Origin of the sequence: Noviherbaspirillum sp. UKPF54, from assembly GCF_007874125.1 — a bacterium.
Taxonomy (GTDB): domain Bacteria; phylum Pseudomonadota; class Gammaproteobacteria; order Burkholderiales; family Burkholderiaceae_D; genus Noviherbaspirillum.
This window is the reverse complement of the sequence record NZ_CP040128.1, coordinates 3,020,978-3,251,663: the sequence shown is the minus strand read 5'-3', so window position 1 is coordinate 3,251,663 and position 230,686 is coordinate 3,020,978. Positions and strand designations below refer to the sequence as shown.

Sequence of the window (230,686 nt, the reverse complement as noted above, 5' to 3'; positions counted from 1 at the left end):
TGGTGTTTTTCCAGCTTGGCCTCGAAGCGCTCGATCAGCGTGAACGCATCGGCCGTGCCGCCGGCAAAACCCGCCAGAACCTTGCCCTGATAAAGCTTGCGCACCTTGCGTGCGCTTCCCTTCATCACGATATTGCCCAGCGTTACCTGCCCGTCGCCACCGAGCGCGACAACGTTGCCGCGGCGTACGGACAGAATGGTCGTGCCGTGAAACTGTTCCATGCTTGCCTCTGAAGTGAATGTATCACCAGCAAATGAGGGCAGAAAAGCAAATTACAAGTAGTGTAGGCGAGGGCGGGGAAATCGCCAGAAAGGAGCGGGCGGCTTAATTCTTGCGCGGCAGGATGCGCGCGATGTCGTTCAGGCCGATCACGTTGAATAGCGCCGCCACCAGGTGGTTTACTTGATGGAATTCGAGCGTCTTGCCGTTGCCGCAGAAAGGCGCAAGTCCCGTCAGCAGCCGTCCGGCGGCATTGAAGTCGACACGCTTGAGCGCGGAGCAGTCGATGATGGCAGGATTGTGTTCGTCGGAATGGGCGACGATGGCGAGGATCAAATTGTCGATGCGGCCTTCGACTACGGCCGGCATCATGAAGTTGTCACCGGCAGTGTCGCTGGCAGCCGCTTCGGTCGCTGCCGTGGTGACCTTGGTCTTGGGGGCGACGAAGGCCGGGGGCGAAACCTCGAATGTAATGCAGTAATCGATGCTGGTTTCCTCGAAATCTTTTTCGCGGTTGAGCAACTGCAGAATTTCGAGCAGCAGCAGCCAGGAATCTTCCATATCGTCGCGCCGTCCGACCGCGATCGACGCGCGGATCTTCTCCGCCAATTCCGCCGCGCCGACCAGGATCAGGTCATGGCCGGACTTCTGCAGTTTCTTCAGCAGGTTCAGCAGCAGGCCGCACCCGAGGGCATCCACCTCGCTTACCCGAGCAAACTCCAGGCGCAACGCACGATGCGTTTCAGCCAGTTTCTGTATGCGTTCGACCGTCTTGACGCTACTGCCATCGAGCTTGCCGGAGAACGGCACCGTGGGGGACGTGCCGGGTTGCGCAGCTGGTGCCTGGGGCGTATCCTGCTGCGTACTTCCAACCCAGGCAGGCGGAGAGGTTTCGAACTTGCTAGCATAGGCCAACGACAGGTTGTCGAACTGCTGCTGGTTTCCGGTCACCTGATACAGGTCGAACAGCATCAGCCAGATAGCGGCAGTCGCATCGTCGAGCAAGTCTTCGGCGATAGCGTTCTTGAGCAACTCCTCGACCACATCGATCTGGCCGTTGGCATACATGATGGCCGCTTCTTCGACGACTGCGGCTACTTCCGACGTGGCCACACCAATGGTTCCGATGGTGCTCGATCCGTTGAGCAGGAAATCGGTGGCCGCTCCCATTTCTGGTGCGTTCGGCTGCGCTTGGGCTGCCGGATCTGAAACGGGATTCTTTTTCGGTTCCGCGCGGGCGGCTGCGTTTGGTGGCGCAGGCTTGGCACGGGCCGTAGGCGGGGCTAGGGGAGCAGATGCCTTCGATGTGGCTGGCGAGCCGATGGGCTGAATCGTGGTCGCCTTGAATTCGGACGACATTTCGGATTCGATCGCATCGATTTTCAGCACGGTGGCGAGGGCTGCCTGGGCGTCGCGCCTCGGCGCGGGCAAGCGGCCGCTGTTTGTGCTGTCGGTCTTGCGTTCGGATCGCTGTACGGGCGACGGCGTGCTGCGATTCGAGCGCGAACTGGCCTTGTCGGCAGGGTTATCCTGCCGGCCATCCTTCTTGCCGAAAAGCGAAAAAATCCCCACGTCGTCCCTGTCTAGAGTGTTTTTGTTTTTCGCTTGCTGCCAGCGAAATTAAAAAATGCAGGTTTTATTAATTTACTCCGGGCTACCATTACAACGGCTAAGACCGGGTTTGTCAAACATCTGGACACGGATTGACAACGTTGTCAGGAACCTTGCCTGAACGATAATGGCATTCCTGCTCCGTCTACGGCGCATCATTTTCCTCGCTTTGCTGGTGTTTATCGGCAGGATGATGGGATGGCGGTGAAATGAGGGAGTCGTAAAAGCAAACAAGCGTACGATGCACGATAGGCAAGGTACGCTTGGTAAAGTCCGGGCCGGAGCTAGTCCGGTTGGGCTCAATCGCCGTACAGCTTTTGCTTGAGTTCGCGGCGTTGTTGCGCTTCCAGCGACAAGGTGGCGGTCGGACGGGCCAGCAGGCGGGGGATGCCGATCGGTTCGCCAGTCTCTTCGCACCAGCCGTATTCGCCGGCATCGATGCTGGCAATCGCCTGCTGCACCTTCTTAAGCAGCTTGCGCTCACGGTCGCGCGTGCGCAACTCCAGTGCGTGCTCTTCCTCGATCGTCGCACGGTCGGCCGGATCCGGCACCAGCACGGTTTCACGCAGATGTTCGGTGGTCTCGTCGGCGTTTTTCAGCAGGTCTAGTTCGAGCTGCTGCAGACGCGCTTTGAAGAAGGCCAGCTGCGCCTCATTCATGTAGTCGTCGTCGCTCATCTTGAGAATCTGCTCTTCGGTCAGCAGGGCGCCGCCGGCAGGGGCGGCGGGAGTAGGTTTAGTTGTTTTGGTAGCCACTTCGCTTACTTTCGAAACTACGGTTGTTTCCATTGTATCTGTTAATCCGGCACCTGCATTGTTACCGCTCATGGAGCTGCCGGATGCCTCCTTGGAACTCGTTTTTTCAGCTGGGGCACGTGTGCCACGCTTCAAAACTGGTGCTGTTTTGCTAGCGACGGGTGCTGTTTCTTTCGCACCGGCCGCGCGCGCTGCAGCGGGTACTGCCTTCTTTGCGGCTGCCGCCTTGACAGGTGTCGCTTGCGCGGGGGGAGTCACTGCCGCCTTGGCATCTGCCTGAGCATTGCTTTTTACCGTGGTTTTGGCTGGTTTGGCAACAGTTTTCGGTGTCGTGGCGCCGGATTTTCTGGTCGGGGCGAGCGCGCTCTTGGCTGTTTTCGTAGACTTGCTCGCTGCTGTTTTCAATAATGATTTGCCGGCCGCTGTGCCGGGCGATTTCGCTTTGGGCGTGCCTGCGGCTTTTTTGGCGGCCGCGTTCCTGGGAGCGGATCTTGTAACGGTTGCGTTCATCGTTATCCTTTTCTTATCATGAACCGCCCGACCTGCCATCTGCCCGACATCGGCGCCCCCCGACTTGCTTACCGCTTTCTCCGGGCAGGCTCAGGCTGCACCGGGCGTTGCGTGCGACTTGTTTTTACACGCATATTGCCAAACGACCACCTCCGCTGCTTGAACCAACATCAAACATTAGTTTATACCAAACATTGTTCCAGGCCGCGAATAAAAGTGTCTTTCGGTAGATTCTTGCCGATAAAGACCATTTTGCTGCCGCGCGCTTCGCCCTCTCCCCATTTCGCGCCGATATCGCTGCCCATCATCTGGTGCACGCCCTGGAATACCACCTTACGGTCCGCGCCTTCCATCCACAGCACGCCCTTGTAGCGCAGCATGCGCGGCCCGAATACCTGCACCAAGCCGCCCAGGAATTCATCCAGTCGAGCGGTATTGAACGGCCGATCGCTTTTGAACACGAAGGCGGCGATGTCATCCGAATGGTGCGCGTGATGATGGTCGTGGTCGCAATGCTCGCCGCAATCATGATGTTCATGTACATGTTCTTCGGCGGCGAGGAAATCGGGATCGATTTCCAGCTTGTCGTTCAGGTTGAAGCCGCGCAGATCGAGCACGTCGGAAATCGGCACCTGCCCGAAGTCGACCTTGTTGACCGGCGCGCGTGGATTGATGCGTTTCAGGCGCGCGATGAGCGCATCGACTTCGTCCATGCCCACCAGGTCGGTCTTCGACAGCAGCAGCTTGTCGGCGAATCCGGCCTGGCGCTGCGCTTCTTCGTGTTCGTCGAGCTGGAGCATCCCGTGCTTGGCGTCGACCACGGTGACGACCGCGTCCAGCAGGAAGTGGGCGGCGACCTCGTCGTCCATGAAGAAGGTCTGCGCCACCGGCCCCGGGTTGGCCAACCCGGTGGTCTCGATCACCATGTGGTCGAATTGCAGCTCGCCCGCATTGCGCTTTTGCGCCAGCGTGGATAACGCGACGATCAAATCGCCGCGCACGGTACAGCAGATGCAGCCGTTGTTCATCTCGACGATCTGTTCGTTGCTGTCTTGGACCAGGATTTCATTGTCGATGTTTTCCTGGCCAAACTCGTTTTCGATCACGGCAATCTTGTAGCCGTGCGGCTCGCGCAGGATGCGGTTGAGGAGGGTGGTTTTGCCGGCGCCGAGAAAGCCGGTCAGTATGGTTGCGGGAACAAGTGCCATGGTGTCATTGCGCGCAGTCTGCGCACCATCCTTTTATGGTGAATTCGATATCGTGGCTCTGGAAGCCTTTTCCGAGGGTTTCCTGCAAGGCGTTCTGCAGCAGTCCCGCCTCCGCGATGCTGTCCAGGCAAAACACCTTGGCGCAGCGGGTGCACTTGAAGTGGCCATGCTGATGATGCGGCGCGTGGTCGGCGTGGTGTTCGGCGCCGGCGCTGTAGCGGAAAACGCGGTCGTCGCCGGCGATCTTGTGCGCCAGCCCGGCATCGGTCAGGCAGTCGAGCGCACGGTACAGCGTCACCCGGTCCATGTCGGCGAACGCATCCTGCACATCCTGGTGCGAAAAGGCGCGTTGAGCGCCCAGGAGCGCCGCCAGCACCTTGACGCGCGCGGCGGTAATGCGCACCGATGCATTGCGCAATTGGGATTCCGCCAGCGCCGCCATGCGCGGCTCATCGAATTTGCGGCGGGTCCCATCTGTGGCCGGTTTGGCTTTGAGGCTCATGGAAGCAAGGCTGTGAAAAACAGGAGCGGGGATTATGACTGACTTGCCATCGTGCTGCAAAAATTGCCGTCCATGCAATCGTCAAGGCTTATGCAGCATCAAGCCTTTCAGATATTCGCCCTCCGGGAAGCTGGTCGTCATCGGATGGTCGACGCCGGCCGACAGCCGCCGGAGGATATGGGCGTCGACCTTCGCGTCGTTGGCGGCGCCGGCGACGATTTTCTGGAACAGGTCGGCGCTGATGGCGCCCGAGCAGGAGTAGGTAAACAGCAGTCCGCCCGGGCGCAACAGCTGGAATCCCAGCAGATTGATGTCCTTGTAGGCGCGCGCAGCGCGTTCCACCTGGCCGGGGGAGGAGGCGAACTTGGGCGGGTCGAGCACGATCAGATCGAACGATTTTCCCTGCTCGCGCAACGTACGCAGGGTCTTGAACACGTCTGCATCCCACCATTCGGCGCGGGAAGCGTCGAAACCGTTGAGCGCCACGTTGCGCTGCCCGATCGCCAGCGCTTCGCCGGATGAGTCGATCGACACCACGCTGCTGGCGCCGCCCTTCAAGGCCGCCAGCGAAAAGCCGCCCGTGTAGCAGAAGCAGTTGAGCACGTCGCGCCCGGCGGCATGCTCCATCACTAGCCGGCGGTTGTCGCGCTGGTCGATATAAAAGCCGGTCTTGTGCCCGGTCCTGATGTCGACCGCATAGCGCACGCCGTTTTCCGTCACCAGCGTCTCATCCGGCGGTTCGGCACCGGCCAGCGTTCCGGTCACCAGCGGCAATCCTTCGCGCTCGCGCACCGACGCATCCGACCTTTCATAGACGTTGGGGCACCCGGTCTCGGCAATCAGTGCCTGCACGATCGGCGCCTTCCATGCTTCCACGCCGGCGGACTGGAACTGGCATACCACATGGCCTTGCACGCCGCCGTACCAGTCGGCCACCAGGCCGGGGAAACCGTCCGCCTCGCCGAAAATCAGGCGGATCGCGTCGGTATCCTTGATGGTGGCGAGCCGGTACGCGAGTGCTTTTTTCACGCGGCGCTTGATCAACGCATGGTCGACCGGCTCGTTCTCGCTGAAGCTCCAGACCCGCGCGCGGATCTGCGACTGCGGACTGTAGGCGGCGCGCGCGAGGAATTGGCCGGACGACGACTGCACCACGGCGGTGGTGCCCGGTTTATTCTTTTCTTCCGGTTTGCCGTCGATGCGGTCGATGGCGGTCGGGAAGATCCAGGGATGGCGGCGTAGCAGGCTTTTTTCCTTGCCGGGCTTGAGTGTGATGGTGAGCATGGTCTTGATGATGAATGCGCCGCGGACGGCGCTTACTTGTCGGTGTTGATTTTTTTCGCGCGCGGATGGGCCGCGTCGTAGACCTGCGCCAGCCGCTGGAAATTCAGCGAAGTGTACACCTGGGTCGCCGCAATCGACGCGTGGCCCAGCATTTCCTGCACCGCGCGCAGGTCGCCCGACGATTGCAGCACATGCGACGCGAACGAATGCCGCAGCACGTGCGGATGCACGTTGGCCGGAATGCCGAGTGCCTTGGCATGGGCCTTGAGCCGCAACTGCAGCACGCGCGGCGACATGCGGGTGCCGCGCTCGCTCAGGAACAGCGGATGCGGATCGAGCCGCACCAGCGTGGCGCGCACCGCCAGCCAGGCGCGCAGCGCTTCCAGCGCGGGCGCGCCGACCGGCACCGTGCGTCGCTTGCCGCCCTTGCCGGTCACGCTGACTTCGCCGGCGTCAAAGTCGATCCAGCCGGCCGAGGCGTAACTGCCTTCCCTGGCAAAGCGCACGTCCAGGGCCGCAAGTTCCGACACCCGCAGACCGCTCGAGTACAGCAGTTCGAACATCGCGCGGTTGCACAGCTGGCTAGCTCCATGTTCGTCTTTCCCGGGGCTGGGCTGGGCGACGACGCGCACGGCATCGTCGGCGGAAAGTGCCTTGGGGAGCGGCTTGTTGCGTCTGGGTGCCCTGACGCCTTCGACCGGATTGGATGCCAGTGTTTCCTGCTCCACCAGCCATATAAAAAAGCCGCGCCAGGCCGACAGCTTGCGCGCGATCGTGCGCGCGTTCTGGCCGTGCGCATGCAATTGCGCGGCAAATTTTCGGATATGGAAATGCGACAGCGCGGCCAACGCCGGGCGGCCCGGCAAGTCAGCCGCGAGCCCGGCCAGTTCGGCCAGGTCACGCCGGTAACTGCTGATGGTATGCGGTGACAGCTTGCGGTGCTTTTCCAGGCTGTCGAGATAGCTGGCGATACGGGGCGAATCGGTATCGGCGCTCACATCGATATATCCGGGCTTAGGCGAGCAGGCAGCTTAACGCGGCGCTGGCCGTCTCGCCGATTCTGGACAGGAAATCGGTCGCCATGTCGGCCGTGAAGCGATGCGGATCGGGCGAGCCCAGCACCAGCAGGCCGAACGCTTCCGGCTGTGCGCCCGTGCGCAGCGGCAGCATCGCGATCGACTGGATCGATTCCGCTTCGTCGAGCCAGGACGCGGCTTCGAATTCCTGGTTGGCGCCGCAGTACGGGGCGGTCAATCCGTTGCAGAACAGGCGGGCGTCTTCCGACACCTCTTCCGAAAACCAGGTATGGGAAAATACGTCGGCCACACCCCAGATGCGCAAGGTGGCCTGCGGCACGTCGAAAATCGTGTGCAAGCCGTTGATCAGCGTATGCGGCAGGTCGACGTCATTGCGTGCCAATAGCAGCGAGCGGGTCCAGAGCTGGAATTTCTCCATGATTGCGTCGTTTTCCTGCCCGATGCGCATGAGTGCCGCCAACCGCATCTCCATCATCTTGACCTTCTCGCGCAACACTTCCATCTGCCTTTCCTGCAGGGAAACGGTGCGCCCCGCCAAGGGACTGGCCAATTTCACCATGGCCAGCAGTTCGCTGTGCTCTTCGAAAAAATGCGGATTGTCAGACAGGTAGCCGGCGACGGCGGCGGAGTCGAGTTGGGTGGTCATGTATGCTGGTTCCGAAGGATACGCGGGATCGGCCGACAGGGACAGCGCCTGTCCTGGCTCAAATGCCGATCAAATAGTCAGGCGTGATTTTAACCGACAACTGTCGGGAGTAAATGGCGGGATGCGTGGGGAAACGCAGGCAGTGGACGGGATAAGCGCGGCGGACAAATGAACCGGCCGCCGCGGTTGTTTCCTGCGGCGGCCAGTGACGGCAAGGCCGAGATCAGAACAGGTGACGGACGCCGATGTTGAACAGGCGATCGCTATCGCCGTTGGTTGCGGCATTCAGGCGCACATTGCTGTCGTTCCTTGTATAGCCGATCGAGGTGTACAGGTTGGTGCGCTTGGACAGCGCGTGGCTGTAACCGATGGCATATTGGTTGGATTTGCCGCCAGTGATATCCCTGATGTCATTGCGATTCCAGGATGCCATGACCGTACCCGCGCCGCCGACCGGAGCGGAAACGCCGACCAGCCAGTTGCGGTTTTTCAGGGACGTGGGGCCGTCGATCTTGGTGTCGCCATAGGCCAGGTGCGCTTTCGCCACGCCGAAATCGTAATAGCCGCCGAGCAGGGCGGTACGCAGATCAGGTGTGGCGCCGGTAGCGGCAAAGGCCGTCGCTTGCGAACCGGCCAATGCTACCGTGTTCGATCGCTGGTAGGCGAATTGGACATTGATCGGGCCGTTCGCGTAGCCCAGTCCGACGCCAGCGGTACGACCATCGGCAAAGGCACCGGGGGCTTCGCCGAAACTATAACTGACCGTGCCGGTCACGCCACTCATATCAGGCAGGGAATAGCTGAGCGTGTTGTCGACGCGCAGGAACGGATCGGTGTTGTACAAGCCGTAGCCGAACGCTTTTTGTGCGTTACCGGCCAATCCAATGCGGAACGGGTCGACCTGATCCATTGCGACATACAGCGGGCTGAGTTGACGGCCCAGCTTGACGGAACCGAAGCCGCCCTTCAAACCAACCCAAGCTTGGCGGCCGAACAGGCGCGTCGTTGTGGCATTGCTTTGGGCCAGCGTGCCATTGTCGGTATTAAAGCCGTTTTCCAGATTGAAAAGCGCGGACAGTCCACCGCCCAAGTCTTCAGTTCCCTTGAAGCCGATACGGCTTCCCGACTGATTGCCACTGTCCAGTTTCCAGTTGCGGCCTGCGCCATTGTTATCGTAAACAACGCCCGCGTCGACAACGCCATATACAGTAATGTTGGTTTGGGCAAACGCCGTGCCGGCAAGCGAGCTCAGGACCGCGAGTGCGATTAATGATTTTTTCATCGTTTTATCCCTCATTGAAAAAGGTTTGGTGAAAAATCCGTGCATGTCGGACAAGCTCACATTACAAGTTCAGTACAGCAAGCGAGCTGAAATCGTCAACATCACGGGCAGGAGTTGACCGAAAGCCCTCGTACGAGGCAGGTATGTGGCTTTTTTGTCACGTTGATTTGTGGATACAAAATTAGCGCATCGATTATGCGTCCGGCCTGCGCTGCTTCTATGTTGCGCAATTACTTCATATCCGCCCGCTTCTTCGCCGATCCCTGCAGGCTCTTGATGTGGCGCAGCCAATATCGTCGCGTTGTACGAAATACTGGATTAGATCCAACGAAATGATGACGATGAAATCATGGCCAATCGTGAAGAGTTGCTGATTATTCGCGCGGCGCGTGCAGGCCAAGCTTCCGCGCAGCTGAAGCTGGGTGAGCGCTATTTGTTTGGCGGGGCCGGTCTGCCCAAGAGCTTGCCGACGGCCCTGTACTGGCTTGACCGTGCCGCACAGCAAAATGAAAAAGATGCATGGCTGCTTATAGGCAGCCATGTTCCCTTCGAAACCGTTCAGCAGGTCAGCGAACCGTCCAAGCTGTGCGTCTGGTACGAGCGCGCATTCGATGCCGGCGTGGCGCAAGCCGGATTGGTGTTGGCCAAGCTGTTGCTGGGGCAAGCCAGCGGCGTCGTCAGCGACGCAATGCGACAGAAGGCGCTGCGGGCATTACAGGAAGCGGCGCAGGCGGGCATCGCCGAGGCGCAGTGGTTGCTGGCGCAACACATTGGCCAGCATGGCACCAGCGCGGCAGTGCAGGCGGCGTCTCCCGCCGATAATGAAGCAATGTTGGAATGGGCGCAGCGCGCGGCAAGGAGCGGCGTCGTGCAGGCGCAGTACGCGCTAGCCGATCATGCTTGGGCCACGGCAGATTACGCGGCATTTCTGCAATGGGCCTTGCCGCTGGCGCGCCGTCTGGCGGATCAGCATGCCGAGAGCAGCCGGCAATGGGAGGTGCGCGACCTCGATCTGCTGTCGCGCTGTGCCCACGCACTGTATCGAGGAGGAACCTGCGATCCCGCCGAGGCGGTGCGCTTCTGGGAAATCGTTGCGCAGCAGGGCGATCGCGAGGCGCAGTGCGCGCTGGGGCTGTGGTACGCCCGGATGGATGAAAGCGGCCGTCGCCTGTCCTCCATCTCTGGCCTGGCCAATTACAAAAAGGCGATCCGCTGGTTGTCGCTGGCTGCCGAGCAGGGGGCGGTCAACGCATGGTATGCCCTGTCGCGTATCTACCTGAAACCGGAATGCTCGCAGCGTAACTTGGCCGAGGCGCAGCGCTACCTGGAAAAGGCCGCGCAGGCCGGGCATGGCATCGCGCAACTGGAGCTTGGCAGCGGCGCCTGGCGTGCGCGCAGGCATCATGAAGGCAACGACGTGCGTGCCGCTTACTGGCTGCAAAAAGCTGTTTCGCAAGGAATCGAGGAGGCGCGCCGCCTGCTTGACCAAGTTGCCGTACGTGCAACGCCAGCTGCCTGGGCCAAGGCAGCGATGCAGCAATTGACGCATGATGGAGCCGACCTGTACCCGTTGCTTGCCGCGCGCATCGAACTGGCAGCCTTGTTCGGGCTGGCGCGCAGCGAGGCATTGCTGATCGATCTCCCGGCGGCGGACTGCGGGCATTGCCTGGTCGTCGATATCCGGGCGCACCATCCGCATAGCAAGCGCAGGCTGATTCTGGTGCAGACGGCGGAAGAGCGCAAACTGCTCGATCGTGTGGCGCGCTTGTTCGAGCAGCTCGATTGCGGGCCGGACGGGCCCGAAGGCAATTACCGTCAGCGGCTGTACCGGCTCAAGACATTGCTTGGCGACTGAGCGTCACAGCTCTATTTCGCCTTCGAATACGCTGACTGCAGGACCCGTCAGCATGACCGAATTGCCCGGGCCGGCCCAGGCGATCGACAACTCTCCGCCGCGCGTTGCCACCTTCACTGGCGAGTCCAGCAGGCCGCGCCGGATGCCGGCGACAACGGCAGCGCAGGCGCCGGTGCCGCAGGCAAGTGTTTCGCCCGCACCGCGCTCGAATACCCTCAACCGGATGCTGTGACGATCGACGATCTGCATGAAGCCGGCGTTGACCCGCCTGGGGAAGCGCAGATGATGCTCGATTGCCGGGCCGTCCAATTCCACGGCGGCAGCCTGCGCATCGTCGACGACCTGCACGGCATGCGGATTGCCCATCGAAACCACGGAGAACCAGTCAGTCTTGCCATTGACGTCGAGTGGCCAGAGCAGGTCGTCGCCTTCGCGCCTTCCCTGCAAGCCGGTCGCGTTGAACGGTACGCGCTCTGGTTCCAGCACCGGCGCGCCCATGTCCACCGTAATGCTGCCGTCGGCTTCCAGTCGCGGCTCGATTACGCCCGACATGGTTTCCACCCTGATCGTGCGCTTGTCGGTGAGGCCCTTGTCGGTGACGAATTTGACGAACGCGCGCGAGCCGTTGCCGCATTGCTCGACCTCGCCACCGTCGGCGTTGTAGATGCGGTAGCGGAAATCGACGTCCGCTGATTGCGGCTTTTCGACCACCAGCATCTGGTCGGCGCCCACGCCGAAACGGCGGTCAGCCAGCTGCTGCCATTGCGCCGGTGTGAAGTCGATCTGCTGGTTGATCCCGTCGATCACGACGAAGTCGTTGCCGGCGCCATGCATCTTGGTGAATTTGAGTTTCATGCGTCGATTATAGAAATCAATAAAATCCCGGCTCGCCCGGCGGCCGGGTCTTGAAGCGCTTATGCGCCCAGAAATACTCAGCCGGCGCTTCCCGCACGCGCTCTTCGATGAATGCATTCATGCGGCGCGTCGCCTCGATCATGTCCGGGCCTGGATAATTTTCCCACGCCGGATAAAACTGCACTTTCCAGCCGCGGTATTCCGGCAGGAAGGTCGCTATCACCGGGATCACCTTGGCGCCGGTAGCCGCCGCCAAGCGAGCGGTCGCCGTCAGGGTGGCTGCCGGAATGCCGAAGAAGGGGACGAATTCCGCATCCTTTGACCCGAAGTCCATGTCCGGCAGCATGAAGAAGGGCAGGCCTTCGCGCATCGCGCGGATGATCGGCTTGATGCCGTCGGGGCGGGAAAACAGGCGCACCGGGTGAAAGCGCGAGCGGCCCTTGCGCAGCGCCTCGTCGAACACCTTGTTTTTCTGCTCCGCATAGATCGTGCAGCCGGAAGTTTCCAGCGTGATTGCAACGGCTGCGACATCCAGGCTGACGAAATGTGGACAGAGCAGGATGGTCGGGCCCGTGCGCATCGCGTCCAGCGGCAGTTCGGGTTCAATCACGATCAGGCGTTTCAGGCGCTCCGCCGGCGCCCACCACAATACCGCGCGCTCCAATATGCTGCGCGCATAGGCCTGGAAGTGGCGTTTTGCGATCATGCGGCGCTGATCTTCCGGCAGGTGCGGCAGGCACAGGCGCAGATTGGTCAGGGTGATGCGGCGGCGCGAGCGCACCGCGATGAACAGCAGCGAGCCGATCGCTTCCCCGAGACGGCCCAACAGCGGCAGGGGCAGCCAGTGCAGCAGCCACATCAAGCCCAGCAGCAGTCTCATGCGGTTTCCTTCGGCGCGGACGGCTCGGCCACGCCCGGCGGCGTCTTGTAGCGGTTGTAGCTCCAGAAGTACTGGGCCGGACAGCGCGCGATCAGGCGTTCCATCGCGGCGTTGATCGCGCGCGCCTGCTGCTGCGGCGTGTCGCCCAGCGGCTCATCGAACGGAACGAAGCGGATCAGGTAGCCGCGCCCAAACGGCAGGCGTTCCGCATAGACCAGGATGATCGGCGCGCCGCTCATTTGCTGCATCTTGGCCGGTAGCGTCATGGTATAGGCCGGCTTGCCAAAGAAGTCGGCCCAGACGCCTTCGCCGTTTTGCGGCACCTGGTCCGGCAGCACGCCGATCGGCCCGCCGCTCCTGAGGGTCTTCAACAAAGTGCGCACGCCGGCCAGAGTGGCCGGCGCCAGCCGCAAGTCGCCGCGGGCGCGGGCGCCTTCGATCAGCGGCTTTAAGGCCTGCTTGCGCGGCGGACGGTACATCACGGTCAGCGGCGTCTTGGTCGCGACGTACTGCGCGGTGATTTCAAAGCAGCCCAGATGCGGCGTCAAGAAAACGATGCCGCGCTTCGCGTCGAGTGCCGCTTGCACGATTTCCCAATTCTCGATTTTTGCACTGCCAAGCACGCGCTGCGGCGACGCGCACCAAATGAAGGGCAGTTCAAGGATGTTTTTGCCGGCTTCGGCGATCGCCTGGTGCAGCGCACCCGGAAATCCGGCGCGCAAAATGTTGTCTTTCAGTCTATGCCGATAGGAGGGCGATGCGAGGTAGACCAGCCAGCCAAGCAGGGAACCGATTGCATGCAACATCGGCAATGGCAATACCGAAAGCAGGCGAAAGAGAGTGACGAGCATCAAAAACGCAACGAGAAAATTTGAGGTTTTTTTCCAGACGCGTAAAATAGCATATTGGTGCGCCGGCAGTCCTTGTTCTCGCACCGAATTCTTCCGCCGAGTTAATCAGACAACTTGCGAGGCGGCTTACAAATTTCGCTAAAGCGTCGCAGGCTCATTGAGTTGGCCGCGACAAGGTCGACAACAATCTTTAAAGGAGCCTGCGATGGCAAATGAATACCTCTTCACCTCGGAATCCGTTTCTGAAGGTCATCCCGACAAAGTCGCCGATCAGATTTCCGACGCGATCCTCGACGCCATCCTGACACAAGACCCGAAGGCGCGCGTCGCCGCCGAAACGCTGTGCAATACCGGCCTGGTCGTGCTCGCCGGCGAAATCACCACGCACGCCAATGTCGATTACATCGGCGTTGCGCGCGATACCATCAAGCGCATCGGTTACGACAATGCCGACTACGGCATCGACTACAAGAGCTGCGCGGTGCTGGTGGCCTATGACAAGCAGTCGCCGGATATCGCGCAGGGCGTCGACGAGGGCAAGGGGCTGGATCTGGATCAGGGCGCGGGCGACCAGGGTCTGATGTTCGGCTATGCCTGCGACGAGACGCCGGAACTGATGCCGGCCGCGATCTACTACGCGCACCGCATCGTCGAGCGCCAGTCGCAGCTGCGCAAGGACGGCCGCCTGCCGTGGCTGCGCCCGGATGCCAAGTCCCAGGTGACGCTGCGCTATGTTGACGGCGTGCCGGTGGCGATCGATACCATCGTACTGTCCACCCAGCACAGCCCGGACATGACGCACAAGGCGATCGAGGAAGCGGCCATCGAGGAGATCATCAAGCCGGTGCTGCCGCAGGAGTGGATGAAGAATCCGCGCTACCTGATCAATCCGACCGGCCGTTTCGTGATCGGTGGCCCGCAAGGCGATTGCGGCCTGACCGGACGCAAGATCATTGTCGACACCTACGGCGGCGCGGCACCGCACGGCGGCGGCGCATTCTCCGGCAAGGATCCGTCCAAGGTCGACCGTTCCGCAGCCTACGCCGGCCGTTATGTCGCGAAGAATATCGTGGCGGCGGGCCTGGCCAAGCGCTGCCAGATCCAAGTTTCTTATGCAATCGGCATCGCCAAGCCGACTTCGGTGATGGTGACGACCTTCGGCACTGGCAAGGTGAGCGACGAGCATCTGGCCATGCTGGTGCAGGAATTGTTCGACTTGCGCCCGAAAGGCATCGTGCAGATGCTGGATCTGTTGCGTCCGATCTATGGCAAGACTGCCGCGTACGGCCATTTCGGTCGCGAAGAGCCGGAATTCAGCTGGGAACGCACCGACAAGGCCCAGGCGCTGCGCGCGGCGGCTGGACTGTAATAGCGCTTGCGTTGCATAAAAAACGACGGGGCGCCTCCCGAACGAGGCGCCCCGTAGCATTTGTTGCGTGCGATTAGTAATATAGAGTTTTTCTGCGGCAAGTGCTGCGTAAGAGGTTGATTTCATCGTGCGACTACTTCGTTGCACTACTGCAATAATCGGAATGGCATGGTGTCTGTCCGCCTTTGGCGGCAATGCCGTGGCGCCGCAGTCGGGCGACTGGTGCAAGCGCCTGAGCGACCGTCTGCCGGATGTCTCCTTGGCAGATTGTCAGCAAAGTGCGCTAAAACCGACTGGCGCGCTGTCTCAGAAGGGGTTCCCCATCCTGAAGCGCGTTATTCCGGCGGCCCAAAGCAGTGGCCCTCGCAAGGAAGCGGTGCGCGTGCTGCTGTTGGGTGGCATTCACGGTGACGAACTCACGGCGGCAGCCATTGTGTTCCAGTGGATGCAGTGGATGCAGAATGCACCGGCACGTAACTTCGAATGGGAGGTTGCGCCGGTGGTGAACCCGGATGGTCTGCTCGCGCCCAAGCCGCAGCGTGTCAACGCCAACGGCGTCGACCTGAACCGCAATTTCCCGACCCCCGGCTGGAAGAACGACGCGCCGCGCTACTGGACAAGGGTGACACGCAGCGACCCGCGCCGCTTTCCCGGCGCGGCGCCGTTGTCCGAACCCGAAACCCGCTGGCTGAACGAGGAAATGGAGCGTTTCCGACCGCATGTCATCATCTCGGTGCATGCGCCGTTCGGCGTGCTCGATTTCGATGGTCCGGCGCCGGCGCCGCGCCGTTTCGGGCGCCTGCATCTCAGCCCGGTCGGCGTTTACCCCGGATCTCTGGGCAACTATAGCGGCGTGCACAAGAACGTCCCCGTGATTACGATCGAATTGCCCAACGCGCTGGCGATGCCGCCACAAGCCGAGGTGAAGCGCATCTGGTTCGACATGCTCGGCTGGATCGCGCGCAATGTGCCGCAACGAACGCAGGTGGCCCAGGAAGCCGATGCATCGCCGCGGCAGGGCGGGGTGGCGAAAGCAGTTCGTTGACGCACGTTGGGATTTTCAACGTTTTAACTGCGGTATAATTCCCGTTCCAAGGAGCGTTGCAGCACGGCTTACTTATACATTTATGTAGCCGTGTCAGGCTTGGATTCTTTTTCGCAACGGCGCTCACGTTACTTTTTTCTATCTTTTTCTGGAAAGGAGGGCGTGATGAGCGCCGTTATCTCGACATCCACCACATCCCAAGACTTCTTCGTCGCTGATCTTTCCCTGGCCGATTGGGGCCGCAAGGAGATCCGGATCGCCGAAACCGAAATGCCCGGCCTGATGGCGATTCGCGAGGAATACGCCGCGTCGCAGCCGCTGAAAGGCGCGCGCATCACCGGTTCGCTGCACATGACGATCCAGACCGCGGTGCTGATCCAGACGCTCGAAGCGCTGGGCGCGCAAGTGCGCTGGGCCTCCTGCAACATCTATTCGACGCAGGACCATGCCGCCGCCGCCATCGCCGCGAACGGCACGCCGGTGTTCGCGTTCAAGGGCGAATCGCTCGACGAATACTGGGACTTCACGCATCGCATCTTCGAGTGGCCGGACGGCGGCTATTCCAACATGATTCTCGACGACGGCGGCGACGCCACGCTGCTGCTGCATCTGGGCGCCCGCGCCGAGAAGGACAGCAGCGTGCTGGCCAATCCGGATTCGGACGAAGCGGTCTGCCTGTTCAACGCGATCAAGAAACAGCTCGCAATCGATCCGGCCTGGTACTCGACCCGCCTGGCGCAGATCAAGGGCGTCACAGAAGAAACCACGACCGGCGTGCATCGCCTGTACCAGATGCACAAGGAAGGCAAGCTCGCCTTCCCGGCGATTAACGTCAACGACTCGGTCACCAAGTCGAAATTCGACAACCTGTACGGCTGCCGCGAATCGCTGGTGGACGGCATCAAGCGCGCCACCGACGTCATGGTCGCCGGCAAGGTCGCCGTGGTATGCGGCTACGGTGACGTGGGCAAGGGCTCGGCGCAGGCGCTGCGCGCATTGTCCGCACAAGTATGGGTCACCGAGATCGACCCGATCTGCGCGCTGCAGGCAGCGATGGAGGGCTATCGCGTCGTGACCATGGAATATGCAGCGGAGCACGGCGACATCTTCGTCACCTGCACCGGCAACTACCATGTGATCACGCACGAGCACATGAAGCGCATGAAGGACCAGGCGATTGTCTGCAACATCGGCCACTTCGACAACGAGATCGAAGTCGCGGCGCTGCGCCAGTACACCTGGGAAAACATCAAGCCGCAGGTCGACCACGTGATTTTCCCGAACGGTAAGCGCATCATCCTGCTGGCCGAAGGCCGCCTGGTCAACCTCGGCTGCGCCACCGGCCATCCGTCCTACGTGATGAGTTCGTCGTTCGCCAACCAGACCATCGCGCAAATCGAGCTGTTTACCAATACCGCTGCCTATCCGGTCGGCGTATACACCCTGCCTAAGCACTTGGACGAAAAGGTCGCGCGCTTGCAGTTGAAGAAGCTCAACGCGCAGCTGACCGAGCTGACCGACGAGCAGGCGGCGTACATCGGTGTCCAGAAGACCGGGCCGTACAAGGCGGATCACTATCGTTACTAAGATGGCCGGCCGCCCCTTCGCCTGAAGGGGCAAGGCACGAAGTAAGGCGGGCGGGCCGCGCAGCGGCCAGCCCGGATTGTCCGAAGATCGGAGGCGAAAATGCGTTTGCTCGTAACCTGGCTGATCAATGCCGCCGCGTTGTTTGCTTTGCCTTACCTGATGCAGTCGATCCGGGTCGAGAGCTTTGGCGCCGCCCTTGTCGCCGCGCTGATCCTGGGCCTGGTCAACGTGCTGATCCGCCCCCTCCTGGTGCTGCTGACGCTGCCCGTCACAGTGTTGACGCTGGGGTTGTTCATCTTCGTGATCAATGCCCTGCTGTTCTGGCTGGTGGCCAATTTCGTCAGCGGTTTCCATGTGACCGGATTCTGGTCGGCCTTCGGCGGAGCGATCCTGTACAGCCTGATTTCGTGGGCGCTGTCTTCCCTAATATTGAAATGACATGACACAACAGAACTTCAGCATTGAGTTTTTCCCGCCCAAGACACCGGAAGGCGTGGAAAAGCTGCGTGCCGCGCGCGCCAGGCTGGCGGAGCTGAAACCGAAATATTTTTCAGTGACGTTCGGCGCAGGCGGTTCGACCCAAAAAGGTACGCTCGAAACCGTACTCGAGATCAAACGCGAAGGCCATGAAGCCGCTCCGCACCTGTCTTGCATCGGCAGCTCGCGCGACAGCCTGCGCGCGGTCCTGAATGAATACAAGGCCAACGGCATCCGACGCCTCGTCGCCTTGCGCGGCGACCTGCCGAGCGGTTATGGTGCTTCCGGCGAGCTGCGCTATGCCAACGAGCTGGTCGAGTTCATCCGCGCTGAAACCGGCGACTGGTTCCACATCGAAGTGGCGGCTTATCCGGAAATGCATCCGCAGGCGCGCTCACCGCAGGACGACGTGCAAAGCTTCGCGCGCAAGGTGCAGGCTGGCGCGAACGCGGCGATCACGCAGTATTTCTACAATGCCGATGCCTACTTCCGTTTTGTCGAGGAAGCGCGCAAGGCCGGCGTGACGGTGCCGATCGTGGCCGGCATCATGCCGATCACGAATTACTCGCAGCTGATGCGGTTTTCCGACATGTGCGGCGCCGAAATTCCGCGCTGGATTCGCCTGAAGCTGGCGAGCTTCGGCGACGATACCGCGTCGATCAAGGCGTTCGGGCTGGATGTGGTCACGGCACTGTGCGAACGGCTGCTCGCCGGCGGCACTCCGGGGCTGCATTTTTATACCCTCAACCAGGCTGCCGCGACGACGGAAATCTGCCGTCGCCTGAATGGTTCCTCGCGTTGACACCCTGCGGCTGACGCATCCGCTGCCGCGACTCGCTCTCAAGCGTGTCGCGGCTCGCCCTCCACCGGCGATTGTTCGGTGATCATCACATCCAGCGCAATGTCGAACGTATCGACATCGAATTCGGCGCGGCAGCATTCATAAGCTATCCCGACGGCGAGCGGGCGCGGCATGACCGCCAGCGTGCGGTCGTAGAAGCCGCCGCCATAGCCAAGACGGAAATTGCCGGGATTGAATCCGACGCAAGGTATCAGCAGTGCGTCCGGCTTGACTTCATCGGCCGTCTCCTGCGGCACCATCGCGCCGAACCCATCCCTGACCAGAGCATCGCCCGGCTGCCAGCCGAGAAAGCGTAATGGCGCGTCGCGCGCCGTCACCACCGGCAGCGCCAGTCGCACGCCCTGGCGCGCCAAGTCCTGGTACAACCCGCGCAGGTCTGGCTCGTTGCGGATCGGCCAGTAGACGCCGAGGCTGCCCACCGGATTGGCATTCCACCAAGCGAGCATGCGCGCGCCGATGGCGGCATCCCATTGCTGCCGAACTTCTGCGGCGATTGCTTGTCTGTTCGCGAGCAACACGCGTCGCAGGGCGGCTTTATCCAAGGTGTTGTTAGGCATGAGGTCGGCGCAAATTTCGTGGCATCACATGCTATCCTACAAAATATGGTTTCAGTGTTCGAGAAGGCGGTAATTTGATGTTCCCGATGAGATGGATTGGCGGTGTCGCGCTTGCGACCGCGTCGGCGGTTCTGCTGGTGCCGACGGCGCATGCGCGTCTTGCCAGTTTTGTCAGCGACGATGACGTATTTCTCGCGCTGCGCGAAGCGGCGCGCAATAACGATGCGGCACGCACCGCCGATTATGCGGCCCGTCTGGGCAATTACGCCATTCCGTCCTATGTCGATTATTTCCGGCTCAAGCCGCGCATCAACAGCGCGCCGGAACAGGAAATCCGCGACTTCCTGGCGCGCTACGACGGCCAGGCCATCGCCGACCGCCTGCGCAACGACTGGCTGCTCGAACTGGGGCGCGCGCGCAACTGGGCGCTGTTCGACGAGCAGTATCCGCAATTCGTGCTCAACGACGACACGCAGGTCAAGTGCTATGCGCTGATGTCGAAGGCCCTCAAGGGGCAGAACGTGGCGGACGACGCCCGCTCGGTGCTGGTGGCGCCGCAAAACTACGGCGAGGCCTGTCCGGCGCTGATTGCGACGCTGGCGCAGTCCAATCAATTCTCCGCCGACGATGTCTGGGCGCAGATCCGGCTGGTGGCCGAATCGGGCTATGCCGGGACGATCAGGCGGCTTGCGCCCCTGACCGACGCCGGCGAAAGCGCATTGCTGCAGGCGCTCGACAAGCCGGAAAAGGTGGTTGCGCGCGGCCCCGGGGGCAACCGCGCCGCGCATGAAGTCTTCATCGTCGCGCTCGGTCGCGCCGCCAAGGCCAATCCGGACCGCGCCGTCGACGCGCTGGTGTCGGCCGCGGACCGGCTCAAGCCGGAAGAGGCTGAGCTCGCCTGGGCGCAGATCGCCTTGCAGTCGTCCGTCAAGCTGGCTCCCGATGCAACAGTCTACTGGCGCCGCACCGGCGAAGCGCCGCTGTCGAACGAAGGCTATCAGTGGAAGGTGCGCGCGGCGCTGCGCGCCGGCGACTGGAAACTGGTGCGCACGACGATCGAGGCAATGCCGCGCTCCCTCGCCAAGGACTCGACCTGGATTTACTGGCTGGGGCGCGCCTATGTGGCGGAAGGCAAGAAGGACGAGGCGCAAAAACTGTTCCGCTCGATTGCCGATCAGACCAACTTCTACGGCCAGCTCGCGCTGGAGGAACTGGACCAGAAGGTCACGATTCCGCCGCGCGCGCAACCAGTGACGGCGGAAGAACTGGCGCCGATGGCCGAGAACCAGGGCTTTCGCCGCGCGCTGAAATTCTTCGAGCTGGAGATGCGCTTCGAAGGCTACCGCGAGTGGAACTGGGAGCTGCGCAAGATGAATGAGCGGCAACACCTTGCCGCAGCCGAATTCGCGCGCCAGAAGAATGTGCTCGACCGGATGGTCAATACCTCGGACCGCACCAAGTCGGAAGTCGATTTCACCCAGCGTTTCCCGTCGCCGTTCCAGGACGTGATGCTGGCGACCACGCAAAAGCTCGGCCTCGACATGGCCTGGGTGTACGGGCTGATCCGGCAGGAGTCGCGTTTCGTCCAGCATGCGCGCTCGCACGTCGGCGCTTCCGGCTTGATGCAGGTGATGCCGGCCACCGCGCAATTCGTGGCGCGCAAGATCGGGCTGGCCGGTTTCGCGAATTCGCAAATGAATGACATCAATACTAATATCCTGCTCGGCACGAATTACCTGAACATGGTGCTCAGCGATCTGGATGGCTCACAGGCAATGGCAACCGCCGCCTACAACGCCGGGCCGGGACGTCCGCGCGCCTGGCGCTCGACGCTTACCCGCGCCGTGGAAGGCGCGATCTTCGCGGAATCGATTCCGTTCAATGAAACGCGCGACTACGTGAAGAAGGTGCTGTCGAACGCGACCTACTACGCGGCGCTGTTCGAGAGCAAGCCGCAATCGCTCAAGGCGCGCCTGGGCACCGTCGCGCCCAAGGGATTCGTCGCCAGCGACCTGCCATAAGCGGCGCGCGTCACACCTTGCATGCCGCCGCCGGGCGGCTGCTCTTCCACTACGTCCAGCCATGCTGACCATTACGGGAATTCCCTACTGTAACGGTCAGCCATTCCCGTTTCGCCCTCGCATCCCGCATCAATTGATCCTATGATGAATGCAAGGCATTCACGAGGAGCGTAATCATGGCATTCCATTCCGTTCTGGTCGTCGGCGGTTCCGGTTTCATCGGCAGCCATATCATCGCCAAGCTCGCGCTGACCGACTGGCGCGCGATCGTTCCGACGCGCCATTACGACCGCGCCAAGGATCTGCTGCTGGTGCCGTCGATGGACGATGTGGTCGAGGCCGACGTGCATGACGAGGCGGCGCTCGACCGACTGATCCCGGGCAACGATGCCGTGATTAACCTGGTGGGCATCCTGCACGACTCGCGGGCCCAGTCCGGCGAGCGCTACGGCCCGGAATTCGCCAGGGCGCACGTGGACCTGCCGCGCAAGATCGTGGCGGCATGTGCGCGCCACGGCGTGCCGCGCTATCTGCACATGAGCGCGCTGGGTGCGGACCGGAACGCGCCCTCGATGTACCTGCGCTCCAAGGCGGACGGCGAGGAGGCGGCATTGTCCAATCCGGCGGTCGGCGTCACGATATTCCGCCCCTCGGTGGTGTTCGGCGAACGCGATCATTTCCTCAATCTGTTCGCCTCGCTGGCGAAGCGCTTCCCCGTGCTGCCGGTGGCGGCGGCCGACGCCAGGTTCCAGCCGGTGTTCGTCGAGGATGTGGCGCAGGCATTCGTCCACGCGCTCAACGACAAGACCACCGCCGGCCGGGTGTTCGAGCTGGCGGGGCCGAAAGTGTATACGCTGCGTGAACTGGTCCGGCTTGCCGGCGAATTCTCCGGCCATCCTCGCCCGGTGGTCGCGCTGCCCGATTCACTGGCGCGCCTGGAAGCGACGCTGCTCGAACATGCGTCGGCCCAGCCCCTGATGGGCCGCGACAATCTCGATTCCATGAAGGTCGATAACGTGGCCGCGACCTCGATGCGGGACACGCTCGGCATCGAGCCGACCGCGCTGGAAGAAGTCGCGCCTTCTTATCTGCGCGGCGACCGTCCGCACACGCATGTCGATGCGGTGCACGTCGAGGCACCTCGTTAGCGGAGACGCCGTCGCCGCGCGTTTGGCAAAAATAAGCAAAACGCATTATTCTCACCAGGCGCCGCGTCCGCCGCGCGGCGGCGTGCGAAAATTGCACGTGAAAAACAGATCACTGGACAGGATTTATGCAAACGACCGAACTCGACCCGACGCTCTCCCAAACCCTTTCCGCCGCTGAAAAGGCGGGCCTGAAGCTCGTCATCGGCAACAAGAATTATTCGTCGTGGTCGATGCGTCCGTGGGTGGCGATGACCGCCTTCGGCATTCCGTTCGAGGAAGTGCGCATCGGGCTCGACCGGCCCGACACGTCGGCGCGCATCGGACAGTACTCCTCCGCCGGACGGGTGCCGGTGCTGGTGTCCGGCACCACGACGGTGTGGGATTCGCTGGCGATCTGCGAATATCTGGCCGAGCAGTTTCCCGACAAGGGCATGTGGCCACAGGATGTCGAGGCGCGCGCGATGGCGCGCTCGATTTGCGCGGAAATGCATTCCGGCTTTACCGGCCTGCGCAGCGCGATGTGGATGAATATCCGCGCCAGCTTTCCCGGCAAGGGACGCACGCCGGCGGCCCAGAACGATATCAGCCGCATCTGCGAAATCTGGGAAGACTGCCTGGCGCGTTCCGGGCCGCACCAGTTCCTGTTCGGCGACTTCTCGATCGCCGATGCCTTTTTCTCGCCGGTCGTCATGCGCTTCCGCACCTATGGCGTCTGGATGGCGCCCGCGCTGCAAGCCTACATGGACCGCGTGGTTGCGCACCCGGCGGTGGCGCGGTGGATGCGGGAAGCGCTCGCGGAGCAGGAACGCCTGGAAAAATACGACGTCTATCCGGATTGATGGCGACTTCTGAACGCCTGCCGGAGCGGACATGAAAACCTACATCGTCGGCGGCGCGGTGCGCGATGAACTGCTCGGCCTGCCGGTCCAGGATCACGACCACGTGGTCGTCGGCGCCACGCCCGACGACATGATCGCGCGGGGCTTCACGCCGGTCGGCAAGGACTTCCCGGTGTTCCTGCATCCGGTCACGCACGAGGAATACGCGCTGGCGCGCACCGAGCGCAAGACCGCGCCCGGCTACAAGGGATTCGTGTTTCATGCGGAGCCCGACATCACCCTCGAGCAGGACCTGGTGCGGCGCGACCTGACCATCAATGCGATGGCGCGGGGCGAGGACGGCGCCATCGTCGACCCGTTCGGCGGGCAGCGCGACCTGCAGGCACAGGTGTTCCGCCATGTATCGGAAGCGTTCGCCGAAGATCCGGTGCGCATCCTGCGCGTGGCGCGTTTTGCCGCGCGCTTCACGCAATTTACCGTGGCGCCTGAAACCAATGCGCTCATGCGCCGCATGGTGGACGCCGGGGAAGTCGATGCGCTGGTGCCGGAGCGGGTGTGGCAGGAACTGGCGCGCGGCCTGATGGAAAGGCAGCCGTCGCGCATGTTCCAGGTGCTGCGCGACTGCGGCGCGCTGGAACGCATCCTGCCCGAGCTGAATGTCCTGTGGGGCGTGCCGCAGCCGGCGCCGCACCATCCTGAAATCGATACCGGTGCACATGTGATGATGGTGGTTGATTATGCGGCGCGGCGCGGCTACGGCTTGCCGATCCGCTGCGCTGCATTGCTGCACGACCTGGGCAAGGGCGCAACCGACCCGCAGCATTGGCCGAAACACCTCGGCCACGAGGCGCTGAGCGTCAAGCTGGTGGAGCAGGTCTGTCGCCGTCTGAAGATTCCGAACGAGTGCCGCGACCTGGCCGTGATGACGGCGCGAGAGCACGGCAACGTGGCGCGCGCGCTGGAGCTGCGGCCGAATACCATCGTGACCCTGCTCGAGCGCTGCGACGCCTTCCGCAAGCCGCAGCGCTTCATCGACCTGCTGCATGCCTGCGAATGCGACCAGCGCGGGCGCACCGGCTTCGAAGATCAGCCTTTTCCGCAGGAGGATTGCCTGCGCGACGCCCTGCGCGCGGCGCAGGCCGTGAACGCCGGCGATGTGGCGCGACGCCATGTCGACCAGCCGCAGCGCATCCCGGAAGCGGTGCATGCCGCGCGCGTGGATGCAGTGCGTAACGTAAAACGGGGAACAGCCGGAGGAGCCGCCTCCGGCATGGATTAGCGCACGAAGCGTCCGTCGCGGCCGATCATGGTGAGTTCCACGAACTCGCTGCCGCTGTGATCTTCCGGCCCGTAAGTCACCATCAGGCCACCGAAGTCGGTGCGCTGCATCGATTCCATCGCATGGATGAAGCTCTCGCGCGTGAGATTGCGGCCGGCGCGGCGCAAGCCTTCGACCAACACCTTGGCATTGACGAAGCCTTCCATCGCGGCATAGGACACCGTGGCGTTGTTCGCTTTCGCCGCAGCCTTGAACTCCTGTCCCAGCATCGTCGACAACAGGTCGGGCGCCGGCGTGATTTGCGACACGACGACGCCGACGCCGGCCGCGCCCAGCTCCTTGACGAAGGCCTGCGAGGAGTTGTTCGACAGCGTCATGATCTGCATTTTCCCGCCTTGCCTGCGAATCGCCTTGATCACTTCGATGGTGTTCTTGGCCGAGCTGACGATGATCAAGGCGCTCGGGTTGGCCTTGATGACTTGCACGGCGGTCGCTTCGTAGTCCGGCTTGACCCGGTCGAATTTGGTAGTGATCACCGGCGTCAGCTGGCGCGCGGCCATCGCCTTGTTGAAACCTTCCAGGCCGTCGCGGCCGAATGAATCGTCCACGTGCAGCAAGCCGATGGCCGACAGGCCGACGGTGGCGAAGTGCTCGACGCCCTTGGCGACTTCGTCCTGGTATTTGGCGCGGATGTGGAACACCCAGTGATTCACCGGCGTATGGAAGATCGCCGCGCCGGTGCTGGGCGCGATCAGCGGCACCCGGCTGGCGGCCAGGATCGGCAGGATCGCTTCGGTATGCGGCGTGCCGCGGTTCTGGAACAGCGCAAACACGTGTTCCTTCTTGATCAGGGTTTCCGCGTTGGCGGCGGCGGTGGCCGGGTCGAACTTGTCGTCCATTACCCGCACTTCGATCTTGCGTCCATGCACGCCGCCCTGCTTGTTGACCGAGGCAAAATACGCCTGCGCGCCTTCGATCATTTCTTTCACGGGGCCGGCAATGATGCCGGTGACGCCGATCGTTTCTCCCAGAATAATGCTGTTGTCGGTAACGCCTTCTTCGGCTGCCGCCGTCAAGCTCGTCGCTGCCAGCAATGCCGACATCGCGGCGCGCCAGTGTTTCTTCATATTTTCCTCCTGGAAATATATTAGCCGACCGGATTGTTGAGCGGAGGCAAACACTGCGCAACTGTGGGTTTTACGTAACAGGGTTGTTAGAAAAATAAGTGCTTAAACTTGATTTCAGTCAAATAGGCGATATTTAAGATGTAGGTGCTGTAACCATTTCGGCTTATCGCTTAGAATGTCATTGTGCGCTGCACAATCATGCGCGGTTTTATAGGACTTCATCATCATGAGATCGACCTATTCCCCGAATGCAGATTTCCCTCCTTTGGTAGCAATGAGCCTCGATCAACCTTCTGAAAAACCCATTATCCGCGTCAAGGAATTGTCGGAACGCGACCGGCGCCGCCTGCTGATGCATTTTCTCGCGCTCGACGATAGCGACCGGTTGTTGCGCTTTGGCACTGTTTTGCCGGACGAACTGGTGACGCGCTACGTGCAAAAGCTGGATTTCGCGCGCGACAAGGTATTCGGCGTGTATGATAGCAACCTCGACTTGCTGGGTGTCGGCCACCTGGCGTTTGCGGCAAAAGAAGCGATGCCATCGTTAAGCGATGCGACCCTGAAGGCGCGCATTGCCGAATTCGGCGTATCGGTGGCGGCGACTGCGCGCGGCTTGGGGATCGGCACCAAGCTGTTCGAGCGCGCGGCAATCCATTGCCGCAATGAAGATGTCGATATCCTGTACATGCATTGCCTGTCGTCCAACCAGACCATGATCCATATCGCGAAAAAGGCGGGCATGGAAATCCAGCGCGGCTATGGCGAAGCCGACGCTTATCTGAAACTGACACCGGCCAATCCCGGCAGTATCTTGCAGGAAGCGGTGGAGGAGCAATTCGCCACGTTCGATTACACCTTCAAGGCCAACACCAAGGCGGCGGTAAAGTTGTTGCGCAAGCTGCCTGGAATCAAGGGCAAGTAAATCAATCCCGGCGAACCGGCTGGTGGCAGGGCATTTCCTGCCCCTCGCCGGCGCAGCTATCTAACGCATCCGGCCCGATTCCGGGCCATCTTCCTTCTTCCCCTCCTTTTGTTTCCGCCCGCAATGAGGCGAAAAACGCACACGCCCCATGTTCCATCCGGCGTAATATGAAGAAGGGCGGTCAAGCTGGCCGCGGCTGTCACTGTTGCAGCCGCAACTGCCATTCTCGTTATCCGCAAACGGTGACAGCAATGCAGGATCCCTTTTGGTTGATGGCGCAGCAGTATGCGCTTGCCATTCTTTGGGTCGATGTGCACGGCGTCATTACGCATGTCAATGAGGCGGCAGGCTGCCTGCTGGGCGCGCCGATGCGCCAGATAATGGGAAAGGCCGTCGGCGACTATATTGTGGAATTGCAGCCGCGGGCATGGAGCGCGCTGGCCGCTTCCCTTGTCAACGGAAAAACGGCGCACTTGAATGCGACGATCCGCATGGCCAACGAGGGCAGCGCTGCGGCAGAAGCCCATATCCAGTGCCTGGCCGGCGACAGTACGCATGCCTTCGCGCTCTTCCTGCAGGGCGTGACGACGCAGGTGCGGACCGAAGACCTGTTCCGGCTGCAGCACAATCTGCTGGAATCGCTGTCCCGCGGCGAGCCGATCGAGCGGCTGCTCGATCAACTCTGTATCGAGGTGGAGCGCATGGCGCCCGAACTCCTGTGCTCTGTCATCCTGGTGGACGGGCAGGACAGGGTGCACGTAGTCGCGGCGCCGAGCATTCCGAAAAGTTATTCCGAGGCGATCGACGGCCAGCCGATCGGGCCTAAGGCCGGCTCCTGCGGTACCGCGCTGTACTTCAACCAGCCGGTGGAAGTGTCCGATATCGCGCATGACCCGCTGTGGGAAAACTACCGCGATATGGTCTTGCCGATCGGGCTCGTCGCGTGCTGGTCGCACCCCATCGTGGCGCGCGACGGGCGCGCGGTCGGCTCGTTTGCGATGTATTATCGCCAGCCGCGCGAGCCTTCCGACTTTCACAAGCAAATGGTGGAAGTGTGCTCCCGCCTGGTAGCGATCGCGCTTGAGCGCGGCGAGGCGGACAAGCGCCTGCACGACTTGGCCTTCTATGACCCGCTGACCGGCTTGCCCAACCGCCGGCTGCTGCTGGACCGCGGCGCGGTGGCGCTGGCCAATGCGGCGCATGCCACTGCCTCGGTCGCGGTGCTGCTGATCGATTTCGACCGCTTCAAGACCGTCAACGACGCGTTAGGCCATGACGCCGGCGACGCGTTCCTCAAGACGATGGCAGTCCGGATCGAGGAGGTGGTGCGACAGGGGGATACGCTGGCAAGGATAGGCGGCGACGAATTCGCCGCCGTGCTGCCGTCGTGCGACGTGCATCAGGCCTCGCAACTGGCGCAGCGCCTGATCGGCATCGCCGCCAGCCCGGTGGCCTTGAATGCCCGGCACTTTACCGGCTCGGCCAGCATCGGCATCAGCATGTATCCGGACGACGCGTCCGACTTCGACACCCTCCTGCGCTATGCGGACATGGCGATGCACCAGGCCAAGGCCGCCGGGCGCGGCAACTATCGCTTCTTCAGCCGTGAGATGAATGCGGAGATTCAGGAACTGGCCGCGCTGGAACATGCGTTGCGCGATGCGCTGGCGCAGCGGCGCCTGAACCTCCATTACCAGCCCAAGCTGGCCCTGGCGGACGGGGAGATGTACGGCGTCGAGGCGCTGGCGCGCTGGTACGATCCGCAGTTGGGGGACATTTCGCCGTCCCGCTTCATCCCGGTTGCGGAAGAAACCGGCCTGATTCACGAACTTGGCCTGTGGGTGCTGGATGAAGCCTGCCGGCAGCTGGCCGAATGGCGGGCCGCCGGCGTTCCGGTCCCTGCAATCGAAGTCAATGTCTCGGCCCGGCAATTGACACGCAAGGAGTTGCCGGCTCTGGTCGAGGACGCCTTGCGCCGGCACGCGCTGCCGCCGTCAACGCTCATCCTCGAAATCACGGAAAGCAGCGTGCTCGACGATAACGAGCGGGTGCGCGACACGCTCTCCAAGCTGAGTGCCATCGGGGTCAAGCTCGCCATCGACGACTTCGGGACCGGGTACTCCAGCCTGGGCTATCTGAAGCGCTTCCCGGTGCAGGAACTGAAGCTGGACCAAAGCTTCGTGTGCCATCTCGACGAGCGGCAGGACGATCGCGAACTGGCGTCGGCCGTCATCCATATCGGCCGGGCGTTGCATCTGACCGTAGTAGCCGAAGGCATCGAACATCCGCACCAGCTCGACTTCCTGCGCGCGCAGCAATGCGACGTGGGCCAGGGTTTTTATTTCAGCCGTCCGCTTTCTCCGCACGACCTGTGCCGCTGGATTGCGCTCAGACCAGCGGCAACGCGGTCGTGTCCTTGATGCGCTGCAGCGCGAAGCTCGACTTCACATCCAGCACGGCCGGGTGCTTGAGCAGCGTCTCCATCATGAAATGCGAGAAGTGCTCCATGTCTTCCACGTGCACGCGCAGCAGGTAATCCATTTCACCGGTCATCGCGTAGCAGGCCACCACTTCCGGCCAGTGTTCGACCGACGCGGCGAAATCGGAGCGCGGCGAACGGGCTCCGCCGGGCGGCGTGTCGCTGTGCTTTTCCAGCCGCACGTTGACGTAGGCGAGCAGCCCGAGCCCGATCTTGTCCGGGTCGAGCAGTGCCACGTACTGGCGGATCACGCCCGATTCTTCCAGGTTCCGGATGCGGCGCAGGCAGGGCGAGGGCGACAGGTTGACGCGCTCGGCCACTTCCTGGTTGCTCAGCCGTCCATTCGATTGCAGGATCGAAAGAATCTTCCGGTCGGTTTTGTCGAGTTCCGGTCTTGGCATAATCATCCACGCGAAAGTGTATGTGAAATACATTATTGCTCAAATCGGCGAACAGCGGGCAGCATTCGCAATTTAATGCCTTGGCGCCTTGTCTATACTGTACTGAGCTTTTTATATAAAAAACAGGAGACAAGCATGGATTTCCAGCCATGGGACAACCCGATGGGCACCGACGGCTTCGAGTTCATCGAGTACGCTGCGCCCGATCCGAAGGCGCTCGGCGCGCTGTTCGAGCAGATGGGCTTCACCGCGATTGCGCGCCATCGCCACAAGGACGTGACGCTGTACCGCCAGGGCGGCATCAACTTCATCATCAATGCGGAACAGGATTCGTTCGCGCAGCGCTTCGCGCGCCAGCACGGGCCCTCGATCTGCGCCATCGCGTTTCGCGTGCAGGATGCCGCCTATGCGTACCGGCGCGCGCTCGAACTGGGCGCCTGGGGCTTCGACAACAAGACCGGGCCGATGGAGCTGAACATCCCGGCCATCAAGGGCATCGGCGATTCGCTGATCTACTTCGTCGACCGCTGGCGCGGCAAGGAAGGCGGCAATGGCGTTGCGCCGGGCGCCATCGGCGACATCAGCATCTATGACGTGGACTTCGTCGCGATTCCTGGCGCACAGTCCGATCCGCAGGGCGACGGCCTCACCTACATCGACCACCTCACGCACAACGTGCATCGCGGCCGCATGAAGGAATGGGCGGAGTTTTACGAGCGCCTGTTCAATTTCCGCGAGATCCGCTATTTCGACATCGAAGGCAAGCTCACCGGCCTGAAGTCGAAGGCGATGACTTCTCCCTGCGGCAAGATCCGCATCCCGATCAACGAATCGTCCGACGACAAGTCGCAGATCGCCGAATACCTCGACCTGTACCACGGCGAGGGCATCCAGCACGTGGCGCTGGGCACGGACGACGTCTATGCCACCGTCGCACAGATGAAGGCGAAGGGCGTGGCGTTCCAGGACACGATCGACACCTATTACGACCTGGTCGACAAGCGCCTGCCGGGGCATGGGGAGCGCCTCGACGACTTGCGGCGACTGCGCATCCTCATCGACGGCAACAGCAATGCGAGCAGGCGCGAGCTGCTGCTGCAGATCTTCACGCAAACCGTGATCGGCCCGATCTTCTTCGAGATCATCCAGCGCAAGGGCGACCAGGGCTTTGGCGAAGGCAATTTCCGCGCGCTGTTCGAGTCGATCGAGCTGGACCAGATCCGACGCGGGGTGCTGAAAGACGAGGGTGTTTCCGCATAGGAGAGCACGACATGAACACCACGGTCGAGCATGCCGACTTTTTCAAGACACTGGAAGAAAAATCCGACGGCGGAAAACTGCGCGGCGATTACAGCCCGGCCGACGAACGCTACGTCGTGCGGCAGGACTGGGGCGCTTACACGCCAGAGCAGCACGCGCTGTGGCGCCGCCTGTACCAGCGCCAGGCGAAACTGGTTCCGGGGCGCGCCTGCGATGAGTTCATCGATGCGCTGGCCAGGCTCGATGCGGCCGACGCCATCCCGCAGTTCGAACGCGCGTCGGACGCGCTCTACAAGGCGACCCGCTGGCAGCTGGTCGCAGTGCCGGGGCTGATCCCAGACCTGACCTTTTTCGAGCACCTCGCCGCGCGCCGCTTTCCCGTCACGGTCTGGCTGCGCGCGCCGCACGAGTTCGATTACATCGTCGAGCCGGACGTGTTCCACGACTTCTTCGGGCATGTGCCGCTCCTGTTCAACCCGATTTTCGCGGATCACTTGCAGGAGTACGGCAGGGGCGGGCTGAAGGCACTCAAGCTGGATGCATTGACTTACCTGGCGCGGCTGTACTGGTACACCGTGGAGTTCGGTCTGATCCAGGGCGAACAGGGCTTGCGCGCTTACGGCGCCGGCATCCTGTCGTCCGGCGGCGAGATCGGGTACTGCCTGACCAGCCCGAAACCGCGGCGCATCCTGCTCGACGCCGAGCGCGTCATGCGCACCAGGTACAAGATCGACTCGTATCAGGAAACCTATTTCGTGATCCGCGACTTCGAGCACCTGTTCGCGGCCACCGAGCCGGATTTCGCGCCGGTGTACGCGCGCTTGAAGACGATGGAATCCTTGCCGGCCGACAGTCTGCTGCCGGGCGAAGCGAACCTGCGGCCCAATGCGTGTCCGGAGGAGATGGTCAGCTAGAGACGCGGCTGCGTATCATGGCGCGGATTTCGTCGCGCGTGAGCTTGCCATCCTTGTTGGCGTCGAGGCGGTCGAAATTCTCGACCACGCGGCCCATGCCCGCGTTCTGCGCTTCGGCCTTGGTCAGGGCGCCGTCGCCGTCCTTGTCGGCGGAGCTGAATTGCGCATCGAATTTCGCCAGATATTTTGCGCGCACCGGCCGGCTTTCATTGCCTGGAACGACTTGGGTATAGGCAAGGCCGCTGCCGAACAAGGCACCGATGAGCGCGCAAATGGCTACGACTTTCATCATGATGTGCTCCCAATAAATTTCTTTCCTTAATTGACTGTAAGAGCAGGACAGGATGTTTCCATAAAGCATTTACCAGTTGTTACAGCTGTTACCGCAAGGCGAATGCTGCAATATGCATTGAGCATGGGATAGGGCTGTGCTAATGTCAAAATATCCAAAGAAGAAACGCGCGGCCCACAAGGCCTGAGCGTTCAATGCGCAATCATCGCGCCCAAAGACACGATTTTTGGCTTGGAGACAATATGAATACGCTCCCCGGTTCCAAGCGGCACTCGCTGCCGGAAAATCTTTTCCCTTACGACAAATTCGCGCAATCCGGCGACGGGCCGAGCGCTAGCTGCCATAGGCATGCAACAGGAACTGCAGGAATGCCTCTGCCGGCGTGCTCAGCGGTGTTGCCGGATGCCAGAGGACGCCGACCTCCATATGCGGCACTGCGTCCAGGATGGGGCGCGCTTCGATGCGCTTGCCCTCCAGCGACCAGGGCCGGAACACCAAGTCCGATAACACCGTAATGCCGAAGCCATGCGCGACCAGTCCACGGACCGCTTCGATCGACGAGGTTTTGAACACCACGCGCGGCGTCTGTTTGCGGGCCGACCAGTACGCCATGGTGGACGATTCCGCTTCGTCGGCCGTCACCAGGATATAGGGATGCTCGGCGATGTCGGCCAGCGAAGGGGCGGGAATCTGCGCCAGCGGATGCGTCGGCGCCACCCAAAGCTGCCGGCGCGAACGTACCAGCACCGCATGGGAAAAACGTTGCAGTTTCTGCACATTGGACACGACCGCGACGCCGACATCGACTTCCTGCGCCAGCACGGCGCTTTCGATGCCTGGCCGGTCGGTGTCGCGCAGGTCGATTTCCACATCGGGATAGCTGGCCCGGAAGCGCGCCAGCAGTTCGGGAAGGAAGTATCCGAGCACCGTATAGGAGGCGGCGACCCGGACGCTGCCGCGCAGATTGCCTTTTCGGAAGCGCGGTTTATGGATTGCATCATGGACCGAGTCCAGGATATGGCAGGCATGATGGAAAAAATCCTGCCCTTCGGCGGTCAGCGCCACGCCCTGCGCCAGGCGGTCGAACAGCTTGATCCCGAGCTCGTCCTCCAGCGCCAGCACGGCGTTGGTAATAGTCGATTGCGACACATGTTCGTCCCGCGCCGCCATCGAAAACTGGCCCGCCTTGGCGGCCGCCACGAAATAACGCAGCTGTCTCAGGGAAACATTATCAGACATGTGTTTTATTAATACCTGCAATGATTATTCATAATTTTACGATACCTTCCCCGCTGACTATACTGCGGGCGTCGGCACATTAAAACTACGGAGACACCGCGCATGAACATGCCTTTCGACCCCAACCGCCCGATGCTGGACGCGATTACCCTGGACGACAAGTACACGCTGGAGCGCGGCCGCGCCTTCATCACCGGCACCCAGGCATTGATCCGCCTGGCGATCATGCAACGTCAGCGCGACGTGAAGGCCGGCCTGAACACCGCCGGCTACATCACCGGCTATCGCGGTTCCCCCTTGGGCAGCGTCGACATGACCGCGATGAAGGCGAAGAAGCATCTCGAAGCGCATCACGTCAAATTCCATCCCGGCATGAACGAAGACCTGGCCGCGACTACCGTCTGGGGCACGCAGCAGGTGAATCTCTTCCCGGGCGCGAAATACGACGGCGTGTTTTCGATGTGGTACGGCAAGGGGCCGGGCGTGGACCGCTGCGGCGACGTCTTCAAGCATGCCAACATGGCCGGCACGGACAAGCATGGTGGTGTACTCGTGCTGGCCGGCGACGATCATGCGGCAAAATCGTCCACCACCGCGCACCAGAGCGAACACATCCTGAAAGCCTGCGGCATTCCGGTGCTGTATCCCTCCTCGGTGCAGGAATACCTCGACTACGGCCTGCACGGCTGGGCGATTTCCCGTTACACCGGATTGTGGGTGGCGATGAAGTGCGTCACCGACATCGTCGAGTCGGGGGCGTCGGTGGATCTCGATCCCGACCGCGTGCAGATTGTGCTGCCGACCGATTTCGAGCTGCCGCCGGGCGGCCTGAACATCCGCTATCCGGACGCCGTGCTGGAGCAGGAAGCGCGGATGAACAATTACAAGTGGTACGCCGCGCTGGCCTATGTGCGCGCCAACAAGCTCAACCAGATCGTCTGGGACAGCCCGCGCGCCAAGATCGGCATCATCACCGCCGGCAAATCCTACCTCGACACACGCCAGGCGCTGGCCGACCTCGGCATCGACGAGGAAGTCGCCAAGGATATCGGCATCCGCCTGTACAAGGTCGGCATGACATGGCCGCTGGAAGCCGAAGGCGTGCGCCAGTTCGCGCAGGGCCTGGAAGAAATCCTCGTGGTCGAGGAAAAGCGCCAGATCCTCGAATATCAGCTCAAGGAAGAGCTGTACAACTGGCGCGACGACGTGCGTCCGCGCGTGGTCGGCAAGTTCGACGACACCGGCGAATGGAGCAATCCGCACCACGAGGGGCATGGTTCCTGGCTGCTGCCCGCGAGCTACGAGCTGAACCCGGCGCAGATCGCGCGCGCCATCGCCACCCGCATCTCGAAATACTTCGCCGGGCATCCGATCGAGCAGCGCGTGCGCGAGCGCATCGCCTACCTGGAAGCGAAGGAAAACGTGCTCAAGGCTGCCAGCCCCAAGCCCGATCCGAACAAGGATCGCACGCCGTTCTTCTGCTCCGGCTGCCCGCACAACACCTCGACCAAGGTACCGGAAGGCAGCCGCGCGCTGGCCGGCATCGGCTGCCACTACATGGTGTTGTGGATGGACCGGCAAACCTCGACGTTTACGCACATGGGCGCGGAAGGCGTGACCTGGGTGGGGCATGCGCCGTTCACCACCGAGAAGCACGTGTTCGCCAACCTCGGTGACGGCACCTACTTCCACTCGGGCCTGCTGGCGATCCGCGCGGCCGTCGCCGGCAAGGTCAACATGACCTACAAGATCCTGTACAACGACGCGGTGGCGATGACCGGCGGCCAGCATGTGGACGGGCCGCTCGATCCGGCCATGATCTCGCGCCAGATCGCGGCCGAAGGCGTGACCCCGATCGTGGTCGTCACCGACGATCCGGAGAAATACCCGGCCAATACCAACTGGGCACCGGGCGTCACCATCCGGCATCGTGACGAACTCGACGCGGTGCAGAAGGAAATGCGCGAGGTGCCGGGCGTGTCGGCCATCATCTACGACCAGACCTGCGCCTCCGAAAAGCGCCGCCGCCGCAAGAAAGGCGAATATCCCGACCCGGCCAAGCGCGCGGTGATCAATGAAGCCGTGTGCGAAGGCTGCGGCGACTGCAGCGTGCAGTCGAACTGCCTGTCGGTCGAGCCGCTGGAAACGGAGTTCGGCCGCAAGCGCCAGATCAACCAGTCGAGCTGCAACAAGGATTTCTCCTGCGTGAAGGGCTTCTGTCCGAGCTTCGTGACGGTCGAGGGCGGTCAGCTGAAGAAGCCGAAGAAGGCCGCCGTCAGCGACGACGCCGGCGCCAAGAAGCTGCCCATCCTGCAGGGCAGTAACCTGCCGCAGCCGGCGCTGCCGTCCACCGCGCAGCCGTTCGGCATCCTGGTCACGGGCGTGGGCGGTACCGGCGTGGTGACGGTCGGCCAGATCCTGGCGATGGCCGCGCACGTCGAAGGCAAGGGCTGCTCGGTGCTCGACATGACCGGCCTGGCGCAGAAGGGCGGGGCGGTGATGTCGCATGTGCGGCTGGCCGACCGCCCGGAGGATATCTATTCGACCCGCGTCGGGACCGGCGCGGCCGATCTGGTGATCGGCTGCGACGCGATCGTCACCGGCAGCCGCGACGCGCTGTCGCGCATGGGCGAGGGCCGCACGCATGCGGCGGTCAATACCACCGGCTCGCCCACCGCCGCGTTCGTGAAGAACCCGAACTGGCAATTCCCGGGCGCGGCCGCCGAAAACGACATCCGCAATGCCTGCGGCAGCGATCGCGTCGATTTCGTCGATGCCGGCCGCGTCGCCACCGCATTGATGGGCGACGCAATCGCCAGCAACATGTTCATGCTCGGCTACGTCTGGCAAAAAGGCTGGGTGCCGCTGTCGGAAGCAGCGCTGATCAGGGCGATCGAACTGAACGGCGTATCGGTCGATTTCAACAAGCAGGCTTTCGTCTGGGGCCGCAACGCGGCGCATGACTGGACGGCAGTGGAACGCCTGGCGAAGCTGAACGACCCGGCGGCACAGGGGATCGCCCAGGTGGTCGAATTCAAGCGCGCGCCGTCGCTTGAGCAGGTGATCGACACCCGCGTTGAATTCCTCGCGCAGTACCAGGACGCCGCCTATGCACAGCAGTACCGCGACTTCGTTGAAAAAGTGCGCACCGCCGAGCGCGATGTGGCCGGCGGCAAGCCGCTGCGCCTGACCGAAGCGGTGGCGCGCAACCTGTTCAAGCTGATGGCCTACAAGGACGAGTACGAGGTGGCGCGCCTGTATGCCGACTCCGCGTTCCAGGCCAAGATCGCCGGCATGTTCGAAGGCGACTACAAGCTCAAGTTCCACCTCGCGCCCCCGCTGTTCGCCAAGCGCGACGCCGAAGGGCACCTGGTCAAGCAGGAATTCGGCCCGTGGATGATGAAGGCGTTCGGCGTGCTGGCGAAGTTCAAGTTCTTGCGCGGCACGGCGTTCGACCTCTTCGGCCATACCGCCGAGCGCAAGACCGAGCGTGCGCTGATCGGGCAGTACCGGGAAACGGTCGGCGCGCTATTGCCGAAGCTCGGTGCCGACAATCTGGGCAAGGCGGTCGCGCTTGCTTCCATTCCGGAAGACATACGCGGCTTCGGTCATGTGAAGGAAAGGAATCTGAAGGCGGCGAAGGAGAAGGAGGCGTCGCTGCTGAAGGAATTCGATGCGCCGAAATCGGCTGCGCCGGGCTCGCAGCATGCGGCGTAGGAAACCGACGGCGCAAAAATTCGCGGGCGGGAACCGCTCCCGCCTTCGCGCCGCCGCTCCGGTCCCGGAGCGGCGGCCGTGCGCCACTGCAGGCAGTCTGCCGCTTGCACCGTCTTTCCTGCTCAACCCAGCTGGTAGCGCAGCGCCGACACCTCGATGTGGGTGAGGATGACGGCGCTTTTCAGCTGGTAGTTGGTGCCATCGGACGGGCGGAGATTGCGCTGCGCATGGTCACTTGTGCGTGCGAGGTCTTCAACGCTGGCGCGGATGCGGCTGGCGTCGCGCGACTGCAGCGCCTGCTGCGCCTGCGTCGCCCGTTCGCCGAGTTCATCCACGTAATGCTTCAATTCCGTAGGCACGCCATTGTCCGACTGGGCGGCGCGCACCGCATGATCGATGGTACGGTCAATGAAGCTCAGGCGTTGTTGAAGTTCCTCTTTATGCACTTTCATTCGCGACTCCTCATGATTCAGGGATGAACTGATGGGTGCTCCGCAATTGATGCAACAGCCAGTCAAGGGTCGGATGCAACGAATGAAGTCGAGCGCAATGCCAGACCAGAGCACTTTATTTGATGTAAGCCGGACAACGAAGTTCCGAGAGAAAATGCTTTCGTCTTAGTCTGATTTTTCATATGACTCCAATCTGCTGGATATGTGCCGCATTCGGCTAAAGCCGCAAGGATTTAGCGGCTTTCCCTGATGTCCAATGCGATGCGCGTGTTGCGCCGCGCAATCCGATTCATTGCCCGCCTCGTGCATGATGTCCTTTTCTTCTTCGCCGACGCCTATCGCATTGCATGGAAAAATCTTCCGCACCACAGCATCACAGTGCAATATTCGTCGGCTGCGCCGGCTGGAACATCCCGGCAGCGGCGCAGGGAGCGTTCCCCGGCGCCGGCAGCCACCTGGAACGCTACGCCGCCGTCTTTCCCGCAGTGGAAATCAACTCCTCGTTCTACCGGCCGCACCGACCCTCGACCTATGCACGCTGGCGCGACAGCGTGCCCGATGCGTTTCGCTTTGCAGCAAAAGTGCCGAAGGCAATCACGCATGCCTTGCGTCTCCAGCAGGTCGACGAGCCGTTGAAAAAATTCATCGATGAAGTGGCGCATCTTGATCATAAGCTCGGCTGCCTGCTGGTGCAGCTTCCCCCAAGCCTGCACTATGACCGGGCCATCGCGCAGCGGTTCTTCGGCCTGCTGCGCAGTTTGACGAATGTCGACCTGATGTGCGAAGCACGCCATGCAACATGGTTCACCAGGGAAGTGGCCGAGATGCTGGCGGGATTCAGGGTAGGGCCGGTGCTTGCCGATCCGCAGATCGCGCCCTTGCCTGACGCAGCGCACAAGAACCACACGCAATATGTCCGGCTGCATGGTTCGCCGGTGATGTATTACTCGGCCTACCCGGAGGATTACCTGGACCGGCTGGCTGTCACGCTCGCCGCGCAGGCGCAGTCCGGCCATCGGGTATGGTGCGTGTTCGACAATACCGCGGAGGGGGCTGCGGTGCCGAATGCATTGGCGGTGCTGGCGCGCCTGCGCCGCGCTTGAATCAGGCGGCGCTCGCGTCGGCCGTTCACGAACTGGTGCCGCCGCTCTTGACCACCGTGACCGTGCAGTCGGCCTGCGCCACCACCTGCGACGACACGCTGCCGAGATAGCGCCGCAGCACCGAGCTGCCGCGCGAGCCGATCACGATGTGGTCGACGTCGTTGACCTTGGCATAATCGATGATGGCCGCCGCCGGGTCGGGCGCTTCCAGCACGTGAAAGGTGATCTTTTCCGGATCGAGCGCCAGCGGGCGCGCCCAGTGCTTCAGGCCGACCAGGTGCTTGACGTGGAGATTGCGGCCTTTCTTGTCGACCACCTCGTCCATGCCGATGCGATTGGTCTTTTGCACCGTCACGCACGCCAGCCGCGCTTCCGGCGCTGTTTGCAGGATGCGCCGCGTGATCACGCGTAGTGCCTCGGCCAGCGCCTCCGAGCCGTGCGTCAGGTCGATGGCGACCACCACGATCGGCGCGCGCGACAGCTGCTCGGACGCCGACTGCTGCGGCATGGCTTCCATGCCGATCGATCGGAACCAGCGCCGCGTGACCTTGACGAAGCCGTCGCGCACCCGCTTTTCCGCGCGTTTCGTCAGCGTCACCTGCTCCGGGTTCTGCAGGTCGAACGCCACTTGCGCGGCCGTGCTGTAGCGCCGGGACGGGTTGACTTCGAGGCAGTGCAGGATGACTTCCTGCAGCCACGCCGGTATCTTCGCGTTGATGGCGCGCGGCGGCACCGGGTCGCGCCACAGGCGCCGGCGCAGGCCGCGCACCGACATCGGGTTGCCGAGCGGGCGCTCGCCGGTGGCCAGGTGGTACAGCAGCACGCCCAGCGCGAACAGGTCGCTGCGCGGATCGTTGCGGATGTTGAGGACCTGCTCCGGCGAGATGTAGGGGCCGGTGCCCATCGGCAGGCGGAATTCCTCGGCCAGCAGGTCGGGCAGCTTGTCGTGCCGCGCCAGGCCGTAGTCGATCAGGATCGCCTCGCCGCTGGCGCGGAACATGATGTTGCTCGGCTTGATGTCGAGATGGATCACGTTCTGCCGGTGCAAGTCGTGCAGCGCATTGGCGACCTTGATGCCGATCGCGGCGACTTCTTCCACCGGCAGCGGCGCGTCGTCGAAGCGCGCGCGCAGCGATTTGCCGGCGATCAGTTCCATCACGATGTAGGGCTGGGCCGTGAAGTCGCCGGCGCCGATGTAGCGCGGCACGTGGATGCCCGACAGCTTGGGCATGATCATCTGCTCGACTTCGAAGCCGACGATGGCCGCCGGATCGTGGTTGTCGCCGAGGATGGGCAGCTTCATCAGAAGGGGGGGCGTGTCGCCCCCGGCATCCTTGCGCCGCACGCGCCAGAGCACCGCCATGCCGCCCTTGTGCAGCTTTTCCTCCAGTACGTAGCCGTCGATCACCATGCCCGCTTCAAGGCGCGTCGCCACCATCGCTACACTCCCTGGACCAGGCGGCTGCTGAGGCTTTGCGGCAGGCCGGCGGCGCGTATCTTGGCCGCCGCCGTTTCATGGTCGTAGGGCACGCGGAAATAGATCAGTTCGTGCGTGCTGTCGTCGTACAGCGCGTAGCAAGCCGCCGGGTTGCCATCGCGCGGCTGGCCGGCGGAGCCGGGGATGACCAGCCAGCGGCGCAGCGTCGCCAGCGGGATGCTGCTGTCGCCGGTTGGAACGAACGACGAGATCTTGCCCGTCATCGACAGGTTGTACAGCGCCGGCTCGTGCACGTGGCCGCAGAAGGTGACGCGGCAGCGCGTGGCGTGCATGCTCTTGACCGCCTCGTTGGTGCCGGTGATGTACTCCCACTGGCGCGGCTCGGCCGCGCTCGCATGCACGAACAGGCAGCCGTTGGATTCGGCGGTGAGCGGCAGGCCGGCGAGGAAAGCCAGCTGGCTCTCGTCGAGCTGCGCGCGCGTCCATTCGATCACGGCGCGCGCCTGCGGATTCATGTGCTTGCCCGGTTCCTGCAGCACCGCCACGTCGTGGTTGCCGGCCACAGCGATCGCGCCTTGCTGCACGTACTCGCGCACGGTGTCCACCACCCAGGCTGGGTCGGCGCCGTAGCCGACCAGGTCGCCCAGGAAAGCGTAGCGTTGCGCGCCGCGCTCGGCGGCATGGGCCAGACACGCCGCGAGCGCTTCGCGGTTGGCGTGGATGTCGGTGAGAATGGCGATGAGCATGGTTGCCTGCGTGCGGATGGACGGTCAAGGGCGCGGGAGGCGCGATCTTCAATCCTACTCCCGAAACCTTTGTGTTTGCTTACAGGGCTTATGACAGGGCGGGACGGTGCATGCCGATGAAGCCGGCGACCCGCCTTGCTACCCAATGCTCTTGCTCGCGGTGCGGGACGTGCCGCGTGCCGGGCATGATTTCCGCCTGCGCCGGGCCGCCCGCCAGTCGCGCGATCGTCTCGGGATGCAGCGGCGAGCCGTATTCGTCGTCGCTGCCGTGAATCGCCAGGGTCGGGCAGCGCACCTGCGGCAGGACTTCCTTGAGCGACCAGCCGGAAAACGCCGGCGACAGCCAGGTGTCGATCCAGGCGTCCAGCACCCAGCGGGTTTTTTCGCCGTGATAGCGCCGCAGGCGCTCGAACGGCTCGGCCTGCCGGAACTGCTCTTTCGCTTCCAGGATGCCGGCGCGCGTCTTGTCTTCCACGAACGCCTGCGCGGATTCGGTGATCAAGACCTCGCATGCCGAAGCATGCAGGGCGGCACAGTATGTGGCCATGCCACCACCCACGCTATGACCGAAGGCGATGAAACGGTCGAATCCCAGCTGTTCGCGCAGCGCGGGGAAAAAACGTTCGGCCTCCTCCCGCACAAAATCGACGCCCGGCCTGTCGGTGCGCGCCGCGGACTGCCCGAACCCGAGGCGGTCGTAGGCGATCACCATGCGCCCGGTGCATTCGGCCAGCACGGCGGGGAAAGTGCGCCAAAGCGCGATGCAGCCAAGCGAATCGTGGAACAGAACGATGGGGCAGTCGCCGCCGGCGCCCGGCGGCGTCCAGCAGCGTGCCAGCAATTGTCCCTGCCCGGTATCGATCCAGCTGTCTTTGGGGGATGAGCGTTGTGTGTCCATGACTCCCTAGCTTAGCAGATGATGCCAGGGAGACGCCGGCCGTTCAGCTGCAGCTGCAACCGCCGCCGCCACCGCCGCAGCCGCCGCTCGGGTTCGACGCCATGACGTCGTAGCCGGCGTTCGCCAGCACCGCCCGCAGGCTCTGCTTCGATGCGCGGTCCGGATTGAACTGCACGCTCAATTCGTTGCGCAGCAGCGAAGGCGTAACGGTACCGACGCCGTCGACGGCGCTCAGCACGCGCACGGCGTCGGCCAGGGATTGTTCGGTGGTCGCGGTTTTAAATTGAAACACTTCGGATTGCATCATTCGTCCTTTGTCTGACAGGGGGCTTGAAAACGCGGCGCCGAATCCGGAGCGGAATCGGCGCATTAAGATTCATTTTAAATGAATCTTAAATCCCTGGGAATGGCTGCGATTCGGAATGAGGCCTTATTCCTGTCTGAACTGACGGTAGCCGCGTGCGCGCAGCTCGCATGCCGGGCAGGTGCCGCAGCCGTGGCCCCAGTCGTGCAGCGCGCCGCGCTCGCCTAGGTAGCAGGTATGGGTGTCGGTGCGGATCAGGTCGACCAGGGCCGGGCCGCCCAGCTCCTCGGCCAGGCGCCAGGTTGCGGCCTTGTCGATCCACATCAGCGGCGTGTCGATTTTCAGGCGGGTGGACATGCCGAGGTTGAGCGCCACCTGCAGCGCTTTCATGGTGTCGTCGCGGCAGTCGGGATAGCCGGAGAAATCGGTCTCGCACATGCCGCCGACCAGGACATCCAGGCCGCGCCGGTAGGCGACGGTGGCGGCGACGGTCATGAACAGCAGGTTGCGCCCCGGCACGAAAGTATTGGGCAAGCCGTTTTCCTGCATCGTGATGGCCACGTCGCTGGTGAGCGCGGTATCCGAGATACGGGACAGCAGCGACAGGTCGATCATGTGGTCCTCGCCCAGCCGGGCGTTCCAGCCGGCCGACAGCGCGCGCATTTTCTGCAGCAGGAGCGGGCGCACCGACAGCTCGATCGCGTGCCGCTGGCCGTAATCGAAGCCGATGGTTTCGACATGGGCGTAGCGCGACAAGGCCCAGGCCAGGCAGGTAGTGGAATCTTGCCCGCCGCTGAACAGGACGAGCGCACGGCTGGAATGCATCATGGTGGCGATTCGGAATGAGGTGGGGAAAGGAATGCCGGCATTGTAGCGCGGACGCCGCGCCGGCTGCGGTCGCTTCAGGACGCGCCCTTGCTGATCTTGTCCAGCGCCTGCTCGATGTAGTCGCCATCCGCCTCGGTATAGCGCAGGCGCACCGGATACCACTCGTGCTGCGGCGACAGCCAGATATCGACATGCTGCCCCCCGGAGCCGGGAGCGGGCTCCTTCTGCACGTGCAGCGCGTTCAGTTCGCCCAAGGGCGTGCCGATCTTTTCGCGCTCCACCACCTTGAAGGTCCAGGGTTCGGCGTCGCGCTGGCCGGCCACGAAGAAGGTCCATTCCGTGCCCGGCTTGAACTTGGCCGGCGCCGCGCGCGCCACGGAAATGAGTTGCCATATCGCGCTGTTGCGGTCCTGTTCGCCGCCGTGCAACGGGTAGGTCAGCTCGGAGGCGGTGAAGCTGATGGTGCCGGCTTCGCGGTCGAAGGTGGTGGTGGTGCGGTCGCGGCGAATGCGTTTTTCGGTGAAGCTGGCGGGCGCCAGGCCATACTCGTCGACCGCGCCTTCGCTGCGCGATTCGAGGATTTTCCCGAGCAGCATGGCGCGCGCCTCGCTCGCCACCGAGAATTTCTTGCCGTTGACAACCCAGTGCACCTGCGCGCTGCCGCCGAGCTGGATGCCGCTCTGCAGCGCAGTGATCGCGTAACTGAGTTCGGCCGACGGCGGCAGGTTGAACTTGTGCTTCGGCGCCGGAGGGGCCGCCGGCTGGGCGGACGCCAGCGACAGGGTGCATGCCAGCAGCGCCGGCAGGGCAATACGAAGGGGTTTCATGCGTTTTCCTTGGAATATTCAATGCGCGGCAACAGGCTCGGCCTTTGCCAGGGACAGGTCGTAGTAGTCGCCGTTGCGGTAGGTCTCGCGCACCTTGACGGGATACCACTCCTGCTGAGGTGCGAACCAGATGTCGATGGTCCGGTCATATGAGCCCGGTTTCGGCAGGCGCTGGACATGCCAGGTGCCGAGCTTGCCGTTCGGGGTATCGATGTCTTCGGCGCCGACCACCGTGAAGTGCCAGGTTTCGGCATCGCGCGGGCCGGCGACAAACAGGTCGAAGGTGGCACCGGGACGGAACTGCGCGACATCGGCGCGCCCGATCCCGGCCAGCTGCCAGATCACGCTGGCGCGATCCTGTTCGCCGCCGTTATACGGATACACCGCCTCCGATGCGGAAAAGCTGATCTTGCGGTTCTCATGCTGGAAATGCGTGTTCGTCATCGCCTTGCGCCACGGCTTCTCGCTATACAGTACCGGCGCCAGGCCAAGATCGTTGATCCTGCCTTCGCTCTTTAGGTTCAGCACGGTGATCCGGAACAGGATCGTCACCCCCGCTTCGATGGTTGCCGTGTAGCTGTCATGCGTCGCTTCCCAGCGATACAGGCCGGAGCCGTGCCAGGTCTGGCCTTCCCGCAAAACCTTCACGTCGTAGGTCAGTTCGGCCGATGGCGGCGGGTCGAACTTGTAGCTGGCCGGCGCGGCTTCCTGCGGCGCGTCCGCCGCTGCGCCTTGGGCGGCGCCTGCGCTGGCTGCCTCGGCCGCATCGCTTGCGCCGGCCGGCATGGCAGCCGCTTCCGGTGCGGCTTCGACCGCCTCGGGCTCGGGCGGCGTCAGCGCCGTCGGGGATGGCGCTGCTTGCGCCACCGGCGGGGGCGGCGGCGGCGCGCGCCGTGGCTTGGCCTGCTTCGGCTTGGGCGGAGCAATGGCCGGTCGCGGCGCCGGCGGTGCGGGCAGCAATTCGGTCGTCATCACCATTTCCTTCTGCTGCGGCCAGGATGGCATGCCGAGACGGCCCGCCGCCCATTCGAACGCGACGGCATGCAGCACAACCGACGCGGCCAGCAGCGCGATTCCGCGCTTGCTGGCGGCGCGCTGCCGGGCCGGAAAGAAGGTTTTCATCATTCTGGTAGTTTACCAACCTATTGCATCCCGAAGGATTTCAGAGTGTTAACGCAGAGTGTGGATTCACGCTGACAAGGCAGGTCCCGCACTTGTTACCCATTGTTTCAAGCGCACAAGATTTTCTGCTGATATAACGCATGAAGAATCCGCGGTAAACCGGAACCTTTATCATTTTGTTCACTCAGCTAATCTGCTACCCTGCAATTTATTTACCACGCGGAGTTGAATCATGATCAAACCGAACATGCCTAATATCCCGGGCATCGGGGCCATGACGGACACGCTCGAATTCGTCAAGAATCTGTGGGGCGGCATGGGACTGCCGGGAATGAACATGGCCGGCATGAGCGTGCCAGGCATGAATGTGCCCGGCATGGTGATGCCGACCCTGTCGGTCGAGGAAATCAACAAGAAGATCACCGACCTGAAGGCGGTCGAATCCTGGCTGACCCTGAACATGAATATGTTGCGCGGGACGATACAGGCGCTGGAAGTGCAGGCGGCCACGATTTCCACTTTGCAATCAATGGGCGAATCCTTCAGCGCGACCATGGGCGCCGGCATGATGGACAAGGCGCCTGCCGGCGGGCCCTCTCCTTCGGCGAACGGCACGAACGGATCGAGCGGCGCTGCTGGCGGTAACGGTGCCGGCGGCTCCCATGCGAAGTCAGGCGGTGCGCCCGAACCGACCAGCAAGGATGAATCGGATGCCGCCACGCTGACGGCGCCGCTGGTCAATGCCGCGGCATGGTGGAACATGCTGCAGGATCAGTTCAAGCAGGCGGTCAACAGCGCGATGGCCACCGAAGAACCGGCAACGGCCGCGCCCGAGGAAAAGAAGCAAAGGCCGAAGGCGAAAACCGCCTCTGCCACGACCTCCGGCACCACCCGCAAGCGCAAGACAGCCAAGTAAACGGGCTTGCCCGCGCCGCAGGCTGGCCTCCCGCCAGCCGCGGGCAGTCAAATGATTTTGCAACTCTTGTCTATCGTTACCTGTCGTTACGATATATGTCGCGACAGGCGCATTGCGCTTTCCTGGCAACTGTTTCAGCCCGCCGCGCGAATCCTCCGTTTTCCCAAGCGTTGAACATCGGCGTCGATTTTCGATCTGACGGTAATCCCGGAGGATCGATCATCGATGGAGGCGCCATGGATACCAGCCCAAATGATGCTACGAGGATCGCATCTTGGCCCGGATGAGCGGCGGGTTGCGGGCTGCAATCTTCGACATGGATGGCGTCATTACCCGGACGGCCGATTTGCATGCGGCGGCGTGGAAGACGGCATTCGACGACATGCTGCGGCGCCACGCGCAGGACGGCGTGCCCTATCGGCCATTCGACGAAAGCAGGGAGTATCGCGCCTACGTCGACGGCAAGCCGCGCAGCGAAGGCGTGCGCTCCTTCCTGCGCGCACGCGAGCTGGTGCTGTCGACGCAAGAGGAGGAGGACGTCGCGGCACGCAAGGATGCGCTGTTCGAGCAGCTGGTGCGTGAGCGGGGCGTGCAAACCTTCGCTTCCACGCTTGCCTTGATCGCGGCGCTGCGCCGGTGCGACGTGAAGATTGCCGTGGTCACGTCCAGTCGCCACGGCCGCGGCATCCTGTGCTCGGCCGGCATCATGGCGCTCTTCGATACCTGTCTGGATGGCGTCGACCTCGCCCGGCTGGGGCTCAAGGGCAAGCCCGATCCCGATATGTTCCTGCACGCGGCGCAAGCGCTCGGCGTTACGCCAGGGCATGCGATGGTGGTCGAAGACGCCGCAGCCGGCGTGGAGGCTGGCCGCCGCGGCGAGTTCGGCCTAGTGGTGGGAATCGATCGTGGCGATAACGCCACCGCCCTGCGCCGGGCGGGCGCGCATGTCGTGGTGCAGGACCTGGCCGAGCTTGGCGTCGAGGAACTGGACGCAGCATTCCTGGCGCGCCGGGAACAGATCTCCTGGCGCATCGAGCAGGAAGGATTCGATCGCGCGCGAGAGCGGCAGATGGAGAGCATCTTCGCCGTGGGAAACGGCTATCTCGGGGTACGTGGCGCGCTCGACTGCCCGTTGCACGATTCGCAGGGAGACATGTTCATCGCCGGCGTGTACGACAGCAAGCGTGCCGACCTGCCATATTCGGAAATCGAATTCCTGGCGCCGGAGCGCGGCACGGACCCGCATGCCGAGCTGGTGCCGCTTCCGTTTCCGTTCCGGCTGACCGTTTCCGTCGCGGGGACTTCCCTCGACTTCGCCGGTCCGTACGGGCGGCAGCTGCGCCGCGTGCTCGACCTGCGCCGCGCGGAACTGCACAGCGAAGCGCTCTACGAGACGCCGGGAGGGCGCCGCACCATGGTGCGCACGCGCCGCTGCGCCTCGCTCGCCGACCCGCACCTGCTGCTCCAGGAGGCGGCCATCACGCCGGAAAACCATTGGGGTGAAATCGAGCTCGGCGCATCCCTCCATGAGCCGCAGTCGGCAGAGCGCCATCCCCACCTCGAACTGGTCGAACTTGCCGAGATGGACGGGCTGGAAGTGGCGTGCTACACGACACGCGCCTCGGGAATCCGGATCGTCATGGCGTCCCGCATCATGCACGAACAGAACATCCTGCGCCGCCTGATATCGGTGTTCACCAGCCGCGACGTGCCGGACCCGCGGGCGGCTGCGCTGGCGCACGTGCAGGCGCAAGAGGGAATCGGTTTCGAGCAATTGCTGGCTGCGCACGCGGAACGGTGGGCCAGCTTCTGGAGCGGGGCGGACATCCGCGTGCCCGGCCACCCTGCCGTCGAGCAGGCGCTGCGCTTCGGCGGTTACCACCTGAAGCTGCCGGCGGGGGATGATGCACGCGTTTCCATCGGCGCGCGCACGCTCACCGGCCGCGCCTACGAGGGGCATGTGTTCTGGGACACGGAAATCTTCATGCTGCCGTTTTTCCTGCATGTCGAGCCCGTGCGGGCGCGCAACCTGCTCCTCTATCGCCACCACACGCTCGACGGCGCGCGCCGTCGCGCGCGCCAACTCGGCTACCGGGGGGCATGCTTTGCCTGGGAGTCGACCGTGACCGGCGACGACGTCACGCCGACCAAGATCGTCCTCAAAAGCACGGGCAAGGAGATTCCGGTCTTTACCGGGAGCCAGCAGGTGCATGTCACCGCCGACATTGCCTATGCCGTGTGGCGCTACTGGGAAGCGACGCGCGACCAGGACTTTCTCTTCGGCCCCGGCGCGGACATCCTGTTCGAGACCGCGCGCTTCTGGGCAAGCCGCGTGACGCGCGGGGACAAGCATGTCCACATCCGCGCCGTCGTCGGGCCCGATGAATACCACCATGACGTGAACGATAACGCGTATACCAACTGGATGGCCCGTTTCAACCTGGAGCGCGCCGTGTGGCTGGCCCAACAGTGCGCAAGCCACGCGGACGAGGCGCAGGAGTGGGCCGCGCTGGCACAGTCGCTGTACATTCCTGCGCCTGACGAACATGGCGTCATCGAACAGTTCGAGGGGTTTTTCGCGCTCGACGACTATCCGCTGTCCAGGGAGGAGCGCTTCAAGGCCCCGGTCAGCAGGCTGTTCGACTGGCAGCAGGTCAATCGCCTCAAGCTTCTGAAGCAGGCCGACGTGCTCATGCTGCCGCTACTGTTTCCCGACGCATTCTCCGACGACGTGGTGGCGGCCAACTACCGTTATTACGAACCGCTCACCGACCATGGCAGCAGCCTGTCGCCCTCGGTCCATGCCGCCATCGCCGCGCGCATCGGCCTGCGCGAGGATGCCGAGCGCTACTGGCGGCAGAGTCTGTGGCTTGACCTGTCCGATGCGATGAACAACAGCATGCTCGGCGTGCATCCGGCGGCCATGGGAGGCGCCTGGCAGGCGCTGGTGTTCGGCTTCCTCGGCATCGGCTTCGATGAAACGCAGCCACGGGCCGACGCGCGCGCCGCGCAGCGGCTGCCCGCCGGCTGGAACAGCGTAGCGCTGACGCTGGCGTATCGCGGCCGAACGCATACGGTGCGCGTGGCGCGGGAGCCGGAGATGGAGCCGGAAATGGAGCTGGAAATGGAGCTGGAAAGGGAGGTCAGGCAATGACCCGTTTCGCTTCGCTTTTGCTGACGCTCGACGGTTCGCCGGAAGCGGCGAAAGGCGCCGGCTGCGCGCTCTGGCTGGCCGAAACACTGGGCGCCACGCTGCATGTGCTGCACGCGGCGGCGCAGCCGTTGCCCGGGCGCGAAGCGCTGGCGCGGCTGCATGCGCCCGGCGCGCAGCGGGCGCAGGTCGTCCTGCATCAGCTGGCGCAGAATGCCGAGTCGGCCGTGCTGGATGAAATCGCGGCCCATGACATCGATCTGGTCGTGATGAGCGCGCGCGGCAAATCGGCCTCGGCCGGGCTCGATCTGTCCCGGCGCGTGGGAACGGTCGCGCAGGCGGTGATCGAGCGCAGTCCGGTACCGGTGCTGCTGTTGCCAGTGCGCTACCGGGAAGCGTTGCCCTGGACATCGGCGCTGGCGGCGATGAGCGGTTCGAACGCTGCCGACGAGGCCTTGAAAACCGTCACGCAATTGGCCGGCGCGCTCCAGATCAAGGTCACGGCGGTACACGTGGAAGACGGTCCCGAAGCGGCGGACTCCATGCCGCTCGGGGCCTATGCCGACGCGGCATATCATGAATATCCGGGCAGGATGGAGGAAATGGTGGAGCGCGGCCTGGCCGCGTGCACGTGCGAGGAGAGTCGCCGCGTCGACCAGGTCCTGCTGCGGCGGGGCGATCCGGCCGCGGTGTTGCTGGAGCAGGTCGCGCGCCACGCGAGCAACGTGCTTGCGCTCGGCTGGTGCGGTGCGATCGGCGCCGGGCGCGCGCCGGTGCTCAAGCGGCTGCTGGAAGAAGCCGAGTGTGCCCTGCTTCTCGTGCGCAAGCCCCACCGATCCACCGCGCGGCTCAAGGTCGGAACGGAGATTGATGACTGAGGGCCCCGGCCTGAAAAACGACTGTGCGGGAAATCCGCAGCCTTGCCGAATGTGGAGTTTCCATGCGGCTGCGCAAATCGAAAGCAGGAACTATAACAGTGCGTTGTCAGCCCAATTCCATGTGTATCGATGGGCTTGTCCGGCCCGTCGAACAACGATAAACAGGCTACGCAGGCAACGAATGGGCTCCAAATGGCGCAATAAAATGGCGCAACATGAAGACGTGGTCGCCGCGCTGAATACCAGCCCCGATCCCTTGCTCCTGCTGTCGGACGGCTTGACCATTATCGGCGTCAATGAAGCGTTTCTGAAAATCACGGAACGCCGCCGTAGCGAGATCGTTGGATTGCCAATTGAAAAGGCATTCCCAAGTGAAATTTTGCATGGCGGCACTCCGGGCCCGCAGCTGGGCTATCAGGTCGCGGGGCCCGATTCCCGGTTGCGCATGATCGCGTTGCAGGATCTGCTTGATCATGCACCCGGATTCATGGCGGTCACGCGCGGCCCCGATCATGTGCTCGAGGCGGTCAACCAGGCCTGCTACCAGGTCGTCTGCCACCGCCAGGTGCTGGGCATGCCCCTGCGCGACATCATTCCCGAGCACGGCGAGCGCGAATTGATCCGCCTGCTCGACGGCGTCTACGAAAAGGGCGAACCGTATGTCGGCCGCGCCTACCAAGTGGCGCTGCAGCGGGAACCCGGCACGCAGCCGGTGGGCGCTTATGTCGACTTCGTCTGCCAGCCGATCTATTCGGCCGAGCGCACGGTGACCGGCGTGCTGCTCCTGGGTTACGAAGTGACCGCGCAGGTCCAGGCGCAGGCGAGCCTGCGCGCCAGCGAGCAGCGCCTGCACCTGGCACTGGAGGCGGCCGGCGACGGCGTGTGGGACTGGGACATTGGGTCCGACAACTTCATGTTTTCGCGGCGCGGTCGCGCGATGCTGGGCTATGACGAGCATGAGATCGGCAACCGGCTCGAGGATTGGCTCGCTATCACGCATCCGGAAGACCAGCAGCGCGTCAGGGCCGAGACCATGGCTTGCGTGCGCGGAAAGACCCGCTTCCTGGCCTGCGAATATCGCGTGCGCGGCAAGACCGGGGGCTGGAAGTGGATCCTGGCGCGCGGCGCGGTCGTCAGCCGCGACAATGACGGGCGCGCGCTGCGCATGGTCGGCACCACGGTGGATGTGTCGTTCGAGCAGGAGACATTGCGTCGTGCCAATTTCGACGCCTTGACCGGCTTGCCCAACCGTAGCCTGTTCCGCGACCGGCTCGAATACGAAGTGGCGAATTCCCGCCGCAGCGGCAAGATGCTGGCGCTCATGTTCGTCGACCTCGACCGCTTCAAGGAAGTCAATGATTTGCTCGGCCATGATGCCGGCGACGCCTTGCTGCGCGAAACCGCCGCGCGCATCCGCTCTTGCGTGCGCTCCGCCGACACCGTCGCCAGGCTCGGCGGCGACGAATTCACCGTGATCCTGACCGACCTCGACGACCGCGCCCATGTCGAAATAATCGCCCAGAAAATCCTGCAAACACTGGCGCGGCCCTTCATGTTGAGCCAGGAAATCATTCACGTCTCCGGCAGCATCGGTATCACGCTGCACCCGGCCGACGGCGCCGAGCCAGAGCGGCTGCTGCGCAATGCCGACCAGGCGATGTATGTCGCCAAGAACGCCGGGCGTAACCAGTTCAGTTTCTTCACGCGTGCCATGCAGGAGCAGGCCTCGCGCCGTCTCAAGCTGATCGGCGAATTGCGCAATGCCTTGCCGGCACGGCAGTTGCGGGTGTATTTCCAGCCGATCGTCGATTTGCGCGACGGGCGCATCGTCAAGGGCGAGGCGCTGGTGCGCTGGATGCACCCGGAAAGAGGGCTGGTATGTCCCAATGAATTCATCGGCCTGGCCGAGGAAACCGGCTTGATCAACGAAATCGGCAACTGGGTTTTCATGCAGGCCGCCGCCTGGTGCCGGCGCTGGAGCGAGCGTTTCGGCGCGGCGTTCCAGGTCAGCGTCAACAAGTCGCCGGCGCAGTTCTTGCCGCACAAGAAGGCGATGGACTGGGGCGCCTATCTGCGCCAGCTCGGCATGGCCTGGAACAGCGTGGCGGTCGAAATTACCGAGGGTTTGCTGCTTAACGCGTCGTCCAGCACGGCCGACAAGATCTTCGATCTGCGCGACGCCGGGGTGCAGGTTGCCATTGACGACTTCGGCACCGGCTACTCCTCGATGGCCTACCTCAAGAAATACGACGTCGACTACCTCAAGGTCGACCAGTCGTTCATCCGCGATACGGCCAAGGACAGCATCAGCCGCACCATCGCTGAAACGATCATAGTCATGGCGCACAAGCTCGGGCTGAAAGTTATCGCGGAAGGCGTCGAAACAGCCGAGCAGCGCGACTGGCTTCTGCACGCAGGCTGCGATTATGCGCAAGGCTTCCTGTATGCGCAGCCGCTGCCGCCGGATGAGTTCGAAAAGCTGCTGGGCGGCCGCACCGTCAGTGTTTGAGCGCCGGCCCTCGTTATTCGGACGGGGCGAACTGCACGTTGGCGCGGCCCTTGTTCTTGGCCTGGTACATCGCCAGATCCGCACTTCTCATCAATGTCTTGCCGTCGGTCCCGTGTTCCGGGTACAGCGCCGCGCCGATGCTGGCGGAGATGTGGAAGGTATGGCCTGCGACGTCGTAGGGTTCGTTCAGATGCTGCAGGATTTTCGTGGCCACCAGCATGACCGCCTGCGGGCTGTCGACATCGAGCAGCAGCACCACGAACTCGTCGCCGCCCAGGCGCGACGCGGTGTCGGACTCGCGCATGTTCTCGCGCAGGCGCTTGGCCACTTCCTTGAGCAGCAGGTCGCCGTAGGCATGGCCGAAATTGTCGTTGACCGGCTTGAACTTGTCGAGGTCGATGAACAGCAGCGCCGCATGGCTGTGGCTGCGCTTGGCATGGGAAAGCGCGAGCGTGAGGCGCTCGTCGAGGAGCTTTCTGTTGGGTAAGCCGGTGAGCGCGTCATACAGCGCCAGCTGCATGGCCTGGTGCGCCGCATGCAGGGCGCGTGCGCGGTCGTCGAGGAACAGCCAGATCAGCAGCGCCACCATCAGGCTGATGCTGATGCCGGCATGTAGGATCAGGCGCGGCCGCCCGGTCGTGAGGCGCTGCAGGTAGGCAGGCGTGGCGCTCGTCACCACGGTCCAGGTGTGATTGCCCAGGTCGATCCGGTCGATTTTCTGCAAGCCGGTGCCGTCGCGGCGCGTGCCGGAATCGAACATCAGCGTCGCCGGCGATAACTGATCCCCGTCGTAGATGGCAATGTCGAGGTCTTCTGCTTGACCGCTGTTAATGCCGCGCATGAAGTCTTTCATGCGGAAAGGAGCGTAAACCCAGCCTAGCAGATTGTCCTGACGGCGGGCACCCGGCTGCTTCTGCAGCGCCGCCTCGTCGTACAACGGCAGGTACATCAGGAATCCCACCTGCACTTCGGCGCCGGCCTCCTGCACCAGCGTGACCTTGCCGGTGACGGTGGCCTCTCCGGAAGCGAGTGCCTGCTGCATGGCCTCCCGACGGATTGGGTTCGAATACATGTCATAGCCGAACGCCCGCAGGTTTTTCCCGGTGAACGGTTCGAGGTAGATGATGGACGTATAGACGTCGCGCTTGCCTGCGGGCCAGACCGTGTAATTGGGAAAGCCCTCGCTGCGCACCGCCGCCACTTGCCGCTCCAGCCGGGAAGGCGGGATGAGCTGGGCAAAGCCGATGCCCTGGATACCCGGATAGTTTTGCGGCAGGGCGAGCGCCTCGATGAACGCGTGGAACTGGCCGCGGCTGACGGCCTTGTTGGCATGAAAAAGACCTTGGGTTGCATGGAGGACCTGTTCGTAAATCGCCATGCGCTGCTGGATCGCGCTGTTGAACTCGTGCACGCGGAAGTTAAAACCGGTCTGCAGGGTCTGCGATTCCGTCTCGCGTGCCGTATTCCACAGCTTGTAGGTGATGAAAAGAGCAAGAATCAGCGCAATGATCGTCAGCAGATCCCGCGCCAGAAAAATAGTCAGAATTTCCCGCTTGCGTTTTTCGTCCTGTCTCATGCTCGAAGTCGGCGGGAAAAGATGCCCGCGGTTCACGGGTTGTTCGGAAAGCGTCGATCAGCATAAAGGCGGGATGCAAGGCTTACCTTGCGGTTTTGCATTGAAAGAAGCTTTACCCTGATTCAGACAGAGAAATCAGGAAAGGGTTTGCGGCAATACTGATAATTGCTTTCAAGCAATAGTATCGGCCGGGAAGCGCCCGGCCTGGTACCCGGAGGCGATTAGGTGCGGGGAGCCGGTCGGCTCCCCGCGTCAGGCATTAATGCAGTTTGACCGGCGGTGTCACCTTGGTGCGTATCCAGTGCGACAAGGTCTCGGCTGCCATGCGCATGAAGCCATGCAGTGACATTACGTGCTTGTGATACATCAGCCGGTACAGCAGTCGCGCCGTAAGGCCGCCCACTAGTACCTCGCGGCCCGTCATGCTGCCCGCCAGCACGCCGACCGCCTTGGATGGCCCGAGCGATACCAGCGAGCCATAATCGCGGTAGTGGAAATTCGGCAAGCCGGATTGCCCCGGGCGCGACAGCACTTCGGCCAGGAACATTGCCTGTTGGTGCGCCACCTGCGCACGCGGTGGCACCGCTGCGCCCCTGACCGGGCAGACGTGGCTGGCGCAGTCGCCGATGGCGAATATGTCGGCATCCATCTCGGTTTGCAGGCCGGGCGTCACCACGATCTGCTTCAAGCGGTTCAGCGGCAAGCCCAGCGTCGTCGCAATCGCCGGGCCCTCGACCCCGGCGGCCCACATCGTGATATCGGATGCATGGCGCCGCCCCGTGCTGTCGATAACCGCGTCCGCCTCCACGCGCGCGACGGTGGTGTCGGTGCATACATCCACGCCAAGTCCCCGCAGGTGGCGCGCGGCGCGCTTCGAGAGGGCCGGATGCAGCGGCGGCAGCATGCGCTCCCCGCGCTCGATGATGCTGATGCGTACGTCGCGCGCCGGATCCAGCGAATGCACGTTGTACCTGGCCAGCGTCTGCACCGTATGGTTCAGTTCGGCCGCCAGTTCCACACCGGTGGCGCCGCCGCCGACGATGACGATGTTGACCACCGCCTGCGCCTGGTTGCCGTACGCGCCGTGGCTGCTGGCCGCCATGCAGCTGCCGAGGAAGCGCTTGCGGAAGATTTCCGCTTGCTGCACGCTGTCGAGCGTGAGCGAATGCTCGGCCGCGCCGGGAATATTGAAGAAGTTGGTCACCGCGCCGAAGGCGAGCACCAGCTTGTCATAATGGAGGGTGCGGCGCGGCAGCACTTCGACGCCGTCCTCGCCGCAATATGGCCCGATGTCGATGCAATGCGCCTGGCGGTCGATGGCGGTCACCTCGCCGCAGACGAACTGGAAATGATGCTCGGCGGCCTGCGCCGAATATTGGACCTGATGCACTTGCGGATCGAGCTTGCCGGATGCCACGGCATGCAGCAGCGGCTTCCAGAAGTGGGTCGGCCAGCGGTCCACCAGCACGATTCTGGCGCGTCCCTGCTTGCCGAGGCCATTGCCCAAACGCGTAGCCAGCTCGAGTCCGCCGGCGCCTCCTCCAACGATGACGATAGTTTGCATGTCGCGTCTCCGACAAATTGAAAATTCGGTATCCGGCCCTTTGCGCGGGCCACCGCATGATGCTGACGGGGCGGCGTGCTGTTGCCTCGCAGGACGTCAGGGCGCAGGCCGGCCGCACGGCTATCCCATGCATCGGCGATGATGAATCGGCTATCGTATGTTCCGGCGCGCGTCCGGCAATTACCGGTCTGCGCTCAGATGGCCTGCCGTCAAATGTTCGCGTGCAGCGGCATCGGTTGCCGGGAGCCCGGCATGACCGGCAGGCGCCCCTGTTTGCTCGACTTCAGGGCGGCAAACGTGATGAAGTCGGCTGCCCTGGATGGGGATGTTCTGCGGCCCGCCGGATTGCGCGTCTCCTGCAGATTCGGGCACCACAAGTCGGCGCCGGAGATGCGCGCGGTATCTTTTTCATGGGGCGTGGACGCGACGGTCCAGATGCCCGCCCGCTGTGCCGCGCGCAGCGCCGGTGCCGCGCCGTCGATGACGGCGCATTGCGCGGCCTCGACGCCCACGGTGCGCAATACCAGGTGGTAGGGGCCGTTGTCGCCGGAAGGATTGAAATTCGCGCCGCTCACCACGACCGAAAACATCTTGGTCACGGCGTCGCCGAACGCTCGGTCGAGCAGGGCGGTGGCGGTCTGTACCGGCATGTCGGTGACAATCGCCAGCTTGCAGCCGCTGTCGATTGCGTCCTCCATCAGCTGTGCGCAGCCGGAGTGCACGGCAGGAACGCTTGCCAGGATCAAGTCGTGGAACATGCGCTGCTTTTCCTGCAGAAGCCGCGCGGCGTCGCGTGGCGATGCTGGAGGGGAAATCTTTTCGACGACGGCCGCCAGCGCATTGTTCGGCCCCCATGTCCGTGCCGCTTCCCGGAATTGTTGCATCGACCAGCGCAGTTCCAGCCCGCAGCTTTCGAACGCCGCGTTGCAGGATTTCAGGTGCGCGTCTTCCGTATCCAGAATGACGCCGTCCAGTGCGAGTGCGAGTACTTCGATTCCCATGATGTGGCCCGTGGTGTTGTTTGATCCGAGAAAGAAGGAACGAGAAAAATCCCCGCCGTTCACTGTTAATATAAGCGCAAGTAATTCAAAAGAAAAATTAATTTTTATGACTATTTCATAAGGAACGGCTTATGCATCATGCCAGCTTCAAGCAATTGCAGGCGCTCTTGCTGGTGGCGCGCCACGACAGCGTATCGCGTGCGGCCGAAGCCTTGCATGTGACGCAGCCGGCGGTTTCGCTGCAGTTGCGCATGCTGGAAGAGGCCGCCGGCACGCCGCTCACGCGCAAGGTCGGGCGCAAGATACAGCTGACCGCCGCCGGCGAAGTGATGGTCGAATTCGCCGAGCGCATCCTGCGCCTGTGGGACGAGGCGGCGGATGAAGTGGCGGCGTTAAAAGGCGTCATCAGCGGCACCCTGCGCATCGGCGCCATCACCACCGCCGAATATCTGCTGCCGCCGATGCTGGTGCAATTCACCACCGAGCGGCCCGATGTGCGCATCAAGCTGCAGGTCGGCAACCGCAATGAAATCGTCAACATGCTGAGCAAGCATGAAATCGATCTGGCGATCATGGGCACGCCGCCGCGCGAACTGCGCACCAACGCGGCGCGTTTCGCGCGCCACCCGATGGCCTTCATCGCCAGCCCGGCGCATCCGCTGATGAAGAAGAAAAGGGTGGCGCTGGCGGACATCATGGAAGCCAACCTGCTGGTGCGCGAGCGCGGCTCGGGCACGCGCACCACGATCGAACGCCTGTTCAAGGAAGCCGGTTATCCGCTGCGCATCGGCTCGGAGCTGTCCAGCAACGAAGCGATCAAGCGCATGGTGGTCGCCGGCCTCGGCGTGGCCTTCCTGTCGGTGCATGCCTGCACGCTGGAGTTCGAAGCCGGCCTGGTGCGCATGCTGCCGATGCCGGAAAACCCGGTCGAGGCGGACTGGTACGTAATGCATCTTGTCGATCAGCCCATTCCGAAAGTGGCGGCAGCATTCCAGGAATTCGTCATCGACAACGGGCAGGAAGTGGTGCGCAGGCAGCTCGGCGCGTTTCACCACGATGCGGCCAAGCTGCGGCCGGCGAAGAAGGCGCGCTGAACCCGCGCCCGGCGCCGTGATGCAATCGAAGAACTATTCCCGCCGGGATGCGCTCCAATCCTGCTGGAGAAGGGCCGGCCTTTCATGGACCGGCCAGTCATGCAGGCAAACCGCGTTTGCTCCTTGAAGTTCATGCAAGCATTACAGCAGTGACAATACGCCCCAGAATCACCTCGGTCGGGCTGGTCATGCCGCCGCGCCCCGTCGAGTTCGAATACCCGGCGCATATAGACCGTGCCAGCATCGATGCGCTGCCCGGCAAACCTGGCGTCTACCTGTTTCGCAACCGGCATGGCGCGCCGATCTATATAGGGAAAAGCGTCAACATCCGCACCCGCGTGCTGTCCCATCTGCGCACGGCGGAAGAAGCCGCCATGCTGCAGCAGGTCCGCTCCGTGGATTACGTGCGCATGGCCGGGGAAATCGGTGCGCTGCTGCTCGAATCGAAACTGATCAAGCAATGGCAGCCTGCGTTTAACGTCTTGCTGCGTGACGTCGGCCAGATGTTCTCGATCAGGATGGATGCGGGCGGGCTTCCGCAGGTGGCCGGCTCCGCCGATCCAGAGTTTTCCGGTGCCTGCCTGCACGGGCTGTTCGTGTCGCGCAGCGCTGCGGAGCAGGGCTTGCGCGCGCTGGTTCGACAGCATGGTTTGTGTCCCGTGTTGACGGGCCTGGAAGTCGCCACGCGCAAACGCGCGTGTTTCGCGCATCAAATCGGGCAGTGCCGCGGCGCCTGTATCGGCCTGGAGTCGCGGCAGGCGCACCAGGCACGGCTGCTGCGCGCGCTGGAGCAGTTGCAGGCGTCGGTGTGGCCCTATCCGGGGCCGATCGGCATCGTCGAGCAGGAAGACGGCCTGCGGCAGGTGCATGTGATCGACCACTGGTCATACATCGATAGCCTGCAAGGGCGGCGCACCGGCTTTCGCCGAAGCACCCGCATGGAAATCGACATCGACGTCTACAAGATTCTCGCCAGGCCGCTGGCGGAAGGCGAGTTGCAGATCGTGCCGCTGGCGCCGCGGCAGGCGAAGCGCGCGCGGGCGGCATGATCGCTTTATTGCTGCGGTTCGGCCTTGCGCAAGGCTAGCAGCAGCAAGGACGCCGCCGCAAAGGCAGCGCCGGCCTGGAACGTGAACGCCGCCCCGAGGCGGTCCCACAGCAGCCCGGCCAGCACGCTGGCGATCAGCATCGCCACGCCGCTGGCGAGGTTGAACAGGCCAAAGGCGGTGCCGCGCAGTTCCGCCGGCGCGGTATCGGCCACCATCGCCGCCAGCAGTCCCTGCGTAGCCGCCATGTGCAAGCCCCAGAACACTACGCCGGCCATGATCCAGCCCAGTTGCCGGTCGTAGGCCAGCAGCAGGTCGGCCACGATCAGGGGCGCGATGCCCAGCATGAGCAGGGTCCGGTGCCGCATCTTGTCGGCCAGTATGCCGAACGGATAGGCGCCCAGCGCATACACGATATTCATCAGGACCATCACCAGCGGCACCAGCGCGAGCGGCAGTCCCCCCTGCTGCGCGCGCAGCACCAGGAATGCTTCCGAAAAGCGCGCCAGCGTCAGCACTGCGCCGGCGGAAACCACCCACCAGTAGGCGGGCGGCAGCGACCTGAGCGCGCTGCGCGAGATCGGGGATGCCGCCTTTTCCAGCGGCTTTTTCCTGTCCGGCTCGCGCACGCCCAACGCCAGCAGCGCAACCGCCAGCAGTCCGGGAACCACGGCGATCCAGAACACCGCGCGGAAGTCATTCGACCATAGCAGCATCAAGCCCATTGCCAGCAGCGGCCCGACGAAGGCGCCGACCGTGTCGAGCGACTGGCGCAGCCCGAAGGCGGCGCCGCGCACCGCCGGCTCGGTGATGTCGGCGATCAGCGCATCGCGGGGCGCGCCGCGCATGCCCTTGCCGATGCGGTCGATGAAGCGCGCCGACAGCACCCATCCGGTGCCGCTGGCCAGTGCGAACAGCGGCTTGGACAGCGCACCCATGCCGTAGCCGATGACGGCGAGCCATTTGCGCTTGCCGACGTAGTCGCTCACGACGCCGGAAAACACCTTGACGATCAGTGCCGTCGCTTCGGCGATGCCTTCGATGATGCCGACCGTGGTGGCACTTGCGCCTAAAACAACGGTCATAAACACCGGCAGAAGGCTATGGATTATTTCCGAAGAAACGTCCATCAGCATGCTGACGAACCCCAGTATCCACACGGTGCGTGGAATGCCGACTGGTTTGGCGTTGCTTATTTCAGGCATAAATCATCCAAGTGTGTTTTGATTTTCCTAATGCAAGTCAATGACAAAAATTATGATTTGTGGTCCATGAAAACCGGGTTTGGCGTTTTTCTTGGTAGAATCAATCACTTAACTCAACATTGAAGGTGCGAGATGCTGTACCCAGAACTATTCAAGTCGCTCGAACAAGTCCGCTGGAACATGGAAAAGGATATCCCATGGGACAAGTTCGATGCATCCAAATTGTCCGATGAACAGGCGCAAACCATCCGGATGAACGCCATCACCGAATGGTCGGCTTTGCCCGCGACCGAGATGTTCTTGCGCGACAATCGTGGCGACAGCGATTTTTCTGCGTTCATGTCCGTCTGGTTCTTTGAAGAGCAGAAGCATTCGCTGGTGTTGATGGAATACCTGCGCCGTTTCCGCCCGGACTTGGTGCCGACCGAAGAGGAATTGCACAATGTGCGCTTCGAATTCGATCCGGCGCCGCCGCTGGAGACGCTGATGCTGCATTTCTGCGGCGAGATCCGCCTGAACCACTGGTACCGCTGTGCCTCGGAATGGCATACCGAGCCGGTCATCAAGCAGATCTACAAGATCATCAGCCAGGACGAGGCGCGCCACGGCGGTGCCTATCTGCGCTACATGAAGAAGGCACTGGGCGAAGCGGGTGATGCCGCGCGCGCGGCCTTTGCCAAGATCGGCGTGCTGATGGCGTCCGCGCGCCGCACGGAGAAGCCCTTGCACCCGACCAACCTGCACGTGAACCAGGCCCTGTTTCCGAACGATACCGTGCAAAGCCGCCTGCCGGACCCGAACTGGCTCGAGCGCTGGCTTGACGGCCAGATCAAGTTCGACGGCGAATGGGAAAAGAAGGTGGTCGATCGCATTCTGCACAATATGTCGCTGCTGTTCGAGCGCACCTTTGACTCGGTGCAGGACCTGAACCGCTATCGCAAGGAAATCACCGGGCGTCTGGCGCAGCTCAACCCCGCTGCCGCCTGATCCCGGCGCAATGTTAAGCTAACGGCCGCAAGCATGTGCTTGCGGCTTTTTTCATTTGAGCATGCCGAATTTCGAAAAAAAACTGTGTTCCCGCGCCGACCTCAAGGAGCGCGTTGCCCGATTGCCCAAGCCGGTGGTGTTGACCAATGGCGTGTTCGACATCCTCCATCGCGGCCATGTCACTTATCTGGCGCAGGCGCGTGAACAAGGCGCGTCGCTTGTTGTCGCAGTCAATACCGATGCCTCGGTCAGGCGGCTCGGCAAGGGTGATGATCGTCCGATCAACACCTGCGAAGACCGCATGGCGATCCTCGCCGCGCTGGAGTCGGTCAGCCTGGTGGTGCCGTTCGACGAGGACACCGCCCTGGAAGTGGTGCAGCAGGCGCGGCCCGAGGTGTACGTGAAGGGGGGCGATTACGACATGACCGCCATCCCGGAAGGCAAGGCGGTGATCGGCTATGGCGGCCGCGCGATCGCGATCGATTTCGAGCACGACCGCTCGACCACCAAGCTGCTGTCGAAAGTCAGGAACAGCTAACCACTCTCATGAACCTCGCGCCATTGGCGGAAGTGACCCGCGGCGGGCAAATCGAATCGCTGCATGCCGGCGCCGTCGCGGTCGTCGATAGCGGCGGCAAGCTGCTGTACTACGCGGGCGACGCTGATTTCCCGACCTTCACCCGCTCGACGCTCAAGCCGTTCCAGGCGCTGCCTTTCATGCGTGGCGGCGGGGTGGCGCATTTCGGCTTTGGCAGCCGCGAGATCGCGCTGATGTGCGCCAGCCATTCCGGGGAACCGATGCATGTCGATACCGTGCGGGCGATGCTTTCCTGCGCGGGTTGCGACGAGCATCATCTGCGCTGCGGCTGCCACGTGCCGATTCGGTATGCGGCGGCGGACCAGCGCCCGCCGGCCGGGGAAATCTTCAATCAGCTGCATAACAACTGCAGCGGCAAGCACGCCGGCTTTCTCGCCTATTGCGTGCAGCACGGGTTGCCGCTCGATACCTACATCGATCCCGGGCACCCGCTGCAACAGGCGATCCGGCACGATGTCGCGCGCATCGCTGGGCTGCCCGAGTCCGGCCTGGTGTCAGGTATCGATGGCTGTTCCGCGCCGAATTACGCGATGCCGCTGTCGCGCCTGGCGCTTTGCTATGCCCGCCTGGCGCGTGGCGCCAACGACCGGGAATACGGCTGCGCGCTCGGACCGCTGTTCGACGCCATGACCGGCCAGCCGGAGCTGGTGTCGGGCAGCGGCCGGGCCGATCTCGCCTTCATGCAGGCGGCGCCGCGGGACTGGGTGGTAAAAGGCGGCGCCGAAGGCGTGCTGGCCGTCGGCGTCCGCTCGGCCGGATTGGGAATCGCGCTGAAAGTGGCGGACGGCAATGCACGTGCGCTTTATCCCGCCGCTATCGCGGTATTGCGGCAACTGGCCTTGATCGACGCGGTCACGCCCGCGCCGCTGGAACCCTGGAGTCAGCCGACGCTACGCAACTTGCGCGGACTGGTGACAGGCGACGTTCGCGCCACGGTCAGGCTCGTCAAAGCCTGAGCCCGCATGGCGTCCTGCCGGCTTAGCGCATGTGCGGCATGCCGCCTTCTTTCATCATCCCCATGTTCCCGACAGTGACCGTCACGTCGGTTTTTCCCGCCTTCTCGAAGGTCAGCGTCATTGGAAAGGATTCGCCCGCATTGAGTGGCTGGCGCAGGCCGAACAGCATCAGGTGGTAGCCGTTCCCCGGCTGCATCGTGATCTTGGTTGCCGGCGGCAGCGCGATGTTCGGCACTTGATGCATCCTCATGACATTGCCCTCCATGGACATGCTATGAATTTCAACCGCCTTCGCCACGGGGGAGCTGGCTGCGAGCAACTTGTCTGCGCTGGTTCCCCGGTTTTCGATCGTCAGGTAGGCCGCGCCGGTCGGCTGGTTGGCGACGGTCGGGCGCGCAAACGGAGAGGCAATGTGCAGGTCTTTCACGCGGTAATCGGCCGCGAAAGCCGAGCCGGCGGTCAATGCGAGTACAAGTGCGACGACGGATCGTAGGTGCATGATGAGTTCTCGGTGGTGAGGAAAAATGGCTTTGTCTTTGTTCAAGCGCCGCCGGCGAAACCGTTCTGCCGCCATGCTTCGAAGACGACGACGGCGACGGTGTTGGACAGGTTCAGGCTGCGGTTGTCGGGCCGCATCGGCAGACGGATGCGCTGCGACGCGGGAAACGACTCGCGCAGCGCCGGTTCGAGCCCTCGGGTCTCGGAACCGAACACGAACACGTCGCCTGGCTGGAACGTGGCAGACGCAAACGGCATCGAGCCGTGCGTGGTCAGGGCAAACATGCGCGCCGGATCGGGCGACTCGCTTTCCATGAACGCCTCCCAGCTGCGATGCACTTTCATGGTCGCGTACTCGTGATAATCGAGCCCGGCGCGCCGCATCTTGGCGTCGTCCAGCGGAAAGCCGAGCGGTTCGACCAGGTGCAAGTACGCGCCGGTGTTCGCGCACAGGCGGATTATGTTGCCGGTATTGGGCGGAATCTCCGGTGCTACCAGTACGACATGAAACAAAATTCGCTCCTCAATTCAATTCGGTAACGTGCGTGCAAACACGAAATTGGTCACGCGCGCCGCGCCAAAGCGCTTGAGCGTCGCTGCCACCTCGTTCAGTGTCGCCCCGGTTGTCATCACATCGTCCACCACGCCGATATGCGCGCCGCGCACCCGGTCGATCGCCGCGCTCGGGACGACAAAGGCTTGCCGCATGTTCCTGTGGCGTGCATCGGGATGCAGCAATGCCTGGGCATCGGTTTCGCGGCGGCGCGCCACAAGCCGAGCATCAAGCCGGATGCCGAGCAGGCGCGACAGCGGGTGGGCGATTTCCAGCGCCTGGTTGAATCCGCGCTCGACCAGCCGCCGGGAACCGAGCGGCACAGCCGTCAATACGGTCGGCAGCGGCCCCTCCTGCACCTGCAACGCGGCATCGCGCAGCAGGCGCGCCAGCGCCGGCGCAAGTTCGAGACGGCTCCCGAATTTCAGGGCCAGCGCGAGCTGGTCGGCCGGCGGCGCATAGTCGGTGGCGGCGATCGTCGCGTCGAAGGCCGGCATCTGCCGCACGCAATCCCCGCATGCCCGGGCGTGCACATCGGGCAGGACATGGGCGCAACGTGCGCAGCGGTGCCTGCGCCGGCTGAAATATTGCGCCGCGCAGCCGCTGCAGATGGTGTCGCCGGTCGCGGCGCCGCACAGCGCGCAGCATGACGGCAGCGCCGAGGGCAGGTGCGCCAGTACATGTTGCGACCAATGACGCAGGCGGGAAAGCATGGGGCAAGTCAATCTTCATGCGTGTAAACTGCTCTCATTATCGCATTCCCCCACATTAAATCATCGTGTCCGACTCTTCCTCTTCCCGCGCCAGCCAGAGCGCCCCCATCGATATCCTCCGCGTACGCGAGTTGTTTTCCGATCCGGCCCGGGCTGCAGACTCGGATTTTCTGCGGCGCGAGATCGCCGGCCGCATGCACGAGCGGCTGGCGCTGGTGAAAATCCAGCCGCGCCAGATACTCGATGCCGGATGCGGCGAGGGGGCGGATTTGCTGGCGCTGCAGCAGCAGTACCCCGATGCCCAGGTGCTCGGGGTGGACGCCTCGGCACCGATGCTGCGGCAAGCGCGCAGCCGCCAGGCTCTGGCGCGGTCCTCGATGAATCGCTTGCTGTCGCGTTTTCTGCCCGGTCGCGCGGGCGGCGCCTCCGATGGCGGCAACACCTTGCTCTGCGCCGATTTTGCGCGCCTGCCGCTCAAGCCGAATTCCATCGACATGCTCTGGTCCAATCTGGCGCTGCATTGGCATCCGCAACCCGACTTGGTGTTCGCCGAGTGGCGGCGCGTGCTGACCATCGACGGGCTGTTGATGTTTTCGTGTTTCGGCCCCGACACGTTCAAGGAGATTCGCAGCGCATTTGCTGCGCTTGATCAAATGCCGCACGCACTTCCATTCGTCGACATGCATGATTTTGGGGATATGCTAATCGACAGCGGCTTTTCGACGCCTGTCATGGATATGGAGACTGTCACCGTTACCTACGAATCGGCTGACAAGCTGATTGCCGACGTCCGGGCTTGGGGCGGCAATCCTCTCGCAAGCCGCCGCCAGGGCCTGCTTGGCCGCCATGCCGGCAAGCGCTTGTTCGATGCCCTGGAGCAAAACCGTGGTCAGGATGGAAAGATTCCATTGACCTTCGAAATCATTTACGGGCACGCATTCCGGCCCGCACCAACCAAAACTTCTAGCGGTGAAGCAATAATCCGCTTCAATCCGCAAAAAAGATGATCTGGATCATTTTTTTTAAGAAATATTTGTGCTTGAAAACTAGCGCGATTCAGTCTTATACTTCCCCAGATTATTACCGTTCTTGCATTTGGTGGTTTCCACGCTCAGGTGGTTACTCATGGCCAGGCGGGAATGGGTCATAAGGCGCAACTGTTCGATGTCGCCGCGCCAGCTGGCGTCGGCTTACTCGGCGTTGTGCGCGATGTCCTTGGCGGTGGCTGTCTTTTTTACGTTGCACGGCGCTTGGTATGTGCTGGCGTTTTCGATTCTTGAAATTTCGGCAGTAGGGGGCGCGTTCGTCCAGTTCGGCCGTCATGCGAATGACCACGAGCGCATCTTGCTGATGGATAACTGCTTGCTGGTTGAGGTCGTGCGGGCGGACCGGGTCAGGCAATTCAGGCTGGATCCGCATGCCACGCGCATTGCGCTACCCGCGAAACCCGGCAGTGCAGTGGCGCTGGAAGCGAACGGTATCAAGGTCGAAGTCGGACGGTTTTTGACGGAATGGAAACGGCGCGAGTTTGCGGGGGAGTTGAAAAGCGCGCTGGCGTCCTGAAGAAAATTATAGAAATTCCAAATTCAGGTACTTGAGGAAACTATGAAACTTGCGAAGCGCCTTCAATCGTTGCTGTTCGGTGCGTCGCTCCTGGCGGCGGGTGTGCCGTCATGGGCGGTCGTTGATAGCCCGGGCGGGCCTGCCGTGCGTCAGCTGAATTTTCAGCCGCCGGTCACGAGAATCGCCGAGGATGTCTACTCCCTGCACAACATGATGCTAGTCATCTGCCTGGTGATCTTCGTCGCGGTATTCAGCGTGATGTTCTATTCGATCCTCAAGCACCGCAAGTCGGTCGGCCACCGCCCGGCCACCTTCCACGAAAGCACCGCCGTCGAAATCGCCTGGACGGTCGTGCCGTTCATGATCGTGATCGGCATGGCGCTGCCGGCCACGAAAACCGTGGTGGCAATGAAAGACACCTCGAATGCCGATCTCACCATCAAGGTCACCGGCATGCAATGGAAATGGGGCTATGACTACCTGAAAGGCGAGGGCGAAGGCATTTCCTTCCTGTCTGCGCTGGCCACGCCGCGCGAGCAGGTGGTCGATTCGACCAAGGTCAAGAACGACAACTACCTGCTCGAAGTCGATAATCCGGTCGTCGTTCCGGTAAACAAGAAGGTGCGGATCGTCACGACCGCCAACGACGTGATCCACTCCTGGACGATTCCGGCGTTTGCCGTCAAGCAGGATGCAATTCCCGGTTTTGTGCGCGACACATGGTTTCGCGCCGAAAAAATCGGCACCTATCGCGGCCAATGCGTCGAACTGTGTGGCAAGGAACATGCGTTCATGCCCATCGTGGTCAATGTCGTGAGCGAGGAAGACTACAAGAAGTGGGTCGACACCAAGAAAAAGGAAATGGCGGCCAAGGCCGACGATCCGAACAAGACCTGGACGCTCGACGAGTTGAAGCAACGTGGCGAAAAAGTCTATGCATCCAATTGCGTCACTTGCCACCAGGCAAACGGCAAGGGGGTCCCGGGCGCGTTCCCGGCGCTGGACGGCTCTGCCATCGTGAATGGTCCGAAGGGCCCGCAAATCGATCGCGTACTGAACGGCAAGGGCGGCATGCCGGCCTGGAAGGGGACGCTGTCCGATACCGAAATCGCCGCCGTGATTACCTACACTCGCAACAACTGGTCCAACAAGGCCCAGGAAAAACTTGTCCAACCGGCCGAAGTGCTGGCAGCGCGTAAGTAACAGATTCTAGGAGATCGAGATGAGCACCACTGTAGTTGATCACGCCCACGATCACTCGCATGACCACGCGCACGACCATCCGCATGGCTGGCAGCGCTGGCTGTTTGCCACAAACCACAAGGATATCGGCACCCTGTACCTGTGGTTCTCCTTCATCATGCTGCTGTCCGGGGGCGTGCTGGCGCTGATGATTCGCGCCGAGCTGTTCCAGCCGGGCCTGCAATTGTTCCGTCCGGAATTCTTCAACCAGCTCACGACCATGCATGGCCTGATCATGGTGTTCGGCGCGATCATGCCGGCCTTCGTCGGCTTCGCCAACTGGATGATCCCGCTGCAGATCGGCGCCTCCGACATGGCGTTCGCCCGCATGAACAATTTTTCATTCTGGCTGCTGCCGCCGGCCGCGATCCTGCTGGTGACTTCCTTCCTGGTGCCGGGCGGCGCCACGGCTGCGGGCTGGACGCTGTATGCGCCGCTGTCGACCCAGATGGGCATCGGCATGGACATGGCAATCTTCGCCGTGCACATCATGGGAGCGTCGTCGATCATGGGCGCCATCAACATCATCACGACCGTCCTGAACATGCGCGCGCCAGGCATGACGCTGATGAAGATGCCGATGTTCTGCTGGACCTGGCTGATCACGGCCTACCTGCTGATCGCGGTCATGCCGGTGCTCGCGGGCGCCATCACCATGACGCTCACCGACCGTCACTTCGGCACCTCGTTCTTCAATGCCGCCGGCGGCGGCGATCCCGTGATGTACCAGCATATCTTCTGGTTCTTCGGCCACCCCGAGGTGTACATCATGATCCTGCCGGCGTTTGGCATCATCTCGCAGATCATTCCGGCCTTCTCGCGCAAGCAGCTGTTCGGCTATGCATCGATGGTGTACGCCACCGCCTCGATCGCGATCCTGTCCTTCATCGTCTGGGCGCACCACATGTTCACCACCGGCATGCCGGTCACCGGCCAGCTGTTCTTCATGTATGCGACCATGCTGATCTCGGTTCCGACCGGCGTGAAGGTCTTCAACTGGGTGGCGACCATGTGGAAGGGCTCGATGACCTTCGAGACGCCGATGCTGTTCGCCGTCGGCTTCATCTTCGTGTTTACGATCGGCGGTTTCACCGGCCTGATCCTGGCGGTGACGCCGATCGACATTCAGATGCAGGATACCTATTACGTGGTGGCGCACTTCCACTACGTGCTGGTGGCCGGCTCGCTGTTCGCGCTGTTCGCCGGCTTCTATTATTGGGGTCCGAAGTGGACCGGCTTCATGTATAACGAAGGCCGCGGCAAGTTCCACTTCTGGGGCTCGCTCATCACCTTCAACATCACCTTCTTCCCGATGCACTTCCTGGGCCTGGCCGGCATGCCGCGTCGTTATGCCGACTACCCGGCGCAGTTCACCGATTTCAACATGATCGTCTCGATCGGCGCGCTCGGTTTCGGCCTGATGCAGGTGTACTTCCTGTTCGCGGTGGTGCTGCCGGCAATCAAGGGCGGCCAGAAGGCGCCGGCCAAGCCGTGGGATGGCGCGGAAGGGCTGGAGTGGACCGTGCCGAGCCCGGCGCCGTTCCACACCTTTGAAGTACCGCCGACTGTCAAGTAATCTGAAAGGGCGGGCGCAAGCCCGCCCCAATACGTATGCCCGATCAGAAAAAGCCCAGTAACCTCAGAACCGCATTGATTCTGGCGTCGATCGCGCTGATGTTTTTCATCGGCATTTTCGTGAAGCGTTTATGGCTGAGCTGACATGAACAAGCACGAGCAAGACCAGGCCGGCGAAACGCGTGCACTGAATGCGCAAATGCTGGGCAAGCTGTTGGTGATTGCCGTGCTGATGTTTGGATTTGGCTATGCGCTGGTTCCGGTTTACAAGAAGATTTGCGAAATCACCGGCGTGAATATTTTGACGCCGAAAGATGCGACGGCGCAGGAGGTCGGCAACACGCAGGTCGACAAGACTCGTACCGTCACCATCGAGTTCGACGCCAATGCTCAGGGGCCATGGCGTTTCCGTCCCACCATCGGCAGCATGCAAGTGCATCCCGGCGAGATGGCGCAGGTAGTGTATGAAGTAGTGAATACGCAGGCGCGCAATGTCGACGCGCAAGCGATTCCGAGCTACGCGCCGCAGCAGGCCGCGTCGCACTTCAAGAAAATGGAGTGTTTTTGTTTTAAGCAGCAGACGCTTGGCCCGAACGAAGCGAAGCAGATGCAGGTCGTGTTTTACATCGATCCGGCGTTGCCCAGGGATGTGAAAACGATCACGCTTTCCTATACGTTTTTCGAAGTCGCCGGCGCCGGCAAGAAGGCGGGCTGATGCATGAATGATCTGGAGAAGGCCTCGCGACGCAAGATGTCTTTTTTCGCAACGATGAAGGCGGTGTTCTGGTCGTTCTTCGGCGTCAGGAAGAAAAGCGACTATGAAAAGGATGCACAGCAGCTCAACCCGGTGCACGTCATCATCGCCGGGCTGCTCGGTGCTCTGGTATTTATTTTGACGCTCGTGATGATTGTGCGAAGTGTCGTCGGACGGTAAGTAACAATTTGATTGAATGGGGGAGATGGAGATGAATGCTAAGCAAGGTAGCGCGCCTTACTACTTCGTGCCGGGACCGTCCAAATGGCCGGTGCTCGGAGGCGCATCGCTGCTGCTGACCATGATCGGTGCCGCCGCATGGGTCAACGGCGTGAGCTGGGGGCCGGTGGCCAATCTCGCCGGCATCCTGGCGATACTTGTGGTGCTGTTCAACTGGTTCGGCGACGCCGTGCGCGAATCGGAAGGCGGCCTGTACAGCAACCGCATCGATACGTCGTACCGCTGGAGCATGGGATGGTTCATCTTCTCCGAGGTGATGTTCTTTGCGAGTTTCTTCGGCGCGCTGTTCTATGCGCGGACGATCTCCCTGCCGGACCTGGGCAGCCTGGATTACAAGATCCTGTGGCCGGATTTCACCGCGCAGTGGGGCAATACGCCGGGCGGCACGATCGAACCGTTCACCAAGATGGGCCCGTTCCCGATCCCGACCATCAACACGGCCTTGCTGCTGACCTCCGGCGTGACGCTGACGATCGCGCACCATGCGCTGCGCGCGAATCAGCGCGGCAAGACGGCATTCTGGCTGTTCGCCACCATCGTGCTGGGCGCCGTGTTCATGGGCTTGCAGGCATATGAGTACGTGCATGCCTACCATGAGCTGAACCTGAAGTTGAGCTCCGGCATCTACGGTTCCACCTTCTTCATGCTGACCGGCTTTCACGGTTTCCACGTGACAATGGGTGCGATCATGTTGACCGTGGTGCTGCTGCGCCTGCTGAAGGGACATTTCACGCCCGATCATCACTTCGCGTTCGAAGGTGCAGCCTGGTACTGGCACTTCGTCGACGTGGTGTGGCTCGGCTTGTATGTGGTGGTGTACTGGCTGTAATGTGCTGCCAACAAAAAGCCGCACTTCGGTGCGGCTTTTTTACTGGAGGGAAATGTCCGGACGTTAGCGGATGCCGGTAGGTTGGATCCATCCCAGGTGGTTGGCAATCAGAATCAGCACGAACAGGGCGATCGAGAGGCCCACGCGAAAGGCCAGCGCCTTCACGGTACGATTGCTCTTGCCTTTATCTTTCATCAGGAAAAACAGCGCGGACCCGAGGCTGGCAAGGATGAGGATAAAGGCAAGGGCGACCAGGAGTTTCATGTTCGACAGGCGCGCATCGCGGCATTGCGCCGCCGGTTTGGCGCAGCAAGAGAGTATTGGATAAAGCGACATTGTAATGCGATTCACGTTCCGCTTTCGTTGGCTCCCTTTTATTGCGGCGGGTATTGCCGCAATCATCGGGATCTCGCTCGGCCAGTGGCAGATGCGGCGGGCGACGGAAAAGGAAGCGATCGAAGCGCGCATGGCGCAACGCGAGGCGGCCGCGCCGCTGTTGCTCAATGCAGGCGTGCCCGGCATCGACGAAGCGGAATATCGGCGCGCAATCGCCAGGGGCGAATTTGCGCGTGACTGGCCGGTGTATCTTGATAACCGGCCCTACCAGGGTGTGGCGGGCTTTTATGTCCTGATGCCATTCCGGCTTGCCGGGACACAGCAGTACGTGCTGGTGGCGCGCGGTTGGGTCAGGCGCGACGCCGCCGACCGCACCAGGCTTGCCGTAGCGCCGCCTCCAGCCGGACTGACGGAAGTGACGGGCATGGTGCGCCGCCATCCGGGCCATGTGCTGCAGCTGGGCCGCGACGAGCCCCTGCACCCCGGGGCCATCGTGCAGAACGTCAGTGTGCGGGAAGTCGCGCAGGCCAGTAAACTGGATATCGCCCCGATCATGCTTGAACAGTTGAACGATACACACGATGGGTTGGTTCGCGACTGGCCGCGTCCCTCAATCGGTGTGGAAAGGCATCGTGGCTACGCATTCCAGTGGTATGCGCTGGCTGCGACGGCATTAGCATTTTTTGTAGTGACAGGATTGCGACGTGAAAGAAAATAAGCAGAGAACGAATGGAAGATGGAAACTCCTGGCAGTGATCGCGGTCTGCACTGCACCGGTGATCGCTTCTTATTTCACGTATTACGTCCTCAAGCCGCAAAGCCGCACCAATTACGGCACGCTGCTCGATCCAAGCGCCTATCCCATCCCCGCCACGCTCGGCACGGCCGCGCTCGACGGCAAGCCGGTGGCGCTGGATGCCTACAAGGGAAAATGGATCATGCTGTCGGTGGACGGTGCCGATTGCGGCGACGCATGCCGCAAGAAGCTCTACGAAATGCGCCAGTTGCGCCTGACACAGGGAAAGGACATGGACCGCATCGAACGCGTTTGGCTGATCCCGGATGCGCAGCCCGTCGAGACGATGCTGATGCGTGAATATGACGGCACGCGCATGCTGCGCGTCAAACCGGATGCGGTACGCGCCTGGCTTCCAGTTGACGGCGGCACCGTTCCAGCCGATCACCTGTACATGATCGACCCGCTGGGTAACCTGATGATGCGCTTTCCGAAGGACGCCGACCCGAACAAGATCAAGAAGGACATCGTGAAACTGCTGAAAGCCTCGCGCATAGGATAGGAGCCCGCATGCTGATTCAACTGGCGCTTACCGGCATCCTGGCGGCGCTCCTGCCCCTGGCAGTGGTATGGACTTCCAGCGACAGGAACAAGTACCGCAAGCTGATCTGGGTGACCTTGTTTCTGACGTTCGATCTGATCATGTTCGGCGCGTTCACGCGCCTGACGGATTCAGGCCTGGGTTGCCCCGACTGGCCTGGTTGCTACGGACACGCCGATCCGCTGCAGGCGCATGCGCACATCAGCGCCGCGGAAGCCGCCATGCCGAGCGGGCCGGTTACGGTAAAAAAGGCATGGATAGAAATGATCCACCGCTATCTCGCGATGGGCGTGGGCGTATTGATCGTGTCGATCGCACTTGTCGCCTGGCGCAACTGGCTCAGGTCCGGCCGGGACGACGACAGGTTTTCGCCGCTGCTGCCGTCCTTGCTGCTGGCATTGGTTTGCCTGCAGGGAGCGTTCGGCGCCTGGACCGTGACATTGAAGCTGCAGCCCGTCATCGTGACGACGCATCTGCTGCTCGGCCTGAGCCTGCTCGCGATGCTGGCCTGGCTTGCGGCGCGCCAGAGCGTGCATACCCCGGTCGAGTCCCGCGCGGCCGCGTTGCGCCTTCCCGCAGCCATCGTGCTGGTGCTGCTCGGCGTGCAGATCGCCTTGGGCGGCTGGGTCAGCACCAATTATGCCGCGCTGGCTTGCCTGGATTTCCCGCTCTGCCACGGCAAGCCGATTCCTGAAATGGATTTCGCCAACGGCTTTTCGCTGTGGCGCGATCTCGGCAGGACCGTGAGCGGCGATTTCCTATCGTTCCCCGCATTGACGGCGATTCACTGGACCCACCGCACGTTCGCCTTCGTCGTCGTGGCGCTGGCCGTCTGGCTGGCGCACGAGGCAAGCAAGGTGAATGGCCTGCAAAAGAACGCGCGCTGGCTGCTGGCCGCTATCGGCATGCAGCTGGCGACCGGGCTGTCGACGATTTTCCTGAAATGGCCATTGGCCCTTGCGGTCGCGCATAACGGCGGCGCCGCGCTGCTTCTGCTATTGCTTGTCATGTTTAACTTCAAGGTTCGTCTGCCGGCGCACACGGCTTCGGACCGTTCCCCGATCCATCTGTCCGCCGCATGAGGTGCAAGTGACTACACTGACCATCCATCCCAACCGCATTTCCCAATACTGGGCGCTCACCAAGCCGCGCGTTACCCAGCTTGCCGTGTTTTGCGCCGTCATCGGCATGTTCCTCGCCACGCCGGAGCTTCCAGACTGGAGAGTGGTGGTGGCGGGCACCATCGGCATCTGGCTGCTGGCGGGCGCTGCCTTCGCGGTGAATTGTCTGGTCGAGCGGGAGATCGACTCGCGCATGGCGCGCACCGCGCGCCGGCCGCTCGCGCGCGGCGAAATCACGGTGCCGCAGACCCTGATGTTTTCCGGCGTCATAGGCGGCATCGGCATGTGGGTGCTGTTCAATTTCGTCAATCCACTAACCATGTGGCTGACCTTCGCCACCTTCGTCGGCTACGCGGTGATCTATACGATGGTCCTCAAGCCCGCCACGCCGCAGAACATCGTGATCGGCGGACTGTCCGGCGCTATGCCGCCGGCGCTTGGCTGGGCGGCCGTGGCCAACGATGTGCCGATGCAGGCATGGATACTGGTACTGATCATCTTCGTCTGGACTCCGCCGCATTTCTGGTCGCTGGCCATGTATCGTCGCGACGATTACGCGAGATCCGGGTTGCCGATGCTGCCCGTTACGCACGGGCCGGAATTCACGCAATTCCATATCTGGCTGTACACCATCGTGCTGGTGGCAACGACCATGCTGCCTTACGCGGTGCGGATGAGCTGCCTGATCTACCTTGCCAGCGCCGCGGTGCTTGGCGCCATCTTCCTCTGGTATGCTTGGCGCATCTGGCGGCATTACAGCGATCTTCTCGCGCGCAAGACCTTTGCGTATTCGATCGTCTATTTGTCGCTGCTATTTGCGGCGTTACTGGCCGATCATTATTTCAAGTTTTGATAGCTATGTTCTTTTCATCCCGGAGAATTCTCGCCGCCTGCGTGGTCGCATTTTCCGCGCTCGCCTTGCATGGCTGCGGCAAGCAGGGCGACGGCGCGCAAACGTTTCTGTCTCCGGCCAAGCCCGCTTTCGCAAATACGGACGTCACCGGACTCGATTACGCCAAGGATTTCGCGCTGCCGGACCACACTGGGAAAATGCGTTCCCTCGCCGATTTCAAGGGCAAGGCCGTCGTCGTGTTCTTCGGTTATACGCAGTGCCCCGACGTTTGCCCGACAACCATGGCTGAAATGGCGTCCGTGATGCAGCAGCTGGGCCCGCTTGCCGACAAGGTGCAAGTCTTGTTCATCACGCTCGACCCGGAGCGCGACACGCCGGAATTGCTGGCCAAGTATGTTCCTTCGTTCGATCCACGCTTCCTCGGGCTGGTCGGCGACAAGGCGGCAACCGAGAAGGTCGCCAAGGAATTCAAGGTGTTTTATCAGAAGGTGCCGGGCAAGGAGCCGGGCAGCTATACGCTCGACCACACGGCGGGAAGCTACGTGTTTGATCCGCAAGGACGCCTGCGCCTGTTCGTGCGGCATGGGCAGGGTGCCGAGCCGATCGCGCATGACCTCAAGCTCTTGTTGTCATGAATCTGTCGTAACGAATCCGTTATGGAAAAAGAAAAAGGCGTTCCGGACCGGAACGCCTTTTTTGTTGGGAACGACGAATTTGCTTACGCGTATGCCGCCAGCGCGCCTTTCATTTTCTTCAGGGCGGCGCTTTCGATCTGGCGGATGCGCTCGGCCGAAACGCCGAATTCGTCGGCCAGTTCGTGCAGCGTCGCGCCCGAGCCTTCGTCGTTGGCCAGCCAGCGCGCTTCCACGATCCGGCGCGAACGCGCGTCGAGCTTGTCCAGCGCAGCCTCCAGGCCTTCCGACTGCAAGCGGTCGTACTGGCGCGCTTCCAGCGCCTTGGTCGGCTCGCTCGCATCCGACGACAGGTAGGCGATCGGCGCGAACTTGTTGTCGTCTTCGTCGTCGCTCGGCGCATCCAGCGCGATGTCATGGCCCGACATGCGGGTTTCCATTTCAATCACGTCTTCGCGCTTCACGTTGAGTTCCCGCGCCAGGTCTTCGACCTGCGCCGGCGTCATTGCGTCCAGGCTTTCCTTGTGGCTGCGCAGGTTGAAGAACAGCTTGCGCTGGGCCTTGGTCGTCGCCACTTTCACCAGCCGCCAATTCTTCAGGATGTACTCGTGAATCTCGGCCTTGATCCAGTGCATCGCATACGACACCAGGCGCACGCCCTGATCCGGGTCGAAACGCTTGACCGCCTTCATCAATCCGATATTGCCTTCCTGGATCAGGTCCGCATGCGGCAAGCCATAACCGAGGTACCCGCGGGCGATCGATACCACCAGCCGCAGGTGCGACATCACCAGCTTTTGCGCGGCTCCCAGGTCGCTTTCATCCCGCAGGCGGCGTGCCAGTGACGTTTCCTCCTCATGCGTGAGCATGGGGATACGGTTGACCGCCGAAATGTACGCTTCGATATTGCCCAGATTGCCTGGAAAACCGAGCGCCAATGCGTGATTGCCTTTAGGAACCAGTGCCGATTGTGCTCTCATCATTTCTCCTTAACGTCCTGAGCTAAGACCACCTACAAGCCATAGTGATCCGCTTATTTCACAAATATATTAGCACTCTCCGGGTAAGAGTGCTAATCAGGATTTTTAACCGACTTGATAAGGGAAATACTATGGCGTAGTTTCAATTAATTAATATTTTCTACTTTAAGATGCGTGCGCGGCGGGCGATTGTGAATAATCAAGCAAGCGCAAGAAAAGGCCTGCAATGGTAAGAATGCGGTAGCCGGTCGCCGATAAAAACCACTCCTGTTGCAGCCTTCATTTCAGGAAAGGCGCGCCAGATGCTTTTTCACCGATAGCCGCGTTCCAAACAGTCCCATGCCGGCACTGATTGCCAAAAGAGTCACTGTGCTCGCAAAGTCCAGCGGAACCAGGCGGAATTCCGAGGCGTACAGCCGGGCAAAATCGGCCACCGCCGTATTAAGCGGATGCAGCGCCAGGGCAACCACGCCTAACGCCGCCGCGCCGGCGAACAGACCCAGTAGCGCGCCCATGTAATAGAACGGGCGGCAGATGAACGCATCGGTTGCGCCAAACATGCGGCACACCTCGATTTCCTCGCGTTGCGTCATGACTTGCAAGCGAATCGTATTGAAGACTACCGCAACCACCACGACGCCCAATGTCGCGGCAAGGAACAGCAGGGCGAGGCGCAGGACATGCATCAGCGCCGCTAGCCGCTTGACCCACGCCGAATCGACTTGCACATACTCGACGCCCGGCAAGGCTTTCAGCTGCGCCGCCAGCGTATCGATCTGTCCGGCCTGCGATGCGTCCTGAAAGCCGGACAGCTTGAGGACATAACCATCCGGCAGCGGATTTTCACCGAGTGCGGTAATGGCATCGGCCAAGCCGGTCCGCTCCTGCAGCAGGTTCAAGGCGCGCTCGCGCGGGATGAATTCGAGCTTGGCCGGGTTGCTGTCTTGCTGGACGAGATGGCGAATCTGCGGCGCGAGCGCCGTGGCGCGTTCGCGCGGCGTGTCCAAGGCCATGAAAATGCTGATTTCGGGTTCCACCGCCAGCTGCTGAGACACCGGCCGCACATTTTCCAGCACAGTCAGGCCGGCAAACGGCAGCGACAGCGAAATGGCGACCACCAGGACGTTCAGGCTGAAGCTGCCGGGCGTCTTCAGCAGGTGCCGCAGCGCGTCGGCGAACGCGAGTGCATGTTGCCGCAGCCAGCTATTCATGCCGCATCTCCGGAAAACGGCGCATGGATGCCCGGTCCGACCAGGCGCCCGTGTTCAAGATAAATGATCTTTTTTGCCTCATTGAGAATATGTTCGTCATGGGTGGCGATCAGGCAGGTCACGCCCACGCCGTGAAACGCATGGAGCGCTTCCATCACCTTGGCGGCGCTGGCACGGTCCAGATTGGCGGTCGGCTCGTCGGCCAGGATGATCTGCGGGCGGTTCACGATGGCGCGCGCGATCGCAACGCGCTGCTGCTCGCCGCCGGACAGCGCCAGCGGCTCGTCTGCCGCCTTGGACAGCAGGCCGATCTTGTCGAGCGCGGCGCGCGCGCGTTTTTCCGCGTCGGCACGCGGGTGGCCGGTGACGAGCAGGGGTAGCATGACGTTTGCCAGCACGCTGCGGTCGTTCAGCAGGCACTGCTGCTGGAAGATCAGCCCCAGGTTGCGGCGCAGGTAGGGCAGGCCGGACGGCTTGAGGCGGCCGATGTCATGGCCGTTGACGGTAATGGTGCCGGAACTCGGACGCTCCATTGCTGCAATCATCTTCAGCAGGGTCGACTTGCCGGCGCCGGACGGTCCCGACAGGAAAACCAGCTCGCCTTTGGCAATCGATAGCGTAATTTCCGACAACGCCGCGTTGTCGCGGCTGTACTGTTTTGAAACCTGGTGAAATTCGATCATCTCAGCTGAGCAGCGCGTCCACGAATTCTTCGGCATTAAACGGCTGCAAATCCTCGATCTGCTCGCCCACCCCGATGAAGTACACCGGCACCGGGCGGGTTTTCGCGATCGCCGCCAGGATGCCGCCTTTGGCCGTACCGTCGAGCTTGGTGACGATCAGGCCGGTCAGCTGCAACGCATCGTCAAACGCTTTCACTTGCGCCAGCGCGTTCTGTCCCGTGTTGCCGTCAATGACGAGCAATAGCTCGTGCGGCGCGCTTTCCATGCCCTTGCCGATGACGCGCTTGATCTTCTTCAACTCTTCCATCAGATGCAGCTGCGTCGGCAGGCGTCCGGCGGTGTCGACCATGACCACATTGACGTTGCGCGCCTTGGCCGACTGCACTGCGTCGAAGGCGACGGCTGCCGGGTCGCCCGATTCCTGCGCGATCACGGTCACGTCGTTGCGAGCGCCCCAGATCGCGAGCTGTTCGCGGGCGGCGGCGCGGAACGTGTCGCCGGCGGCCAGCAGCACTGATTGATGATGGGTCTGCATGTGCTTGGCAAGCTTGCCGATGGTGGTGGTCTTGCCGGCGCCGTTGACGCCCGCGATCATCATCACCAGCGGCTGATGGCGCCCCAGCACCATCGGCTTTTGCAGCGGCGCCAGCATCTCGACGAGCAGGGCGCGCAATGCGTCCTTGACCTGCTGGGCCTCGGTCAGTTTCTCGCTCTTGACCTTCTTCTTCAAGGCGTCCAGCAGGAACTGGGTCGCCTCGACGCCGGCGTCGGAGACCAGCAGCGCCGATTCGAGTTCGTCGTAGAGGTCGTCGTCGATCTTCGCGCCGACGAACAGGGTGGTGAGGTTGGTGGACGTTTTCGACAGGCCGGCTTTGAGCTTTTGCAGCCAGGAGCGCTTTTGTTCGGCCCGCAGCGGAGCCGCGGTGACGATCTCTTCGATGATTTCCGCTTCGGGCGCGGTCGCCACCGGGGCTTCGGCAACCGGTGCCGATTCCGCCGCGGGAGGTGTCGCCAAGGCTTCCGGCGCCGGCTCTACCGCCGGTGTGTCTTTCGATTTTCTTTTGAAGAAGCTAAACATGGGAGCTGGGCAGAAACGCGTTCAGGAATGCTTGCAGCAGCAAGACGGAAAGGAGATACAATCGCCAATTTACGTTGCATGAAATGCATGCCTACGAGCATGCACCATACCTGCCATCTATTTTATCAGAGCATAGATTATGAAATTCCGGATCGCCGTATTGCTGGCGGGATGGGCGCTCAGTCTGGCGCCTGTCCTCGCGCATGCCGAGCCTGCGCAAGAATTCATGCTGAAAAACGGCATGAAAATTATCGTCAAGGAAGACCATCGGGCGCCGACGGTAGCGCATATGGTCTGGTACAAGATCGGCTCGATGGATGAAGTCAATGGCACCACGGGTGTCGCGCATGCGCTGGAACACATGATGTTCAAGGGCACCAAAACGCTCAAGCCCGGTGAATTCAGTCAGCGCGTGGCGGCGCTCGGCGGGCGCGAAAACGCATTCACCAACAAGGATTACACCGCTTATTTCCAGCAGATCGAGAAATCGAAGCTGGAAAAGGTGATGGCGCTGGAAGCCGACCGCATGGCGAACCTGGTATTCGACAAGGATGAATTCGCCCGCGAAATCCGGGTGGTAATGGAGGAGCGCCGCTGGCGCACCGAGGACCAGCCGATCCCCCAGGTCTACGAATTGCTCAATGCTACGGCGTTTACCGCGCACCCCTATCACCATCCGGTGGCGGGCTGGATGAGCGATTTGCAAAACATGACCGTACAGGATGCGAAAGCCTGGTACGAGCGTTGGTATGCGCCGAACAACGCGACCATGGTCGTGACTGGCGATGTGGATGCAAAGCAAGTGTTTGCACTGGCTGAAAAGCATTTCGGCAAAATCGCGCGCAAGCCGCTGCCGACGACCAAGCCGCAGATCGAACCGGAGCAGCACGGCATCCGGCGCGTCACGGTGAAGGCTCCGGCCGAAAACCCGTATGTCGTGCTCGCGTTCAAGGCGCCGACCTTGCGCAACGTCGACAAGGATATTGATTCGCATGCGCTTGACGTGCTGGCCGCCATTCTCGACGGCTACGACAACGCCCGGCTGAATGCGAAGCTGGTGCGCACCGACAAGGTCGCCAATTCGGTCGGCGCCGGATACTCGAATGTCGCGCGCGGGCCGTCGCTGTTCCTGCTCGACGGCACCCCGGCCAAGGGCACGACCACCGAACAGCTGGAGAAGTTGCTGCGCGCCGAAGTCGCGCGCATTGCGAACGAGGGCGTATCCGAAGAAGAACTCAAGCGCGTGAAGGCGCAGCTGATCGCGGGCCAGATCTACAAGCGCGATTCGATTTTCGGGCAAGCGATGGAAATGGGCACGATGGAAATGTCTGGCCTGTCGTATGCCGACATCGACCGTATCATCGACAAGCTCAAGACGGTCACGGCCGAGCAGGTGCAGGCGGTGGCGAAGAAGTATTTTACCGACGACACGCTCACCGTCGCGACACTGGTTCCGCTGCCCTTGTCTGAAAAGAAGGCCGCGCCGCCCAAAGGCATGCGTCACTAACGAGATAACCGATCATGATGAAGCGCTTCCTTTTTATTCTGGCACTTTCCCTTGTCGCCGTAGCGCCGGCCCGGGCGTCGCTGCGGATTCAGTTCTGGACGCTCGCCAATGGCGCGCGGGTGCTGTTTGTCGAAAATCACTCCATCCCGATTCTCGACGTTAGCGTCGAGTTCGACGCCGGTTCGCGGCGTGACCCGCATGGCAAAGCGGGCACGGCCGAGCTGACCAATGCCATGCTGGCGCGCGGCCTGCACCAATCCGAAACGCCGCTGGCGGAACCGGCCATGACGGAGGCGCAGATTTCCGATGCGTTCGCCGACATCGCCGCCCAGCGCGGCGGCGGGGCCGGTATCGACCGCGCCGGATCGACGTTGCGCACCCTTTCCAGTCGCGCCGAGCGCGATGCGGCCGTGACCTTGCTGGCGCGCATACTCGCGCATCCGAGCTTTCCGGAAGACTTCCTGGCGCGCGACAAGGCGCGCACCATCGCATCGATCCGCGAAGACGACACCAAGCCCGAATCGATTGCCAACAAGGCATTCTGGCGCGTGCTGTATGGCGAGCATCCTTACGCAATGCAGGAAACGGTGGCATCGGTCGAGGCGATCACGCGTGACGACTTGGTTGCCTTCCATCGCACCCACTATGTCGCCAACCGCGCAATCATTGCCATGATCGGCGATATCACCCGGGCCGAAGCGGACACGGTTGCGCAGCAGCTCACGTCGCGCCTGCCGCAAGGCGCCGCGTTGCCGGCTGTGCCGCCGGTCAAGCTGATGCCGCCGACCGAGGACCGGATCGACCATCCGGCGTCGCAGGCGCACGTGTTGACCGGTATTCCGGCGCTGGCGCGTGGCGACGACGATTATTTCCCTCTCATCGTCGGCAATTATGTGCTGGGTGGCGGCGGCTTCGTGTCGCGCCTGACGCGCGAGGTGCGCGAAAAGCGCGGCCTATCCTACAGCGTCTACAGCTATTTCAATCCGCTCGCACAACCCGGACCGTTCCAGGCTGGCTTCCAGACCCAGCGCGAGCAGGCTGGAGAAGCACTGAAAGTAGTGCGCGACACGATCGCCGCCTTCCTGAGCGACGGCCCGACGCCAAAAGAACTGCAGGCGGCCAAGGACAACCTGATCGGCGGCTTTGCGTTACGTATCGACAATAACAGGAAGATTCTCGACAACGTGGCGGCGATCGGCTTTTATAACCTGCCGCTCGATTACCTCGATACCTGGACCGCCAATGTCGCCAAGGTGTCGATCGCCGATATCAAGGCAGCCTTCAACCGTAAGATTGCGCTCGACAAGATGTCGACAGTAATCGTGGGCAACGCAAAGTAATCCGATGCAACGAAGTCAGAAGCGACCGGCAGCGCAGCCGAAGATTCACTCTACGCACCAAGTGCGCATCATCGGCGGCCTCTGGAAACGAACGCCGCTGCCGGTTCTGGATGCCGAAGGCTTGCGCCCCACACCGGACCGGGTGCGCGAAACGCTGTTTAATTGGCTCAATCATTTATTTGACGGTAATTGGATCCAGGTGAATTGCCTAGACCTGTTCGCCGGCACCGGGGCGCTCGGCTTTGAAGCGGCAAGCCGTGGCGCGCGCGGCGTGACGATGGTGGAAGACAATGCCGCCGCCATCCGGCAACTGAACGCCGTCAAGGAAAAGCTCAATGCGGAACAGGTGGTAATCCAGCGCGGCGATGCACTCGCCGTGGCGCAAAGCTTGGCGGCGCGGGGCGGCGCGCATACGCAGTTCCAGCTTATTTTTCTCGATCCGCCGTATCATCGCGACTGGCTGCCGAAAATCCTGCCGCTATGCGCCAGGTTATTGGCCGACGGCGGCTTGGTATATGCTGAAGCTGAAATGCCGATCGATACCGACGCGCTCCCTGAGTGGCTGGCGGGGTGGAGCGTGCTGCGGGCCGACAAGGCCGGCATGGTATTTTTTCACTTGTTGCGGCGCAATACCTAGCTGGAATTTCAGGCATAATGCGCGTTCCGGCGGCCTGTGCCGCAAGGAGCCGCGCCGAATCCGCACGGCCGTGCCGATATGCTGAAGTAATGTCAATTGTCAGGGAGCCGCGATGGTTACAGCTGTTTATCCGGGAACGTTCGATCCGCTCACCAGGGGGCATGAAGATCTGGTGCGCCGTGCATCGGGCTTGTTCGACAAGCTGATCGTCGGCGTGGCCGACAGCAAGAACAAGCGGCCCTTCTTTTCGCTCGACGAGCGACTCTCGATTGCCAACGAAGTGCTCGGCCATTATCCGAACGTGCAGGTCGAAAGCTTTTCCGGTCTGCTGAAGGATTTCGTGCGGACGCATGACGCGCGCGTGATCGTGCGCGGACTGCGCGCGGTGTCCGACTTCGAGTACGAGTTCCAGATGGCCGGCATGAACCGATATCTGCTGCCCGACGTCGAAACCCTGTTCCTGACGCCGTCCGACCAGTACCAGTTCATCTCCGGCACCATCGTGCGCGAGATTGCGACCTTGGGCGGGGACGTGTCGAAGTTCGTGTTCCCGTCGGTCGAAAAGTGGTTGAAGAACAAGATCGCGGCAGGCGGGCAGTAAGTTGTGAGTAGTTGAGGTTGTTATGGCGTTAATGATTACCGATGATTGCATCAATTGCGATGTGTGCGAGCCGGAGTGCCCGAACGATGCAATCTCCATGGGGCCGATGATCTACGAAATCGACCCGAACAAATGCACGGAATGCGTTGGCCATTACAACGAACCGCAATGCCAGCAGGTCTGCCCGGTGAGCTGCATTCCGTTCAATCCCGCCTGGCGCGAATCCAGGGAGCAGCTGCAGGCCAAGTATGAACGGCTGCAGGCGGCACTGAAGGAAGAAGCCAAGGAGTAGTTGCCAAGCTTGGCTTAGCCGGCCGCGACGATCTTGTTGCGGCCGCCTTGCTTTGCCAGATAGAGCGCTTGGTCGGCCCGGGCGACAAATTTTTGCGCAGTCGCCTCGATCGCTTCGCACTCGTCGTGTTGCGCTAGTGAGGCGACGCCTATCGATACCGTCACGTCCAGGGTCTGCCCGTCGCCTAAAGCCAGCGGCTGTTCGGCGATGCTCTGGCGGATGCGTTCTGCGGCATTGCCGGCGGCAGTCGGGCCGGCGTCGATCAGCAGCACCACGAACTCTTCGCCGCCAAAGCGCCCGAGCGCATCCGACAGGCGCAATTCTTCCTTGATGCGGCCTGCGATCCCGCGCAATACCTCGTCGCCCGCCTGGTGCCCCAGGCCATCGTTGATCTGCTTGAAGTGATCGATGTCGATGTACAGGCACGATAAGTCATACCCCTGGCGGCGCGAGCGCCCGATCTCTTCCAGCAGGCGCCGTTCGACATAGCGTCGGTTATGCACGCCGGTCAGCGGATCGGTCAAACCGATGTGTTTCAATCGTTCGTTGTTGACGGCGTTTTCCAGGCATACCGCGACGATTGCCGCCATATGCTCCACGAAGTCGGTGCCCATGCCATCGATAAATCGCGCTTCGTCGCGGCTGCCGATGCACAGGCAGCCGATCAGCCTGTCATGGCGCCGCAGAGGCACCAGCGCGAGGCTGGCCGGTGTCGGCAGCGGCACCGGAAACAGCGCGCCATGCATTTGCAGCGAGAAGGCGCCCAGCACCGGTTTGCGCAGCTGGCCCGGCAGGGCGCCGAATCCGGCTTCATCCTGCAGGAACAGCAGCTGGGGAATGTCTGCCGGATCGATATTCTGATCGGCCAGAATGCGGCGGATGTCGTAGTCGGGATCGAGCAGCACCAGGGTGACGACGTCGAGTTCCGAAGCGGTCGCGAAGCCGCGGAAGATGGCGTCGAGCAGTTCCAGGAAGCCGGAGGCGCCGATGAATTGCAGGTCGAAGGCTTGGAAGCGCTGCAGGATCTGCTGGTTTTGCTGGGCCTGCCTGAACAGTTGCTCCAGCCGGTTACGTAGCTCCAGATTTTCGGTAACCAGGTCCTGCGACATAGCTGTGCGCTCCTCAACGAGCCGGCGGCAGCGGCTCTCCGCGTTTCAAGGGGATGATTGCCAGGCGAATACTAGCTTGCGCCGTTGCGACTTGCAATCATGACGCAGCCGCTGTCTTAGAATGCCAGGTTGACCTCGACCTCTTGCCCGAGGCGCAGCAGCTGGCCTTCGCCTTCGAGCAGGATCGCGTTCATCCCGAACGTAATGCCGCCGTCGACCTTCGGATTGGCGCGGTAGGTGCGTAGGATATCGAGCGGATCGGGGCCGAACTCTCCGGTTGTCGGATCGACTGACGGAATCGGGCAGCGTGCGCAAGGCTTGACGGGTTTGAAGGTCGCATTTCCCACCCTGAACGATTCCATGTAATCCTCGTCGAAGGCTTCCACGCCGCCGATGACAATGTTGGGGCGGAAGCGCTGCATCGGCAGTGCCTCGCGCCCCTGCGCCTTCAGCTTGGCATTCAGGTCGCCGAGCGAGGCTTCGGAAATCACTAGCATCGGATAGCCATCGGAAAAGAGCGTGGGCGCCTCCACGCCGCCCGTCCACTTGGTGCTGGCGATGCGCCGCGCTTCCGGATGAAAGCGCACCAGGCGGCAGGGCACGCCGAGAAAATTCGAAAACCAGGCCGCAGTGGTTTCGTCGCAGTCATAGGCCTTCACCGTGTCATTCCACACCCGCACCTGCAACGTCCGTTCGTCTTCCGGATGCGGCAGGCCGAGCGGGATTTCGAGGCGCAGCATGCCAGGTGCGCGCAATTCCAGCGTCTCGCTTTTCAGGCGCGGCACGATCAGTGCCATTTTCGGATGACTACGCTGCGTCATGAACCCGCCCTGCGCGTCGACCACCATCCATTCGCGATCGTAGATCTGCTCGCTCATCAGGCCGGCGGCAGTCAGCGTCGCTTCCTGCAGCGCGATGCCGGCGCAGGATTTGATTGGGTAGAAGTTCAGTTCGGTCAGGGTTGCCATGCCGGTTCAGGACACTATCTTAGACGTTGAACAGGAAGTTGAGGACGTCGCCATCCTTGACCACGTATTCCTTGCCTTCGGCGCGCATCTTGCCCGCTTCCTTGGCGCCCTGTTCTCCCTTGTAGGCGATGAAGTCCTCGAACGAGATGGTCTGCGCGCGGATGAAGCCGCGTTCGAAATCGGTATGGATCACCCCGGCAGCTTGCGGTGCGGTGTCGCCTACATGGATGGTCCAGGCGCGCACTTCCTTTACGCCGGCGGTGAAATAGGTCTGCAGGCCGAGCAGCTTGAAGGCTGCGCGGATCAGGCGGTTCAGGCCCGGCTCTTCCATGCCCATGTCGGCCAGGAAGGCGCCCTTGTCCTCTTCGTCGAGGTCGGCGATTTCCGCCTCGATCGCGGCGCAGATCGCGACTACCGGCGCATTCTGCGACTTCGCGTATTCGGTCAATTGATCCAGCAGCGGGTTGTTGGTGAAGCCGGTGTCGGAGACATTGCCGACGTACATTGCGGGCTTGGCCGTGATCAGGCACAGCGGCTTGATCAGCGCCATCTCTTCGGCATCGAGGCCCATCGCGCGCACCGGCTTGGCCTCGTCCAGTTGCGGCAGGATGCGCTCCAGCAGGGCGACCAGCTTGATGGCGTCCTTGTCGCCGGCCTTGGCTTTCTTGCTTTCGCGCTGGATCGTCTTGTCGACGGTGGTCATGTCGGCCAGCGCCAGCTCGGTCTGGATCACGGCGATGTCGTCCAGCGGGCTGACCTTGCCGGCCACGTGCACCACGTTCGGGTCTTCGAAGCAGCGCACCACGTTGACGATGGCATCGGTCTCGCGGATATGCGCGAGGAACTGGTTGCCTAGGCCTTCGCCCTTGGATGCGCCGGCCACCAGACCGGCGATGTCGACGAATTCGACCACCGCCGGCAGGATGCGCTCGGGCTTGACGATCTCGGCCAGCGCATTCAGGCGCGGGTCCGGCACCTCGACCACGCCGACGTTCGGCTCGATGGTGCAGAAGGGGTAGTTCTCCGCAGCGATGCCAGCCTTGGTCAGTGCGTTAAACAGGGTGGATTTGCCGACGTTAGGCAGGCCGACGATGCCGCATTTGAGACTCATGAAATTTTTCGCTAAATCAAGTGGTTAGCTGTGCGTTACGTTTTGTTCGAGCATTGATGAGCGTTAAAAACGCTCGATTCGTCGAATTGCACAGCGGAATGAAAAGACGGGACAAGCAAGCATGGATTCACAAAATTTTGTGCCCAATTTGTTCCCAAAAAATGCCAATTGTAACCCTCTCAGATGCATTAATCCAAAGGCTGACCTCCAGCGACCGTCGCATATTGCGGGACAGAGTGCTTTCCGGCTTTTGTCTCAGGGTGAACAAGCGGACAAAAACTTTCATCATTGCAACAAGCGCCAACGGTGAGCAGGTACGCATTACGCTTGGACGTTGGCCGCTTCTTACTGCCGATGAGGCGCGAGCAAAGGCGGCCGAGCTGCTGCGAGATTGTCGGAACGGGAAAATACCTGCCAAATCTCCCGCATTAAAGCTTCCAACATTACGGGATCTGCTTCCAATGTATGCAGCGGCAAAGGGGATCAAGCCATCAAGCTTGGCGCGTTATGAATCGCTGCTCAAAGTGCATTTCGCCACTTGGCAAGACCTATCCATTAGTGAAATGGATACGCCAGCATTTTCGCGGCATTGCCATGAATTCGCTCAGACTCGTGGTGCGGCTGTTGTTGAAACTGGGCGGGGCTTGATAGGGGCGGTAATCAAGTATGCAAACGCAGTGCATGGCCTGACCTTGGAAAGCCCCTTTAGCCAACTTGCCGCTGCAGGACTGATGCCGGAAAAGGCTCAACCTCGAATGCGAAAGCTGCAAGAAGACGATTTGCCACAATGGTATTTGGCTGTTCAACGCCTGCCAGAAAAGCAGCGGGATTTGTTGATTTTGTTGGCGCTTACTGGATTGCGAAGAAATGAAGGAGGATGCATCCGAAAGAAGGATTTGGATTTTGAATCCGGCGTGATGCACATACCGGAGACTAAGACCGGCCATCCTCATTCATTACCAATTACTCCGATTCTCCGCGAGATCTTGAATCATCATGCGTCAGGATTGGAAGGCGATCAGATGCTTTTTGCTGGTGTATCAATGGAGCATCTTGCTGAAATGGCTATGAGGGCGGGAGCCCCTAAGTTCATGCTTCACGATCTGCGAAAGCTGCTTGCGACAATTGGCGAACGGTTGGGGTTTAGCGATGCGATTTTGCGCAGAATTTTGAATCACAAGGCCAAGCGATCCGACACCCTACATCGACACTACGTAAGTGTTTCCGTAAAAGATATTCAGAAACCGTTGGAGGAAATTCAGTTAATGTTGCTTTGCACAATGCAAGGCAAAAAATGAAGGCGAGACCAAGCAGTGGAACCGGCCCAGTTTCAATCTCATGCAGTCGCATCTGATTGCCCTAACAGACTTGCATTGTCTTGGCATGTAGTTCACGGCGATGAATACGCGAAATTGCCGCTATTGGCCTATTTTGCGGCTCAAAATGGGCCTAATTTGGATGAAAAAGCGAAATTGCTTGCAGAATGCCAATTCTATGCAGTAAAGTTTTCGCACTTCTCTTCAAAACCCCGTCTGGAAAACCGAAGCAGAAAAGGAAACGTCTCTCACAGCCCTATTGGGCCGGAGTGACGCTTTGTAAACCTAATGACAATGCGTTAGTACGTGCGATGTTGCCTACGAAAAGGTGGCATTCACTCTGATCTTTGCATACGGTGACCTGCTTCCTTTGCCAGATGAGTTTCTATTTGTGGACAGGGAATAGTTCGCCTATCAAGATGCAGGCGCTAATGCGTTGTCGGATTTTTATGAGGCAACCATTATGGATCCACAATCCACTTTTCTCTCGACTGCTGAGGTTCTTGATCTTCTTAAGTGCTCAAAAACTGCACTTCGAAACCTTATTAAATTTGATTGTTTTCCCCGGCCTCTGAAATTTTCGTTTGGAGGGAAGGGGCCGTCCCGCACAACGGCAGCGCGATATCCAAAGGCCGAAGTAGAGGCTTGGATTCGCGATAAAGCAATTGAGGCACAAAGCAGGCGCAACCAGTACGTTGCAGCGTATCCTCCAATACAGCTTTGCAAAATTGCTGACATCGACTCCGCACTCTTCTACATGCGGGGGGTTTTGGATGTGTACGACGAACGCAAACGTGTCTTCGGTAAAGTTCGGTCCGATCTATCGCTCGTCGCACCTCAAGACCTGCCATGGGGAGAAATAAAGGCCGGAATAATGGAAATGCTGATGCAAGTTATGCAGGCGGCAAGCGCGGTAGGCATCGATGTTGAGGGGATGGTGAAATCATGACGCTGACCCGAAATATCGGAAAGATTTGCCGCATTACTTCTACAAATCCAATAACGCTTGGGAAGACTTTTCAAATCGGATTAGAGGGAGTGAAAAGGACAACCGCAGCCAATTTAGTAGCAGGGACGGTCGATGTTCTGCCCTTTAATTCTGTTTCAGATTTTGTCGGAATTCTCCAGGATGTGGGGAACAATCAGGCTTTATGTGCAAGTCTTCCGCTTTCTGGCGACAAGCCTACGCCCTTGGTAACCAAGAGCGAATTGGCATTGAACCGAAATTCTGGAGCCATCACCCGTAGCAAGGAGTATTTCGCTTTCCCTCGTGGTCAACGCGGTGTTATGACGCTGGACTATGACCCGCCAAGCAACGCGAGTCCATTTCATCGTGAAGAGCTTTGGGCGCTGCTATGTAAAGTCGTTCCGCAAGTAGAGCAGGCCGGAGTTATCTGGTGGTGCTCCGGTAGTTCTTATATTTATTCAGGAAATGACGCGATACAGGGCATCAAGGGGCAGCGGCTCTATATATTCGTCAACGATATAAGTGATATCGAGCGCTGTGGTGATGCGCTAGCTAAACGCTTGTGGCTGGCAGGATATGGACATATTTCGGTTTCAAAATCAGGTGCGAAGCTTATTCGATCCACTTTTGATACCGCAATGTATGAACCTGCACGCTTAGATTTTATCGGCGGGGCAGTATGTCATCCACCCTTGGAGCAACGGCGCGGTTCACCGATCATTCTGTCAGATGGTGGATGGCTGGATACAGTTGCAGCGATACCGGACCTCAGTGCAGTCGAAGAAAAGCGCTATGAAGGATTGGTCTCCAATGCCAAAGCGCTTGCCGAAGCGGCTAGTAATGCGGCGCGAGAGGAATGGCTTCGGGAGCGCTTGGCGGATATGGCAACGAAGTTGGCCGCTTTGCATATCCCAGAGGATCAAATTTCCGATAGAGCAGAGCGCTGCTTACGATCGGCGCTAGGAGGAGTGCTGCATGGTGATTTCGAAATTGTTCTTGATGACGATACGGTAGTTTCTGTTGGCGGGATTCTAGATAATCGAGAAAAGTATCATGGGCGGCTGACAAAAGACCCATTAGAGCCAGATTATCAAAACGGGAAAATCGTTGGCAAGTTGTACCTCTATGGTGCGGCTCCCAATTTGCATAGTTTCGCTCGGGGTGGTTCTACTTACAAACTGCGCAGACAGCCAAAAAGGCTTTACGTGGTCAAGGGGCGCCGACCTGAACTAGTTGATTCGATCATTCTGCATCTTTCTAGGGAAGACGACATTTTTGTTCGAGGTGGACAGCTAGTTCAGGTAGTCAATGGAGGGATTCGTCCTTTTAAGAAGACCTCGCTTTCGCATACAGTCGGCTCCCGCATCGCGTTGTATTCCAAGAATGCAAAGGGCATTGATTGTCCTGTGGATTTGGGAAGCGAGGCTTCCGAAATGATTCTTGCTTTGGCAGAGTACGGGGAATTCCGAGAGATAAAAGCGTTTGTCACGATGCCATTTGTTCGTGCTGATGGTTCGCTTGTTCTTGCTCCTGGCTATGACGAGAAAACACATACATATGCAGATTTTCAGCAGGAATCCATTGCTCCGTTGCCGGAAGCTCCAAGTAGTTCGGATATTGTTCAAGCTCTGAAAACGCTTTGGGGGCCTTGGAGCAAGTTTCCTTTTGCGTCAGAGCATGACCGAGCCGCGATGCTGGCTGCTATTTTTACCGCTGTTTGTCGGCCTTCGTTAGACACCGCTCCAGCATTTTTCTTCGATGCGCCAGTACAGGGTACAGGCAAGTCACTGTGCGCGGCTGCGCTCGGCGCATTAGTTCGAGGTAAGCGGGGCGGTGTCAGTCCATTCGTAGGTGGGGATTATGCCGACGCAGAGATGCTAAAGCAGATTGTATCGATGCTGCTGACCGGCTCTTCGTTCTGGCTAATTGATAACGTAGTCGGCACTTGGAAGTCAGCAGTGCTGAGTGCGTTGATTACTGACGGCGCGGTAGATGCTCGTATTCTTGGACAAAATACCTGGGTTCGAGGGGAGGCGCGGCTATTGTTATGCGCTACAGGTAACAATGCAAGCTTGGACAAGGACTTGGGCCGACGCTTTGTGAAAGTTCGAATAGACAGTGGAGAAGAGAGCCCTCAGGGCCGCGATTTCGATTTTTCCCCAGTAAGCCGAGCATTAAAGGATCGTTTGCAAATTGCAAGGTCAGTGTTGCTTGTTATTCGCGCTTTCAGCTTGGCAGGTAACCCGGCTCTAGGTCGCGGTACGGCTGGCTTTGGCGCTTGGTCCTCATTGGTCAGGCAATGTGTCATGTGGTGCTCGTCAAAGGGATTAACACATGAGGCTGGAATAGGAATTTGCGGAGACCCTGCGATTTCTATCTTGGAGGATGCTGGCGCAGATGATGAGGATGTAATAGCTCTTACTTCACTTCTGCGTGGCCTCGCTTTGCTATATCCGAATGGGCAAACGTTTCAGGCAAAAGATGTTCTCAATATTTGGTTTAAAGGCTTGCCGGATGCGGCGGGGGGAATGGTCCATGTCACAGACGGCCTGACCTTTTTCCTGCATAACAAGAAGAACGTTAGTGCGATGACGATTGCTAAAGTCTTTCGATACCGGCGAGAGCGGCCAGCAGGAGGATTAAAGCTGGTGGAAGCTGGCACGGATCGCAATAAAACGAATTATTGGTCAGTCGTTTCTGTAAGTTGATGTCAGTTTTTGTGGGTGTTGTGGGTGTTGTGGGTGTATTTTTTATGGAATCCCCATAAATATGGGATTAATAATTCCTTAAAGCAACAGGAAAATACACCTTCAACACCCGCATCACCCGCATGTTTGGCGTTGGTAAATAAACCAAAACCAACCTCCAGAAATGCTGCACGAATATTTTCGGTGTATGTGGGATACCCGCGTCGATGACAATCCAATATATAAAAATATGGTGGTGTCCTCAATGCTATCGAATGCCGCGCTCCGTGTATGACGACGCGGGCTGCGACATAGCCCTTACTTTTAGGAAGTTTTTATGCGCTTTGTTATCTTTGGTCTTGCTTTGGTCCTTACCGGATGTGTTACAGCACCACGGCAATTTCACAATCCGAATGTCACGCAAGAGCAAGCGAAGCGTGATGCGCTGGAGTGCCGATATGACGCCAAAAAAGTAGAGGCTTCGCAAGCGAATCCAATTATCGCTGTTGATATGGCCAACCAAGCCTACAACATGTGTATGGAAATTCGGGGATACAGATGAAAGCGAGAATGTTGGAGATCCGGTTAGTTCGAGTTGCAGCCGCGAAGAGCGCTGGGAGTGAAGTGACGGATCTTAAAAGCTATGCTTCGTAACTTATTTGTTCGAAAGAGTATGTTATGCAATTAAAAGAGAGGTCGTTATTTATCGCTTCGTTTTTGACTAACTTTTTCGACCCTCATTTTGCAAGCCGATTTCTTAAAATATTCGCCGTGGCACTCTCATTGATTGCAATAGCTCCATTTCTTGACCATTGGTATGAAGGAAAAATCGAAGAGCAGCTCTACGAAGATAAATATAACGCTCAATCAAAAGCGGATGAAATCAACGCTCAAATTCAGCGGCTTAACTTAGATCGAAATTATTTTGACTTGACGAAAGAAGAAAGGGCTGAGAGAGAGGAGTTACTGCAGCTTCAGCTTGTACAGTTAAAGAATGCAGAGGAGGCGGCAAAAAGAATTGCAAAGAGAACTTGGCAAAGAAATTTTAGTCAGCCGTGGTGGAAATACGTACCGATTGCTGCAGCACCAGTTTCTCTTTATGCAGCATTTTCCGACGTCTTTTCATCCTCTTTTTCGATCAAAGCAGCAATTTGGTCAACGGCAGCTAATGCGTGCCTCTTCTTTGGAATAGTTGGCTACTGGAGAAGTCGGCAGTGGGGAGGGTATGCAATGGGGAGTTTTTGCCTGCTTTTTATAGGGCACGTTTTATTTGAAATGTTCAGCCTTATTACCCCTTCTCTATTAACCAGTATAGTTAATCTTCTTGTGTTGATCATCTGCTTAGTTCCAGCAGCAATTTTGTTTCGGTCAAACGGAATGAAATCATCTCTAGTCGCTGGATAGCAGTTTGTAAAATTAATAGTGGAATTGCTCACGGTATCGCACAAATACACGCCGAATTGTTAGAGACGGATTGCTTATGCCATTGATAAAGTGCCCTGATTGTGGCAATTCGATTTCAGATGCTGCGCCAGCCTGTATCCATTGCGGTCGGCCAATGAAGGAAACAGCGGCACCGCCAAAGCTAAATGCTGCATTGACCATAGGGCCTTGCCCAAAGTGCGGGAGCACGGACGTTTTGGATAATCTGGCGAAGGTGGTCAAAGAAGGGAACTTCGGACCGATTTCAGCCCTGATATTAGGCGGGTTTGCTTCGACAATGACGAAGGGGCGTTATATCTGCCAAAGCTGTAAGTATCAATGGCGAACTAACGTTTAGTAATTTTATTCTTTGTTCCGGGTTTGTTCCCGTTTTTTTATTCTCAGCCGTAACTCTTTGACTTGGCGAGGAATTCTAGCCGATGGTGCAGAAGGGGTAGTTCTCGGCGGCGATGCCGGCCTTGGTCAGCGCGTTGAACAGGGTGGATTTGCCGACGTTAGGCAAGCCGACGATACCGCATTTGAGACTCATACAATTCTTTCCAGATCAGTAATCCCGCCGCGGGCAGGATGGGAATAAAACATCGGATTGGTGGCAAAACCCGGGCTTTTGAAGTCGTTTGTCCCGGTTTTCAGTGGTTTTGCCGAAAAGTGCGTATTGTACCCTTCGCTGCCCGACCGCGCCTCTTCATAAAGGCCGCACGATGCCGAGATCCGGCTTTTCCACGAAAGCGGCGAGGTCGTCGCGCAGGCGCCCGCCATCGCCGATCGCCTGCTTCCAGTCGCGGACGCGGCGCGTATTATCCTGCCCGTAATGGTGGAAGTCCTTTCGATCGGGTAGCCTTCGGCGCGGCAAAGACTGCAGGAAGGATGCGGAGGGAGCAACCAGGATCATGTTGTCGAGCCAGTCGCGGTTTTTCCCCCGGCTGGCGCGGCGCCACGGCAAGCTCTTGTCGAACCAGCCCGGCACGATTTGCGGGCCGAAATGTGGATACAGCACCAAGCCGCCGCCCGGCTGGCTTGCAAGGCGGGAATAGGGTAGCGCCAGGTGGTAGTCGATCAGCCCGCCATCCCAGTAGGTTCCGACCGGCGCTTGTGGGACGCTCCGCACCGGCTCCATCACGAAGGGTAGTGTGCCGGACGCCAGCAGTGCGCTGGCGAGATTGTCCGGCCCCAGCGGTGTGAAGTGCGTGTCAAAGGCGTCGAAGCGCGTCCTGAGCCAAGCGGCCGGATCGCGCTGGTCGGCGACCACGACGCGCTCCAGATGGTTGGCGAGCTGTGCGCGCGCAAACAGGTTGCCGAGCACGGCCATGCCGAAGCCGGCGCTTGCCGTCAGCCTGCGTCGCGGGGCTGTCAGCAACCGGCGGCCGCGCGCCATCAGCAGGTGCAGGCGATGGTGCGGGTGGGATGCAATTTCATGTTCGTGCCCGCCGATAAAGGCGGCGAGAAATTCGTTGACCGAATCGGTCACGAAGCGCGCCGACGGCTTGGGTGGATAGGCTTGCTCGCAATACAGGTCGCCCAGCCGCTGGAAGGCGGCGACCGGATCGGCGTGGCAGGCGGCGGTCATACGCCACGCGCCGACGGATGCGCCGATCAGGGCGCGTTCGCGCGGCGCCGACGGCAACCATTGTCCGAACAGCCATTGATCCAGCTTCTGGAAGATCAGTCCCTTGGGGCCGCCGGCGGCGGCCGGAATGATGGCGATGTCCTGCGCGCGCAAGCCGTGCTTGTGCAAATGCATGAATGCGGTGCGGCCGGCGAGAATGGCAATCGCCGGCTTCATTTCGCCGAATGAAGCTTCATCATCGCCGCTTCAAACTTGCCTTCGCACAGCATTGGGATCACATCGAGGCTGTTGTCGATGGCGTTGTTGATCAGCGCCTGGTCCTCCTTGCGCGGACGGTGCAGCACGAAGTCGACCACCTGCTGCTGCAGGTTCATCGAGCGCGGATGGCCGATGCCGATGCGCAGGCGCCAGTAGTCCTGCGTGCCGAGCGCGGCGGTAATGTCCTTCAAGCCATTGTGGCCACCGGAGGAGCCGCCTTTCTTGATCTTGGCCGCACCCGGAGGCAAGTCGAGTTCATCGTGCACGACGAGGATTTCGTCCGGCGCGATCTTGTAGAAACGCGCCAGCGCACCCACCGACTGTCCGGAGCGGTTCATGTAGGTCTGCGGTTCCAGTAGCCATACGTCCTGACCGGCGATGCGAATTTTTGCCGCCAGGGCATTGAAGCGCGTTTCGCGTACCAGCGCGCTGCCGGCGAGGTTGTCGACTACCCAGAAACCGGCGTTGTGGCGGGTTTGTTCATATTCCGGGCCCGGATTGCCGAGGCCGACGATGAGGCGTATGGACATATTGCGCTTCCTGTGTCTGTCGCAGCGTCAAAGCAAAAAAACCCGCCACAAGTGGCGGGTTTTTTCGGGAATCGCCGAATTACTTCTTCTCGGCTTCGGTCGCGGCGGCTGCTTCTTCAGCCGATACTTGGCCGGCCGGAACGCTTACGGTAGCGATGGTCGGGTTGTCGTGCGCAATAGCCGACACACCCTTCGGCAGCTGGAGGTCGTTCAGGTGCACGGATGCGCCTGCTTCAACCTTGGACAGGTCGACTTCGATGAACTCCGGCAGGTCGCCCGGCAGGCAGGTGATGTCTAGTTCGTTCATCACGTGGCTGATGACGGCGCTGCTCAGCTTGACGGCCGGGGACACTTCGGCATTCACGAAGTGCAGCGGAACCTTGACGTGCAGCTTCTGGTTGGCATCGACGCGCTGGAAGTCAGCGTGCATCACGATTTGCTTGAATGCGTGCACCTGGAAGTCGCGCAGCAGGACTTTTTCCACCTTGCCGTCGATTTCCATGTCGAGGATCGACGAATGGAAAGCTTCCTTTTTCAGCGCATGGTACAGCGCGTTGTGGTCGAGCGCGATGGCAACTGGTGCAGCCGTACCGCCGTAGATGATGCCCGGGGTTTGACCAGCCTTGCGCAGGCGGCGGCTCGCTCCGGACCCCTGCTCTGTGCGTGGGAATGCGACAACTTTCATTTAAAAGCTCCAAAAATAAGCAAGGCGGCGCCTTGCGGTGTATCCCCCGCGACCAGGGGACATGAAAGCCCGCCCTTGAGAGGCGGGGAAAATCTTAATCGGCGAACAGCGAGCTGACCGAATCGCCCTTGGTGATGCGCTTGAACGTCTCGGCCAGCAGGCCGGCGGCGGTCAGCTGGCGGATCTTCGGGCAAGCCTTGGCCGCCGCGGTCAGCGGAATCGTATCGGTGACGACCAGTTCATCCAGCGGCGAGGAGGTGATGCGCTCGATTGCCGGACCGGACAGCACCGGATGCGTACAGTAGGCGACGACCTTCTTCGCGCCGCGCTCTTTCAGCACTTCGGCTGCCTTGGTCAGCGTGCCGGCGGTGTCGACCATGTCATCCATGATCACGCAGTTGCGGCCTTCGACTTCACCGATGATGTGCATGACTTCCGACACGTTTGCTTTCGGACGGCGCTTGTCGATGATGGCCAGGTCGCAGTTCAGGCGCTTGGCCAGCGCGCGGGCGCGCACCACGCCGCCGACGTCCGGTGATACGACCAGCAGGTCGTCGTAATTCTTTTTTTCCAGGTCGGTCAGCAGGATCGGCGAGGCATAGATATTGTCGACCGGAATATCGAAGAAGCCCTGGATCTGGTCGGCGTGCAGATCCATGATCAGCACACGGCCAACGCCTGCCTGTTGCAGCATGTTGGCGACAATCTTGGCCGAAATTGCAACACGTGCCGAACGCGGGCGACGATCCTGGCGGGCATAACCGTAGTAGGGAATGGCGGCAGTAATGCGGCCGGCGGAGGCGCGCTTCAATGCATCGACCATCAACATGATTTCCATCAGATTGTCGTTGGTCGGTGCGCAAGTCGATTGCAATACGAAGACGTCCTTGCCGCGCACGTTTTCGTTAATTTCCACCATGACTTCGCCGTCAGAAAACTTCGATACAACGGCTTTGCCAAGGGGAATGCCAAGTTGCTTAACGACACCAGCGGCCAGCTCCGGATTTGCATTGCCGGTAAAGACCATCAGGTTTTCGAGCGCCATGGAACACCTAAAATTTTTTAGCGGGTTAAAAGGTTGAAAAGCCGCCAAGGCTTGACTGTTCGTCGTGCATTGGCGGCTTCGCGGTTCTTCTCTTATTTTTGTATTTAATGGCAGGGGAACAAGGATTCGAACCTTGGAATGCCGGAATCAAAATCCGGTGCCTTAACCAGCTTGGCGATTCCCCTACACAATCGGTTGTTTGCCGTTACATCAACGTCAAACGAATTCTTGAGCTACGACATCAGCAAGTGCGAGAGCGGATGTCGCTCGATCGCTTTGGCTTTCCATGCTTTCCAGTCTGTCCGTCCGGTCTCGCGCATTGCTGCGAGAACTGCATCTGCCTGATGTTCATGCTCAAACGGGCAGAATACGCAGGCGCCGGAACCGGTCATTCTTGCATCTCCATATTGTCGCAGCCATTCGATAGCTTCGGCAATAGGCGGGAACAACTTGGTCGCCACGACTTGGAGGTCGTTTTTTCCGAAGCAGGTGTTTGCCTTGGAAAAGTCCGTTATTCTGACGGGTTTCGTGTTTCTTGTCAAATCCGAATCCGAAAAAATTGCTGCGGTCGGCACAAAAACGCCCGGTTCGATCACTACATACCAGCAATCGGGCGTTGTTACCTGCTGCAATGCCTCGCCGACGCCTTCTGCAAACGCATTGTTTCCAAAAATAAAAAACGGCACGTCGGCGCCCAGTTTCAGCCCCAAGTCCATCAGTTCCGCGCGGTCCAGCCCGGTTTGCCACAAGTGGTTCAGGGCAATCAGCGTGGTGGCGGCGTCCGATGAGCCGCCGCCCAAGCCGCCGCCCATCGGCAGTCGCTTGTCGATGGCAATCTCGGCGCCGAGATGCGCGCCGTCCTGAACGGCCGATTTCAGCAGTTGCGCCGCGCGCACGATCAGGTCCGACTCTTCCGGTACTCCGGCAATCGGCGTCGTGCGGCGAATGACCCCGTCGTCGCGCCGCTCGAAATGCAGCGCGTCGCCGTGGTCGAGCAGCTGAAAGACGGTCTGCAGCAGGTGGTAGCCGTCAGGGCGGCGACCGGTTACATGCAGGAAAAGATTGAGCTTTGCGGGGGCCGGGCAGTTGTTCAGTGTGCTTGCCATGTATCGATCACGATGCGGATGGAAACGTCGCCTGCCTGTTGCGTATAGCGGGCAAGGTCGATGCGCTTGGGGCGGAGTTGCGTGGGGAGTGATTCCTCTTCCGCCCAGTTTTCATACTGGATTTGCCAGCCGTCGAGCGTACGGATATGCGAGGCTTGCAGCGTGGCGACGACCTGTTTTCCCGCGTGGTCAAGCGCAAAGCCTTGCAGCCAGTTGCGCAAGCCAGCCACGGGAAGTGGCCATCCGAGCGTCTGCTCGGTCAATGCATCGACATCGGCGGCGCTGCGCGCCGGCTGTCCGCCTTGCGCGAGCGTGGCGCCGGTCGGCGTCACAGTAATGACTGCCATGGTTTGGCCGAGAGGGGACAGCAAGGTCACGGTGGTTTGGGACGTGGTCTGGTTCCATACAAAACTGCCGTGCAGCGCTTCGTCCCGGTTGTCGCGTTGATAGTGAACGGAGAGCCGGCCGCTCAGGTCGAGTGCGTCGTGAAACGGGCGGGCAGGAACAACTGGCCGCGCGCCCTGCGTTTCGTGTTGGGAAGAGGGAGGGACAAAGCTGGCGCAAGCGGCCAGCAGCAGCGGCAGCGCGATCGCCGCACCCCGACGGGCAAGGCGAAAACTCATAGATTCACATTGAGCCGCGCCAGGGTGCTCTTGAGCATATCGTTCTGCGGATCCTTGGTTTGCGCATCGCGCCAGAATTTTTGCGCATCCGCCTTCTGGCCTTTGATCCATAGCACTTCGCCAAGGTGGACCGCGATTTCGGCATCCGGGCGCAGTTCGTAGGCGCGGCGCAGCAAGCTTTCTGCTTCCTTCAGATTGCCCATGCGGAATTGCACCCAACCCATGCTATCCATGATGTACGGGTCTTCCGGCGCCAGCTTGAGTGCCTTGTCGATCAGCTCGTACGCCTCGTTCAGGCGAATATTGCGTTCTGCCAGCGAATAGCCGAGTGCGTTGTACGCGTGCTGGTTGTTCGGTGCCAGCTCCATGATACGGCGCAGCGCCGTTTCCATGATGTCCAGCTGATTGCCTTTCTCGGCAACCATGGCGTAGTCGTACAGCAAATCGGTATTGTCTGGATATTGCTTCAGCCCGGCCTTGAGTACTTCCATAGCCGGCGCCAGCTGATTGGCGTCGCGCAGGATTTGCGCCTCGGCGCTGATGACCTGGGTCTGCTCGCGTTCGCCGTTGGCCTTGAGTTCGTGCAGAAGCTGACGTGCCTGCGCCATGTCGCCGCGTTTGGCAATGATTTGCGCCCGCTTGATCTGGGCGCTCAGAAACGCTTCACCCGGTTCGATCTGTGCCAGCCACTTGAGCACGGCATCGGTATCCTTGCGTTCTTCGGCGATCTGGGCCAGCAGCAGCAGCGCCTGGTTGGGATCGCGCTCCTCTTCGGGATTGGCCGACAGCACGTTCAGGTAGGTGGTCAGGTACTTCTCGGCTGCGCCAAAATCATTGACTTGCACGCTTAGCACACCCAACGCATATAGTGCGGTCAAGTCCTGCGGCTGTTCCTTGAGCATCATTTCGAACTCATGGCGTGCCTTGCCGTACTGCTTTTGCTCGACCAGCATGCGGGCGTAGGCCATGCGCACGTCGCGCGCCTTGGGATGGCGTGCGAGGAAGTCGGAAAGGGATTTCGCGGCTTCATTCTTGTCCGTCGTAACCTGTGCCAGCGACAGGGCGGCAAGTTCGGAATCGGGCTTGAGCTTGAGCGCAGTTTGCGCCTCCTGGCGGGCGCGCTCGCTGTCGCCCTTCGCAAAGGCGCCCTGTGCCAATGCAAGACGTGCCTCGGGCATGTCGAGGTAGGGCTTGAGCAAGTCCTCCAGCAGTGCGAATGCCGCGGCCTTGTCCTTGGCTCGCGCCAGCAGCCGTTGTACCTGAAATGCCAGCAGCCCACGCGTCTGGGGACGCGCTTCCTTGAGCCTTTCCGTAAGCAGCGGCTTGGCTTCGGCCAAGTCGTCGCTCAAGATGACGAAGCTCAGGTAATATTGCGCCGCTTCTTCGGAGTGCGGCGCGAGCGTGCGCCACAGGCGGACGGCGGCAAGCGCTTCGTCGGCTTCCTTGGCCGCCAGCGCGATTTCCGCCGCACGGCGCGCCAGGCGCGGGTCGCGTGTCTGCTGCGCCAGTCCCAGCATCGTGACGTAACCCGTTTGCCAGTCGCCACGCTGGTAGGCGATTTCCGCGCTGAGGACCTTGTACATGACGTCTTCGGTCAGCTCGGCCGACGGCAGCGGATCATCTACCCTTGGCTCGCTTTCCGCGCTGCCGAGATGGCGGGAAACCTGTTGTTTCTTCACCAATTTTCCATCCGCGGAAAAGCCCGGCGCCGTGGCGTCGGGGGCATTCAGCGGCGGAAGTGCTGGGCGCTGTGACCAGCTTGCGCAGGCTGACAAGACGAGCGGCAGGGTTACAATAAGAAGGGCAGTTTTCAAAAGAAATGTCCTGATGTTGCAAGCAAATTTTTATTCTACGCCCAACCAGTCGCCTATGCGCGCGGGTAATGTCATCCGGGCGTCGTCATCCTGCTCCAGGTTTGTGTTTTGGCAAAGAGATATTTTTAGCAATGCCTGAATTACCCGAGGTTGAAGTAACGCGGCGCGGCGTCGCGCCCCATTTGGAGGGGCGTGTCGTCACTGCCGTAAATGTGCGCCACAGTGGCTTGCGCTGGCCTTTTCCGCCGGATTTGAACAAGCACCTGTGCGGGCGCCGCATCCGGTCTACTGGGCGTCGCGGCAAGTACCTGTTGATTGGTTTCGAGCACGGCACCCTGATTGTGCACTTGGGGATGTCCGGCCACTTGCGCATTTTGCCAAGCGGCGTCGCGCCGCAAAAACACGACCATTTTGATTTGGAAGTTGGCGATCACGTTTTGCGCATGACGGATCCGCGCCGTTTCGGCGCAGTGTTATGGCATGGCCGGGAAGACGGGGCGATCGAGGAGCATCTGCTGCTGCGCGGCTTGGGCGCCGAGCCGCTGGAGCCAGGCTTTTCGGCGGAGCTGCTGTATTGCCAGACGCGTAAGCGCAGTGCCGCCATCAAGCAGGTGTTGTTGGCCGGCGACATTGTCGTCGGGGTAGGCAATATCTATGCGTCCGAGAGTTTGTTCAAGGCCGGCATCAATCCCAAGACCCCGGCGCATCGCATTGGAATCGGCCGCTATGCCAAACTGGCGCAGGCGATCCGGGAAACGCTGGCTGCCGCCATCGAGCAGGGCGGCAGTACGTTGCGCGATTTTGTCGGTGTCGATGGGCGCTCGGGCTATTTCCAACAAAGTTATTTCGTCTACGACAGGACGGGCGAAGCCTGCCGGCTATGCGGCACGGCAGTGCGCCAGATCAAGCAGGGACAGCGTTCGACCTTTTACTGCCCAAATTGTCAAAAATGAGCACGGGTGCTAGATTCGTGGAAATGTTCAAGCGGAAACGGGGATAACGTGAGCAATCTGGTGCAAAAGTTCCAGCAATACAGCAACTGGCGCAGCGATGTTGTGTCGGCGCTTGAGCGTTATCGCGCGTGGCTGGATAGTGCGGAATTGTCCGACACCGCCAGCGAGCAGCGTTTTTCCCGGTTGCTTACCAGGCTGGCGGACGACAAGCTGTCGATTGCTTTTGTGGCGGAATTCTCGCGCGGCAAATCGGAATTGATCAATGCGGTCTTTTTTGCCGATTACGGCCAGCGTATCCTGCCGTCGTCCGCCGGACGCACCACGATGTGCCCGACCGAGCTGTTGTACGACGAAACCTTTCCGCCATCGATACGCCTGCTGCCGATAGAAACGCGGGAACAGGCGCAGTCCACGAGCGATTTCAAGGAACAGAGCCAGGCCTGGACAGTTTTGCCGCTCGATATCTCGTCGACTGAAGGAATGCTGGAAGCGTTCAAGCAGGTCAGCCTGACCAAGCGCGTGCCCGTCGAGGACGCCAAGCGTTACGGCCTGTACGACGAGTCGGACCCGGACGTCGCCCTGACGGTCGGTCAGGACGGCCTGGTCGAAATTTCGCAGTGGCGCCATGCCATCGTCAATTTTCCGCATCCGCTGCTGAAGCAGGGATTGGTGATCATCGATACCCCGGGCCTGAATGCGATCGGCACGGAGCCGGAACTCACGCTGAATCTGATTCCGAACGCGCACGCGGTGCTGTTCATCCTGGCGGCCGATACCGGTGTGACCAAGAGCGATATCGATGTCTGGCGCGACCATATCAATGCCGGCGCGGGCCGCATGGTGGTGCTGAACAAGATTGACAGCATGTGGGATGAATTGCGCACGCCGGCCGAGATCGATGCGCAGATCGAGCGGCAGGTGGTGAGCGTGGCGCAGACCCTGCAGCTGGCGCCGCATCAGGTCTTTCCGATTTCGGCGCAAAAGGGATTGGTCGGCAAGGTCAATCACGACGCCGAGCTCCTGGCGAAAAGCCGCCTGCCGGCGCTCGAGAATGCGCTGTCCAACGAGCTTATCCCCGGCAAGCAGGACATCATCCGCACCCAGCTGTCGTCGGATATCGGCGAGCTGACGGTAACCAAGCATGCGTTGCTCGACGCGCGCAGCCGCAACGTGGTCGAACAGCTGGTGGAGTTGAAGAGCCTGCGCGGAAAAAATCAAAACATCATCGAACACATGATGAAGCGCGTCGAGCTGGAGAAAAAGGAGTTCGACAACAGCCTGCTGAAACTGCAGGGAACGCGCGCGGTCTTCACCCGCCTGTCGACCGAACTGTTTACCAGCCTCGGCATGGACATCCTGAAAGCGGAGGCTCGCAAGACGCGCGACGCGATGGACAGGAGTAAGTTCACGTCCGGCTTGCGCCAGGCGGTGAAAGATTTTTTCGAGCATGTGCGCGGCAACCTGAACGCATCGGCGCGCAAGACCGAAGAAATTACCGCGATGATGGCGGTCATGTATCGCAAGTTCTCGACCGAGCATGGCTTGGCGCTGTCCACGCCGATGCCGTTTTCGCTCGATAAGTACATGAAAGAAATAGAAATGATCGAAGGCCTGTACCACAAGCAGTTCGGTGCGGCGACGATCCTGACCACGCCCCAGGTGGTAATGATGACGAAGTTCTTCGATTCGATCGCGTCGCGCGTGAAGCAAAGCTCCCTGCAGGCTAATCGCGATGTCGAAGCCTGGCTGAAAGTGGTGATGGCGCCGCTGGAAGCGCAGATCTGGGAGCACCGTTCGCAACTGAAGAAGCGCAAGCAGGCGATCGAGCGCATTCACCTGGCGACCGACAGCCTGGAGGAAAAGGTCGAGGCGCTAGAGCAGATGCAGGCCGAACTCGATGGGCAAAAGAAGACGCTGATGATGCTGGAAGCGGACTTAAGCAACGCAATCACGGCCGAACTCGCGCCGCTCAAGGCGGCGGCCTGAAAGAATTGTCATGAAGCGAGTGGCAGCAGCGCCGTCTGCGCGGGCAGATAGCGCTGGCGAAGACTTTTCCGATCCCGGTTTTTCCGATGCAGTGATTCGCTGGCAGAAGCAGCATGGACGCCACGCGCTGCCGTGGCAAAACACGCGCGATGCCTATCGAATCTGGTTGTCGGAAATCATGCTGCAACAGACCCAGGTAACGGCAGTCATTCCTTATTATCGGCGTTTCCTGGAGCGATTCCCGGATGTGGCTGCCCTAGCGGCCGCGCAGCCGGAGGACGTGATGGCGCACTGGAGCGGCCTGGGGTACTACTCGCGCGCGCGCAACCTGCACCGTTGCGCGCAGCAGGTACAGGCGCAGTATGGCGGCGTCTTTCCGTCCGATCCGGTGCTGCTTGCGGAATTACCCGGCATCGGACGCTCGACGGCGGCGGCGATTTCCGCATTTGCGTACGGCACACGCGCCGCCATCCTCGACGGGAATGTCAAACGTGTGTTCTGCCGCGTCTTCGGGATCGATGGTTTTCCCGGGGCGAAGCCGGTCGAGGACACGTTATGGCGGAGTGCCGTCGCATTACTGCCGCAGAGCGACGTCGAAGCGTATACGCAGGGGCTGATGGATCTGGGTGCAACGATATGTACCCGCAGCCGCCCCTCCTGCATGGACTGCCCGCTGGCGCAACGCTGCGTGGCGTTGGCCACGGACCGTGTACGGCTGCTACCGGTGCGCAAGCCTAAAAAGGCTGTCCCGGAGCGGCATACCTCGATGCTAGTCATCACCGATAAGAACCAGGTGCTGCTGGAGCAGCGCCCCGGTACGGGCATCTGGGGCGGCTTATTGTCGCTGCCGGAGCTGGATCGATTGACGCGGGAAGACAGCGCGCCATCGGAACATTTCGAATCGGCGGTTGCGCAGGCAATTGCCCCGTTCGGCGAACTGGCTTCCTGCGAAAGGCTGCAGCCGTTCGCGCATGTTTTTACCCATTTCAAGCTGCATATCGCGCCTTACCGGATACGGCTCGCGCACCGCGTGCCGATGGTCGGACAAGCCGACCATGTCTGGTACCCGACAGACAAACTTGCGGAGGCGCCCTTGCCGGCGCCGGTAAAGAAGCTGCTGCTGGCGGTGTTCAGGGAAGCGGACTTGCTGCCCTAGTTCCTGACGCTTATGAGCGGTCGTCTCACTTCCCTTCCCCCACTCAACTACGCCAACCCGAAGCGGGAAGGGCGGCTGAACGCTAGGAGGCGTCGGCCCACTCGACCCGATTGCGGCCAAGTTGTTTGGCTTGGTAGAGCGCGGCGTCGGCTCGTGAAATCAAGTCATTGATTTTTTCACCCTGGCGATATTGCGCCACCCCGATCGACAACGAAATATGCTTTTGCGGAAGGATCTTCTGGAAGTCCAGAAAATGCGCATACACGCGCAGCCTTTCCGCATGCATGACGGCGCCCTTGAGGTCGGTATCGGGGAGTATCAGCATGAATTCATCGCCGCCGTAACGCCCGAGAATATCGGTGTCGCGGATGCTGTCGCGCGCTACTCGGGAAAACTCTTTCAGGATCGTGTCGCCGGTCAGGTGACCTCGGTTGTCGTTGATTTCCTTGAAGCGGTCGATATCGATCAGGCAGATCGAGAAAGGAATCGACAGCGTATCGATTTGCAGTTTGGCGCGGTCCAGTTCGGTCTGCAACTGGCGGCGGTTATAAAGCCCGGTCAATTCGTCGCGGACCGATTTTTCTTCGTAATGTTCGAGCTGGTAGCGCGTCGCTTTGAGTAGCTGGTGCAGGTTCTGGATCTGCTTGCCGACCAAGATCATGCCGGGCAAGGTCAGTGCCAGCACGAACCACTGCATGAGGTCGGCGCGAAATTCGATCCCATACCCTTCCGCGCGTGCATGCAGCACGATAATACCGAGAAAGGCGGTAAGGCAGCCGACCAGCAGCAGGATCAGCGAGGCAGTCGACAGCCGGAAGATGCCGAATGAGAAAGCAATCAGGACGAACGGTACTAGCGCCATCTGGGTCGCCCGTTCCAGGTAAGCCACGGTCAACATGATCAGCAGCGCAGCAATTATCTGCGGCAGCATCAGGCTCTGGTCGCCGAAACGCGCATTGAGCCGGAACCGGAAGGCGCAATAAAACAGGACGACGAAGCACAGCACCACGGCCGCGACTGTAATAAACGTGGCGCGCCCGATGAAGCCCTGCTGGTAGAACGCGTACATGCTCATCGCGTACAGTAGAGAGATCAGGCTGATCGGCGAGATCTGGGGAATGCTCGCAGGGGGCATGTTTTTGCGGCGGTTAACTGAAACGGACTCGGGAGTGAATCGCGGCTCTGATCGCATGGTTTCGCGTGCGTCGTTTAGATACATACGAAATCTCGCGTTCAAAGAGGTACCGGCGGTGCGGATCGCAGGAAATGGTTAAGGGGGAGGCTGACCGTGTATTTATCCTATGAATACCGGCGGTCGTCTTTGCGCGGTGACAAATGGATGTTGAAAAAGTCTTGGGGGTAGCTTGCGACGCCGGGCTCGCATGCGGCCGGCCCGGTCCATATCGAATCTGATACGGTCAAATGATGCGGTGCTGCTGCAAATACTGGTGGACGATTGAAAGGCGGGCCTGCGCGTCGTCAAGTTCCAGTAGCTTCTGGCGCGCCTTGAGCGGAATCGGCAGTATTTCGCACCAGCGATTGGCAACCCACGCGGTGCTTTCGAACTGAAGCGGCAGGGCGAACAGGCTGTCGAATGACTCGCCGTGCTGCGCTTGTCCTTTGGCTTCGATATCGTCCATGACGATCTTGAGGGCCTTTGCACAGTTGACGTGCATCGCGCTGACCGGTGCGTCGGTGTCCGGCGCGATCATGTCGACCTGGGCTTCGAGCCGGTTGTCGGGCAAGACGCGTGTGTCGAGAATGCGAAACCGTTCTTCTCCCTGGATGCGCAGCAGCATGACGCCGAGACTGGGCATGTCCCAATGCACGATGCGGGCAAGCGTGCCGACCGTCTCAGGTTCGGCCGCAGCGCCCACTTCCTGCCCGGATTTGATCAGCACCACGCCGAATGGCGCGTCGTCCTTCATGCAATCGCGCACCATGTCGATATAGCGCGCTTCGAATACTTTCAGCGGCAGCACTCCGGCCGGAAAAAGGACCGTCTTCAGAGGGAAAAGCGGAATCCAGGTGGCGTTTTGCGGCATGGTCGGTAAAGGACGGGGGCGCTGCGATGTCAATTCAACTCGCGGTGACGCAGCAGGACATGCTCCGAATCGCCGAAGTGCTGTGCCAGTCGCTCTGCCATGTACACCGAGCGATGCTGCCCGCCGGTGCATCCGATGGCCACGGTCAGATAGCTGCGGTTATCGTTTTTAAAGGCGGGCAACCACTTTTCGATGAACATGCGGATATCCGTGAGCAGTTCCGCGACATGCGCCTGGGTATCGAGAAATGCAATTACCGGCGCGTCGCGCCCGGTAAACGGGCGCAGGCTGAGATCGTAGTAAGGATTGGGCAGCACGCGCACATCGAACACCAGGTCTGCGTCCAGCGGTACGCCGAATTTGAATGCGAATGATTCGAACAGCAAGGTCAGAGGTGCGCGCTCGGTCGCCACCATGTCCTTGATCCATGCTCGCAGCTTGTTGGCCGACAGTCCTGAAGTGTCGATGACGTGCCCGATGCCTTCGATCGGCGACAGCATTTCTCGCTCGCGCAGGATGCATTCGGTGAGTGTCGGCTGGTCGCTGGCTTGCTTGTCTGGCCGGTTGCGGTGCGAAAGCGGATGGCTGCGCCGGGTTTCGGAAAAGCGTGCGATCAGCGATTCGGTCTTGGCTGTCAGGAACAGGACCTTGACGTCGTGGCCTTCGCTTTTCAGTTGCTGGATATCGGCCGGCAGTCCTGCCAGCGAATCGGCGCTGCGCGCATCCATGGCGACGGCCAGCATGTCTGCTCCCTCTTCCAGTCGGGTGGCGACCAGCTGGCGCAGGAGCTTGGGAGGCAGGTTGTCGACGCAGAAGTAGCCGGCGTCTTCGAGGGCATTCAATCCGACCGATTTGCCGGAGCCGGAAATGCCAGTGATGAGGATTATGCGCATGCGATTATGATACCGCATGCTCTGTTTTCGCAGGGCTGACGGAATCAGTCGTTGCCCATGGCCTTCTGCTGCCGCTCCATGAATTCCTTGAGCGTATCGATGCCGCGCAGCTGCAGGATAGTATTGCGCACGGCGGCTTCCAGCAGCACCGCGAGGTTGCGGCCGGCCTCTACCGGGATGACGACCTTGCGGATCGGTAGGCCGAGCACTTCCTCGGTCTGCGAATGCAGCGGCAGCCGTTCGTAGTTTTCTTCCAGCGTGCTGCGCCTGACCAGGTGCACAATTAGCTTCAGCCGCATCTTGCGGCGCACGGCTGTTTCGCCAAAGATGGTCTTGATGTCAAGCAGGCCCAGTCCGCGCACTTCGAGCAGATTCTGCAGCAAGGGCGGGCAGCGCCCTTCGATCATATTGGGCGCGATGCGGGCGAATTCGACGGCGTCGTCGGCCACCAGCCCATGGTTGCGCGAAATAAGTTCCAGGCCAAGCTCGCTCTTGCCAAGGCCCGATTCGCCGGTAATGAGCACGCCCACGCCGAGCACGTCCATGAAGACACCGTGCATTGTCACGCGCTGCGCCAGTTCTTTCGACAGATATACCCGCAGGTAGTCGATGACCTGCGCGGCCGGCAGCGGCGTGGAAAATAGTGGGATGTTCTTTTCGTCGCATACCTGCAGGATGTAGGGCGGCGTCTCGAGTCCCTGCGCGATGACGAATGCGGGTGGCTCGCCGGCGACCAGTTCTTCCGTCTGATAGGCGCGGGACGAGGGTGAAAGGCGGTTGTAATACTGGATTTCCTGATGCCCGAAGACTTGCAGGCGGCCGGGATGGATCAGGTTCAGGTGGCCGACCTGGTCGGCGGCCGAGGTTGCATCGCCCGAGATGCGGCGCTCGCCGCCGGGAAAGCCGGCAAACCAGCCCAACTGTAGCGCTTCGCGGGTATCGTCGTAAAGCTGCTGAATGGTCAGATGGGTGGCAGTGGGCATGGTACGGATGGACAGAGGAAACTGTCCGGATTATGCATGCGCGATTGGCTGTCGTGCAACAATGCGTGCATGTACCGATAATGGATCCGGGTCTGTAGTCAGTACGTTGCGGAAGCCCTCATCGGAAAACATTTCGGCGATTTCTGACAGGATTTCCAGATGCTGCTGCGTCACCTGGTCCGGAATGAGCAGGAAAACCAGTAGTCTCACCGGCTGTCCGTCGGGCGATTCGAACGGAATGGGCTCCTTCAGCCGCACGAAGGCCGCCAGCGGCGATTTCAATCCCTTGATCCGTCCATGCGGCACGGCTACTCCATGGCCCAACCCGGTCGATCCCAGCCGCTCGCGCGCAAACAGGTTGTCGGACACTACTGAGCGCGCAATGCCGCAATTGTTTTCAAAGATCAGTCCCGCCTGCTCGAATGCGCGCTTCTTGCTCGATACTTCGAGATCAAGAACGACATTGCTTGCCGACAGGATTTTTGCGAGGTTAGTCATGTTGCAAAATTCTATGTTGCGTTGCACAAAATTGGCGTCCGAAACGGATTATAGACCTCTTTTTCGATATCGTAATGCCGAAGAATATGCCGCGCGTTGGGCAGATACTTTGATTGAGAGCAGGAAAATAGTGCAAGCGATCAATCTAATATTGGGCTTCGAAACGAAGTATGTCGGCCAAAACCGGCATATATATTAGAGTGCTGTTCAGGAGGGAAGTTTCTAATAGTTATTGCCGAAGGTTATTGGCGGGCATTGCGTAAATTGGACGGACGTTGCGCCGTCGTGAAGTTGCTGCGCCACGGATTGATGTCCAAGCCGCCGCGCCGCGTGTAACGCGCGTAGACAGCCAGTTTCTGCGGCCGGCACTGGCGCATGATGTCCATGAAAATCCGTTCCACGCATTGTTCATGGAATTCATTGTGATTGCGAAAACCGATCAGGTATTGCAACAGCCCTTCCTGGTCAATCTGGGCGCCCGCATAGCGGATCTGGACGCTACCCCAATCCGGCTGGCCGGTCACCAGGCAATTTGACTTGAGCAGGTGCGATACCAGCGTTTCTTCGACCATCGCTTCGGCATGATTGGCTTTCAGCAGCGATGGCATAGGCTGATATTCGTTGACTTCGATGTCGAGTCGATCCAGCAGCAAGCCTTCGAGTTCGCCCATCCTAAGCGACGGGAAGGCGTCCGGCAGCGTCAGCGCGACTTGTACCGGGGCGCCGAAGCCGGCTGACAAATCGGTGCGCAGCAAATCCAGCAAGGCGTCCGGGCCGGCCAGCCGGGTCTGGTTGAACGAGTTGAGATACAGCTTGAACGACTTGGACTCGATGATGTTGGGCGAGTCGGCCGGCACGGTGAATGTGGCGATGGCGACTTGCGGCTTGCCGCGCGAGTTCAGCCATGACACCTCGTACGCGTTCCAGATATCGACACCGAAGAAGGGCAGGGTGCCGGTGATCCCGATTTCTTCGCGTTTCGCTTGCCGCGGGATGGGGAACAGCAGCGACGGGGAGTATTCGGCCTGGTAGGCGGTCGGTTTGCCCAGCGGCGAAGATTCGGGGAGGTTGTTTGTGCTCATGCCATGGATGGCGAATTCGCCATGACGAGATTGATCGGTGGGCATTGCCTGTTATGACAGCATGCGCACCGGACGGTTCTGCCGGCAAGCCTGCCTAAGCGGGCTTGCCGGGGATGTGGGCGGCGTGGAGCGCTTACAGGAACAGCTTGTACGCCGGATTCTCGCTTTCGTCCCAGTTACGGTAGCCCAGCGTCGACAGGAATTCGCGGAATGCCTTCATTTCCTTCTTCGGTACCTGCAGGCCGACCAGGATGCGGCCGACATCGCCGCCCTGGTTGCGGTAATGGAAGAGGCTGATATTCCAGTTCGGCGCCATGCTGGCGAGGAAGCGCATGAGCGCGCCCGGGCGTTCCGGGAATTCGAAGCGGTACAGCAGTTCGTCGTGCGCCAGCGGACTCTTGCCGCCGACTAGGTGGCGGACGTGCTGCTTGGCCAGTTCGTCATGCGTCAGATCGATGGAACGGAAACCGTGCTTCTCGAAATTCTTGGTGATCTTGCCGGGTTCCTCGCGGCTGGCGATCTGCAGGCCGACGAATACATGCGCTTCCTTTTCGTCGCTGATGCGGTAGGAGAATTCGGTCACGTTGCGCGGGCCGATCAGTTCGCAGAAGCGCTTGAAGCTGCCTCGCTCCTCAGGGATCGTCACGGCGAATACTGCTTCGCGCGCCTCACCGACTTCGGCACGTTCCGCGACGAAGCGCAGGCGGTCGAAATTCATGTTGGCGCCGCAGGCGATCGTGACCAGCGTTTCGTTCTTGAGCGGCTTCTTGCCGGCCTTGGAACGTTCGATATATTCCTTGGCGCCGGCCAGGGCGAGTGCGCCGGAAGGCTCGAGGATGCTGCGCGTATCCTGGAACACATCCTTCAGGGCCGCGCACACCGCGTCGGTGTCGACCGTGATGATGTCATCCACATATTTCTTGGTCAGGCGGAAGGTCTCCTCGCCGACCAGCTTGACGGCAGTGCCGTCGCAGAATAGGCCGACGTCCGGCAGGGTGACGCGCCGTCCCGCCTTGATACTGCGCGCCATGGCGTCGGAGTCGGTCGATTGCACGCCGATCACCTTGATGTCGGGGCGTACCGCCTTCACGAAAGCCGCCACGCCCGAAATCAGGCCGCCGCCGCCGATGGCGGCGAAAATCGCGTGAATCGGGCCCGGATGCTGGCGCAGGATTTCCATGGCGATCGTGCCCTGTCCGGCGATCACGTCCGGGTCGTCGAACGGGTGCACGAAGGTGAGTTTTTCCTTCTTCTCCAGGGTGAGCGCATGGTTGTAGGCGTCGGTGTAGGAGTCGCCGTGCAGCACGACTTCACCGCCGCGCGCCTTGACTGCCTCGATCTTGACCGGCGGCGTGGTGGTCGGCATTACGATCACGGCGCGGCAGCCCAGCCTGGATGCTGCCAGGGCGACGCCCTGCGCATGGTTGCCTGCCGAGGCGCAGATGACACCGCGCTTCAGCTGCGCCGGAGGCAGGTGCGCCATCTTGTTGTAGGCGCCGCGCAGCTTGAAGCTGAACACGCTTTGAATGTCTTCGCGCTTCAGGTAAATCTGGTTGCCCATGCGCTGCGACAGCGTGGGGGCGAATTCGAGGGGGGATTCTACTGCGACATCGTAGACGCGGGCGGTCAGGATTTTCTGTAGGTAGTCGGTAGTCATGGCTTGGCTGTGATTGGCATGTGCTTGAATAAATTGGCATGCCGAGCGGGACATTATAATGGACTGGCCCGATGAATTTTGGGCGACGCTATTTGCGCCTCTTTCTCACGTCCGCGCCCGGCGTCCCCGGGCACGCATTTATCCGCAATCGATGATCGAATCCGCAATCCGCTGGCTGATGAGCGTTCTGGCCGTTCCCGACGTCGGCCTGACGTCGGTGTTCATCATTAGCTTCGTGTCGGCGACCTTGCTGCCGATGGGGTCGGAACCGGCGGTCTTTGCCGTGGTCAAGGCGAATTCCGCACTGCTGTGGCCGGCCATTCTCGTGGCCACGGCCGGCAATACGCTCGGCGGCGCCGTCGATTACTGGATGGGCTATGGCGCCAAGCAGACGTTCGCCAGAGAGCGTGCCACGCACTGGTTCGGATGGCTGGAGCGGTTCGGCGCCAGAGCCATGCTGCTGGCGTGGCTGCCGGGCGTGGGCGACCCGTTATGCACGGTCGGCGGCTGGCTCAAGCTGCCGTTCTGGCCGTGCGTGCTTTACATGGCGGTGGGGAAGTTCCTGCGCTACGTGACGATTACCTCGCTGCTGCTGTATGTGCCGGACGGGTTCTGGCACCGGGTGGCAAGCTGGATCACCTAAGAGTGCCGCCCGGCGGGATTGATGTCATCCTCCTTGCATATGTGGCAATAATTTTTTGTTGCTTTCCGCCTGTAACAGCAAGTTTTTGGCGAAGATGCCGCTTTTGCAGGCATGCTTCGCGCTTTTTGGCCGCATAAGAAGTAAGGCTGTTTCCGCCCGGTGCATTGCAATACGCTAAAATGCACCTTTAAGGGTTAGTACTACTATTTTTGATGAACGCCCCCGCACAAATCCAAGCTCTGCTTTCCGATGCCCCGAGCGGCACCGCCCCGACGCGCTTGCGCGAAATTCCTTACAACTACACCTCGTTTTCCGACCGCGAAATCGTGATGCGCCTGCTGGGCGAAGATGCGTGGCGCGTTCTGGACGAGTTGCGCGGCGAGCGCCAGACCGGCCGTTCCGCGCGCATGCTGTACGAAGTGCTGGGCGATATCTGGGTCGTCCGCCGCAATCCGTATTTGCAGGACGACATGCTCGACAATCCGAAGCGGCGCCAGGATCTGATCGATGCGCTCAATCACCGCTTGAGCGAAGTCGAGAAGCGCCGGCTCTCCACCGATCTGGCCGAAGCCGGAGACGCTCAGGCCCGGCGCCGCAGCGCCAATGTCGAGCTTCTGGTGAAAGCGGCGCGCAAGGCCGTTGCCGATTTTGCCGAAGAATTCCGCCGTACCTATGATTTGCGCAAGCGCGCCAACAAGGTGCTGGCGCGTTACACCGCGAAGGACAACATCAAGTTTGACGGACTGTCGCGCGTGTCGCACGTGACCGACGCCACCGACTGGCGCGTCGAATATCCGTTCGTCGTGCTGACGCCGGATACCGAGGATGAAATGGCCGGGCTGGTGAAGGCGTGCATAGAGCTAGGGTTGACCATCATTCCGCGCGGCGGCGGCACCGGCTACACCGGCGGCGCAGTGCCGCTGACGCCGCTGTCGGCCGTCATCAACACCGAAAAGCTGGAACAGCTCGGCGCCGTCGAAATGACGACGCTGCCCGGTGTCGACCGGCCGTACGCCACGATTTATTCCGGCGCCGGTGTGGTCACCAAGCGCGTGTCGGACGCCGCCGAAAAGGCCGGCTTCGTGTTCGCGGTCGATCCGACTTCGGCGGAAGCCTCCTGCATCGGCGGCAATATCGCGATGAACGCCGGCGGCAAGAAGGCCGTGTTGTGGGGCACCGCGCTCGACAACCTGGCGAGCTGGCGCATGGTCGACCCCAACGGCGACTGGCTGGAAGTCACGCGCCTGGAACACAACCTGGGCAAGATCCATGACGCGCCGGTGGCGAAGTTCAAGCTGGAGTGGACCCATCCGAACGAGAAGGGCAAGAGCAACAAGCCGTTCAGAACCGAAACCCTGGAAATCGAAGGCCGGCGCTTCCGCAAGGAGGGGCTCGGCAAGGATGTCACCGACAAATTCCTGGCCGGTCTGCCCGGCGTGCAGAAGGAAGGCTGCGACGGCTTGATTACCTCGGCGCGCTGGATCCTGCACAAGATGCCGAAGCATGCGCGCACCGTGTGCCTGGAATTCTTCGGCCAGGCGCGCGAGGCGATTCCATCCATCGTCGAGATCAAGGATTATCTCGACGCCGAAGCGAAGAAGGGCGGCGCCATTCTCGCTGGCCTGGAGCACCTGGACGAGCGCTACCTGCGCGCGGTCGGCTATGCGACCAAGTCCAAGCGCGGCGTGCTGCCGAAAATGGCGCTGTTCGGCGATATCGTGGGCGACGACGAGGAAGCGGTGGCGCGCGCGGCCTCCGAGGTGATACGCATGGCCAACGCCCGCGTCGGCGAAGGCTTCGTCGCGGTCAGCCCGGAAGCTCGCAAGAAATTCTGGCTCGATCGCGCGCGCACCGCCGCGATCGCCAAGCACACCAACGCGTTCAAGATCAACGAAGACGTCGTGATCCCGCTGAACCGCATGGGCGAATACACCGACGGTATCGAACGCATCAATATCGAACTGTCGATCAAGAACAAGCTGCAGTTTCTGGACGAGTTGCGCGGCTTTTTCGCCGGCAGCCATCTCCCTCTCGGCAAGAGCGAAGACGCGGAGGCCAACGACATCCCACCGGAAGAGCTGCTGGGCGACCGCGTCGCGCAGGCGCTGCAGCTGGTGGACCTGACGCATGCGCGCTGGTCCTACCTGCTGACCCAGCTCGACAAGCCGTTGTATGAAGCACGCGACGAGCTGGCGGTGCTGCAGGTGCCGATGACCTGGATTGACGAGCGCCTGTCGCGCCAACCTAACGCCAAGGTGTTCCACGTGGTGCAGGATCGCACCATCCGCGTGTCGTGGAAGGCCGAAGTGCGCGCGCAACTGCGCCAGATCTTCAACGGCGGCGCGTTCAAGCTGATCCTCGACGAATGCGGCGCGATCCACAAGCGCGTGCTGCGCGGGCGCGTGTTCGTCGCGCTGCACATGCACGCCGGCGACGGCAACGTGCACACCAACCTCCCGGTCAACTCCGACCACTACGAGATGCTGCAGGATGCGCATGCCGCTGTTGCGCGCATCATGGTGCTGGCGCGTTCGCTCGACGGCGTGATCTCGGGCGAGCACGGCATCGGCATCACCAAGCTCGAATTCCTGACCGAAGAGGAAATCGGCGACTTCCGCGATTACAAGAAGCGGGTCGACCCGGAAGGGCGCTTCAACAAGGGCAAGCTGTTGAACGATCCCGATATGCCGGCCGACCTGCGCAACGCGTATACGCCGTCGTTCGGCCTGATGGGGCATGAATCGCTGATCATGCAGCAAAGCGATATCGGCGCCATCGCCAACAGCGTCAAGGATTGCCTGCGCTGCGGCAAATGCAAGCCGGTGTGCGCCACCCACGTGCCGCGCGCGAACCTGCTGTACTCGCCGCGCAACAAGATTCTCGCCACCTCGTTGCTGGTGGAAGCCTTCCTGTACGAAGAACAGACCCGCCGCGGCGTGTCGATCAAGCACTGGGAAGAATTCGAGGACGTGGCCGATCACTGCACGGTCTGCCATAAGTGCGTCAATCCATGCCCGGTCGATATCGATTTCGGCGACGTGTCGATGAACATGCGCAACCTGCTGCGCAAGATGGACAAGAAATCGTTCAAGCCCGGTACCGCCGCCGCCATGTTTTTCCTGAACGCGACCGACCCGGCCACCATCAATGCCACGCGTGCGTTGATGACCGGCTTTGGCTACAAGGCGCAGCGCCTGGCCAACGACGTGCTGAAGAAATTTGCGAAGAAGCAGACCAAGGCGCCGCCGGCCACGCACGGCAAGCCGCCGGTCAAGGAACAGGTGATCCACTTCATCAACAAGAAGATGCCGGGCAACCTGCCGAAGAAAACCGCGCGCGCCTTGCTCGATATCGAGGACAACAAGATCGTCCCGATCATTCGCGATCCGAAGACCACCACGGCCGACACGGAAGCGGTGTTCTACTTCCCGGGCTGCGGCTCGGAGAGGCTGTTCTCGCAAGTCGGCTTGGCGACGCAGGCGATGCTGTGGCATGTCGGCGTGCAGACGGTGCTGCCGCCCGGCTACCTGTGCTGCGGCTATCCGCAGCGCGGTAATGGCCAGTACGATAAGGCGGAAAAGATGATGACGGACAACCGCGTCCTGTTCCACCGCGTCGCCAACACATTGAACTATCTCGATATCAAAACGGTCGTTGTATCGTGCGGCACCTGCTATGACCAGTTGCAGAGCTATGAATTCGAGAAGATTTTCCCTGGCTGCCGGATCATCGACATCCACGAATATCTGCTTGAGAAGGGCGTGAAACTGGAAGGCGTGGGTGGCGTGCGTTACATGTACCATGAGCCCTGCCACACGCCAATGAAGCAGCAGGACGCGATGAAGACGGTGAATGCGCTCATCACCACGGCGGACGGGCACAAGGTCGAAAAGAACGAACGTTGCTGCGGCGAATCGGGCACGCTCGGCGTTGGACGTCCGGATATTTCCACCCAAGTGCGTTTCCGCAAGGAAGAGGAAATGCGCAAGGGCGCGGACAAGCTGCGTGCCGACGGTTTCACCGGCGACGTCAAGATCCTGACGTCTTGCCCGTCCTGCCTGCAGGGCCTGCTCCGTTATAACGAAGATGCCGATACCACAGCCGATTACATCGTGATCGAAATGGCGAAGTACCTGCTGGGCGAGAACTGGCTGCCGGAGTATGTGGCGCGCGCCAACAATGGCGGCATCGAACGCGTATTAGTGTAAGAGCCATGTCCAAACAATCCTGCGAACTGTGCATCCATCCCGGTGGCGACGTCGTCTACCGGGATGATAATTACCGTATCGTGCTGGTGGATGACGACCATTACCCGGGCTTTTGCCGGGTGATCTGGAATGCGCACGTGCGGGAAATGACGGACCTCTCGACGGCCGAGCGCGCGATCCTGATCGCCGCTGTCTGGCAGGTCGAGGAAGCTGTGCGCGAGGTGATGCGGCCGGACAAGGTCAACGTCGCTAGCCTCGGCAACGTCACGCCGCATCTACATTGGCATGTGATTCCTCGCTATGAGGACGACGCGCATTTTCCCAATCCGATCTGGGGCGAGATCAGGCGCACGCCGGCGTCGGCCGACCTGACCAAGCGCCGGGCACTGGTGCCGAAGCTGCGTGACGCGATACTGGCACGTTTTGAAGGATCGCTGCTGTGACGATGGCTGACTCCAAGAAGGTGCCTCCGGCGCCGACCGGGCTGACGGTGCACACGAAGTCGCGCACGCTGGAAATCGCGTTCGACACCGGAGAAACGTTTTCCTTGCCGTTCGAGCTGTTGCGCGTCTATTCGCCCTCGGCCGAAGTGCGCGGCCATGGCGTAGGGCAGGAAGTGCTGCAGACCGGCAAGCGCGACGTGCTGGTTACGGCGCTGGAACCGGTCGGGAACTATGCGATCCAGCCGCATTTTTCCGATGGCCATAACAGCGGCATCTACACCTGGGATTACCTGCATTCGCTGGGCGCCAGCCAGGCGCAGCTGTGGGAAGACTACCTGAAGCGGCTGGAAGCAGCAGGATTTACCCGCGAATCCGGCCGCGACGCGCCGATGGCGACAGCCGCCAAAGGCTGCGGGCATCATTGAATTTCCCATGCCCGGACTTGATTCCGGGTAAGTGAAATCGCCATCTCGACCTTGTGCGGGGAACGTAAGGCTTGCCATTCTGTCTGCACTTGTATAATGCCGCCTGGACTAACAGGCTTTCATCATGACCAATACCACGCATTTCGGTTATCAAACCGTTCCCGAAGAAGAAAAGGCACAGAAAGTTGCCCAGGTTTTTCACTCCGTCGCATCGAAATACGACGTGATGAACGACCTGATGTCCGGCGGCCTGCATCGCCTGTGGAAGACATTCACGATCGCCCAGGCCGGCGTGCGCCCGGGGTTCAAGGTGCTGGATATCGCAGGCGGCACCGGTGACTTGGCCAAGGCGTTTGCCAAGCAGGCGGGGCCGAGCGGCGAGGTCTGGCTGACCGATATCAACGAATCGATGCTGCGCGTCGGCCGCGACCGGCTCCTGAACAAGGGGATGGTGACGCCCACCTTGCTGTGTGATGCCGAAAAACTGCCGTTCCCGAGCAATTACTTCGATCGCGTATCGGTTGCCTTCGGCTTGCGCAACATGACGCACAAGGACGCCGCGCTCGCGGAAATGCAGCGCGTGCTGAAACCGGGCGGAAAATTGCTGGTGCTGGAGTTTTCCAAGGTGTGGGAGCTGCTGCAAAAGCCATACGACGTCTATTCGTTTTCCGTGTTGCCCTGGCTGGGCAAGCGCATCGCGAACGATTCGGAAAGCTACCGCTATCTGGCCGAATCGATCCGCATGCACCCGGACCAGGAAACCCTCAAAAAGATGATGCAGGACGCGGGGCTGGAGCGCGTCGAGTACTTTAATCTGACGGCCGGCGTGGCCGCGCTTCATACGGGGATCAAGCTGTAGGCACAGGAGGTCGCATGAAACGGTTCTTGATTGTATTGATGCTGGCACTGGGCGCCATGTCGGTCGTCGTGTCCGACGCTGACGCGAAACGCCTGGGCGGCGGCGGATCGTTCGGCCGGCAGTCGCAGAGCTATAGCCGTCAGGCGCCGGCGCCGTCGAACCAGAATTACAGCCAGCAGAGGCAGGCGTCGCCGTCGACAGCGCCGCAAAGCATGCCGCAGAAACCGGCTACCCCGTGGCGCAATATTCTCGGCGGTGCGCTGCTCGGCCTCGGGCTCGGCGCATTGCTGTCCCACTTCGGACTGGGCGGCGCGGCGGCGGGCCTGATCGGCACGCTCCTGATGATCGGCTTGCTGGTGCTGGTCGCGATGTTCGTCATGCGCCTGTTGCGTGGCAAGAGCGACGGGCGCGGCGAGCCGGCCTATGCCGGCGCCTATCAGGGGCCGCGCACGCCGGACATCGGTTCGGGCCTGGCGCAGCCGGAGCGGCCGGCGGCCTTGCAGGGCGAGCCGGTGGCCGGCGCCGCGCAGGGTCTGCCGCCCGGCTTCGACGCGCCGGCCTTCCTGCGTCATGCCAAGACTTATTTCATCCGGCTGCAGGCGGCCTGGGACCGCGCCGACATCAACGACATCCGCGAATTCACGACGCCAGAAATGTTCGGCGAACTGCGCCTGCAGTTGCAGGAGCGCGGCGCCTCGCCCAATGTCACCGACGTGGTGTCGCTCGATGCGGAGTTGCTCGGCATTGAAACCGCGGCCAGCGACTACCTGGCCAGCGTGCGGTTTTCCGGCATGATCAAGGAAGCGGAAAACGCGCCTGCGGAACCGTTCGCCGAGATCTGGAACCTGTCCAAACCGTTGTCCGGGCAGGGCGGCTGGGTACTGGCCGGCATCCAACAATTGTCGTAGGCAAGCGCCGCAAACTGGTAAACTTAGGACCGCCCGTGAATCCCACGGGCGGTTTTGTTTTGTCATCATGATCTCTACACCTGTCTCCGCCACCATCAACCACCTGCTGGCCCGGGAATCCTGGGCGCGCGCCGAACTTGTGCGGCACGTCGGCAAGATCGCCCATTTCGACGGCGGCTTGGCGACCGTGCGGCTGAAAGTTGCCGCCGACGGCATGGTACAGGCGGCGCCGGCCGGCGAAGCGGCCAATGTGACGATCCGCGTGAAGATGTCCGACCTGCCGCTGATCATGCAAAACCGTGAGCGCGCCTTCTCGTATGTGCAGCTCGAGGGAGATGCGGATTTTGCCAATACCATTTCGCACCTCGGCCAGAACCTGCGCTGGGAAGCCGAAGACGACCTCGCCAGGCTGATCGGCGATATTCCCGCCACCCGCGTGGTGGCCGGCATGAAGGCGGCCATGGAAACGGCGAAGTCGACGCAGCAGAAGCTGGCCGAAAACGTGGCCGAATACCTGCTCGACGAGAAGCCGGTATTGGTACGGCCGCAGGCGGTTGCCGATTTTTCGGATGAAGTATCGAAACTGCGCGACGACGTCGAGCGTCTCGCCAAGCGTCTCGAAAAACTCAACCTCAACGGACGCTGATCCAGGACCCCAATGATCTTCAAATTCTTGCGGGTTCTGAAAATTGCCCGGGTAGCATACAAGTACGGCTGGGATGACATCGCCATGGCGGGACTGGCCCGGCCGCGCATCGCCAGGTTCATCGCGGCGGTGTTCTTTTGGCGCGACATTTCGAAGCCGCGCGGCGTGCGCCTGCGCCAGGCGCTGGAGGAGCTCGGGCCGATCTTCGTCAAGTTCGGCCAGGTGCTGTCGACCCGGCGCGACCTGATGCCGGCCGATATCGCCGATGAACTCGCCTTGCTGCAGGACCGTGTGCCGCCGTTCGACTCCGATCTTGCCATCGCGCAGATCAAGAAGTCCCTCGGCGCCCATCCGGACCAGCTGTTCGCCCGCTTCGAGCGCGAACCGGTGGCTTCCGCCTCGATCGCGCAGGTGCATTTCGCCACGCTCAAGGATGGCACCGAAGTTGCCGTCAAGGTGCTGCGCCCCGGCATGCGGCGCTCGATCGACGACGACATCGCCCTCATGAAGATCACCGCCGGCTGGGTCGAGGCGCTGTGGGCCGATGGCCGGCGCCTGAAACCCAAGGAAGTGGTCGCCGAATTCGACAAATACCTGCACGACGAACTCGACCTGATGCGCGAGGCGGCCAACGCCAGCCAGCTGCGCCGCAATTTCATGGGTTCGGACCTGCTGATCGTGCCGGAGATGTTCTGGGATTACTGCTCGACCTCGGTGATCGTGATGGAGCGCATGCGCGGCATTCCGATCTCGCAGATCGACCGCCTGGTGGCAGAAGGCGTGGACATCAAGAAGCTCTCGCGCGACGGCGTCGAAATCTTTTTCACCCAGGTGTTCCGCGACGGCTTCTTCCACGCCGACATGCACCCGGGGAATATCCTGGTGTCGACCGATCCGGCCACTTTCGGCCGCTATATCGCGCTCGACTTCGGCATCGTCGGCACGCTGACCGACTATGATAAGGATTACCTGTCGCAGAATTTCCTGGCCTTCTTCCGTCGCGACTACAAGCGCGTGGCGGAAGCGCATATCGAATCGGGCTGGGCGCCCAGGGACACCCGGGTCGACGAACTGGAGTCGGCGGTGCGCGCCTGCTGCGAGCCGATCTTCGACCGGCCGCTGCGCGACATTTCTTTCGGCCAGGTGCTCTTGCGCCTGTTCCAGACGTCGCGCCGTTTCAATGTCGAGGTGCAGCCGCAACTGGTGCTGCTGCAGAAAACCCTGCTCAACATCGAAGGCTTGGGCCGCCAACTCGACCCCGACCTCGACCTGTGGAAAACCGCCAAGCCCTACCTGGAGCGCTGGATGCAGGAGCAGATCGGCTGGCGCGGGCTGGTGGCGCGCCTGAAGGAGGAGGCGCCGCACTACAACAAGCTGATTCCGCAATTGCCGCGCCTGGTCCACCAGGCACTGCAAGCCCAGTCGGAACAGCCGCCGCGGCAAAACAACGACTTGCTCAAGGAGCTGATCGCCGAACAGCGGCGCACCAACCGGCTGCTGGGCTTCGGCGTGTATTTCGGCGGTGGCCTGGCGGTAGGGATCGTGGCCGCGCAAATACTGAACCGTTGGTATCACTTCATGTGGTGGTGACATGCCCGAATTCGCATCTCGTGACCCAGCCGCATCGGATTTCTGGTCCGAGCGCTTCGCGCAGCGCTTTACGCCATGGGACCTCGGCGCCGTGCCTGCCGCGCTGCGGCAATTCGTCGCGCATGCGGAACGGCCATACACCACGCTGATTCCCGGGTGCGGTAGCGCGTATGAAGCGGCGTATTTGTCCGAGGCCGGCTGGGACGTGACCGCGATCGATTTTTCTCCGGTGGCGGTCGACGCCGCGCGCGCGCTGCTGGGACGATGGGGCGACCGGGTGCTGCAAGCCGATTTCTTCGAATTCGTGCCGTTCCGTCCGCTCGGGCTGATCTACGAGCGTGCCTTCCTTTGCGCCTTGCCGCGCCGGCTATGGCCGTCAGTCGCCGAACGCTGGGCCGCATTGCTGCCACCCGGCGGGCTGCTGGCCGGGTTCTTCTATTTCGATGAGGCGCCCAAGGGGCCGCCGTTCGGCGTTACGCCGAGCGGGCTCGAAACACTGCTCTCCCCCTATTTCGACCGCATCGCGGACGACGCGGTCACCGATTCCGTTCCGGTCTTTGCCGGAAAGGAGCGTTGGCAGGTTTGGCGCCGCCGGCCGTGATTGCGCCGATGTGATCCGGCCAGCGCCCAGGCTTGCGCAGCCAACGAAAAGTCATTAGCCGCCAAAAAGTCTTCATTATAATGAGCCGATTTTTCGCCCGGAGCATACTTCGATGAACTACACGCTGATTTCCTTTGTCGTGCTGTACTTGTTGGGTACGTTGGCGCTGGGCGTATGGGCGGGCACGCGCATCCGCAATACCAGTGACTTTGCCGTCGCCGGCCGCAGCCTGCCGTTGATAATGGTCGTGACGACGACGTTCGCAACCTGGTTCGGCGCCGAAACCGTGATGGGGATTCCGGCGCGGTTTGTGCAGGGCGGCTTGAACGCGATTGTCGAAGATCCGTTCGGCGCCGGCACCTGCCTGATCCTGGTGGGCATGTTCTTCGCCATCCGGCTGTACAGGCAGAACCTGCTGACCATCGGCGATTTCTACCGCCAGCGCTACGGCAAGGGAGTGGAAGTGTTTTGTTCGGTCGCGATCATCGTCAGCTACCTGGGCTGGGTGGCGGCGCAGATCACCGCGCTCGGCCTGGTGTTCTCGGTGCTGACGAACGGCGCGATGTCGGAGACGGCCGGCATGATCGTCGGCACGCTGGCCGTGCTGGTCTACGTCGTGATCGGCGGTTTTCTGGCCGTGGCCTGGACCGATTTCATCCAGATGATCGTGCTGGTGATCGGCCTGAGCGTCATCGCCTTCTTCTCCGCCGACCTGGCTGGAGGATCCGACAAGGTGTTCACGCTGGCGGCCCGGTCCAATCTGTGGAACTTCCTGCCGCAGCCGACCTTTACCGATACGGTGTTCTTCATCGGCGCGGGACTGACGATGATGTTAGGCAGCATTCCGCAACAGGACGTGTTCCAGCGCGTCATGTCGGCCAAGGATGCCTCCACCGCGCGCACCGGCGCCATCATCGGCGGCGCCAGCTACATCCTGTTCGCCTTCGTGCCGATGTTTATCGTCGCGTCCGCCGTGGTTGTCATGGGCGAGGGGGCGCTCGCTCTGGCGAAAAGCGATTACCAGCGCCTGCTGCCGACGTTCATCATGACCAAGATGCCGCTTGTGATGCAGATCTTTTTCTTCGGCGCGCTGCTGTCCGCCATCAAGAGCACCTCGTCAGCCACGCTTCTGGCGCCTTCCACCAGCTTTGTCGAAAACATCCTCAAGAATCTGCGCCCGCACATGAGCGACCGGCAGCAATTGTTTGCCATGCGTTGCACGCTGGTCGTGTTCGCCGCGCTGGTGCTGACCTATGCGATCGCCATGAAGGGCACGTCCATTTATGAGCTGGTTTCGGCCGCCTATCAGGTGACCCTTGTCGGCGCGTTTGTCCCGCTGGTCATGGGGCTGTACTGGCGGCGCGCTACAACGCAGGGCGCGATTTTTTCGCTGGGCGTCGGCGTCGGCACCTGGATTCTTTTCTTCCCTCAGGTGACGGCGCTCGGTGAGCGCTTCCCGGGGCAGCTTGCTGGCCTGATCGCCGCATTCGGAGGCATGATCCTAGGATCGCTCGCGCCTCAAGTGCTGAAGAACCGCCATGAGCCGCGGCAGACGGTCGAGGGCTTGCACGCTTAGGATCTATTCAAGCCGGCAACTGCAAGAAACGCATCCCGTCCCGGGTGACCGCGGCGGGATGTTTGCTTTTGGGGCTCCGGCAACAGGTCGGGGGAGAGGAAAGCGGTTTCAGCCGTTCAGCCGGAAATAAGCGTCCAGCAGCGAAGTCTTGTAGACCACGCCGAGCAGAACCGGATTGTCCGCGCTCTGAATCACCGGCAAGCGTTCGCCCTGGTGCGTCAGGAAGCGCTGCAGCGCATCGTCCAGCGACATCTCGGGCGTAATCACGTGCAGCAGGTCGCGGCGCAGGAAATCCTTCGCTTGCCTGGCGATTGCGGCACTCTTGTCGACAAAGACCGAGGCCAGATCCCGCAAGGCCACCACGCCCTCGAAGCGGTTGGCGTCGTCGACGATGTAGATGTACTTGACCGGATGCTGCAGGAACATCTTAGTCAGGTCGTCGAAGCTTGCATGCAGGGGCAAGACCGTTTCCGCCGGCTTGATCAGTTCCCGCATCTGCGTGCTGCGCAGGCGCAAGCGGGCTTTTTCCTCGCGATTGCGGCGGATGGTGACTTCGTACATTGACGTGCTCTCGATGTGGCGCGCGATGAAATACGCGACTACGCAGGACAGCATCAGCGGTAGCATTACCTGATAGCTCAGGGTCATTTCGAAAATCATGAGGATCGCCATCAGCGGTGCATTGGTGGCGGCAGCGAGAAAGGCGCCCATGCCCACCATCGCATAGGTGAAGGGCGCCGATACCGCATGCGGCCACACCAGGTGCATCATCTGTCCGAACAGCTGGCCGATTGCCGCCCCTACGAACAGGGTCGGCGTGAAGATGCCGCCGACGGCGCCCGAGCCGGTGGTGACGGCAGTGGCGACGATCTTGAAGATCAGCACCATCAGCACGGTACTCCATACCCATGGCTGGTGTAGCAGGGAATTGACCACGCTGTAACCGTTGCCCCATACCTGCGGCACCCAAACCGATAGCAGGCCGACGATCAGGCCACCGACACCCAGCCGGGCCGGAAGCGGCAGCCTGCTTTTGCGAAAGCGGTCCTTGAACAGATCGAGCAGGCGCAGGAATTGCGGCGCCGCGAGCCCGGCGATCACTCCCAGGCCGACGAAAAGCACCACTTCCAGATTGGCGATTTCCGGGAAGGGCGGCATTTCATAGGCGGGTTGGTATCCCGGGAACTTGCGCATGGTAATGTTGGCGACCACCGACGCCACCAGTACCGGCCCGAAGTTTTCCATAACGATCGAACCCAGTACGATCTCGGTCACGAAGAAAGCGCCGGCGATCGGCGCGTTGTAGGCGGAAGTGATGCCGGCGGCCGCGCCGCAGGCGACCAACAGGCGCAGCCGGACCGGATCGAACTGGGTGAAGCGGCCTAGTATGGATGCGCACAGCGCGGACAACTGCACCATCGACCCTTCGCGCCCGATCGATCCGCCCGACGCGATCGTGCACAGGGATGAAAGACTGCGCAGCAGGGTCTGCGGCAGCGAAATACGGCCGTCGCCGATGGCGATCGCTTCCATGTAGTCCGACGTCGCGCCGGGCGCATAGCGCCGGGCCAGCACAAGGAAGACACCGGCCACTACGCCGCCGGCTGCCGGCATGATCATGCGCATATACCACGGCAGGTCGGCGGCCATCGCGACCAGCGAGCCGCTATGTCCGAATAGCAACCATTGCACACCGTTCAAACTTTCGCGAAATGCAATGGTCGTCAATGCACCGACCACGCCGATGACGGTAGCCCACGGCAACATGGAATGCGCTTGCGACGCCGGGAACAGATCCGAGAACAGGCCCTGGAGATATATTCTGATTTTGAGCAGGAGAAGCCGCACGTTCTGGATTGCAAATTGGAAAAGTCGGGTCAGGTTACCGCTTTTTGGGGTGTCGAGCGATGACAATATCGAGTGGCGCGCGCTTTGCCGCTTGTCAGCAGCATAGCCGGTACCGCGAGATCTGCAATTGCAAAAATTGCAATTGCGCTATATCCCTCGGCACATTAGCCTTTACGGGGCGTGGTATGGCGTCATTTTTCGCCTTGCGGCCCATTATCCGGCGAGCCATGCAATCCGACTGGAAAAACCTTTATAATTCAGGGTTTTGGATGATTTTTGCGAGGGTGTCCTATGCCGATTTATGCATATCGCTGCGAAACATGTGGTTTTACGAAGGATGTATTGCAAAAAGTGTCCGACGCACCGCTCACCGAGTGTCCGTCGTGCGAGAAGAGTACATTCAAGAAGCAGCTCACCGCCGCCGGCTTTCAATTGAAAGGCTCCGGCTGGTACGTGACCGATTTCAAGAACGGCAGTGGCAGCACTGCATCGCCTGCGCGTAACACGACGCCGGCCACCGAAGCGCCTTCCTGCGGTGCGGGCGAATGCGGCACGGGATGCGCCGCAGCTGGCGATACCAAGTCGGCTGCTTAATCGATAGGAAGAGATAGGAAGAGGTCTATCCGGCCTCGGGTTCATGGAAGACCATGCGTAAATATTTCGTCACTGGCCTGCTGATTCTCGTCCCCCTGGCGATCACGCTGTGGGTGTTAAATCTCGTCATCGGCACGATGGACCAGTCGCTGTTGCTGCTGCCCGAGAAGTGGCGGCCGGGAGCGCTGTTGGGCGTGCACGTGCCCGGCGTCGGCGCCGTGCTGACGGTGCTGTTCGTGTTCCTCACCGGGCTGTTGACGCGCAATTTCATCGGTAAGCGCTTGGTCGACTGGTGGGAAGCGCTGCTGCGCCGCATTCCGGTCGTGAACTCGATTTACTCCAGTGTCAAGCAGGTCTCCGACACGCTGTTCTCGTCATCCGGCAACGCATTCCGCAAGGCCTTGCTGGTGCAGTATCCGCGCCAGGGATCGTGGACCATCGCATTCCTGACCGGCACGCCGGGCGGCGATGTCAAGAACCATCTGGTCGGCGACTATGTCAGCGTGTATGTGCCGACCACGCCGAACCCCACCTCCGGCTTCTTCCTGATGATGCCGAAGGCGGACACCATCGAACTCGACATGAGCGTCGATGCGGCCTTGAAATATATTGTCTCGATGGGCGTCGTAGCCCCGGAACAATCGGTTTCCGCAGCAGCCAACCTGAAGGCGGTTCCACCCAAATCCTGATAACGGCAGTCTAATATCCAGCTTCGGCCGTGCAGGCGACGGCGGCCCAGGCATTACAAAGAATCTGAACACTGGAAACTGATTATGTCTATGCGAACTCATTACTGCGGCCTCGTCACTGAGGAGCTTCTCGGTCAAACCGTCAGCCTGTGCGGCTGGGTGCATCGCCGGCGCGACCACGGCGGCGTGATCTTCATCGACCTGCGCGACCGCGAAGGCCTCGTGCAAGTGGTGTGCGATCCGGATCGCGCAGACGTGTTCAAGACGGCCGAAGCGGTGCGCAACGAGTTCTGCCTGCGCATTACCGGCGTGGTGCGCAACCGTCCGGAAGGCACGGCCAACGCCAACCTGAAGTCGGGCAAGATCGAAGTGCTGTGCCAGCAGCTCGAAGTGCTGAACCCGTCGGTCACGCCGCCGTTCCAGCTCGACGACGACAACCTGTCGGAGACCACCCGCCTGACGCACCGCGTGCTAGACCTGCGCCGCCCGCAGATGCAGAACAACCTGCGCCTGCGCTACAAGGTGACGATGGAAGTGCGCAAGTTCCTCGACGCCAACGGCTTCATCGACATCGAAACGCCGATGCTGACCAAGTCGACGCCGGAAGGCGCGCGCGACTACCTGGTGCCGTCGCGCGTCAACCCGGGCAACTTCTTCGCGCTGCCGCAGTCGCCGCAGCTGTTCAAGCAGCTGCTGATGGTCGCCAACTTCGACCGCTACTACCAGATCACCAAGTGCTTCCGCGACGAAGACCTGCGCGCCGACCGTCAGCCGGAATTCACGCAGATCGACTGCGAAACCTCGTTCATGAACGAGCAGGAAATCCGCGACATGTTCGAAGGAATGATTCGCGGCGTCTTCAAGAACGCGCTCGATATCGACCTGCCGAACCCGTTCCCGGTCATGCAGTATTCGGAAGCGATGGGCCTGTACGGCTCCGACAAGCCGGACATGCGCGTCAAGCTGCAGTTCACCGAACTGACCGACGTGATGAAGGATGTCGACTTCAAGGTGTTCTCGGCAGCGGCCACCATGGAAGGCGGCCGCGTGGTCGGTCTGCGCGTGCCCGGCGGCGGCGCGATGCCGCGCTCCGAGATCGATGCGTACACGCAGTTCGTGGCGATCTACGGTGCCAAGGGACTGGCCTACATCAAGGTCAATGAAAAGGCCAAGGGGCGCGACGGCCTGCAGTCGCCGATCGTGAAGAACATCCACGACGCGGCGCTGGCTGCAATCATCGAGAAGACCGGTGCGCAGGACGGCGACCTGATTTTCTTCGGCGCTGACAAGGCCAAGGTCGTCAACGACGCGATCGGCGCGCTGCGCGCGAAGATCGGCCATAGCGATTTCGGTAAGAAGCATGGCCTGTTCGAAGACAGCTGGAAGCCGCTGTGGGTGATCGACTTCCCGATGTTCGAATATGACGAAGACGGCCAGCGCTACGTCGCTGCGCACCATCCGTTCACCTCGCCCAAGGACGGCCACGAAGACCTGCTGGAGACCGATCCGGGCAAGGCGCTGGCCAAGGCTTACGACATGGTGTTGAACGGCTGGGAGCTGGGCGGCGGTTCGGTGCGTATCCACCGCGCCGATGTGCAGAGCAAGGTGTTCCGCGCGCTCAAGATCGATGCCGAAGAAGCGCAGCTCAAGTTCGGCTTCCTGCTCGACGCGCTGCAGTACGGCGCTCCGCCGCATGGCGGCCTCGCGTTCGGCCTGGACCGCATCGTGACCATGATGACCGGCGCAGAGTCGATCCGCGACGTGATCGCCTTCCCGAAGACGCAGCGTGCGCAGTGTCTGCTGACCCAGGCGCCGTCGGAAGTCGACGAGAAGCAGTTGCGCGAGCTGCATATCCGCTTGCGCAATGTCGAGCCGGCGGCCAAGGCGTAAGCCGGCCGTTTCCGATTAAGCAAAAAGGCGCTTCCGGCGCCTTTTTGTTTTTGAGCGGGTATGATCATGGCTTGGCCCGCCAGGCCGCAGCCATCGCATGCATGAGCAATGAACAAGCCTTTCAAGATCCCCGAATCCGTCCTGGTCGTCATCTACACCCCGGCGCTGGACGTGCTGCTGATCGAACGCGCCGACAAGCCCGGCTACTGGCAATCGGTGACCGGCTCCAAGGATGCTCTGGATGAGCCCCTGCAGGAGACCGCGCAACGCGAGGTGTTCGAGGAAACCGGCATTCGCGTGGTCGAGGGCGTGCCCGATATGCTGCGACCGACGGAGGTTGCACCGGACCGCCTGCGCGACTGGCAACTTTCCAACGTTTATGAAATCTATCCGGTCTGGCGCCATCGTTACGCGCCGGGCGTGACACGGAACGTGGAGCATGTGTTCGGCTTGCAGGTGCCGCGCGATATCCCGATCACGCTGGCGCCGCGCGAACATCTGAATCACATGTGGCTGCCGTACCGGGCGGCGGCCGACCATTGTTTTTCGCCATCCAATGCGGAAGCCATCCTGCAGTTGCCGCGATATGTGCGCGAACGTTGAAAATTGTCTCAGGATAAGTTCCGGGGGGCACCGTTCCCGCATGAAATCCTTCCTTTTATCCTCGTTGCATAGCGTCTAAAATCAGAGCATGAAACTTCGCATTGCGACGTACAACATCCACAAGGGCGTCAGCACCCTGGGAAGCATGCCGCGCATTCACGCGTTGAAACAGGCGCTGGCATCGATGGAGGCGGATATCCTGTTTTTGCAGGAAGTGCAGGGGCGGCACGACAAGTATGCGACCCGGCATGCCGCACTATGGCCTGACCAGGGGCAACATCAGTTTCTCGCCGGCGAATCGCACTATGCGGCGTACGGCATGAATGCCGTCTACGACCACGGCCACCATGGCAACGCGCTGCTGAGCCGCTACCCCCTGGTGACCGCGACCAACCAGGACGTGTCCGATCATGCATTCGAGGCGCGCGGCATCCTGCATTGCGTGGTCAAGGCGGAGTCGTGCGACGTGCACTGTTACGTGATTCATCTCGGGCTGTTTGCGCGCAGCAGGAAGCGCCAGACCGCGGCCCTGATCGAGGCGGTGGAAACGTCCTCGCCGCCCGATGCGCCGCTGATCATCGCCGGCGACTTCAACGACTGGACCAACCAGCTCAGCGATTCGCTGCGCACCCGCCTCGGCGTGACCGAAGTGTTCGACGAAGATTTGCCCAGGCGCGGCTTCGGCACCTACCTGCGCATGCTCAGCGGGCGCGGCGTGATGACCAAGCCGGCGCGTACCTTTCCTGCCGCGCTGCCCTGGCTGCGGCTGGACCGCATTTACGTGCGCGGCTTCAGGGTGCATGAGGCGCAGGTGCTGCACGGAGCGCTGTGGGCGAAACTGTCCGATCACGCGCCGATCGTCGCTTCTCTGGAGCTCAAGTGACGGGCATGCCAAGCTGACGTTGTAGAATGAATAGCAACGTCGTTCTTGGCAAGTTCTATGCAATCGGTACTCTTTACCGGCGATAACAACATCACCCTGCTGCATTCCGGCGCCGAATTTTTCCCGGCGCTGATCACCGCGGTCGATGCGGCGAAAACCGAAATTTACCTGGAAACCTATATCTTCGCGGCCGACGAAACCGGCGACGAGGTCAAGGCGGCGCTCGTCCGCGCCGCCGAGCGTGGCGTGACGGTCAACGTGATCACAGACTGGCTCGGCACCGGTCACCGCCAATGCGTGCTTCTGAACCAGGAGTTCCGGCAGGTGCATGTCAACCATCGTATCTTCAATGCCTGGTTTCGGCGCGGCTTCGCGCGGCTGCACCGCAAGATTTGCGTGGTCGATCGCGAGCTGGCCTTTCTCGGCGGCCTGAATATCAACTATGACATGCGCTGCGATTTCGATCATGACGTGATTCTGCCGGCGCCACGCTGGGATTTCGCGGTGCAAATCGCCGGGCCGCTGGTGGCGCACATTCACCTGGAAGTCGAGATGCAGTGGATGCTGCTGGGCGGACTGAACCTGCGCTATCGGTGGGAAAAGTTCCGCGACAAGTGGCTCGTCGCCATGCAGCGCCACGAAAACCCGATGGTGGCGGCGCTGGTGGTGCGCGACAATTTGCGCAACCGTCATACGATCCAGAAGTCCTATCTCAAGGCGCTGGGCGGCGCGCGCAAGAGCGCGTTCCTGGCGACACCGTATTTCGCGCCGGGCCGCAAGCTGCGGCGCGCGCTGGCCCAGGCCGCATTGCGCGGCGTGGAGGTGACCTTGCTGCTGGGCGTCGGCCAGTTCCGCATTCAGGACGCTGTGGCGCATTCGCTCTATCCGAAACTGCTCAGGAGCGGCGTAAGGGTGATTGAATACCGCAAGACGCAATTGCACGGCAAGGTCGCGGTGGTCGACGACGATTGGGCGACGGTCGGCTCCAGCAACTGGGACGGGCTCAGCCTGCTGGTGAACCAGGAAGCCAACGTGGTGATCCGCGATTCGGATTTCGTGCACGACCTGCGCCGGCATATCGAGCGCGGCGTGGCCGACGGTATCGAGATCCGCCTCAAGGATTACGCGAACATCCCCTGGTACAAGCGCATGTGGTACGGCGCCGCCTATCTGTTTTACCGCAGCGTGTTGCGCATTATCGCCGCCGGCAAATACGAGGATTAGAGCGATTTGCCTGTCTGTGAAAGGGGGCATCTTGCGGCTGCATGTCTTGTCCCAGCATGACCTCCCTTGCGCAGGAAATCAAATCGCTCTACGGCCTGTCAGCCACGCTCGGCCTGCGCTTCCGCCAGGATCCAGTCGCAGAATGCCTTGACCGCCGGCCGCGCTTCCGCCTCGGGCGGGCGCAGCAGGTGGAAGCGGTAAGGGCCCGGTACGCGCTGCTCGAACAGCCGCACCAGCTTGCCGTTGCGCAGATCCTCGGCGATGAACGGCTCGGCCGCGATGGCTACGCCCTGGCCGTTGGCTGCCGCTTCCAGCGTCAGGTAGGTATGCGAAAAGCTCGGCCGAGTCCCGCCGGTGTAGGCAATGCCGAATTCCTTGAGCCAGCGCGCCCATGAGATTTCGTCGGGGATGCGCATTTCCGCCTCGTCGTGCAGCAGCGGATAGCGCAGCAGGTCGGCCGGTGTGCGCAGGTCGGGTGCCGCCGCCTTGAAAGCCGGGCTGCATACCGCCGAAAACCACTCCTCCAGCAGCAGGTCCGCTTGCACCCCCGGATAGGGGCCGCGGCCCAGACGGATGGCGACATCCACGCCTTCGCGCACGAAGTCGACCGGATGCAGCGAGGCCAGTACGCGCATGTCGATTTCCGGATGCTGTTCGCGCAGGCGCCCCAGGCGCGGCATCAGCCAGCGCGCGACAAGCGACGGCACCGAGGTGACCGTGACCACCCGTTCATCACCCTGGCGCCGGACCGCTTCCGAGACTTCGGCCAGGCTCGTCAGCAGCGGCTGCAGCGCCGCCGCGTATTGCCGGCCTGCCGGAGTGAGCACCACGCCGCGCGGAAGGCGCTGGAACAGCAGCACGCCCAGCCAGCTTTCCAGCTGTTTCACCTGGTGCGCGACGGCGCCAGCGGAAACATGCAGCTCTTCCCCAGCGCTTTGAAAGCCGCCGAGGCGGGCGGCCGCTTCGAAGGCGCGCACGGCGGGCAGGGGCGGCAGGCGGCTGAGCATGGGAAAAGATTTTAAGGCCTAAAATTATTGAGTCAATCCAGCAAGAATATTGGTTTGTTGAGCTGCGGGCAAGTCAAATACACTGGGTTACCCCTAATCTGATTTGTTCTCGATCCGACCATGTCACGCCAATACGCTGTTGTCCTCGTCCTGCTGTCCGCCCTCGGTTTCGGCAGCATCGCCCTGTTTGCCAAGATCGCGTACGCGGCTGGCGTGACGCCCTCCATGCTGTTGGCTTTGCGCTTCCTGCTGGCGGTGGCGATCCTGGCGCCGCTGGTCTGGCTCAAGCGGCTGCCGTTGCCGCGCGGACGGGCGCTGGCCGGTTTCGCGCTCATGGGTGCGCTTTACACAGTGCAATCGCAAAGTTATTTCACGGCGCTGATGTACGCCAGCAGCGGCCTGGTCGGTCTGCTCCTGTATATCTACCCGGTGCTGGTGACCTTGCTCGCCGTCGCGTTCGGCTGGGAAAGACTAGACCGCCGCACACTGATTCTGCTGGTGCTGGCGATTGCGGGGCTGGCCATCACGCTGGGCGGCAATCTCCAGGGGCAGCCGTTCGGCATTGCGCTCGGCATCGCGGCCGCCTGCATTTACGCGGTGTATATCGCGATCGGTGGGCGCCTGACACAACACGCCGATCCGCTGGCGGCCACCCTGGTCGTGATGGCCGCCGCCGCCGTGGGTAACGGCATGTTCGCGGCGGCCGGGAGTTCCGCGTTGCCCGGCACCGTCGCCGCGTGGCTGGCGGTGGGCGCGATCGCGCTGTTTTCCACCGTGATTGCGATCGGCACCTTCCTTATCGGCATCAAGATCATCGGCCCATCCAAGGCTTCGATCATTTCGACGCTGGAGCCGGTGATCACGATCTGCCTCGGCGTCGCTTTCCTGGGCGAGTCAGTCAGCCTCAACCAGCTCGTCGGCGGCGCCATGGTATTGCTGGCCGTCGTTATGCTGGCGCAGCGTCCGCACACGCAGGCGGGCGACGAGGCGGCATGCGCGACAGCCGCGGCCTGCACCGAATAGGCCTCCCGCCCCCTGCCGGCAGCGTGCCTGCGGAGTTATACTGAATGACTCCAGGGACCTTTCCGGTACGGCGATGCGTTTCGATCCTGACTTGCTGGACAAGCTGCGCGGCGCACATCACATTGCGGTGTTTACCGGCGCAGGCGTCTCCGCCGAAAGCGGCATTCCGACCTTTCGCGAAGCGCAGACCGGATTGTGGGCCAACTTCCGGGCCGAAGATCTGGCCACGCCGGAAGCGTTCCGGCGCGATCCCTTCACTGTCTGGAAATGGTACGAGTGGCGCCGCGATCTGATGCGCGAGGTGCGTCCCAATCCTGCCCACCTGGCCATCGCCGCGCTCGAGCAGCGGGTGCCGCATGTCACCGTGATCACCCAAAACGTCGACGGCTTGCACCACAGTGCCGGCAGCACCGATGTGATTGAGCTGCACGGCAATATCTGGAACAACTTCTGCTTCCACTGCCGCCAGCCGGGCGAGCCGGCAGCGTCGGCATCGGACGTCCCGCCGCGCTGCGCTCATTGCGGCGGGATGGTGCGCCCGGGCGTGGTCTGGTTCGGCGAATCCCTGCCGGCGCCGGCGTGGCACCGGGCGGCGGAAGTGTCCGAGCATGCCGACGTTTTTTTCTGCATCGGCACTTCCAGCCTGGTCGAACCGGCCGCCAGCCTGCCGCGCTACGCCCAGTCGTGCGGGCGGACCGTCATCCAGATCAATCCGGAAGCCACTCTGCACGATGGATTTGCGCGCCATGTCCTGCGCGGCAAGGCAGGGCACATCGTGCCGGAACTGCTGCGCGCGGCATGGCCAGAGCAACGGGAAGGGGCTTGAGCGATGCACGATGATGAACAATCCATCCGCAACCTGATCGCCAGCTGGCTTGAGGCATCCGCCGACGGCGACGTCGAGCGCCTGCGCGTGCTGATGGCCGACGACGTCGTTTTCCTAACGCCTTGCCAGGCGCCGCTGCGCGGCCGCGATGCCTTCATGGCGGCATTTGAAAAGGGATTGCAGCATTACCGCATCGACGCCCGCTGCGAGATCAGGGAAGTGCGCGTGGTCGGCGACTCCGCCTATTGCTGGACGCATCTGACAGTCACCATTACGCCCACCAGGACGGGCTTGCCGATGCGCCGTTCTGGAGACACTCTTTCCTTCCTTCAAAAGCAATCCACTGGTAACTGGGTCATCGTGCGCGACGCCAACATGCTGATGCCCGAACCCGCGCCGTCGCCCAACTTCTGAGCGCGCATGCGGCTGTAAGCCTTACCCCCGGCATTGTAAAAACTGCGTGGCGCGCGCCTCGCCCGCCTCGTCCTCCTGTCCTTCCCGTATCCGGCTCCGGTTCGCCCTGCATGCGCATCCACCAGGCGCGACCGGCATGGAAGTTGCGGCAGTCGCCAGCTTCGCGTTGCGTCAGCCGGCGGGCAGATGGCCATGCAGTCATGCGCATGGCAGACCTCCGATTCCTGGCGCTGCGTATCCCAATCTTGGTCCGATGGAAAGGAGCACCCCATGTCCCTGAACTTATTCAGCGCGAAGGGCTACTCGCCCGACCAGCAGCGTTTCACCTGGCGCGACATGGTCGGCAAGCCGATCAGCAAGCTCGATGATGATGCCTTTACCCGCGTACGCATCATCCTGCTGAATGGCATCGAAAACGACGCATTGCGCTTCCAGCATCTCGCCGCCCGCATGAACCGCGAGCTGCGATTGTCGCTGGCGCAAATCCGGCGCACCGAACAGCACCAGGCAACCATGATCAACTGGTTGCTCGGCGCCGATCATTCGCCGCTGGAAACTACGATTGCGTATGAACAGGTTGCGATCGAAGTGACCGCTGCGGTGGCGCAAAGCGAGCCCGATGCCTACATCGCGCAGGCATACCGCTTCGGCCTGCTGGAAGATTTCGATCATTTGTACCGGTATTCGGCGCTGCTTGACCGGATCGAGGGCAAGGATGCCAACAATATCCTGCAGAGCTATACCGATATCCTGCCAGGGCGGCCGACGATCGAGGAGCACCGCGCGCCGCAGGACGACCTGCGCGAACCGTATGGGCGCGACGCGGCGCCGCTGACCAAGCTGCATGCGCTGACGATCACCGCCGGCGAGTACCAGACGCACGACTATTACATGAATATCGGCCCGCTGTTCGCCGATCCGGCTGCGCGCCAGCTATATGCGGAAATTGCGTCGATCGAGGAGCAGCATGTCACCCAGTACAGTTCGCTGATCAACCCGGAAGAATCGCTGCTGGAACAGTGGCTGCTGCACGAGGCGACCGAAGTGTACAACTACTACGGTTGCGTGCAGCAGGAGACCAATCCGCGTGTCAAGGCGATCTGGGAACGCTTCCTCGAGTACGAGCTCGGCCACTTCCACCATGTCGCCGAGCTGTTCAAGCAGCACGAGAAACGCGACCCGGCCGAGCTGTTCCCGGGCGATCTGCCGGAGCCGATTCCGTTCGCCAGCCAGCGCGACTTCGTGCGGCAGGTGCTGGCGCAGGAAGTCAATCTGCGTGCCAACGGCACCAAGTTCGTCGAGCAGTCGCAGGAAAGCCAGGCATCGATCGACTACCGCACTCATCTCAATTCGGACGGCTCACCGAGCGAAACCGTGGCGGCAGGCTATATCTGGTCGCCGGGCACAGAACTCAACCGCAAGATCGCCGTCGCCGTATGAAGAACGTACAAGGAGCAATCATGAAAGAGCAGACTCACATCGGCATGAACCGCACCGGATTGCAAATGTCGCCGTTCGATGCCGGTTCGATGCAATCGCCCGTGCCGGCATCGATGATGCCGGCCACGCCCGGCGACGACAGCGCGCTGGCGGAGCTGCGCAGCACCTATATCACCGGCGCCGAGCCGCTCGGATCGGTGCCGATCCCCGGCACCATCAAGGGCGCGATCACCACCGGCGTGTCGACGCTCGCCGGCGGCCAGCCGCAGCTGCTGCTCGACAAGCTGGGCGAGCGGCTGGCATTCGAGCGCACCGGAACCCGCCTGTACGATGCCCTGATCACCAAGTTCGAAGCGACGCAGGATGAATCGACCAGCATGACCCTGGCCGACCTGCAGCAGATCCGGCAGGACGAGGCGCGCCACTTCGCCATCGTGGCCGAGGCGATCGAATCGATCGGCGGCGATCCGACCTCGCAGACGCCGTGCGCCGACCTCGTGGGCGTGGAATCGATGGGGTTGATGCAGGCCGTGTGCGATCCGCGCACCACAATCGCGCAGTCGCTGCACGCGATACTGGTCGCCGAGCTGGCTGACCAGGCTGGGTGGGAAATGCTGATTGCGCTGACGCAGGAGCATAAACAGAGCGCGATGGTCACCGATTTCAATGTCGCACTGGCCGAGGAGCGCACCCACCTGCAGCGGGTGCAGCAGTGGTTCGAGGAAGCGACGGTCGGCAGGGCGATATCGGCCGGCGCCGGCATCGACGATATCAGCGACGCCAATCCCTCCCACATGCACTGATGACGATACGGGCGATGTCGTGCGCGCCTGGAGCATCGTTTGGCCCGGCGCGGCGTACGTCGTTGCGCATTGCATTAAAGGCAATAATTGCGGGGCGCCGCCGCCGGGCAGCGATCTCTCGATTTGCCAACGAAACACCGTCTTCGCCGCATGGACGGAATTTGCGGTGCCGTCGTTAAAAAAGCACGGTCAGACTATAAAATAGCGCTTATTGCACAAACATACCGATGCCTCCTTCTCTAGCCCCGGCTTGATCCTGTTCATGACGACATCCTCCGATTCCCTGCGCATTGACAAGTGGTTATGGGCCGCGCGTTTCTTCAAGACGCGCACGCTCGCCACCGATGCCGTCGACGGCGGCAAGGTGCGGCTGAACGGCGAGCGTGTCAAACCGGCGCGCAGCGTGAAGATCGGCGACACGCTCGATATCGATAACGGTTCGACCGAATGGGAAGTAGTCGTGCGGGATCTTGCCGAAAAACGCGGATCGGCATCGGTGGCGCAAACTCTTTATACGGAAACTGAAGCAAGCATCGCTCGGCGGCAAGCCAAAGCAGAACAACGACAATTTTTCAGAGAGCCCAGCGAGGCAATCAAGGGACGGCCCACCAAGCGCGACAGGCGCCGGATCGACAAGTCGTCATACTGACAAAAAGCCACCAAAATAGGCGGGATCGCAGCGTCTTTGTTGCGCATCATGACTAGAATCGCCCCTCTAAGTTCTCGTTTGACATTTATACCGGGGTAGATAATAGTACGAGCGTTCGCTTCAGTAATACCGTGCGAATTTTGAAACTTTGATAGGGCACTACCGTGGCTACCAACTCGACTGACTCGCCAACCAAATTCATGCGTAAAGGTGAGCTTACGCGCGCTGCGATTCTCGATGTGGCACTAGATCTGGCAAGCCGCGACGGGCTCGAAGGCTTGACCATCGGCCTGCTCGCGGACAAGATGAACATGAGCAAGTCTGGCGTGTTTGCGCACTTCGGTTCACGCGAGGATTTGCAGATCGAAGTCGTCAAACTGTACCACCATCACTTCGAGCAGGAAGTGTTCTATCCAAGTATGAAAGAGCCGCGCGGCTTGCCTCGCCTGCAGGCGATGTTTGCGCGTTGGGTCAAGCGTGTGTCGGTCGAAATCGCCTCTGGCTGCATTTATATCAGCGGCGCGGTGGAGTATGACGACCGTCCCGGCGCCATCCGAGAAGAACTCGCCGGTATGGTGCGCGCCTGGAAAAACGCGCTGCGGCGTTGCGTGGTACAGACCATCGAAATGGGACATTTGTCCGACGAGACCGATCCCGACCAGCTGGTTTTCGAGATGTACGGCCTGATCCTGGCCCTGCATCACGACGCACGTTTCCTGAAGTTGCCCGGCAGCGTGAACCGCGCCGAAGTCGGGTTCGAACGTTTGATTGACAGTTACCAAAATCCGCAGCCCGCCGGCAGTACGAAGGCAGCTGCAAAACAGAACCCCAAAACCGCTGCCAGAAAGTCAGCTTAAATCCAATTAGCCGTCAGGAGAAAAACCATGGGTCAATACGTCGCTCCATTGCGTGACATGCAGTTCGTGCTGCACGAACTGCTCAAGGTGGAAGATGAGTTCAAACAACTGCCTGCGCACGCAGAGATTGACAAGGACATCATCAACCAAGTGCTGGAGGAGGGAGGCAAGTTCACTTCCCAGGTGCTGTTCCCGTTGAATCACTCGGGCGACCGCGAAGGCTGCCGCCTCGACAAGGAAACCCATGTTGTGCACACGCCGGCCGGTTTCAAGGAAGCCTACCAGCAGTACGTGGAAGCAGGCTGGCCCGCGTTGTCCTGCGACCCGGAATACGGCGGCCAGGGCTTGCCGGTGACGATCAACAATTCGTTCTACGAAATGCTGAATTCGTCCAACCAGGCATGGACGATGTATCCGGGCCTGTCGCACGGCGCCTACGAATGCATACACGAGCACGGTACGCCGGAGCAGAAGGCGCTGTACCTGCCCAAGCTGGTTTCCGGCGAATGGACCGGCACCATGTGCCTGACCGAGCCGCATTGCGGCACCGACCTGGGCCTGTTGCGCACCAAGGCCGAACCGCAGGCTGACGGCACCTACAAGATCACCGGCGGCAAGATCTTCATCTCGGCCGGCGAACACGAAATGTCGGCCAACATCGTCCACCTGGTGCTGGCACGCCTGCCGGATGCACCATCGGGCACCAAGGGCATCTCGTTGTTCATCGTGCCGAAGTACGTCCCGAACGCGGATGGTTCCAACGGCGCGCGCAACAACATCTTCTGCGGCGCGATTGAAGAAAAGATGGGCATCCACGGCAACTCCACCTGCCAGATGAACCTGGACGGCGCGATCGGCTGGCTGATCGGCGAGCCGAACAAGGGCTTGAACGCGATGTTCGTGATGATGAACGCAGCGCGCCTGGGTGTCGGCATGCAGTCGCTCGGCCTGACCGAAGTCGCTTACCAGAACGCCGTCACCTACGCGAAAGACCGCCTGCAGATGCGCAGCCTGTCGGGCCCGAAGGCGCCGGAAAAGGCGGCCGATCCGATCATCGTGCATCCGGACGTGCGCCGCATGCTGCTGACCGCGCGTGCCTACGCCGAAGGCGGCCGCGCATTCTCCTCCTACGTCGCGCTGCAGATCGACAAGGAACTCAATCACCCGGATGAGCAGGTGCGCAAGGACGCCGCTGCCGAGGTCGCTCTGCTGACCCCGATCATCAAGGCCTTCCTGACCGACAACGGCTGGATCGCCACTTCCGAAGCGATGCAGGTCTACGGCGGCCACGGCTTCATCTCCGAGTGGGGCATGGAGCAGTACGTGCGCGACGCCCGCATCAACATGATCTACGAAGGCACCAACACGATTCAATCGCTCGATTTGTTGGGCCGCAAGATCCTGATGGACAACGGGGCTAAGCTGCGCAAGTTCGGCGACAAGGTCAAGGCATTCGTCGAAGAGAACGGCACCAACGAGGCACTGTCCGAATTCATCACCCCGCTGGGCGATATCGGCGACAAGGTCGGCAAGCTGACCATGGAAATCGGCATGAAGGCCTTCCAGAACCCGGATGAAGTCGGCGCAGCCGCAGTGCCCTACCTGCGCGTTGTCGGTCACATGGTGTTCGCCTACTTCTTCGCGCAAATGGCGAAGATCGCGCTGGAAAAGCAAGATTCCGGCGACAACTTCTACAAGGCTAAACTGGCAACCGCGCGCTTCTACTTCGCACGCCTGCTGCCGGAAACCGCGATGTTGATCCGTCAGGCACGTTCCGGTTCGGCGAACCTGATGGCGCTCGAAGCAGACCTTTTCTAAGAATAAAAAACAGCCACGGAGCTTCCAGGGGGAGTCAGTTCTGACTTCTCTCGGGCTACGTCACCTTAATGGCAGCAAATAAAGGGTAAATCATGTCAAATTTCATCGTCAAAAAAGTCGCCGTGCTCGGCGCAGGCGTGATGGGTGCGCAGATTGCCGCCCACTGCGTCAATGCTAAAGTGCCTGTCGTGCTGTTCGACCTGCCCGCCAAGGAAGGCCCGAAGAATGGCATCGTGCTGCGCGCCATCGAAAACCTGAAAAAGCTTTCTCCGGCCCCGCTGGGCAACAAGGAAGACGCCGCGCTGATCCAGGTCGCGAACTACGAGGACAACCTCGACGTGCTCGCAGGCTGCGACCTGATCATCGAAGCGATCGCCGAGCGCATGGACTGGAAACACGACCTGTACAAGAAGGTCGCTCCGCACATCGCCCCGAATGCGATTTTCGCCTCCAACACTTCCGGCCTGTCGATCACCGCATTGTCCGAGGGCTTCGACGCCGACCTGAAGGCGCGCTTCTGCGGCGTGCACTTCTTCAACCCGCCGCGCTACATGCACCTGGTCGAACTGATCCCGACCGTGTCGACCCGCCCGGAAATCCTCGACCAGCTCGAAGGCTTCCTGGCTTCCACGCTGGGCAAGGGCGTGGTGCGCTGCTTCGACACCCCGAACTTCGTCGCCAACCGCGTCGGCATCTTCGGCATGCTGGCCACCATCCATGAAGCCGAAAAGTTCGGCCTGTCCTGCGACGTGGTCGACGACCTGACCGGTTCCAAGCTGGGCCGTGCGAAGTCCGGCACCTTCCGTACCGCCGACGTGGTCGGCCTGGATACCATGGGTCACGTCATCAAGACCATGGAAGACAACCTGAAGAACGATCCGTTCGCTTCGCTCTACAAGACCCCGGACGTGGTCGCCAAGCTGATCGGCGCAGGCGCCTTGGGCCAGAAGAGCGGCGCCGGCTTCTACAAGAAGGTTGGCAAGGAAATTCAACGCTTCGACGCTGCGAAGAACGAATACGTGCCGGGCGGCGCCAAGGCTGACGACGTCATCGCCCGCATCCTGAAGGAAAAGGATCCGGCGAAGAAGATGAAGGCGTTGCGCGAATCGACCAACCCGCAAGGCCAGTTCCTGTGGGCGATCTTCCGTGACGCATTCCACTACATCGCGATCCACCTCGAATCGATCGCCGACAATGCACGCGACGTCGACTTCGCGCTGCGCTGGGGCTTCGGCTGGAAGACCGGTCCGTTCGAAACCTGGCAGGCAGCCGGCTGGCAGCAGATCGCTCAGTGGGTCAAGGAAGATATCGATGCCGGCAAGGCCATCTGCAATGCACCGCTGCCGCAGTGGGTATTCGACGGCCGCACCGGCGTGCATACCGCCGAAGGTTCCTGGTCGCCGGCCAAGAAGGCCTATGTGCCGCGTTCCAATCTGCCGGTCTACCAGCGCCAGGCATTCCGCGCTCCGGTGCTGGGTGAAGGCGCGGCTGACGGCGCCACTGCCGGCGTCACCGTGTTCGAAGACGAGTCCGTCCGTCTGTGGCACCAGAACGACGATGTGCTGATCCTGTCAAGCAAGACCAAGATGCACGTGATCGGGCCGGGCGTGGTTGCCGGTATCAACAAGGCGGTCGAGGAAGCCGAGAAGAACTTCAAGGGCCTGGTGCTGTGGAATGCCGACGCTGCTGAAGGCGGCGCATTCTCCGCAGGCGCCGACCTGCAATCGATGCTGCCGGCATTCATGGCTGGCGGCGCCAAGGCGATCGATCCGGAAGTCTCCAAGCTGCAGAACGCATTCATGCGCCTGAAGTACGCGAATATCCCGGTCGTGGCGGCAGTTGCCGGCCTCGCGCTCGGTGGCGGTTGCGAACTGATGCTGCACGCTGCCAAGCGCGTCGCATCGATTGAATCCTACATCGGCCTGGTGGAAGTGGGCGTTGGCCTGGTGCCGGCTGGCGGCGGCCTGAAGGAAGCGGCGATGCGCGCTGCTGCCGATGCGAAGGGCAACGATCTGCTGCAGTTCCTGAAGGTCTACTTCACCAACGCGGCCACCGCGAACGTGTCGAAGTCCGCTTTGGAAGCACAGCAGATGGGCTACCTGAAGCAGACCGACACCATCGTGTTCAACGCCTACGAGCTGCTGCACGTGGCGAAGGTCGAAGCTCGCGCCATGTTCGACGCAGGGTATCGCGCGCCGGCACAGAAGCTGGTCCCGGTTGCCGGCCGCTACGGCCTGGGCACCATCATGGCGCAGCTGGTCAACATGCGCGACGGTGGTTTCATCTCCGCGCACGACTTCAAGCTGGGCTCGATGATCGCCGAGATCGTTTCCGGCGGCGACGTGAACCAGAACAGCCTGGTGAGCGAACAGTGGCTGCTCGACCTCGAGCGCAAGGCCTTCGTCGAATTGCTGAACAATCCGAAGACGCAAGAGCGCATCATGGGCATGATGCAGACCGGCAAACCCGTGCGTAACTAAGCGCGCATTTATACGCGCATCTACACGAATACGGAGCATACAAAATGACTAAACAACTTCAAGAAGCGTACGTCGTCGCCGCTACCCGCACGCCGATCGGCAAGGCCCCGCGCGGCATGTTCAAGAACGTGCGTCCGGACGACCTGCTGGTACGCGCCATCCAGTCCGCCATGGCGCAGGTGCCTGGCCTGGATCCGAAACTGATCGAGGACGCGATCGTCGGCTGCTCGTTCCCGGAAGCGGAGCAGGGCATGAACTTTGCGCGTACTGCCGTGCTGCTGGCCGGCCTGCCGAACACCATCGGCGGCGTCACCATCAACCGCTACTGCGCATCGGGCATCACCGCTGTCGCCATGGCCGCCGACCGCATCAAGGTCGGCCAGGCTGACGTGATGATTGCAGCCGGTGCGGAATCGATGTCGATGGTGCCGATGATGGGCCACCACCCGTCGATCAACATGAACACCTTCAAGGATGAAAACATCGGCATGGCCTACGGCATGGGCCTGACCGCCGAGAAGGTCGCCCAGCAGTGGAAGGTGTCGCGCGAAGCGCAGGACCAGTTCTCGCTGGAATCGCACCGCAAGGCGATCGCCGCGCAGCAGGCCGGCGAATTCAACGATGAAATGACTTCGGTCGAGATCATCGAGCGCATCCCGAACCTGGCGACCGGCCAGATCGACATCAAGACCCGCACCGTCAACATGGACGAAGGCGCGCGCCCGGACAGCAGCCTGGAAGGCCTGGCGAAGCTCAAGCCTGTGTTTGCCAACAAGGGTTCGGTCACCGCGGGCAACAGCTCGCAGACTTCCGACGGTGCAGGCGCGCTGATCCTGGTCTCGGAAAGGATCCTGAAGCAGTTCAACCTGACCCCGCTGGCGAAGTTCTCGTCGTTCGCGGTGCGCGGCGTTCCGCCGGAAATCATGGGTATCGGTCCGAAGGAAGCGATTCCTGCGGCTTGCCGTGCCGCCGGCATCACGCAAGACCAGATCGACTGGTTCGAGCTGAACGAAGCGTTCGCCGCGCAATCGCTGGCCGTGATCCAGGACTTGGGTTTGGACCCGTCCAAGGTCAACCCGATGGGCGGCGCGATCGCCCTGGGCCACCCGCTGGGTGCGACCGGCGCCATCCGTTCCGCCACCGTGGTGCACGCGCTGCGCCGCAAGAACCTGAAGTACGGCATGGTCACCATGTGCGTCGGCGCCGGCATGGGCGCGGCAGGTATCTTCGAACGCGTGTAAGATGGTCGGTGGTCCGGCGTAACCCGCACGTTGCGGCGCGCCGGAATACTGCGAGGCAGTGAACTGAGAGCCGTACGGGTACAAACCGTGCGGCTTTTTCATGGGAGAGTTCATGGATATTCTGACCAATAAATCGAACGGCATTCTGACAATCGAATTCAATCGCCCGGAAAAGAAAAACGCGATCACGGCGGCGATGTACCAGATGATGGCCGATGCGCTCAGGGAGGCGGAAAGCGATGCAGCGGTGCGTGCCATCGTCATCACGGGCAAGCCGGAAGTATTCACCGCGGGGAACGATCTCGACGATTTCCTGAAGAATGAATCGGCCGAGGTGGGCGACCGTCCGGTGGCGCAATTCATGCGCGCGTTGAATGTGGCATCCAAGCCGGTCGTCGCGGCCGTGGCCGGCAACGCGGTCGGCATCGGCACCACGATGCTGATGCATTGCGACCTGGTTTATGCGGCCGACAACGCCAAGTTCGCGATGCCGTTTACGCAGTTGGGCCTGTGCCCGGAGTTCGCCTCCAGCATGCTGTTCCCGCAAATGGTCGGATACCAGCGCGCCGCCGAAAAGCTGCTGCTGGGCGAAGCGTTCTCGGCGGAAGAGGCGTACGAGATGGGCTTGGTCAGCCGCGTGCTGCCGGTGAACGACTTGCTGCCGTTCGCGCATGGGCAAGCGGCCAAGCTGGCCGCGCTGCCGGCGTCGTCGCTGCGCGTCACCAAGCGCCTGATGAAGGAATCCCAGGCGGCTGCGGTCAATGCGCGCATGCTGGAGGAAAACAAGCACTTCGGCGAAATGCTGGTCGCGAAGGAAGCGAAAGAGGCGTTTACCGCCTTCTTCGAGAAGCGGCGTCCCGACTTCACGAAATTCGCGTAATGCACCGCCACCGGCACGTCACCAAGCTCAGGTGAATGCCGGCGCGGGAATCGCGGCAATTCCGTTCGATGGCTGTACCGGGAATAGCCCCGCAGCTTCGATCTGCGGGGCTGTTTCTTTTCTGCGCGGCTCCGGTATCAGCGCTTCGCCAGAAAGCGCGCCCACCATCCCTTCTTGGGCATCACGCTTTCGGCGCTCTTTGGCTTTTCAGGTTTGGTCGTCTGCTGCGCTGGCGATTCCGGCGCTTCCTCCGACAGAGACTCGACCTGCTTGTCGTACTCCAGGAACAGCACCTTGCTTTCGAGCGCCTTGATCACGTTATCCTTGTCGGCAAGGCGCGCGCGCAATTCATTGGTCACCTGATCTTTTACCTTGCGCAATTCCGCTTCGAGCGCGAGCGCGCGTTCCAGCGAGCGCGTCCTTTCTTCCAATATGGCAATTCTTGTTCTTTCCCGCGTGCGCTCATCCGGGCCTTCGTCCTCGTTCGGATGCAGGCGCCCGTAAGTGCGCAGCAGCTCGGATGTCTCGATCTGCGTTTCGCCTTCCGGCGTGACGGTCTTGCTCAGCCGCCCTTTTTCAATGTCGCGGTAGAGCGTCGAGCGGTTTCTGCGAACAAGTTTCGCAGCCTCGGAAATGGAAACCAGTGCCATATGACTGAAAAAATCCTCGATCTGAATCCGTGCCTTCGCGACACCGGAATACGACACCCCTGCCAATAAGGGGGTGCCGTATTCCTTGACAATATTTGCGTGAAAAAATTCTGCCGCGCCCACGAAAGACAGCCATCTGTTTGCCGGCAAAAGGGCGTACCCATGTGCCGCCAAAGTCAACGCTGTCAAGGGACGATTGTCCGACGGCATGATAAGCATGGTGCGCAACGGCATGGCGCCGTCGCGCATCAGGTATGTCGCTACGAACGCGGCTCGTAGGCCGCCAGGCGCTTTTGCTCGTCTGGATTGAAGTAGGTATCGCGTAATTGTTGCAAGACCGCCTCATTCCCGCTCGCGTTGCCTTCGCCTAGTTTCCGGCGCTCAGCGAGGTAGGCGGCGATGCGCGCTTGCCAATCGGCCTGTTCCCGGTCGACTGCTGCCAGCCTTGCCGCCGCCTCCGGGCCGACCGCCACGGCACGCATGCGGTAAACCTCGTCGTCGGACGCGCCGCGCGCGCGCATCGTGGCCGCTTCCTGCTCCAGCCTGACCGCTTGCAGCGGCGCGTCGCGCGCCTCGCGCAATTCCGCCGGCAGCGTCGCATCGAGTGCCGCAAGCTTGCCGCGTCGTTGTTCGGCGTTCAATGACTTGTCCTGGCTGATCTCGATGCGCGCGACGGCGTCATTGTCGTACGCATCGTCCAGCCCGAACATGCCAGCAACTTCTAGCGGGCTGAAATAACGCCCGCGTACTTGTTGCAGCGCTTGCAATCGCCCGCGGATCGCGTCAAGCGTGTTTCCTGACAAGGCGGGGTTTTTTTCTGCTTCGGCAAGTTCGCGCTTGTAGTCAAGATAACGGGCCAGCAAGTTCCTGGCTTGAACCGCCAGTGGCGGTGGCAGGCGCTGGCCGAGTTCGCGTTCGATTTCGGCGCGGATCGCATCCAGTGGTTTTTCGCCGGTGGCGGCCAGGTAGTATTCGAACAGATTGCGCAGCTCGCGATCGACAACTAGCGTCTTGTCGCTTGTCACCTGCACATCGCCATCCGGGCGCGTCCCCTCCATCGAGCGGACAAAGGGAAACAGGTTGGGCCGCGCCGCATCCGCGGCGGGCCTGACTTCCGGTTCGCGCGTCGCCATCACTCCCCAAAAAGCGGCGGCGCCAAGCGCCATCGCCCAGACGATGGATGTCGTCTTCGTCATAGCCCGAGCCCTTGCAACCGGTTCGCATGCTGGCGGAACAGCGTGACCGGATTGGTCTCGAAGATGTTGACGATGCCGATGGTCTGGTTGACCTCATCAAGGTGGTTCATCCCGTAGTCGTCTCGGATCACGCGGCCCAGATGGGTTGAGCAGCTGCCGACCAGGCCGTCGTTCTTTTCCCCGCCGAACGCCAGCGACGTCAGCGCCAGCGCCGGGTCGAGGATGTCGAACACGTTGGTGTAGGGTTGTGCGCCGCTCCACGAGAAGTAGTACACGCCGCGTGCCTGGTAGGCGCCTTCGCCGCATGCCGTGGAGGGAACGCCTTCGGGATGGAGCGCGTTGAAGCGCGCCAGGTCGGTGCTGGTCTGCGCCCAGATCGCCGCTGCGCCGTTCTGCGATAGGCCCGAACCGCCCGACAGGAAGTCGATCAGCTGGCCGGTGCCGCCGACGATCGAGTTGAGCAGGGTGCTGCTGATGGTGCCGGTGCCGAGCAGGCCGAAATAGGCATCCGCGACTTTCGAACCCTTGTTGACGCCGCCGATCGTGGTGACCGATGCGATCAGGTCGGGGCGCACCGAGGCGACATAGCGCGTGGTCGGTCCGCCGTGGCTGTGGCCGATCAGGTTGACCTTGGATGCGCCGGTGATGGCCAGGATCTGCTGCACCTGCGTCAGCAATTGCTCGCCGCGTACTTCGGTGCTGTTGGCGGCGGCTACCTGCGCCACGTAGACCTGGGCGCCGCCGTCGCGCAATGCGGACGGGATGCCATACCAGTAATCCAGCGGACCGATGCTGTCGAAGCCGAGCAAGCCATGCACGAGCACGATCGGATAGCGGGTCTGGGTATAGCCCGCGTACGCGGGAGCGGACAGGACGCCAAGCGCCAGCGCGACTGCGATCAGCCACGACCATAATTGTTTCTTCATGTTGTAGTGTCTCCGTGATTGTTGTTCTGGGTGTTGCAAATCGACTGGTGGGGGCTGCTTATCTCGTCATAGGCGAACTCCTTTTCATGTTGCCGCATGTGGATCGATGCGCAGCCGCCGGCTCAAGCGGCAACGCGATCGCCATTCTCCATTTCCATTAGGCAGGATCGATAGCGAATTGTTTTTATGAGTAAGGCATTCAGCCGCCGCACGGGCAGGCTATTGTCGCAGCCCTAATTCGTCTGCGATGTATAGAGTCATTCCTCGGAAAAATTCAGCAGGGAGTTTGCTGAATTCGGAGGGCGGCTTCGTGTAAAAGGCCAAGACTCGCACCAAGAAGGCAGCGTCAGGTTAAGGGATAAGACCAGGCAGGTTCAACTGAAACGTTTTCATTTCAACCCATGAAGAACATGCATATCAGCCGCATCGACTTGAATCTCCTGGTGGTGCTCGACGCGATATGCGCCGAGGGGAGCATCACCCGGGCGAGCGAAAAACTGAATCTGACACAATCGGCGCTCAGCCATGCATTGGCGCGCCTGCGCACGCTGTTCGACGATCCGCTGTTCGTGCGCGAAGGGCGCGCGATCGTGCCGACGCCACTGGCACGCAGCCTGGTCGAGCCGATACGGCGTTCGCTGCACGGCATCGAAATGACGCTGCATCAGGCCGGGCGTTTCGATGCCGCGACTACGAAACGGCGCTTCACGCTGGCTATCCGCGGCATGCTGGAGATGGCGTTGCTGCCGCCGCTGATGCAGCACATCGGCAGCCGTGCGCCGGGTGTCGACATCGATGCCGTGCACGTCAGCCGGCGCGGCCTCGAAGAATCGCTGGCAATGGGATCGATCGACGCCGCCGTCGATGTGGCGCTGCCGTTGTCGGGCCATGTGCGCCGTTTGCGGGTCGGGCTGAGCCCGATGGTTGTGGTGGTACGGCGCGATCATCCGCAGATCCGGGACGCGCTGGATCTCGACGCCTACCTGGCGCAGGGGCATGTGCTGGTCGGCTCGCGCCGTTCCGGGCCGGGACTGGCCGACATGGAGTTGGGGCGGCGCGACCTGCACCGGCGTATCCGCCTGCGCTGCCAGGATTACTTCACTGGCTGTGGCGTGGTCAGCCGCACGGACCTGCTGCTGACCATGCCGCAGCGTCACGCCGATTTTTTCAACCGCCCGTTCGGCAACCGGATTTTCCCGCTGCCGCTTGCCACGCCGTTGGCGGAGGCGCATTTTTACTGGCACGCGAACACCGAGCACGATCCGGCGAACCGCTGGTTGCGCGAGCAAGTCATCGAGGCGTGCAACGAGTGAACCTGCCGTCCCGGAGCTCGCCATACCGCTTCTGCGCGACTGCCGCGGGAAAAAAGGACATCCCGGCCCAGCTGCCGCTACGGTACAATGCGGTGTGAAGCAAGCCAGACAGCCGCTGGCTATCGCAAGATAGCGGGAGGAAGGTCCGGACTCCACAGAGCAGGGTGACGGCTAACGGCCGTACGTTGAAAGCCTGTCCGGCGCAAGCCGGGGACGGTATAAGGCGAGGAATAGGGCCACAGAGACGAGCGTATTAAGTTACGGTGAAACGCGGTAACCTCCACCCGGAGCAATTCCAAATAGGCACGCATTGAGGCTGCTCGCGGAGCGTGCGGGTAGGAAGCTTGAGCCGTGGAGTAATCCACGGCCTAGAGGAATGGCTGTCATAGCAGGGCGACCTGCCGTAACAGAATCCGGCCTATCGGCTTGCTTCACACTTCCTTTTTTTCGCTTGCCATTGCACGCAATCGATTTCGACAGCCGCTGTCACGTACGAGTTGACTGAACTCAACGCTTTGACGGAAGCGCCCGGTACACTTCCCATTCCAGAGCCCGTTGGCCGTGGGATGAACAACCGCATTTCGCGATGGATGGCTGCCGGTGGACCAAGAATTTTGGCGGCCGCCATGCAGTTCCAGCCTGGTGCACCCGGAACCGCCATTTCGCTTGCCTGGCTTCATCCCACGACCAACCGGCTCTCGCCTGTGAATCGGCACCTGGTCAGTTCCATTTCGGAGCGCATCGCCTTGCGAGCGCAATCCGTGCATCTGGGGCCTTGTGCCCATGCCGCGTTCGTCCGGTGTATCAGCTTCCTGCTCCTGTCGTTTATCCACCTGTTATCAGCGTCGTGCGGCGAATGTCGATTGCTTCGAGCAGGCATGGGAAAAAGCGGAAGGCACTGACGCCGAAGCTGCGCCGGGACATGTACGCCCCGGCGCAGCTTCACGTGCCTTTCGGCGATAGTTGGCCGCGCTCAGCCTGCTCCAGGTGTTCTTTGATTTCCCGGGAATTGGGCGCCATTGCGGCGGACTTTCTCAGCAACGCGAGGCCGCGTTCACGCTGCCCCTGCTGAGCGAGAATCCAGCCGAGAGTATCGAGCACAGACGGATCTTCTCCCGCCAGCTTGTATGCCTTTTCCGCCGTATCAAGCGCTCGCGCATCCTTGATTTCCTGATAGGCGAACGCAAGGTTGTTGAGAGCAACAACATTATTCGCATCGCTTTGCAGTAGCTTCTCATAATGTGCGATGGCGATCTTGTACTGCCGACGCGAGAGATTCGACTCCGCCACCAGCATTCTCACCGCGCGATCGTTCGCGTGCGCGGCTAGCCATTCGCTTGCCCGGCTGTCGGCTTCATTTGCGCGTCCGGAAAGCTCCAGTGCGCGATGCAGTCGGGACAACGTTTCACTATTGGGTTCGAGCTTGAAGGCTGCTTCAAGGGATGTCGCCGCAGCTGCGGAATTCTTGCGCGCCATCCAGCTCTCGGCTTCAAGCAGGTGACCATAGGCTGAGCGCGCCTGCTCCTTCTGGAGTCTGCGGGCGATCGCCTGCGCCGCATCCGCGTCGCCTTGGCGCGCCTTGAGCAAGCCGTCGACGTATTGTGCTTCCAGCAGGTTGGGACTCGCCGACAATGCCTTGTTCACCGCTTCCCGCGCTGCGGGAAAGTCGCGCTTGGACATATGCGCGAGCGCGATGCGGACATTGACGCCGGCCGGGTTCGGAACGAGCTTGGCCAGTCGTTCCAGCGACTCCAGCGCGCCGTTCAGGTCTTTGTTGGCGAGCTGCACGCGCGAGAGCAAGTCCAACGCACGTGGCGATTCCGAATTTTCAAGGGCGAATGACTTGGCAAACGTCAGGGCCTTGTCCCATTTTCCTGTGTTCATGTATTGCGTTGCGAGTGCGGCCGCTGCCTTGTCATCCTTGGGATCGGCGCGGTTTGCCTTCTCCAGCCAGGTCAGCGTATCGGCCGGCTTGCCCTGAATATTGGCAAGCTCCGCCAGCGCCAGCATGGCAAGAACGTTGGACGGGTCCTTCGCAAGGAGGGAAACAAAGCGCTGTCTGGCGGCGTCATGCCTGTTTTCCTGCACGTCGAGGCGGGCAAGGCTTGCCGCGGCGGCGAAGAACTTCGGTTGCAGTGCCAGCGCCTTGTCGAATGACGCTCGCGCATTGCGCGTGTCCCGCATGCCGAGATAGACGTGACCGGCAAGATTCGGAATCGCCGGGTTGTCGGGGTGGTCAGCCGCCAATTTCTTGAGCGTGGCAAGCGCGCTGTCATATTGTTTTGCTGCGATCTTGGCATTTACCAGCAACAGCCCGGCGTCGACCGATTGCTGGTCCAGCTTGACTGCCTTCTCTAGCACCTCGGTAGCAGCTGCGCTGTCGCCCTGCGCGAGCTTGCTCACCCCTACCGCAGTCAGGATTCTTGCGGAGTCAGGAGCGTTGCGCGCGGCGCGCTCAAAATAGGTGGACGCCTTGGCAAAATTCTTTTCCCGCAAATTGGCATCACCGGCAAGAGCCAGCAGCTGGGTGTCGTCAGGCGCAGATTTCAGTCCGCTTTCGATCACGTTCGCCGCGCGCTGTACGTCGCCATTCCTCAGGATGACGGCAGCCAGCTGCTTGATGGCATAGAGATTGCCGGGAACCTTGTCGAGATAACGGCTCAGGTTGTCTTCGGCTTGCTGATACGCGCCGAGGTCCTTTTGCAGCACGCCCGCCAGCAGCAGGCTGGGAGCATACTCGGGCGCAGCGCGCAGCACTTGCTGCACCGCTTCGAGCGCCTGTTGCGGCTTGCCCTGCTTGTAGTCGAGCATCGCTTGTGCATGGAGGACGACCGCTCTGCCGGGGGCCAGCTTGCGAATTGCGTCAAGGTCGCGTTGTGCGTCTTCGTATTTTTCCAGTGCGATTTCGCAGTATGCCCTGCCGAGCTTGCCCTCTATATTGGAGGGATCAATCTCGATCACCCGCGAATAGGATGCCAATGCATCTTGGGGCTTGTCTTCCATTTGCAGCAGCTGGCTCTTGAATAGCCGGACATCTACATTTTTCTCATCGGCGGTGAGGGCCTTGTCGATATCGGCATGGGCTGCGGCGAAGTCGCGTCGAATAGCATTGAGCCGGGCTCGTCCGACCAGTGCGCCGGGATCGCTTTCGCGCAGTGACAGTGCCTGCTCATAGGCTGCAGATGCTTCCCCGGATTTTCCTTGCGATAGATAAGCGTCGCCGCGCAAGGCGAGCGACTGTGGGTCATGCTGCGCGCCCGGCGGAGCCTCGTCGATCACCTTTTGGAATTGCCCCTGCAGAAGCAGCGATTTGGCCAATATCGGCCACGCCTTTTCGGCAGACATGCCGCCATCGATCGCGCGCCTGATCTCCTTTTCAGCAGAGGAACCGTCACCCGATTGTAGGTAAAGCGATGCCAGCCGCTGGCGTGCCTCGGCGTTGCGTGAATCCTGCTGGAGCGCGTTTTTCAACTGGATGATGGCCGCATTCCTGTTGCCGCTCTGTTCGTAGTTTGCTGCTTCGCTCAGCAGTGAATTGACGCTTTGTCTCTGCGTACATCCGGCGACGCCGGCCGCCAGCAACGACAGGGTTGCCGCCAGGCTTATCGCAGTGCGTGCGTTATGAACCGCCATCGCATCCTCTTGTATGAAAGTCGTGGGGCCAGGCAAGCGCGTGCCTGCTTGAATGTCTTGTAGGTGCCGCGACCTGATTGGTCTAGCTCGAACTGGTTTGTGCAGGCCTCATGGTAGGGGATGTTGCTAGTGCGCTTTATTGAGGATTGTCAACGAATAAACATGCCAAAAACAAATAATGGGCTGCGGTTAACAATTGCCTTCGAATTAATGATTGAAAGGACATGCCTTGTACACCAGCCCCGACACTGCGCGCGCCGGCGACATTTCCGCCCAGATAGAGAAAATCAACCAGCTCAGCCGCAATTCATCGGACGACATCGGTGTCGTCGCCGTAGTGGGATTAGGCTACGTAGGCCTGCCGTTGGCAGTTGCCTTCGGCAAGAAATATCGGACGATTGGCTATGACCTCTCGGAAGCGAAAATCGAGAACTACAAGCGCCATATCGATCCCACAGGAGAAGTTTCGTCGAACGAACTGCGCGCCGCATCGTTGCTGAAGCCAACCTGCGACGCCAGCGCGCTGGCCGAGGCCGATTACATTGTGGTCGCCGTGCCGACACCGGTGGACAATGCGCACAATCCGGATTTCGCTCCCTTGATTGGTGCGAGCACGGTTGTCGGCAAGCACATGAAGCGCGGTGCAATCGTCGTTTATGAATCGACTGTATATCCAGGTGCGACCGAGGAAATCTGCATCCCGGTTCTGGAACGGCATTCCGGCATGCAGTGGATGAAAGACTTCCACGTCGGATTTTCACCGGAGCGTATCAATCCTGGCGACAAGGAGCATACGCTGACCTCGATTCTGAAGATTGTTTCGGGAGACGATGCCGAAACAGTAAAGAAGGTCACAGCACTTTATGGTTCGATCATAAACGCCGGGGTATTTCCCGTATCAAGCATCCGTGTCGCCGAAGCGGCAAAGGTGATCGAAAATACCCAGCGCGACTTGAATATCGCGTTGATGAACGAACTGGCGATCATATTCGACATGCTCGGCATCGATACCTCCGAAGTGCTGGAGGCGGCCGGCACCAAGTGGAATTTCCTGCGCTTTCAGCCGGGGCTGGTGGGCGGCCACTGCATCGGTGTCGACCCGTACTATCTGACACACAAGGCGGTCATGGCCGGGTACCATCCGCAAGTTATTCTGGCCGGGCGCCGCATCAACGACGGCATGGCGAAGTTCGTCGCCGAGAAAACGGTCAAGGAAATCATTCGCGCAGGTTTTCCCGTCAAGGGCAGCGTGGTTAATGTCATTGGCCTTACCTTCAAGGAGAATTGCCCGGACTTGAGAAACTCGAAGGTGGCCGACATGATCAGGGAGCTCAAGTCGTTCGGACTGGAAGTACACGTATGCGACCCTCTGGCCGACTCGTCCGAAGCGCTTCATGAATACGGCATCCAACTGGAGCAGTGGGATGAGCTGCCGCGCGCCAAGGCAATGGTGGTCGCCGTAGCGCACCGCGAAGTGGTGGAGCGCCCATTGGCCGAGTACGGCGCCAAGCTCGTCGAACAGGGATGCTTTATCGATGTGAAGTCGAAATTCGATCTGGATCAGCTGCGCGCAGCCGGTTTCAGCGCGTGGAGGCTGTGAATGAAGAATGACGAGGCGCTTCTTCCAGTGCGTTATGCCGAGGTATGCCGTCACCTCGAACAGCGCCAGTATCACTGGCTGATCACGGGCGTGGCCGGATTCATCGGTTCCAACCTCTTGGAGACGCTGTTGCGCCTGGGGCAGCGTGTTACTGGACTGGATAACTTCTCGACCGGTTTTCAGCACAATCTCGACGAAGTGCGCAAGTTGGTGGGGGCGCAAGCATGGAGTAATTTCCGCGCATTACGCGGCGATATCCGCAACCTGCCGGATTGCGAAGAGGCATGCAATGGCGTCGACTTCGTGCTGCATGAAGCGGCGCTCGGCTCGGTACAGCGTTCGATCGAGGATCCGATACTGACGAACGAAAACAATGTCACCGGCTTCCTGAACATGCTCGTGGCTGCGCGCGACGCGTCGGTCAGACGCTTCATCTATGCCGCATCGAGTTCAACGTACGGCGACCACCCTGCGCTGCCGAAGGTCGAATCGGTGATCGGGAGCCCATTGTCGCCCTATGCCGTCACGAAGTACGTCAACGAACTCTATGCCGGCGTATTCCAGCTGCGTTACGGAATGCAAACGATCGGGCTGCGTTACTTCAACGTATTCGGTCCGCGGCAAAATCCGCACGGGGCCTATGCATCGGTAATACCGAGATGGATCGCTGCCCTGAGCAGTAACGAACAGGTGCACATCAACGGCGATGGCGAAACCAGCCGCGATTTCTGCTTCATCGAGAACGTGATTCAGGCCAACCTGCTTGCGGCATTTTGCGATGACCCGGATGCTATCAACCAGGTCTACAACATCGCACTGGGAGATCGGACCACGCTCAATGAATTGTTCAGCGCAATACGCGCTTTGCTGGAACAAGAGAATCCGGACATGCGCAGCCAGGAGGCAAAGCATGTCGGTTTTCGCGAGGGAGACGTTCGCCATTCCCAAGCCGATATCTCCAAGGCGAGGCGCTTGCTGGGATTCGAGCCGACGCATGACATTCATGCTGGCCTTGCATGCCTTGTCTCTCATCAGCGACAGCTGCATCCTGCTGTCGCGTGACGCAGCATATATTCAGGCATGGCGATTCGGATCTTCCGGAGGAAATTGAGCCTTGCCGGAAAGCGAACAGGCTTCAGCAGGAAGCGTTTCATCAGTAGGGAGGATATATAAGCAATGAAAAACTATTCTATTTTCGTGCGCGCGTTGGCGTGCATGACTTGCATGTTGGCGATGTTCGTCTTGGGAGGATGCAAGACGGCTCCGGAATCCATTGCGAATACTAGCGATGAATCGTACAGCCACGATTACCTGATCGGCCCAGGCGACAGCCTCCATATCCTGGTCTGGCGTTATCCGGACATTTCACTGACGGCGCCTGTGCGCCCTGACGGCAAGATCACGACGCCGCTAGTGGAAGATTTGCAGGCCAGCGGCAAGACTTCGACGGATCTCGCGCGCGACATCGAAAAGGCACTGTCGAAATTCATCCAGCAACCGGTAGTGACCGTCACCGTGACGAAATTTAGCGGCCCCTACGGCGAACAAATCCGCATCATTGGGCAGGCGGTGAAACCGCAGGCATTGCCTTATCGTAAAGGTATGTCGCTGATGGATGTAGTAATTGCCGTCGGGGGGATCACTCCTTATGCGTCGGGAAACAGCGCGCGCATCCTTCGGAAACAGGAAGGCAGCCTCCAAAAGGTGCCGGTCCGTCTCAACGATTTGATCAAGGATGGCGATCTTTCGGCCAATATCCCGATGCGGCCCGGCGATGTTCTAGTCATTCCGGAAAGTTTTTTCTAGCTTAGCGGCGGTCTTTCGCCGCCGTTTCCCGTTCTCGCTTTCAAGAGCCTGCGTGTCATAGCGCGGGCTCTTGTCGTTTTTGTACTTCCCTATTGCTGCGTGTTACTTCATTGACGCCGGTTAATAAGGATGGGGTATTCGTAAAAATTTATTTCTCAAGGAACTTCTTTAGGGAAAGCATGCCATAGAGAAACTTGCGGTTAGTAAACCTTGATATTTGCTAACCATAATTTATTGACATGCAACTACGATCATCATGACGAGACCGACCCGCCACCCGAACGTGCCTTTCCTCACAACAATCATGGTCAGCTGTGTGCTGAGCGCTTGCGGCGGGGCATCGAGCGATGCGCCTAGCGGGAGTGCGGCAGACGCTGATGCGTCCACGCTTCTTGCCAAGGGCGGCGCCAAGAGAAGCGGAACCTACCAGGCAACGGTGGCACTTTCGGGCACCGGCCGTGTCACGTCCAGCCCAGTCGGGATCGATTGCGGAACGGACTGCAGCGAGGTCTATAAAACTGATACTGTCGTCACCCTGACTGCAGCGCCTGCTGCCGACAGCGTATTTACCGGCTGGAGCGGCGATTGCAGCGGCAGCGCTACAAGCTGTTCGGTAACGATGAGCACTGTCCGCAACGTCAAGGCAAATTTTGCCGTTGCTCAGGCACCGGCACCGGCACCGGCTCCGGCTCCGGCTCCGGCTCCGGCTCCGGCTCCGAGCTCCTGGACCCAATGTGCGACGGAAGGCGGCACCTGTTCATTTACCGGCACTGCGCAGGTCCGTTATGGCCTCAACCAGACCTGGGTGACGAAAACCTTGACCGGTCCGGTCAGCTGCAGCAACGACGTCTTCGGGGATCCGTTGCAGGGCACGGTAAAGGTTTGCGAAACCGATTCGACTTCCGTTACGGCCGCTCCGGCACCAGCACCAGCACCAGCACCAGCACCAGCACCAGCACCAGCACCAGCACCGGCTCCGGCTCCGGCTCCGGCTCCGGCTCCGGCTCCGACCACGACGGGACCGATCGACAGCATCATCGCCGCAATGCCTTCCAATTCATGGAAGGAACTGACCGGCACCCAGATGAAGGATGTCTGTCCGCAGCCATACAACAGCTATGCCTGCGAAGCGGTCATCGGGGCGTGGAGTGGCGGCGCATACGATGCCAAGCTGGATCGCATGATCGTCTACGGTGGCGGGCATGGCGACTCGTGGTACAACAATCTGTTCGCATTCGACCTGGTCAACATGAAGTGGCAACGGTTGACTGAGATGGGGGAGGGCGCCACCGGGACGGCAGCCGGGGCAGGTTGGAGTGACTCGCGTGTCGAATCGTGCGGTTTCTACCCGAAGGGCGCCGTTTCATTGGCGGATAGCGTAATGAACGGGAACTATGTCGCATATGACAAGTGCTTCGCCGATCCGGTGCTGTCGCAACTGGATCTGCAACAGCCGCGCTCTTCCCACACCTACGGCGGCGTGTTCGTCGATTCACAGGGAAGGTATTGCTCGCTCGGTGAAACGTATTACCCGTCGGCGGCCGGTTCGCCGGTTACAGTTTGCTACGATCCGCAGACCTCGTTGTGGTCTCGTATTGCGGACCGTCCTCAGGGAGTTGGCGGGCGTGGCCAGACCGCCGTCGCGTCGAACGGACACGTCTGGTCCGTCGCGGGCGAAGCCGGCTACATCGGCGAATACGATCCTTCCACCAATACTTGGAAGCGCTACGGCTACAACAATTACGACGCGGGCGGCGGAACTGATATCGATCGCAAGCGCAACCAGCTCTACGTCGTGTATCCGAAGAGTGATAACACCTATTCGATGCGCCGCTGGGACCTGACGTCACCTGCTAGTCTCACGGCAACCCAGACATATACTGAAGTTGCGGCCAGCGGATCCGCGCCGACCAATATCGGAACTCGCCCTGGCATGGCATATGCCGACCAGCGCGACATGTTCTTCGTCTGGGGGGGCGGCAAGGATATCTACACCTTCAATCCGGCAAACGCGGCCTGGACTCACCTGACGCCTGGTGGTGACGATCCGGGTGCGCAGCAGCAGTGGGGTACTTACGGGCGCTTCCGCTACAGCCCGTCACGCGGTGTATTCATCCTGGTGAACGGTACGACGAAGGACGTCTACATCTACAAACCTTAATTCTTCATTTCCACAGACGTAGTGAAGAAATGGCGGCGTCGAGGCGTATCAATGGAAGCGCCTCGACATTTCCCTGATCTCCCGATTGCAGTAACGCGATCTCATCTGGTGTGAATCTTCCAGTAACAGGGAGCCTTCATGACTTCGTTGTAACCCTCAGTATTTCAACAACATCCGCCGTGCATTCAGGTTTGACGCGATTGTATGGCGATACAACTCAACACCGCCGATGACTCCGGCGATATTATTTGGACAAGCCATGAAACGATTGCCATTTCCCAGAAAGATGGAGCTCCTGTCAACGATCCTCGCTAGCTGTGTGTTGACTGCATGTGGCGGCGGAAGCGGGCTGGACGCGCCGGCGGGCGGCACAGACTCGGCAACCTTGCTCGGCAAAGGCGGCGTCAAGGGGTCGAAGCCTGCACCTGCACCTGCACCTGCTCCTGCTCCGACCACAAGCTGGACGCGCTGCGCGACGGAAGGCGAGGTCTGTAACTTCTCGGGCACCACTCAGGTGCGTTACGGCCTTGACAGCACATGGGTCACGAAGAGCCTGACGGGTCCGGTCAACTGCAACAATACGACTTTCGGCGATCCGCTACCCGGCACAGTGAAGGTATGCGAATACGATGCGAGTATGATCAGCACCGCGCCGGCTCCTGCGCCGGCGCCGGCTCCAGCCCCGGCTCCAGCTCCCGGAGTAACCATTACGAATGTCCGGCTCGATAGCACTAGCACCACTAATCAGGCGAACGTCCCTGTGACGTTCGGGCAGGTCTTTGCGGCTGGTTCCGTACTTCCGACCGACGGCTTGACCGCTACGCTAAGCGACGGCACTACCGTTCCGGTTCAGGTCGATAGCAAGGCAACCAATCCGGATGGCAGCATGCGGCATGCGGTCCTTTCCGCTGTGATTCCGAGCCTGGCCGCGAATCAGTCGGTGACGCTCAATCTGGCGAAATCCGGATCGGTATCGACGTCGAGTGGCACCACGCCGGCCGCGCTGCTGAATGCCGGCTTCACTGCAAGCGTCAACGTGACGCTGAACGGCGTCGTCTACAGCGCATCCGCCGACGCGCTGCTCAAGAGCGGCAGTTACATGACCTGGCTGTCAGGCCCGGTCGCGAATGAATGGATCGTGTCCGCTCCGCTGAAGACGGCTTCCGGCACCGAACACCCGCAGTTGTCCGCGCGCTTCGCGATCCGTTCCTATGCCGGGATGAACAAGGCGAAGGTCGATGTCACCATTGAAAACGACTGGGCCTACGAGCCCAACCCGCAGAATTACACCTATGACGTGCAGATTTTGGTTGGCGGCAGCAACGTCTACTCGAAGACCGGCATGGCTCATTATCACCACGCGCGCTGGCGCAAGGAATTCTGGTGGGGTGCCACGCCGCAGTTGAACGTCGCGCATAATGCGGCATATCTGATTTCCACCAAGGCGATTCCCAAGTACGATCCTGCTCTGACGATTTCCAGCACTGCGCTATCCTCGCTGACATCTGGTTGGAGCGGAACGAAGACTGAGCCGATGGGGGCCGGCCAGGCGACTCCGTACATGCCCGATACCGGCGGACGGCCGGACATCGGTCTGCTGCCGGGCTGGGCTGCAATGTATGTGCTGAGCGGTGACAAGGGCGCCAAGGATGTCACGCTTGGGACGGCAGCACTGGCAGGCAGCTGGTCCGTGCATTATCGCGACAAGCTCACCGATCGTCCGGTCAGCCTGGTGAACTACCCGTACATGACGATCCTGGGAAGCACATCCGATACCTACAACCCGTCCACCGGGAAGTATGAAGCATTTCCTGCATGCGGCGGCACCTGCACCAATCCCAATGTTGCGGATTCGGCGCACCAGCCGGCATTCTCGTTTGTACCGTATCTCGTGACCGGCGACTACTATCACCTGGAAGAGCTGCAGTTCTGGGCGATGTGGGACATATTCCAATACAATCCGGCATACAGAGAGTACGGAAAGGGATTAGTCAAATCGGACCAGGTGCGTGGACAGGCATGGAGCATGCGCGCATTAGGCGAGGCAGCCTACATTACGCCGGACAAGGATCCGATGAAGGCGCAGTTCGAAACCTTCTTGTCGAATAACCTCGACTGGTACAACACGAACTACACAGCCAATGCCAGCGCCAACAGCCTGGGCATTATTACCAACGGCGCCGCCATGGTATACAACGACAGCCGGGGCATCGCTCCCTGGCAGGACGACTTCTTCACGTCCGCAATCGGGCGTACAGCGGAGCTCGGCTATCCGAAGGCGAAACAGCTGATGGTATGGAAGGCGAAGTTCCCGATCGGGCGCATGACCGATACCGGTTTCTGCTGGATATACGGCAGCAGCTACGCGCTGAACATCCGCGACACGTCGACCAGCCCGTACTACAGTTCGTTCGGCCCGGTCTATCAGGCGAGCGTGCCGTCGACGCAGACCTCTCTTGCCTGCGGAAGCAGCGCAATGGCGTCCGCGCTCGGTCTGCAAACGGGAGAAATGGTGGGGTACTCGTCAGAAAACACGGGCTATCCATCGAACATGCAGCCGGCACTGGCATACAGCGTCGATTCTGGCGCGACCAATGGCGCTACCGCATGGCAGGTCTTCATGAATCGGACAGTCAAGCCCGATTATTCGACGGGCCCGCAATTCGCGATTGTTCCGCGTTAAGACGGACTCGCGTTACGTCCTGGATGCAGGCAGTCGCTGGTGCGGCTGCCTGTTTTTTTTAGTGAAGATCGTCGTCTTTCCACGCTCTGGCGGCAACCAGTTTGTTCTTTAGCCCAGGCAAAGGGAAGCCGAGAGCATAAGCCTTTTTCGCATAGCTTCTCGCCTGCGCATAATCCTTATTCTTCAGATACATCAGGCCGAGGTTGTAGTTGACGGTCGCGTTGTCGGGTTCCAGTCTGGCCGCCGCTTGCATGTGCTCGATCGATTTCCCAGCTTCGCCGATATTCGCCAGATAGGCGCCGTAAGCCATGCGTGCCAAGCCGTCTTCTGGACGAAAACGTATCGCTCTGTCGAAATAACACTCAATGCTGTAATTGGCGCCGGAGGGGCGCGCCGTTTTTTCCCTGATCGATAAACGCGCCATCGCGTCGAGCGCCCGCAAATGATTTGGGAAAGCCCGCAGCGTATAGTCGATGTCTGCACCCAGCGAGCCCGTTGCCGCCTTCATCAGGCTTTCCACCTGTGGTGTGAAGTGGTGCGTCTCCACGATGGGCAGATTCTTCCGATGCTCGGCATTTCGATAGTCGAAAGGGCCGAAGGCGTTGGCCAGATCGCCGCAGGCGAGGATGTCGGCTGCCGGAATAGGAGCCGCGACAGACAGCAGCAAGCCTGCGAGTCCAAGTGCGCTGTAAAAGTAAGGTGATTTAACGGCTCGGCTTTTCATCGTACTCCCTCATGTACCCTATTTCGTCAATTCGCCCGGCGGCGTCATCGAGTGCGCCTGCCAGCTCTCTTGCCCTGGACTTGCGCGAATAGGAATGGATCTGCCCCTGCAGAACGCGCGGCGCCTGTCCTGTCCTCGCAAGAGCGATAAAGCGTGGCAGCGCATTCATGATTTCGTCCTTGGAGTCCAGGCGTGTAATCGTATCGATGCCGGCTTGTCGCAATACCGTGGCAGTGTCACCGTCGGTATCGGTCAGCGCAAGAATGGGCCGTCCGGCGCGCAGATATTCATACAGCTTGGCAGGAACCTGGCGGTTGCAGTTTGCAGCCTGCAGAATTAGAAGCGCGTTCACCGACAGCATCTCGCTGAGCGCATCGCGGTATCCCAGCGGCGGAGCGAGTTCCACCAAGTCGTCGATACCGTGCCGGCTTAGCATCGCTCCGATATGCGCGTCATGCGCGGTCGCCCGCAGAACGAGCCTGAATTGCGAACAGTCGATCCGCCCTTGTTTTTTTAACTGCGCGAGAGCTTCAAAGAGCGCGGTCGGATCGCGCTCCGACGGATAAACAATTCCGCTATGCAGTAAGGTAAACCTGTGGTCTTGTTCGGTACAGCGGGCCTGGGCTGCAGCGAAATGTTCCTCGTCATACCCGTTTTCGATAAGCCGATAGCGTTCGGCCGGAATCTCAGGGTAGCGTGCCCGATAATCGGCTATCGCACCGGGAGTCGTACACACGACGAGACTGGCATTCCGGAGCGCTTTTCTTTCCACCCACTGGAAGATACGGCGCACTAGGCGTTCCGCAGGATAGTCTTCATCTGTCATCGGGTCCCGCATGTCTACTACCCAGGGAATCCCGGTCAGCTTGTGCAACGCCAGGCCGATCAGATGGGCGGTCGCGATCGGGTAGGTGGACCAGATTACGTCGCATTGGTGCCGACGCATCAGCTTCAGTCCGGCCGGAACAGCCCCAAGAATCCACGAGATCCAGCGATCGGGTAGCGCCAACAAGCGCGGATAGCGGCGGAGTATTGCAAGATGGCGTGCGGTATCAAGTGCAAACGGGCGGCTGACGATCGTGCCCGGCGCTATGTCGCCCAACTGGTCGCTCGACGTGTTTTCATAGGCGCGAGGATGGGCGCTCAGCACGATGGGTTGCCAGCCTGACTCCGGCAGGTAATGGGCGAATTTCAAGGTGCGCTGGATGCCGCTGCTGCCGCGCAGCGGCGGGAAGTGGTAGGCAATCATCAAGACTCGCCTTACCACGACCGCACCCACTGTTGCGTCCAGTGCGCCACTTGGTCGCGCCAGTCGCGCTGCGAGAATGTGTGGTTAGCCTCGGCGAGTTCGCGTCGCTGCACGCGTTGCGATTCCAATGCACGCCTCCAGCGCCGGCTGCCGCTCGTCACATCGACAAATTCCCTGGCCGTCAGGTCCTTGCCGCTGAGGATAAGCAGCACTTTTCCGTCAAAGGCGGTCAGGCCATGCAGCATGCGATCCGGCAGCGACAAGGAGCCTTCGGGTGAGGATGCCGGCGCGCCGGAAAACACCGGCCGTCGCACCCCAAGGCTGCTGCCGACAATCCGATATGCCGATTGCACTGCCGATTTGTAGTCGAAGCGGCCGCTGAAGACCTTGCTCCAAAGGTCTGCGTTGAACAGGCGCTTTGCGTAATAGTGTCGAAGATAGGCCTTGGCTTCCCCCTGTTCCGTTCGTATCCAGGGATTCAGTAGTATCAAGCCGCGCACACGCGGATCGCAGTGCGCGTAAAACAGCGATGCCGATGCACCGTCGCACAGGCCCCACAAGACCACTTCGCGCAGCTGCGGAATTTGATCAAAAATATGGTCTATTGCGCATCGAATGTCGTCGTCGATGTTCTCGAACGTACGTGCCATGCCGTCGCTGTCACCCATGCCGCGGTAGTCGAAGCGCAGCGCGGCGATGCCATTCGCGGCGAGATAACGTGCCAGCAGGCTGAACTGCCGGTGGCTGCCGGCCCGGTACTGCGGGCCGCCGACCACTAAGACGACACCGCGCTGGCTTGGATGTTCCGGCTGGCTGAGAACGCCGTACAGCCAGTCGCCACGGCACGGGAAGGCGATACCTCGCTCATCGATATTCATGCGAATTCCCCTGCGAAAATGCGTGCGGATTTGGCGAGCAATTCCGGGCATTCCGTCACTTCCTGCGTAGCCCAGAAGGCGGAGCCGGGAATGGAATGAACATTGACATGCACGCTCTTGCGCCGCCAGGTATCGATCACACGTTTTGCTGCCGGCGGCAAGTCTCGTCCCTGTTCCGGGACGACTTCGAACCAATCAATGACGTTTCCTGCGTCGGCAAGCTCCTCCAGCTTTAGTGCATCCATTGCCGATGCGAGCGGGGGAGACAGGTCATATCCGGCGATCTCGAGCGTTACGCCCGATCTCAGGGAATCCCGGAGCTGCCGTGTCCCCGTGGATGCGGGGTTGCCGCCGCTAATGATCGATCCCGCTAGCTTCAGTCGCAGGAACTGAGAAAGGAACATCTCCCCGCTGATGACAGGTTGCCACAATAACAGGCGGTGGATCGGGAAAACGGACGTGCGGGCGAAATCCAGAGCCAGCGTCGCCCCGAGCCGCAAACCCCACAGACAGAGGGGCCCTTCGCAGTGGTTGCTCAGCCAGTCCACGGCAGCGCGCAGGTCCTCTTTCCAGTAGTCCCAGCTTGCATCGCGCAGCTCCCCGCTGCTGTCGCCGCACCCGTATAGGTCGAGCCGCAGAATGCCATATCCCATCGCGGCCAGTTGCTTGGCATGCAGGGCGGCCATCCGGCGCGACTTGTTCATTTCTTCGCCGAATGGATGCACATACAGAACCGCGCCGCGCATCGCCTGCATAGCGTGTGGAGGGTGAAACAGACAGAAAAGAGGCCCTCTCTTCGTCGGCAGGAAAAACGGGCGGGCCGCGCACTTGGGAGGCGCGGACATTATGCAAGCTTCTGGTCGACGAAGTTCGTGAGGCTTCCCAGGGTACGGAAGATGTTCGCATTGATTTCGTCGTCGTCCACCGCGATGCCGAACCACTCCTCCAGTGCCGAAATGACGCTGATTACCGCCATCGAATCCAGCTCCGGCAAGGCCCCCAGCAGCGTTGAGTCCGCACTCAGAAATTTCTTGCGCTCACCCAGGCCGAGAACCTCGGCGAGCATGTTTCTTACTTCGTCAAGACGCTGCATGATTCCTCCATGATTGTTGTTCCTGAAGCGGCCGTGCCGGCGCGGCAAGCAATGTTGTATCGAAATGAAAGACTGGTGTCGATTGCGCCCTGAAAGAAAGGTGGACATAGGGACGGATGGTGGAAAACACGATCTGCCAGCTTCCGGCTTTCAGAAAAATCGAACATCCCATCTTCGTTGCCGCCAGCCGCGTATGGGATTTCATCGACTCGGCGTTGTATGCGGATATCCTGCTGCAGGACCAGCGTACACCCTGCTGCGCCAGCTTCGCATTCGCCTCGTCCCATAGACGGAGGAAGGCTACGCCCAGGCGAAAACCCGGTTCGACGTGGACGTCGAAATCCCAGACTGCCGCCCCGGAAGGCTCCGGTAGGTAGGCAGCGCGCACTTCATCCTCCCGGTAGCAGCCGTGCAAGTGCCAGTGGTAGCCGACGAAGGTTTCATCCTTGAACGCTGCAATGCAACGCGCTCCTTGTCCGTATCTCTGCGCGATAACAGAAGACGGCCGCGGAAAATGTCGCGTCGCCTCGTCTCCGCTGGCCACCTCGCGCGCCAGAAGTTTCTTTCCACGCCCGCCCGGAAGCCGAGCTGCAGTTGAAACCGGCTGCGCGACGAAGTAGTACTTGTAGAGCCGTGCCCGCCCGCCCGAAACGGTGGCGAGTGCGCGGTCGGATACATACAGGATCGTGTTGACGGCGCCGATCTGGCGGCCTGTCTGGATAAGCCCTCTGATTTTTTTTGCGCAGCCGTTCAGCATGTGCATGCATCCTTAACGATCCTGAAAATGATTCTGCGACGCCGCGCTCTTCCGCCTCGACATCAGATCGAGATTTTAGGAGGGCATGATGGCGGGATGTTGATAATCAACAAACTGTTCTCTACGCCAACATAACGTGAAGTGTGGAAACAAAATCGGGCAGATTTGTAATTTATCAATTTTTCGGATGCGCTTCCCTCTCACAATAGGCCAGTTAAAAAGGGAAGGGGAAAATCCGTATGAGCAACCTTGTCCACGAGATGCTGTTGCGCTCCGCGAAGGAGCGCCCGCACGCGAAGGCATTGACCTATCAAGCCCATTCGCAGGACTACGGCTCTCTTGCCGCACAAGTGCTTTCGATGGCCGGCGCATTGCGCCAGCTTGGGCTTGAGCGCGGCGAACGCGTCGGCGTCTACCTCGAAAAGCGGATCGAAACCGTGGTGGGGCTGTTTGGCGCGGCCGCCGCAGGCGGGGTTTTCGTGCCGATCAATCCGTTGCTCAAGGCTGAGCAGGTTGCTTACATTCTCGGCGACTGTAACGTGAAGACCTTGGTCACGTCCGCCGACCGTTTGCGGTTACTGGCTCCGGCATTGGCTGCGTGCCCCGATCTGCGTACTGTGATCATGGTTGACTCTTCGGAGGACTTGCCCGAACTACCTGGCGTAGCAAGGCTGCGCTGGGAAGACGTGCTAGCCCGCCGCCAGCAAGCGTACTTCCCGAGCATGATCGATACCGACATGGCCGCCATCCTGTATACGTCGGGCAGCACCGGCAAACCGAAAGGCGTCGTACTGTCCCATCGCAATCTCGTGGCAGGCGCGAAAAGTGTGTCTTCCTATCTCGGAAACACGCCGGAAGACCGCCTGCTGGCGGTATTGCCGCTCAGTTTCGATTACGGGCTCAGCCAGCTGACCACCGCGTTTCATGTCGGTGCATCGGTCGTGCTGCTGAACCACCTTCTGCCGCAAGACGTGGTGCGGACGGTAGCGCAAGAGGGTATCACCGGCCTGGCTGCCGTGCCGCCGCTATGGATACAGCTCGCGCAACTGAAGTGGCCGGAGAAGCTTAAGCTGCGGTACATCACGAATTCCGGCGGCGCAATGCAGCGCACCACGCTTGATGCATTGCGAGGCGCGCTGCCGGACACGAAAGTCTTCCTGATGTACGGCCTGACCGAGGCATTTCGCTCCACCTACCTGGCGCCGGAACAGCTTGATCGGCGCCCCGATTCCATCGGCAAGGCGATCCCGAACGCGGAAGTTCTTGTCCTGCGGGAAGACGGGACGCCATGCGCGCCCGGCGAGCCGGGAGAACTGGTGCACCGCGGCGCACTGGTGTCGATGGGCTACTGGAACGATGCCGAAAAAACGGCCGAGCGCTTCAAGCCGATTCCTTCTCCGCATCCCGGCTTGCCGATTCCCGAGCTTGCCGTCTGGTCTGGCGACACCGTGCGTATGGATGAAGAAGGCTTTTTGTACTTTATCAGCCGCAGGGATGAAATGATCAAGACTTCCGGCTATCGGGTCAGCCCGACGGAAGTCGAGGAGGTGGTGTATGCAACCGGCATGGTGGCGGAAGCGGCTGCCTTTGGTGTGCCGCATCCGTCGCTGGGGCAGGCAATCGTCGTGGTCGCGGTCCCGCGCGAGCGCGAGCTGACCGATGCAAAGTCGCTGCTGGCAGCCTGCAAGCCCAAGCTTCCCGCCTACATGCTGCCGTCACGCATGGAAATCTGGAGCGGCAGTCTGCCGCGCAACCCGAACGGCAAAATCGACCGCAAGCTCCTTGCGCAGGAACTGCGAAACAGCTTCCAGGATGCGGCCGCATGAGCAATGTTCGTCCAGTGCACGCGGCGCAACACGGCTTCGCGATCCGCGGCGAGTGTCTTTGCGCCGGCAATATTGAGATAACGCGCCTTGCGCAACGGGTCGGACGCACGCCGTTTTATGCGTACGATCGCCAGCAGATCAGCGACCGCGTCGCGCTCCTGCATCACCATTTGCCGCGCGACATCCAGCTGCACTATGCGGTTAAGGCTAACCCGATGCCGGCAGTTGTACAGCATCTGGCCGGGCTGGTAGATGGCTTTGATGTCGCATCTGGCGGCGAACTGAAGGTCGCACTGGATACGACAATGTCGCCGCAACGGATGAGTTTCGCCGGACCCGGAAAGACCGATGTGGAACTGTCGTCGGCGATTGCCGCCGGTTGCACCATCAACATGGAATCCGAGCGTGAAATGGAGCGGATTGCGGCACTCGGCGACCGGCTTGGCATCCGTCCGACCACCGCAATCCGTGTCAACCCCGAGTTTGAACTGAAAGGGTCTGGCATGCGCATGGGCGGTGGCGCGAAACAGTTCGGCGTCGATGCGGAACGCGTGCCCGCCATGCTGGCTCGCTTGCGGCAGCTGGATATCGATTTCGAGGGCTTCCATATTTTCAGCGGATCGCAAAGCCTGCGCGCCGATGCACTGCGCGAGGCGCAGGAACAGACGCTGTTGCTCGGTGCCCAGCTTGCACAAGATGCAGCTGTGCCCGTGCGTACGCTAAACATCGGCGGCGGATTCGGCGTGCCGTATTTTCCCGGTGAGCAGCCGCTGGATCTGGCCGCGGTCGGAGAAGGATTGCATGCGCTCATGCCGCTGGCGCGCGAGCATCTGCCGCAAACGCAACTCGTCATCGAACTGGGGCGCTACCTGGTCGCGGAGGCGGGGCTCTATGTATGCCGCGTCATAGATCGCAAGATATCTCGTGGGCAGGTGTTTCTGGTCACGGACGGCGGCTTGCACCACCACCTCGCGGCTTCCGGCAACTTCGGTCAGGTCATTCGGAAAAACTATCCCGTTGCGATCGGCAACCGCATGCAGGACGGTGAGCGCGAACGGGTATCGATCGTCGGGCCGCTTTGCACACCGCTCGATCTGTTGGCCGACCAGATGGAGCTGGCGAAGGCGATGCCGGGAGACCTGGTCGTGATATTTCAGTCGGGCGCTTATGGATTGACGGCCAGCCCGACCGCGTTTCTCAGCCATCCGGCACCCGTCGAAGTCTTGGTGTGAGTATGGATGGAACGGCTGGACAATTAAAGACAAGGTATACGATGTTCAATGGAGAGTTCGCGGGCAAAGGCCTGTGTGGGTGGAGCGGACGCCATGGTGCTGCCGAGCTGGCGCATGGCATGGCCGAGCCGCTCGCGCGTTTCTACGGCGTGCCGATGCAGGCGAGTATTGCTGGCGTGGCCGGCCTGGCTGTTGTCGGAGCCAATTCCGAGCAGCAGTTCTTTCATGAGCAGGGCCTGCTGGTGGCGGTGTGCGGCTTGCCGCGTTTCAAGGAGGCTCGCTGGCAGGATGAGGCCGTCCGCATCGGCATGGCTGCCGCCATCGCGCATTGCTGGCGCGAGAAAGGACGGGAACTATGCTCCGGCCTTCACGGAGAGTTTTCGCTGGCTGTGCTCGACGAGCGCACTGGCGATGCCCTGCTCGCAGTCGACCGCATGGGCACGCGCCCGCTGTATTACCAGGATACGGGCAGCCAGTTGTTGTTTGGTTCCTCCATTGAAGCGCTGATCCGCCATCCGCTGGCAAGCCGCGATATCGATTCGCAGAGTATCTATAACTACGTCTACTTTCACATGGTCCCCGGGCCGGCCACGATCTACGAGGGACAACAGCGGCTGTTGCCCGGCGAATGCCTGGTTTATCACCGTGGACGGGCCGCGGTGCACAAATACTGGAGAATGCAGTTCCAGGAAGAGCGTCATGCTTCCCCTACCGAATTGAAGGAGCAATTCCGTTCGCTGTTGCTGTCGAGCGTGCGTGAATCGCTCTTGGGAGGCAAGACAGGCGCGTTTCTCAGCGGCGGAACGGACAGCTCGACGATCGCGGCGATGCTGGGCCGCATGGGCGAGGGACCGGCGCGCACGTATTCGATCGGCTTTGAGGCGAAGGGTTACGATGAAATGGCGTATGCGCGCATCGCTGCCCGTCATTTCTCCACGTCGCATCACGAGTACTATGTGACGCCGGATGACGTGGTCGAAGCCATTCCGAAAATCGCGGCGGTATTCGATCAGCCTTTCGGCAACGCGTCGGCGGTGCCGGCTTTCTACTGCGCGCAGATGGCACGCAGGGATGGCATGGAGCGCATGTTAGGCGGCGACGGCGGTGATGAGCTGTTCGGTGGTAACGAGCGCTATGCAAAGCAGCATATATTCTCACTTTACGAGCGCATTCCGGTGCCGCTGCGGGCGGCGCTCGTGGAACCTATCGCCTTCATGCCGGGCGGGAACCATATTCCTTTGGTGCGCAAGGCGCGCAGCTATATCGAACAGGCTGTCATTCCGATGCCGGCACGTCTCGAAACCTACAACCTGCTCGAACGCTATGGTCATCGAGAAATGTTCATGGCCGACTTCTTGCAACCGATCGATCCCGCGCAACCACTCGATTGCTTGAACGAAGCGTACCGTCATTCGCATGCGAAGAGCCTCATCAACCGCATGCTTGCGCTGGACCTGAAGATCACGCTTGCCGATAACGATTTGCCCAAGGTAGTCAAGGCCTGCGAGCTTGCCGGCATGGACGTGGCGTTCCCGTTCCTGAACGACGACATGGTTGCCTTTTCCGCCCGGCTGGCTCCCGAGCTCAAGCTGAAAGGGACGAAGCTGCGCTATTTTTTCAAGGAAGCGTTGCGGGGCGTGCTGCCGGATGAAATTATCAGCAAGAAGAAGCATGGATTCGGCCTGCCATTCGGCGTCTGGCTACAGAAGCACCGGCCGTTGCACGAGCTGGCCGCGGACAGCCTGAATGATCTGGCGGCGCGACGGATCGTACAGAGAACGTTTATCGACGATCTGCTGGGCAAGCATCTGAAGGAGCATGCTGGATACCATGGCACGATGGTGTGGGTGCTGATGATGCTGGAGCAATGGCTTAAGCAGCACGGCAATGTAACGCCGCCGGCGTCCGTGTCAGCGTAATGTCCGAAATTCTGCCAAATGTTGCGCCCCCGGCGACGGCCGAGGCGGCGCCGGCTGCCGAGGTTCCCCGGGCTGCTGCGCCCGGAATTGCCGGTGGCGCGGCATGGATGGTACTGTTCAAGCTGGCGGAACGTAGCATCGGCGTTGTCAGTACGCTTATTCTGGCAAGGCTCCTTACGCCAGCCGACTTCGGGCTGGTCGCGATGGCAATGTCGGTCGTGGCACTGACGGAGCTGATGGGAGCGTTCGGTTTCGAGACATCGCTGATCCAGCGCCAGAATGCGCGGCGCGCCCACTATGACACAGCGTGGACGTTTAACGTCTTGTTCGGCACCGGAACCGCATTGCTGATTTTCGCACTCGCGAGTCCTGCTGCGCGTTTCTACGGCGATGTAAGGTTGCAGTGGATACTTCCCGCCCTGGCGATCGGTGCCTTCACACAAGGTTTCGAAAACATCGGTACCGTCGCATTCCGCAAGGAACTCAAGTTTCGAGACGAGTTCCGTTTTCTTCTTGCAAAGAAACTCGCGTCGTTTGTCGTCACCATCGGGCTGGCGTTGAGCTTTCACAGCTATTGGGCGCTGGTTGCGGGCATCGTCACCGGAAAACTGTTTGCTGTCTGGCTCAGCTATCGCATGCATCCGTTCCGCCCGCGCATGTCGTTGCAGGCGAGCGCAGAGTTGTTCCATTTTTCGAAATGGCTGTTTATCTCCAATCTGGTCCTGTTCCTGCAGAATAAGTCGGCCGATTTCATCCTTGGTCGCACCGCCGGTGCACGCGAGCTGGGTACGTACAATATCGCTATCGAACTCGCAATGCTTCCGTCGACCGAGCTGATCGCGCCGCTCAACCGCGCCGTATTTCCCGTCTATTCCCGGCTCTCCGGCGAGTTGCATGAACTGCGGCGCAAGTTCCTGGAAGTTTTCGGCATGATTGCGTTGATCGCCTTTCCAATATCGACAGGACTGGCTTGTGTTGCGTCGCCTGCCGTTCATGTCCTCTTAGGGACGCAATGGGAGGCTGCCGTTCCGTTACTTCGCATCTTTTCGATTGCAGGACTGGTCAGTGCACTTCAGTCCAATTTGCACTTGGTGATTGTGGCGATGGGCAAGCCAAAAGCGAATACCTTCGTTTCCGCGAGCACAATGCTCACTTCGCTACCGATTTTCATTGTCGCCAGTCTTCATTACGGCGCCATCGGTGCGGCCTGGGTCTTCGCAGTCTTCGCATTTGTCGGGCTGTGCACGATCCATTTCGTTTTTTTTCGCATCACTGCCGTCCGGTGGAGCGCATATCTTTCCCGTGTATGGCGGCCAGCCATGTCATCAATATGCATGGCTGGCGCAATTATTTTCATGGAGCGGTACATGGGAAGATTCGCAGGTGCGCTGGGAGAACTGGTGAAACTTGCAAGCCTCGTGACCGTTGGTGCGCTGTCCTATACGGCGACGGTCGTGGCGACATGGATGCTCGCGGGAAGACCGCAGGGGGCGGAACATACGATCATTGTTTTGCTTTTCATCCGACTGCGGCGATTCGTGTTGCGCGGCAAACAGGCTTAACCTGTACCGGTTCCGGTACTTGTTTCGAACAGGACGTTCAGTACTCCTAGCAGCCGGCTAGCCTGCTCTTCCGTTGAATAGCGCTGCAGCACGGACTCCCTGGCGCATTTTCCAATCCGTTCCCGGACAGACGGATCGCGCATCGCATGAAGGCATTCGATCCATTCGCGCTGGCTGCGGGCGAAAAAGCCATTCTCGCCATGCCTGAGAACCGGCTCGTAGGAGGGAATAGGTGTGGCAATCACCGGCAGTCCCATGCACATCTTCATCGTCAGCCGGTTCTCCGACTTGACCTTCCAGGCGGGAATGATCTCGTCGCAGGAGGAAGAGCGTGTGTCGATCGGGATAATGCCGAAGTCGGCGCTGTGCATCGCCGTGTAGACGCTGACCGGATCCCATGCCTTGCAGTGAATCCGGCGGCTGCTGAGGAAGCGCAAATAATCGATGCGCTCTGTGGTAGTGGCCATTCCCGTAAACTTCCACCGCGCTTCCCTGACGCGCTGCGGCCACCCTGGTGCATAGCGCCCGACGATAATCACTTCGAGCCAGTCCGGTGGCGTTCCGATAACCGGCAGCGTCGCCAAGTCGGCGGAGGTCACCAGCACAGCACGCAGCCTGTCGCGCCGGCTCCCGTATATTTGCCGCGCCGGCCCAGCCTGTTGTTCGGGGTGCTCGATGCCGTCGTGTACGACATGAATTTTTTTCTGTAGCGATACCGGGTAGAGGCTTTTCAGGTAATCCGTGACGACCACCGTGGCGTCCGTGCAGCGCACCATCGCGACATCGACCAAATCGCATACGCTGTACACAGTCTTGATTCCAGCCAAGGCCAGCCTGCGCGCGGCACGTTCGACGGCCGGTCCATGCGCCTTTTGAAACAGTACGACCCGGATCTCCCTGTCGACCGCTTGTTTGACCAGATCCGGCAATTCCGGCGTCTCAGTGGCGTCGGCCGGCTCAAACAGGATCTCCGGATCGTAGCCGGCAGCTTTCAGAAAAGGGAACATGTTCAGAGCCGCTATGCGCGTGCTCGGCGCCGGGTTGCGGGAATTGGACAGCAGGACGAAACCAATCCGGATGGGATTCATTGCTCGGGAATTCCTTCGAACAGCGGGTCATCGTCCCTTACTGTGGAAGCGGACGAGGCAGGGTAGGGGACTGCTTCTACCGGTGCATGCATATTGCAGAGCATCCGCAATAGGAATTTGGTGTCGTTTCTATCCCAGGGCGTGAAGCGCGGCAGCTGGAAAGTATCCGTGCCGTTACGGGCCGTACCCCAACCGGTGGATACGGCAAGCTCGAATCGCAGGTCCTTCACGATGCCGACCTGTTCGGCAAGGTAATCGCGCTGCGGCTTTCCATTGGGATAGGCGAACGACTTGACGGGCACGCGCAACAGCGCTTCCAGAAAATCCCTGCTATCGGCGATTTCCCGGCGTGCGGCGGTCCGGTCGAGAGTGGCGAGTATCGGGTGGTTGACGGTGTGGGCGCCGATTTCCATTCCTTCGCGGTCGAGCATTTTCACTTGCTGCGAGCTCATCATCAGACTGGCCGGCAATGCAATCCCCATCAGCTCGCGCATAGCCTCCACACGTTCCATCCGTTCGTCAAGGGGCAGGTATTTTAGCGCCTGCAGCAGCCTGCCAATCGACTCCGCGCGCTGGTCCCAGGACGCGGTTGGAAGTATGCCGAGCCCGAGTGCGTGCAGGTCCAGCGAATCGACCGGACAGCGGCGGACCAGTTCAATAACCGAGTCGTTCCACATTCTTCCTCCATCCAGGAAACCGGTCGCGATGAAGAACGTCGCCGGGATGCCGTGTTTTTTTAGAATAGGGAAGGCCAGCTCGGCATTGTCGGCATAACCATCGTCGAAGGTGACGCATGCTGCGCGCGGTGGCAATTGTCCGGAATGTAGCCTTCCGACCGCTTCCCGCAACGGAAGGACATTGAAAAATTCGGCGAGCAGGCGCATCTGCCGGTCGAACGTCGTCGTATCCACTTCGAGCGGAAACAGCGGGTCGGGCTCGCGCAGCACGCGGTGGTATATCAGGATGGACAATCTGGCGTCTTTCCCCGCAGGAGCGGAGCGGCCGAGCAGGGAGCGCAGAGGGCTCAATCTCATGGCAGCTGCTCCCTGTTGATAACGCGGGATGCGTAAAGCGGCGCATGTCCCAATTGTCGTTGTTCGGCAGGCAATACGGAGCGCGACGAATTTTCCCGGCGCATCTCCTTTTCAACGAATACGCGTGTCGCAACCAGAATCGCCATCAGATAATAGGGGACATCGAAGTACAGCAGGCTGAGGAATGCGCCGCCAACCCCGAAACCGATCAAGCTGACCTGCACCATTCTCGCCAGATCATGGGCCCAGGTGTATTTCTCGTTTCCGGCGGTGTTGCGGATGATCCAGCTGCCGGTGCGCCAGGTAAGCATGGCGAGCAGCAGGTACAGGCCCAGTCCGACAAATCCATGCTCGCCGAGCGCCTGGAAGTAGATGCTGTGCGCCGCATGAATATCGTCCGGATTCGGCGCATACATCATGAAAAACTGCGGCTCGTAGATTTCAAACCCACCGCCCACCAGCGGCCTGTCCTTCGCCAGATTGAATGCCATCCACCAAGCGTTGATGCGGCCGAGTGCCGACGGGTCGCTGTCATAGGTCTGTATCGTGTCCATGCGGCTGCTCCACTTATCGGGCATGAACATGATCATCAGTGGCAGCGCGAGCAGCAGAAGCAGCGCGATGCGCGTCTTGTGGCGGCTTTTCATGCCGAGGAAGGTACCCATGACTGCAATCGCCAGGAATGCGCCGCGCGAATAGGAACCGAGCGCAGCCAATGCCGACAGCGCCATGGCGACGCCCAAGCCGCGCCGCACCGCCTTTTTATCGGTAATCGTCTGCAGGTAGTGCATCAGCGGAATGGTCATGATCAGCGCGAGCGCAATCTCATTATTTCCACCGATAAAGGTATTCTCCGGTCCCCATACCATTTCGCTTCCTCCGCTGAGGATGGTAAAGATGCCCCCCTTTACACCATAGAAGCCGAGCGAAATGACCAGGATCCAGACCAGCTTCTGGATGTGCTCCCGGTCGCGGATCAGCATCATGGTGACAAAGGTCATCAGCATGATTTTCATCACCGTGCTCCAGCGCGGGTATACGTAGTCCGGCATCAGTGCGAATACCGTCGTCACGTTGATCCATACAACAAACGCAAGCAGTGAAAAAGTCACTGGCGTCATCGGCAGGCTCTTGGGGCCTTTGGTCAACAGTAGGCTGATCAGGGTCGCGACTGCAATGATCGATGCGAAGGGAAACGTCGCGGCGAAACCCCACGTCTGGGTATGCGGGTTCATCACGCTGATCCAGACCCACATCAGTATGCCGACATGCGGCCTCTTCAAAATGAAGGGAATCGATCCGAACACGATCAGTGTAATGATTATGTCTCTCATCTCTCTTCTTTCAGGCGCCGGCACATTGATTCGGAGGCCGGACGCTTATGCATGACCCAGCAGGTTCTTGAACAGCTGCGCGGTGCGCTCGGCGTTGGCATGCCAGGTCAGACGCTTTTCCGCGATGGTGCGGCGCGCGTTTTCTCCGATCGTGCGTCGCAGATTGGCATCGGCACACAGTCTGCCGATCGCCTTGCTCAGGCTGTCGCGATGGTCCGGGTCAAACAACAGGGCGTTTTTATTGTCAGTGAGGATTTCCATGATGTTGGGCTGTCGCGGCGCAACAATGGCTTTGCCTAGCGCCAGGTATTCGAACAGCTTCAATGGCGAGGCATACGGCACCACCGCCGGCTGCAGCGCGATATCGAAGGCCGCCACGTAGCGTGCAACTTCTTCCCGCGGCACGATGCCGGTGATGGTGATCCGGTCGGTGACGTTCAACCGGCTGGCTTGGCGTTCAAGGGCGGTGCGCGCCGGACCGTCGCCGACGATCAGCAGGTGACGGCGCGTGCCCGGTGGATCTTGCGCGATCATGTCGATGATCTTGTCGAGGCCGTGCCAGTCGCGGATAAAGCCGGTAAAGCCAAGCACCAGGCGGCCGCCGAGCCCGAGTGCCGATTTCGCCGAATGCGCGGCGGCGGAATCGTCAAACCGTTTCATGTTGATCCCGTTCGGTATCGCGACAATCCGACCGGGTTCGACGCCATACGACGCGACGATATCGCCAAGCACCTCTGTCACTGGAAGCACATAGTCGGCGTTGCGCCAGGTATAGGCCTGAGACCAGCGGGCAAGCCGTTTCAGCGAAATGCCGTCATAGCGCGCGCGTTCCTCGAAAATCGGTGCATTGACTTCAAGAAGCATCGGCAAGCCATATCTACGCTTGATCCATATGCCCGCTGGCAGGAAGAGGTTGTAGCGTTCATACAAGCAGTCCGGACGATGCTCTTCGACCGCCTTTCGCAGGCGCCGGTACGCGACGACGGTATAGGCCAGCTCCATCAATTCATAGATGAATTTGGGTAGATGACGCTTAAGGCGGCCGACCATTCCTGCATCGGCGCCGAAAGATTCCTTTTCGGCGCTGGGCGGCGCAGCAATGATGACTTCATGGCCCTGATCGCGCAGCGCATCGATCATTTCTTCAATGTGAACGTACTGGCCATCCTTCGACCGGGTACGGTGGTGGTAAAGGATTTTCATCGGGTCGGGTGACTAAGTATCTCGCTGAACAAACGTAATTGCCCGTTGGTGGTCTCGTCCCAGCTGAAGCGCTCGGCGTATCGGCGCGTCGCATCGCGGTCCGGGTAGCGCGTACGCAGCGCATGCACCGCGTCGACGATGCCTTGCGCGTTGCGCTGCGACATCAGCACGCCTGCGTCAGGCGAGCTCACCACCTCCGGCGTTCCCCAGACATTGCTGGCGATGACGGGAGTGCCGCATGCCATCGATTCGAGCAGGACGTTGGCCCAGCCTTCCCGGCTGGAGGCGAGAACCAGCGCGTCCGCGGCGCCGTAATAGCGCTTAAGATCGGCGTGTGGTATAGCGGACAGGAAGCGCACGCGGTCGAGCACCCCCAGACGTCGAGCGAGAGACTCCAGACTGTCTCGGTCCGGGCCGGTCCCGGCGATCAGCAGTCGTACGTCCGGCATCGAGCGAAGTGCCTCGATGACCAACGCATGGCCCTTGTGAGTGATTAGTTGTCCAACGGAAAGTAGCGTGAATCCCTGCAGTCCAAGTTCGGCTCGGGCGCGCTGGCGGTCCGTCGGACGAAACAGCTTGAGGTCGACGCCGTTGCGCAATGGCGTGATGTGGCTGCCATCGAGGTTTAGATCGAGCATCGCTTCCTTCAATGCCTGGCACACAGTAATGATGCCGGCAGCTCGCTTTGCCGCCCAGCGGATCATTGCCCTTTGCACTCTGAATTGCGGCAATACGCTGATATCCGACCCGCGTGCGGTGATCACGACCGGCTTGTTGAAATAGCAGCCAAGTATTGCCGCCGCCACGCCGTCAGGGTAGAAGTAATGCGCGTCGATCAGATCGAACTCGTGGCCTTCCTTGCGAATGCGCTGGATCTCGGGGATGGCCGCGGCTGCCAGCAGAAACGGCTGCATTGTCATGCCGACCTTGGGAATTTGCACAAAACGCGGATGGGAAGCAGGAATGCCATGGCGCACCTCGACGCGCGGCACGCGGGCGAAGACAGCATATCGGCCGAAGCGTGGATGCCGTGTCGGGAACCACGGCACCGGCGCGACCACGCGCGCCGCGACCTGCCCGGACGCCGTCAGGTGGCGCAGCCGGTTCTCGACGAAGACGCCGTGGTTCGGCTGCGCCGCATTCGGATAAAGCGTGGTGAATGTGAGAATCTTCATCGCGCTCCACTCAGGCCGACGCGCCGTGGGTGCGCAAAAACGATTCGAACAGCAGCAGGGACCATAGTGGCGCGCTGTAGTCGCGCCGCCCGGACTGGTGGTGACTGCACATCTCCTCGATAAACGCCATGTCGAAGAAGCCGGTGTCCCGCAAGGCCGGTCCTTGCAGACGTGCTTGCAGCTGCGTGCGGAGGGAACCGCGGAACCAGGAGGCGATCGGTACCGCGAATCCCATCTTGTCGCGATAAAGGATGTCGTGCGGAAGATCGGCTTGCAGCGACTTCTTGAAAATGTATTTGCCTTCGCTTCCCTTCAGCTTGAGCGAGGATGGCAAGCCCGAGATCCATTCCACCAAGTGGTGATCCAGCAGCGGGACGCGCACCTCCAATCCATGCGCCATGCTGGCACGGTCGACCTTGGTCAGGATATCGCCGACCAGGTAGGTTTTCATGTCCAGGTATTGCACCAGCGAAAGCGGATCGTCGGTCGGTGCGCGCCGGGCATGCCTGCGCAGGACCTCGGAGGCCTGATAATCCTGCAGCTCGCTTCGGAAAGCAGGCGCGAAGAGGCTGCGGCGCATCTTGTCGCTCAATAGGGAAACGCTGTGAAAATAGCCTTCCACCGAATCGCGCGCCAGCGACTCGAACGTCGATTTCGCGCGCAGCACGCGCGGCGCCCAGTCCGCCTTCGGATACAGGTTGCCGAGCAGCCCGAAGACGGGCTTGCGTGCGGCTAGCGGCAGGCGCGAGCGCAGACGCTCCTCAACCATGTGCCAGCGGTAGCGCCGATAGCCGGCGAGATTCTCGTCTCCGCCGTCTCCCGACAGCACCACGGTGACCCGCTTGCGCGCCAGTTCGCAGACGCGGTATGTGGGCATAGCCGAACTGTCGGCGAACGGCTCGTCATACAGCGATGCGAGCTTGTCGATCAAACCGAAGTCATCCTGCGCGACCTGATCGACGTGGTGCCGCGTCTGATACAGGGCGGCTACCTGTTGCGCGTAGCGCGACTCGTCGTACGCGGCGTCACCAAAGGAAATCGAGCAGGTGTTGACCGGCTCGTCGGTCAGCTTTGCCATCGCACTGACCACTGCGCTGGAATCGACTCCTCCGGACAGAAACGCACCGAGCGGGACTTCGGCGACGAGATGGCTGCCGACGGCTTCCTTGACGCGCGCATGCAGCTGTGCGGCCGCCTCGTTCTCATCGAATGCGTCGTGGGCGCGGAACGGCACATCCCAGTATTCGCGCGGCAGAGGCACCGGCTCGCCGCGCCTGATCGTGAGCGTATGGCCCGGCGGCAGTTTCATGGCCTGGCGATAGATCGTCTTTGGTTCGGGGATGTACCCGTATGCAAAATATTCCTCCACCGCCTGCGGAGCGATTTCACGCCGCAGACGTGGATGAGCAAGCAATGCTTTCAGCTCGGAGCCGAAAATCAACATGCCGTCGTCCAGACAGGCATAGTAGAGCGGTTTGATTCCAAGCCGGTCTCGGGCGAGGAACAGTGTCGAGCGATTGCGGTCCCATAGTCCGAAGGAAAACATGCCGCGCAGGCGCTCGACGCAACGTTCGCCCCATTGCTCCCACGCATGTACGATCACCTCGGTATCGGAGTGGGTTCGAAACTGGTGGCCGAGCTGTGCCAGCTCTGCCATCAATTCCCGGAAATTGTAGATCTCGCCATTGAAAACGATGACGACGCTGTGATCCTCGTTGAACAGCGGCTGCTGGCCGGTCGACAGGTCGATGATCGACAACCGGCGATGGCCAAGGCCGACACCCGGCTCGCGATGCGTGCCGCCTTCGTCGGGGCCGCGATGGAACTGGCTCTCGTTCATCCGGTGCAACAGCCCGGCATCGATTTCCCGATTTCCCCGGAAGTCAAAAATCCCGACAATCCCGCACATGTGATTTCCTTTCAATACCGGCCAAACCGTGGTGCGCGGTTCAGCAAGCGGTCGTAAACGTCCATATAAGCCTGGGTCATCGAGTCCATGCTGAAGCGCATCTCGATCTTGTGGCGTGCCGCAGTGCCGTGACGCCTGCGCAGCGCGTCGTCATTGCAGTACTGGTAAATGGCCGCGGCCAGCGCCGCAGGATCGCCCGGTGGAACCAGCCGGCCGGTGGCGCCGTCTTCCACCAGCTCGACATTGCCGCCAACGCGGGTGGCGATGACGGGCAGGCCGCTCGCCATCGCTTCCAGGATCGTGTTGGAGATCCCTTCAGCCAGCGATGGCAGCGCGAACACGTCCATCGCCTGCATCAGCGTGGCGATGTCGTCGCGCTCCCCGGGCAGCCATGCGAGCGCTTCGGCACCTGCTGCGCGCAGCATTTCGTGGCAGTGCGTCCGCGCTTCGCCGTCGCCGGCGATAAGCAGGCGCAGGCGGTTGCGGCTTTCCGGGTGGCGCTCCAGCAGGAGCAGGAAGGCGCGCACCAGGCTGGGAAAATCCTTGACCGCGGCCATGCGGCCGACGCTGCCGACGACAATGCAGTCGGCGTGCATGAAGCCGGGCGGACCGATACTGACGCGGGTGTTGCGCGGATAAAAGCGCGCGCTGTCGACGCCGTTGTAGATTTGCGCGATCTTGTGCGGTGGCGCGCCGATGGCTTCCGCCAGCCATCCTTCGAGATCCTTGCTGACCGTCGTGAAGTGGCCGACGAAGGGGCGCAATGCCTTGCGCAGCAGACGATATTTCGTATTCCTGCCATCCAGGTCTACCATGTCCCTGCCGTGCTCGCCGTGGGCGCGCGCCCGTATGCCGGCAAGAGCCGCGACGAACTGGCCTTCCAGCGCGGACAGGTTGCGAGTGTGGACGATGTCCGGCCGGAGGCGGCGCAGCGCCCTGAACAGGCGTAGGTAAAGCCCGATATCGTGTCCCTCTTTTTTGTTGAGCGCCACGATTTCCACATCCTTGCGCTGCAGCCGGTTGTGAAAGCCGGAAAAACCCTTGAGGCAGATGATGGCATGGCGATAACGCCCGGCCGGCATGTGGTTGATCAGGTTCACCAGTCCGTTTTCGAGGCCGCCGATGCTGAACTGGTGAATGATGTGCGCAACCAGCGGGGCCGGCTCCGCGCTTCGCGTGTCCGCGCGGGGTGGCGAGAGGTCAATCGCGCTGCGCATGGCTGCCTCCTTGCTGGATGAATGGGATGAGCTGTTCGAGCAGTAAGGTGAGCGGCAGGCTTGCCTCGTCTTCGTCGTCGTGGAATTCCGCCGCAAGCACGATCTGCGCGCCTGCTGTGCTGCGTCCGAGCAGCCTGTTCCACGCAAGCTTCGCCTTGATGACATAGGGACTGACGGTGTGTGTGCCACCCATCAGGTACCAGCGCCAGACCAGAATCCGGGCGCCGTGACCGTAGATAACTGCCTGTCTGATGGAAAATGGGCCGTCCTTCAGTGGCAGGGTACGCGAGATTTCCGGCGCACCGGCGCGGAATGGATCATTCTCAGTCACCAAGGCGTTACCGTAGCCGACCAGGCCGGAGCCCGGCGCTTGCGTCGCGTAATAGGCCAGGTGCAGACCGACCGCTCGCTCCGCATTGCGGTAGACGTACTGCTGAATGGCCGGGTTGCCGGCGTAATGCGGCGCCCATCCTGGGTGGCTATCGTCGCGCCGCCACGACCCGGCGTGTTGCGGCAGTGCGATATTCCGCAGGTCTGCGGTTTCGGCACGATGCAAGACGATTTGTGCCCACACTGGCCCAATCAGGGCGACAGCGAGTGCTGCTATCGCGGCGCCTGCGACCGGCAGGGAGAATGCCGGGGCGGCAGCATGCGAGCGCGCAAGGTGCATGTCTTCGCGCTCGTCGTGGTCCTCGCGCCAGATTGCGCCGATCCAGAACAACAGCAGCATGACTACGCCGAAGAATATCCAGCCGTAGATAAGATGGTCCACGCCGACGGCCAACCGCATGTCGCTCAGATGTCCGATCATTACGATCAAGAAGGCCCGGGCACTGTTGGCAGCGATCGGTACCAGGATCGATAGCGCAAAGAAGGTCAGCCGGCGCCAAGGGCTGCGGTAAGTCAGATATGCATACAGGCTTCCTAGGGTCATCGAAGCGATCAGGTAGCGGATGCCGCTGCAGGCCTCGACGACGGACCAGTGTCCGCTCGGAATGGCGAAAGTGCTTCCTTCGCGGAATACCGGAATGCCGGACAGTTGCAGCGCCCAAACGGTAGCATCCGCCGTCAGGTCGATAAGGGCAGGGATGAAGATGTCGCCGAAGGGCACGGAGAACAAGAGAAAGCCCAGCGGAAAGGCGAGCGCGGCGGTAATCCGGTTGCCCATGACGGTCCATAGCACTGTCGGCACCATCGCGACCACTGCATACTGGCGCGCCACATGTACATCGGCGAGTGTTGCCAGGAGCCAGAAAACGCCCAGCGCGGCGAGCGGCAGCAGGCCTAGCAGGTTGGGCTGCGGGCGAAGAGCCGCAAGTTCGGCGCGGCGTTGCCAGATCAGATAGGCGCTGATGGGAGCGATAAGGAAACCGTGCAGGAAAGTGTCTGAACTGGTCCAAACAGCGACCATGGACGCTAGCGTCCCCGAGTAGACGACGGCGATTGCGCCAATGGCGGCGATGGCGAGCCACCATGCTCCCGGAAGACGTTTGCCGGTGATACCGGTTTTCTGTCCGACGCCCTGATCGAGAACCGCGCTCATGGCAGGCCTCGCCCTGTTGAGCCGGCCATGCGGCGTGCGGAGCCGAAATCTAGCGGCTGCTGGTCGGCCGTAGCCGGATCGAGCAAGGCATCGAGCTGCTGCATGCCGCTTTGCCAGCTATAGTGGCGCATCACGCGTTCGCGCGCCGCTGCTCCGACATAAGAAAGCGCGCCGGAGCGCAGGTGCGACACGATCAAATCGACGAAGCCGCGCTCATCGCGCGCCACCAGTAGCTCGCGGCCGGCGATCGCATGGATGCCTTCCGCGGCCTCGGGCGATGCAATAACCGTCTTTGCCATCGACATCGCTTCCAGTATCTTGTTCTGGATACCGCGTGCAATACGCAGCGGCGCGACCGACAACGCCGCGTGCGCGAGAAACGGCCGGACATCCGGCACAGATCCTGTCACCGTGACGCCTTCCATCGTGCCCAGCGCACGTACTGCGGGCGTGGGTCGGGCGCCGACGATATAGAAGACGGCGCTTGGCTGCCGAGCACGCACCACGGGAAAGATCTTGTGCGCGAACCACTCGACGGCTTCGGCGTTGGCCCAGTAATCCATGGCGCCGGTGAATACCAGCGGTCGTACGCCGGACGGAAAGGGGTTGGCGTACTCCGCCTGCGGCGTGAAGTAGTCGGCATCTACGCCGTTGTTGAAAAAGCGGATCTTGCCGGCGGCTTCCGGCGCCAGGCGCTTGAAGAGCCGCGCCTCGGCGCCGGAAACGAAGGTGGCATGGTCGAACTCGGAGGCGATCCGGCGTTCGTAGTCCAGCAGGAGACGCGCTTCCCGATGGTAGATTTGATTGAGCGGCCAGCGTTTTGCATTGCCGTATTGGCGCCATTTTTCCGAATCGACATCGACGAAATCGATTACCCGGCGCGCGATTTTTCGCCCGTGCAGATATTGCGCCATGGCCGAAGAAAACACGAATGCATGCTTGATGCGTCGCGATGCCAGCAAAATATCGACCCAGGATTGCAATCTCGCGCTGTGGTAGTAAGGAAGCGTCAGAGGCATGCCGCTTGCCAGCCCTCGCAGGCTTGCCAGTTTGCCCGCCAGCGGGTGCAGGTTCACGATGCAGGTCTCGGCACATAGTGATTTCACCGTTTCGACATGCTGCCAATCGGCAGGGTCGTCGATGAAGGTGCCGAGGAAAATCCGGTAGCGTCTGCTCAGGTGCTTGAGCAGGTGATACGACCGTATCTTGTCCCCCTTGTTGGGCGGATACGGAATGCGGTGTACCAGGTATAGCAGGTCTTCCATCGCCGTCATCCCAGGTTGCGCACGATGAAGGGGCCGACAAAATTGGCCACCGGAAGGGGCAACCGCCGCCAGGCCTCGATGAAGTAGCGGTATTTCGGATTGAGCGGGTTGTTGTCTGGTACCGATGTGGCACGGTGCAGCTGGTACTCGTAATGCAACGGCTGTGGCACGAAACCCCAGTTCTTCTTGAAGTCGAATGCCCCGGTGCCGGCCTTGCTGCGGCCGAAGTCGAACACCCGGCAGCCGCGTGCACTGGCGCGTCGCATCAGCTCCCAGTACATGAAATCGTTGCCGGCCAGCGCACGCGCCTCGTTGGTTCCCCCGCCGTAATATGGCAGCACCTCGTCGCGGAAGTAGAAGCTCATCAGCCCGGCAATCACGCGCCCCTGGTGGAGTACGCTCATCAGCTCGCAATCGTCGCCGAAGACCTGCTTCAGCAGGCGGAAGTATTTTCTGGAAAAGACCGGAGTTCCGAGGCGATGCACGCTTGCGGCATAGGCGGAGTAGAAGCTGTCGATATCGTCGTCGATGCGGCTCTGCAGGCCGGCCTTGATGCCCTTGCGTACCATTGCGCGCTGTTTCTTCGGAATCGCGAGCATGTTCTGCTCTTCATCGGGCAGGATCGGCTTGCGGAAGGTCGCATACAGATGCTTGGCAGGCCAATCAGGGTGTTGCGGCGCCATGAGGCGGTATTCCAGGTGATCGACCCCGAGGTTTCTTGCGAGCGCTTGCGCGGCACTGTCAAGCGCCTGGTAGGCCGCTTCCGACTCCGTTGCGATGCCGCCATAGACGCAGAAAGGCAGCGAGCCAAGAGAATGCCCGAACAACCGGCTGCGGATTTCCGCCAGTGGCAGCACGCCAACGATTTTGCCGCCGCATTCGGCATAGTAGAACCAGGTGCGGTGCCCGAACGCCTGTTCGATGACGGTTTTCCAACCCGAGCGATGGAAAAACGTCGCCTGCGGACATGAGGTGACGAATGCATCCCAGCGGCTGGCATCCTTGGGCGTCAGCAGGTGCACGACTGGCGCCGGCGCGCGTGAAGCCCCGTGTTGAAATGCTTCGCTAATGGATGTCATGCCTGCTCCAGAAAAATACGGTCGATGCGATCCCAGTGGAAGTCCTGCGCCAGCGTCACGATACGGGCCTTCATCCTGCGCAGGTTCACGTAGTGCCGAAAGCGGGTCTTCATATCCGGACTGCCGGGACGAGGCTGGTCCGGATCGATTTCCCATGGGTGGAAGTAAAAGATGCCGGGTCGGCCATCCTGTTCGTTGACGCGGCGGATCATCCAGCGCGACAGCCGGTAGGGGAGCAGGCGGAAATAGCCGCCGCCGCCTGCCGGCAGATTCCGGTCAAGCAGTCGCACGGTGGTGATCGGCAGTTCGAGCAGCCGTTTGCCGCCGTCCGCGTGGAACGGGAAGCGGGGCGCGTCGTGCATCCCGTAGTGATCATGCTTGATCGGATACACACTGGAACTGTAGCGGTAACCTGCGCGCTGCAGCAGCTCCCAGGCCCAAGGGGTCTGCGCGCCGATCGAAAAGCTCGGCGCCCGATATCCTGCGACCGGTTGCCCGGTGATCTGCTCCAGCAGGTCGCGGGCGCGGCAAACGTCATCCATGAATTCTGCCGACGATTGATCTGACACGCGCTGGTGCGCGTAGCCATGGCTGGCGACCTCATGTCCGGCCGCGGCAATCCGGCGTACCAATGCCGGATAACGCTCAGCAATCCAGCCGAGCGTGAAGAAGGTCGCCTTCACGTTCATGTCGTTGAACGCCTGGAGTATCCAGTCGACATTGGCCTCGACACGGCATGTCATCGCCGGCCAGGACTGACGGGAGACATAGGGCGCAAAGGCGGAGACTTGGAAGTAATCCTCCACATCCACGCTCATCGCGTTACGGATAGCGACGTCGCCGGAATGCGGCGGCCTGTGTGCGAAAACGGCTGGTTCCATGCTGTTCACGCCTTGTATCCGTTTTCCGCCCAGTCGCGCACGACATGGGCAATCCTTACCGCGGCGGCGCCATCCCAATACTGCGGTATCCGCCCCGTCTTTCCGCCGTACGAAAGAATGGCGTCGACTGCCCTCAGGATGTCGATACGGTCGGTTCCCGCGAGCACGTTGGTGCCTTCTTCCACGGTGATCGGGCGTTCCGTACTGTCGCGCAGCGTCACGCAGGGTATGCCCAGCGCAGTGGTTTCTTCCTGAATGCCGCCAGAATCGGTCAGCACCATGCGCGCATCCTTCATCAAGCCGAGCATCTCCAGGTAGCCTAGCGGCGGTAGCAGGACGATGCGGGCGCGCTTCAACAGCGGCATCAGTTCAAACTTCTCGATCATTGCGCGCGTGCGCGGATGCAGCGTAAACAGGATCGGAATCCTTTCGCTGGCTTCGTTCAGCGTTTCGAGCAGTCTGCGCAGCGCCGCCGGATCATCCACGTTGGATGGGCGGTGCAGGGTCAGTACGGCGTAGTTGTTTTCAGCTACGTCGCAGCGCGCCCTTTCTTCCGGCGCCACGGTCTGTCGAAACGGCACGGCACGCCCCAGATTCTGGCGCAAGGTGTCGATCATGACGTTGCCTACGAAATGGATCGCCTGCTCGGGAATGCCTTCCTTGAGAAGATTGTCTCGCGCGCCGCGTTCGCTGGTAAACAGCAGGTCGGATATGCGGTCGGTCAGGATGCGATTGATTTCTTCCGGCATCGCGCGGTCGAAGCTGCGCAACCCTGCCTCCACATGGATGACGGGAAGTCCGCGCTTGGCAGCCACCAGTGCGCAGGCAAGCGTCGAATTTACGTCGCCGACCACCAGCGCCGCGCGCGCTCCGGACGCGTCGAGCGCCGGCTCGAAGCGCCGCATGACTTCCGCCGTCTGCTGCGCGTGGGAGCCGGAGCCGACTTCGAGATTGATCGAAGGCGCCGGAATACCCAATGCATCGAAATATTGGTGGTTCATCACCGCATCGTAGTGCTGGCCAGTATGCAGCAAGCTCACGCGCATGCGAGGAGCATGTTCGGCAAGCGCGGCCATGATCGGCGCGATCTTCATGAAGTTCGGGCGCGCACCAACCACGCACAACAGGTCGCAGCTTCCAGGCGTAATCTCGTTCACTGTATTCATCATGGGTTTTTGGAGGAAACGCTCTTGAGAGGAGCCGAAATCATTTTGCGCAGCGCATCGACCAGAGTCGTCACCGATGATTCCATGCGCGATACGCGACGTTCGATTGCGTCGATGTCGGAAGACGCTGGCGTCAACTCGGCGATCGTATGGTCGGTTCCCACCTCAGTCGACGGCGGTGCTGCGAATTCCTCATCGATATCTGCCATCACCTTGTCGACTTCCCGGGTGCCGAATGCATGCAGTTCTTCCAGATATCCCATTAGAAACATCCGGTCGCAGAAGGTGTTGATCTTGCGCGGGATGCCTTGCGTGTAACCATAAATGGCATCGAATGCGTCATCGCTGATGCAGGGATCGCCCTGCCATCCCGCAGTGGAGAGGCGATGTTCAATGTAGGCGCGCGAATCATCCTCGTCCAACGGGCCGAGATGGTAGGTGGCGATCACGCGCTGCCGCAGCTGCTTCATGCCTTCGCTCATCAGGATTGCACGGAATTCCGGCTGGCCGAGCAGGAAAGTCTGGAGCAGAGGCTGATCGTAAGACTGCATGTTCGACAGCATGCGCAACTCCTCCAGCGCATGGTGCGAAAGATTTTGTGCTTCATCGACGATCAGCAGGATGCGCTTGCCTTGCTTCGCGCAATCGCGGGCGAACATTTCGAGCCGTAACAGCAGTGCTGCCTTGCTGACGTTTTCGAAAGGAAGATCGAGCGATGCGGCCGCCATGCGCAGGATGTCGGCCGCATCGAGTGCGGTGTTGACGATCTGCGCAACTACAATTTTTTCCGACTGGAGCCTGCGGCACAGGTTACGTACCAGCGTGGTTTTTCCGGCACCTACTTCGCCGGTGATGACAATGAATCCGTCTTCCTGCGACAGTCCATATTCGAGATAGGCCATCGCGCGGCTATGGCCCTTGCTGCCGAAGTAGAAGTTCGGATCCGGATTGAGCTGGAAGGGTTTTGCAGTCAGGCCATAGTAGGTGTTGTACATGAGTCTCCCGCGGGCTTAAAGCTGCATCAGAATAAGAAGGGCAACGGCGTTCTCCGTATAGGCGGCGTCCTGTTGCGTCGACGACCTCTGCTGTCGGCGCAGCTCGAACGTTGCGCTCGATTTCCGGCCGAACTGCTTGGCGAGGGCGGTGCGAAAGGCACGGAAATGATCGATGCGTTCGTTGCCGAATGCGCGCGCACGCGTGTAGCTGGCGCCGAAGGCAAGGTCGGAGCGCGGCGTGACGTGCCAGATCCAGTTCGCGCTGGCGCCCGTCTGCAAGCTGTCGTCGTCGATTCCGGGCTGCGAGGTCGGCGGCACCGCTCCCGCCACCGGCGCGACGCTGAGCGGTTCGCGGCGCAGACCATGGATGGCGAACACGGCGGTATTCCTGGAACCGTCTAGCGCAAGCGAGATGCGCAGGGACTTTTGCAGGAATATGCGGTTTGACAGGTTGTAGATGTTTCCGGAAAGCGTAGTGGGCAGGCCGGCGTTGTGGATGAACGTGTCTACGATCTTTTTGCGCGCAGCCTCATCGGGAATGCTGGTGTTCCAGAGCCGGTCGAGGAAGGCGGCCGTGTCCAGCGTGGACTGTGTTGATAACGCTGATTGCGAGGTAACTTCTTCGTCGTAACCGAGGTCCCACGCAGACTTTCCGTCGTGATGGCCGGCGGAAGCGGCGAAAGTCTTGCCGAAATAGCGGTGTCCGGCGCTGGCCGAAACCGATGTCGACTGCGACGGGAGCCAGGATAATCCGGCTGACCATAGCTTGCCGCTTGGTTTCTCGCCGATATAGAGGTAGTTGTTGTCTTCGTATCCCGCCGTCGTCTTGAGGAAAATGCGGGGCGTGATTTCATATTGCAGCCTTGCGGTATAACGCGATAACTCGGTTTCCGGTGCCAGCCGGTAGTCGATGCGTTGCCGGTCGAACTCGAAGCCCCAGCCCCAGGTGCGCAGGCGGTTCCCGCTGCCAATGTCGAACAGGGTGCGTCGCACATCTGAATCGAGCAGGTTGGGGTCGTCGGCTTTCTTTTTTTCCGCGGTATACCGAAGTTCAGCTGCTGCGAATCTACCAATGTCATGGCGCAGGTAGGGACTGATCCCATAGGTCTGCACCTCTGTGCGATTCCCGGTCAAATTCACATAGTCGATCGATTGTGGCCCGAATGCGGAAATTCGCTGCTGGGATATATTGGCAATTGCATCGACGAACAGCAGGTCCTTGACGAACTCGCCAGATGCATTGGCGTTGACATTGTGCTGGACTTCGGACGACGTTCCACCCCCGTGATAATCGAGGTAGCGTAACGCGTAGTCGGCGTTGAATTTGAAGCGCACGCCGCTGGCGGAAAGCGCGATGCGCGGTGCCAGTTCGGTCACCCATTCGCTTCTGGCCGTTGCGTCAGGTGCCAGCGCAATATTGGAACTGTAGGTCTCGCGCAAGCCGACGCTCGGCGCGACGCTCCATTCTGCCGCATGGACGGATTGCATGGAAAGCAGGGCGACGGCCGACGCCGCCGGCAACAGTCGCCGGCAGGGAATGCCGAAAGGCTCCTTCCTGCGGGGCGCGGCGTCAGTAATATCCATATGCGGTTTCGGTCGAAAACCGGCGAGCCTTGTTATACAGCAAACTGACGTTCGGGCATCCGTCAAGATGGCGCAATGCTTCCTGGAGCTGGCTCTGCGTCGTACGCTCCGCCTCGACGACGACGACGATTTGTCCCATGTGCATTGCCAGTACCTGTGCTTCGGTTGTTGCCAGCAAAGGGGGGGAATCGAAAATCACAATCCGGTCTGGATAACGTCTGGCGAGCTCCGCAACCATCGTCGCCATGTCCTGGCTGGCAAGCAATTCGGTGGTATAGCGATGGCCCTTGCCTGCTGTGATAAGACTGAGCGAGGGGACGTTGGTATGAACGAGCACGTCCGCGATATCCTTTCGATCGCCGCACAGGATATCCATCATGCCTATCTCGGCGCTGATGCCCAGTGCTTTCGGAATCGACGGGCGGGCGACATCGGCATCCACCAGAAGCACGGTGTAATCCTTTTCTGTCGCAATGCTCATTGCGAGATTGATCGCGCAGAAAGTCTTGCCTTCGCCGGGCAGACTGCTCGTGACCATGATCAGGTTGGCCGGGTTGCGTGGGTTGCCAGCGCCCCCTCTGGACGGAGCGGCCGCGGTGCGCAGCAGAGGCCGCTTGATGACGCGAAATTCCTCGGCGACTGCACTGCGTTCGCCGTTGGAAACGACCATCCCCATTTGCTGTAGGCGTTCGAGGTCGATTTCCACATGATGCTTAGGGGGAGTGGGAGCGACGCTGGTCTGGCCTGCAGGCTGGGCATTCGCGTTTGCCAGATTCGGCAGTCGTGCCGGTGTCTGCTTGGCGGGCTCGCCAGCGCGCGCATCAGTACGCACGGATGGAGATTGCTTGACCTGCTCAAGCCGGCGCGCGGCATTTTCGATAATGCTCATCGGTTTCCCTTGTCTGAGTCAATTTGCGGTTCTAGGCTGCTTTGAACGCGGCCGCTGCATAGGACAATAAGAGTCCGAGGAAGAGTAGCCCCAGGAGATAGGCGGCGCGTGTTTCGCGCGCTCGCTGGGCCGGCGTCCAGTTCATGGAGACCGCGCCGAGCAGTGGAAGGTCGGTCGTCTGACGCAGCGTGGCTAAGCTCATGAATGCGGGACGCATCTGGCTCATGATCAGGCTGCCGCCGATGCCGGCCATCAGCGAGGCCGCCAGCAGCAGCGACAACAGGCGCAAGCGGTTCGGGCCGGTCGGCTTTTGCGGAACGATTGGTGGATCGATGATGCGGAACTTGATCATTCCGGTCGATGTCAATTCTTCCGACAGTTTTGCGGCTTCCCGGCGCCCGATCAGTTTTTCGTAGTTGTCCTTGTTGACTTGATAGTCGCGGTTGAGCTGCGCGAGTTGCGCCTCCACTTCCGGTACCGCGTTGACCATGGCCTTGAGCTTGGCGTACCTAGCCGAATACTCGTCGACGCGCGCCGTCAATGCCGCCACGCTGGCCTCCGCCTCGGCAAGCGATGCAGCGAGTTGCTGTAGCATCGGACTGTAGTTGGGACGCGCCGACGGTTTTTCCTTGCGCTGTCCGGCTTCCTGCGCCTTGCGTTCCTCCAGCTGGGCGATCAGCCGCTTGATGGAGATGATGTCTGGGTGCCGGTCGGTGAACTGCATCTGGAGGGAATCGAGGTTCTTGTACAGACCCTGCAGCCGGGTATCGATTTCGGACTGCGTCGAAGTTGTCGCATTCTGATCTACCAGCAGGACCGGTTCCTCGCCGGCCATCTGCTTTCTTAATGCATTGCGGGTTTGCTCCGCCTCGCGCAACTCCAGCCTTGCCTGCTGCAACGCGTCCGCGAGCTGATCCAGCTTCGTGGTATAGGTGACGCCTTCGCCGGGAAGAATTCCCGCATTCCGGATCTTGAACTCCTTGAGAGCGTTTTCGGCGGCCGCTAGCTTCGTCTCGTAGGACTTGATCTGTTCGTCGATGAATGCCACCGCCTTTTGCGAATCCTGCTTCTTGTCTCCGAAACTTCCTTCGACGAAGATGGTGAGCAGCGATTGCACGACATCCTTCGCCAGCCGCGGATTTCGATGGCTGTAGGTGATCGTATATATATCTTCGCGGCTGGTGCCGCCCAGTTTGATGTCGTTCATCAGGTCGAGCACCATTTGCTCGTATTCCTTGCTGTTCTTTGCCTTGATATCTAGGTCGGCCATTCTGATGAGACGCTCGATGTTCGGCCTGCTCAGCAGCGTCCGGTTCATGATCGAAACCTGCTGTTCGATGTTGGGGATGCTCGTCATGCTGGACATCAGCGGCTTGAGGACGCTCTGGGTGTCGACGAACACGCGTGCAGATGCCTGATAGGTATCGGGAAGCAGGAAAATGATCAGCGCGCCTAGCGTAAACACCAGCCACCACAGTGCCGCCGTCAACCAACGGTACTTCCATACTCCCTTAAGTGCGCTTAGCACCTGATTACTAAGTTCTTCCATTTGCCAGACCCTTGGGCTTGTTCAAAGCGGCACATCGCGGCTGGTCATGATGGCAGCGCCATGCGTGCGCTAATTCTGGCAGGAAGGAATGTTGTCGAGATGACATACGTCAACAAGCCAGTCGGGGTCGCGGCGCGTGCGCGCTTCCAATTTAATAAATTGGAGGCCAAATTAATTGGCCCCTCTTTAGACATCTGTATTTATTAGATGCCGAATAGACGATACGGTAGAGCGAGGCTGGGGAGCTAACAGCGACCGTCATGGCTGTCGACCAAATTGACAGCACGGCGGGCGCTAGGCCGGCATTTTTGAAAATTCTTTTTCAAATCAGAGATTTAGGGAGATGGCCTAAATCGTGCATAGCTATGCGTACAAGCCAAACAGCGGGGGCTTGTCGACACCTAGAATTCACACTGAAAGGGAATAACAATGCGTAAAAATAGCTTCATTGCAGCCGCCGTGTTCGCGACAGCGACGTTGGGGCTGAGTAGTGTGGCGCATGCCGCTTTGGTGAGCTGTCCGGCCGACTTCGTTACTAACCCGACGGCGAAGGTCGAAGATTCGACCGGAACCAATACTGCCGTCAGCGCCTGCCAGTACATTTCACCGCCAGATAACAATAACGTCGCCAACATTTCCAACATCAATACAGCCGGCTTCTTCGGTTTCTCCGACTGGACGGCCAACGATGGCAACGTGCAGGTTGGGCCGGGCGGTTCCACGGGTACATGGTCGATCAGCAACGCCAATTTTGCCAATTACGACTACATCATCGTCTTCAAGGATGGCGCCGATACCAACCTGACGGCCTTCCTCTTCAATGAAGCCTATTCCTCCGGCGTCTGGAGCACTCCGTTTACGGAACCGCCTTTCAATCTGAGCGGCGGCAGCACTTCGCATAACGTTTCGCACTACACGATTGCGCAGCGTCCGACGACGAGCGTCCCAGAACCGGTGTCGCTGGCCCTCCTGGGGATCGGCCTGACCGGCATCGGCGCCATCCGCCGTCGCCGTACCGCAAAATGAACTGACTGCGTGGAAGCGCAGGGCCGCCGGAAGGCGGCCCTTTTTTATTTGAACGCGACCGCAACTAGCGCGCGTCTGGGCGCGCCGTGCTTTTTGGGTTGCAGCACGCTTCGGCTCGTCATCGCATTTCATGAATTTCGTGCGCTCTAGCACGGATCTCTGCGAGAGAAGGTCTGCTTCGCATTCATCGCCGACGTGAAAACGTCAATCCATCCGACACTCGCTTCTTGTGATTTCATTGATCGCCAGTGGAAGGGCGATTTTTGGAATAAGTTCGGGTAGTCGGAGCGCCCGTCTTTGCCATTGAATAGGCGAACGAGGATCGATCCTATGACTGCATTGCCTTGCTGGTATTTTGGGTAAGTGAAGCCAGGTACGAATCGATGCGCAAACGCCGCTGAACCTGCGGGCAGGAAGCGGCGCTTTCCGGTTACAACTGCTGCCACGACGGTGGCAGGCAAGAATAATAGTCGTTCAGGCTACAGTGTCTTGATGCTCCTTGCGGCGGCGCCCGCGCAATCCGCCGATGGCGAGTAGCCCCGCGCCGAACAAGGCAACGGTCGCAGGCTCGGGTACCTGGACGAGGGCATCGAAGCTGCTGGAGCCGGACCCGGAATGAGTGAGATTGGCCACGATGGTAATGGAATACGGAGTCGACAGGCCTAATCCGACTTGATTGAACGAAGCAGCGGAGAATGCGCCCGAGCCGAATGTCGCCGAGTAGACCTCGGTGCCGGTTCCGAATGCAGTGTTGGAAGTGTCGACGTAAACCGTGTAAGCAAGACTGCTGCCAGGAAGGTTATTAATTGTTCCGCCGATTTGCGAGACGAATCCGACAATGTCATAGCTGCTGATGAAGTCGGTCTCGGTGAACTCCAGTTTCAAGCTGCCGGCGGTGCCGCTCGTGACGTTAATCGAGTTCAGGTCGAATGCAGCGTGGCTGGCGTCGCCAATCAACGGTTTGGTCGTGCCGGTCGTCACGTTGGCGACGAAGCTGCCGACGGATCCGATATAGGTGACCTGCCCGGCCAGAGGCACCGCGTCGCCGGAGAGATTGTCGGAAACGGTAACTGTTGAGCCGTCACTTGTGAGGCGAAGCATGGGCGTGGCGAACGACGGAGCGGAAGCTGCTAGAAGTACTCCGGCGCCAACGAGGGTGGCGAACAATTTTTTCATTGATTTTTCCTTGTTAGAGTGAATGAATGCAGCAATGCTGCTCTTCACATGCACTTACGCAATCCTTGTGCCAGTTATGTAAACGACTGATTTTTATAGAGAAAGAATGTGGGAGATGGAAAAACAGGTTTTGCGCCGTGAAGTTTGTAAAATCCGCCGACATAAAGGGCGAGTGAGTGCGATGTTCTGCGCAGGCCAGGCAGGCCTCTTCGGCGGCGCGCGCAGCGACACCCCGTCCGGAACGGGGGAGCTGTTTTGAAGGGATGAGCGCTTACTTGAGACCGTGGCGGTTCATCAGATCGTAGATCGTCGGACGGCTTACGCCGAGCAGTTCCGCCGCTTTCACAATGTTTCCGTCCACCCGCGCTAACGACCTCACCAGCGCCATGTACTCCGCCTCGTCCCGCACCTGCCGCAGGTTGATGACCTTGTCCTCCCGGTTTATCGCAGGCAGCCCGAGATCGTCGACGCTGATCTGTACTCCTTCGGCCATGATCACAGCACGCTTGATGCAGTTCTCGATCTCGCGTACGTTTCCAGGCCACGAATGCGCCTCGATCGCTGCCATGGCTTCTTCGCTGAAGTTGAGCGAGCGGCGCTCCTGCGCCGCATATTTGTTTTTGAAGTGGTGCGCCAGCATGGCGGGGTCGCCTACCCGATCGCGCAACGATGGAATGTTCAGCACGATTTCGCTTAAGCGATAGAAAAGGTCTTCGCGAAAACGCCCTTGGCGCACCAGTTCCTGCAGGTTCTGGTGGGTCGCACAAACGATACGTACGTCGACTGGAATTTCCGCGCGCCCGCCGATGCGTTCGATCACCCGCTCCTGCAGGAAGCGCAACAGCTTCGCCTGCAGAGCGAACGGCAGGTCCCCGACTTCGTCGAGGAAAAAGGTACCGCCATCCGCCATTTCGATCTTACCCAAGGTCTGCTTGGCGGCGCCGGTGAAGGCGCCTTTCTCGTACCCGAACAGCTCGCTTTCAAGCAGGGTTTCCGGGATCGCTGCGCAATTGACGGCGACGAAACGCTTGTTCTGCCGCGGGCTCAGCTGATGCAGTGCGCGCGCCAGCAATTCCTTGCCGGTGCCGCTGGCGCCGAGCAGCATTACCGTGGCGGAGGAAGGCGCAATTTTTTCGACATTACGGCAGACTTTCAGCATGCCGGGGTCGCGGCTGATGATGCCGGCCAGCGGGGAGTTAACCTGGGCCTGCAGCAGGCGTTGATTTTCCTGCTGAAGCGCGTGCAGATGGAACGCGCGTTCAATGACCAGCTGCAGCGTCGGCCCGTCAAAAGGCTTCTGGTGAAAGTCGTAGGCGCCCATCGCAACAGCTTTGACAGCATTGCTGCGGTCCTGGTTGCCGGTAAGGACGATGACTTTGATGGCGGGGGACAATGCGAGGATCTGCTGCAGGGTCGCCAGTCCTTCGGCAGCGCCGTCGGCGTCGGGCGGCAGGCCGAGGTCCATCGTCACGACCGCCGGCTCATGCCGCCGTACCTGCGCAATCGCACTTTCGCGGTCGCCCGCCACTTGGACGTCGTAGCCGTCGAAACTCCAGCGCAGTTGCTTCTGCAGGCCGAGGTCATCCTCGACAATCAACAGTTTTTTCATGTTCTTGCTCACTTCCATTCTCCCTGTTACGCGGCAGCCGCTACCGAAGGGGCTTCTTGTCGCAGCAACGGCAGCGTCACCTGGAAAGTAGTGCCGGCCGACGGCTTGCTGCAGACCTCGATGTCGCCACCGAGCAGGCGTATATATGTACGGCTCTCGTAGGCGCCAATGCCCATGCCCGCCGACTTGGTCGATTCGAAAGGTTTGAACAGGCGTTCGCGAATGAACTCCGGCGTCATGCCATGACCGGAATCCCTGATTTCGATGATCACGTTGTCTCCCGACCTACGTGCGCTTACCGCAACCGACCCATGCCGCGGCGTGGCTTCGATCGCGTTCTGAATCATATGGCCGAGGACGCGTTCCAGGCGGGCATGATCGGCCAGCACGACCAGTTCCGCATCGTCGATCTGTAGTGTCGGCTTTGGTTCCGTGCAGGACTTCAGGCTGACCGCCAGCCGCAGCAGTTCCGGAAGCAGTACAGGAGAAGGGCAGTCCTGGGACGATCCGCGGCCGAGCTTTTGCAGCAGCAGCGTCATTTTTTGCACCGAAAAGCCGATGGTTTCGAGCATGTCCTCCAGAAATTCCTGATTACCCTTATGTCTTTCCGCGTTGGACAACAGGAGCGACAGCTGCGAAATTAGGTTTTTCAGGTCGTGTACGATGAAGGTCGACATGCGCGTGTATGACTCGAACTGCCGTGCCACCATGAGCGCGTTGGCCGACTCGCGCTGCGCGAGATAGCTGGCTGCCTGCATGCCGGCGATCTTGAGGAGGTCAGTCGCTTCCCAGTTCAGTTTCACCTTGCTACGGGCCGCGGCAAGGACGATGAAGCCGAACAGCTGACGCCCCAGCAGCAAGGGAACAACCAGCCAGGCATTGGGCAGGGTGCACAACCAGGCGGGCAAGATCAGTCCCTCGTATTTTTCCGGCTTTGCCATTGCTTCCTGTAAATCAATGACCCACTGTTGTTGCTCCAGATACTGGCTGAATGGCCCGTGCAAGGGCTCGGCAGGCTGTGCCGACGGCATGTTCCAGTAGGTGGCCGCTTCATGACAGGCCGTGTCGTCCCGCCGGATGAAGAGGATGCCGCCTGGGCTTTCCATCAGCTGCGCGATTGCCTGCACGGTTCGTTCGTTGAGGCCGGCGCCGGCATCCGACAGGGTGCGCGTAAATCGCATCCACTCTTCCCGGTAGTCGTAGCGATAGCTATAGAAATGCTTACTGATGAAGACCTTGAGCCAGGATCGCATCGATCCCGAGAACAGCACGACAAACAGCAGGATGCCGGCACCGAACAGGAACACGACCTGCATTACCGTGCCCCATTCACCGCCGAACAGTCGCAGGTAATAGCCCGCGGCCGCCATTGCCAGAAGGTAGGCGGCGGAGCCAAGCACTGCCGCCGAGTGGAACAAAACCGTGCGTGACACCGCGATGCCGGTCGACCAGGACGGATTGCGGGCGGCGGATACCGCGATCAGTGGTACAGTCAGCGCGTTGGCAAGGCCGCGCGCGGACCAGATTTCTGCACTGACATGGCGAAACAGCATCGCATCGCTATACAGATACATGTCGTAGGCGAACAGGCCACCCATTCCCAGACAGGCAAATTTGATCGCCCAGCGCGCTTCCGGCACGGTATTGCGATACAGCTGTTCCACTAGGAGCATGCTTAGTACCGCCATCCCGAGGCGGCCGGCAATCGTCATCGTGAAGCTGCTGACCCACTGCGAAAACCAGGATGCCACATAGAGGCTGACCGTTGCGGCAAGCGCGAGCAGGTAAAAGGCGGCCAGCCCGCTCAGCGGAAAGGCGACGCCGGGCCCGGCCCTCTTCTTGCGCAGTTGGCCAAGCACTGACAGCAGAAATAGCGTCCAGGCTGCATTGCGCACGATTTCCAGTACATCTGTGAGCAGTGAGAGCGACGAGCCTCGCAGTGCGAGGAATCCAGCTGCGACAGCCCATAACGACGTCATGATGGCGGCGACAGTCAGTGCCATGCGGTGCACACGCCCGCGCCAGCTTGTCAGCAGGAGGATGGAGAGAAAAAGAAACGCGACTGCGGCAGAGAAATAGCTGCCGGCGGCAATGATCGGCAACATCTACGTCGTTCCTGGCATTAGCGGCTTCCCTTGGCAAAGAGAACGACCTGCAGGGTTTCCACCAGAACCAGCAAATCGAGAAAGAGCCCGTTGTTCTTGACGTAGTACAGGTCGTACTGCAGTTTCTGGATTGCGTCTTCGATCGAGGAACCATACTGATAGCGCACCTGGGCAAAGCCGGTGATGCCAGGCTTGATGCTGTGGCGCAGGTTGTAATACGGGACTTTCTCGGTGAGTTGCTGAACGAAGTAGGGACGTTCCGGGCGGGGACCGACAAAGCTCATCTCGCCCTTGATTACGTTGACAATTTGCGGCAGTTCGTCGATACGCAGCTTGCGGATAATGCGTCCGATCCGGGTCGTGCGCGTGTCGTTGGCTGCTGCCCATTGCGGCGTACCGCCTTCTTCGGCATCAATGCGCATGCTGCGGAATTTCAGTACGCAAAAGATTCTGCCGCCCTTGCCGACCCGTTCCTGTCGATAGATTACCGGGCCTTTGTCTTCCAAGTAGATGCACAACGCCGTCAGCAGCATGACTGGCATAGCTGCCGCAAAGATCAGCATGCTGACCATCAGGTCGAAGGCACGTTTGCAAACGACGCGGAACGCACTTTGGTTGAAGCCGTCGCCGAAGATCAGCCAGCTCGGATGGAGCGAATCGACGCGAATCTGGCGTGCCTCGCGTTCAAAGAATGCCGCCGCGCCGGTGACCTTGATGCCGTTGAGTTTGCATTCCAGTAGTTGATGCAAGGGAAAAGTACTGCCACGCCGGTTTTGAGCGGAAACAACGATTTCACCCACGTTATGGCGTTTCGCAATCGAGAACAGGGATTCGTCCAAGGGCAGAATCGCGGCAGTCGATACCAGACACTCCTCGGTGCGCAGGGGGACGAAACCAACGATGCTGTACTTCCTGGAAAAGCTGCTGTCTGCGGCAAGATTGCTGCACTCCTTGGCCAACGCGCCTTCGCCGACAAAGATGAGACGTGATTCGAGGATGGGATGCGCGATGGTATGAAAGATCACTGTTCTCAGCACGAGGATGATCACGGTGCCGCCGGCGGCAGCGAGTACGAGAATGCGGATGTCGGCATTCAGCTCCGGAATCAGGGCGAGAAACAGCGCAGTACTGCCAAAACCAAGCAGGGCGGACGGTATCAGGCGGATGGCGGTCAATGCGGTGGTGGGCAATCCTTCCAGATGATACAGGCCGAAGGCAGCCATACTGAACACAATGAACAGTGAGAAGGCTGCCGCGGAGGCAAAGAAGTTTTTCCCTTGCGTTTGCGACACATAGCCATAGGCTGACAGGATTTCATGTGCTCCGTATATCGCTGCGATCAGCGCAAAGATCTCGATGAGAAGTAAGGCGGAGACCAGCTTGGAAACATAGTGATTGAAGATCTTTACCATCTGATACTCCGACAAAGTCACGGGCAGGATCAACGACTGGCCGTTCCTGCGTTCTCTCCTGTGGTTCCGGTTTGTCTCGCGTATTGCTGTCCGGGCATTTATATGGTTGGCAATTTGATATGACGTAACTTAGCTGCGGACATCCCTAAAGTTGTTGAGCAACCGCAACGAAGTTACAGCCTGTAATAGTTTGGCATCCCATGTCTGCTGAGTATCAAACTTGTTGAATAGCAATTTTTCTTGCTATATGCCGAAATGGGCTTTCGAGCGCTGAAATAAAAAAACCTCGCTTGGAGCGAGGTTGTGGAAAAGCTGGATGTCTACCATCCGTCGTAATGGCGCATCGTGCATCGTGATCAGCCACCGAAATAGGTATTTTCCGTACGCAGGCTGCGGGTCGCCTGGACAGCTTCCTTGAGCACTTCTTCGCGCGACTTGGTGGAAGCGACATTGGTGAATTCCACATATTCCTTGTTTTGTGCGACCGGGGCCTGTTGAAGCGCAGCACGGACTTCGGTTCGGGTTTTGGTCGATTGGAAGCCGTTAAAGTCGACATATTCGGAGGCGTCGGCCGCAAAGGCGACACCGGCGGTGACAAACACGGCAACAGCCGCAATCAATTGTTTTGCATTCATTTTCATTCTCCAAAAAATCAGGTGGGGGCACGCGGCCATGGCGTCCGGACTTGCCGCTTGGGCCTTGCGACGGTGAGCACAGCGGGCTCATCGATGAAGCACAGTCTATTCATCACAGAGAAGACAAAAAACAGGGCAAACGGAAAGATATCGTTTCTGTTTTTGAAATAATTGGCACGAAAACGACGCTTCGGGAAACTTTGACTTGGGTCATTGGCGCTGGATAACCGCATGCATATAGTGGGTATTAATTGCTTAATGGAAAGTCAAAGAGGCAGCCATGGAAATTTTCGAAGCCGACGTTGCCATCGTCGGAGCGGGCGGCGCCGGATTGCGGGCCGCCATTGCGGTAGCCGAGCACGACCCGGCGCTCAAGGTCGCGCTCGTCTCCAAGGTCTATCCGATGCGCAGCCACACGGTGGCGGCGGAAGGCGGTTCGGCTGCCGTAACGCAGTCGCACGACAGCCTGGATCATCACTTCAACGACACTGTCCACGGCGGTGACTGGCTGTGCGAGCAGGACGTGGTCGAGTACTTCGTCGCCAACTGCGCGCGCGAAATGATCCAGATGGAACACTGGGGCTGCCCGTGGAGCCGCAAGGAAGACGGCCATGTGAACGTGCGCGCATTCGGCGGCATGAAGATCGAGCGCACATGGTTTGCCGCCGACAAGACCGGCTTCCATATGCTGCATACTCTGTTCCAGACCTCGATCAAGTACCCGTCGATCAAGCGCTTCGATGAGTTCTTCTGCTGCGACCTGATCGTCGAGGACGGCCGCTGCCAGGGCGTGCTGGCGATCGAAATCGGCACCAGCCGCTTCGTGCTGATCAAGGCCAAGTCGGTGATCATCGCCACCGGCGGCGCCGGCCGTGTGTTCCGGCAGAGCACCAACGGCGGCATCGTGACCGGCGACGGCATGGCGCTCGCGTACCGTCATGGCGTGCCGCTGCGCGACATGGAGTTCGTGCAATACCATCCGACTTGCATGCCGGGCACCGGGCTGCTGTTTACCGAGGCGTGCCGCGGCGAAGGCGGCATCCTGGTCAACAAGGACGGCTATCGCTATCTGCAGGATTACGGTCTCGGGCCGCCGGACCCGTGGCCGCGCAAGAAGGCGATGGAGCTGGGTCCGCGCGATCGCCTTTCGCAAGCGTTCTGGCACGAGGACCGCAAGGGGCGCACCATCGAAACGCCGCAAGGCTCGGCGGTGCTGCTCGACCTGCGCCATCTTGGCGAGAAACACATACTGGAGCGCTTGCCCCTGATTTGCGAAATGGCCGAACGCTTCATGAACATCAATCCGGTCCATCAGCCGATCCCGGTGCGCCCGGCCATCCATTACACGATGGGTGGCATTGAGGTCAATGGCAGGACGGCGTCGCGCTTGCCTGGTCTGTATGCGGTCGGTGAGTGCTCGAGCGTCGGCATCCATGGCGCGAACCGCCTCGGCTCCAATTCGCTGGCCGAGCTGTGCGTGTTCGGCAAGGTCGCGGGCGACGAAGCGGCACGGTATGCGAAGAGCGTGTCGTTTTCCAACTGCGATGTGCTGGCCAAGCAGGCGCAGGCGTCACAGCAGCGCGCGCTCGAGCTGGTCAAGCGTGAAAACGGTAACGAACGCATTTCCGTGCTGCGCAAGGAAATGGCTCTATCGATGGAACGCGGCTGCGGCATCTACCGCATCGGCAGCGAGATGCAGGAGACTTGCGACAAGCTCGACGAGCTCAAGCTGCGCTTCCGCAACGTGCGCGTGGACGACAAGTCGAGCGTGTGGAATACCGACTGGCTGCAGGCGATCGAGCTCGGCTTCCAGCTCGACGTGGCGCAGGCGATGGCATATTCCGCGTTGAACCGCAAGGAGTCGCGCGGTGCGCACCAGCGCCTGGATGGTTTCGAGGAGCGCGACGATGCTAACTTCCTCAAGCACACGCTGGCTACCTACGCGGGCGTGGATGCGCCGGGCATCAGCTACAGCGACGTGACGATCACCAAGTCGAAACCGGGCGTTCGCGCGTACGGCGCGGCCGGGGAAGCGGCCGCGGCGCAGGAGGCGAATCATGCATGACACGCAAAAAACCATCGAGATCGAAGTATTGCGCTACCGGCCGGAACAGGACAACGAACCGTTCTTCCAGACGTATAAGGTGCCGTTCACAGATGACATGTCGGTGCTGCAGGGACTGCAGTACATCAAGGAAGAGCTCGATAGCACGCTGTCCTACCGCTGGTCGTGCCGCATGGCGATCTGCGGCAGTTGCGGCATGATGATCAATGGGAAACCGGAGTTGTCGTGCCATACCTTCCTGCGCAGTTTCTATCCGAACCGCGTGCGGGTCGAGCCGCTCGATCATTTTCCGATCGAGCGCGACCTGGTGGTACGGGTGGACGACTTCATCGGCAAGCTGGAGAGCATCAAGCCCTACATCGTGCCGAAGGAGCCGCGCACGCTGGAGCAGGGAGAATACCTGCAGACGCCGGACGAGCGCGACGGCTACGAGCAGTACAGCTCCTGCATCAACTGCATGCTGTGCTACGCGGCCTGCCCGCAATACGGCCTCAACAGCGAGTTCATGGGACCGGGCGTGCTGGCGCTGCTGCACCGGTACAACTCCGACTCGCGCGATGGCGCGCAGGACGAACGCATGGAGCTGGTGAACGCGGAAGAGGGCGTGTGGAACTGCACGGCGGTCGGCTACTGCTCCGAAGTGTGTCCGAAACATGTGGACCCGGCCAATGCGGTCAACCTCAACAAGATCAACAGCGCGAAGAGCTACTTCACGGACTTGTTCCGCCCCAAAGGAGGTGCCAAATGAACCGCACCCAGAATGACGCGCGCCGCCCCTATGTGCGGTCGATGGACGGCTGGTGGCGCACCAATCCGTTTTTTGTGCGCTACATGGCGCGCGAAGCCACCGCGCTGGTGGTGGCGGCTTACGCGGTCGTGCTGCTGATCGGGCTGCTGTGTCTAGCCAATGGCGAAGCGGCATACAATCGTTGGCTCGACGTTCTGTCGCATCCGATCTCGGTCGCGCTGCATGTGATGGCACTGGCGGCGATGATTTATCACACCTGGAGCTGGTTCGACATCATGCCCAAGACCATGCCGCCGCTGATCGTTGGCGGCAAACGCATTGCAGGCGAGATGATCACGCGCACTGGCCTCGCCGTGGCAGCGATCGCGGCCATCGTGATTTTCCTCTTGGTCTGGAGCGTGAAGCCATGAAAAAGAGATCCAATGCCCCCATTTTCTGGGCCCTGTTCGGCGCAGGCGGCATGCTGTCCGCGCTGACCGGCCCGGTGCTGGTCTTCATCACCGGTGTGGCGGTGCCGCTCGGCCTGCTGCTGCCGCATGAAACGATGAGTTATCCGCGCATGCTCGCCTTCGCGCACAACGTCGTCGGCAAGCTCGTCATCCTGGCGCTGATCGTGCTGTTCCTGTGGCATGCGGCGCACCGGATCTTCAAGAGCCTGCATGATGTCGGCATTCATCCGAGCCCGGCGTCGAAAGCGGCGTGCTACGGTACGGCGCTGGCAGGCACCGTGCTGGCGGTATATGGCGTGCTCGCGGTGGGGTTTTAACCGATGGCGGGGCAGGGCGCGCGCGGCGTGCCCTGCAAGCCTGTTCTTAGCAAGCCGCGATGGCGGTGAGTTCGGGCGCAGCTCCGGAAAACCATTGCAGCTTTTCGTGTAATTCGGTCACTTCTCCAACGATGATCAGGCAGGGCGACTTGAACTTCTGCTCGGCGACTCGCTCGGCGATCGTCGTCAGCGTGCCTGTCGCCACGCGCTGCCGGCGCGTGGTTCCCTGTTCGACGACGGCGACGGGCGTCGTCGCGGCCCGTCCGTATTCGATCAGTTTGCCGCTGATCTCGGGCAGGGCGCCAAGTCCCATGTAAATCACGACGGTCTGGCGCGGGTGTGCGAGATTTTCCCAGTCCAGGTTCAGGCTGCCATCCTTCAGATGCCCGGTAGTGAACAGGCAGGACTGCGCGTAATCGCGGTGCGTGAGCGGGATGCCGGTATAGCACGACACGCCGCTGGCGGCCGTAATGCCGGGCACCACTTCATAACGGATCCCTTCCTCCGCCAGCACTTCCAGCTCTTCGCCGCCGCGCCCGAAGATGAACGGGTCGCCGCCCTTGAGACGGACCACTTGCTTGCCCTGTTTCGCCAGCCGCACCAGCAAGGCATTGATTTCATCCTGCGGCAGTGTGTGGTTGTTTTTCTGCTTGCCGACATAAACGCGCTCGGCGTCGGGGCGGGCCATGTCGAGTATCCCTTTGCCCACCAAATTGTCGTAGACCACCACGTCGGCCCTGTCCAGCAGGCGCGCTGCGCGCAGCGTCAGCAGTTCGGGGTCGCCCGGGCCGGCGCCAACCAAATAAACAGTGCCGGTGCGCGTGCTGGTGTTGTCCAGATCCAGCGACTGCAGGAAGGGAGGCCGTTTGCTCATAGATGCACCTGGTGTCCGGGATGGTGGTCGCCGGAGTCCTGTTGTTTGGAATGGATTCCAATTTATAGCTTGCAAGTCGGAAAAAAATTGATACGAGTTAAGGAATTGACATGTGCAAAGGGGCACTCTAGCGAACATCGAGAAACTGCGGTCAACAGCGCGCCGCCCTTTGTGAGTGTTACCAGGTTCGGTTCGAGTCATTTCGAATCACACATAGCAGTCGCCATCCTCATTACGGGAGAGAAAAATGAAGTTGAACACACCGTTCCTCAAGCCCATGGCAGCAATGCTCGCCGCATTGCCGCTCGCAATTGGGGTCGCTTATGCAGACGATAAGCCGCACCAGGGTCCAGAACTGAAGTACCAGGCGGGAGCATCGCCGATGGCCGCCGAAGAGATGCACCAGAATATCAACCCGAAAGCGCCGCCGATGACAAAGGCGGAGTTCGAGCGCGCCAAGCAGATCTATTTCGAGCGCTGCGCGGGCTGCCACGGCGTGCTGCGCAAGGGCGCGACCGGCAAGCCGCTGACCCCGGACATCACGCTGGCCAAGGGCACCGACTACCTGAAAGTCTTTATCGCCTACGGCTCCCCTGCGGGCATGCCGAACTGGCAGACTTCCGGTGACCTGACCGAGAAGGAAGTCGACATGATGGCGCGCTACGTGCAGCAGGAGCCGCCGACCCCGCCGGAATACGGCATCAAGGAAATGCTGGCGACGTGGAAGGAAATCATCCCGGTCGCCAAGCGTCCGACCAAGAAGATGAACAATTACAATATTGCCAACATCTTCTCGACCACGCTGCGCGATTCCGGTGAAGTGGCGCTGATCGACGGCGACACCAAGAAGATCATCAACATCGTCAAGACCGGTTATGCGGTGCACATCTCCCGCATGTCGGCTTCCGGCCGTTACCTGTACGTGATCGGCCGCGACGCGCGCATCAACCTGATCGACCTGTGGATGGAAAAGCCGGACAACGTCGAAGAGATCAAGGTCGGCCTCGAGGCACGCTCGGTGGAAACCTCCAAGTTCAAGGGCTTTGAAGACAAGTACGCCGTCGCCGGCACTTACTGGCCGCCGCAATTCGTGTTGATGGAAGGCGACACGCTCAAGCCGTTGAAAATCGTCTCGACCCGCGGCATGACCGTGGATAACGAATACCATCCGGAACCGCGCGTTGCCTCGATCGTCGCATCGCACTACAACCCGGAATTCGTGATCAATGCCAAGGAAACCGGCAAGATCTACATCGTCAACTACAAGGATCTGAACAACCTGAAGACGACGACGCTGGATGCCGCCAAGTTCCTGCATGACGGCGGCTTCGATTCGACCGGCCGCTACTTCCTCGTGGCTGCCAATGCATCGAACAAGATCGCCGTGGTCGACACCAAGGAAGACAAGCTGGCAGCACTCGTGGATGTGGGCAAGACCCCGCATCCGGGACGCGGCGCCAACTTCGTGCATCCGAAGTTCGGTCCGGTCTGGGCCACCAGCCACCTGGGCGACGACTCGATCTCGATGATCGGCACCGACCCGGTCAAGCACAAGGCGCAGGCATGGAAAGTGGTCGCGACGGTGAAGGGCCAGGGCGGCGGTTCGCTGTTCATCAAGACCCATCCGAAGTCGAAGAACCTGTGGGTCGACACGCCTCTGAACCCGGATGCGAAGGTCAGCCAGTCGGTCGCGGTGTATGACATCAACAACCTCGACAAGGGCTTCGAAGTGCTGCCGATCGCCGAGTGGGCCAACCTGGGCGAAGGCGCCAAGCGCGTCGTGCAGCCGGAGTACAACAAGGCCGGCGACGAAGTCTGGTTCTCGGTATGGAATGCCAAGGACAAGACCTCGGCGGTCGTGGTCGTGGATGACAAGACCCGCAAGCTGAAGACTGTGATCAAGGATCCGAAGCTGATCACGCCGACCGGCAAGTTCAACGTCAACAACACGCAGCACGACATTTATTGATCGGCAACGGGGCAGGAACAGGCCGCAAGGCCGGGCCTGCCCCGGCATCGAAAGAAGCAGCACCGCTCGCATCGTTTTTCCCAACTTCTACGGAAGAGCCGCAACATGAACCCGGCAACCTGTGCAAGCACGAGACGGGCAACATCGCCCCAGGCGCGGCGCTTCAACCGAATTTCTTCCCGCATCATTGCGGCCCTATTCATGCTGGCCGGCGCTGCCGCTGCCGATTGCGCATCGGCGGCGGAGCCGGCCACGCAACCCGACGCTGCACGACGCAGCGAACTGATTACCCTGGTACGCCAGGATTGCGGCTCCTGCCATGGCCTGACCCTGAAGGGCGGGCTCGGCCCGGCCCTGCTGCCGGAAGCATTGCACGATAAGCCCGCAGACAGCCTCAAGGCCACCATCCTGCAAGGCCGGCCGGGAACGGCCATGCCGCCGTGGCGGCGCTTCCTGACCGAAGCCGAAGCCGACTGGATCGTGACCAATCTGCAGAAAGGATTCCCAAGTGATTAAGCCGTTGCAATTCGTAAAGACAGCACTGCTGGCCGCGGTGCTCGCGCTGGCCGGCTGCACGGCGCCAGCGTTGCGCGGCACGGGCGACCTAGGCGTGGTGATCGAGCGCGCCTCGGGCACGGTGCAGATCGTCGACACCACGCAGTTGAAGTCGATTGCGACCGTGCCGGGGCTGGGCGACCTGTCCCATGCCTCGCTGGTGTATTCGCGCGACGGGCGCTATGCCTACGTGTTCGGCCGCGACGGCGGGCTGTCCAAGGTCGACCTGCTCAAGGGCGTGGTGGAACGCCGCATCATCCAGGCCGGCAACAGCATCGGTGGCGCGGTGTCGCAGGACGGCAGCCTGATCGCCGCGCAAAACTATGCGCCGGGCGGCGTCAAGGTGTTCAGGGCCGATACGCTGGAACTGCTGGCCGATGTCCCGGCAGAATACGGCGCCCAGGGACAGCGCTCCAAGGTGGTCGGGCTGGCCGATGCGCCGGGCAACCGCTTCGTCTGGAGCCTGTTCGACGCCGGCGAAATCTGGGTCGGCGATTTCAGCGACCCGCGCGCGCCGCGCATCGACAAATACCGCAATGCCGGGCGCGAGCCTTACGACGGCATGATCACGCCGGACGGACGCTACTACCTGGCCGGCTTGTTCGGCGAGGACGGCATGGCCATGCTCGACATGTGGCATCCGGAAAAAGGCCTGCGCCGCATCCTCGACGGCTATGGCAAGGGGCAGGAAAAGCTCCCGGTGTACAAGATGCCGCACCTGCGCGGCTGGGCCGTGGCCGGAAAATATGCCTATGTGCCGGCCATCGGCCGTCATGAAGTGCTGGTGGTCGACACCGAAACGTGGAAAGAGGCGGGCCGCATCGCCGTCGCCGGCCAGCCGGTGTTCGTGATGGCGCGCCCCGACGGGCGCCAGGTGTGGGTCAATTTCGCCTTTCCCGACAACGGCAGCGTGCAGGTGATCGACGTCGAGACGCGCAGCATCGTCAAGCGGCTGGAGCCGGGCAGGGCGGTGCTGCACATGGAATTCACGCCGCGCGGCGAATCGGTATGGATCTCGGCGCGCGACGATAACCGAGTTGTCGTCTACGACACTGCCAGCTTTGCGCAGCGCGTCGTGCTGCCGGCGGCCGCGCCCAGTGGCATCTTCTTCACCACGCGCGCCGGGCGCACCGGATTCTGACGGAGGTAAGATGGAAAGCGACCTGACGCCCGACGAATTCAAACTGGTCAACTCCTTCCAGCGCGACTTTCCGCTGGTGCCGCGTCCGTTCGCGAAGCTGGCTGCCGAAGTGGGTATGGATGAATCGACCGTGATCGAAACGCTGCAGCGCCTGCAGGCGGCCGGCACGGTCGGACGCGTCGGGGCCGTATTCCGGCCGAACGCGATCGGCGCCAGCGCCCTGGCCGCACTGGCGGTTCCTGCCGATCGGCTCGACGAGGTCGCGCGCTACGTCAGCGCCTTCGCGGAAGTCAACCACAACTACCAGCGCGAGCACCGTTTCAACCTGTGGTTCGTCGCCACCGCGCACTCGGTCTGGCGCCTGCGCGCCGTCATGCGGGAAATCCAGGAAGAGTGCCAGTGCGGGACGCTGCTGGTCCTGCCGATGCTGGAAGATTTTCATATCGATCTCGGATTCGACCTTACGGGCGGGCCTGGCGGCCATGCTGATCGTGTCCAGGAATCGGCTCGCGCATTCAAGCAGCCGGCCGTCGCGCTAAGGGGCTCGGAAAAGATCCTGGTGAGCGCATTGCAGGGCGGCTTGCCGCTGGTCGAGCGGCCGTTCGCCTGCCTCGGGTTGCCGGAGGGCGAGGCGATCGCTGCCATTTCACAATGGCTGGAGCAGGGCGTGATCAAGCGCTTCGGCGTCATCGTGCGGCACCATGAACTGGGCTACACCTCCAACGCAATGGTGGTTTGGGACGTGCCGGACGACGAGGTCAGCGCGGCGGGGCGCCGCATCGCCGCCAGCGGCCGCGTCACGCTGTGCTACCGCCGCACCCGCCAGTTGCCCGATTGGCGTTACAACCTGTTTTGCATGATTCACGGCAAAGACCGTGCCGATGTCGAGGCGCAGGTCCAGGCGCTGACCGCCGCCTGCGAGCTCGACGCCTATCCCAACAGCGTGCTGTTCAGCTGCCGCCGCTTCAAGCAGCGCGGCGCGCATTACGCCGCATTGACCGAGGTTTCCCATGGACGCGATTGACCGCGCGATCATCAATTCCCTGCAAGGCGACCTGCCTGTCTGCGAGCGTCCTTACCTGGAAGCCGCGCAGCGCATCGGCATCGGCGAGGACGAACTGCTGGCGCGCCTGTCCAGCCTGTTGGAGCGCAAGGTGCTCACGCGCATCGGCCCGCTGTACCAGATCGAGCGCATGGGCGGCGCATTCACGCTGGCGGCCCTGAGCGCTCCGGCGGACACCTACGAACAGGTCGCGGAAAAGGTCAACGCCTTGCCTGAAGTGGCGCACAACTATGCGCGCGAGCATGCGCTCAACATGTGGTTCGTAGTGGCTACCGAAACTCCGGAACAGATCGAGCAGGTGATCGCCCGTATCGAGCGGGAGACCGGCTGCGAAGTGTTCAATTTCCCGAAGTCGCGCGAGTATTTCGTCGAACTGAAACTGAAGGTGGCGCCATGAGCGTTCCGCACAATATCGACGCCGTCGACCGCGCTTTGATCGTCGCCACCCAGCAGGGCCTGCCGCTGGTGGCGCGCCCTTATCACGCCATCGCAGAGCAGCTCGAGCTCGATCCGGAAGAAGTGATCGCGCGCATGCGCCGCCTGCTGGAGCTGGGCGTGATCCGCCGCATCGGCGTGGTGCCGAATCATTACGCGATCGGCTACCGCGCCAACGGCATGTCGGTATGGGATGTGCCGGACGAAGTGATCGATGAGCTCGGGGAGCGTGTCGGCCAGCTGGAATTCGTCAGTCACTGCTACCGCCGCCCGCGTCGCCTGCCGCACTGGCGCTATAACATGTTCGCCATGGTGCATGGAAAGACGCGCGACGAGGTGGAAGAAAAGGTCGCGCAGATCGCCGAACTGCTGGGCGAACACGTGCGCGACTACCAGATCCTGTACAGCACCCGAATTCTCAAGAAAACCGGCCTGCGCATCTCAGGCGGATAAAGGAAAAGCCATGTTCCGCATCACGCAATACATGAATGAAATCGCCAATCCGACGCCGATTGGCCCAAAGCGCAATCCGCCCGGACCGGTCGTGATCTGGAACCTGATCCGGCGCTGCAATCTCACCTGCAAGCATTGCTATTCGCTGTCGGCCGATACCGACTTCGCCGGCGAACTCTCCACCGAGGAAGTGTTCACGGTGATGGACGACCTGCGCGCTTTCCGCGTACCGGTGCTGATCCTGTCCGGCGGCGAACCGCTGCTGCGCCCGGACATCTTCGACGTCGCCAGGCGCGCCAAGTCCATGGGATTCTATGTCGGCCTGTCGACCAACGGCACGCTGATCGACCGCAATAACATCGAAAGGATCGCCGAAGTCGGCTTCGATTACGTCGGCATCAGCCTGGACGGCATCAAGGGCACGCACGACATGTTCCGCCGCAAGGAAGGCGCGTTCGACGCGTCGCTGGAAGGCGTGCGGCTGTGCCGCGACCTGGGCATCAAGGTCGGCGTGCGCTTCACGCTCACGCAAGGCAACGCGCACGACTTGCCGGCGCTGCTCAAGCTGATCGACGACGAAGGCATCCACAAGTTCTACCTGTCGCACCTGAACTACGCCGGCCGCGGCAACACCAACCGCGCGCGCGACGCCTTTCTGGAAACCACGCGCAACGCAATGGACCTGCTGTTCGATACCTGCTGGGCCGACCTGCAACGCGGCGCAGAGAAGGAGTTCGTTACCGGCAACAACGACGCCGACGGCGTCTACCTGCTGCACTGGGTGCGCAAGCACATGCCGGAACGGGAAGCGCACCTGCGGGCCAAGCTTGCGCAATGGGGCGGCAATTCCTCCGGGGTCAACGTAGCCAACATCGACAACCTCGGCAATGTGCATCCGGACACGATGTGGTGGAACCATAACCTCGGCAACGTGCGCGAGCGCAAGTTCTCCGAGATCTGGATGGATACCTCCGACCCGGTGATGGCCGGCTTGAAAGCCAGCCCGCGCAGCATCAAGGGACGCTGCAGCGAATGCACCTACTTCGATGTCTGCGGCGGCAATACCCGCGTGCGCGCGATGCAGCTGACTGGCGATCCCTGGCAGGAAGATCCGGCCTGCTACCTGAGCGACGACGAGATCGGCGTGTCGGGCGAGCGCGAAAGGGTGCAGCTCAAACCGTATTTCAAGATCCGGCCGGCGGAGGCAGCATGAACGGACGCCTTATTCTGACCGCCGCCGCGGCATTGCTCTCGCTGCACGATGGCGGAGCCTGGGCCGCATCGGATGCGAACGCACTGTACCAGACGCATTGCGCCTCCTGTCATGGCGCCGACCGCTTGGGCGGCGCGGGGCCCGCGCTTTTGCCGGGCAACCTGGAACGGCTGCGGCGGCCCGACGCGCTCAAGACCATCAGCGACGGCCGCATGGCGACCCAGATGCCGGCGTTTTCCGCCAAGCTCAGCGCCGACGAGATCAAGCAGCTCGCCGAGCTGATCTACACGCCGCCGCCGGTCACTCCCGTGTGGGGGCTGGAACAGATCCGCGCGTCGCGCATCGAGCATGTCAAGCCGGGCAGCCTGCCCGACAAGCCGGTATTCGATGCCGACCCGCTCAACCTGTTCGTCGTGGTCGAGCTGGGCGACCATCACGCCACCATTTTCGACGGCGACAAGCTGGAGCCGATCACGCGCTTCCCGACGCGCTACGCATTGCACGGCGGGCCGAAGTTCTCGCCCGACGGCCGTTACGTGTATTTCGCCTCGCGCGACGGCTGGATCGCCAAATACGACATCTGGAACCTCAAGCTGGTGGCGGAAGTGCGCGCCGGGATCAATGCGCGCAACCTGGCGGTATCGAGCGACGGCCGCTTTGCGATGGTGGCCAACTACCTGCCGCATACGCTGGTGGTGCTCGATACGCGCGACCTGTCGCCGGTCAAGGTGATCGACGTGAAGGACGAGAACGGCAAGTCGTCGCGCGTGTCGGCCGTGTACGACGCCGGGCCACGCAAGAGCTTCGTCGCCGCGTTGAAGGATATTCCCGAGGTATGGGAGCTGACCTATGACGAGCATGCCGCGCCCGTCTTCAACGGCCTGGTGCACGACTACAAGATGGCCGAAGGCCTGGCCGTGCCCGGCCCGTTCCCGGTGCGCCGCATCATGCTTGAAGATTATCTCGACGACTTCTTCTTCGATGCCGGCTACGACAACATGATCGGCTCCTCGCGCGAGGGGCGCAGTCAGGTGGTAAACCTGAACGTGCGGCGCAAGATCGCCGACATCGACCTGCCCGGCATGCCCCACCTGGGCTCGGGCATCACCTGGGAATACCAGGGCCATCCGGTGATGGCCACGCCGAACCTGAAGGAAGGCGAGGTCACCGTCATCGACATGAAGACCTGGAAAACCGTCAAGCACATCAAGACCCTCGGCCCCGGCTTTTTCATGCGCAGCCATGAGAACACGCCTTACGCCTGGGTCGATGTATTCAATGGCAGCAAGGACCGCGACGTCATTCAGATCATCGACAAGCAAAAGCTCGAGGTCGTCGCGCAGCTGCGTCCCAGCCCCGGCAAGGTGGCGGCCCATACCGAATTCACCCGCGATGGCAAATATGCATTGGTCAGCATCTGGGAAATGGATGGCGAACTGGTGATCTACGATGCGCGCACGCTCAAGGTAGTCAAGCGCATCCCGATGAAAAAACCATCCGGTAAATACAACGTGTACAACAAGATCACGCGCTCGGCCGGAACCAGCCACTGACGGCTGGGGGCACCGACGAAGCGGGCGGGCCGGCGTGATTGCCGGCCTGAGGGGGGAGGTGTATCAGACCAACAATTCGAACCTGATGAAACCGCGATTCTGGACGGGAATCTGACGCACCCGGATTAAATTGATCTAGATCATGTTTTTTCACGGGGGTGGGCAGCCATAATGTGCATCGTAGATACACCTTATGAATATTGCCTGCCATGCAATCGTCAACCTTGATGGCATTCGTTACAGGGAGGGGGAAGATGGACCAGGCAAAAAACAAGCTGGGCAGAAAGGTCGATCTTGGAACAGGATCCCTGCTTTCGCATCGTTGCGCACGGCGGGAATTGGGCCTCCTGAATGAACATGCGCCGCAAGGCTTGCGTACGGTCCGCCGAATACCGGCGAGCGCCCGAATCGGATCCGCGCACCACGCACACCTACAGCAAGTCAACAAGTTTATTTAACAACAGGAGAAAGTAAATGCCCAATCGGCGCTTGGAGAAAGATGCATTTGAAATATATAATTCATTTTAAATAGATGTTTTATTTAGGGTGCAGCGCACGACCGAGCATCGCCAGCTGCAGAGGTACACCACCGCAAGAATCAATCGCGGACCATGACGAAAGGAACTTATCCAAATGAGCTCAGCCTTCACCAAATCGACCGCCAGAAATATCTTCTACGGCGGTGCGGTGTTCTTCTTCCTGTTGTTCGTCGCCATGACGTTCGACACGATGAATACGCTGCCCAAGCGGGATAACCGCGCCAACCTGACCGAATCCGTTGCGCGCGGCAAGCACATCTGGGAAACGCGCAACTGCATCGGCTGCCACACGCTGCTGGGCGAGGGCGCCTACTTCGCGCCGGAACTCGGCAATGTCTACAAGCGTCGCGGCCCGGAATTCATCAAGGCCTGGATCAAGTCGCAGCCGACCGGCGCTCCTGGCCGCCGTCAGATGCCGCAATTCCACCTGACCGACGCGGAACTCGACGACATGGTGAACTTCCTGAAGTACACCTCCGAGATCAATACCGCCAAGTGGCCGCCGAATATCGAGGGTTAATCAAAGGATCAAGTCAAAAAATGCACACAGCAGGAGAATCGTATGCAATATAAATCACAGGCAGTCGCGAAGCCTTATTTCATCGCGGCGATCGGCCTCTTCCTTGGGCAGATCGTGTTCGGCCTCATCATGGGCCTGCAGTATGTCGTCGGTGACTTCCTGTTCCCGGCCATACCGTTCAACGTGGCGCGGATGGTGCACACCAATCTGCTGATCGTGTGGCTGCTGTTCGGCTTCATGGGTTCCGCGTATTACCTGATCCCGGAAGAAACCGAGCGCGAGCTGCACAGCCCGAAGCTGGCACTGGCGCTGTTCTGGATCTTCCTCGTCGCCGGCGCGCTGACCATCGTCGGCTACTTGGCGGTGCCGTACGCAACGCTGGCCAAGCTCACCGGTAACGACCTGCTGGAAACGATGGGACGCGAGTTCCTCGAACAGCCGCTGCCGACCAAGGTGGGTATCGTCATCGTCGCGCTGGGCTTCCTGTACAACCTCTCCATGACCGTGCTGCGCGGCCGCAAGACCAGCATCAGCCTGGTGTTGATGGTCGGCCTGTGGGGCTTGGCGATCTTCTTCCTGTTCTCGTTCTACAACCCGACCAATCTGGTCAAGGACAAGTACTACTGGTGGTGGGTCGTTCACCTCTGGGTGGAAGGCGTGTGGGAACTGATCCTGGGCTCGCTGCTGGCTTTCGTGCTGGTGAAGGTGACCGGCGTGGACCGCGAAGTGATCGAAAAGTGGCTGTACGTGATCATCGCGATGTCGCTGATCTCCGGCCTGCTCGGCACCGGCCACCACTATTTCTGGATCGGCGCGCCGGAATACTGGCAATGGTGGGGTAGCGTGTTCTCCGCCCTGGAACCGATTCCGTTCTTCATGATGACCGTATTCGCATTCAACATGGTGAACCGCCGCCGCCGCGAGCATCCGAACAAGGCTGCCGTGCTGTGGGCGCTCGGTACCGGCGTGATGGCCTTCCTCGGCGCAGGCGTGTGGGGCTTCCTGCATACGCTCGCTCCGGTGAACTACTACACCCACGGCACGCAGATCACCGCTGCCCACGGCCATATGGCGTTCTACGGCGCCTATGCGATGGTAGTGCTGACCATGATCAGCTATGTGATGCCGCTGCTGCGTGGCCGTGCCGCCAACAGCCGCGCCGCTCAGCTGGCTGAAATGGCCGCGTTCTGGATGATGACCATCTCGATGGTGCTGATCACGCTGTTCCTGACCGCCGCAGGCATCCTGCAAGTCTGGCTGCAGCGCGTGGCCTCCACGCCGATGTCGTTCATGGCTGCGCAGGACCAGGTATCCATGTTCTACTGGATGCGTGAATTCACCGGTCTCGTGTTCCTCGCCGGCCTGCTGCTGTACATTGCTAGCTTCTTCATCAAGGGCAAGGACGCGGCTGCTGCCTAATCCTCTCTGATCCTCTCAACCCGCCCGGAACCAACCGGGCGGGTTCCAAAAAATGACTACGACTGCCTTACCTTCTGCACCACATGCGCGAGACCGCGCATTGCCGGGCGACTTGGCAATGTGGTGTTTCATCCTCGCCGAATTGCTTGTATTTGGCATTTTTTTCCTGGCGTACGCCTTTGCGCGAGCGCGCAACGTCGAGCTGTTCAACGCATCCCAGCTGGAGCTGGACCGGGTGAGCGGCGCAATCAATACCGTGGTGTTAATCACCAGCAGCTATTTCGTGGTACGCGCATCCGCCGCGATCCGCAACAATGATGGCCGACTCTGCGCGCGCTGGCTGGCCGCCGCGCTGGGCTGCGGCAGCATCTTCATCGTACTGAAACTGATCGAATTCGCCGCCAAGGTCGAGGCGGGCATCACGATGTCGACCAATACCTTTTACATGTTCTACCTCGGGCTCGCCTTCTTCCATTTCATGCATGTCGTTCTCGGCATGGTGATTCTCGCCGCCGTCGCCCTGAAGGCGCGCAGCGGCGGCTACAGCGCGAGCGAGCATGCAGGCGTCGAAACCGGCGCCGCCTATTGGCACATGGTCGATCTGGTCTGGATCATCCTGTTCCCGTTGATTTACGTTTTGCACTGAGATCATCATGAACGCACACAAAGCAGCAACCTTGCAGTGGGTGATGTTACTGGTATTGACCGCGGTGACCGTCGGCCTGTCGGAACTCGGCATGTCCGGGCGCGCCGTCATCTTCCCCGTGCTGGCGGCGACGCTGGTCAAGGGGCGCATCGTAATCGACCGCTTCATGGCCCTGCAGGGCATCGCCGGACCATGGCGCTGGCTGGTGCTGGGCTGGCTGGTGGTCGTGCTCGGCTCCATCACCTATGCCTTCCGCTAATGCGGACTCGCAAAATGCCGCTCGCCGCGTTGCGCCTCCTTGCCGTACGTCGCATACTGCCTGTGTCAGCGCGCCTTGCGACCGGCACTTTGTAAGCCGCACAAAATTGACTATCGGAGAAATCAAATGAACGACATCACCGCTCCCGGCTTGCAAGCCGTGCTGGATATCCCGTTTTACCAGCCGGTCGGCAATGAATGCGCGTTGTTCGAATATGCATTCCGCAATCGCCTGCCGCTCCTGATCAAGGGACCGACCGGCTGCGGCAAGACGCGCTTCGTCGCGCACATGGCGGCGCGCCTGGCGCGCCCGTTGATCACGGTCGCCTGTCACGACGACCTGACCGCTGCCGACCTGGTCGGACGCCATCTGATAGGCGACGGCCAGACGGTCTGGTCGGACGGCCCGCTCACGCGCGCCGTGCGCCAGGGCGGCATTTGCTACCTGGACGAAGTGGTCGAGGCGCGCAAGGACACCACCGTGGTGCTGCACCCGCTGACCGACGACCGCCGCATTCTTCCCATCGAGCGCACCGGCGAGGAATTGCAGGCGCCCGACGACTTCATGCTGGTGGTGTCGTATAACCCCGGCTACCAGAACCTGCTGAAAAGCCTGAAGCCGTCGACCCGCCAGCGCTTCGTCGCGATCAATTTCGGCTTCCCGCCGGCCGACCTGGAGCAGAAGATCGTGATCGCCGAAACCGGCATCGACGCCATGCGCGCCAAGCAGCTGGTGACGCTGGTCGGCCACTTCCGCCAGCTGAAGGATCACGACCTCGAAGAGGCGGCGTCGACCCGCCTGCTGGTCTACGCGGCCAGCCTGATGCAGGCCGGGTGCGATCCGGTGGAAGCCTGCGAAGCGGCGCTGGTCGAGCCGCTGACCGACGACGCCGATACCGCCACCGCGCTGCTCGAAGTCATCAAGGCCACGTTCGGACGATGAAACCCGCCGCCACACGCCCGCTGCCATCTACCGGCCCGGCCGTTGCCCCGCATGTCGGCAACGGCAAGGCCGGCTGGCTGGGCGTGCCGGTGCAGCGCTGGCGCCAGATCACGCAGGCCGGCTTTTTTCTGCTGTTCATTTTCGCGCCGGTCTTCGACATCTTCCGGCTCGACCTGAACGTCAAGCATTTCATTTTTTTCGGCCTCGACTGGACGCTCGGGCTGGACGACTTCGTCGCCGGACGCGCCAGCCCCGCGCAGGCGGCATTGAACCTGGTGCTGCGCGGCTTCCTGCCGTTGCTGGGCATCGGCGGCACGCTGATCTACGTCAGCTGGAAATGGGGGCGGCTGTACTGCGGCTGGCTCTGTCCGCACTTCTCGATCGTCGAAACCATCAACCAGACCTTGCGCCGCGCCATCGGCAAGCAAAGCCTGTGGGACAAGAAGCCAGTGCCGACGCGTAACCCCGACGGCAGCGAAACCAAGCCGGACGCGATCTGGTGGTTCGCCGTGCTGCCGCTGGTGATTTTGTGCGCGATGCTGTGGGCGGTGGTGCTCCTGACCTACCTGCTGCCGCCGGCGGAGATCTACGGCAACCTGTGGCACGGCACGCCGACGCGCAACCAGACGATTTTCCTGACCGCCGCGAGCATCGCATTCTTCGTCGAATTCATGTTCGCGCGCCACCTGTTCTGCCGCTACGCCTGCGCCATCGGCCTGTTCCAGAGCCTGGCGTGGATGGCCAACGACAAGGCGATGGTGGTCGGCTTCAAGCGCGAGCGCGCCAAGGATTGCTCCACCTGCTTTTCGGCCTGCGACCACGTCTGCCCGATGCGCCTCAATCCGAGGAACGTCAAGCGCATGATGTTCGCCTGCGTGCAGTGCGGTCAGTGCGTCGACGCCTGCGAGCACACGCAGGAGGAAAATCCCTCCGGCTCGCTGCTGAACTGGGTGCATGACATGCGCGCCGAATCGGAAGCGGCATTCAATGTCGGCGCGGCGCGCCGCATCATGCTCAAGAGCGTTCCCGCCGACGGCGGCGAAAAAGAGAAGGAACACTGACATGGAAGAATTCGTCGGAGGCTTGTGGGACAAGCTGATCACGCGCACCGCCTATCGCGGTTTCCCGAAAGAGCGCGTCGAGCTGAAGGAAATGGAGCGCATCGCGCCGATCTTCTTCCGTGCCCTCGGCGGCGACGCCGGGCTGAGCATCCGCGCCGGCACCGCCACCACGCAGGGCGCGCGCCGCAGCTGGCTGGAGCGCATCGCCGGCATCGGCGACAAGGTGGAACTGGCGTGGGCCGACGAGACGACGCTGCACCTGCCGCTGTCGATCGATGTCTTTCCGGAGCGCGCGCTCAACCGCGAGCTCTACCTGTGGCTGATCGCGCTGGCGGCGCACGACGTGGCGCCGCAGGAAAGCTGGATCGTGCGCAATCAGCGTGCCACGCTGGCGACCCTGGCGGCCTTGCCTGGCCTGGAGCAGCGTTACCGCCGACTGGTTGACGCCGCGCTCGCGCTGCGTCCCGATCCCGCCCGCCTTGCGAGCGCCGATGCCGCGGCGGAAAACGCGATTCGCGCCGCGCTGCACGAGCCCGGCTCGGTCGACGAATTCATTCCGGGCAGGGAAGCGCCGGCGCCGGTGCCGTTATGGCTTCATCCCGACCCGCCCGCCGCTTCCGGCGAGCGCCGCAAGGCGGGCCAGGGCGAGCCGCAACAGCCGGCGGAGGGCAGCAAGGTCAGCAAGGATGCCGAAGCGCGCAAGCGCCGCGCCGAATCGGTCGACATGCCGGACAACAAAAGCCCGTTCATGCTGCTGTTTCGCGCCGAAAGCCTGTTTTCCTGGGCCGAGTACGTCAAGGTCGACCGCGCGCTCGACGAGGACGACAACGAGGATGCCGCCCGTGCCGCCAACGATCTCGATTTTCTCAGCGTAACCAACGACGGCAAGACCACCTCCAGCCGCGTGCGCTTCGATCTCGACCTGCCGGCGGAAGCGGACGACGACATGGTGCTGGCCGACGGCATCCCGCTGCCGGAATGGGATTTCCGCAAGCAGCAGATGCAGCCGGCGCATTGCAACCTGCAAATGCTGCTGGCGCGCGATGCGCAAGCCTGCGACCTGCCGCAGGCGCTGCGCGGCACGGCCAAACGCCTACGCAGCCAGTTCCAGGCGCTTGCGCCGCAGCGTTCGCGCCTGCGGGCTCAGGCCAGCGGCAGCGACCTGGACATGGATGCCTGCGTGCGCTTTGCGGCGGAAAAAGCCAGCGGCGTGCCGGTCGGCGAGCCCGGCCTGTACATCGACAGCCGCAACCAGTCGCGCGACATGTCCTGCCTCCTGCTGGCGGATCTGTCGCTGTCGACCGACGCCTGGATCAACAATTCGGCACGCGTGATCGACGTCATCCGCGACAGCCTGCTGCTGTTCGGCGAAGCGCTGGCCGCCACCGGCGACCGCTTCGCGCTGTACGGCTTTTCCTCGGTGCGGCGCCAGAACGTGCGATACCACCTGTTGAAGGGCTTCGACGAGCGCTACAACGGCACCATCCGCGGACGGCTGGCCGCGATCAAGCCTGGCTTCTACACCCGCATGGGCGCGGCGATCCGCCACTCGGCGGCGATCCTGTCCAAGCAGAAGTCGGCGCGGCGCCTGCTGCTGATTCTCACCGACGGCAAGCCCAACGACCTCGACAAGTACGAAGGCCGCTATGGCGTGGAAGACACGCGCGTGGCGATCCAGGAGGCGCGCCGCCTCGGATTGACGCCGTTTTGCGTGACCATCGACGAAAAGGCTGGCGACTACCTGCCGCACCTGTTCGGCGCCAGCGGCTATGTCGTGGTCAAGGACGCGGCGATGCTGCCGGAAGTGCTGCCACGCTTGTACGTGCAGCTGACACAGGCGCAATGAAGGGGCTGGCCGGCATGAATAGAGGTGGTGGGTTCGCTACCTTTAATTCCCATGTCCAATTTTGATTTGCATCAATTTAATTTCTCCATGTTGTCGATAGGATCATTTTGCGCCGCAAGGACAGTATCGTGACATCTCTCCGGTTGATTGCATGACGGCGAGGCATTACCGGCGCGGGTATAAAAAGAACGCGCGGTAAGCGAGCCTCAGATGACAACCCAGCCGAAATCCACACCTGTTCCAGCGACTTCCGGCGCCACCGGGTTTTTATTCAACCCTGTCCACCAGCTGCTGATCCTGTTTGGTCTGCTGTTGTCGGCCATCTGGGCCGTTGTCTACTTTCAGACCGAAATTACCTATGCACGCATCATGCAAGCCGCCAGGAGCGACGGCAGCAGCCTGTCGCGCGCCTTCGCCGAACAGGTCAAGGCGTCAGTGCGCGGCATCGACCTGTCCCTGATTTCGCTGCGCGAGACCTGGATGCGCAATCCCGCGGATTTCCACGAGGCGGTGCATCGCCAGCAGAACTACTTTGTGCGGGAAATGAGCTTTCAAGTCGCTGTGATCGACGCTGCCGGCATGCTCGTCTACAGCAGCCTCGATCCCGGCAGCAAACCGGTCTCGCTCGCCGACCGCGAGCATTTCCAGGTGCACCGCGAACGGCGCACCGACCAGCTGTTCATCAGCAAGCCGGTGTTCGGGCGCGTATCCAACCGCTGGTCGGTCCAGTTCACCCGGCCCATCCTCGGGCCGGACAATCGGTTCCTGGGCGTGGTCGTGATGTCGGTTTCGCCTGAGAATTTCGCCCGTGTCTACGATACCTTCGCGTCGCCGCAGCAAGGCGTGGTCGTTCTGCTGAAATCGAGCGGCGAGATCCTGGCCCGCTCGCCGCATCCGGAAGTCGGCCTCGGCAAGACGCTGGTCGGCCGGCCCTACCTCGGCCCGCAGGCGATGGAAAGCGGCAGTTTCCAGGACAGGGCGCAGACCGACTTCATCGAGCGAATCTACAGTTGGCGTCGGCTCAAGGATCTCGGGCTGGTGGTGCTCGTCGGCCAGACGGTCGACCATGAGCTCGTTCCCTACTACCGGCAACGCAACGTGCTGGTCGCCAGCGGAATTGCAGGTTCGGCCCTGCTCGGAATTTGCACCTTTCTCGTGATCCTGGGAATACGGCAGCGCGTGCGCGCCACAGCCGCGCTCAGGACCAGCGAGGAGCGCAGCCGCCTGCGTGTGGTGGCGCTGGAGAAGGTCGGCAACGCGGTGGTGGTCACCAATACGCGCGCGGAAATCGAGTGGGTGAACCGCGCCTTCGAAGAGCTGACCGGCTACACCAGGGACGAGGCGTTCGGCCGCCGCATCGCCGAACTGCTCAAATCCGGCGAACAGGATGCGCAGTTTTACAAAGACATGTGGCGGGACATCCAGGCCGGCAAAACGTGGCGCGGCGAGCTGGTCAACCGGCGCAAGGATGGCAGCCTGTACCACGAGGAGCTGGTGATTACGCCGGTCAAGGCGCCTGCGGGCGCCATCACGCAGTTCGTCGGCATCAAGCAGGACATCTCGGACCGCAAGTACCATGAAAGAGCGCTGCGCCAGAGCCACGAACTGCTGGCGAAGCTGTCCTCGCACGTTCCCGGCGTGATCTTCCAGTACCGCGTTTATCCGGATGGACGCGTCGCCGCTCCCTTCATCAGCCAGGCGCTGTGGGACATCTACGAACTCAATCCGGAGCAGGTGCGCGAAGACGCCTCGGCCATCGGCGCGCGCCACCATCCGGAGGATGCGGAAGCCGTCGTCGCCGCGCTGCAGCGCTCGGCCAGAACGCTGGAGCCCTGGCATCAGGAGTATCGCGTCTTATTGCCCCGGCGCGGCGAGCGCTGGCTGCTCGGCGACGCGCGGCCGGAAAGGCTGGAAGACGGCAGCGTGCAATGGCACGGCGCCATCACCGACATCACCGACAGCAAGCAGGCGGAAGAACAGCTGCGGGTCGCCGCGGTGGCGTTCGAGTCGCAGGAAGGCATGGTGGTGACCGATGCGCGCGGCCGTATCTTGCGCGTCAACCGCGCCTTCGAGGATCTCACCGGCTATAGCGCCACCGACGCGATCGGGCAAACGCCCGCCATGCTCAAGTCCGGCCGGCAGGACGCGGATTTCTACCGCCAGATGTGGGCCGACATCGAGCTCAAGGGGCACTGGGAAGGCGAGGTCTGGAACCGGAAGAAGAGCGGCGACATTTATCCGGAGTGGCTCGTCATCACCGCCGTGAAGGACCGACAGGGGCGGGTGACGCACTATGTCGGCGCTTTTTTCGACATCACCACGCGCAAGAACGCGGACGCCCAGATCCGCAATCTCGCCTTTTTCGATCCACTCACCAGCCTGCCCAACCGCCGGCTGCTCACCGACCGCGTCACGCAGGCGCTCGCCGCCAGCGCGCGCAACGGCCATCACGGCGCGCTCATGCTGATCGACCTCGATCACTTCAAAACGCTCAACGACACCCTTGGCCATGACGTCGGCGACCAGCTGCTGATCCAGGTGGCGCAGCGCCTGACGGCATCGGTGCGCGAGTGCGACACGGTGGCGCGGCTGGGAGGCGACGAGTTCGTCGTCATGCTGCAGGACCTGAGCGGCGAGGAAGCCACCGCCGCGATGCAGATCGAAACAGTGGTGGAGAAGATACTCGCCGCGCTCGGCCAGCCCTATCCGCTGAAGGGAGTCGAAGGCGGGTATCGCAACACGCCGAGCATCGGCATCAGCCAGTTCCGCGGCCACGATGAGCCGTTCGACGTGCTGCTCAAGCAGGCCGACATCGCGCTCTACAAGGCAAAGGAAGCGGGGCGCAACACCAGCCGTTTCTACAGCGCGGAAATGCAGGCAGCGCTGAATGAAAAAGCGGCGCTGGAAGCAGGCTTGCGCGAGGCGCTCGCCGCCGACGGCTTCGAGCTGCATTACCAGCCGCAGGTCGACGAGGCATACGACATCGTGGGTGTGGAGGCGCTGCTGCGCTGGCCTGCGGCGGCGCAGCCACCGGCGCGGTTCATCGCGATTGCCGAGGAAACCGGCCTGATCCACCAGATCGGCCAGTGGGTGATGGAGACCGCCTGCGCTCAGCTGGCGGCGTGGAGCGGCCGGCCGGAAACAAGCCATCTGACGATGGCGGTCAACGTCAGCGCGAAGCAGTTTCGTCAGCCCGGCTTCGTGCCGATGGTGCGCGCCGCGCTGGTGGCGAGCGGCGCCGACCCCGCGCTACTCAAGCTGGAGCTGACCGAGACCACGATTCTCGGCGATGTCGACGAGGCGATCGGCAAGATGCGCGCGCTGCGCGAGCTGGGAATACGCTTCGCGCTGGACGATTTCGGCACCGGCTACTCGTCGCTGTCCTATCTGCGGCGCTTGCCGGTCGACCAGGTGAAGATCGATCAGTCCTTCATGCGCGACCTCACCGGCGCCTCCGGCGGCGGCGCTATCGTGCAGGCCATCATCGGCATGAGCCGGACGCTCGACCTGCAGGTGATTGCCGAGGGAGTAGAGACCCAGGAGCAGCTGGCGTTTTTGGCCGCCCATCGCTGCCGCCACTTCCAGGGCTTCCTGTTCGGCCATCCGGCGCCGGCCGCGCGCATCGAGGAAATGCTGGCGACCCGGCGCCCGGACATCGCGCAAGGCGGTGTCCGATGACTCTCATCTCCGGCATATTCCTGGTCTCGGCCTGCCTGTGCATCCTGATGCTGGTCGTGCTGTCTTCCCACATCCGCATGGACGAGCCGGGCGCGACGGAATGGGCGGCGGCGAACGCCATCGGCTTCGTTGCCTTCATCCTGTACGCGCTGGGCCGGCAACTGCCGCCGCTGATTGCGTTCGAAGCGGCCAACACGGCCTATGCGGCGGCGGTGATGGCCATGCTGGCCGGCTTCCGGCGCTTTGCCGGCGGCCGCCTGTCGCCGCTGGCCGGCGCGACCTGGCTCGCCATCTTCACTGCCGCCATTGCGTTGTTCCATTACCGCTACGATTCGTTTGCGCTGCGCACCATCACCGTATCGGCGTTTCAGAGCGTGGTTCTTGCCGCGATCGCCGTTACCGTTTTCGGCAACCGGCAGGCGCGGCGCTTGTGCTACTCGTGCCTGTTGACGGGGGCGGTCGCGGCACTGTTTGGCGCCGGCAACGGTGTGCGGGCGATGGTGCATGTATTTCAGTCGGGCGAGGTAACCTCATTGCTGCAACCTTCGCCATCGAGCATCTTCTTTCTCTCGGCCGGCGCGCTGGTGCTGCCGGCCCTGACCTGCGGCGCCATGATGATGGTGCATGAACATGCACTCGCGCATGCGGCGGATGCGGCCAGCCGGGATTTTCTCACCGGCGCCATGACCCGACACGCGTTCCTGGAGCGGGTCGAGCGCGAATGGGCGCGGCCGGGGAAGGAGTTCGCCGTGCTGATGCTGGAGGTGGACCGTCTGCCGCTCATCAGGCAAACTTTCGGCAATGCCGCGGGCGATCAGATGATGGCGGATATCGCATTGCGCGCCGAGAGCGTGCTCAGGTCGGCAGACTGTTTCGCGCGCTTCGACGCGCAGAAATTCGCCGTGCTGCTGCCGCAAACCGGGACCCCCACGGCGCTGAAAATCGCGCAACGGCTGGCCGCCCGGGTAGAAAGACCGGAAGCGACAGCGGAGTTTGCTCCGGGCCAGGACGAGACGCCGACGTGTACCGTGAGCATCGGCGTTGCCGCGTTGGGGCAGGGTGAATCGATACCGGATCTGCTTGGTCACGCGCAGGAAGCGCTGCAAGCGGCGAGGACGGCGGGCGGAAATCGGGTTGTCTGTGCCGGGGCGGCTATGCAACGACAGATGGCACGGAACGCTGGAAGGGAACTGACGACATGACGGACTTTGCGACGAATAATTTTGCACCCATTCCGTTTGAAGAGATGAACCTGCAGGTCGGAACCCGCCTGCAGATCATGGTGGTGCGCGACCAGAAACCGACGCAGTACTTCACCACGCTGATCGGCTATGTGAAAGACGAATACATGCTCATGAAGATCCCTGTCGAGCATGGCGTGCTCATGTCGTTTCACGAGGGGGAGAAACTGACGATCCGGGTGTTTACCGGAGTCAAGGTCTGCTCGTTCAATACCTTTGTCGAGCGGGTATTCATGCATCCGTATTTCTATGCGCACCTGACGTTTCCGAAATCGGTGCGCGCTGCCAGCCTGCGCATGGCGATGCGGGTCAAGGTCGATATCGCCGGCACGATTGCGCCGCGCGAGGCCGGCGCCGCCGGTCAAATGCCGGTTCGCATCGACAACCTCAGCATCAGCGGCGCGCTGCTGGAATCATCCGGCGAGATCGGCAAGAGAGACGACAACGTCGTCCTGTCCTTCGTGCTGCCGATCCAGCCGGGCAATCACGAAGTGCCGATCAGCGCACAAGCCAGGATATGCAACACCGGCCTGCGCAAGGCGAGCGCGCCAAACAAGCCGGACATTCATGTATGCGGCGTGCAATTCGTCGCACTGGACTCGATGCAGGAGATGGCGCTGCAGAACCTCACTTACGAGGCGCAGATCGGCGACCGGCACAAGCTGGTATGACAAGTCGCGTCCGGATGAAAGGCCATCCGGACGTCTTCCGCATTACCTCGGCACCAGGAACACCGCCTTCTCCGTGACCGACACGTCGGGCCGCTCCTTGTCGCGCACCGTGAAGCGGATCGGATTGGAGCCGGCTCCGGCCGCGCTTGGCTGCAGCGTAACCCGCACCGGCACGGCGCGGGTGGCCGCGGCCGGCATGTCGAACACCGGTTCGGAGGAAACGGCGATGCCGGACGGGCCGCTGACGTCGATGACGAATCGGTGCGGCTGTTCGTCGGTGTTCATCACCTGCAGGCGGTACACGTTTTCGATCGCGCCGTTATCCATCGTGCGCGGCATGCCCCGGTCGCGGATGACGTCCACCTTGAGCGGCGTGCGCAGCGCCAGCGACAGGCCCGCCGCGAACAGGATGGTCAGCAGGAGGGAGGTATAGATCAGCGTGCGCGGGCGCAGCACATGGCGCCAGATGGTGTGCTTGTTCCACTTGTTGGCCATCGCATTCTGCGTGGTGTAGCGGATCAGGCCTTTTTCATAGCCCATCTTGCCCATCACCTCGTTGCAGCTGTCGACGCAGGCGGCGCAGGCGATGCATTCATACTGCAGGCCCTTGCGGATGTCGATGCCGGTCGGGCAAACCTGCACGCACACGTTACAGTCGATGCAGTCGCCTAGCCCGAGCGTCTTCGGATCGGCTTTCTTGCCACGTGCGCCGCGCGGTTCGCCGCGTTCCGCGTCATAGGTGATGATCAGCGTGTCCTTGTCGAACATGGCGCTCTGGAAGCGCGCATACGGGCACATGTACTTGCACACCTGCTCGCGCATGAAACCGGCCTGGCCGTAGGTGGCGAAGCTGTAGAAGAAAATCCAGAAGGTCTGCCACGGCCCCAGCGAGAAGGCGGCCACTTCAGTCGCCAGCGTGCGTATCGGCGTGAAGTAGCCGATGAAGGTGAAGCCGGTCCATCCCGCCACCGCCAGCCAGGCAGCATGTTTCGCCGATTTCAGTCCCAGCTTGCGCAGCGAGAAGTGTTCGCCGTCGAGCCGGATGCGGGCCGAACGGTCGCCTTCGATCCTGCGCTCGATCCACATGAAAATTTCGGTATAGACCGTTTGCGGGCAGGCATAGCCGCAGAACAGCCGGCCGGCGACTGCGGTAAACAGGAACAGCGATAGCGCGGATAGCACCAGCAGCGCCGACAGGTAGATGAAATCCTGCGGCCACAGGATCAGGCCGAAGATGTGGAACTTGCGCGCCTGCAGGTCGAACAGCACCGCCTGGCGGCCGTTCCAGTTCAGCCAGGGCAGGCCGTAGAACAGCAGCTGCGTGAGCCATACCAGCGCCCAGCGCCAGTGCGCGAACCAGCCGTGCACCGCGCGCGGATAGATCTTCCGGCGCACTTCATACAGGCTGCGCTCGGCCACCTTCGGCTGCACCGGGTGGATCGGGATCGATTTGAGTTCGTTGGCCTTCATGTTTTGCTCCCGTCAGGCTTCGCCGGACTCATCCTTGCCGATGACGATCCGGGTTTCGCTGGCATACATATGCCGAGGTATGGGCAGGTTGTCCGGAGCCGGCTTGTTTTTGAAGACGCGCCCGGCCAGGTCGAAGGTCGAGCCGTGGCAGGGGCAGAGAAAGCCGCCCGCCCAGTCGTCGGGCAGCGAGGGCTGGGCGCCCGGGGAAAACTTTTCGCTGGGCGAGCAGCCGAGATGAGTGCAGATGCCGATCGCGACCAGGATGTCCGGCTTGATCGAGCGGTGCGCGTTGCGCGCGTACGCCGGCGTCACTTCATCCTTGTTGCGTTCGGAATCCGGATCGGCCAGCTGGCCGGTGCTGCTCTTCAGGGCGTCCAGCATGTTCGGCGTGCGCCGCAGTATCCATACCGGCTTGCCGCGCCATTCCACGGTTTTCATCTGGCCGGGCGCGAGGTCGGAGATGTCGACCTCGACCGGGGCGCCAGCGGCTTTCGCGCGCTCGGACGGCTGCAGTGTGCCGAGCAGCGCGCCGGCGCCGGACAGCGCCGGAATGCCGGCGGCCGCGCCGGTGGCGACGAGCAGCGTGCGCCGCCCGCGATCGGGTTTTGTGGTGCCGTTCATGTCTATCCTATTAGTGGAATCTTGGCCTCAAGCATTTATAGGCAACATGCGTGCCATATAGGCTTTCCCCCGTGATCTCTGCGCAAATCCTTGTTTTTCTTCGGCTGCGGCAGAAAGCGATGTGCCGCTTTGCTTCCGGTACTGACAGCGAGTCCTGCCATGTTGGCAGTCGTGGCAGCATGGCCGCAGGCGCTGCTCCGGCAAGGTGACCGCCGGATTCATCCGGCAAAACGAGCACTCTGCTGATTGAGGATGGACATCATGTGGTGTTTCGCCTGGATTCCGGGGATCGGATTTGCGGTGCTGCTGGCCATCCTCAATGCGACGTGGGGCGAAAACGAGGAGGCGCGGCGTCTGGCGCATGACAAGGATGCGGCAAACCATGCGCCGCGAGGGGCGCATGGACAGGCATGCGTCGGGCCTGGCGTGGTTGCCGCTGGTGCTGGCTATCGCGTTGACGCTGGTCCTGTCCGTATCCCCGCGCCTGCTGATCGGCGACGGCGGGCGCGCCGACTTTTTTCTACGCCGGCGTGCCTGCTCGCCATCGTTCTCATGGCTGTGCGGCTATCGGGAGCATAGGGCAGGATGCGCCGCCGCTGGCGATGCGCATTGCAGGAAGAGCATCACGCCAACCCCAGCGCCTTCAGTCGTCGGTACAGCGTGCGCTCGCTCATGCCGAGATGCTCGGCCAGTTCGCGGCGCGTACCGCCAAAGCCGGTCGCCATCCGCCTCAGCGTATCGTCCGACGCTGCGCCGGCTTTCGTTGCCGGTCCGGCCACCGGTGCGGGATAGAGATCCGGCGGCAGATGCTCGACCCGTATCACGCGATCGTCCGTAAACAGCAGGGCACGCTCCAGCACGTTGCGTAACTCGCGAATGTTGCCGGGCCAGTCGTAGGCCTGCAGGCGGCGCATCGCGGCCGGGTCCACCGTGATTTTTCCCTTGCCGGCGGCGCTGCGCTGGAGAAAGGAATTGACCAGCAAAGGTATGTCGTCGCTGCGCTCGCGCAAGGCCGGCAGATGGATCGGGAAGGCGCCGATGCGGTAGTACAGGTCTTGCCGGAAGCGGCCGTCCGCCATCATCGCCTTGAGCGGCTTGTGCGTGGCCGACACCAGGCGGAAATCGGCGCGCAGCGTCTCCAGGCCTCCGACCCGGCGGAAGGTGCCGGATTCGATCAGGCGCAGCAGCTTGACTTGCATCGCCAGCGGCACGTCACCGATTTCGTCGAGGAATAGGGTGCCGCCCTGCGCGATTTCGACCAGCCCGTGCTTGCGCGCATTAGCGCCGGTAAAGGAGCCTTTCTCGTGGCCGAACAGTTCGCTTTCGAACAGCGTTTCGGTCAACCCGGAGCAGTCGACCACCACGAATGGGCCGTGCGCGCGCTCGCTCGCCTCGTGCACCGCACGCGCGAACAGTTCCTTGCCGGTGCCGGATTCGCCCTGCAGCAGCACCGGCAGCATCGACGGCGCCACCCGCTGCAGCGCCCACAGCGCATCATTGAACGCGGCCGAGCGGCCGACCAGCCCTTCGGCGCTCGGGCGCGCCGACGCGTTGCGCACCACCGACAGCCGCTCCACGTAGGCCACCACCTCGCGCTGCTCATCCAGGATAGGGCGCAGTTCGACATCGACATGCTCCGGCCCGCGCGGCGTGTGATGGATGTGCAGCACCCGGTCCGGTCCGCGTTTTTCGAACGCCTTCTTCATCGGGCAGTGTTCGCCCGCCTGGTCGCAGGGCAGGTTGTAGTGATGCGAGATGCGGTAGCACTTGTGCCCGATATAGGGTTTGTCGGCGGTGGCGAACTGGCGCTGATAGGCGGTATTGGCGGCGAGGATGCTGTACTCGGTGTCGAGCACGATCATCGGCTGCGCTTCTTGTTCGAGGTAGGAAATCAGTGCCTGCACCTGCGGCAGCGAGCGCAGTGCCGCGCCCTCGACGGCGGGCAGGGACGTTTCGGTATTCATGCGTACTCCTTTTTGTCCACTCTGCCGCCAACTGCCAATACTGTCAAGAATCGCTGTCACTGGCAGCGCCGGTGTCGGCAAGACAGGCTTTGCGCAAGCGAAATCAGGGCGTTTGGCGGCCCCCGGACGTGGTACGCGTCTTGCAAATACATTTTCAGGCGGTCCGCACTCATTGAAAGGAGATCTGCAATGTGCCCTGCGCGCGCCTTGCATGTCGAAGGTTTCTTCGACCCGGCAACCTCGACCATCAGCTACCTTGTGCTCGACCGCGGCAGCGGGCAGTGCGCACTGGTCGACAGCGTGCTGGATTATGACCCGAAATCCGGCCGCACCCGAACCGCGTCCGCCGACCGGTTAATCGCGCGCGTGCGCGAACTGGGGGGCGAGGTGCATTGGATACTCGAAACGCACGTGCACGCCGACCACCTGTCGGCGGCCCCCTATCTGCAGCAGCGCCTCGGCGGCAAGATCGGCATCGGCGCCCATGTCACCACTGTCCAGCGGGTGTTCGGAAAACTGTTCAACGCCGGCCCCGGCTTCGCGCGCGACGGCAGCCAGTTCGACCATCTGTTCGCCGACGGCGAGGCCTTTGCGCTCGGTAGCCTGCAGTGCCGCGCGCTGCATACCCCCGGCCATACCCCGGCATGCATGGCCTATGTCGTGCATGACGGCGACGAGATCGCCGCCTTCGTCGGCGATACGCTGTACATGCCGGATTACGGTACCGCGCGCTGCGATTTTCCCGGCGGTGACGCGCGCACGCTGTACCGCTCCATCAACAAGGTGCTCAGCCTGCCGCTGCACGCCAGACTCTACATGTGCCACGATTACCAGCCCGGCGGGCGCCAGGTGCAATTCGTCAGCACCGTCGCTGACGAGCGCGAAACCAATATCCATGTACGCGACGGTATCAGCGAAGAGGAATTCGTCGCCATGCGCACCGCACGCGACGCCACGCTGGACATGCCGGTGCTGCTGCTGCCGTCGGTGCAGGTCAACATGTGCGGCGGCCGTCTGCCGGAGCCGGAAGACAACGGCACCCGCTACCTGAAGATTCCGCTCGATGCACTGTGAACTGCGTATCAAGAACCGCAAACGAACTCGCAGGAAAGAAGGTTCGCCCCACGCTCGCTCAGGAGGTCTTCATGCCGATCCATATTATTAAGCTCACCGACGAGGTCGGAGTCTCGGAACAACTGCAGCCGGGCGATTTGGCCGAGGTGGCGCGGATGGGAATCCGCTCGATCATCAACAATCGTCCCGACGGGGAGGGCGGCGATAGCCAGCCGGGCGATGCCGCGCTATGCATGGCGGCCGATGCGGCAGGACTGTTCTATGCGTATCTGCCCGTGCCGAGCGAGGGATTCGACGAGCGCGCCGTCAGTCGCATGCGTGCGCTGGTAGGCGAACTGCCCAAGCCGCTGCTCGCCTTTTGCCGTACCGGCGCCCGCTCGGCGCAGCTGTATCACGCCGCATCCGGCAAACACGTCGAATAGCGACCCCTGTTATTTTCCGTGCGGCGCGCGCCGCATTGTCGT

Annotated in this window: 205 protein-coding genes, 1 tRNA gene, 1 other RNA gene, 1 pseudogene and 1 riboswitch (1 of these 209 only partly in view); of the genes and pseudogenes, 115 read left to right on the top strand and 93 right to left on the bottom strand. The window is 61.1% G+C overall.

The window, feature by feature from the left end; translation table 11 throughout:
* The 9 genes from hslV to FAY22_RS14900 form a co-directional block, all read right to left on the bottom strand.
* Positions 1-221: the start of an ATP-dependent protease subunit HslV gene (gene hslV, locus FAY22_RS14940; RefSeq protein ID WP_146330944.1), read on the bottom strand. The gene continues 316 nt to the left of window position 1, outside the view; 221 of the gene's 537 nt are visible here — the first part of the coding sequence; the start codon lies at positions 219-221; its stop codon lies off the left edge, out of view.
* A 103-nt stretch (positions 222-324) separates the two neighbouring features.
* On the bottom strand, positions 325-1,791 hold the full coding sequence (locus FAY22_RS14935; RefSeq protein WP_146330943.1) for an STAS domain-containing protein: 1,467 nt from the start codon (positions 1,789-1,791) through the stop codon (positions 325-327).
* Between the two features lie 338 nt (positions 1,792-2,129).
* Positions 2,130-2,534, bottom strand: coding sequence for an RNA polymerase-binding protein DksA (dksA, locus tag FAY22_RS22680; RefSeq protein ID WP_146333466.1), 405 nt, complete (start codon positions 2,532-2,534; stop codon positions 2,130-2,132).
* A gap of 743 nt (positions 2,535-3,277) precedes the next feature.
* A complete protein-coding gene (locus tag FAY22_RS14925) occupies positions 3,278-4,303 on the bottom strand; it encodes a GTP-binding protein (protein WP_146330942.1) in 1,026 nt (341 codons plus the stop codon).
* 4 nt (positions 4,304-4,307) lie between these two features.
* The gene (locus FAY22_RS14920; protein WP_146330941.1) at positions 4,308-4,805 is read right to left on the bottom strand and encodes a Fur family transcriptional regulator; all 498 of its coding nucleotides are present in this window, start codon (positions 4,803-4,805) and stop codon (positions 4,308-4,310) included.
* Between the two features lie 81 nt (positions 4,806-4,886).
* On the bottom strand, positions 4,887-6,089 hold the full coding sequence (locus FAY22_RS14915; RefSeq protein ID WP_146330940.1) for a class I SAM-dependent rRNA methyltransferase: 1,203 nt from the start codon (positions 6,087-6,089) through the stop codon (positions 4,887-4,889).
* Between the two features lie 32 nt (positions 6,090-6,121).
* Entirely contained in the window at positions 6,122-7,087 is a 966-nt protein-coding gene (locus FAY22_RS14910; protein WP_146330939.1) for a tyrosine recombinase XerC, read from the bottom strand.
* A gap of 16 nt (positions 7,088-7,103) precedes the next feature.
* Positions 7,104-7,772, bottom strand: a complete 669-nt coding sequence (locus tag FAY22_RS14905; protein ID WP_146330938.1) for a DUF484 family protein — start codon at positions 7,770-7,772, stop codon at positions 7,104-7,106.
* Between the two features lie 223 nt (positions 7,773-7,995).
* Entirely contained in the window at positions 7,996-9,099 is a 1,104-nt protein-coding gene (locus tag FAY22_RS14900) for a porin (protein ID WP_246860523.1), read from the bottom strand.
* A gap of 304 nt (positions 9,100-9,403) precedes the next feature.
* Here FAY22_RS14900 and FAY22_RS14895 point away from each other — a divergent pair, with 304 nt between their 5' ends.
* Positions 9,404-10,909 (top strand): tetratricopeptide repeat protein, encoded by a 1,506-nt coding sequence (locus FAY22_RS14895; protein ID WP_146330937.1) that lies wholly within the window; start codon positions 9,404-9,406, stop codon positions 10,907-10,909.
* 3 nt (positions 10,910-10,912) lie between these two features.
* Here the strand turns inward: FAY22_RS14895 and dapF are convergent, their stop codons facing one another.
* The 3 genes from dapF to FAY22_RS14880 are packed head-to-tail and all read right to left on the bottom strand — an operon-like array spanning position 10,913 to position 13,495.
* Positions 10,913-11,764, bottom strand: a complete 852-nt coding sequence (dapF, locus tag FAY22_RS14890) for a diaminopimelate epimerase (RefSeq protein ID WP_146330936.1) — start codon at positions 11,762-11,764, stop codon at positions 10,913-10,915.
* Between the two features lie 16 nt (positions 11,765-11,780).
* Positions 11,781-12,644 carry a lipid A biosynthesis acyltransferase gene (locus FAY22_RS14885; RefSeq protein WP_146330935.1) on the bottom strand — a complete coding sequence of 288 codons (864 nt, stop codon included), beginning with the start codon at positions 12,642-12,644 and terminating at the stop codon, positions 11,781-11,783.
* Positions 12,641-13,495 carry a lysophospholipid acyltransferase family protein gene (locus FAY22_RS14880; RefSeq protein ID WP_146330934.1) on the bottom strand — a complete coding sequence of 285 codons (855 nt, stop codon included), beginning with the start codon at positions 13,493-13,495 and terminating at the stop codon, positions 12,641-12,643. The genes FAY22_RS14885 and FAY22_RS14880 overlap by 4 nt, the downstream gene beginning before the upstream one ends.
* A 205-nt stretch (positions 13,496-13,700) precedes the next feature.
* On the opposite strand from FAY22_RS14880, the gene metK reads away from it, so the two are divergent.
* The 5 genes from metK (at position 13,701) to metF (ending at position 18,775) form a co-directional block, all read left to right on the top strand.
* Positions 13,701-14,864: a methionine adenosyltransferase gene (metK, locus tag FAY22_RS14875; RefSeq protein ID WP_146330933.1), complete on the top strand. Its 1,164-nt coding sequence runs from the start codon at positions 13,701-13,703 to the stop codon at positions 14,862-14,864.
* A gap of 163 nt (positions 14,865-15,027) precedes the next feature.
* Positions 15,028-15,909, top strand: coding sequence for a M14 family zinc carboxypeptidase (locus tag FAY22_RS14870; protein ID WP_146330932.1), 882 nt, complete (start codon positions 15,028-15,030; stop codon positions 15,907-15,909).
* A gap of 42 nt (positions 15,910-15,951) precedes the next feature.
* A riboswitch (S-adenosyl-L-homocysteine riboswitch) is annotated at positions 15,952-16,041 on the top strand.
* Between the two features lie 33 nt (positions 16,042-16,074).
* Positions 16,075-17,496, top strand: coding sequence for an adenosylhomocysteinase (gene ahcY / locus FAY22_RS14865; RefSeq protein WP_371417299.1), 1,422 nt, complete (start codon positions 16,075-16,077; stop codon positions 17,494-17,496).
* A gap of 99 nt (positions 17,497-17,595) precedes the next feature.
* Positions 17,596-17,934 carry a phage holin family protein gene (locus FAY22_RS14860; RefSeq protein ID WP_146330930.1) on the top strand — a complete coding sequence of 113 codons (339 nt, stop codon included), beginning with the start codon at positions 17,596-17,598 and terminating at the stop codon, positions 17,932-17,934.
* A gap of 1 nt (position 17,935) precedes the next feature.
* Complete coding sequence (gene metF / locus FAY22_RS14855; protein WP_146330929.1) at positions 17,936-18,775, top strand: methylenetetrahydrofolate reductase [NAD(P)H]; 840 nt, start codon at positions 17,936-17,938, stop codon at positions 18,773-18,775.
* A gap of 38 nt (positions 18,776-18,813) precedes the next feature.
* Here the strand turns inward: metF and FAY22_RS14850 are convergent, their stop codons facing one another.
* Positions 18,814-19,392: a 5-formyltetrahydrofolate cyclo-ligase gene (locus tag FAY22_RS14850; protein WP_146330928.1), complete on the bottom strand. Its 579-nt coding sequence runs from the start codon at positions 19,390-19,392 to the stop codon at positions 18,814-18,816.
* Between the two features lie 77 nt (positions 19,393-19,469).
* On the opposite strand from FAY22_RS14850, the gene FAY22_RS14845 reads away from it, so the two are divergent.
* The 4 genes from FAY22_RS14845 to FAY22_RS14830 all read left to right on the top strand — a co-directional run bounded on the left by FAY22_RS14845 (position 19,470) and on the right by FAY22_RS14830 (position 24,679).
* Positions 19,470-21,413 (top strand): lytic transglycosylase domain-containing protein, encoded by a 1,944-nt coding sequence (locus tag FAY22_RS14845; protein WP_146330927.1) that lies wholly within the window; start codon positions 19,470-19,472, stop codon positions 21,411-21,413.
* A gap of 176 nt (positions 21,414-21,589) precedes the next feature.
* Complete coding sequence (locus FAY22_RS14840) at positions 21,590-22,561, top strand: complex I NDUFA9 subunit family protein (protein WP_146330926.1); 972 nt, start codon at positions 21,590-21,592, stop codon at positions 22,559-22,561.
* Positions 22,562-22,686: 125 nt separating this feature from the next.
* Positions 22,687-23,400: a glutathione S-transferase family protein gene (locus FAY22_RS14835; RefSeq protein WP_146330925.1), complete on the top strand. Its 714-nt coding sequence runs from the start codon at positions 22,687-22,689 to the stop codon at positions 23,398-23,400.
* Positions 23,401-23,431: 31 nt separating this feature from the next.
* Positions 23,432-24,679, top strand: a complete 1,248-nt coding sequence (locus tag FAY22_RS14830) for a multifunctional CCA addition/repair protein (RefSeq protein WP_146330924.1) — start codon at positions 23,432-23,434, stop codon at positions 24,677-24,679.
* Here the strand turns inward: FAY22_RS14830 and FAY22_RS14825 are convergent.
* Positions 24,676-25,806: an ABC transporter substrate-binding protein gene (locus FAY22_RS14825; RefSeq protein WP_146330923.1), complete on the bottom strand. Its 1,131-nt coding sequence runs from the start codon at positions 25,804-25,806 to the stop codon at positions 24,676-24,678. The two genes, FAY22_RS14830 and FAY22_RS14825, sit on opposite strands and share 4 nt — an antisense overlap.
* 274 nt (positions 25,807-26,080) lie before the next feature.
* On the opposite strand from FAY22_RS14825, the gene FAY22_RS14820 reads away from it, so the two are divergent.
* Together FAY22_RS14820 and FAY22_RS14815 are read left to right on the top strand one after the other, a co-directional pair.
* The gene (locus FAY22_RS14820) at positions 26,081-26,728 is read left to right on the top strand and encodes a GNAT family N-acetyltransferase (protein WP_146330922.1); all 648 of its coding nucleotides are present in this window, start codon (positions 26,081-26,083) and stop codon (positions 26,726-26,728) included.
* Positions 26,729-26,979: 251 nt separating this feature from the next.
* Entirely contained in the window at positions 26,980-29,148 is a 2,169-nt protein-coding gene (locus FAY22_RS14815) for a bifunctional diguanylate cyclase/phosphodiesterase (RefSeq protein WP_168204845.1), read from the top strand.
* Here the strand turns inward: FAY22_RS14815 and FAY22_RS14810 are convergent.
* Complete coding sequence (locus FAY22_RS14810; protein WP_146330920.1) at positions 29,117-29,608, bottom strand: Lrp/AsnC family transcriptional regulator; 492 nt, start codon at positions 29,606-29,608, stop codon at positions 29,117-29,119. The genes FAY22_RS14815 and FAY22_RS14810 overlap by 32 nt on opposite strands.
* Before the next feature lie 135 nt (positions 29,609-29,743).
* Between FAY22_RS14810 and hppD the strand changes: the two genes are divergently transcribed.
* Positions 29,744-30,868: a 4-hydroxyphenylpyruvate dioxygenase gene (hppD, locus tag FAY22_RS14805; RefSeq protein ID WP_146330919.1), complete on the top strand. Its 1,125-nt coding sequence runs from the start codon at positions 29,744-29,746 to the stop codon at positions 30,866-30,868.
* Between the two features lie 11 nt (positions 30,869-30,879).
* Positions 30,880-31,782 (top strand): phenylalanine 4-monooxygenase, encoded by a 903-nt coding sequence (phhA, locus tag FAY22_RS14800; protein WP_146330918.1) that lies wholly within the window; start codon positions 30,880-30,882, stop codon positions 31,780-31,782.
* Here the strand turns inward: phhA and FAY22_RS22675 are convergent.
* Both FAY22_RS22675 and FAY22_RS14790 read right to left on the bottom strand, forming a co-directional pair.
* Positions 31,775-32,074: a hypothetical protein gene (locus tag FAY22_RS22675; RefSeq protein ID WP_371417298.1), complete on the bottom strand. Its 300-nt coding sequence runs from the start codon at positions 32,072-32,074 to the stop codon at positions 31,775-31,777. The genes phhA and FAY22_RS22675 overlap by 8 nt on opposite strands.
* Positions 32,075-32,407: 333 nt before the next feature.
* The gene (locus FAY22_RS14790; protein ID WP_146330916.1) at positions 32,408-33,313 is read right to left on the bottom strand and encodes a LysR family transcriptional regulator; all 906 of its coding nucleotides are present in this window, start codon (positions 33,311-33,313) and stop codon (positions 32,408-32,410) included.
* 102 nt (positions 33,314-33,415) lie between these two features.
* On the opposite strand from FAY22_RS14790, the gene FAY22_RS14785 reads away from it, so the two are divergent.
* The gene (locus FAY22_RS14785; RefSeq protein ID WP_146330915.1) at positions 33,416-37,030 is read left to right on the top strand and encodes an indolepyruvate ferredoxin oxidoreductase family protein; all 3,615 of its coding nucleotides are present in this window, start codon (positions 33,416-33,418) and stop codon (positions 37,028-37,030) included.
* Between the two features lie 122 nt (positions 37,031-37,152).
* Here the strand turns inward: FAY22_RS14785 and FAY22_RS14780 are convergent, their stop codons facing one another.
* Complete coding sequence (locus tag FAY22_RS14780; RefSeq protein WP_146330914.1) at positions 37,153-37,482, bottom strand: hypothetical protein; 330 nt, start codon at positions 37,480-37,482, stop codon at positions 37,153-37,155.
* Between the two features lie 347 nt (positions 37,483-37,829).
* Between FAY22_RS14780 and FAY22_RS14775 the strand changes: the two genes are divergently transcribed.
* Positions 37,830-38,585 carry a DUF72 domain-containing protein gene (locus FAY22_RS14775; protein ID WP_146330913.1) on the top strand — a complete coding sequence of 252 codons (756 nt, stop codon included), beginning with the start codon at positions 37,830-37,832 and terminating at the stop codon, positions 38,583-38,585.
* A 25-nt stretch (positions 38,586-38,610) separates the two neighbouring features.
* Here FAY22_RS14775 and FAY22_RS14770 read toward each other — a convergent pair whose 3' ends face one another.
* The 7 genes from FAY22_RS14770 to FAY22_RS14740 all read right to left on the bottom strand — a co-directional run bounded on the left by FAY22_RS14770 (position 38,611) and on the right by FAY22_RS14740 (position 44,751).
* Entirely contained in the window at positions 38,611-40,023 is a 1,413-nt protein-coding gene (locus tag FAY22_RS14770; protein WP_146330912.1) for a bifunctional serine/threonine-protein kinase/universal stress protein, read from the bottom strand.
* A gap of 2 nt (positions 40,024-40,025) precedes the next feature.
* Positions 40,026-40,769 carry a metallophosphoesterase gene (locus FAY22_RS14765; RefSeq protein ID WP_146330911.1) on the bottom strand — a complete coding sequence of 248 codons (744 nt, stop codon included), beginning with the start codon at positions 40,767-40,769 and terminating at the stop codon, positions 40,026-40,028.
* An 88-nt stretch (positions 40,770-40,857) separates the two neighbouring features.
* Positions 40,858-41,667 carry an alpha/beta fold hydrolase gene (locus FAY22_RS14760; RefSeq protein ID WP_146330910.1) on the bottom strand — a complete coding sequence of 270 codons (810 nt, stop codon included), beginning with the start codon at positions 41,665-41,667 and terminating at the stop codon, positions 40,858-40,860.
* A gap of 43 nt (positions 41,668-41,710) precedes the next feature.
* A complete protein-coding gene (locus tag FAY22_RS14755) occupies positions 41,711-41,959 on the bottom strand; it encodes a heavy-metal-associated domain-containing protein (RefSeq protein ID WP_146330909.1) in 249 nt (82 codons plus the stop codon).
* A 138-nt stretch (positions 41,960-42,097) separates the two neighbouring features.
* Positions 42,098-42,799: a 7-cyano-7-deazaguanine synthase QueC gene (gene queC / locus FAY22_RS14750; RefSeq protein WP_146330908.1), complete on the bottom strand. Its 702-nt coding sequence runs from the start codon at positions 42,797-42,799 to the stop codon at positions 42,098-42,100.
* 74 nt (positions 42,800-42,873) lie between these two features.
* A complete protein-coding gene (locus FAY22_RS14745; RefSeq protein WP_146330907.1) occupies positions 42,874-43,626 on the bottom strand; it encodes a DUF3108 domain-containing protein in 753 nt (250 codons plus the stop codon).
* Positions 43,627-43,644: 18 nt separating this feature from the next.
* Positions 43,645-44,751, bottom strand: coding sequence for a DUF3108 domain-containing protein (locus FAY22_RS14740; RefSeq protein WP_246860522.1), 1,107 nt, complete (start codon positions 44,749-44,751; stop codon positions 43,645-43,647).
* A 229-nt stretch (positions 44,752-44,980) separates the two neighbouring features.
* Here FAY22_RS14740 and FAY22_RS22170 point away from each other — a divergent pair, with 229 nt between their 5' ends.
* The 4 genes from FAY22_RS22170 (at position 44,981) to FAY22_RS14720 (ending at position 52,202) form a co-directional block, all read left to right on the top strand.
* Positions 44,981-45,664, top strand: a complete 684-nt coding sequence (locus FAY22_RS22170; RefSeq protein ID WP_210411832.1) for a PhaM family polyhydroxyalkanoate granule multifunctional regulatory protein — start codon at positions 44,981-44,983, stop codon at positions 45,662-45,664.
* A 283-nt stretch (positions 45,665-45,947) separates the two neighbouring features.
* Complete coding sequence (locus tag FAY22_RS14730) at positions 45,948-48,818, top strand: beta-phosphoglucomutase family hydrolase (protein ID WP_246860765.1); 2,871 nt, start codon at positions 45,948-45,950, stop codon at positions 48,816-48,818.
* Entirely contained in the window at positions 48,815-49,693 is an 879-nt protein-coding gene (locus FAY22_RS14725; RefSeq protein WP_146330904.1) for a universal stress protein, read from the top strand. The genes FAY22_RS14730 and FAY22_RS14725 overlap by 4 nt, the downstream gene beginning before the upstream one ends.
* 205 nt (positions 49,694-49,898) lie before the next feature.
* Complete coding sequence (locus FAY22_RS14720) at positions 49,899-52,202, top strand: EAL domain-containing protein (protein ID WP_168204844.1); 2,304 nt, start codon at positions 49,899-49,901, stop codon at positions 52,200-52,202.
* Positions 52,203-52,215: 13 nt separating this feature from the next.
* On the opposite strand, the gene FAY22_RS14715 is transcribed toward FAY22_RS14720, so the two are convergent.
* The 3 genes from FAY22_RS14715 to FAY22_RS14705 form a co-directional block, all read right to left on the bottom strand.
* On the bottom strand, positions 52,216-53,778 hold the full coding sequence (locus FAY22_RS14715) for a CHASE domain-containing protein (RefSeq protein WP_146330902.1): 1,563 nt from the start codon (positions 53,776-53,778) through the stop codon (positions 52,216-52,218).
* 259 nt (positions 53,779-54,037) lie between these two features.
* On the bottom strand, positions 54,038-55,342 hold the full coding sequence (locus tag FAY22_RS14710; RefSeq protein ID WP_146330901.1) for an NAD(P)/FAD-dependent oxidoreductase: 1,305 nt from the start codon (positions 55,340-55,342) through the stop codon (positions 54,038-54,040).
* A gap of 209 nt (positions 55,343-55,551) precedes the next feature.
* On the bottom strand, positions 55,552-56,343 hold the full coding sequence (locus FAY22_RS14705) for an HAD family phosphatase (RefSeq protein WP_146330900.1): 792 nt from the start codon (positions 56,341-56,343) through the stop codon (positions 55,552-55,554).
* A gap of 131 nt (positions 56,344-56,474) precedes the next feature.
* Between FAY22_RS14705 and FAY22_RS14700 the strand changes: the two genes are divergently transcribed.
* Together FAY22_RS14700 and FAY22_RS14695 are read left to right on the top strand one after the other, a co-directional pair.
* Positions 56,475-57,437, top strand: coding sequence for a LysR family transcriptional regulator (locus tag FAY22_RS14700; RefSeq protein ID WP_146330899.1), 963 nt, complete (start codon positions 56,475-56,477; stop codon positions 57,435-57,437).
* Positions 57,438-57,586: 149 nt separating this feature from the next.
* The gene (locus FAY22_RS14695; protein ID WP_246860521.1) at positions 57,587-58,486 is read left to right on the top strand and encodes a GIY-YIG nuclease family protein; all 900 of its coding nucleotides are present in this window, start codon (positions 57,587-57,589) and stop codon (positions 58,484-58,486) included.
* Positions 58,487-58,491: 5 nt separating this feature from the next.
* Here the strand turns inward: FAY22_RS14695 and FAY22_RS14690 are convergent, their stop codons facing one another.
* Positions 58,492-59,688, bottom strand: coding sequence for an MFS transporter (locus FAY22_RS14690; protein WP_146330898.1), 1,197 nt, complete (start codon positions 59,686-59,688; stop codon positions 58,492-58,494).
* A 132-nt stretch (positions 59,689-59,820) separates the two neighbouring features.
* On the opposite strand from FAY22_RS14690, the gene FAY22_RS14685 reads away from it, so the two are divergent.
* From FAY22_RS14685 to FAY22_RS14675, 3 genes are all read left to right on the top strand, one after another.
* On the top strand, positions 59,821-60,675 hold the full coding sequence (locus FAY22_RS14685) for a ferritin-like domain-containing protein (protein ID WP_146330897.1): 855 nt from the start codon (positions 59,821-59,823) through the stop codon (positions 60,673-60,675).
* 61 nt (positions 60,676-60,736) lie between these two features.
* Positions 60,737-61,213: a D-glycero-beta-D-manno-heptose 1-phosphate adenylyltransferase gene (gene rfaE2, locus FAY22_RS14680; protein ID WP_146330896.1), complete on the top strand. Its 477-nt coding sequence runs from the start codon at positions 60,737-60,739 to the stop codon at positions 61,211-61,213.
* Positions 61,214-61,221: 8 nt separating this feature from the next.
* The gene (locus FAY22_RS14675) at positions 61,222-62,229 is read left to right on the top strand and encodes an asparaginase (protein WP_146330895.1); all 1,008 of its coding nucleotides are present in this window, start codon (positions 61,222-61,224) and stop codon (positions 62,227-62,229) included.
* 22 nt (positions 62,230-62,251) lie between these two features.
* Here the strand turns inward: FAY22_RS14675 and FAY22_RS14670 are convergent, their stop codons facing one another.
* From FAY22_RS14670 to FAY22_RS14660, 3 genes are read right to left on the bottom strand one after another with little or no spacing between them, the layout of a single operon-like run.
* A complete protein-coding gene (locus FAY22_RS14670; RefSeq protein WP_146330894.1) occupies positions 62,252-62,728 on the bottom strand; it encodes a copper chaperone PCu(A)C in 477 nt (158 codons plus the stop codon).
* A gap of 41 nt (positions 62,729-62,769) precedes the next feature.
* On the bottom strand, positions 62,770-63,240 hold the full coding sequence (gene trmL / locus FAY22_RS14665; protein WP_146330893.1) for a tRNA (uridine(34)/cytosine(34)/5-carboxymethylaminomethyluridine(34)-2'-O)-methyltransferase TrmL: 471 nt from the start codon (positions 63,238-63,240) through the stop codon (positions 62,770-62,772).
* A gap of 15 nt (positions 63,241-63,255) precedes the next feature.
* On the bottom strand, positions 63,256-63,993 hold the full coding sequence (locus FAY22_RS14660; RefSeq protein WP_146330892.1) for a ComF family protein: 738 nt from the start codon (positions 63,991-63,993) through the stop codon (positions 63,256-63,258).
* 62 nt (positions 63,994-64,055) lie between these two features.
* Here FAY22_RS14660 and FAY22_RS14655 point away from each other — a divergent pair, with 62 nt between their 5' ends.
* The 8 genes from FAY22_RS14655 to FAY22_RS14625 all read left to right on the top strand — a co-directional run bounded on the left by FAY22_RS14655 (position 64,056) and on the right by FAY22_RS14625 (position 70,196).
* The gene (locus FAY22_RS14655) at positions 64,056-65,000 is read left to right on the top strand and encodes a methyltransferase domain-containing protein (protein ID WP_371417401.1); all 945 of its coding nucleotides are present in this window, start codon (positions 64,056-64,058) and stop codon (positions 64,998-65,000) included.
* Between the two features lie 157 nt (positions 65,001-65,157).
* Complete coding sequence (locus tag FAY22_RS14650; protein ID WP_246860519.1) at positions 65,158-65,556, top strand: DUF2244 domain-containing protein; 399 nt, start codon at positions 65,158-65,160, stop codon at positions 65,554-65,556.
* Positions 65,557-65,598: 42 nt separating this feature from the next.
* Positions 65,599-66,759: a cytochrome c oxidase subunit II gene (gene coxB, locus FAY22_RS14645; protein WP_146330891.1), complete on the top strand. Its 1,161-nt coding sequence runs from the start codon at positions 65,599-65,601 to the stop codon at positions 66,757-66,759.
* A gap of 19 nt (positions 66,760-66,778) precedes the next feature.
* Positions 66,779-68,374: a cytochrome c oxidase subunit I gene (ctaD, locus tag FAY22_RS14640; RefSeq protein ID WP_146330890.1), complete on the top strand. Its 1,596-nt coding sequence runs from the start codon at positions 66,779-66,781 to the stop codon at positions 68,372-68,374.
* A 35-nt stretch (positions 68,375-68,409) separates the two neighbouring features.
* Positions 68,410-68,517, top strand: a complete 108-nt coding sequence (locus tag FAY22_RS22165; protein ID WP_210411831.1) for a cytochrome oxidase small assembly protein — start codon at positions 68,410-68,412, stop codon at positions 68,515-68,517.
* A gap of 1 nt (position 68,518) precedes the next feature.
* The gene (locus FAY22_RS14635; RefSeq protein ID WP_146330889.1) at positions 68,519-69,088 is read left to right on the top strand and encodes a cytochrome c oxidase assembly protein; all 570 of its coding nucleotides are present in this window, start codon (positions 68,519-68,521) and stop codon (positions 69,086-69,088) included.
* A gap of 3 nt (positions 69,089-69,091) precedes the next feature.
* Positions 69,092-69,307: a DUF2970 domain-containing protein gene (locus tag FAY22_RS14630; RefSeq protein ID WP_146330888.1), complete on the top strand. Its 216-nt coding sequence runs from the start codon at positions 69,092-69,094 to the stop codon at positions 69,305-69,307.
* Positions 69,308-69,332: 25 nt separating this feature from the next.
* A complete protein-coding gene (locus FAY22_RS14625) occupies positions 69,333-70,196 on the top strand; it encodes a cytochrome c oxidase subunit 3 (protein WP_371417297.1) in 864 nt (287 codons plus the stop codon).
* 63 nt (positions 70,197-70,259) lie between these two features.
* Here the strand turns inward: FAY22_RS14625 and FAY22_RS14620 are convergent, their stop codons facing one another.
* Positions 70,260-70,460: a twin transmembrane helix small protein gene (locus FAY22_RS14620; protein WP_146330886.1), complete on the bottom strand. Its 201-nt coding sequence runs from the start codon at positions 70,458-70,460 to the stop codon at positions 70,260-70,262.
* A gap of 76 nt (positions 70,461-70,536) precedes the next feature.
* Between FAY22_RS14620 and FAY22_RS14615 the strand changes: the two genes are divergently transcribed.
* From FAY22_RS14615 to FAY22_RS14595, 5 genes are read left to right on the top strand one after another with little or no spacing between them, the layout of a single operon-like run.
* Positions 70,537-71,250 (top strand): SURF1 family protein, encoded by a 714-nt coding sequence (locus tag FAY22_RS14615; RefSeq protein ID WP_146330885.1) that lies wholly within the window; start codon positions 70,537-70,539, stop codon positions 71,248-71,250.
* Positions 71,237-71,830, top strand: coding sequence for a cytochrome C oxidase subunit I (locus FAY22_RS14610; protein WP_146330884.1), 594 nt, complete (start codon positions 71,237-71,239; stop codon positions 71,828-71,830). Before FAY22_RS14615 ends, FAY22_RS14610 begins: the two co-directional genes overlap by 14 nt.
* Before the next feature lie 8 nt (positions 71,831-71,838).
* A complete protein-coding gene (locus tag FAY22_RS14605; protein ID WP_210411830.1) occupies positions 71,839-72,951 on the top strand; it encodes a heme A synthase in 1,113 nt (370 codons plus the stop codon).
* 7 nt (positions 72,952-72,958) lie between these two features.
* On the top strand, positions 72,959-73,843 hold the full coding sequence (gene cyoE, locus FAY22_RS14600; RefSeq protein WP_146330882.1) for a heme o synthase: 885 nt from the start codon (positions 72,959-72,961) through the stop codon (positions 73,841-73,843).
* A 5-nt stretch (positions 73,844-73,848) separates the two neighbouring features.
* Positions 73,849-74,478, top strand: coding sequence for an SCO family protein (locus FAY22_RS14595; protein WP_146330881.1), 630 nt, complete (start codon positions 73,849-73,851; stop codon positions 74,476-74,478).
* Positions 74,479-74,561: 83 nt separating this feature from the next.
* On the opposite strand, the gene rpoH is transcribed toward FAY22_RS14595, so the two are convergent.
* From rpoH to ftsY, 4 genes are all read right to left on the bottom strand, one after another.
* Positions 74,562-75,458 carry an RNA polymerase sigma factor RpoH gene (rpoH, locus tag FAY22_RS14590; RefSeq protein WP_146330880.1) on the bottom strand — a complete coding sequence of 299 codons (897 nt, stop codon included), beginning with the start codon at positions 75,456-75,458 and terminating at the stop codon, positions 74,562-74,564.
* Between the two features lie 281 nt (positions 75,459-75,739).
* On the bottom strand, positions 75,740-76,666 hold the full coding sequence (ftsX, locus tag FAY22_RS14585) for a permease-like cell division protein FtsX (RefSeq protein WP_146330879.1): 927 nt from the start codon (positions 76,664-76,666) through the stop codon (positions 75,740-75,742).
* Positions 76,663-77,349, bottom strand: coding sequence for a cell division ATP-binding protein FtsE (locus tag FAY22_RS14580; RefSeq protein ID WP_146330878.1), 687 nt, complete (start codon positions 77,347-77,349; stop codon positions 76,663-76,665). Before FAY22_RS14580 ends, ftsX begins: the two co-directional genes overlap by 4 nt.
* Before the next feature lies 1 nt (position 77,350).
* Positions 77,351-78,427, bottom strand: coding sequence for a signal recognition particle-docking protein FtsY (gene ftsY, locus FAY22_RS14575; RefSeq protein WP_146330877.1), 1,077 nt, complete (start codon positions 78,425-78,427; stop codon positions 77,351-77,353).
* A gap of 139 nt (positions 78,428-78,566) precedes the next feature.
* Here ftsY and FAY22_RS14570 point away from each other — a divergent pair, with 139 nt between their 5' ends.
* The 5 genes from FAY22_RS14570 to FAY22_RS14550 all read left to right on the top strand — a co-directional run bounded on the left by FAY22_RS14570 (position 78,567) and on the right by FAY22_RS14550 (position 82,804).
* Positions 78,567-79,934 carry a pitrilysin family protein gene (locus FAY22_RS14570; RefSeq protein ID WP_146330876.1) on the top strand — a complete coding sequence of 456 codons (1,368 nt, stop codon included), beginning with the start codon at positions 78,567-78,569 and terminating at the stop codon, positions 79,932-79,934.
* A 17-nt stretch (positions 79,935-79,951) separates the two neighbouring features.
* Complete coding sequence (locus tag FAY22_RS14565) at positions 79,952-81,274, top strand: pitrilysin family protein (protein WP_146333461.1); 1,323 nt, start codon at positions 79,952-79,954, stop codon at positions 81,272-81,274.
* 4 nt (positions 81,275-81,278) lie between these two features.
* Positions 81,279-81,911, top strand: coding sequence for a 16S rRNA (guanine(966)-N(2))-methyltransferase RsmD (gene rsmD, locus FAY22_RS14560; RefSeq protein ID WP_146330875.1), 633 nt, complete (start codon positions 81,279-81,281; stop codon positions 81,909-81,911).
* 112 nt (positions 81,912-82,023) lie between these two features.
* A complete protein-coding gene (gene coaD / locus FAY22_RS14555; RefSeq protein WP_146330874.1) occupies positions 82,024-82,512 on the top strand; it encodes a pantetheine-phosphate adenylyltransferase in 489 nt (162 codons plus the stop codon).
* Between the two features lie 22 nt (positions 82,513-82,534).
* Positions 82,535-82,804, top strand: coding sequence for a YfhL family 4Fe-4S dicluster ferredoxin (locus FAY22_RS14550; RefSeq protein ID WP_146330873.1), 270 nt, complete (start codon positions 82,535-82,537; stop codon positions 82,802-82,804).
* Between the two features lie 14 nt (positions 82,805-82,818).
* Here the strand turns inward: FAY22_RS14550 and FAY22_RS14545 are convergent, their stop codons facing one another.
* From FAY22_RS14545 to ychF, 3 genes are all read right to left on the bottom strand, one after another.
* Entirely contained in the window at positions 82,819-83,913 is a 1,095-nt protein-coding gene (locus FAY22_RS14545; protein WP_146330872.1) for a diguanylate cyclase, read from the bottom strand.
* 116 nt (positions 83,914-84,029) lie between these two features.
* Positions 84,030-84,881: an MOSC domain-containing protein gene (locus tag FAY22_RS14540; protein WP_146330871.1), complete on the bottom strand. Its 852-nt coding sequence runs from the start codon at positions 84,879-84,881 to the stop codon at positions 84,030-84,032.
* A gap of 19 nt (positions 84,882-84,900) precedes the next feature.
* Positions 84,901-85,992 carry a redox-regulated ATPase YchF gene (gene ychF, locus FAY22_RS14535; RefSeq protein ID WP_146330870.1) on the bottom strand — a complete coding sequence of 364 codons (1,092 nt, stop codon included), beginning with the start codon at positions 85,990-85,992 and terminating at the stop codon, positions 84,901-84,903.
* A gap of 56 nt (positions 85,993-86,048) precedes the next feature.
* On the opposite strand from ychF, the gene FAY22_RS14530 reads away from it, so the two are divergent.
* From FAY22_RS14530 to FAY22_RS14510, 5 genes are all read left to right on the top strand, one after another.
* Entirely contained in the window at positions 86,049-87,290 is a 1,242-nt protein-coding gene (locus tag FAY22_RS14530) for an integrase family protein (protein WP_146330869.1), read from the top strand.
* A 481-nt stretch (positions 87,291-87,771) separates the two neighbouring features.
* Positions 87,772-88,257, top strand: a complete 486-nt coding sequence (locus tag FAY22_RS14525) for an AlpA family transcriptional regulator (RefSeq protein ID WP_146330868.1) — start codon at positions 87,772-87,774, stop codon at positions 88,255-88,257.
* A complete protein-coding gene (locus FAY22_RS14520) occupies positions 88,254-90,983 on the top strand; it encodes a hypothetical protein (protein WP_146330867.1) in 2,730 nt (909 codons plus the stop codon). The genes FAY22_RS14525 and FAY22_RS14520 overlap by 4 nt, the downstream gene beginning before the upstream one ends.
* A gap of 316 nt (positions 90,984-91,299) precedes the next feature.
* Positions 91,300-91,524 carry a hypothetical protein gene (locus FAY22_RS14515; protein ID WP_146330866.1) on the top strand — a complete coding sequence of 75 codons (225 nt, stop codon included), beginning with the start codon at positions 91,300-91,302 and terminating at the stop codon, positions 91,522-91,524.
* A gap of 116 nt (positions 91,525-91,640) precedes the next feature.
* A complete protein-coding gene (locus FAY22_RS14510) occupies positions 91,641-92,366 on the top strand; it encodes a hypothetical protein (protein WP_146330865.1) in 726 nt (241 codons plus the stop codon).
* Between the two features lie 457 nt (positions 92,367-92,823).
* Here FAY22_RS14510 and FAY22_RS14500 read toward each other — a convergent pair.
* The 9 genes and pseudogenes from FAY22_RS14500 to FAY22_RS14460 form a co-directional block, all read right to left on the bottom strand.
* Positions 92,824-92,934 (bottom strand): annotated as a pseudogene (locus FAY22_RS14500) (GTPase); the annotation flags it as partial.
* Between the two features lie 156 nt (positions 92,935-93,090).
* On the bottom strand, positions 93,091-94,188 hold the full coding sequence (locus tag FAY22_RS14495) for a patatin-like phospholipase family protein (protein WP_146330863.1): 1,098 nt from the start codon (positions 94,186-94,188) through the stop codon (positions 93,091-93,093).
* Positions 94,185-94,760 (bottom strand): aminoacyl-tRNA hydrolase, encoded by a 576-nt coding sequence (pth, locus tag FAY22_RS14490; RefSeq protein WP_146330862.1) that lies wholly within the window; start codon positions 94,758-94,760, stop codon positions 94,185-94,187. The genes FAY22_RS14495 and pth overlap by 4 nt, the downstream gene beginning before the upstream one ends.
* A gap of 79 nt (positions 94,761-94,839) precedes the next feature.
* Positions 94,840-95,445: a 50S ribosomal protein L25/general stress protein Ctc gene (locus FAY22_RS14485; protein WP_146330861.1), complete on the bottom strand. Its 606-nt coding sequence runs from the start codon at positions 95,443-95,445 to the stop codon at positions 94,840-94,842.
* A gap of 94 nt (positions 95,446-95,539) precedes the next feature.
* Positions 95,540-96,490, bottom strand: a complete 951-nt coding sequence (locus FAY22_RS14480) for a ribose-phosphate pyrophosphokinase (RefSeq protein ID WP_146330860.1) — start codon at positions 96,488-96,490, stop codon at positions 95,540-95,542.
* A gap of 108 nt (positions 96,491-96,598) precedes the next feature.
* Positions 96,599-96,675, bottom strand: a tRNA-Gln gene (locus FAY22_RS14475).
* A 48-nt stretch (positions 96,676-96,723) separates the two neighbouring features.
* Positions 96,724-97,596 carry a 4-(cytidine 5'-diphospho)-2-C-methyl-D-erythritol kinase gene (ispE, locus tag FAY22_RS14470; protein ID WP_146330859.1) on the bottom strand — a complete coding sequence of 291 codons (873 nt, stop codon included), beginning with the start codon at positions 97,594-97,596 and terminating at the stop codon, positions 96,724-96,726.
* The gene (gene lolB / locus FAY22_RS14465; RefSeq protein WP_146330858.1) at positions 97,581-98,219 is read right to left on the bottom strand and encodes a lipoprotein insertase outer membrane protein LolB; all 639 of its coding nucleotides are present in this window, start codon (positions 98,217-98,219) and stop codon (positions 97,581-97,583) included. The genes ispE and lolB overlap by 16 nt, the downstream gene beginning before the upstream one ends.
* Entirely contained in the window at positions 98,216-100,033 is a 1,818-nt protein-coding gene (locus FAY22_RS14460) for a tetratricopeptide repeat protein (protein WP_146330857.1), read from the bottom strand. Before FAY22_RS14460 ends, lolB begins: the two co-directional genes overlap by 4 nt.
* A 131-nt stretch (positions 100,034-100,164) precedes the next feature.
* Between FAY22_RS14460 and mutM the strand changes: the two genes are divergently transcribed.
* The 3 genes from mutM to mutY are packed head-to-tail and all read left to right on the top strand — an operon-like array spanning position 100,165 to position 104,128.
* Positions 100,165-100,986 (top strand): bifunctional DNA-formamidopyrimidine glycosylase/DNA-(apurinic or apyrimidinic site) lyase, encoded by an 822-nt coding sequence (gene mutM / locus FAY22_RS14455; RefSeq protein ID WP_146330856.1) that lies wholly within the window; start codon positions 100,165-100,167, stop codon positions 100,984-100,986.
* Positions 100,987-101,034: 48 nt separating this feature from the next.
* Positions 101,035-102,972 (top strand): dynamin family protein, encoded by a 1,938-nt coding sequence (locus FAY22_RS14450; protein ID WP_210411829.1) that lies wholly within the window; start codon positions 101,035-101,037, stop codon positions 102,970-102,972.
* Between the two features lie 10 nt (positions 102,973-102,982).
* On the top strand, positions 102,983-104,128 hold the full coding sequence (gene mutY, locus FAY22_RS14445; RefSeq protein ID WP_146330855.1) for an A/G-specific adenine glycosylase: 1,146 nt from the start codon (positions 102,983-102,985) through the stop codon (positions 104,126-104,128).
* An 82-nt stretch (positions 104,129-104,210) separates the two neighbouring features.
* Here the strand turns inward: mutY and FAY22_RS14440 are convergent, their stop codons facing one another.
* The 7 genes from FAY22_RS14440 to ilvA form a co-directional block, all read right to left on the bottom strand.
* Positions 104,211-105,263, bottom strand: a complete 1,053-nt coding sequence (locus FAY22_RS14440) for a GGDEF domain-containing protein (protein ID WP_246860518.1) — start codon at positions 105,261-105,263, stop codon at positions 104,211-104,213.
* A 283-nt stretch (positions 105,264-105,546) separates the two neighbouring features.
* Positions 105,547-106,206: an LON peptidase substrate-binding domain-containing protein gene (locus FAY22_RS14435; RefSeq protein ID WP_246860517.1), complete on the bottom strand. Its 660-nt coding sequence runs from the start codon at positions 106,204-106,206 to the stop codon at positions 105,547-105,549.
* Positions 106,203-107,066, bottom strand: a complete 864-nt coding sequence (gene rapZ, locus FAY22_RS14430) for an RNase adapter RapZ (protein ID WP_146330853.1) — start codon at positions 107,064-107,066, stop codon at positions 106,203-106,205. The genes FAY22_RS14435 and rapZ overlap by 4 nt, the downstream gene beginning before the upstream one ends.
* Positions 107,067-107,110: 44 nt before the next feature.
* Positions 107,111-108,049 carry an HPr(Ser) kinase/phosphatase gene (gene hprK / locus FAY22_RS14425; RefSeq protein WP_146330852.1) on the bottom strand — a complete coding sequence of 313 codons (939 nt, stop codon included), beginning with the start codon at positions 108,047-108,049 and terminating at the stop codon, positions 107,111-107,113.
* Positions 108,050-108,079: 30 nt separating this feature from the next.
* Positions 108,080-108,547, bottom strand: coding sequence for a PTS sugar transporter subunit IIA (locus FAY22_RS14420; protein ID WP_146330851.1), 468 nt, complete (start codon positions 108,545-108,547; stop codon positions 108,080-108,082).
* Between the two features lie 242 nt (positions 108,548-108,789).
* On the bottom strand, positions 108,790-109,629 hold the full coding sequence (gene queF / locus FAY22_RS14415; RefSeq protein ID WP_146330850.1) for an NADPH-dependent 7-cyano-7-deazaguanine reductase QueF: 840 nt from the start codon (positions 109,627-109,629) through the stop codon (positions 108,790-108,792).
* Positions 109,630-109,762: 133 nt separating this feature from the next.
* Positions 109,763-111,286, bottom strand: coding sequence for a threonine ammonia-lyase, biosynthetic (gene ilvA / locus FAY22_RS14410; protein WP_246860516.1), 1,524 nt, complete (start codon positions 111,284-111,286; stop codon positions 109,763-109,765).
* Positions 111,287-111,437: 151 nt separating this feature from the next.
* Here ilvA and FAY22_RS14405 point away from each other — a divergent pair, with 151 nt between their 5' ends.
* The 10 genes from FAY22_RS14405 (at position 111,438) to FAY22_RS14360 (ending at position 123,185) form a co-directional block, all read left to right on the top strand.
* A complete protein-coding gene (locus FAY22_RS14405) occupies positions 111,438-111,929 on the top strand; it encodes a YqaA family protein (protein ID WP_146330848.1) in 492 nt (163 codons plus the stop codon).
* Between the two features lie 212 nt (positions 111,930-112,141).
* The gene (locus FAY22_RS14400) at positions 112,142-116,137 is read left to right on the top strand and encodes an FAD/FMN-binding oxidoreductase (RefSeq protein WP_146330847.1); all 3,996 of its coding nucleotides are present in this window, start codon (positions 112,142-112,144) and stop codon (positions 116,135-116,137) included.
* Between the two features lie 5 nt (positions 116,138-116,142).
* Positions 116,143-116,580: an HIT family protein gene (locus FAY22_RS14395; RefSeq protein WP_146330846.1), complete on the top strand. Its 438-nt coding sequence runs from the start codon at positions 116,143-116,145 to the stop codon at positions 116,578-116,580.
* Between the two features lie 2 nt (positions 116,581-116,582).
* Entirely contained in the window at positions 116,583-117,005 is a 423-nt protein-coding gene (locus FAY22_RS14390) for a gamma-butyrobetaine hydroxylase-like domain-containing protein (protein ID WP_146330845.1), read from the top strand.
* A 124-nt stretch (positions 117,006-117,129) separates the two neighbouring features.
* On the top strand, positions 117,130-117,864 hold the full coding sequence (ubiE, locus tag FAY22_RS14385; RefSeq protein ID WP_146330844.1) for a bifunctional demethylmenaquinone methyltransferase/2-methoxy-6-polyprenyl-1,4-benzoquinol methylase UbiE: 735 nt from the start codon (positions 117,130-117,132) through the stop codon (positions 117,862-117,864).
* A gap of 14 nt (positions 117,865-117,878) precedes the next feature.
* Complete coding sequence (locus FAY22_RS14380) at positions 117,879-118,772, top strand: Tim44 domain-containing protein (protein WP_146330843.1); 894 nt, start codon at positions 117,879-117,881, stop codon at positions 118,770-118,772.
* Between the two features lie 67 nt (positions 118,773-118,839).
* The gene (locus FAY22_RS14375; RefSeq protein ID WP_146330842.1) at positions 118,840-119,418 is read left to right on the top strand and encodes an SCP2 domain-containing protein; all 579 of its coding nucleotides are present in this window, start codon (positions 118,840-118,842) and stop codon (positions 119,416-119,418) included.
* 12 nt (positions 119,419-119,430) lie between these two features.
* Complete coding sequence (gene ubiB / locus FAY22_RS14370; protein WP_146330841.1) at positions 119,431-121,008, top strand: ubiquinone biosynthesis regulatory protein kinase UbiB; 1,578 nt, start codon at positions 119,431-119,433, stop codon at positions 121,006-121,008.
* A 1-nt stretch (position 121,009) separates the two neighbouring features.
* Positions 121,010-121,609 carry a methyltransferase domain-containing protein gene (locus tag FAY22_RS14365; RefSeq protein WP_146330840.1) on the top strand — a complete coding sequence of 200 codons (600 nt, stop codon included), beginning with the start codon at positions 121,010-121,012 and terminating at the stop codon, positions 121,607-121,609.
* A gap of 112 nt (positions 121,610-121,721) precedes the next feature.
* Positions 121,722-123,185, top strand: a complete 1,464-nt coding sequence (locus FAY22_RS14360) for a sodium:solute symporter family protein (protein ID WP_146330839.1) — start codon at positions 121,722-121,724, stop codon at positions 123,183-123,185.
* Between the two features lie 108 nt (positions 123,186-123,293).
* On the opposite strand, the gene FAY22_RS14355 is transcribed toward FAY22_RS14360, so the two are convergent.
* On the bottom strand, positions 123,294-125,033 hold the full coding sequence (locus FAY22_RS14355) for a ClcB-like voltage-gated chloride channel protein (RefSeq protein ID WP_146330838.1): 1,740 nt from the start codon (positions 125,031-125,033) through the stop codon (positions 123,294-123,296).
* A gap of 291 nt (positions 125,034-125,324) precedes the next feature.
* Between FAY22_RS14355 and FAY22_RS14350 the strand changes: the two genes are divergently transcribed.
* The 6 genes from FAY22_RS14350 (at position 125,325) to FAY22_RS14325 (ending at position 130,916) form a co-directional block, all read left to right on the top strand.
* Complete coding sequence (locus tag FAY22_RS14350; protein ID WP_146330837.1) at positions 125,325-125,627, top strand: FmdB family zinc ribbon protein; 303 nt, start codon at positions 125,325-125,327, stop codon at positions 125,625-125,627.
* Between the two features lie 53 nt (positions 125,628-125,680).
* The gene (locus FAY22_RS14345; protein ID WP_146330836.1) at positions 125,681-126,316 is read left to right on the top strand and encodes a DUF502 domain-containing protein; all 636 of its coding nucleotides are present in this window, start codon (positions 125,681-125,683) and stop codon (positions 126,314-126,316) included.
* 84 nt (positions 126,317-126,400) lie between these two features.
* Positions 126,401-128,206 carry an aspartate--tRNA ligase gene (gene aspS / locus FAY22_RS14340; RefSeq protein ID WP_146330835.1) on the top strand — a complete coding sequence of 602 codons (1,806 nt, stop codon included), beginning with the start codon at positions 126,401-126,403 and terminating at the stop codon, positions 128,204-128,206.
* A 108-nt stretch (positions 128,207-128,314) separates the two neighbouring features.
* On the top strand, positions 128,315-128,809 hold the full coding sequence (gene nudB / locus FAY22_RS14335; protein WP_146330834.1) for a dihydroneopterin triphosphate diphosphatase: 495 nt from the start codon (positions 128,315-128,317) through the stop codon (positions 128,807-128,809).
* Between the two features lie 88 nt (positions 128,810-128,897).
* On the top strand, positions 128,898-129,692 hold the full coding sequence (locus FAY22_RS14330; protein WP_146330833.1) for an endonuclease/exonuclease/phosphatase family protein: 795 nt from the start codon (positions 128,898-128,900) through the stop codon (positions 129,690-129,692).
* A 57-nt stretch (positions 129,693-129,749) separates the two neighbouring features.
* Complete coding sequence (locus FAY22_RS14325; RefSeq protein WP_146330832.1) at positions 129,750-130,916, top strand: phosphatidylserine/phosphatidylglycerophosphate/cardiolipin synthase family protein; 1,167 nt, start codon at positions 129,750-129,752, stop codon at positions 130,914-130,916.
* A gap of 98 nt (positions 130,917-131,014) precedes the next feature.
* Here FAY22_RS14325 and gcvA read toward each other — a convergent pair whose 3' ends face one another.
* Complete coding sequence (gcvA, locus tag FAY22_RS14320; protein WP_146330831.1) at positions 131,015-131,923, bottom strand: transcriptional regulator GcvA; 909 nt, start codon at positions 131,921-131,923, stop codon at positions 131,015-131,017.
* 120 nt (positions 131,924-132,043) lie between these two features.
* Here gcvA and FAY22_RS14315 point away from each other — a divergent pair, with 120 nt between their 5' ends.
* The 11 genes from FAY22_RS14315 (at position 132,044) to FAY22_RS14265 (ending at position 144,354) form a co-directional block, all read left to right on the top strand.
* Positions 132,044-132,946: a DMT family transporter gene (locus FAY22_RS14315; RefSeq protein WP_146330830.1), complete on the top strand. Its 903-nt coding sequence runs from the start codon at positions 132,044-132,046 to the stop codon at positions 132,944-132,946.
* A gap of 73 nt (positions 132,947-133,019) precedes the next feature.
* Positions 133,020-133,772 (top strand): NAD-dependent deacylase, encoded by a 753-nt coding sequence (locus FAY22_RS14310; RefSeq protein ID WP_146330829.1) that lies wholly within the window; start codon positions 133,020-133,022, stop codon positions 133,770-133,772.
* Positions 133,773-133,775: 3 nt separating this feature from the next.
* Positions 133,776-134,186 (top strand): SgcJ/EcaC family oxidoreductase, encoded by a 411-nt coding sequence (locus FAY22_RS14305; RefSeq protein ID WP_146330828.1) that lies wholly within the window; start codon positions 133,776-133,778, stop codon positions 134,184-134,186.
* A 270-nt stretch (positions 134,187-134,456) separates the two neighbouring features.
* Complete coding sequence (locus FAY22_RS14300) at positions 134,457-135,626, top strand: hypothetical protein (protein WP_146330827.1); 1,170 nt, start codon at positions 134,457-134,459, stop codon at positions 135,624-135,626.
* Between the two features lie 20 nt (positions 135,627-135,646).
* Entirely contained in the window at positions 135,647-136,429 is a 783-nt protein-coding gene (locus FAY22_RS14295; RefSeq protein ID WP_246860515.1) for a ferritin-like domain-containing protein, read from the top strand.
* A gap of 262 nt (positions 136,430-136,691) precedes the next feature.
* The gene (locus FAY22_RS14290; protein ID WP_146333457.1) at positions 136,692-137,078 is read left to right on the top strand and encodes an RNA-binding S4 domain-containing protein; all 387 of its coding nucleotides are present in this window, start codon (positions 136,692-136,694) and stop codon (positions 137,076-137,078) included.
* A gap of 200 nt (positions 137,079-137,278) precedes the next feature.
* Positions 137,279-137,935, top strand: coding sequence for a TetR/AcrR family transcriptional regulator (locus FAY22_RS14285; protein WP_146333456.1), 657 nt, complete (start codon positions 137,279-137,281; stop codon positions 137,933-137,935).
* A 27-nt stretch (positions 137,936-137,962) separates the two neighbouring features.
* Positions 137,963-139,753 carry an acyl-CoA dehydrogenase C-terminal domain-containing protein gene (locus FAY22_RS14280; RefSeq protein WP_146330826.1) on the top strand — a complete coding sequence of 597 codons (1,791 nt, stop codon included), beginning with the start codon at positions 137,963-137,965 and terminating at the stop codon, positions 139,751-139,753.
* Positions 139,754-139,845: 92 nt separating this feature from the next.
* On the top strand, positions 139,846-142,233 hold the full coding sequence (locus FAY22_RS14275; protein ID WP_146330825.1) for a 3-hydroxyacyl-CoA dehydrogenase/enoyl-CoA hydratase family protein: 2,388 nt from the start codon (positions 139,846-139,848) through the stop codon (positions 142,231-142,233).
* Positions 142,234-142,277: 44 nt separating this feature from the next.
* Entirely contained in the window at positions 142,278-143,474 is a 1,197-nt protein-coding gene (locus tag FAY22_RS14270) for an acetyl-CoA C-acyltransferase (RefSeq protein WP_146330824.1), read from the top strand.
* Positions 143,475-143,586: 112 nt separating this feature from the next.
* Positions 143,587-144,354, top strand: a complete 768-nt coding sequence (locus FAY22_RS14265) for an enoyl-CoA hydratase (protein ID WP_146330823.1) — start codon at positions 143,587-143,589, stop codon at positions 144,352-144,354.
* A 137-nt stretch (positions 144,355-144,491) separates the two neighbouring features.
* On the opposite strand, the gene FAY22_RS14260 is transcribed toward FAY22_RS14265, so the two are convergent.
* The 3 genes from FAY22_RS14260 to FAY22_RS14250 form a co-directional block, all read right to left on the bottom strand.
* Entirely contained in the window at positions 144,492-145,004 is a 513-nt protein-coding gene (locus FAY22_RS14260; RefSeq protein ID WP_146330822.1) for a hypothetical protein, read from the bottom strand.
* Positions 145,005-145,264: 260 nt separating this feature from the next.
* A complete protein-coding gene (locus FAY22_RS14255; RefSeq protein ID WP_146330821.1) occupies positions 145,265-146,200 on the bottom strand; it encodes a lipase secretion chaperone in 936 nt (311 codons plus the stop codon).
* A complete protein-coding gene (locus FAY22_RS14250) occupies positions 146,197-147,126 on the bottom strand; it encodes a triacylglycerol lipase (protein WP_146330820.1) in 930 nt (309 codons plus the stop codon). Before FAY22_RS14250 ends, FAY22_RS14255 begins: the two co-directional genes overlap by 4 nt.
* A 410-nt stretch (positions 147,127-147,536) precedes the next feature.
* On the opposite strand from FAY22_RS14250, the gene FAY22_RS14245 reads away from it, so the two are divergent.
* Entirely contained in the window at positions 147,537-148,439 is a 903-nt protein-coding gene (locus FAY22_RS14245; RefSeq protein ID WP_146330819.1) for a LysR family transcriptional regulator, read from the top strand.
* A gap of 96 nt (positions 148,440-148,535) precedes the next feature.
* Positions 148,536-148,876, top strand: an RNA gene (gene rnpB / locus FAY22_RS14240) — RNase P RNA component class A.
* Between the two features lie 505 nt (positions 148,877-149,381).
* Here the strand turns inward: rnpB and prsT are convergent.
* Positions 149,382-152,072: an XrtA/PEP-CTERM system TPR-repeat protein PrsT gene (prsT, locus tag FAY22_RS14235; RefSeq protein WP_146330818.1), complete on the bottom strand. Its 2,691-nt coding sequence runs from the start codon at positions 152,070-152,072 to the stop codon at positions 149,382-149,384.
* 319 nt (positions 152,073-152,391) lie between these two features.
* Between prsT and FAY22_RS14230 the strand changes: the two genes are divergently transcribed.
* The 5 genes from FAY22_RS14230 to FAY22_RS14210 all read left to right on the top strand — a co-directional run bounded on the left by FAY22_RS14230 (position 152,392) and on the right by FAY22_RS14210 (position 160,322).
* Positions 152,392-153,672 carry a nucleotide sugar dehydrogenase gene (locus tag FAY22_RS14230; protein ID WP_146333455.1) on the top strand — a complete coding sequence of 427 codons (1,281 nt, stop codon included), beginning with the start codon at positions 152,392-152,394 and terminating at the stop codon, positions 153,670-153,672.
* Entirely contained in the window at positions 153,673-154,734 is a 1,062-nt protein-coding gene (locus FAY22_RS14225; RefSeq protein WP_146330817.1) for an SDR family oxidoreductase, read from the top strand.
* A 114-nt stretch (positions 154,735-154,848) separates the two neighbouring features.
* Positions 154,849-155,478: an XrtA/PEP-CTERM system exopolysaccharide export protein gene (locus FAY22_RS14220; protein ID WP_146330816.1), complete on the top strand. Its 630-nt coding sequence runs from the start codon at positions 154,849-154,851 to the stop codon at positions 155,476-155,478.
* Positions 155,479-155,734: 256 nt separating this feature from the next.
* Positions 155,735-157,639, top strand: a complete 1,905-nt coding sequence (locus FAY22_RS22595; protein ID WP_210411990.1) for a hypothetical protein — start codon at positions 155,735-155,737, stop codon at positions 157,637-157,639.
* A 319-nt stretch (positions 157,640-157,958) separates the two neighbouring features.
* Complete coding sequence (locus FAY22_RS14210) at positions 157,959-160,322, top strand: hypothetical protein (protein ID WP_246860514.1); 2,364 nt, start codon at positions 157,959-157,961, stop codon at positions 160,320-160,322.
* Positions 160,323-160,380: 58 nt separating this feature from the next.
* Here the strand turns inward: FAY22_RS14210 and FAY22_RS14205 are convergent, their stop codons facing one another.
* From FAY22_RS14205 to FAY22_RS14180, 6 genes are read right to left on the bottom strand one after another with little or no spacing between them, the layout of a single operon-like run.
* Positions 160,381-161,046 carry a tetratricopeptide repeat protein gene (locus FAY22_RS14205; protein ID WP_146330815.1) on the bottom strand — a complete coding sequence of 222 codons (666 nt, stop codon included), beginning with the start codon at positions 161,044-161,046 and terminating at the stop codon, positions 160,381-160,383.
* Positions 161,027-162,295 carry a glycosyltransferase gene (locus FAY22_RS14200; protein ID WP_146330814.1) on the bottom strand — a complete coding sequence of 423 codons (1,269 nt, stop codon included), beginning with the start codon at positions 162,293-162,295 and terminating at the stop codon, positions 161,027-161,029. Before FAY22_RS14200 ends, FAY22_RS14205 begins: the two co-directional genes overlap by 20 nt.
* Before the next feature lie 11 nt (positions 162,296-162,306).
* Positions 162,307-163,173, bottom strand: a complete 867-nt coding sequence (locus tag FAY22_RS14195) for a hydrolase 1, exosortase A system-associated (RefSeq protein WP_146330813.1) — start codon at positions 163,171-163,173, stop codon at positions 162,307-162,309.
* A complete protein-coding gene (locus tag FAY22_RS14190) occupies positions 163,170-164,018 on the bottom strand; it encodes a hydrolase 2, exosortase A system-associated (RefSeq protein ID WP_146330812.1) in 849 nt (282 codons plus the stop codon). Before FAY22_RS14190 ends, FAY22_RS14195 begins: the two co-directional genes overlap by 4 nt.
* Complete coding sequence (locus FAY22_RS14185; RefSeq protein ID WP_146330811.1) at positions 164,018-164,266, bottom strand: acyl carrier protein; 249 nt, start codon at positions 164,264-164,266, stop codon at positions 164,018-164,020. Before FAY22_RS14185 ends, FAY22_RS14190 begins: the two co-directional genes overlap by 1 nt.
* Positions 164,253-165,029: an N-acetyltransferase gene (locus FAY22_RS14180; protein ID WP_146330810.1), complete on the bottom strand. Its 777-nt coding sequence runs from the start codon at positions 165,027-165,029 to the stop codon at positions 164,253-164,255. The genes FAY22_RS14185 and FAY22_RS14180 overlap by 14 nt, the downstream gene beginning before the upstream one ends.
* A 233-nt stretch (positions 165,030-165,262) precedes the next feature.
* On the opposite strand from FAY22_RS14180, the gene FAY22_RS14175 reads away from it, so the two are divergent.
* Genes FAY22_RS14175 through FAY22_RS14160 form a run of 4 tightly spaced genes read left to right on the top strand, consistent with a single transcriptional unit; the run spans position 165,263 to position 171,562 of the window.
* Positions 165,263-166,849, top strand: a complete 1,587-nt coding sequence (locus FAY22_RS14175; protein ID WP_146330809.1) for an acyl-CoA ligase (AMP-forming), exosortase A system-associated — start codon at positions 165,263-165,265, stop codon at positions 166,847-166,849.
* Positions 166,846-168,081: a pyridoxal-dependent decarboxylase, exosortase A system-associated gene (locus FAY22_RS14170; RefSeq protein WP_146330808.1), complete on the top strand. Its 1,236-nt coding sequence runs from the start codon at positions 166,846-166,848 to the stop codon at positions 168,079-168,081. The genes FAY22_RS14175 and FAY22_RS14170 overlap by 4 nt, the downstream gene beginning before the upstream one ends.
* A 2-nt stretch (positions 168,082-168,083) precedes the next feature.
* Entirely contained in the window at positions 168,084-170,000 is a 1,917-nt protein-coding gene (locus tag FAY22_RS14165; RefSeq protein ID WP_246860763.1) for an asparagine synthetase B, read from the top strand.
* Positions 170,000-171,562 (top strand): lipopolysaccharide biosynthesis protein, encoded by a 1,563-nt coding sequence (locus tag FAY22_RS14160; protein WP_146330807.1) that lies wholly within the window; start codon positions 170,000-170,002, stop codon positions 171,560-171,562. Before FAY22_RS14165 ends, FAY22_RS14160 begins: the two co-directional genes overlap by 1 nt.
* On the opposite strand, the gene FAY22_RS14155 is transcribed toward FAY22_RS14160, so the two are convergent.
* From FAY22_RS14155 to FAY22_RS14080, 16 genes are all read right to left on the bottom strand, one after another.
* On the bottom strand, positions 171,559-172,650 hold the full coding sequence (locus FAY22_RS14155; protein ID WP_146330806.1) for a glycosyltransferase: 1,092 nt from the start codon (positions 172,648-172,650) through the stop codon (positions 171,559-171,561). The two genes, FAY22_RS14160 and FAY22_RS14155, sit on opposite strands and share 4 nt — an antisense overlap.
* A complete protein-coding gene (locus FAY22_RS14150) occupies positions 172,647-173,684 on the bottom strand; it encodes a polysaccharide deacetylase family protein (protein ID WP_146330805.1) in 1,038 nt (345 codons plus the stop codon). The genes FAY22_RS14155 and FAY22_RS14150 overlap by 4 nt, the downstream gene beginning before the upstream one ends.
* Positions 173,681-175,018, bottom strand: a complete 1,338-nt coding sequence (locus FAY22_RS14145) for a putative O-glycosylation ligase, exosortase A system-associated (RefSeq protein WP_146330804.1) — start codon at positions 175,016-175,018, stop codon at positions 173,681-173,683. Before FAY22_RS14145 ends, FAY22_RS14150 begins: the two co-directional genes overlap by 4 nt.
* A 45-nt stretch (positions 175,019-175,063) precedes the next feature.
* On the bottom strand, positions 175,064-176,221 hold the full coding sequence (locus tag FAY22_RS14140) for a glycosyltransferase family 4 protein (RefSeq protein ID WP_146330803.1): 1,158 nt from the start codon (positions 176,219-176,221) through the stop codon (positions 175,064-175,066).
* Positions 176,218-177,396: a glycosyltransferase family 4 protein gene (locus FAY22_RS14135; RefSeq protein WP_146330802.1), complete on the bottom strand. Its 1,179-nt coding sequence runs from the start codon at positions 177,394-177,396 to the stop codon at positions 176,218-176,220. Before FAY22_RS14135 ends, FAY22_RS14140 begins: the two co-directional genes overlap by 4 nt.
* A 10-nt stretch (positions 177,397-177,406) precedes the next feature.
* Positions 177,407-179,305: an XrtA/PEP-CTERM system amidotransferase gene (locus tag FAY22_RS14130; RefSeq protein WP_146330801.1), complete on the bottom strand. Its 1,899-nt coding sequence runs from the start codon at positions 179,303-179,305 to the stop codon at positions 177,407-177,409.
* Between the two features lie 11 nt (positions 179,306-179,316).
* Positions 179,317-180,522, bottom strand: coding sequence for a TIGR03088 family PEP-CTERM/XrtA system glycosyltransferase (locus FAY22_RS14125; protein WP_146330800.1), 1,206 nt, complete (start codon positions 180,520-180,522; stop codon positions 179,317-179,319).
* Positions 180,506-182,065, bottom strand: a complete 1,560-nt coding sequence (gene xrtA / locus FAY22_RS14120; RefSeq protein WP_146330799.1) for an exosortase A — start codon at positions 182,063-182,065, stop codon at positions 180,506-180,508. The genes FAY22_RS14125 and xrtA overlap by 17 nt, the downstream gene beginning before the upstream one ends.
* Positions 182,062-183,330 (bottom strand): TIGR03087 family PEP-CTERM/XrtA system glycosyltransferase, encoded by a 1,269-nt coding sequence (locus FAY22_RS14115; RefSeq protein ID WP_146330798.1) that lies wholly within the window; start codon positions 183,328-183,330, stop codon positions 182,062-182,064. Before FAY22_RS14115 ends, xrtA begins: the two co-directional genes overlap by 4 nt.
* Before the next feature lie 5 nt (positions 183,331-183,335).
* Positions 183,336-184,409, bottom strand: a complete 1,074-nt coding sequence (locus tag FAY22_RS14110) for a FemAB family XrtA/PEP-CTERM system-associated protein (protein ID WP_146330797.1) — start codon at positions 184,407-184,409, stop codon at positions 183,336-183,338.
* A complete protein-coding gene (locus tag FAY22_RS14105) occupies positions 184,406-185,290 on the bottom strand; it encodes an XrtA system polysaccharide deacetylase (protein ID WP_210411828.1) in 885 nt (294 codons plus the stop codon). The genes FAY22_RS14110 and FAY22_RS14105 overlap by 4 nt, the downstream gene beginning before the upstream one ends.
* A gap of 5 nt (positions 185,291-185,295) precedes the next feature.
* Entirely contained in the window at positions 185,296-186,459 is a 1,164-nt protein-coding gene (wecB, locus tag FAY22_RS14100) for a non-hydrolyzing UDP-N-acetylglucosamine 2-epimerase (protein WP_246860513.1), read from the bottom strand.
* Positions 186,456-187,451: an XrtA/PEP-CTERM system-associated ATPase gene (locus tag FAY22_RS14095; RefSeq protein WP_146330796.1), complete on the bottom strand. Its 996-nt coding sequence runs from the start codon at positions 187,449-187,451 to the stop codon at positions 186,456-186,458. Before FAY22_RS14095 ends, wecB begins: the two co-directional genes overlap by 4 nt.
* 15 nt (positions 187,452-187,466) lie before the next feature.
* Entirely contained in the window at positions 187,467-188,939 is a 1,473-nt protein-coding gene (locus FAY22_RS14090) for a TIGR03016 family PEP-CTERM system-associated outer membrane protein (RefSeq protein ID WP_168204843.1), read from the bottom strand.
* An 82-nt stretch (positions 188,940-189,021) separates the two neighbouring features.
* Positions 189,022-189,924, bottom strand: a complete 903-nt coding sequence (locus tag FAY22_RS14085) for an XrtA-associated tyrosine autokinase (protein WP_146330794.1) — start codon at positions 189,922-189,924, stop codon at positions 189,022-189,024.
* A 31-nt stretch (positions 189,925-189,955) separates the two neighbouring features.
* Positions 189,956-191,473 (bottom strand): XrtA system polysaccharide chain length determinant, encoded by a 1,518-nt coding sequence (locus FAY22_RS14080; RefSeq protein ID WP_146330793.1) that lies wholly within the window; start codon positions 191,471-191,473, stop codon positions 189,956-189,958.
* A 429-nt stretch (positions 191,474-191,902) separates the two neighbouring features.
* Between FAY22_RS14080 and FAY22_RS14075 the strand changes: the two genes are divergently transcribed.
* A complete protein-coding gene (locus FAY22_RS14075; RefSeq protein ID WP_146330792.1) occupies positions 191,903-192,499 on the top strand; it encodes a PEP-CTERM sorting domain-containing protein in 597 nt (198 codons plus the stop codon).
* Between the two features lie 474 nt (positions 192,500-192,973).
* Here FAY22_RS14075 and FAY22_RS14070 read toward each other — a convergent pair whose 3' ends face one another.
* The 5 genes from FAY22_RS14070 to FAY22_RS14050 all read right to left on the bottom strand — a co-directional run bounded on the left by FAY22_RS14070 (position 192,974) and on the right by FAY22_RS14050 (position 199,436).
* Positions 192,974-193,675 carry a PEP-CTERM sorting domain-containing protein gene (locus FAY22_RS14070; protein ID WP_146330791.1) on the bottom strand — a complete coding sequence of 234 codons (702 nt, stop codon included), beginning with the start codon at positions 193,673-193,675 and terminating at the stop codon, positions 192,974-192,976.
* Between the two features lie 271 nt (positions 193,676-193,946).
* Positions 193,947-195,284 (bottom strand): PEP-CTERM-box response regulator transcription factor, encoded by a 1,338-nt coding sequence (gene prsR / locus FAY22_RS14065; protein WP_246860512.1) that lies wholly within the window; start codon positions 195,282-195,284, stop codon positions 193,947-193,949.
* Between the two features lie 26 nt (positions 195,285-195,310).
* A complete protein-coding gene (gene prsK, locus FAY22_RS14060; RefSeq protein WP_146330789.1) occupies positions 195,311-197,389 on the bottom strand; it encodes an XrtA/PEP-CTERM system histidine kinase PrsK in 2,079 nt (692 codons plus the stop codon).
* A 17-nt stretch (positions 197,390-197,406) separates the two neighbouring features.
* Positions 197,407-198,801: a TIGR03013 family XrtA/PEP-CTERM system glycosyltransferase gene (locus FAY22_RS14055; protein ID WP_146330788.1), complete on the bottom strand. Its 1,395-nt coding sequence runs from the start codon at positions 198,799-198,801 to the stop codon at positions 197,407-197,409.
* A gap of 356 nt (positions 198,802-199,157) precedes the next feature.
* The gene (locus FAY22_RS14050) at positions 199,158-199,436 is read right to left on the bottom strand and encodes a DUF4148 domain-containing protein (protein ID WP_168204842.1); all 279 of its coding nucleotides are present in this window, start codon (positions 199,434-199,436) and stop codon (positions 199,158-199,160) included.
* A 280-nt stretch (positions 199,437-199,716) separates the two neighbouring features.
* On the opposite strand from FAY22_RS14050, the gene frdA reads away from it, so the two are divergent.
* From frdA to frdD, 4 genes are read left to right on the top strand one after another with little or no spacing between them, the layout of a single operon-like run.
* Positions 199,717-201,501, top strand: a complete 1,785-nt coding sequence (gene frdA / locus FAY22_RS14045) for a fumarate reductase (quinol) flavoprotein subunit (RefSeq protein WP_146330786.1) — start codon at positions 199,717-199,719, stop codon at positions 201,499-201,501.
* Positions 201,494-202,249 carry a succinate dehydrogenase/fumarate reductase iron-sulfur subunit gene (locus FAY22_RS14040; RefSeq protein ID WP_146330785.1) on the top strand — a complete coding sequence of 252 codons (756 nt, stop codon included), beginning with the start codon at positions 201,494-201,496 and terminating at the stop codon, positions 202,247-202,249. Before frdA ends, FAY22_RS14040 begins: the two co-directional genes overlap by 8 nt.
* Positions 202,246-202,659: a fumarate reductase subunit C gene (locus FAY22_RS14035; protein WP_146330784.1), complete on the top strand. Its 414-nt coding sequence runs from the start codon at positions 202,246-202,248 to the stop codon at positions 202,657-202,659. The genes FAY22_RS14040 and FAY22_RS14035 overlap by 4 nt, the downstream gene beginning before the upstream one ends.
* Positions 202,656-203,015, top strand: coding sequence for a fumarate reductase subunit FrdD (gene frdD, locus FAY22_RS14030; RefSeq protein WP_146330783.1), 360 nt, complete (start codon positions 202,656-202,658; stop codon positions 203,013-203,015). Before FAY22_RS14035 ends, frdD begins: the two co-directional genes overlap by 4 nt.
* 46 nt (positions 203,016-203,061) lie before the next feature.
* Here frdD and cobA read toward each other — a convergent pair whose 3' ends face one another.
* Positions 203,062-203,889, bottom strand: a complete 828-nt coding sequence (gene cobA / locus FAY22_RS14025) for a uroporphyrinogen-III C-methyltransferase (RefSeq protein ID WP_210411826.1) — start codon at positions 203,887-203,889, stop codon at positions 203,062-203,064.
* 277 nt (positions 203,890-204,166) lie between these two features.
* On the opposite strand from cobA, the gene FAY22_RS14020 reads away from it, so the two are divergent.
* The 18 genes from FAY22_RS14020 (at position 204,167) to FAY22_RS13940 (ending at position 225,093) form a co-directional block, all read left to right on the top strand.
* Positions 204,167-205,858 (top strand): nitrite reductase, encoded by a 1,692-nt coding sequence (locus FAY22_RS14020; protein WP_146333450.1) that lies wholly within the window; start codon positions 204,167-204,169, stop codon positions 205,856-205,858.
* A gap of 105 nt (positions 205,859-205,963) precedes the next feature.
* A complete protein-coding gene (locus FAY22_RS14015; RefSeq protein WP_371417296.1) occupies positions 205,964-206,374 on the top strand; it encodes a cytochrome c in 411 nt (136 codons plus the stop codon).
* A complete protein-coding gene (locus FAY22_RS14010) occupies positions 206,370-207,554 on the top strand; it encodes a cytochrome D1 domain-containing protein (protein WP_371417400.1) in 1,185 nt (394 codons plus the stop codon). Before FAY22_RS14015 ends, FAY22_RS14010 begins: the two co-directional genes overlap by 5 nt.
* Positions 207,555-207,564: 10 nt before the next feature.
* On the top strand, positions 207,565-208,578 hold the full coding sequence (locus FAY22_RS14005; protein WP_146330781.1) for an Lrp/AsnC family transcriptional regulator: 1,014 nt from the start codon (positions 207,565-207,567) through the stop codon (positions 208,576-208,578).
* Positions 208,565-209,014: an Lrp/AsnC family transcriptional regulator gene (locus tag FAY22_RS22010; RefSeq protein WP_168204841.1), complete on the top strand. Its 450-nt coding sequence runs from the start codon at positions 208,565-208,567 to the stop codon at positions 209,012-209,014. Before FAY22_RS14005 ends, FAY22_RS22010 begins: the two co-directional genes overlap by 14 nt.
* Positions 209,011-209,505 carry an AsnC family transcriptional regulator gene (locus FAY22_RS22005; RefSeq protein WP_168204840.1) on the top strand — a complete coding sequence of 165 codons (495 nt, stop codon included), beginning with the start codon at positions 209,011-209,013 and terminating at the stop codon, positions 209,503-209,505. The genes FAY22_RS22010 and FAY22_RS22005 overlap by 4 nt, the downstream gene beginning before the upstream one ends.
* 10 nt (positions 209,506-209,515) lie before the next feature.
* Positions 209,516-210,718: a heme d1 biosynthesis radical SAM protein NirJ gene (gene nirJ, locus FAY22_RS13995; RefSeq protein WP_146330780.1), complete on the top strand. Its 1,203-nt coding sequence runs from the start codon at positions 209,516-209,518 to the stop codon at positions 210,716-210,718.
* Positions 210,715-212,271 carry a nitrite reductase gene (locus FAY22_RS13990; RefSeq protein WP_146330779.1) on the top strand — a complete coding sequence of 519 codons (1,557 nt, stop codon included), beginning with the start codon at positions 210,715-210,717 and terminating at the stop codon, positions 212,269-212,271. Before nirJ ends, FAY22_RS13990 begins: the two co-directional genes overlap by 4 nt.
* A gap of 633 nt (positions 212,272-212,904) precedes the next feature.
* Positions 212,905-213,330: a cytochrome c gene (locus tag FAY22_RS13985; protein WP_146330778.1), complete on the top strand. Its 426-nt coding sequence runs from the start codon at positions 212,905-212,907 to the stop codon at positions 213,328-213,330.
* Between the two features lie 42 nt (positions 213,331-213,372).
* A complete protein-coding gene (locus tag FAY22_RS13980) occupies positions 213,373-214,749 on the top strand; it encodes a cbb3-type cytochrome c oxidase subunit I (RefSeq protein WP_146330777.1) in 1,377 nt (458 codons plus the stop codon).
* A gap of 118 nt (positions 214,750-214,867) precedes the next feature.
* Positions 214,868-215,395 (top strand): cytochrome c oxidase subunit 3 family protein, encoded by a 528-nt coding sequence (locus FAY22_RS13975; RefSeq protein ID WP_210411825.1) that lies wholly within the window; start codon positions 214,868-214,870, stop codon positions 215,393-215,395.
* Between the two features lie 7 nt (positions 215,396-215,402).
* Positions 215,403-215,654, top strand: a complete 252-nt coding sequence (locus FAY22_RS13970; protein ID WP_146330775.1) for a cytochrome C oxidase subunit IV family protein — start codon at positions 215,403-215,405, stop codon at positions 215,652-215,654.
* Positions 215,655-215,780: 126 nt separating this feature from the next.
* A complete protein-coding gene (locus tag FAY22_RS13965; protein WP_146330774.1) occupies positions 215,781-216,596 on the top strand; it encodes a CbbQ/NirQ/NorQ/GpvN family protein in 816 nt (271 codons plus the stop codon).
* On the top strand, positions 216,593-217,657 hold the full coding sequence (locus FAY22_RS13960; RefSeq protein WP_146330773.1) for a 4Fe-4S binding protein: 1,065 nt from the start codon (positions 216,593-216,595) through the stop codon (positions 217,655-217,657). The genes FAY22_RS13965 and FAY22_RS13960 overlap by 4 nt, the downstream gene beginning before the upstream one ends.
* A 1-nt stretch (position 217,658) precedes the next feature.
* The gene (locus FAY22_RS13955) at positions 217,659-219,503 is read left to right on the top strand and encodes a nitric oxide reductase activation protein NorD (protein ID WP_146330772.1); all 1,845 of its coding nucleotides are present in this window, start codon (positions 217,659-217,661) and stop codon (positions 219,501-219,503) included.
* A gap of 210 nt (positions 219,504-219,713) precedes the next feature.
* The gene (locus tag FAY22_RS13950; protein ID WP_146330771.1) at positions 219,714-223,181 is read left to right on the top strand and encodes an EAL domain-containing protein; all 3,468 of its coding nucleotides are present in this window, start codon (positions 219,714-219,716) and stop codon (positions 223,179-223,181) included.
* Positions 223,178-224,383 carry a diguanylate cyclase gene (locus FAY22_RS13945; protein ID WP_146330770.1) on the top strand — a complete coding sequence of 402 codons (1,206 nt, stop codon included), beginning with the start codon at positions 223,178-223,180 and terminating at the stop codon, positions 224,381-224,383. Before FAY22_RS13950 ends, FAY22_RS13945 begins: the two co-directional genes overlap by 4 nt.
* Entirely contained in the window at positions 224,380-225,093 is a 714-nt protein-coding gene (locus FAY22_RS13940) for a flagellar brake protein (protein WP_146330769.1), read from the top strand. Before FAY22_RS13945 ends, FAY22_RS13940 begins: the two co-directional genes overlap by 4 nt.
* Positions 225,094-225,135: 42 nt before the next feature.
* On the opposite strand, the gene ccoG is transcribed toward FAY22_RS13940, so the two are convergent.
* Together ccoG and petA are read right to left on the bottom strand one after the other, a co-directional pair.
* Positions 225,136-226,563, bottom strand: coding sequence for a cytochrome c oxidase accessory protein CcoG (ccoG, locus tag FAY22_RS13935; RefSeq protein ID WP_146330768.1), 1,428 nt, complete (start codon positions 226,561-226,563; stop codon positions 225,136-225,138).
* A 12-nt stretch (positions 226,564-226,575) separates the two neighbouring features.
* Positions 226,576-227,184, bottom strand: a complete 609-nt coding sequence (petA, locus tag FAY22_RS13930) for a ubiquinol-cytochrome c reductase iron-sulfur subunit (protein ID WP_146330767.1) — start codon at positions 227,182-227,184, stop codon at positions 226,576-226,578.
* A 252-nt stretch (positions 227,185-227,436) separates the two neighbouring features.
* On the opposite strand from petA, the gene FAY22_RS22670 reads away from it, so the two are divergent.
* Complete coding sequence (locus FAY22_RS22670; protein ID WP_371417295.1) at positions 227,437-227,763, top strand: cytochrome bd oxidase small subunit, CydX/CbdX family; 327 nt, start codon at positions 227,437-227,439, stop codon at positions 227,761-227,763.
* 44 nt (positions 227,764-227,807) lie between these two features.
* Here the strand turns inward: FAY22_RS22670 and FAY22_RS13920 are convergent, their stop codons facing one another.
* The gene (locus FAY22_RS13920) at positions 227,808-229,148 is read right to left on the bottom strand and encodes a sigma-54-dependent Fis family transcriptional regulator (RefSeq protein ID WP_146330766.1); all 1,341 of its coding nucleotides are present in this window, start codon (positions 229,146-229,148) and stop codon (positions 227,808-227,810) included.
* A gap of 189 nt (positions 229,149-229,337) precedes the next feature.
* Here FAY22_RS13920 and FAY22_RS13915 point away from each other — a divergent pair, with 189 nt between their 5' ends.
* Both FAY22_RS13915 and FAY22_RS13910 read left to right on the top strand, forming a co-directional pair.
* Positions 229,338-230,222, top strand: coding sequence for an MBL fold metallo-hydrolase (locus FAY22_RS13915; RefSeq protein WP_146330765.1), 885 nt, complete (start codon positions 229,338-229,340; stop codon positions 230,220-230,222).
* Positions 230,223-230,293: 71 nt separating this feature from the next.
* The gene (locus FAY22_RS13910; protein WP_146330764.1) at positions 230,294-230,644 is read left to right on the top strand and encodes a TIGR01244 family sulfur transferase; all 351 of its coding nucleotides are present in this window, start codon (positions 230,294-230,296) and stop codon (positions 230,642-230,644) included.
* Positions 230,645-230,686 lie beyond the last annotated feature (42 nt).

Bases quoted from the DNA above. Each gene is read 5' to 3' on its own strand.
- FAY22_RS14480 (WP_146330860.1), bottom strand. From the start codon at position 96,490: ATGGCGCTCGAAAACCTGATGGTCTTTACCGGCAATGCAAATCCGGAG.
- FAY22_RS14140 (WP_146330803.1), bottom strand. From the start codon at position 176,221: ATGAAAATCCTTTACCACCACCGTACCCGGTCGAAGGATGGCCAGTAC.
- mutY (WP_146330855.1), top strand. From the start codon at position 102,983: ATGAAGCGAGTGGCAGCAGCGCCGTCTGCGCGGGCAGATAGCGCTGGC.
- prsK (WP_146330789.1), bottom strand. From the start codon at position 197,389: ATGTTGCCGATCATTGCCGCCGGCAGCTATTTCTCTGCCGCAGTCGCG.
- FAY22_RS13980 (WP_146330777.1), top strand. From the start codon at position 213,373: ATGCAATATAAATCACAGGCAGTCGCGAAGCCTTATTTCATCGCGGCG.
- hprK (WP_146330852.1), bottom strand. From the start codon at position 108,049: ATGCCCACTGCCACCCATCTGACCATTCAGCAGCTTTACGACGATACC.
- FAY22_RS14310 (WP_146330829.1), top strand. From the start codon at position 133,020: ATGCGTTTCGATCCTGACTTGCTGGACAAGCTGCGCGGCGCACATCAC.
- prsR (WP_246860512.1), bottom strand. From the start codon at position 195,284: ATGAAAAAACTGTTGATTGTCGAGGATGACCTCGGCCTGCAGAAGCAA.
- FAY22_RS14845 (WP_146330927.1), top strand. From the start codon at position 19,470: ATGTTCCCGATGAGATGGATTGGCGGTGTCGCGCTTGCGACCGCGTCG.
- FAY22_RS14180 (WP_146330810.1), bottom strand. From the start codon at position 165,029: ATGCACATGCTGAACGGCTGCGCAAAAAAAATCAGAGGGCTTATCCAG.
- FAY22_RS14220 (WP_146330816.1), top strand. From the start codon at position 154,849: ATGAAAAACTATTCTATTTTCGTGCGCGCGTTGGCGTGCATGACTTGC.
- FAY22_RS14635 (WP_146330889.1), top strand. From the start codon at position 68,519: ATGAACAAGCACGAGCAAGACCAGGCCGGCGAAACGCGTGCACTGAAT.
- FAY22_RS14790 (WP_146330916.1), bottom strand. From the start codon at position 33,313: ATGTCTGATAATGTTTCCCTGAGACAGCTGCGTTATTTCGTGGCGGCC.
- FAY22_RS14135 (WP_146330802.1), bottom strand. From the start codon at position 177,396: ATGAAGATTCTCACATTCACCACGCTTTATCCGAATGCGGCGCAGCCG.
- ftsY (WP_146330877.1), bottom strand. From the start codon at position 78,427: ATGTTTAGCTTCTTCAAAAGAAAATCGAAAGACACACCGGCGGTAGAG.
- FAY22_RS14620 (WP_146330886.1), bottom strand. From the start codon at position 70,460: ATGAAACTCCTGGTCGCCCTTGCCTTTATCCTCATCCTTGCCAGCCTC.
- FAY22_RS14050 (WP_168204842.1), bottom strand. From the start codon at position 199,436: ATGAATGCAAAACAATTGATTGCGGCTGTTGCCGTGTTTGTCACCGCC.
- FAY22_RS22595 (WP_210411990.1), top strand. From the start codon at position 155,735: ATGACGAGACCGACCCGCCACCCGAACGTGCCTTTCCTCACAACAATC.
- FAY22_RS14270 (WP_146330824.1), top strand. From the start codon at position 142,278: ATGACTAAACAACTTCAAGAAGCGTACGTCGTCGCCGCTACCCGCACG.
- FAY22_RS14190 (WP_146330812.1), bottom strand. From the start codon at position 164,018: ATGTCCGCGCCTCCCAAGTGCGCGGCCCGCCCGTTTTTCCTGCCGACG.
- cobA (WP_210411826.1), bottom strand. From the start codon at position 203,889: ATGAGCAAACGGCCTCCCTTCCTGCAGTCGCTGGATCTGGACAACACC.
- FAY22_RS13975 (WP_210411825.1), top strand. From the start codon at position 214,868: ATGTGGTGTTTCATCCTCGCCGAATTGCTTGTATTTGGCATTTTTTTC.
- frdA (WP_146330786.1), top strand. From the start codon at position 199,717: ATGGAAATTTTCGAAGCCGACGTTGCCATCGTCGGAGCGGGCGGCGCC.
- FAY22_RS13915 (WP_146330765.1), top strand. From the start codon at position 229,338: ATGTGCCCTGCGCGCGCCTTGCATGTCGAAGGTTTCTTCGACCCGGCA.
- FAY22_RS14260 (WP_146330822.1), bottom strand. From the start codon at position 145,004: ATGGCACTGGTTTCCATTTCCGAGGCTGCGAAACTTGTTCGCAGAAAC.
- FAY22_RS14305 (WP_146330828.1), top strand. From the start codon at position 133,776: ATGCACGATGATGAACAATCCATCCGCAACCTGATCGCCAGCTGGCTT.
- FAY22_RS14020 (WP_146333450.1), top strand. From the start codon at position 204,167: ATGGCAGCAATGCTCGCCGCATTGCCGCTCGCAATTGGGGTCGCTTAT.
- FAY22_RS14595 (WP_146330881.1), top strand. From the start codon at position 73,849: ATGTTCTTTTCATCCCGGAGAATTCTCGCCGCCTGCGTGGTCGCATTT.
- FAY22_RS14615 (WP_146330885.1), top strand. From the start codon at position 70,537: ATGCGATTCACGTTCCGCTTTCGTTGGCTCCCTTTTATTGCGGCGGGT.
- FAY22_RS14630 (WP_146330888.1), top strand. From the start codon at position 69,092: ATGAATGATCTGGAGAAGGCCTCGCGACGCAAGATGTCTTTTTTCGCA.
- ftsX (WP_146330879.1), bottom strand. From the start codon at position 76,666: ATGAATAGCTGGCTGCGGCAACATGCACTCGCGTTCGCCGACGCGCTG.
- FAY22_RS14395 (WP_146330846.1), top strand. From the start codon at position 116,143: ATGTCCAAACAATCCTGCGAACTGTGCATCCATCCCGGTGGCGACGTC.
- FAY22_RS14290 (WP_146333457.1), top strand. From the start codon at position 136,692: ATGACGACATCCTCCGATTCCCTGCGCATTGACAAGTGGTTATGGGCC.
- FAY22_RS14550 (WP_146330873.1), top strand. From the start codon at position 82,535: ATGGCGTTAATGATTACCGATGATTGCATCAATTGCGATGTGTGCGAG.
- FAY22_RS13970 (WP_146330775.1), top strand. From the start codon at position 215,403: ATGAACGCACACAAAGCAGCAACCTTGCAGTGGGTGATGTTACTGGTA.
- FAY22_RS14195 (WP_146330813.1), bottom strand. From the start codon at position 163,173: ATGAATATCGATGAGCGAGGTATCGCCTTCCCGTGCCGTGGCGACTGG.
- FAY22_RS14745 (WP_146330907.1), bottom strand. From the start codon at position 43,626: ATGAAACCCCTTCGTATTGCCCTGCCGGCGCTGCTGGCATGCACCCTG.
- FAY22_RS13920 (WP_146330766.1), bottom strand. From the start codon at position 229,148: ATGAATACCGAAACGTCCCTGCCCGCCGTCGAGGGCGCGGCACTGCGC.
- mutM (WP_146330856.1), top strand. From the start codon at position 100,165: ATGCCTGAATTACCCGAGGTTGAAGTAACGCGGCGCGGCGTCGCGCCC.
- FAY22_RS14885 (WP_146330935.1), bottom strand. From the start codon at position 12,644: ATGAGACTGCTGCTGGGCTTGATGTGGCTGCTGCACTGGCTGCCCCTG.
- FAY22_RS14780 (WP_146330914.1), bottom strand. From the start codon at position 37,482: ATGAAAGTGCATAAAGAGGAACTTCAACAACGCCTGAGCTTCATTGAC.
- FAY22_RS14165 (WP_246860763.1), top strand. From the start codon at position 168,084: ATGGATGGAACGGCTGGACAATTAAAGACAAGGTATACGATGTTCAAT.
- FAY22_RS14905 (WP_146330938.1), bottom strand. From the start codon at position 7,772: ATGACCACCCAACTCGACTCCGCCGCCGTCGCCGGCTACCTGTCTGAC.
- FAY22_RS14815 (WP_168204845.1), top strand. From the start codon at position 26,980: ATGCAGGATCCCTTTTGGTTGATGGCGCAGCAGTATGCGCTTGCCATT.
- gcvA (WP_146330831.1), bottom strand. From the start codon at position 131,923: ATGCTCAGCCGCCTGCCGCCCCTGCCCGCCGTGCGCGCCTTCGAAGCG.
- FAY22_RS14530 (WP_146330869.1), top strand. From the start codon at position 86,049: ATGAGCGTTAAAAACGCTCGATTCGTCGAATTGCACAGCGGAATGAAA.
- ychF (WP_146330870.1), bottom strand. From the start codon at position 85,992: ATGAGTCTCAAATGCGGCATCGTCGGCCTGCCTAACGTCGGCAAATCC.
- FAY22_RS14730 (WP_246860765.1), top strand. From the start codon at position 45,948: ATGAGCGGCGGGTTGCGGGCTGCAATCTTCGACATGGATGGCGTCATT.
- FAY22_RS14920 (WP_146330941.1), bottom strand. From the start codon at position 4,805: ATGAGCCTCAAAGCCAAACCGGCCACAGATGGGACCCGCCGCAAATTC.
- FAY22_RS14520 (WP_146330867.1), top strand. From the start codon at position 88,254: ATGACGCTGACCCGAAATATCGGAAAGATTTGCCGCATTACTTCTACA.
- FAY22_RS13945 (WP_146330770.1), top strand. From the start codon at position 223,178: ATGACTCTCATCTCCGGCATATTCCTGGTCTCGGCCTGCCTGTGCATC.
- ahcY (WP_371417299.1), top strand. From the start codon at position 16,075: ATGAGCGCCGTTATCTCGACATCCACCACATCCCAAGACTTCTTCGTC.
- FAY22_RS14090 (WP_168204843.1), bottom strand. From the start codon at position 188,939: ATGCAATCCGTCCATGCGGCAGAATGGAGCGTCGCGCCGAGCGTCGGC.
- metK (WP_146330933.1), top strand. From the start codon at position 13,701: ATGGCAAATGAATACCTCTTCACCTCGGAATCCGTTTCTGAAGGTCAT.
- FAY22_RS14250 (WP_146330820.1), bottom strand. From the start codon at position 147,126: ATGAAGAAACAATTATGGTCGTGGCTGATCGCAGTCGCGCTGGCGCTT.
- rsmD (WP_146330875.1), top strand. From the start codon at position 81,279: ATGCAACGAAGTCAGAAGCGACCGGCAGCGCAGCCGAAGATTCACTCT.
- FAY22_RS14345 (WP_146330836.1), top strand. From the start codon at position 125,681: ATGCGTAAATATTTCGTCACTGGCCTGCTGATTCTCGTCCCCCTGGCG.
- FAY22_RS14895 (WP_146330937.1), top strand. From the start codon at position 9,404: ATGGCCAATCGTGAAGAGTTGCTGATTATTCGCGCGGCGCGTGCAGGC.
- FAY22_RS14760 (WP_146330910.1), bottom strand. From the start codon at position 41,667: ATGGACACACAACGCTCATCCCCCAAAGACAGCTGGATCGATACCGGG.
- FAY22_RS14015 (WP_371417296.1), top strand. From the start codon at position 205,964: ATGAACCCGGCAACCTGTGCAAGCACGAGACGGGCAACATCGCCCCAG.
- rpoH (WP_146330880.1), bottom strand. From the start codon at position 75,458: ATGATGAGAGCACAATCGGCACTGGTTCCTAAAGGCAATCACGCATTG.
- FAY22_RS13965 (WP_146330774.1), top strand. From the start codon at position 215,781: ATGAACGACATCACCGCTCCCGGCTTGCAAGCCGTGCTGGATATCCCG.
- FAY22_RS14375 (WP_146330842.1), top strand. From the start codon at position 118,840: ATGATCTCTACACCTGTCTCCGCCACCATCAACCACCTGCTGGCCCGG.
- FAY22_RS14825 (WP_146330923.1), bottom strand. From the start codon at position 25,806: ATGAAGAAACACTGGCGCGCCGCGATGTCGGCATTGCTGGCAGCGACG.
- FAY22_RS14765 (WP_146330911.1), bottom strand. From the start codon at position 40,769: ATGCTCATCGCCATTCTCACCGACATCCACGCCAACCGCGAAGCGCTC.
- FAY22_RS13990 (WP_146330779.1), top strand. From the start codon at position 210,715: ATGAACGGACGCCTTATTCTGACCGCCGCCGCGGCATTGCTCTCGCTG.
- FAY22_RS14150 (WP_146330805.1), bottom strand. From the start codon at position 173,684: ATGAGATTGAGCCCTCTGCGCTCCCTGCTCGGCCGCTCCGCTCCTGCG.
- ctaD (WP_146330890.1), top strand. From the start codon at position 66,779: ATGAGCACCACTGTAGTTGATCACGCCCACGATCACTCGCATGACCAC.
- FAY22_RS14315 (WP_146330830.1), top strand. From the start codon at position 132,044: ATGTCACGCCAATACGCTGTTGTCCTCGTCCTGCTGTCCGCCCTCGGT.
- FAY22_RS14515 (WP_146330866.1), top strand. From the start codon at position 91,300: ATGCGCTTTGTTATCTTTGGTCTTGCTTTGGTCCTTACCGGATGTGTT.
- FAY22_RS14255 (WP_146330821.1), bottom strand. From the start codon at position 146,200: ATGACGAAGACGACATCCATCGTCTGGGCGATGGCGCTTGGCGCCGCC.
- frdD (WP_146330783.1), top strand. From the start codon at position 202,656: ATGAAAAAGAGATCCAATGCCCCCATTTTCTGGGCCCTGTTCGGCGCA.
- FAY22_RS14820 (WP_146330922.1), top strand. From the start codon at position 26,081: ATGAGCCTCGATCAACCTTCTGAAAAACCCATTATCCGCGTCAAGGAA.
- FAY22_RS13950 (WP_146330771.1), top strand. From the start codon at position 219,714: ATGACAACCCAGCCGAAATCCACACCTGTTCCAGCGACTTCCGGCGCC.
- FAY22_RS14740 (WP_246860522.1), bottom strand. From the start codon at position 44,751: ATGATGAAAACCTTCTTTCCGGCCCGGCAGCGCGCCGCCAGCAAGCGC.
- FAY22_RS14160 (WP_146330807.1), top strand. From the start codon at position 170,000: ATGTCCGAAATTCTGCCAAATGTTGCGCCCCCGGCGACGGCCGAGGCG.
- lolB (WP_146330858.1), bottom strand. From the start codon at position 98,219: ATGAGTTTTCGCCTTGCCCGTCGGGGTGCGGCGATCGCGCTGCCGCTG.
- FAY22_RS14185 (WP_146330811.1), bottom strand. From the start codon at position 164,266: ATGCAGCGTCTTGACGAAGTAAGAAACATGCTCGCCGAGGTTCTCGGC.
- FAY22_RS14915 (WP_146330940.1), bottom strand. From the start codon at position 6,089: ATGCTCACCATCACACTCAAGCCCGGCAAGGAAAAAAGCCTGCTACGC.
- FAY22_RS14775 (WP_146330913.1), top strand. From the start codon at position 37,830: ATGGAAAAATCTTCCGCACCACAGCATCACAGTGCAATATTCGTCGGC.
- coxB (WP_146330891.1), top strand. From the start codon at position 65,599: ATGAAACTTGCGAAGCGCCTTCAATCGTTGCTGTTCGGTGCGTCGCTC.
- FAY22_RS14675 (WP_146330895.1), top strand. From the start codon at position 61,222: ATGAACCTCGCGCCATTGGCGGAAGTGACCCGCGGCGGGCAAATCGAA.
- wecB (WP_246860513.1), bottom strand. From the start codon at position 186,459: ATGATGAATACAGTGAACGAGATTACGCCTGGAAGCTGCGACCTGTTG.
- FAY22_RS14130 (WP_146330801.1), bottom strand. From the start codon at position 179,305: ATGTGCGGGATTGTCGGGATTTTTGACTTCCGGGGAAATCGGGAAATC.
- FAY22_RS14400 (WP_146330847.1), top strand. From the start codon at position 112,142: ATGAACGCCCCCGCACAAATCCAAGCTCTGCTTTCCGATGCCCCGAGC.
- FAY22_RS14545 (WP_146330872.1), bottom strand. From the start codon at position 83,913: ATGTCGCAGGACCTGGTTACCGAAAATCTGGAGCTACGTAACCGGCTG.
- FAY22_RS14155 (WP_146330806.1), bottom strand. From the start codon at position 172,650: ATGAATCCCATCCGGATTGGTTTCGTCCTGCTGTCCAATTCCCGCAAC.
- FAY22_RS13910 (WP_146330764.1), top strand. From the start codon at position 230,294: ATGCCGATCCATATTATTAAGCTCACCGACGAGGTCGGAGTCTCGGAA.
- FAY22_RS14625 (WP_371417297.1), top strand. From the start codon at position 69,333: ATGGAGATGAATGCTAAGCAAGGTAGCGCGCCTTACTACTTCGTGCCG.
- FAY22_RS14075 (WP_146330792.1), top strand. From the start codon at position 191,903: ATGCGTAAAAATAGCTTCATTGCAGCCGCCGTGTTCGCGACAGCGACG.
- FAY22_RS14565 (WP_146333461.1), top strand. From the start codon at position 79,952: ATGAAGCGCTTCCTTTTTATTCTGGCACTTTCCCTTGTCGCCGTAGCG.
- FAY22_RS14055 (WP_146330788.1), bottom strand. From the start codon at position 198,801: ATGGTAAAGATCTTCAATCACTATGTTTCCAAGCTGGTCTCCGCCTTA.
- FAY22_RS14365 (WP_146330840.1), top strand. From the start codon at position 121,010: ATGCCCGAATTCGCATCTCGTGACCCAGCCGCATCGGATTTCTGGTCC.
- FAY22_RS13960 (WP_146330773.1), top strand. From the start codon at position 216,593: ATGAAACCCGCCGCCACACGCCCGCTGCCATCTACCGGCCCGGCCGTT.
- nudB (WP_146330834.1), top strand. From the start codon at position 128,315: ATGAACAAGCCTTTCAAGATCCCCGAATCCGTCCTGGTCGTCATCTAC.
- xrtA (WP_146330799.1), bottom strand. From the start codon at position 182,065: ATGAGCGCGGTTCTCGATCAGGGCGTCGGACAGAAAACCGGTATCACC.
- FAY22_RS14880 (WP_146330934.1), bottom strand. From the start codon at position 13,495: ATGCTCGTCACTCTCTTTCGCCTGCTTTCGGTATTGCCATTGCCGATG.
- FAY22_RS14350 (WP_146330837.1), top strand. From the start codon at position 125,325: ATGCCGATTTATGCATATCGCTGCGAAACATGTGGTTTTACGAAGGAT.
- FAY22_RS22005 (WP_168204840.1), top strand. From the start codon at position 209,011: ATGAGCGTTCCGCACAATATCGACGCCGTCGACCGCGCTTTGATCGTC.
- FAY22_RS14360 (WP_146330839.1), top strand. From the start codon at position 121,722: ATGAACTACACGCTGATTTCCTTTGTCGTGCTGTACTTGTTGGGTACG.
- FAY22_RS14870 (WP_146330932.1), top strand. From the start codon at position 15,028: ATGGCATGGTGTCTGTCCGCCTTTGGCGGCAATGCCGTGGCGCCGCAG.
- aspS (WP_146330835.1), top strand. From the start codon at position 126,401: ATGTCTATGCGAACTCATTACTGCGGCCTCGTCACTGAGGAGCTTCTC.
- FAY22_RS14485 (WP_146330861.1), bottom strand. From the start codon at position 95,445: ATGAAAGTTGTCGCATTCCCACGCACAGAGCAGGGGTCCGGAGCGAGC.
- FAY22_RS14420 (WP_146330851.1), bottom strand. From the start codon at position 108,547: ATGACTAACCTCGCAAAAATCCTGTCGGCAAGCAATGTCGTTCTTGAT.
- queF (WP_146330850.1), bottom strand. From the start codon at position 109,629: ATGAGCACAAACAACCTCCCCGAATCTTCGCCGCTGGGCAAACCGACC.
- FAY22_RS14175 (WP_146330809.1), top strand. From the start codon at position 165,263: ATGAGCAACCTTGTCCACGAGATGCTGTTGCGCTCCGCGAAGGAGCGC.
- FAY22_RS14280 (WP_146330826.1), top strand. From the start codon at position 137,963: ATGGGTCAATACGTCGCTCCATTGCGTGACATGCAGTTCGTGCTGCAC.
- FAY22_RS14325 (WP_146330832.1), top strand. From the start codon at position 129,750: ATGCAATCGGTACTCTTTACCGGCGATAACAACATCACCCTGCTGCAT.
- FAY22_RS14040 (WP_146330785.1), top strand. From the start codon at position 201,494: ATGCATGACACGCAAAAAACCATCGAGATCGAAGTATTGCGCTACCGG.
- FAY22_RS14840 (WP_146330926.1), top strand. From the start codon at position 21,590: ATGGCATTCCATTCCGTTCTGGTCGTCGGCGGTTCCGGTTTCATCGGC.
- phhA (WP_146330918.1), top strand. From the start codon at position 30,880: ATGAACACCACGGTCGAGCATGCCGACTTTTTCAAGACACTGGAAGAA.
- rfaE2 (WP_146330896.1), top strand. From the start codon at position 60,737: ATGCCGAATTTCGAAAAAAAACTGTGTTCCCGCGCCGACCTCAAGGAG.
- FAY22_RS14170 (WP_146330808.1), top strand. From the start codon at position 166,846: ATGAGCAATGTTCGTCCAGTGCACGCGGCGCAACACGGCTTCGCGATC.
- FAY22_RS14835 (WP_146330925.1), top strand. From the start codon at position 22,687: ATGCAAACGACCGAACTCGACCCGACGCTCTCCCAAACCCTTTCCGCC.
- FAY22_RS14685 (WP_146330897.1), top strand. From the start codon at position 59,821: ATGCTGTACCCAGAACTATTCAAGTCGCTCGAACAAGTCCGCTGGAAC.
- FAY22_RS14405 (WP_146330848.1), top strand. From the start codon at position 111,438: ATGATCGAATCCGCAATCCGCTGGCTGATGAGCGTTCTGGCCGTTCCC.
- FAY22_RS22010 (WP_168204841.1), top strand. From the start codon at position 208,565: ATGGACGCGATTGACCGCGCGATCATCAATTCCCTGCAAGGCGACCTG.
- FAY22_RS14380 (WP_146330843.1), top strand. From the start codon at position 117,879: ATGAAACGGTTCTTGATTGTATTGATGCTGGCACTGGGCGCCATGTCG.
- FAY22_RS14275 (WP_146330825.1), top strand. From the start codon at position 139,846: ATGTCAAATTTCATCGTCAAAAAAGTCGCCGTGCTCGGCGCAGGCGTG.
- FAY22_RS14510 (WP_146330865.1), top strand. From the start codon at position 91,641: ATGCAATTAAAAGAGAGGTCGTTATTTATCGCTTCGTTTTTGACTAAC.
- FAY22_RS14085 (WP_146330794.1), bottom strand. From the start codon at position 189,924: ATGAGCATTATCGAAAATGCCGCGCGCCGGCTTGAGCAGGTCAAGCAA.
- prsT (WP_146330818.1), bottom strand. From the start codon at position 152,072: ATGGCGGTTCATAACGCACGCACTGCGATAAGCCTGGCGGCAACCCTG.
- FAY22_RS14570 (WP_146330876.1), top strand. From the start codon at position 78,567: ATGAAATTCCGGATCGCCGTATTGCTGGCGGGATGGGCGCTCAGTCTG.
- ubiB (WP_146330841.1), top strand. From the start codon at position 119,431: ATGATCTTCAAATTCTTGCGGGTTCTGAAAATTGCCCGGGTAGCATAC.
- queC (WP_146330908.1), bottom strand. From the start codon at position 42,799: ATGATGCATTCCAGCCGTGCGCTCGTCCTGTTCAGCGGCGGGCAAGAT.
- FAY22_RS14670 (WP_146330894.1), bottom strand. From the start codon at position 62,728: ATGCACCTACGATCCGTCGTCGCACTTGTACTCGCATTGACCGCCGGC.
- FAY22_RS14720 (WP_168204844.1), top strand. From the start codon at position 49,899: ATGGCGCAACATGAAGACGTGGTCGCCGCGCTGAATACCAGCCCCGAT.
- FAY22_RS14785 (WP_146330915.1), top strand. From the start codon at position 33,416: ATGAACATGCCTTTCGACCCCAACCGCCCGATGCTGGACGCGATTACC.
- FAY22_RS14770 (WP_146330912.1), bottom strand. From the start codon at position 40,023: ATGGTGGCGACGCGCCTTGAAGCGGGCATGGTGATCGACGGCTACGTA.
- FAY22_RS14925 (WP_146330942.1), bottom strand. From the start codon at position 4,303: ATGGCACTTGTTCCCGCAACCATACTGACCGGCTTTCTCGGCGCCGGC.
- FAY22_RS14605 (WP_210411830.1), top strand. From the start codon at position 71,839: ATGCTGATTCAACTGGCGCTTACCGGCATCCTGGCGGCGCTCCTGCCC.
- FAY22_RS14070 (WP_146330791.1), bottom strand. From the start codon at position 193,675: ATGAAAAAATTGTTCGCCACCCTCGTTGGCGCCGGAGTACTTCTAGCA.
- FAY22_RS22675 (WP_371417298.1), bottom strand. From the start codon at position 32,074: ATGATGAAAGTCGTAGCCATTTGCGCGCTCATCGGTGCCTTGTTCGGC.
- FAY22_RS14580 (WP_146330878.1), bottom strand. From the start codon at position 77,349: ATGATCGAATTTCACCAGGTTTCAAAACAGTACAGCCGCGACAACGCG.
- FAY22_RS14700 (WP_146330899.1), top strand. From the start codon at position 56,475: ATGCATCATGCCAGCTTCAAGCAATTGCAGGCGCTCTTGCTGGTGGCG.
- FAY22_RS14115 (WP_146330798.1), bottom strand. From the start codon at position 183,330: ATGGAAGACCTGCTATACCTGGTACACCGCATTCCGTATCCGCCCAAC.
- FAY22_RS14715 (WP_146330902.1), bottom strand. From the start codon at position 53,778: ATGAGACAGGACGAAAAACGCAAGCGGGAAATTCTGACTATTTTTCTG.
- FAY22_RS14265 (WP_146330823.1), top strand. From the start codon at position 143,587: ATGGATATTCTGACCAATAAATCGAACGGCATTCTGACAATCGAATTC.
- FAY22_RS13955 (WP_146330772.1), top strand. From the start codon at position 217,659: ATGGAAGAATTCGTCGGAGGCTTGTGGGACAAGCTGATCACGCGCACC.
- FAY22_RS14390 (WP_146330845.1), top strand. From the start codon at position 116,583: ATGGCTGACTCCAAGAAGGTGCCTCCGGCGCCGACCGGGCTGACGGTG.
- dapF (WP_146330936.1), bottom strand. From the start codon at position 11,764: ATGAAACTCAAATTCACCAAGATGCATGGCGCCGGCAACGACTTCGTC.
- FAY22_RS14705 (WP_146330900.1), bottom strand. From the start codon at position 56,343: ATGGGAATCGAAGTACTCGCACTCGCACTGGACGGCGTCATTCTGGAT.
- coaD (WP_146330874.1), top strand. From the start codon at position 82,024: ATGGTTACAGCTGTTTATCCGGGAACGTTCGATCCGCTCACCAGGGGG.
- FAY22_RS14105 (WP_210411828.1), bottom strand. From the start codon at position 185,290: ATGGAACCAGCCGTTTTCGCACACAGGCCGCCGCATTCCGGCGACGTC.
- FAY22_RS22165 (WP_210411831.1), top strand. From the start codon at position 68,410: ATGCCCGATCAGAAAAAGCCCAGTAACCTCAGAACCGCATTGATTCTG.
- FAY22_RS14525 (WP_146330868.1), top strand. From the start codon at position 87,772: ATGGATCCACAATCCACTTTTCTCTCGACTGCTGAGGTTCTTGATCTT.
- ispE (WP_146330859.1), bottom strand. From the start codon at position 97,596: ATGGCAAGCACACTGAACAACTGCCCGGCCCCCGCAAAGCTCAATCTT.
- FAY22_RS14205 (WP_146330815.1), bottom strand. From the start codon at position 161,046: ATGAAAAGCCGAGCCGTTAAATCACCTTACTTTTACAGCGCACTTGGA.
- FAY22_RS14095 (WP_146330796.1), bottom strand. From the start codon at position 187,451: ATGTACAACACCTACTATGGCCTGACTGCAAAACCCTTCCAGCTCAAT.
- FAY22_RS14540 (WP_146330871.1), bottom strand. From the start codon at position 84,881: ATGGCAACCCTGACCGAACTGAACTTCTACCCAATCAAATCCTGCGCC.
- FAY22_RS14860 (WP_146330930.1), top strand. From the start codon at position 17,596: ATGCGTTTGCTCGTAACCTGGCTGATCAATGCCGCCGCGTTGTTTGCT.
- ilvA (WP_246860516.1), bottom strand. From the start codon at position 111,286: ATGACTACCGACTACCTACAGAAAATCCTGACCGCCCGCGTCTACGAT.
- FAY22_RS22170 (WP_210411832.1), top strand. From the start codon at position 44,981: ATGATCAAACCGAACATGCCTAATATCCCGGGCATCGGGGCCATGACG.
- FAY22_RS14810 (WP_146330920.1), bottom strand. From the start codon at position 29,608: ATGCCAAGACCGGAACTCGACAAAACCGACCGGAAGATTCTTTCGATC.
- FAY22_RS14650 (WP_246860519.1), top strand. From the start codon at position 65,158: ATGTCGCCGCGCCAGCTGGCGTCGGCTTACTCGGCGTTGTGCGCGATG.
- FAY22_RS14330 (WP_146330833.1), top strand. From the start codon at position 128,898: ATGAAACTTCGCATTGCGACGTACAACATCCACAAGGGCGTCAGCACC.
- FAY22_RS14110 (WP_146330797.1), bottom strand. From the start codon at position 184,409: ATGACATCCATTAGCGAAGCATTTCAACACGGGGCTTCACGCGCGCCG.
- FAY22_RS14440 (WP_246860518.1), bottom strand. From the start codon at position 105,263: ATGCCCCCTGCGAGCATTCCCCAGATCTCGCCGATCAGCCTGATCTCT.
- metF (WP_146330929.1), top strand. From the start codon at position 17,936: ATGACACAACAGAACTTCAGCATTGAGTTTTTCCCGCCCAAGACACCG.
- hppD (WP_146330919.1), top strand. From the start codon at position 29,744: ATGGATTTCCAGCCATGGGACAACCCGATGGGCACCGACGGCTTCGAG.
- FAY22_RS14850 (WP_146330928.1), bottom strand. From the start codon at position 19,392: ATGCCTAACAACACCTTGGATAAAGCCGCCCTGCGACGCGTGTTGCTC.
- rapZ (WP_146330853.1), bottom strand. From the start codon at position 107,066: ATGCGCATAATCCTCATCACTGGCATTTCCGGCTCCGGCAAATCGGTC.
- FAY22_RS14285 (WP_146333456.1), top strand. From the start codon at position 137,279: ATGCGTAAAGGTGAGCTTACGCGCGCTGCGATTCTCGATGTGGCACTA.
- FAY22_RS14725 (WP_146330904.1), top strand. From the start codon at position 48,815: ATGACCCGTTTCGCTTCGCTTTTGCTGACGCTCGACGGTTCGCCGGAA.
- FAY22_RS14660 (WP_146330892.1), bottom strand. From the start codon at position 63,993: ATGCTTTCCCGCCTGCGTCATTGGTCGCAACATGTACTGGCGCACCTG.
- ccoG (WP_146330768.1), bottom strand. From the start codon at position 226,563: ATGAAGGCCAACGAACTCAAATCGATCCCGATCCACCCGGTGCAGCCG.
- FAY22_RS14225 (WP_146330817.1), top strand. From the start codon at position 153,673: ATGAAGAATGACGAGGCGCTTCTTCCAGTGCGTTATGCCGAGGTATGC.
- FAY22_RS14005 (WP_146330781.1), top strand. From the start codon at position 207,565: ATGGAAAGCGACCTGACGCCCGACGAATTCAAACTGGTCAACTCCTTC.
- nirJ (WP_146330780.1), top strand. From the start codon at position 209,516: ATGTTCCGCATCACGCAATACATGAATGAAATCGCCAATCCGACGCCG.
- FAY22_RS14295 (WP_246860515.1), top strand. From the start codon at position 135,647: ATGAAAGAGCAGACTCACATCGGCATGAACCGCACCGGATTGCAAATG.
- FAY22_RS14200 (WP_146330814.1), bottom strand. From the start codon at position 162,295: ATGATTGCCTACCACTTCCCGCCGCTGCGCGGCAGCAGCGGCATCCAG.
- FAY22_RS14495 (WP_146330863.1), bottom strand. From the start codon at position 94,188: ATGAAGCCGGCGATTGCCATTCTCGCCGGCCGCACCGCATTCATGCAT.
- FAY22_RS14145 (WP_146330804.1), bottom strand. From the start codon at position 175,018: ATGAGAGACATAATCATTACACTGATCGTGTTCGGATCGATTCCCTTC.
- FAY22_RS14125 (WP_146330800.1), bottom strand. From the start codon at position 180,522: ATGCGCAGCGCGATTGACCTCTCGCCACCCCGCGCGGACACGCGAAGC.
- FAY22_RS14900 (WP_246860523.1), bottom strand. From the start codon at position 9,099: ATGCACGGATTTTTCACCAAACCTTTTTCAATGAGGGATAAAACGATG.
- petA (WP_146330767.1), bottom strand. From the start codon at position 227,184: ATGAACGGCACCACAAAACCCGATCGCGGGCGGCGCACGCTGCTCGTC.
- FAY22_RS14690 (WP_146330898.1), bottom strand. From the start codon at position 59,688: ATGCCTGAAATAAGCAACGCCAAACCAGTCGGCATTCCACGCACCGTG.
- FAY22_RS13940 (WP_146330769.1), top strand. From the start codon at position 224,380: ATGACGGACTTTGCGACGAATAATTTTGCACCCATTCCGTTTGAAGAG.
- FAY22_RS14300 (WP_146330827.1), top strand. From the start codon at position 134,457: ATGTCCCTGAACTTATTCAGCGCGAAGGGCTACTCGCCCGACCAGCAG.
- ubiE (WP_146330844.1), top strand. From the start codon at position 117,130: ATGACCAATACCACGCATTTCGGTTATCAAACCGTTCCCGAAGAAGAA.
- FAY22_RS13985 (WP_146330778.1), top strand. From the start codon at position 212,905: ATGAGCTCAGCCTTCACCAAATCGACCGCCAGAAATATCTTCTACGGC.
- FAY22_RS14245 (WP_146330819.1), top strand. From the start codon at position 147,537: ATGCATATCAGCCGCATCGACTTGAATCTCCTGGTGGTGCTCGACGCG.
- FAY22_RS14080 (WP_146330793.1), bottom strand. From the start codon at position 191,473: ATGGAAGAACTTAGTAATCAGGTGCTAAGCGCACTTAAGGGAGTATGG.
- pth (WP_146330862.1), bottom strand. From the start codon at position 94,760: ATGTCCATACGCCTCATCGTCGGCCTCGGCAATCCGGGCCCGGAATAT.
- FAY22_RS14830 (WP_146330924.1), top strand. From the start codon at position 23,432: ATGAAAACCTACATCGTCGGCGGCGCGGTGCGCGATGAACTGCTCGGC.
- FAY22_RS22670 (WP_371417295.1), top strand. From the start codon at position 227,437: ATGGACATCATGTGGTGTTTCGCCTGGATTCCGGGGATCGGATTTGCG.
- FAY22_RS14710 (WP_146330901.1), bottom strand. From the start codon at position 55,342: ATGCAAACTATCGTCATCGTTGGAGGAGGCGCCGGCGGACTCGAGCTG.
- FAY22_RS14035 (WP_146330784.1), top strand. From the start codon at position 202,246: ATGAACCGCACCCAGAATGACGCGCGCCGCCCCTATGTGCGGTCGATG.